This window comes from Nocardia sp. CA-136227, assembly GCF_050955695.1.
In the GTDB taxonomy this organism is placed as follows: domain Bacteria; phylum Actinomycetota; class Actinomycetes; order Mycobacteriales; family Mycobacteriaceae; genus Nocardia.
On sequence record NZ_CP192081.1, the window covers coordinates 685472 to 916157 of the forward strand.

Consider the following 230686-nt stretch of genomic DNA (forward strand, 5'->3'; position numbering starts at 1 on the left):
GCGGATCTCCGGTGCCGACCGCCGGGTTCCAGACCGTCGCGCCCGGCGGCATCTCGCCGATGGCGTTCACGGTGCTCGTGCTGGTGCCGCTGTCGGCCTTCGAGGCGGTCGCGGTGCTGCCCGCCGCCGCGCAGGCGCTCACCACCGGCCGCGCCGCCCTGCGCCGCCTCGACGAGCTGGAAGCCGGAGACCCGGCTCGCCCCGAATCCGAGCCTGCCGCACCGAAATTCCCGGCCCTGCCGCCGGGCCGCCGGATCGTGGTGACCGGGCCCAGCGGTGCGGGGAAGACGACCCTGCTCATGGCATGGGCGGGCCTGTTCGGCACACCCGAGCCCGGCGTCACCTTCTTCGCCGAGGACGCGCACCTGTTCGCCACCACCGTGCTGGAGAACCTGCGCGTCGCCCGCGGCGACATCACCGCCGCCGAGGCCGATGCCGCCCTGCGCGCGGTCGGGGCGGGGGAGTGGCTGGACTCACTGCCCGACGGCGTCGAGACCGATCTGGTCGGGGGAGCCGCCGCGGTCTCGGGCGGCCAGCGTCGCCGGATCCTGCTGGCCCGCGCCCTGCTCTCGCCCGCGCGGGTGCTGCTGCTCGACGAACCCACCGAACATCTGGAGGCGGAGGCCGGGGCCGACTTGCTGCGCCGCCTCCTGGACGAATCGAGCGGCCTGGTGGATCGCGACCGCAGGGTCGTGGTCGTCACCCACCAGCTGCCCTCGGACGCCAAGGCCGACACCATCGTTCGCGTCGAACCCGGCGGCGCGATCGACATCGGTCCCCGTATTCCCGAAACCACGGTCTGACCTGCCTTTTCGCAGTCCGCGAAAATACGTTGCCGCAACTGCCGGATCCGACTAATTTCGTCGGTACACAGGAAGGAGGTGGTTCGAGAATGATTTCTAGGACGCGTGAGGTGGCTGCCAGCTAGGCGCTACCGCTGCAATCGGATTCCGATCGCGCGAGCCCTCGCGAATCCACGGCAGTCACCCGGCCCCCGAGTTACGGTCCGTCCGACCGGACTTGCGTGAAGAACGTTGCATCCTTCCGCAGGTACAACTCGGGGGCCGTACCTATTCCGCCTCCCCGAGACTTCAGCGGGCGGCTGAGAGCCGTTGGCCCCGGCATTCCGTGCCTGCGCTGGGTGCCGAAACAATTTTGGGGGTACCCCAGGAGGTACCCCCATCGCAACGAAATCAGTTGTCTCGCGCCGAACGGCAGTTTCAGCCGATGTAGCGCTTGAGGCGGGCCGAGAGTCGCGGCTCCAGTGCGCCGTCGGCCGCGATGCGCTCCTCGACGTAGCCCAGGTCGCCGCCCTCGACGATGCCGTAGAGCCGCTTCGCGCCGCCCACCACGATGCCGGACTGGCTGCGGATCACCACGTCGGTGGCCAGCTCCCAGGACGACTGGGTCAGGGCCTGGCCGTAGAACAGCTCGACGATGCCGGTCGAGTGCGTGAGCAGCAGCTCCAGCACCTCGTCGTCGCCGTCGATGCCGACCCGCCAGAAACCGCTCTCACGCAGGTCCGGGCCGTCGTACTCGCCCTCGGTGGTCAGCTTCCAGGACCGGGCTTCCCAGGTCAGGTAGTCGCCGCCGTCGTGGGCGACGACGATCTGCTGACCGAAGCGGTAGTCGCCGGTCTCGGGGTCGTTGCCCTCGCCCTCACCGCGCCACACGCCGACCAGCGGCAGCAGCGCGAGCATGGACGAGCTCAGATCGGGGCCCAGCCGCAGATTCGCGGTGTCCACGGGCAGCGGCAGATCGGGGAGCGTCGGAACGTTCAGCCCCCCGGTCGACTTGGCCCGCTCGACCGCCTCCGCGACCGCCTGGTCGCCGCTGCGGCGCGAACCGGCGGCGTCATCGGACGCCGAGCCGTTGGCCACTCCGTTTTCGGTGTTCTCGTGGGCCGGATCTGTCACGACTCGGTGAACAGCCGGTAGAGGACGTACAGACCGAACCAGGCGATCAGCACGGACACGAGTACCAGCAGAATTTCGAAGGTAAGCACCACGTCTCGGAGTCTAATCGCACCGCCGCGATCCGGTGAAAACGACCCCGGGAAAATCGCGCCGACAGACGAGAACGGCCCCGGGATCATGAATCCCGGGGCCGTTCTTGATGTTTCGCTTACTTGGCGACGGTGACGTCCACGTTGTGGATGCCGTTGCCCTCCGGCGACACCTCGGCGGTGCCGTTGCCGGACGCCGACAGCGCGCGCAGGGTCCACGAGCCCGGCGCGGCGAAGAAGCGGAAGTCGCCGGTGCCCGAGGCCACGACCTCGGCGGTGAAGTCGCCGTTGCCATCCAGCAGGCGGACGAACGCGCCACCGACGGTCTGGCCGTCAGCGGTCAGGACGCGGCCGGTGATGACCGTCTCCTTCTCGACGTCGACGCCGGCCGGGATGGCCTGTCCCTGGGTAGGTGCTGCACACATATTGATTACGCTCCCAACTCGATCGGTACACCGACGAGGGAACCGTATTCGGTCCAGGACCCGTCGTAGTTCTTGACGTTCTGGTGGCCCAGCAGCTCCTGCAGCACGAACCAGGTGTGCGAGGAACGCTCACCGATGCGGCAGTAGGCGATGGTCAGCTTGTCGCCGTCCAGCCCGGCCTCCTTGTAGATCTCCGCCAGCTCGGCGTCGCTCTTGAAGGTGCCGTCCTCGTTCGCGGCCTTCGACCACGGCACGTTGATGGCGGTCGGGATGTGGCCCGGACGCTGCGACTGCTCCTGCGGCAGGTGCGCCGGAGCCAGGATCTTGCCCGAGAACTCGTCGGGCGAGCGCACGTCGACCAGGTTCTTGGCGCCGATGGCGTCGACGACCTCGTCACGGAAGGCGCGGATGGACAGGTCCTGGGCGGAGGCCTTGTAGTCGGTGGCCGGGCGCACCTTGACGTCCTTGACCAGCGGGCGGCCGTCCAGCTCCCACTTCTTGCGGCCACCGTCGAGCAGCTTCACGTCCTGGTGGCCGTAGAGCTTGAAGTACCAGTAGGCGTAGGCGGCGAACCAGTTGTTGTTGCCGCCGTACAGCACCACGGTGTCGTCGTTGGAGATACCGCGCTCGGACAGCAGCGCGGAGAACTGCTCCTGGTTCACGAAGTCGCGGCGGACCTGGTCCTGCAGGTCCTTCTTCCAGTCGAGACGCACGGCGCCCTCGATGTGCCCCAGGTCGTAGGCCGAGGTGTCCTCGTCCACCTCGACCAGGACGACGCCCGGGGTGTTCAGGTTCTCTTCGACCCAGTCTGCGGAGACCAGGACATCGGAGCGAGCCATGTTGTTCCTTTCGGTGCGGTGCCGTGTTCAGGCGTTGCGTTCGTGTGGCTGAGTAATAGGAATGGTCAGGGGCGGAGTCGGGCGACCAGCGGATAGATCTGGCAACCCAGGCAGATGCCGAACGCCGCGTTCAGGAAGGCCGCGAACAGTGCGAATCCGGCGAAGATCGAGCCCACCACCGTGCTGCCGGCGGCGAAGCCGATCACGCCCAGCACCGCGAAGATCAGACCCACCAGCTGTGCGAACCGCAGCGGGGCAACGGGTTCCAGCTCGGTCGGCGCGCCGTTGCGCGGCGCGACCAGGGTGGCGTAGATCCGGCCGTACGGGCTGCGCTTGGGGCCGGTGGCCGCACCCAGGCCGAAGACCACGGCCTGCGCGGCCAGCAGTACGGCGGCTGCGGGGACCGAGACGGAAGCGAGAATCAGGACCAGGGCGAGCACCGCGGTGGTGATCCAGGCCGCGAACCGGGGACCCCGGACGTCGACCTGCTCCACGGGCGGTGCGCTCGTAATGGTGTTCGACATGGAAGGAAGTACTCCTGCGCTCGAGGATGTATTGGCCAGATCGCCGGAGGATCGACATGATCTCTCAACAGCGGGGGATACAACCGGTCGGCGACAGAGTTATAGAAAGGCCGACCGGCTAGCGGCACAGGCAGCAACAACCACCGAGCCGGCACAGGTCTACCGTGCGGCGTCGGGTGAGCATCAGCTCGCGGTTGGATTGCACGAGAGGGAGTTTACCCAATTTTCGGGGGAAATTGGACCCGGGGTCCGTAATGCTGGTCACTCATCGGACGCGGCGGCCGTCAAAGAGGCCATTGACGTGCGCAGATCCGCGGCCTTCGGAACGCCGGAGATCCGGAAGCGTTCCAATCCTCGAGAATCCAATCCGAAAGTGGTCGGCAGCGAGAGCACGTTCAGCTCCCGGGCGAGCTCCGCGAACTCGTCGATGTCGACCTCCAGATCCAACGGCGGCAGCTCGGCGTCGGCCAGTTCGGCCACCACGCCCGCGACCACGCGCCGCACGGCCGCGCACGGGCCGCACCAGTCGGCGGAGAAGTGCAGGACGGTCGGGCGCCCCGGGACAACCCCGGCCGCGGCCAACAGGGCGGCCCGGTTGGATTCCGGTTCGAGCGGCCGCGGCGCGACGGCGCGCTCGCGCACCCGGCCCTCGTTGCGGCGCAGCAGCAGGCCGACGGCGACCGCCGCGACCAAGATGACCGCCAGGATTCCGAGGGCGATCATCTCTGTAGCCGATCCAGGTCGACGGTCACGGCGCGACCGGTGCCCTCCACCACGATCTGCCCGGCATTGGCCTCCACCGAGGTGGGCGCGATGCCGAACGGCATATTGCGGGTGTCGATGGTGTGGGTGAAGCGGGCCAGGATGGCGGGCTTGTCCTGTTCGGAGATGACGGTCCGATCCTGTTCGGGCAGTACCGAATCGGAGTCGGACTGCAGATCGCGCCCGGCGATCGATATCGCGGTGATGCGTACCTCGGCGCCCTCGAGTTTCAGTTCGGCCAGCACGTGGACCTTCTTCTTGGCGACCTTCTGCGCGGTGTCCGCGCGCGAATCGGTGACCGCGACGGTGTCGGCGTTCGGGCCGATCGGCACGGTGCCCTCCAGGATGATGATGCCCGTGGTGCTGGGACCGGTGCTGGCGGCATTGCCGGAGCCGTCGGACTTGTCGGTGGGCGGGCCGAAGACCTGGAGGTCCGGAATCTTGAACAGCCGGCCGAGCTCGTTGGGTTCGATGCGCATGCGAGCCTGCACCTCGTCGACCGGGACCTGCGCCACCTCGCCGTCGATCAGCTGACGCATGGGCAGGCGGACGCCCTTCAGATTGGCCTCGACCATGATCTTGCCGGGGATGTCGGGGCGCATGGCCCGGGCGCGGATGTCCATATTGATGTACTCGCCGTCCAGGGACTGGACCACGAACGGGTGGCGCAGCGACTCGTGGAAGGTGATCTCCGGGTCGGCGCTCAGATCCGAACCGGTTCGCAGTAGCCGTGAGACGCGGTACTCGGAGTAGGCCGCGACCCCGAAATCGAGCAGCACGACCAGCCCTGCCAGGCAGAGCAATCCGATGAGCAGCCTCCGGAAACGCATAGCTGCACACTAATAGGGGGCCGTCGCCGATCCGCGTCGGATCCACCTACGGGAGTCCGCTCGGGAGGGGCGGACGCTGGTGATTCGCGCCGTCAACCCGCCCATGGCGGCAGCGGGGGGCAATTCCGAGACACCACAGGCTAATGTAGGCAGCGATTACCTGTGATGACCTGCATGAGGTAGTGGCCGACAGCGCGGTAGCCACACACATGCCAGATGGGATGGAGGGCCCCCATGGAGCTGCTCCTGCTGACCTCCGACCCCAACCCCGAGGCGGTGCTGCCGTCGCTGGCGTTGCTGCCGCATCACGTGCGGCCCGCTCCGACGGAGGTGGCGTCCCTGCTCGAGGCGGGATCCGCCGACGTGGCGCTGGTGGACGCGCGCACCGACCTGGCCGCCGCGCGCGGACTGTGTCGTTTGCTGGGGAGCACCGGCTCGTCGGTGCCGGTGGTGGCCGTGCTGACCGAGGGCGGTCTGGTCGCGGTGAACGCCGACTGGGGCCTGGACGACATCCTGCTGCCCGGTACCGGGCCCGCCGAACTGGACGCCCGGCTGCGACTCCTGGTGGCGCGCAACGGCGGCGTGGCCAGCCCGGAGAACACCGGCAAGATCACCCTCGGTGAGCTGGTCATCGACGAGGGCACCTACACCGCGCGACTGCGCGGCCGCCCGCTGGACCTGACCTACAAGGAGTTCGAGCTCCTCAAGTACCTGGCGCAGCACGCCGGCCGGGTGTTCACCCGCGCCCAGCTGCTCCAGGAGGTCTGGGGCTACGACTTCTTCGGTGGCACCCGCACCGTGGACGTGCACGTGCGACGACTGCGCGCCAAGCTCGGCAGCGAGTACGAGTCGCTGATCGGCACCGTGCGCAATGTCGGCTACAAGGCGGTGCGCCCGGCGCGCACCCCGGGCAAGGGCGACGCGGTCACCTTCCCCGACTCCGACGGCACCGACGACTCCGAGCTGACCTCGGCGAACGGCGCGATCTGATGGCCTCCTGGACCGAACGGCCCGATTCCGAGACGGCCGGGCAGGTGCGGGCGTTGCTGGAGCGGGCCACCGCGGCCGACGGCGTGGCCCCGGTGTCGGAGCAGGCGGTGCTCTCGCTGGCCGGAACTGATTCGCCCGCAAGACATCTGGTGGACATCCGGGACGGCGTGGTCGTGGGGTACGCGAACCTCGTGCCGGCGCACGACGAGCACCCCGCGATGGCGGAGGTGGCGGTCGATCCGGCGGCACGCGGTCGCGGTATCGGCGCAGGTCTGGTGGCTGCCGCGCTGGCGGCCGGGGGTCCCGGCGCGCGTGTGTGGGCGCACGGTGATCTGCCGCCCGCGCGGGCGGTGGCGGCCCGACTGGGCTTGTCCGTTTCGCGTGAATTGTGGCAAATGCGTAGAGAACTGGCTAACTCTGAGCTACCCGAGCTGGCGGTACCCGCCGAACTCGAACTGCGCACCTACGCCGGGCCTTCCGACGACGCCGAACTGCTCCGCGTGAACGCCTCGGCCTTCTCCTGGCATCCCGAACAGGGCGGCTGGACCCAGCGCGATATCGACGCCCGCCGCGCCGAATCCTGGTTCGACCCGAAGGGTCTGTTCATCGCCGTGGATCCGGCCCACCCGGACCGCATCCTCGGATTCCACTGGACCAAGGTGCATTCCGACGAGACGCCGCCGATCGGCGAGGTCTACGTGGTCGGCATCGACCCCGACGCGCAGGGGCGCGGCCTCGGCCGGCTGCTCACGCTGGCGGGTCTGCACTATCTGAAGGACCGCGGCCTGGACGCCGTGCTGCTCTACACCGAGGGCGACAACACCGCGGCCGTGCGCACCTACACCCGGCTCGGATTCACTCGATTCCACATCGACGTCGCCTACTCCAGCGTGTCGTAAATTACGCTCGGCAACGGTGCGGCTAATGTCACACGTGGTGCGCCGCAATCAGGGTGGGTTGTTCATCTGTCGTTCACCTGCCCTGGTCCAACTGTCTACCAGCCGCCCTTACGTTGCAAGTGGGCCGCAGACCGCTGCCCGGTGCGCTAGTTCGCAGCGAACAGCCGCCAAACGCGCCCGTCCGACCGTTGAGGGGTTGGACGTGCAAGTGATTCCCCCGGAGGAATTGGTGAATCTCAAGCGCAGCAGCGCCCTGCTCGGTGTGTTGGCCGCGGCCGGCGCCCTGACTCTGTCGGCTTGTGGCAGTGACAACAACGCCACCGGCGGCGGCGCCAAGATCGATGTCGCCTGTGGCGGCAAGACCTCGCTGAAGGCCAGTGGTTCCACCGCGCAGAAGAACGCGATGGACCGCTTCGTCGCCGCGTACCAGACCAACTGCTCGGGCGCGAAGCTCGACTACACCGGTTCGGGCTCGGGCGCCGGCGTCAACGAGTTCATCGGCAACCAGACCGATTTCGCGGGCTCCGACTCGCCGCTGAACGCCGAGAAGGGCGAGACCGACAAGGCCGCCGCTCGTTGCGCCAGCCCCGCCTGGAACCTGCCGGCCGTCTTCGGCCCGATCTCCGTGGCCTACAACCTGCCCGGCATCGAGGACCTGGTCCTGGACCCGCCGACCATCGCCAAGATCTTCTCCGGTGACATCACCGCGTGGAACGACCAGGCGATCCGGGCCCTGAACACCAACAAGGCCGACAAGCTGCCGTCGGACAAGATCGGCGTGATCTTCCGCTCCGACGAGTCGGGCACCACCGACAACTTCCAGAAGTACCTGACCACCGCCGGTGGCTACACCAAGGGCGCCGGCAAGGCGTTCAACGGTGGCGTCGGCGAGGGCGCCAAGGGCTCGGACGGCACCTCGGCCGCGGTCGCGAACACCAAGTTCACCATCACCTACACCGAGTGGTCCTTCGCCAAGGCGCAGAAGCTGTCCTCGGTGCGCGTGCTGACCACCGCCACCTCCAACGACCCGAAGCCGGTCGAGCTGACCGCCGAGTCCGCGGGCAAGGCCGTCGACGCCGCCAAGATCAAGGGCGAGGGCAACGACCTGGTGCTGGACAACAGCTCGATCTACAAGCCCACCGCCGCGGGCGCGTACCCGATCATGCTGGCCACCTACGAGATCGTCTGCTCGAAGTACAGCGACGCCGACACCGCCAAGGCCGTCAAGGCGTTCCTGACCTCCGCGGTCGGCAACGGCCAGACCGGTCTCGCCGAGTCCGGCTACGTGCCGCTGCCGGACGCGTTCAAGACCAAGCTCACCACCGCGATCAACGCCATCTCCTGATCGCCTGATCGAAACACGATGACCGTGCACGACGACATTGCATCCGCGGGTCTGTCCGTTTCGACCGACCCGCGGGAAGACCGTGCCCAACTGCCGGGGGATACTGCGCTCATGCCGACCGAACCCAGCACCACCCCGGCCGCGGGGCGCGCACCCAAGAAGTTCGGCGCGGAGTTCGCTTTCCGCTCGGCGGCCACGGCCGCCGGCGGGATCATCGTCGCCGCCATCGCCCTGATCGCCCTGTTCCTGCTGATCCGGGCGTGGCCCTCGATCATGGCGAACAAGGCGAACTTCTTCACCACCACCGAGTTCAACGTCAAGGACGAGAACAACCTGCGGTTCGGCATCAAGGACCTGTTCATGGTCACGGTGCTGAGTTCGCTGTTCGCCCTTGCCATCGCGGTGCCGATCGGGGTGGGGATCGCGCTGTTCCTGACGCAGTATTCGCCGAAGGCGCTGGCGCGTCCGTTCTCGGTCATCGTGGATCTGCTGGCCGCGGTGCCGTCGATCGTGTTCGGTCTCTGGGGATTCCTGGTCGTGGCCCCCAAACTGGGGCCCTTCCAGGACTTCCTGAACAAGCACCTGAGCTGGCTGTTCCTCTTCTCCGACGGCAATGTCAGCATTGCCGGCGGCGGCACCATCTTCACCGCGGGCGTGGTGCTCGCGGTGATGATCCTGCCGATCATCACCTCGGTCTCCCGGGAGGTGTTCGGCCTGACCCCGCGCTCGCACATCGAGGCGGCGCAGGCGCTGGGCGCCACCAAGTGGGAGGTCGTGCGCCTCACCGTGCTGCCCTTCGGCCGCTCCGGCGTGATCGCCGGTTCCATGCTGGGCCTGGGCCGCGCGCTCGGTGAGACCATCGCGGTCCTCATCGTGCTGCGCACCTCGACCAAGGCGGGCGGCTGGTCGCTGTTCGACGGCGGCTACACCTTCGCCTCGAAGATCGCCTCCGCGGCTTCGGAATTCAGCTCGAAGCTGCCGACCGGTGCCTACATCGCCGCCGGTTTCGTGTTGTTCGCACTGACGTTCGTCGTCAACGCACTGGCTCGGCTCGCCGCCGGCGGGAAGGTCAACGGATGACCACCACACTCGACAAGCCGATCAAGGCGCCGACCTTCCGGCACGTCAGCCCCGTTCGCCGGATCAAGAACAACGTCGCCACCGGTCTGGTCTGGTTGTGCTTCGGCCTCGCGCTGGTTCCGCTGCTGTGGGTGCTGTTCGTGGTGCTGCAGAAGGGCGGGGCCATCGTGGCCTCGGTCGGCTGGTGGACCAAGTCGCAGAACGGCGTCCTGCCCGACCAGCGCACCGGCGGTGTCTATCACGCCATCTACGGCACCATCGTGCAGTCCGGCATCGCCGCGGTGATCGCGGTGCCGCTGGGCATCATGGCCGCGGTCTACCTGGTCGAGTACGGCCGGGGCTGGCTGGCCAAGACCACCACCTTCATGGTCGACATCCTCGCGGGTGTGCCCTCGATCGTGGCCGCGCTCTTCATCTTCGCGCTGTGGATCGCCACCTTCGGCAACCCGCAGAGCGCCTTCGCGGTGTCGCTGGCCCTGGTGCTGCTGATGCTGCCGGTGGTGGTGCGCAGCACCGAGGAAATGCTCAAGCTGGTTCCGGACGAACTGCGTGAGGCGTCCTACGCGCTCGGTATCCCGAAGTGGAAAACCATTGTGCGGATCGTCATTCCGACCGCCGCGCCCGGCATGATCTCCGGCATGCTGCTGGCCGTCGCCCGTGTCATGGGTGAGACCGCGCCGGTGCTGGTGCTGGTGGGTTACTCCAAGGCGATCAATTTCGATGTCTTCAACGGCAATATGGCCTCGCTTCCGCTGCTGATGTACCAGGAGCTGTCGAACCCCGAGCCCGCCGGCCGCGAGCGCATCTGGGGTGCCGCGCTGACCCTGATCCTGATCATCGCGCTGCTGTACCTCGCCGCCGCGGCGGTCAACAAGCTGCTCACGCGGAACCGATAGAAGGAAAGACTGATGGCCAAGCGAATTGACGTCAAAGACCTCAATATCTACTACGGCAAGTTCCACGCGGTCGCCAATGTCGGGCTGACGGTGTTGCCGCGCAGCGTGACCGCCTTCATCGGTCCGTCCGGTTGTGGCAAGTCGACCGTGCTCCGCGCGCTCAACCGCATGCACGAGGTGACCCCGGAGGCCCGCGTCGAGGGCGCGGTGCTGCTCGACGGCGAGGACATCTACGGCGCCACCGTCGACCCGGTCGGCGTGCGCCGCACCATCGGCATGGTGTTCCAGCGGCCGAACCCGTTCCCCACCATGTCGATTCGTGACAATGTGGTGGCCGGTCTGAAGCTGCAGGGCGTGCGCAACAAGGGCCAGCTGGACGAGGTGGCCGAGCAGTCGCTGCGCGGCGCCAATCTCTGGAACGAGGTCAAGGACCGCCTGGACAAGCCGGGCGGCGGCCTCTCCGGTGGCCAGCAGCAGCGTCTGTGCATCGCCCGCGCCATCGCGGTGTCGCCGGACGTGCTGCTCATGGACGAGCCGTGTTCGGCCCTGGACCCCATCTCCACGCTCGCGATCGAGGATCTGATCACCGAGCTGAAGAAGGAGTACACCATCGTCATCGTCACCCACAACATGCAGCAGGCCGCGCGTGTGAGTGACCAGACCGCCTTCTTCAACCTGGAGGCGCAGGGCAAGCCGGGCAAGCTCATCGAGATCGACGAGACCGAGAAGATCTTCTCGAACCCGTCGCAGAAGCAGACCGAGGACTACATCTCGGGTCGCTTCGGATAGTCACAGACCTTCCGGCGTCTGACGGCCCCTGCCCTTGCGGCAGGGGTCGTTTTCTATGCCCTGGGTGGTTGTGTGCAACCGCCAGTAACAGTTAGTCTGACGCTCGTTGGTAAACCGATTGGTTTAGTACAAGGAGGTGTCGGATGACCGTCTCAACGGCGAGCCCGAAATCCGGACGGGCCGCGGCGGACCTGCCGCAACGGGCGAAGATCGCGGCTCTGGTCGCCATCTGTCTCGCGGAGCTGCTCGTGGTCCTGGACAACACGCTGGTCAATGTGGCCCTGCCGTCCATGGCCGTGGAGCTGCGGGCCGATATGAGCGGCCTGCAATGGATCGTGGACGCGTTCACCCTGGCCTTCTCCGGCCTGCTGCTCGCCATGGGACACCTCGGCGACCGCTACGGGCGACGGCTGTTCATGATCATCGGACTGGGCGGCGTCGCGGTCATGTCCGCGGCGGGCGCGCTGTCCTCCGGCCTCGGCCAGGTCATCGCGGCCCGCGCCGGCATGGGCGTGTTCGCGGCCGTGGTCTTCCCGGCCACCCTGGCCCTGCTCACCAATATCTTCACCAAGTCCCGCGAACGCGCCGCCGCCATCGCGCTGTGGACGGCCATGGCCGGGATCGCCATCGCTCTCGGACCGACCGTGGGCGGCTGGCTGCTCGAGTACTTCTCCTGGCACTCGGTGTTCTGGATCAATGTTCCGGTGGCGCTGGTGGCCATCGGCGCGGTGCTGGCCGCCGTGCCGGAATCCCGTGCACCGCACGTGGATCGGCTCGACCGGGTCGGCATCCTGCTCTCCCTGGCCGGGGTGACCGCGCTGGTGTGGTCCATCATCGAGGCCCCCAAGCACGGCTGGTTCGCCACCGAAAGCCTTGCGGGCTACCTGCTCTCGGCCGCGCTGCTGGCCGCGTTCGTGGCCTGGGAACTACGCGTGCCCACGCCGGTGCTGAACATGCGCCTGTTCCGCAACCGCCGCTTCGCGCTGCCGTCGCTGGCCATCACCGTGTCCTACTTCTCGGCGTTCGGCTTCCTGTTCCTGATCACCCAGTACTTCCAGGGCGTGAAGGAGCTGTCGCCGCTCGAATTCGGCATCCACTCACTGCCTTTCGCGGTGGCGGTCGGCTTCGGCGCGCCCATCGCGACCCTGCTGGCGCAGCGGCTGGGCACCACGGCCATGGTGGTGTCGGGGCTGCTGATCCTGGCGGTGGCCATGTACATCGCGGGCCGGACCACCGTCGACACCCCGTATCTGGGACCGGTGGTGGTGTCCATGATCCTGATGGGCCTGGGATTCGCGGTGGTTCAGGGTCCGGCGACCGAATCCATCATGGGCGCGGTGCCTGTGGAGGAAGCCGGTGCGGGCTCGGCGGTCAACGACACCACGCGGGAGGTGGGCGGAGCGCTCGGCGTCGCCCTGCTGGGGTCGATCATGTCCTCGGTGTACGCCGACCGGATCGGCGGCCGGATCGCGGCGATTCCCGCGCAGATCATGAATCCGCAGCAGAAGGAGCTGGCGGGCAATACGCCGATCAGCATCCTGGAGATCGTGAAGGCCCCGGTGAATCCGCTTGTCGCACCGGCGAAAGCGGATCTGATTCACGCCATGAAGGTCGCGGCCATGCAGGGCGCCGAGGCCGCGTCGTACGTCGCGGTCGGCACCCTGGTCGTGTGCGCGGTCATCGTCGCCGCGACCTTGCCCTGGCGTCCCGAACGGGGCCGTTCGGTCCTGATGGGCTGGCGTGAGTCCGACGAGGACTAGATCGATTCCTTCTCGGAATCCGGGTCGGGCGGCAGCACGCCGGTGACGAGGAAGACGACGCGGCGGCCGATCTCCACGGCGTGGTCTGCGAAGCGCTCGTAGTAGCGACCCAGCAGCGCCACGTCCACGGCCGCCGCGACGCCGAACTGCCAGTCGCGGTCCATGATCAGCGTGAACAGGTGCTTGCGCAGGTCGTCCATCGCCTCGTCGTCGTCGGTGAGCTTGGCGGCCCGCTCGGGATCGCGGGTCTCCAGCACCTCCTTGGCGGTGGCGCCCATCTTGACCGCGACGCGACCCATCTCGGCGAAGTAGCTGTTCACGGCCTCCGGCACGGCGTGGGCCGGGAAACGCCGCCGGGTCATCTTGGCGACGTGCAGGGACAGCACGCCCATCCGGTTCACGTCGGAGACGATCTGGATGGCGCTGACGACCTGCCGCAAATCACCGGCGACCGGGGCCTGTAGCGCGAGCAGCGCGAAGGCCTTCTCCTCGGCCAGGGTGATCATCTCGGCGATCCGGTCGTACTCGCTGATCACCTGCTCCGCGAGCTCGAGATCGGCGGTGAGCAGGGACTCGGTGGCCCGCTCCATCGCCGATCCGGCGAGCCCGGCCATGCCGCCGAGCAGATCGGCGAGCTCGGCCATTTGTTCGTTGTAGATGACACGCATGAGTCAGACATTAGTGCGCGACCTTGACCAAGTCACCAACGGTGGGTTAAACGTAGGTTCCGGTCGGTTCCGGCAACGTCGCCGCAGCTCCGACCGGTCCGGGGGCCGGCCTACTTGCAGAGGTCGTCGGCGGCGTTCACATGCTCGAGGTCGGAGGGCAGTGTGACGGGAGCCGCACTGGGCCCGCCCGCGTCGCTCGGCGTGTCGGGCAGGGTCTGCCCGAAGGCGGTCGGGGTCTTCACGGTGCCCGAGAAATCGGACCCCACCACGACCTCGACGATGCTGCCCAGCCCGCTCGCGGGTTCCAGGATCGAGCCCGGAATCGCGCTGGCCACGGTTCCGGCGTCGGCCTCGTGGCCGCTGGAGTAGCGGACCTTGGTCTTGGCGGAGACGCCGTCGGCGTAGTTGCCGGTGCTGTAGATCTGGAAGCCCTGCGCGGCCAGCTTGGTCGCGGTGGTGCCCGCGATGCCGCCCTGGCCGGAACCGTTGGACACCTGCACCGAGACCGTCTGCGGATCCACCGCGGCCGGTTTGGGTTTGGCGACGGGCACGCCGGCGGGGGCCGCCGGGGGCTCGGACTTCTTCTCACCGGGCAGCGGCTGGTCGTCGATGACCGCGCGGAAGATGGCCTTGATGTCCGACTCGCGCGGGATCTCGTTGCCGTACGACGTGGTGCCCGCGGTCGGGACGGTCAGGAAGGTGATGCTCCCGGCCTGCATCTTCTGCATGGAACGGCCCAGCGTGAGCAGGTCCTTGGTGGTGACGCTGTCCATGAACGAGTGCTTGGCGAAGGCGTTGATGAACCCGTCGAGCTTGGCCGGGTCGAACAGCACCTTGCTGGACAGCGCGCTGCGCAGCAGGGACGACAGGAAGCGCTGCTGCCGGTTGATCCGGTCGTAGTCGCTGCGTTCCTCGCCGTACACGTGGCGGGCGCGCACGTAGTCCAGCGCGGTGGAACCGTTGACCGTCTGCTTGCCCGGGGTGGTGAGGACGGTGCCGAGGACCTCGTCGACCAGCGGCTTGGTGGTGCACACCTCGACGCCGCCGACCACGTCGACCATGGACTCGAATCCGGCGAAGTCGATGCCGACGAAGTGGTTGATCTTCAGGCCCGACATCTTGGTGATCACCTTGGTCAGGCACTTCGGCCCGCCCAGCGCGTAGGTGGCATTGAGCTTGTCGCCGTCGGCGGCCGGGAACTTCTGGCTGGAGTAGGTGGCCTTCTCGTTGTCCCAGCCCTCGCAGATCGGACGGGAGACGTCCAGGTCGCGGGGGAAGGACACCGCGACCACGCGGGACCGGTTGGCCGGGATGTTGACCAGCATGACGGTGTCGGAGCGGGCGCCCTCGGCGTCGTCCACACTGCCCGCGCCGAGCGTGCTGTTGGTGCCCGCCCGGGTGTCGGTGCCGACGATCAGGAAGTTCTCGTCGCCGTTCTGTCCGTCGGCGTCGACGACGTCGGTGCTGTTCGGATCGAGCGCGACGACCTGCTGGAAATTGCCGTCCTTGGCGCGCAGATAGCTCCAGCCGCCCGCGGTCACCAGCAGCGCGAGCACCGCGAACATCGCGGTGGCGCCGCGGGCCACCAGACCGGCGCGGCGGCTGCGGCGGCGTTGCGTGCTCGACACCCATTTGGCCGGCGCGGAACCCACGGAGGCGGGCAGCGCGGTGGTCGGATAGTCGGCGGGCGAGGCGACCCGGCGGCCCAGCAGGGCGCGGGCACGCGCGGCCGTGGTCGGGGCGGCGGCGGGGATGGCCTCGGTGACCGGGGGTAGTTCGTCGGTGACCAGATCGGCGGTCGGGTCGGCGCGGCGGACGGTCCGGCCGCTGCCGGTGCCCGGTGCGGCCGCCACCCGGCGGAGGTGGCTGTCGTCGCGCACGGTGCGCTGCGAACCCGTGCCGGGCTGGTTTCCGGCGGGCGGAGGCTGGGTGCCCGGTGCGGGCGGGGGAACCACGGGCCGGGCGCCGGCGGCGGGTGCGCCGTCCGGCGGGGGCACGGGTGCCGGTGCGGCCGGTTCTCGGTCGGCTGTGCCGTTGGTGGCCGCCGGTGCGTTCTGCTTGCCCGTGTCGGGGCGGGGACGGCGGCGCGTCTGGCGCTCGCTGTCCACCCGTTCGACCAGGTCCTGCACCGAGATGGGCGCGGCGGCGGAATCGGCGTCGTCGGTGTGCCGGGAGCGGCGGCCCGCGCGCGACAGATCGTCGCCGTCCTCGGAGTAGCGCTCCCAGGGGGCGCGACCTCCGGGCCGTGGCGTACGCCCGTACCGATCGTCACCCACCAACGAACCTCACTTTGCTCTTGATGCCGAGGGCCATGATAACGATTTCGCCACGGCGAACCACTCGAACATGTGTCCACCCAGGTAGATCCGTTTTTTCTGCTTTGTCGGAATGCTTCGACCGCTGGGACGAACGTTCCGCAAAGTGTGCCAGGGCCTGGGCCCAGCACCCGGGAGCTGGGCCGGACATTGACCGGATCGTGCCGGATCGCCGGCGGCGACAGGCGGCTGAACCAGGGCGGTCGCTAGCCGCCGGAGTGCATGACGTCGGCGGCGGTCGGGACGGTCGCGTCCTCTGGATCGTCGAGCCAGCCGTCGGGCAACGCGACCTTCGTCTGCGGGGAGCCCTGCCGTCCGCGCGGTCCGAGCGCGTCCTCCGGGAACGGCACGTCCGGATCCAGCTGCCCGACCAGATCCCCGATCTGAGCCAGGCTGGTCACGGTGGCGAACTGCCGCCGCAGCGCCGAGCCGACCGGGAAGCCCATCAGGTACCAGGCCATGTGCTTGCGAATGTCGCGCATCGCCTTGTCCTCGCCGTCGTGCTCGACGAGCAGGGCGGCGTGCCGGTAGAGGATCTCGCCGACCTTGCCGAGCGAGGGTCCGGCCGGAATGGGCTCGCCGCGCAGGGCCGCGCTGAGTTCTCCGAACAGCCACGGCCGCCCCAGACAGCCGCGGCCCACCACGACGCCGTCGCAGCCGGTCTCGGCCATCATGCGCAGGGCGTCGTCGGCGCTGAAGATGTCGCCGTTTCCGAGCACCGGGATGGTGGTGACGGTCTCCTTGAGCCGCGCGATGGCCGACCAGTCGGCCTGCCCGGAGTAGAGCTGGGCGGCGGTGCGGGCGTGCAGCGAAACCATCGCCGCGCCTTCCTCTTCGGCGATCCGGCCGGTGTCGAGGTAGGTGGTGTGGTCGTCGTCGATGCCGATGCGGAATTTGAAGGTGACCGGCACTTCGCCTGCGGCCGAGACCATTTCGCGCACGATCTCGCGGAACAGCCGCCGCTTGTAGGGCAGGGCGGAGCCGCCGCCGAGGCGGGTGACCTTGCGGACCGGGCAGCCCAGGTTCATGTCGATGTGGTCGGCCCAGCCCTCGCCGACGATGATCCGCACGGCCTCGCCGAGGGTCTTGGGGTCGACGCCGTAGAGCTGCATGGAGCGCGGCGATTCGTCGGGTCCGAAGGCCATCATGTTGAGGGTCTTCTCGTTGCGCTCGACGACGGCGCGGGCGGTGATCATCTCGCACACGTACAGCGATGTGGCGCTGCCGAATTCGCGGCACAGGGTGCGGAAGGCGACATTGGTGATGCCCGCCATCGGGGCCAGCACGACCGGCGGATCGAGCGGGTAGGGCCCGATTCGCAACTCGGTCTTGGGGGCTTCGAGCGAGGCAGTCACGCCTCCCAGTCTCTCATCCGCGCCGTCGCGGCCAGAGCCGCCCGTCCACTCGAGTGCCCCCGGTCACAGCGTCAGCGGGCGGCGGGCCGGGTGCCGGGCTGGAACTTGAAGCTGATCGCCTCCATGACGGGCTTGCGCTGGGTCTTCTGGATCGCGGCGATTCGCCACTCGCCGTCGGTGTCGCGCACGACGGTGTAGGTGACGAGCTTGCCGAGCTTCTTGGGCTGCTTCTTGCCCACGTCTCCGGCGGATACGACGACAACGGTGTCGGCTCCGTAGCGGCGGATGTCGAGGGTCTCGCCCCACATGCGGGTGCCCTTCAGGAAGGAGTCGAACAGCGCCTGGTGGGCCCGGCCGATCTCCGCGCCGCCGTGGTAGACGGTCCCGGCGAAGGTGACGTCGGTGGCGTCGGCGGTGAAGCAGTGGCCATACGCGGTGCCGTCGCCGTCGTTCCAGGCCGCGGCGACACGGTCGAGCAGGGCGTGGATGGCGTCGAAATCGGTGTTGCCGTTCATGGTTCAATCCCCTTCAGGTGTTTGCTGCTCCTGGAAAGTATCTTCTCATGAGAAGTATCTTCCTTCAAGAAGAGAATTGAATCGGAGGCGTCCCATGCTGTCGGACCCCGCACGGGCCAGTGCGATCTATCGCCGCTACCTCAGCGCCCTGGTGCTGCACGCCCAGGCCGGGGCGCGGGCCGTCGGACTCGGCGCGACCGACCTGTACGCCCTCAACATCCTCGACCTGAACGGCGCCATGACGCCGGGTGAGCTCGCCGCCCGCACCGGACTGACCACCGGGCCCACCACCCGCCTCATCGACCGCCTGGAGCAGGCGGGCCACGTGCGCCGCGTCCCCGACGCCGCCGACCGCCGCAAGGTCCTCATCGAACCGATCCCGAACCCCGGCGACCTCGAGCGGGTGCTCGCCCCCGCGCGCCGCAAGGTCGGCGAGATCCTGCTCGGCTACACCCCTGAGCAGCAGGAGGTCCTGTTCGACTACTTCGAGCGCGCGGGCCTGGCGTTCCAGGAGGCGGTCGACGAGATCGACTGACCCGGAGACGACGACGGCCCCCCGGGATCGGAATCCCGAGGGGCCGTGCCGAATTCGAGCCGGATCAGGCGTTGGCCGAGGCCAGGTCCCGATCGCGCTTGGCGGCCTCGCGGGCCAGCATCTTGTCGCGCTGCTCCTCGAACTTCACGACGTCCTTGCCGAGCTGCTCGAGGAAGACGCCCAGACGCTCGCGGGTCTCCTCGCCGCGCGCGGTGAAGTCGGTGCGCTCGAAGATCTGCCACTTCTTGAGCACCGGGTTCACCACCTCTTCGAGGTGCTGGCGCAGGTCGTAGATGCCGTGCTTGGCCATCAGCACGCCGTTGCGGCGGAAGTTGGGCATGCCGGCGCCGGGCATCTGGAAGTTCTCCAGAATCATGGTGATCGCCTCGAGGGCCTGGTCCGGGCAGAGGTCCAGGGCCGCGCCGCACATGTTGCGGTAGAAGATCATGTGCAGGTTCTCGTCGGCGGCGATGCGCTGCAGCATGCGGTCGGCGATCGGGTCGTCGCACACGCGGCCGGTGTTGCGGTGCGAGACGCGGGTGGCGAGTTCCTGGAAGGTCACGTACGCCACCGAGTGCAGGAAGCCGGCGCTGCCGGTCTGCTCCAGTTGCTCGGTGGGGGAGGCGAACCCGTTGGTCATGTGGATCATGCGGGCCTGCTCGAGGGCGACCGGGTCGACGCCGCGGGTGACGACCAGGTAGTCGCGCATCACGATGCCGTGGCGGTTCTCCTCGGCGGTCCAGCGGCCGACCCAGGTGCCCCAGGCGCCGTCCTGGGAGAAGTTCTCGGCGATCTCACGGTGGTAGGAGGGCAGGTTGTCCTCGGTGAGCAGGTTGGTGATCATGGCCGCCTTGGCCAGTTCACTCAGCTTCGACTGCGACGGATCCCAGTCGTCGCCGCCCATGGCCGCGAAGTTGCGGCCTTCGTCCCACGGCACGTAATCGTGCGGGTGCCATTCCTTGGCCAGGGAGAGGTGGCGATTGACGTTCTCCTCGGCAACCGGCTCCAACTCCGTCAGTAGCTCGAGTTGAGTCAGATCCTTTGCCATACATATGCCCTTCGTGTCATGCGTCGTGCTGTCGTACCCTCGCCGGCCTGCCGCCGCGGCCCATACCTTACGTGACCGTAGGGTGATGTGAAACTCATCTGTGCGCCATTGCGAGGTTGGTGAGGGATGTCATAAGAAGCGCGGCCCACAGCGTTAGGGGGTCTATCGCTGTGGGCCGCGCTTCGTTAACCGTGCATCAGCAATGGATGCGAGATCACTTCTTCCCGAGCAGACCGCCCAGCACGCTGCCGAGGACGCCACCGGCGTTCTGGCCCATGGCCTTGCCGAGGATATCGCCCAGCCCGCCCGCGCCGCCCTGGCCGCTGGTGGCCCCGCCGAGCAGGCTGCCGAGGATGTCGCTGAGGCCGCCGGCGCCGGCCGCGCCGCCGGCCGCGCTGGGCTGAGCGGCCGCTCCGCCGCCGAGCACCTTCTTGCCGAGGTAGGCCAGCACGATCGGCGCGAGCATCGGGAGCAGCTTGCCCATCAGGTCCTGGCTGATGTTGCTGCCGCCGACATTTCCGAGCGCGTTGATCACGGTGTTCTTCTCGGCGCCGAACGTCTGGTCGACGATCTGGCTGCCGTTGGAGACATCCACCTGACTCATGTCGACGCCGCCGTCCAGCAGACCGAGCGGCTGGTTGGCGACCTCGTTCTCCAGATTCAGACCGACCTCGGGGTTGCCGGCCTGTGCCTGGAAACCGCCGAGCAGGACGGGCACGGCCGCGTCGACCGCGGTCTTGGCGGTGGCCTCATCGACGCCGAGCTGTTCGGCGATCTGGGCGATAGGAACTCGAGAGAGCAGGTCATCGAAGGAAGTCATGAACTCCGCCTGTGGTGATGGATTCCCGGGGAAAAGCCCTACCGGGGTCACGGTAGGTGAAAACCGGACAGATTGCCACAGATTCGCGGATGTGGCGAGGGCCCGGAACGGGTGTTCCGGGCCCTCGCACGGCTGTGCCCCCACCAGGGCTCGAACCTGGGACCTGCGGATTAAAAGTCCGTAGCTCTACCAACTGAGCTATAGGGGCGTGCGGGACGTCAGTTTAATGGGCGGGGCCCGCAAGTGTTAAACGAGTATCCGATTGTGCTCTGGCAGACGGTATTTGCGCAGGTCATGGTGGTGTCCTCGGGCGTGCGGCAGGTCGGGGAGGGGCGCTCGGACGGCGCGAGCGGCGTGACGGGTTGTGCCGATGGTGTGACCGGCCGTGCCGATCGCCGGGGCTCGGGGAGCCGCGGCGGCGCGGGGGAGGGACGATGTGGCGCTGTGAGGGTGCGGACCGGTCGGTGCGTCACCGCGACGGGGCAGAGCCGGGGTGCCACGGGGGTCGGCGCGGAGTGTGGGCGGGGTGCGGGGACGGTGTGGTCCCGTCGTGCCCGGACGCGTCCGGGCGACCCTTCGCGCTCTCGCGGGCTCGCGTCGATCCCGGGCTCGGGCGGCCCCGGCAATCGCCTTGCCACTCAGTTTGTTTCGTGGCCATGGAGTGTGAATATCATCCAATGGTGATGCGTGGCAAGCTTTTTGGGGTGGGGGGAAGCGACCGGCCCGGTCCGGTCCGAGCGCGGGGGTGGCGGCTCGGCGGTACCGCGGGCCGGGCGGCGTCGGCGCGTGTTTCCATGATCACCGGTGCGAACTCCGATGAGATATGGGCGAATTCGTCGTTTCGAACCAATCGTCCATACGATTGCTGGGGAATTGCGGTTTTCGAAAGGAGGTGTGCTGGCTAACTGACTTTCCGGTACACGTCACGCTGGGTGCGCTTTCCGGGTACGGTGACCGACTGGTGAATTCCCGAGGAGCTGGGATTGCCCCGGCGGCACGGGATTCGGCCTATCGTTGATGTGCCCGAACGTGTCGCGACCGGCCCATCCGATCGCGGCTCCAACAGATGAAGCTGCGGGGAGGCGGACCAGGACGACGTGAACGCCCGGATACGCACCTCCGGGGCACACCGGGCGGGAAAACCTATACCAGTTGGTGTGTTTCAAGTTTCTCGCGCTTTTTCGTACCAAAAGTTTGGTAATTCCGGGCGTAGCCCGATTTGAAGTATTTGAAAGACACGTAACTTCGCGTCGAGGCCGTACCGCGGTCGGCGACGGTTAGCTAGCTTCGGAGGCGTTTCGAGCATGGCACGGCAGCAAGAGCGGGCCCGCCGGACACGCGCGGCGATCATCAGGTCCGCCGCCGTTGAGTTCGGGAAGAGCGGCTATGCCGCTGCATCGCTCAACCGCATATTGGAAGGTTCCCGGGCGACCAAGGGGGCCATGTACTTTCACTTCGACTCCAAGGAGGACTTGGCGCGCGCAGTGCTGGAAGCGGCGGTCGACCGCTACCGGGCATCGACCGAAAGGTGGCTCACCCGAACCGATCTCGGTCCACTCGACGTGCTGCACGGCATGATCGACGAGATCGCGTTGCGGCTGGAGAACGACATCATCATCCAGGCCGAGTTCCGGCTCATCATCGAGCCGGAGTTCTATCGCGACATCCAGGCCGGCGGCGGCCGCATCCTCGGGCGCGCCATCCGGCAGCTCGCGGTCCGGGCCGCGGAGCACAAACAGCTGCGCCCGGATTCGGACCCGGACCGGTTCACCCGCACCCTGGCGGCGGCCCTCGCGGGCCAGCGCTACATCGCCGACGTGCTCACCGGTCCGGCCGATCTGCGAGCCCGGTTCGCCGAGGCGCTCGAGGTGATCGTCGACGCCACCGCGACACCGGAGTGGGCCGAGGAGTTCCGCCGCGTGGGCTGGCGGGTGTCAGCCCGGCTCGAAGATCTCAACTTGGGACTCTGACCAGCTGATTTGGGAATCACGCGGAGCCTGTCATAAGCTATCTCCGCTCCCAACGGAAGCCGTTGAGCAAACGGTCCGGAGAAATCCGGCGGGCCCCCTTCGTCTAGCGGCCTAGGACGCCGCCCTTTCAAGGCGGTAGCGCGGGTTCGAATCCCGTAGGGGGTACAACGATGGTGACATCGTTGTCGGAGCAAGTAGCAAGGCCCTGTGGCGCAGTTGGTTAGCGCGCCGCCCTGTCACGGCGGAGGTCGCGGGTTCGAGTCCCGTCAGGGTCGCAAGATCTTTTTGCGACAGCAAGAAGCGCACGAAGCTTGGCATTCGAATCGGGTGCCTTTCGGCCAGGTAGCTCAGTTGGTACGAGCGTCCGCCTGAAAAGCGGAAGGTCGCCGGTTCAATCCCGGCTCTGGCCACCAGCTCTGGAAGCCCCCGTCCATCGGACGGGGGCTTCCGGTGTTCCCGGGGTTCTTCGCGTGTTCTCACCTGAGGGGCTGATCTTGGTGGAATGCTGGATGGCATGGCCGAGGACAACCAGTGGTATTACTGCATCTCCCATCACAAGGCGGAGCAGGGGAAGTCCTGCTGGGTCGGTGACCGGATGGGCCCTTATCCGGATCAGGCGACAGCCGAGCGGGCGTTGGATATTGTGCGAGAGCGAAATCGGCGTGCCGACCACGAGGACGACTGACGCCGGGGTGACGGGGGTGACGCGCCTACATGGTGCGATCACGAGGCACTCAGGTGGACCAGGTACGGTTTCGTAGCGAGAAGACGACCGATCGGGAGGGCGTACCTTGAAGGTCACCGTGGTGGTGCCGACCTACAACGAGCGGGAGAACCTGCCCGTTGCGGTGGAGCGGCTGACCGCACTGCCGGTGGAGGACCTGCATGTGCTGGTGGTGGACGACAATTCACCCGACGGCACCGGCGAGGTCGCGGACAAGCTGGCCGCCGATCTGCCGAACGTGGTCAGCGTGCTGCACCGGACGGAGAAGGACGGCCTGGGCCGCGCCTACATCGCCGGCATCACCAAGGCGCTCGACGACGGCGCCGACGTGGTGATCCAGATGGACGCCGACCTGTCGCACCCGGCCGAGGTCATTCCCGCCATGCTCGACAAGCTGAAGACCACCGACGCCGGCGTGGTGCTCGGATCCCGGTACGTCCCCGGCGGTTCCACCGCCGAGGAGTGGAAGTGGTACCGCAAGGCGCTCTCCGCCTGGGCCAACTTCTACGTCAACCTGATCCTGCGCCTGGGCGTGAAGGACGCCACGGCCGGGTTCAAGGCGTGGAAGGCCGACACGCTGCGCGCCATCGACGTGGCCTCGATCAAGTCGAACGGTTACTCGTTCCAGGTCGAGATGAACTACCGCACCGTCAAGAAGGGCATCTCCATCGCCGAGGTGCCGATCCGCTTCGAGGAGCGCACCAAGGGCGCCTCGAAGATGAGCCTCAAGGTGCAGCTCGAGTCCGCGGCCATGCCGTGGAAGCTGCTGTTCGGGCGGGCTGTCTAAGTTTCGGGCCAGTGGAGCAGGGTGTCGACGAACAACTGTCGGACCTGCTCCACTTCCGTATCCAGGCGGGCCGGGTCCCAGCCGCTGACATCGATCGGCGGTAGGACGTCCACGTCCACCACGCCCTTGCGGACGATCGCGGAGTTGCGCCAGGCGATCTCGCCCGCATTGCGGATCACGACGGGGATGATCGGCACGCCCGCCTGCATGGCGATGTGGAACGCGCCCTTCTTGAAGGCGCCGACCCGCGGGGTGAGCGAGCGGGTGCCCTCGGGGGCGATCACCACCGACAGTCCGCCGCGCAGCGTTTCGACCACAGGTTCCAGCGCGGCCTTCGCGGCCTTGGTGTCGGCGCGGTCGATGAAGGTGACCTCCACGAACCGCATGAGGGGCCCGAAGACCGGGTTCTTGGTGATCTCGCGTTTGGCGATGCCGGTGAATCCGGTGCCCAGCACCTCGGCCAGCACCACGATGTCGAACTGGCTCTGGTGGTTGAAGATGAACACCGCCGGCCGGGGCGCGCGGGCGTGTTCGGCGCCGGTCACCCGTACTTTGACACGAGTGCCGCGCAGGGTCGAGTCGGCGGCGTGGGTCATCATCGAATCCGCCATCTGGCGGCGCTGTTTCGTGTGCGCCTTGGCGGCCACGCCGAACAGCGCGCCGCCCAGCAAACCCGTGAATCCGGCCAGGGTGCGGGCGTAGTCGGTGGCCTTGGGGGCCTGCCGGGGCCGGAAATGCAGGACCGGCCATTCCCTTTCGGCCGCCTCGAGCACGACCCGCGGGTCCGGGTTGACGGCCACCGGGTGCCCGGCGGTCTGGAGCAGCGGCAGGTCGGCGGCGCTGTCGGCGTAGGCCCAGCTGCGGGTGAGGTCGATGTCGTGGGTGATGGCGAAGCGGCGCACGGCGTCGGCCTTGCCGTTGCGCCACAGCGTCTTTCCCTCCACGTGCCCGGTGAGCACGCCGTCCTGCACGGCCATGACGGTGCTCAGCACGTGCGGGATGCCGAGTTCGGCGGCGACGGGTTCCACCTGGTAGCGGCTGATCGAGCTGATCAGGACCAGGGTGTGCCCGGCGGCCTCGTGTTCGCGGACCAGCCGCCAGGCCTCGGGGTAGATGTGCCCGTACACATTGCGCGCGAACACCTGCCGTCCGAGGTCGATCAGGTCGGCTTCGGGTACCCCGGCCCAGTCGTACATGGCCGATTGCAGGAAGCGTTCGTATTCGCCTTCGCTGCGGGCGCCGCGGATGCTGCCGAGCAGGCTGGCGGTGAGTGCGCCGCGGGCGCTGCCGCGGCGCAGCAGGCGGCGGGCGACCGGGGGTGGGTTGAAGCCGTGCACGACGGTGCCGCCGAAGTCGAAGACGGCGGCGACCTGCGGGCCCTGTGGTCCGGTGCGTACGGCTTCGAGGGCGGTGGCGAGATCCTGTGCGCCGATGGGCCGCTGGGTGACGCCGACGCCGGGCCGCAGGGCCGGGGTGGTGCGTCCCGCCGCGCGGCCCCGGACCCGGTGGGTCACAGCGCTTCCATCCGGTTGGACGGGTCGAGGGTGGCGGCCCGGGTGATGCGCTGCCCGATGGCGCGCAGTTCGGCGGCGAAGGCGCTGCGCCGGGCGGCCAGGTCGGCCGGATCGCCGGCGGGGGTGAGCAGGCCGTGGTTGTCGGCGAGTTTGACCGCGCTGCCGAACAATTCCGAGGACACCGATTCGGGGCTGTGCAGCCGTTGTTGCAGCAGCATCTGTTTGCCGACCTGGAGGCATTCGTCGATGAGGGCCTTGCGGTCGACGGGGTCGACCGGGTCGCGGGCGGCGAGCCGTTCGGCCACCACCAGTTGCGCGTCGGAGAAGGAGCGCAGGACGCGGTGGGCCATCATGAAGCCGGAGTCGGCGAGCCGGGCCAGGATCTCGGAGCCGAGGGTGCCCGCGGCGGTGCGGTGATGCCATTCGGGGTCCACGCGCAGCATCTCCGCGGTGAGCTGGCTGGTGAATTCGGCTCGTTCGGGGAAGAAGAACTCGAATTTGAGCAGGTCGCGCAGCCGGTAGGCGGCGTCCCATCCGGCGCGCAGCTGGTCGCCTTCGGGGGCTTCGACGCCGGTGAGGACGGCGAGCTCGAGGATGGCGCGGTTGACGAACCAGTGCACGGCGCTGTTGCGGTAGAACGCGGCCTCCAGGTGCGCGCCCGCGTTGATGGCGTACACCGGTTCCAGTCCGGCCCGGTACACGGTGACGACGGTGGCGACGGCCAGCTGTTCGAGGACCACGGCGAGCCCGTGATCGTCGCGCAGCGTGTCGAGTTCGCCGGTCGGCAGGCCGCGGCTCTCGATGTAGCCGAGCACGGGGGCGATGGCGTTGCGGAGTTCGGGCCGGGTCAGCGCGCGTTCGTGGACGCCGAGCAGCACCAGGGTGGTGAGGGCGTTGACGGTGATCGGGGTGACCTCGTTGATGCCGACGGCGACCTCGAAGGCGAGCCGTTGCACGGCCAGCTGTTCGCGTTCGACGGCCTGCTCGGTGCCCGGATCCTGGTGTCCGGTCAGCGGATCCCCGTTGGCGGCCAGGCGGTCGCGGGCCGAGAGCGGGGTGCCGAAGCGCACGTACACGTGCCCGGCGGAGTGCTGCTGGTTGCGGACGTAGCGGGCCAGCCAGGTGAGGCCCTCGGGTTGTTTGCGGCCGCCGGTCTGTTCGTCGGCGATGGCCCCGATCTCGTTGAGCCGTTCGTAGGTGATGGAGACCGGCACCAGCATGACGTCGTCGATGCGTTTCGAACGCAGCGCCGCCGCAAGGTAGTTCAGCAGTCCGTAGCGCGGGGGCCGGAGTTTCCCGGTGCGGGTGCGCCCGCCCTCGAAGTACCACTCCAGGTTGAAGCGTTTGGTGAGCAGGTAGGCGAAGTACTCCTCGACGACGGCCTTGTAGACCTCGTCGTCGCCGAAACTGCGGCGGATGAACACGGTTCCGGTGCGCCGGGCGATGGGCCCGATCGGCCAGAACTTGAGGTTGGCGCCGCCGACCACGTGGTTGGGCGGGAAGTCGTTGCGCGCCAGGATGTCCCCGAGCACGAAGGCGTCCACGTAGGAGCGGTGCGAGGGCAGGAAGACCAGCGGATAGCGCCGGTTGAGCGACCGCAGCCGGTCGAGTCCGGTCTCGTCGGCGTCGACGTTCCAGGTGGAGGCGTGCACGGGCCGCATGGCCTGGGTGAACAGGTCGGAGACGAGGCGGCTCTGGGCGGCGACGAGTTCGCGCAGGCCTCGCTCGGCACGCCGGTAGACCTCGCGTGGCGGGAGTCCGGATTCCAGGGCGATGACGTCGAGTCGGCGCAGGAATTCGGGGGAGTCCAGGATCTCCTCGACCACCAGTCGCGGCACCTTGTACCGGTCGCCGATGACGGCGCGCTCGGCGCGCTCCAGCGCGACGATGCCCGCGCGCACGATGGCCCGCCCGAAAGCGTCGGGCACGATGGCGGATCCGGGGTTGTTGGCGCGCAGCTCGCTGAGCCGGGCGGGCTGCCCGGTGAGGATCAGGTGCCGGTCGGGCGCCTTGCCGACGAGCCGCCGCTGCATGAGACGGTGCGGTTTGCGCGGGTTGGACAGGGACAGCAGGTCGCTGAAGGTGGTGCGGCGCACGCCGTCTCGTTCGGGCGGCAGCCACAGCACGCGGACCGGCACCACCAGCGGGTCGTCGGCGCGTCCGACGAGGCGGTCGGTGACGGCGGCGGGGTCGAGGTCGATCTGGGTGACGGGGGCGGAGGTGCCGAACTCCTGGGTGATGCCGCCTTCGGCGAGCCAGCCCCCGATGAGTTCGCGTTCCACCCGGGAGGCGGCGTCGACCAGGGCGACCACGGATTGCGGGGCGGTGAGCGCGGCTTCGGGGAGCCGGCTGTCGTGATCGAGCATCTTCGTTCCCTCCGCATGAGCCGCTGCGATCCATTGAAGCCCAAACCGGGGCGATGGGACGGGAGGTCGGGCAATTCACCGGTCCGACCCGGGGTTTCGCCGTGTTGCGCGGCGGTGGTGACGGACGTCGCGACGCGGGCCTCCCCGCAAAGGGAAAGGTAATGCTAACCTCACTCACGAGTTAGGTAAGCATAACCTTGGAGGTCTGGTGTCGGTCGCTGACGAACGGGTACGGCTCGAGGGGGAGCAGCGGTGGGGAGAGTACGTCACCGATCCGGTCGCGGCCGTCGCCGCGCTGGCGGCGGCGGATCGCTTCGGTGAGTACGTGGTCTACGAACGGCCCGGCGAATGGGTCTTCGCCGCCGACCCGCTGGGCGGCGTCGAGCTGGACGCGGGCGAACTGCGGGTGAGCTGGGACGGACAGACCACCGCGGGACCGTGGTCGGGCAATCCGGCGCAGGCCCTGGACCGCGCGCTGGCCGGACTGCCCCTGGAGGGCCGCAACGCCTTCGGCTGGATCGGCTTCGAGTTCTGCGCCTGGTCGCTGGGCGCGACCGAGCACGTGCACCCGCGGGCCACCCTGGCGCACTTGATGATTCCGCGCATCGAGGTCCGCATCGACGCCACCGGCGTGCGGGTGTCGGGCGCGACGCCCGCCGAAACCGGCGACATCCACGAGCTGATCGCCGCCGCCCAGGACACCGCGCTGCCCGTCGCGCACCCCGTGGACGTCACCCCGGACCCGACCGGCTATCAGGACCGGGTCGCCGCGGGCGTGGCCGAGATCCGGGACGGCAAGTACCAGAAGGTGATTCTGTCTCGGAAGGTCGATCTGCCCTTCGCGGTCAACATCCCCGCCACCTACCGCCTGGGCCGTGCGAACAACACCCCGGCGCGCTCGTTCCTGCTGCGCCTGGGCGGCCTGGAGGCCGCGGGCTTCAGCCCGGAACTGGTCGCGGCCGTGGACCGCGACCGGGTAGTCACCACCGAGCCGCTGGCCGGGACCCGCGCCTTCGGCCGCGGCGACGACATCGATCTGGCCGCCCGCGCCGACCTGGTGCGCGACCCGAAGGAGATCGTCGAGCACGCCATCTCGGTGCAGACCTCCTTCGCCGAGATCGCCGCGGTCGCCGAGCCGGACACCACCGCGGTCTCCGACTTCATGGCCGTCCGCGAGCGCGGCAGCGTGCAGCACCTGGCCTCCACCGTGCGCGGACGGCTGGCCGCCGACCGCAGCCCGTGGGACGCGCTGGAGATGCTGTTCCCGTCCGTCACCGCCTCCGGCATCCCCAAGGCCGAGGGGGTGGACGCGGTGTTCCGCCTCGACCACGATCCGCGCGGCCTGTATTCCGGTGCGGTGGTGACGGTTTCCCCCGACGGCGCGCTGGAGGCGACGCTGGTGCTGCGCGCGGTCTACCAGTCGGGCGCCGGCGCGTGGCTGCGCGCGGGCGCGGGCGTGGTCGGGCAGTCGCGGCCGGAGCGGGAGTTCGAGGAGACCTGCGAGAAGCTGGGCAGCGTCGCGCCGTACGTGGTGCGAGCCTGATCCCGGAACCGGATATCCGAGATTCAGATCGGGAATTCGACATCCGTCAACCGCTCGGACAGCTCCCAGAGCTGCCGGGCGGTTTTCTCGTCGTGGGAGGCGGCATTCGAGCCGACCCGGGTCGGGTGGCCGCGCCAGTTGAATCGGTCCGGCCCGTAGTAGGCGCCGGGTTCGACGTCGGCGGTGGCCGCGTACAGGGTCGGCAGCGCGCCCATGGCGGCGCTCTGCGCGATCAGCCGGTTGCCGAGGCCGACCAGCTGTTCGAGCACGTTCTGGGTCTCGGAGCTGATCTCGGTGGCGGCGTAGCCGGGGTGCGCGGCGACCGCCAGCTTGGCCGATCCGGTGACCGTGAGCCGCCGCTGGAGTTCGTAGGTGAAGAGCAGCATGGCGAGCTTGGATTGCGCGTACGCGCCGAACCGGGAGTAGGCGCGCCGCTCCCAGTTCAGGTCCTCCAGGTCGATGCGCCCGATCAGATGGGTGAGGCTGGAGGTGTTGACCACGCGCTCCGAGATCCGGTCCAGCAGTAGGCCGGTCAGCGCGAAGTGGCCGAGATAGTTGGTGCCGATCTGCAATTCGAAGCCGTCGGCGGTGGCCCGCTGGGGCACCGCCATCACGCCCGCGTTGTTGATGAGCACGTCGGCCCGCTCGACGGTGTCGGCGAAGGCGCGCACGGAGGCCAGGTCGGCCAGATCGAGGGCGCGGATGTGCACGTCCCCGGGCATGGTGGCGGCCACCGTCCGCGCCTTGATCTCGTTGCGGCAGGCCATGATCACGCGCGCTCCGGCGGCGGCCAGGGCGCGCGCGGTGGCCTCGCCCAGGCCGCTGGTCGCTCCGGTGACGATGACGATCCGGCCACTCTGGTCAGGAATATCCGATTCGTTCCACCCACCCATAGGAGAACTCTATGACGGAACGGCTCTCAGCGCGCGGCGAGGGCCTTCTTGTCGATCTTGCCGACCGCCGTCACGGGCAGGGAATCGGTCTGCCGCAACACATCCGGGAGTTTGTAGGTGGCCAGGCCCCGCTCGGTGAGGAAGGTTTTGACGGCGGCCAGGGACGGCAGCTCACCCTCGGTCACCAGGAACACGCCGACCTTCTCACCCAGGGCCGCGTCGGGCAGGCCCACGGCGGCCGCGTGCCGGATACCCGGGTAGGCGAGCAGGTGCTCCTCGAGTTCGTCGCAGGAGATGTTCTCGCCGCCGCGGTTGATCACGTCCTTGATCCGGCCGGACACGATCAGGTGGCCGCTGGGCAGGCGGCGCACCAGGTCGCCGCTGCGGTAGAAGCCGTCGGGGGTGAAGGCGCGGGCATTGTGCTCGGGGGCGCGGTAGTAGCCGCGCAGCGTGTAGGGGCCGCGGGTGAGCAGTTCGCCCTCCTCGCCGTCGGCGACGTCCCGGCCGTGCTCGTCCACCACCCGCACCTCGTCGGCGGGCGCGAGCGGGCGGCCCTGGGTGGTGCACACCAGGTCGTCGGAATCCTCGGCGCGGGTGTAGTTGAGCAGGCCCTCGGCCATGCCGAACACCTGCTGCAGGCGGCAGTCCAGGGCGGGGGTGACCTCGCGGGCGTTCACCTCGGCCAGTTTCGCGCCGCCGACCTGGAGCAGCCGCAGCGAGGACAGGTCGGCGTCCTCCCATTCGACTGCCGCGCACCACAATTGGGCCAGCGGCGGCACCACGGCGGTGACGGTCACCCGGTGGCGTTCGATGGCGGCGAACGCGCTCTCCGGGCTGGGGTCGGTGACGAAGGCCATGGCCCCGCCGGTGGCGACGGTGCCGAGCACGCCGGGGCAGGCGAGTGGGAAGTTGTGGGCGACGGGCAGGGTCGCGAGGTAGACGTCGTCGGGGCCGAGTTCGCAGACCGCGGCGCTGGTGGTGGCGTTGTAGACGTAGTCGTCGTGGGTGCGGGCGATCAGCTTGGGCAGCCCGGTGGTGCCGCCGGACACCAGCATGAGCGCGATGTCGGAGGCGTCCACCTCGGGCAGCGAATCACCGTCGGCGGGAATCGAATCCAGGTCGGTGAACTGCCCCGGATCGCCGAGGATCAGGATGTGGCGCAGGTCCGGGAGCTGTGGGCGGACCTCGGCGGCCAGGGCGCGGTAGTCGAAGTCGCCGAGCCGGTCGGCCGCGACGTAGGCGACCGCGCCGGAAAGCCGGGCCAGGTGCTCGATTTCGGCGCGGCGGTGCGCGGGCAGGGTGAGCACCGGGATGATCCCGGCGCGCAGCAGGCCGAACAGCAGCGGCAGGAACGCGGGGGTGTTGGGCAGCTGGACCACCACGCGGTCGCCGGACCGGATGCCGAGCTTCAGGAGGCCGTGCGCCATCCGGTCGGCGGCGCGGTCGAGGTCGGCGTAGGTGGCCGGGGCGCGGCCGGACTCGTCGCTCAGCAGCGCGGGTCGCGTGGGCCACTGCCGGGCGGCGTCGCGCAGGAGTTCCCCGAGCGGGCGGCCCGCCCAGTAGCCCTCGCGCCGGTACCGCTCGGCGAGGTCGGCGGGGAAGGCGACGAATCCGTCGCGGTGGCCCGCGGCGGCGGCGGGTGCGGTCGTTGTCACGGCTCTGACCTCTTGCTGGTAAGGGTGTCCTTGCATAGGTTAGGCAACCCTATCTCAATGGGTTACGCTTCTGCCCACCGATCCCGTCGAACAAGGAGTACCAGCGGAATGGAGTCACCCCAGGGGCCGTCGGCGAACATCGCCCGGGACGAGATCCGCGCCGCCATCGCGGGACACCTCGGTCTTGAACCGGCCGACATCGCCGACCACGACGACCTCATCCAGCTCGGCCTCGACTCCATCCGCACCATGAAACTCGCGGGCGCCTGGCGCAAGCGCGGTCTGGCCGTGAACTTCGCCCAGCTCGCCGCCGAGCCCACGGTCGCCGCCTGGCACGGCCTGCTGGGCGGGACCGGCGAGGAGAGCGCGGCGGAGACGAATCACGAGGCCGCGCAGACCGATTCGGCTCAGGAGCCGAGCGGCGAGCTCGCCGCGGTCGGTGTCGCGGCGGCCGATGACCTCGCCACCGGCGTCGACGACGGCGCCCCGTTCGCGCTCGCGCCCATGCAGCACGCGTACTGGATCGGGCGGTCCGACAGCCAGCAACTCGGCGCCGTCGCCGCCCACCTCTACGTCGAATTCGACGGGGCCGGTGTCGATCCCGCCCGCTTGGGCACCGCCGTCGAGGCGCTGGTGCGGCGGCATCCGATGCTGCGCACCCGGTTCCTGCCCGACGGCACCCAGCAGACCCTGGAACGCCCCGGCCGGGACGTCTGGAGCGTCACCGACCTGCGCGACGCCACGCCCGAGGCGGCGGAACGGGCGCTGGAGGAGCTGCGGGACCGCCGGACCCACCAGCTGATGGCAGTCGAGGACGGCCAGGTCGTCGATATCGCGCTGACCCTGCTGCCGGCGGGCCGCACCCGGCTGCACCTGGACGTGGACATGCTCGCGGCCGACGCCATGAGCTACCGCATCCTGGTCGCGGACCTGGCGCGCCTGTACCACGGTGAGCAGCTGTCGCCGCAGGACTACACCTTCCGCGAGTACCTGGCCGAACACGCCGGTCCCGCACCGGAACACGCCGCCGACCGTGCGTGGTGGCAGGCCCGCCTGCCCGAGCTGCCGGGCGCGCCGGAACTGCCGCGCGCCGCCGAGACCGCGGTGGCGGAGCCGGGGGAGCGGGCGGCGCGGACCGTGCGGTTGCACCGCTGGCTGTCGCCGGAGGCCAAGGGCCGCATGTTCGCCGCGGCGCACGCCCGCGGCATCACCCCGGCCATGGCCTTGGCCTCGGTGTTCGCCGAGAGCATCGGCGGCTGGTCGGCGCAGCGCCGGTTCCTGCTGAATCTGCCGCTGTTCCACCGGGAGCCGGTGCATCCGCAGGTGGACGGCGTGGTCGGCGACTTCACCTCCTCGGTGTTGCTGGAGGTGGATGTCACCGAGCCGGCTACCGTCACCGAGCGCGCCCGGGCGCTGCAGCGCGAATTGCACGCCGCCGGAGCGCATTCCGGCTACAGCGGCCTGGAGGTGCTGCGCGATCTGGGCCGCCTGCGCGCCGAGCCGGTGCTGGCCCCGATCGTCTACACCAGCGCCATCAACCTGGGCGAACTGTTCGCCGACCAGGTCACCGACACCTTCGGCGACCCGGTCTGGATCATCTCGCAGGGTCCGCAGGTGCTGCTCGACGCGCAGGTCACCGAGGTTCGCGGCGGTCTGCTGCTGAACTGGGACGTCCGCTCCGACGCCTTCCCCCCGGCCATGGTCGAGACCATGTTCACCCGCTACATCGACGCTGTCCTGCGCCTCGCGGGCAGTGACGAGCCCGGGCCGGACGCCGATGCCGACGCCGCACCTGCCGCCGGTTTCGGCGGCGCGGGGTGGGACGCCGAGGCCGCGGTGCGAATTCCCGTGGAGCAGGCGGTGGTTCGCGCCCAGGTGAACGCCACCGACGGCGCGGTCAGCGGCCGCGCCCTGCACAGCGGCCTGTTCGACATCGCCGCCGCGAACCCGGACGCTCCCGCGATCGTCTGGGAGTCCGACCGCGTCGATGTGCCGGGCGGGGTCGCCGCAACGGCGGACGGCCGCGAATCGGACGCTGTCACAAGTGTTCTCACCTATCGCGAGCTGGCCGCGCAGGCGCTCGCGGTGGCGGGCGCGCTGCGGGCGGTGGGCGTCCGGCCGGGCGACGCGGTCGCCGTGCAGTTGCCGAAGGGCCCGGATCAGATCCTGGCTACGGTCGGCGTGCTGGCCGCCGGAGCCGTGTACGTGCCGATCGGTTTCGATCAGCCCGACCGGCGGCGCGCCGAGATCCTGCGCACCGGTGCGGTCGTCGCGGCGGTGACCGCCGGCGGCGAGGTGCCCGGGCTGCCGACTGTGGCGTTGCGCGCGGCGCGGGAGTACCCGGAGCCGTTGGCGCAGGCCGTGATCCCGGATCCGGAGGCCATCGCCTACGTGCTGTTCACCTCCGGCTCCACCGGGCGGCCGAAGGGTGTGGAGGTGCCGCACCGGGCGGCCATGAACACCATCGACGACCTGAACGAACGCTTCGGGATCGGTGTGGATGACCGGGCATTGGCCCTGTCGGCGCTCGAATTCGACCTGTCCGTCTACGACATCTTCGGTCTGCTGAGCGCCGGAGGCGCGGTGATCGCGCTGGATGAGGGACAGCGCGCGGAGCCGGGCCGCTGGGTGGAACTCATCCGCCGCCACCGGGTGTCGGTGCTGAACTGCGTCCCCAGCCTGCTGGACATGACGCTGGAGGCCGCGGCCGGGAAACCTGTGGACAGTCTGCGCATGGTGATCCTGGGCGGCGACTGGGTCGATGTGGCGCTGCCGGGCCGCCTCGCCGCGGTGGCTCCCGGCTGCCGGTTCGCGGGGCTGGGCGGGGCCACCGAGACGGCCATCCACTCCACGATCCGCGAGGTCGTGAACGCCGAGGTGCCGGCGGAGTGGTCGGCCGTCCCGTACGGCACCCCGCTGCGCAATGTGCGCTGCCGGGTGGTCGGCCCGTCCGGTCAGGACTGCCCGGACTGGGTGACGGGTGAACTGTGGATCGGCGGCGAGGGTGTGGCCGCCGGGTATCGCGGGGATCCGGAGCGCACCGCCGACCGGTTCGTCACCCATGACGGCCTGAACTGGTATCGCACCGGCGATCTGGCCCGCTACCTGCCCGACGGCTGCCTGGAATTCCTGGGCCGCGCCGACCATCAGGTCAAGATCCGCGGCTACCGGGTGGAACTCGGTGAGGTGGAGAGCGTGCTGCGCGGCCTGCCGGGCGTGCGGCACGCCATCGCCGCCGTGGTGGGCGCGGCCGCGCCGAAGCTGGCCGCCGTCCTGGTGGCCGACGACGGCGTCGCGCTGGACGTCCCGGTGCTGTTGGCGGCGGCCGCGAATCTGTTGCCCGCCTACATGATTCCGGATCGGGTGGAGACGCTCGCCGAGCTGCCCTTCACCTCGAACGGCAAACCGAACCGCAAGGCCATCGCCGGGCTGCTGGCCGAGGGCGAGCGAGCGGGCGAATTCGTCGCGCCCCGAACCGATGTCGAGCGCGCCGTGGCCGATATCATCGCGTCGGTGCTGGGCCGCGAGACCGTCGGCGTGACCGACGACTTCTTCGCCCTGGGCGGCGATTCGGTGCTGGCCACCGCGGTCATCGCCCGCGTGCGGGACTGGCTGGACTCCCCGGACACCGTGGTCGCCGACTTCTTCGCGGCCCGCACGGTCGAGGGGCTGACCGCGCGGCTGCTGGAGCGGGAACGCCGGGCCGGCGCCACCGGCCGGCTCGACGGCGTGGCCCGCCTCTACCTGGAGGTGGCCGCCATGTCCGACGACGAGGTGCTGGCCCTGTCCTGAAGAGCGTGATCCCCGCGCCCTTGCCGGAGGGCGCGGGGATCCACGGCAGGTCTCTCGGTGCGCGGGCGGCAGCGTGCGGCCGTCCTTCAGGACGCCGAGATCGTGCAGCAGCCGGTAGCAGGACGGATCGTCGGGCACCCTTCCAGGAAGTAAGGTCGCGATCAGGTTGGCGACGATCACGAGCCCGAGGCCCGGCGAAGCCACCGCCGCTCGCGGTCTCGACGGGCTCGGTGCCGATGTCGGTCACCATGTCAGCCACAAGCCAGAATGCCCAGCAAACCCGCGAGTATCAGGGTGTCCATGGTCGCGGACGCTACCGCTCACCCAGGTCAAATGGGATGAATCGGACACGGACACGCCGCGCTCGGCCACCGCCCGGGACGGTCGGCAAATCCCGCGTCCGGGAACGGTTCACGCCGACATCGGACGTGCGCGCCTCCGCGCACCTAGACTCGACCCCGTGAGCGGCTGGGACATCTCCGACATCCCCGATCAAGCGGGCCGGACCTTCATCGTCACCGGGGCCAACAGCGGGCTGGGCGCGGCCACCGCGCGAGCGCTCGCCGGCGCGGGCGCGAAGGTGATCATGGCGTGCCGCAATGAGGTGAAGGCGAGAGCGGTGGCCGATCGGATCGGCCCGAACGCCCAGGTGCGCCGCCTGGACCTGGCCGACCTCGCCTCGGTGCACGAGTTCGCCGACTCGGTCGACGGCGCGGACGTGCTGATCAACAACGCGGGCGTGATGGCGGTGCCGCTCAAGCGCACCGCCGAGGGCTTCGAAATGCAGATCGGCACAAACCATCTCGGCCATTTCGCGCTGACCGGGCTGCTGCTGGACAAGATCCGCGACCGGGTGGTCACGCTGTCCTCGGGCATGCACGCCATCGGCCGCATCGATCTCGAGGACCTGGACTGGGAGCGGCGCAGCTATCAGCGCTGGGCCGCCTACGGCCAGTCCAAGCTCGCCAACCTGATGTTCGCGCGGGAACTGCAGCGCCGCCTGACCGCCGCCGGATCGGCGAAGCTGTCGGTGGCCGCGCACCCCGGCTATGCCGCCACCGACCTGCAGGGGCACACCGAGTCGATCTACGACACCCTGATGTCGATCGGCAACCGGCTGTTCGCGCAGAGCGCCGAGATGGGCGCGCTGCCAACGCTGTTCGCCGCCACCGCCGAGGTCGAGCCGGGCGGCTTCTACGGGCCCACCGGGCTGCGCGGCATGCGCGGCTACCCCGGGCCCAGCCCGTCCAGCGCCGCCTCCAAGGACGAGGTGACCGCGCGGCGGCTGTGGGAGCTGTCCGAGCAGCTGACCAAGGTCAGCTATCCGTTCGTGCGCCGCTGAACCGAAATCCGGGAGCATCGCTGAGCCGAAAGGCGGGGTTGGTGAGCATTCCATTCGATCGACAGGATCAACTCGACAAGATCCGGCAGGGGTTGATGCAGGGCGAGCAGATCCTCGCCGTGTACGACGCCATCGGCGTGGGCACCGGATTCCTGGGGCTCACCGACCGGCGGGTCGTCATCCAGGACAACTCGTTCGTGGGTAAGAAGATCGCGATCACGTCCATCCCCTACGCGCGGATCTCGAGCGTGAGCATCCTGACCAACAAGTCGTTCGCGGGCCAGTTCTTCTCGTCGGGGCACATCGCCATCAGCACCGGGCACCACACCTACGAGGTGGAGTTCCGCGGCGACGACAAGACACGGCACGTGCACGACGTGATCCTGCACTACATCCTGCACTGACCCGGCGCCGAGATGCGCATCCCATCAGGTGGGACGCCCATCCCAGCGGCCGTGGCGTACGCCACACGCACGAAAAGGGATCTCTGGTACAGTGCCTGGCATGCAGCGTCAGTATTTCTGGTTTAGCCAGCCGGCCCCGGGTGGGTCGTGCGGCGTGACCTCGCGCTGACATCCTCCACCCCGAGCCGGACGAAATCAGACCGGCTCCTAGGGGTTTCGCAATTCTCCGTGGGTCGGCCTGGGACAAGGAAATCCACCCATGACCACCACCGCCGATCTCGACCGGCATGCCGATCTCGATGACCAGCGCACTCTCAGCGTCAGCCCGCTGAGCTCGCCGCGCGAGGTCCGTGCCGCCCACCCGATCGACGACACCCTCGCCGACACCGTGCGCGCCGGTCGCAAGGCGACCGTCGACGTGCTCAACGGCTCCGATGACCGCCTCATGGTGATCGTCGGCCCGTGTTCGGTGCACGATCCCGAAGCCGCCATGGACTACGCCCGTCGCCTGGCCGCCAAGGCCGCCGAACTGGACGACCGCCTGCACGTGGTGATGCGCGTCTACTTCGAGAAGCCGCGCACCACGCTGGGCTGGAAGGGCCTGATCAACGACCCGCACCTGGACGGCAGCTTCGACATCAACACCGGCCTGGACCTGGGTCGCCGCCTGCTGGTCGACATCACCGCGCTCGGCCTGCCGGTGGCGTGCGAGTTCCTGGACCCGATCACCCCGCAGTACATCGCCGACCTGGTCGCCTACGGCGCGATCGGCGCCCGCACGGCCGCCAGCCAGGTGCACCGGCAGCTGTCCTCGGCGCTGTCCATGCCGGTCGGCATCAAGAACGGCACCGACGGCGACGTGCAGGTCGCGGTGGACGGCGTGCGCGCCGCGGCCGCCTCGCACGTGTTCCCCGGCACCGACCTGGATGGGCGTTCGGCGCTCATCCGCACCGCCGGCAACCCGGACTGCCACGTCATCCTGCGCGGCGGCTCCAACGGCCCCAACTTCGACGCCGCCTCCTGCTCGGAAGCCCTGCTGCGCCTGGAGAAGTCGTCGCTGCCCCAGCGCCTGGTGGTGGACGCCTCGCACGGCAACTCCAACAAGGACCACAACAAGCAGGTCGACGTGGTCACCGATCTGGCCGAGCGCATCGCGGGCGGCGAGGACACCGTGGTCGGCCTGATGATGGAGTCCTTCATCGTCGCCGGTCGCCAGGACCTCACCCTCGGCAAGCCGGAGGACCTCACCTACGGCCAGTCCATCACCGACGCCTGCATCGACTGGGACACCACGGTCGCCCAGTTGGAGCGCCTCGCCGACGCGGTCGCCCAGCGCCGCGCGGCCCGCGCGTAGGCCCCCGATCCGATAGACCCGCACCCGGGCGCGGCGAGTTCGCCTCGCGCCGAACGCATCCGGCGTGCACACTGAGTTCGGCGCACACCCAGTCCGGCGGGTGTGCGCCGAACGCTTTTCGGGGGTATGGCCAGGTCAGAGGCCTGCGGGCCAGTGCGGGCTCGGGGTATCGGGATCGGTGCGCAGCCGCCCCGCCACCCAGATGTCGCGGCGGACACCGCGTTGCGTGCCGCCGCCGCGGATCAGCCCCTCGTAGTGCATGCCGATGCGGCGGGCCACGGCCGCGGACGGATGGTTTCCGGTGAAGGCCCGCCACTCCAGGCGCTCGAAGCCCAGCGTCTCGGGATCCAGTCCGGCGGCCGCGACCAGCCGCGCCGACCGGGTCATCACGCCCGCGCCGCGGGCGGTGGGGGTGAGCCAGAAGCCGATCTCGGCGGTCTCGTCGTCGCGGCGGGGGTAGAGCGGACTCAGCCCGATCATGCCGACCACCGGGCCGTCGGCCGACCCGCGCACCGCCCAGGTGGGGCTGCGGGCGGCCCAGCCGGGGCCGACGATGTCGTAGATGAACTTCTCCGCGTCGGCGCGGTGGTAGGGGACCGGCATGGTGGTCCACGCGCCGATCGAGGGCTCCTGGCACAGGGCGGTGATGGCATCGATGTCGGAGACGGCGGGCGGCGACAACCAGACCGTGCCGTCGGAAAGGAATTCCGCGTCCATGCGGTCATGCTGTCACGGAATCGGGCATGGGCGGCCGGTAATTCGTGGTGACCGCCCGCGAGGCTGTCGGTGCCCAGCCGTAGGATCGGAGAGATGGTGGCGGTTCTCCTGGCCGACTTGTTCGAAACGCATCGGCCGCATCTGGTCTCGGTGGCCTACCGGCTCACCGGGAGCGTGAGCGACGCCGAGGACGCCGTGCAGGAGAGCTGGCTACGGCTCGCCGCGGCCCGCCAATCCGAGATCCACGACCTGCGCGCCTGGCTCACCACCGTGGTCAGCCGCCTCTGTCTGGACCGGTTGCGCAGCGCGGCGGTGCGCCGCGAAACCTATGTTGGGCAATGGCTCCCGGAACCGGTGGTCACCGCGGTGACGCCGTCCAGCACCCCCGATCCGCTGGCCGCGGTGATGCGTAAACAGGAGTTCCGGTTCGCCGCCCTCGTGGTGCTGGACACGCTGACCCCGCCGCAGCGGGTGGCTTTCGTTCTGCACGACGGCTTCTCGGTGCCGTTCACCGAGATCGCCGACATCCTGGACGTTTCCGTGGACGCCGCGCGGCAGCTCGCCACCCGGGCCCGGAAAGCGGTGGCGGACGCGCCGGAACCGGCCGCCGACGCCGAGCACGAGGCCGCGGTGCGGGCGCTGCTGGACGCGCTGGCCAGCGGGAACGTCGACGCCGTGGTGGCGGCGCTGCATCCGGACGTGCGCACCGTCGGCGACGGCGGCGGCAAGGTGTCCACCGCGGTCAATGTGGTTGCCGGCGTGGACAAGAACGCGCGCCTGTGGCTGGGGCTGTGGCGCAGGTTCATGCTGGTCGGCGCGGGCGGCGGCCCCGGCGATCCCGCGCCCGGCCGGGAACTCGAACCGGTCCTGGTCAACGGGCAGCACGGCATCCTGGCGCACTCGATCCCGGCCCGGGACGGCAATGCGGGCAATCCGCGGCGGGTGTACGCGTTCACCGTGCGCGACGGCAAGGTGTGGGGCGTCTACGACGTGGTGAACCCGGACAAACTGAGTGGCATCCGGCTCCCGCGCTGACCTGGCTGTGCGGTGAATCACGGCCGCCGGCCGTTCTCGGTGATGGATTAGGCTCCGGACATGCCGCGTATTCCGACCGTCGCCCGTCTGCAGCCGTTCGCGTCGACGATCTTCGCCGAGATGACCGAACTGGCCGTTCGCCACGGCGCGGTCAACCTCGGCCAGGGCTTCCCGGACAGCGATGGCCCCGCGGGCATGCTCGAGGTGGCGCGGCAGGCCATCGCCGACGGCTTCAACCAGTACCCGCCCGGCCGCGGCGTGCCCGCGCTGCGGCAGGCCATCGCCGCCGACCGCGCCCGCCGCTACGGCACCCACTACGACCCCGACAGTCAGGTGCTGGTCACCGTCGGCGCCACCGAGGCGATCGCGGCGACCGTGCTCGGCCTGGTCGAGCCCGGTGACGACGTGGTGCTCATCGAGCCCTACTACGACTCCTACGCGGCGGCCATCGCCTTGGCCGGAGCACAGCGCCGCACCGCCCGGCTGGTGCCCGACGGCGACGGCTTCGCCCTCGACCTGGACAGCCTGCGCGCCGCCATCACCCCGAAAACCCGGCTGCTGCTGGTGAATTCGCCGCACAATCCGACCGGCACCGTGCTCTCGCGCGCCGATCTCACCGCCATCGCCGAACTCGCCATCGAACACGACCTGTACGTCATGTCCGACGAGGCGTACGAGCACCTCTGCTACGACGGGCACGAGCACATCAGCCTGTCCACGCTGCCCGGTATGTTCGAGCGCACCATCGTGATCTCCAGCGCCGCCAAGACTTTCAGTGTCACCGGGTGGAAGATCGGCTGGGCCTGCGCGCCCGCCCCGCTGCTGGACGCGGTGCTGGCCGCCAAGCAGTTCCTCACCTTCGTCGGCGGCGGCCCCTTCCAGCCCGCCGTCGCCCACGCCCTCAACAACGAGCAGCAGTGGGTGGCCGCGCTGCGGGACACCCTCGCCGAGAAGCGACTCCGCCTCTCCGCCGCCCTGTCCGAGGCCGGTTTCGGCGTGAAGCGCAGTGACGGCACCTATTTCGTGTGCGCCGACATCACCCCGCTCGGCGCGTCCGACGCCTACGCCTTCTGCCGTGAACTGCCCGAGCGCCTCGGCGTGGCCGCGGTGCCGGTCAGTGTCTTCGCCGACGACAAGGCCGCGTGGAACCACCTGGTGCGCTTCACCTTCTGCAAGAAGGAGGAGACCATCGCCGAGGGCGTGCGCCGCCTCCGGGCCGGACACCAGGCCGAAGCGGTGCGCTGACCCGGACCCCGGTGGCCTCCGGTCGGGGGTCCAGTCGGTGGTGAGTGGCCCGCGACAGCGGACCGATGCGGCCGGAGAATCGGTCGCATGATCGAAGCGAGTGCGGTTCTGGGCGTGGCCGCCGCGGCGGTGGGGCTGGTGCTCACGCCGGGGCCGAACATGATGTACCTGGTGTCGCGGACCGTGTCGCAGGGGCGGCGGGCCGGACTCGTGTCGCTGGGCGGGGTGGCGGTCGGATTCGGGGTGTATCTGGCGGCCGCGACGGCCGGGATCACCGCGGTCTTCGCCATGGTGCCCGCGCTGTACCTGACGTTGAAGGTCGCGGGCGCGCTGTATCTGGTCCACTTGGCCTGGAAGACCTTGCGGCCGGGCGGGGCCGGACTGTTCGCGCCGACCGAGCTGCCCGCCGATCCGGCCCGGCGGCTGTTCACGATGGGGCTGGTCACCAATCTGCTCAACCCCAAGATCGCCATCCTCTACATGGCGCTGATCCCGCAGTTCGTGGTGCCGGCGCACGGGCGGGTCTGGTTGCAGAGCCTGTCGCTGGGCGCGGTGCAGATCGCCATCGCGGTCACCGTGAACGCCCTGATCGTGTTGAGCGCGGGCGCGGTCTCGACCTTCTTGGCGCGGCGGCCGCTGTGGCTGCGCGCGCAGCGGTACGTCACCGGGTCGGTGCTCGGCGGTATGGCCGCGCTGGTCCTCTCGGACCGGGCGCGGCCGGTCCCGGCCTGATCAGGCGCGCAGCGGGCCGGGGTAGAGGAACTCGTCGGCCGGACGGTCGGTGCGGTCCAGCCAGGCGGCCAGGAACCCGGTCAGATCGACCGGCGAGCGCGACTGCAGGAAAGTCCGGAACTCGGGCATGGACGCGTTGCCGTACCGGTGCGCCATGACGAAATCACGGACCGCTCCGAAGAACGCGGCATCGCCCATGGTCCGGCGCAGGGCGTGCAGGAAGAGTGGACCCCGGTAGTAGACCGCGGTGAATTCGTTGTCCTTGCCCGGGTTCTGGAGCGCGATCTCCCAGAACTTCGGATCGTCATGGTATTTCGCGACGGTGTCGCGGTACTCGGCGTCGACGTCCTTGCCGTCCTTGCGTTCCGGCCACAGGTAGTCGGCGGTATAGCTGGCGAAGCACTCGTTCAGGCAGATGTCGGACCACTGCTTCACCGACATGGAATCGCCCCACCACTGGTGGGCGATCTCGTGCACCACGGTGCTCAGATCGGTCCAGGGCGCGTAGATCGGGCGAGACTGCGTCTCCAGCGAGAACTGGAGTCCGGTGTCGACGTAGAGGCCGCCCGCGGTGTCGAACGGGTACGGGCCGTACAGCTCCTCCTGGAAGTCCAGGATCTCGGGCAGCCGCGTCTCCAGGTCCCGGCCCTTGCCCGCGCTCGGCGCGAAGGCGCTCAGCAGCGGAGTTCCATTGGCGCGCCGCTGGTCCAGGAATTCGAACCGGTCGACGGCGACCGTGGTCAGGTAGCCGACCACCGGCTGACGCATCTCCCAGGACACGGTCCGGTTCGCGCCCTGCACGGTGTCGGACACCTTGTCGCCGATCGACATCACCTCCCACTCCTGCGGCACCGTGGCGTGCAGGGTGAAGGTCGCCTTGTCCAGGGGCGTGTCGTTGAGCGGGTACCAGCTGCTCGCCGAATGCGGTTCACCCGCCACGAACGCGCCGCCGCTGGGCGAGAACACCCAGCCCTCGCCCTCGGTGCCGGTCACCTCGCCCGCGTACTCCACCCGCACGGTGAACGGCAGGCCCGGGAGCAGCGGGATCAGTGGGGTGACGGACAGTTCGTGCTCGCCGTTGCGGTCGAACCAGGCGGGCAGGTTGTTGACGGTCACCTTGGACACCGCCGGGCCGCTGTAGTCCAGGTTGAACACCCGCAGCGCCTGGGTCGCCACCGCGTCGATGCGGGTGTCCCCGGTCAGCTGATGCGTCGGCGGGTCATAGGAGATGGTGACGTCGTAGTGGCCGACGTCGTAGCCGCCGTTGCCGTCCAGCGGGTAGTACGGATCGCCCGCGCCGGGCGCGCCCGTGAACGGGTCGCTCGAATCCGCCTGCGCGGGAGCCGCGTTCGCGCCGAGCAGCAGTACCGCCCCCACTGTCAGGTACCGCCAGTTCCGAAGCATCCGCTCCAGCCGCCCTTTCCACACACCTACGAGTGCCGACGAGCTGATGCTAATCGGCTCCGGACTCAGCTACCGCTGCCCGACACGGCCACGCTCGCCCCCAGGCCGATGATCATCACCCCGCCCGCGCCGCCGACCGCCTCCAGCCGCTTCGGTGAGCGCGCGAACCATTCCCGCGCCGAACCGGCCGCCAGCGCCCACACCGAGTCGGAGACCAGCGCGACGGCGATGAACACCAGCCCGAGGATCAGCATCTGCACCGGGACCGGGCCGGCGTGCGGGGCCACGAACTGCGGCAGCACGGCGGAGAAGAAGATGATCGCCTTCGGATTGGTGACGCCCACCAGCATCGACTGCCGCAGCGCGCGGCCGGTGCCGACCGGCTCGGCCCGCGCCTGGAACGCCTCCCGCAGCGCGCGGCGATCCCGGATCGCCTGCACCCCGAGGTAGATGAGATAGAGCGCGCCCGCGAACTTCACGATCGCCAGCGCGATCGCGGACGCGGCCAGCAGCGTGCCCAGACCGGCCGCGACCAGCACCATGACGCCGAGGACGCCCAGGGAATGGCCGAGCACGGACAGCAGCGCGGCCCGCCGCCCGTAGGACAGCGCCCGGCCGATGACGAAAAGCACTCCGGGGCCGGGGATTACGATCAGCGCGACGGCCGCGATCAGAAACGCCACCAGATTCGTGACGGGAACCATCACCCCATCCTACGAAGCGGCGCAAGCGAAAAACGCGGGTTCGGAGCGGATCGCTCAGCCGCGCAACTCCTCCGGCAGCTGCTGCGGGTCCAGCAGCAGGCGCTTGGCGTCCGCGCCGCGCACCTTGATGGCCAGATCCAGATTGTCGGTGAGCAGCTTCCACTCGACCTCGTGGATGGCCTCGCGGGCGCGTTCGATGATGTTCAGGTCCCGGGTGCCCCAGGCGATGGGCATGGCGCTCACCGACTGCCACAGGTCGCCGACCGGGCCGGGGGCGCGGTCCACGCGCACGGTCACCGCGGGCACCCGTTCCCCGGTGCGGGCCCGGTGCCCGGGTAGGGAGCGGACCGTGCGGGTCACCAGGGCGTAGCGGGGGCCGGGGGTGTTCGGCTTGGCCAGATCGACCAGGGCCAGCAGGGTGGCCCCGTTCCCGTGGGTCTCCGACACCACCGCGGGCACCAGGTCGCCCGCGGCGTAGAGCTTGTCCACCCGGCCGCGATGCGGCATCCAGTATCCGATGAACAGCGCGGTCACCGCGGCGGCCAGGAAGGCCACCGCCAGCAGCCAGGACCACGGGTGGTTCACCCAGATCAGGAACGCGGTGCCCAGTCCCAGCGCGGCGGCGGCCGTGTATGCCCAGATGCGGAGTCGCCGCAGGTACGCCACCACCTCGTTGACCGCCCGAGCATGGTCACGGTCCACCGCGAATTCGAAGCGCCGCACGTACGTCCCTCCCGCCTTATGGAGGCTCTTCCTCCACTTATCCTATCGTCGGACCCAGCAGGTCGTCCGCATCGGTGATGCGATAGGCATACCCCTGCTCGGCCAGGAAACGCTGCCGGTGCGCGGCATACTCGGCGTCCAGCGTGTCACGTGCGACCACGGAATAGAAGTGAGCCTGGCCCCCGTCGTGTTTCGGCCGCAACAGCCGCCCGAGCCGCTGCGCCTCCTCCTGCCGCGACCCGAAGGTGCCCGAAACCTGCACCGCCACCGAGGCTTCCGGCAGGTCGATGGAGAAGTTGGCCACCTTCGACACCACCAGCACCGGGATCTCGCCGCGACGGAAGGCGTCGAACAGCTCCTCGCGCTCCTTGGTGCGGGTGGAACCCTGGATGACCGGGGCGTTCAGGTGTTCGCCCAGCTCGTCCAGCTGATCCAGGTAGGCCCCGATCACCAGGCTCGGCGCGTCCTTGTGCCGGGCCAGGATCGACTCCACCACCGGCAGTTTGGTGCGCGCGGTGGAGCACAGCTTGTAGCGCTCCTCCGGCTCGGCGGTGGCGTAGGCCATGCGCTCGGCATCGGTCAGGGTGACCCGCACCTCGACGCAGTCCGCGGGCGCGATCCAGCCCTGCGACTCGATGTCCTTCCACGGTGCGTCGTAGCGTTTCGGGCCGATCAGCGAGAACACGTCGCCCTCGCGGCCGTCCTCGCGCACCAGGGTGGCGGTCAGCCCGAGCCGGCGGCGCGACTGCAGATCGGCGGTCATCCGGAAGACCGGGGCGGGCAGCAGGTGTACCTCGTCGTAGATGACCAGGCCCCAGTCGCGGCTGTCGAACAGCTCGAGGTGGCGATACTCGCCCTTGGTCTTGCGCGTGATCACCTGATAGGTGGCGATGGTGACCGGACGGATCTCCTTGCGCTCCCCGGAGTACTCGCCGATCTCGTCCTCGGTCAGCGAGGTGCGGGCCAGCAGCTCGCGCCGCCACTGCCGCCCGGCCACGGTATTGGTGACCAGGATCAGCGTGGTGGCCTTGGCCTTCGCCATCGCCGCCGCGCCCACCATGGTCTTGCCCGCGCCACACGGCAGCACCACCACGCCGGAGCCGCCCGCCCAGAACGACTCCGCGGCCAGTTCCTGATAGTCGCGCAGATGCCAGTCGCTGGACTGGTAGTCCAGGTCGATCTGGTGCGCCTCGCCGTCGACGTAGCCGGCCAGGTCCTCGGCGGGCCAGCCGACCTTGAGCAGCATCTGCTTGATGCGGCCGCGCTCGGACGGATGCACGATCACCGTGTCGTCGTCGATGCGCGCGCCCAGCATCGGCTGAATCTTCTTGTGCCGCAGGATTTCCTCCAGCACTGCGCGATCCAGGCTGACCAGGACCAGCCCGTGCGCCGGGTGCTTCATCAACTGCAGCCGCCCGTAGCGGGCCATGGTGTCGACGATGTCGACCAGCAGCGGCTGCGGCACCGCGTACCGGCTGAAGTTGACCAGTGCGTCAACGACCTGCTCGGCGTCGTGCCCGGCGGCCCGCGCGTTCCACAGCGCGAGCGGCGTCACCCGATAGGTGTGCACGTGCTCGGGCGCGCGTTCGAGCTCCGCGAACGGCGCGATGGCCTGCCGCGCCGCGCCGGCCGACTCATGATCGACCTCCAGCAGCAGCGTTTTGTCACTCTGCACGATGAGTGGACCGTCGGTCACGAACACCTCCTGGCTTGATCCGGGCCCGAACGGGCCTTGACCATTCTCCAGGAAGACACCGACAAAGCCACGTGACCTGCGTCCCGTGCCCGGATCGGTGGTCGAGCATGCCCCTGACCGGGCCCATCCGTCGCGCCGGATTCGGTGAAAACGGTCAAGCCCAGACTTCTGGTGGCTACGATCACTCGAAAATTGGACGCTTGTCCATTTGGACGTTTGACCTGAGGGAACCGAAAAGAATGCAGAGACGCTGGACGCGCGGGCTCCTGGCCGCCGCCATCGCGGGCGGGATGATGGCCTCCGCGGTCGTCGCGGACGCCGCGCCCACCGCCGCCTCGATCGGGCGGATCCACACCGACGGCTCGCACTTCGTGGACGACAGCGGCCGGGTCGTGCTGCTGCACGGGGTCAACAATGTCGACAAGGAACCGCCCTTCCTCCAGGCGGGGGACGGGCTCACCGTCACCGAGGACGACGCGGCGCTGCTCGCCCGCCACGGCTTCAACACCGTCCGGCTGGGCGTGTCCTTCGACGGGCTGATGCCGACCCAGGGCGTCGTCGACACCGCGTACCTGGATCGGGTCGCGGGCATCGTGGACACCCTGGCGGAGTACGGGATCCACACCGTGCTCGACAACCACCAGGACGGTTTGTCGAAGGTGTGGGGCGGCAACGGTTTTCCGGAGTGGTCCCTCCACGCCCGCCCGGGAGCGGGTGAGCCCAATCTCGGCTTCCCCCTCTACTATCTGATGCCCAGCATGAACGCGGGCTGGGACGAGGTGTGGAACAACTCCTACGGCGCCCTCGACTACCTCGGCCAGGCGCTCGGCGCGCTCGCCGCGAAGATGAGCGGCCATCCCGGCGCGATGGGCATCGAACTGCTCAACGAGCCGTGGCCGGGAAGCGCGTTCCTGTCCTGCTTCCCGAACGGCTGCCCGGGCTTCGACGTGAAATACCAAGCGGCCATGCAGAAGCTGACCGACGCGGTACGCGGGAGCAATGGCGACCTCATGGTGCTGTGGGAGCCCAACGTCACCTGGAACGAGACCATGCCCAGCAACCTGGGCAAGAATCCGCCGATCAGCGCGCCGAACATCGCGTTCGCGCCGCACGACTACTGCATGCCCAGCCAGATGGCCATCTACATGGGCCTGCCCACCTTCCTGCGCGGTCTGTGCCCGCTGCAGCAGGACAAGACCTGGGGCAATATCGACGCCCTCACCGCACGCACCCAATTGCCCACGCTGGTCACCGAATTCGGCGACGGGGACGCGACGGTGCTGCGCAATACCCTGGTCCGCGCGGACGAGCGGTTCGCGAGCTGGCAGTACTGGCACTACTCCTCGCGCTTCGGGGCGGGCGGTCCGAAGCCGGATCCGTTCCTCGGGGACGTCGGCAAGCAGCTGGTGCGCACCTATCCGCGGGCGACCGCGGGCATGCCCGGGCGGATGATCTTCGATCCGGACACCGGTGACTTCGCCTACCGCTACACCCCGCGCGCGGGAACCACGGAGATCTACGCCTCGGACGTCCACTATCCGGACGGCTACGCGGTGCGGGTCGAGGGCGGCCACGTGACCTCAGCGCCGGGTGCGCGAGTGGTGACGGTGGAGGCCGACGCGTCGACCGCGGTGACCGTGTACATCAACCGTCCGGGGTCGAAGGGCGCGACCGTGCCCACCGGTCCGATCGGGACGGGTTCGGCCAGTGGGTCGGCGAGCGGTTCGGCGGGCAGCGGCTCGGCGAGCGGCTCCGCGGATTCCGGGTCGGGCAGCGGATCGGGCTCCGGTTCGGCACAATGATGCGCGAAAGCTATTGCCCCGCTTGTGTAACGAGTGGGGCACGGATATCGACACACGGCAAAGGGGCGCTGTTGGTCACGCGCCCAGTTTTGTCGATCGAGAGGTAACCCATGTTGTATTTCGGCCTGCCGATGCTCAGCACCCTGCCCACCCTGCTCGTGAACCTCTCGTGGCTGGGTATGCGCGGATTGTCCATGCTGCCGCACTGAGTCGCGGGCACTGATCGGTGATGCCGTCCGGATATAACCCGGCGTCGGATGCGGGTCCGGGCGGCACACAGGTATTCTCACCGCGTTCACAGCAGTGAACGGTTCGGTGAGAAAGGTTTTCGCTAGTGAAGCTCGCAGGAACGAGGCCGTTGGTGCGCCTGGTGCTCGCCCTCGTGGCGGTGGCCGTGGCCGTATTCGCCGTTTCCGGCTGTTCGGCGCTCCAGAACGCCAGCAAGTCCGACACCGCCAAGTCCAAGGTCGGTGACTGCATCAATGTGATCGAGGGCTCCGCCACCGACTCCAAGACCGCGCCCGTCGACTGCTCCGACCAGAAGGCGGTCTACAAGGTCGCCGCGGTCGCGGACAAGAAGACCGACTGCAAGGAAGAGCAGACCTCCTACGAGGAGACCCTCAACGGCGGCACCACGGCCTTCCTGTGCCTGAGCCCCAACTTCAAGAAGGGCTCCTGCTACAACGAGAGCCAGACCACCGGCTACAAGTTCGTGGCGTGCACGGCTCCGGAAGCCTCGTTCAAGGTGATCGACCGGATCGACGGCCAGGCCGACGAATTCGCCTGCGACCCGAGCACCGCGATCGGGTTCCGCATCGTCCCCGATCCGAAGACCACCTTCTGCCTAGGCAACCCCAAGGGGTAAACCCAGGTCTCGGGACCAAGAATCAGCCCGGTACTCGTCGGCATCACCAATGCCGTTCGGGCGCCGGGCTTTTCCTATTCGACCAAGGCGACCGAGGCGATGCGGTGCAGGGTGAAGTGGCGGACCGCGCCCGTGACCGGGTCCAGGGCGTCGAGTTGCCCGCCGCCGACCTTGAGGGGTTCGACCACGCGCTGTGAGGCGACGCCTTGGGCGTCCACGTAGCCGATGTGGACGCGGCGGCGGGTGCGGGCGGCCAGCTGGAGCAGGTTGAGGGTGGCCTGGGTGCTGGTGCGGGAGCCGTCTGAGCGAACCGTCTGCCCGGCACGGGCATTCGCGGCGCGCTCGCTCGCGCGCAGCTCGGCCACCAGGGACCGCAGCTGGTCGGTGCTGGGCGGGTTGGGCCGCCAGTTCGGGTGCGGGCGCTGGCGGGCCGGCAGGCGCGCGCCGCGCGGCCGCAGGTCCACGATGGCGCCCGCGGAATCCTCGCCCGCGGGGCTGAATCCGGCGGCGCGCAAGCGTTCCAGCACCTCGCCCAGCGGGGCCTGGGAGATGGCGACCGTCGGGGCCACCGCGCGCAGGGCCAGTTCCCCGGCGACGGGCGCGGCCAGCACCTCGGCGAGCAGCGTGGGGTCGTCGCTGCGCACGAAACTCTGGGCCATGCCCGCGCGCAGGCGGCCGTGGCGGCGGGCCACATCGTCGATGAGATAGGTCAGCGACTGCGGGACCGGGGTGCGGGAGTGGGTGGTGAACAGGTGGTGCAGTTCCGCGGATGTGGCCCCGGCGTCCAGGGCGCGGCGCACCGAGGTCTCGCTGATCCGGTACACCGTGGCCGCGCCCGCCGATTCGACGTCGGCGACCATGGCGATCCGGTCCTGCAGTTCGGGCACCAGCGGGCCGGGCGCGATGACCGTCAGATCCGCCTGCACCAGCACGTGATCCACCGGTTCGGGCAGCGCGATCGCCATCTCCGATTCGGCGTCCTCGGGACTGCCGTGCAGCAGGGCGCGCCCCGCGGAGGTGACCGCGCCGCGCGCCAGCAGTCCGAGCGCCTCGGCCTCGGCGAGGGTGGCGCGCACCGCCTCCAGCCGGTAGTGGCGGCGCCGGCGCGGTTCCCGCCAGGCCAGGATGCGGCCCAGGTCGGCGGCGGAAACCTCGGTGCCGGGCGGGAATTCGGCCAGCAGGCCCAGGACGGCGTGCCGGTCGCGGACCGCGTACACGGTGCGCAGCTCCGCCGAGAGCGCCGCCAGGGGTTTGTCGTTGGCGTCGCGCAGCCCGATCATCCACGGCAGCCGGTCCAGTTCCAGCCAGGCCTGCGCCAGCACCGCCCAGCGGCGCGACGGCACCACGGCGAGCCAGGCGTCGGAGGTGGTGGTCGGCGTCCAGAAGTCGTCGGCGCCGTCGCCGTCGGGCGCGGGTTCGGGGGTGCCCTTGTCGATCAGGCGGGCGGCGGCCAGGATCTCGGCGAGCAGGCCGAGCCGGTCCTCGTCGATGCCGGTCTGCTTGGCGACCCGGCGCAGCTCGCGGACCCCGAGGCCGCCCGAGCGCAGTATCGGGGCGGGTGCGCGGCCGAGCACCTCCAGCACGGAGGCGCTGTGCCGCAACAGTTCCCCCGCCTCGCCCGCGGCCACCGCGTTGATGTCGGCGGGGGCGTGCTTGGTGGTGTCGGGGTGCGGGGCCGCGAGCGCGTGCGGATCGGTGACCGGTTCGTTGCGCAGCACCTGCCCGACCGAGACCGGCAGCTCCACGGTCTCCTCGTCGATCCAGTTGAGCAGCCGCTGCGCCAGCAGCCGCTGGACCGGACGGTCGTCGGGGGTGCCGGGCGCGGCGTCGCGGGTGCGGCCGCGCGGGCCGGTGCTCGCCAGCTTCTCCAGCAGCGCGCGTTCCTGCGGCGTGGCCGCGGCCAGGGCGGCGGTGATCTCGGGCTCGGTGAGCGAGTCCGGCAATTCTGTGGTGCTGCCCAGCGGCCAGGGCAGGGCCTCCTGCGCGGCCGGTGACACCCGCAGGGCGGTGTCGGGGCCCCAGACCAGGGCGCGGGCGCGCAGCTTGGCCAGCGCGGCGTTCACGGGGGCGGCGGGCACCCGGTCCGAGAGCAGCTTGCGCAGCGTCTTGGCGGGCAGGGGAGCGCCGTGGCGGCCGTCCCCGGCTCCTTGCACCACAAGGGTTTCGATGACGGCGAAGTCGAGGGTGTTCAGCTCGTCGCCCGCGCGCAGCACCGAGGCACGCTGCTCGGTGCGGGCGGCCAGCACGGCCATCGAGGCGGGCAGCGGGACGGCTAGGTCGGGGCGCAGCTCCAGCAGCGTCACGAGTTCGTCGTCGCCGCGCTTGGAGAGCCACTCGGCCAGCGTCGGATCCGTGGATTTGGCGGATTTCGCGGGCTTGGCCGTGGAATCGGCGGGCGCGTCCGGGTCGCCCGTCGGGGTGGGGGTTTCGGTCACTTCACCCGATCCGTCGGGGAGTGCGGGCGCGGTTCAGCGACCGCCGCGGCCACCAGGCGGTAGACAGGGCCTGGAGTCGTACGCGGCGGTCGCCCGGGAACGAGCGCCGTCAACCGCATATCGGTCGGTACGACGGATCAGCGGTTGACGATGGTGTGCGGGTGCACGTAGGGCAGCTGCTCGACCGGCAGCGGGAACTCCGTGTCCTCGCCGTAGGGGGAGAGTCCACCGGAGCGGGTCGAGGAGAGCTCGGTGACCGCGTGATCGCCGTTGGTCTCCGGCCAGCCGTTGTCCACATAGGGTTTGTTCGATTTGTTCACCACGCCGCTCATTCTGGCACGAGCACCCCTGGGCCGCCCTCCCCGGCACCCGGAAGTTCGCGCCCGTCATGGCGTTCCACCAGCAACCTCGGGCCGAAACGCACGAATGCCCCGCATCGCCATTGATGCGGGGCATTCGGGAGCAGGGAACAGGGGGCTGCCTACTGCGGCAGCAGGCCCTTGTTCGCCTGGAAGAAGTTCACGACGCCCGGATCGAGCTGGGTGCCATTGGCCTTGGTGGCGTTGAGGAAATCCAGTGCGGGCTGCGGGATCTGAATGCCCTGCTGCTGGGCGACCGCGATGGCGCGGTCGACGGCCTGGAAGACTTCCTGCGTGCCGTTGGTGGCGCCGCCGGGGCCGGCCTGCTGCGGAGCCCACTGCGGGACGTCGGACGCGGCGGGCGCGGGGGCCGTACGGGGGGTGGCGGAGCTGGAGAGGCCGAGACTGGAGGAGCAGCCGGGCCATGCGCCCCAACCCTGCGTGGCGAGGACCTTCTCGGCGACCGCGATCTGCTGTTCACGGCTGGCCTGGTTGGCGGTCGCGGCGTACTCGCCGCCGCCGTGGGCGGTCCAGGTGCCGGGGGAGAACTGCAGTCCGCCCTGGAAACCGTTGCCGGTGTTGATGCCCCAGTTACCGCCGGCTTCGCACTGTGCGAGCTTGTCCCAGTCGGAGTCGGGTGCCGCGCTGGCGTTTCCTGCCATGGCCACTCCGGCGCCGCCGAGAGCGATGCCGGTCAGGGCAACCTTGGCGACAGTGCGGCCGGTGTTGGTCGGCTTGCGATGGCGTCCACTCATTTTCGGGTCTTTCCTCTCGTACGCGCCTGCGAGACCGACTACCGGGGTCGGACTGAGAGGTCGTCCGGCCCGGCGCACTGGCTGTGCGCTATGCCTCGTCTTCGCCCCTTGTTCCAGTTGGGGGTCCGTACCCGCGGGGCGAAGTTCGGTGCGGCGGGCCGGTGGCGCCGGGCTGACCCGGCGGGGAGAACATTACGACGCCCGCCGCGAAAAATCACCATTTGATAACCGTCGTGTCCGTCGGGTCATTTACCGGCGCAACGGCTTCCATCGGGCGTCTGTGCTGGTGGTCACGGCGAGTCTCGGCCGATAGGGGTCTGTCACCACTCCGTGACCGTCTCGTTATGTGACGAAGATCACAGGCATGGCCGGGTAACGAACTGGGCAATCTCAGCGCGTCCGGCGCCCCGACCACAGCGCGTAGACGATCGACAGCAGGAAGCCCAGCGGCGCGCACATGGCGAGCAGGTACAGCCACACCCCCGGCTTCGAATCGGTCAGCAGCCCGATGCCGAAGATGGCGAAGACCGCCAGCAATCCGATCGCGAACAGTCCCATGGCGATGTAGAGCAGCCAGCTCGCGGAACGGCGAGGGGCCTGCTCGGAAGAAGTGTCGGACACCTCAAGACCGTAAAACTGATGTGCTCGGGCTATTCGCACCGGGGTAGACTCGGAGTTCAGTCGCGTCCTGCATAGCTGTGTGGGGCGCGTTCTTTTGCCCGGTTGCTCCGGGCTGGAATGACGAACGGGTGAGCGCAGTGCCGACCGGCAAGGTGAAGTGGTACGACGTCGAAAAGGGCTTCGGCTTCCTGTCCCAGGATGAGGGAGAAGACGTCTATGTTCGATCGTCGGCGCTGCCCGATGGTGTCGAGGCCCTGAAGCCGGGTCAGCGCGTCGAGTTCGGGATGGCCGCGGGTCGCCGTGGCCCGCAGGCGCTTTCGCTGAAGCTGCTGGAGACCCCCACCCTGCGCGAGGAGCGCGGCGGCCGGGGCGAGCGCGGTGGCCGCGGCGGCCGCACCGACGGCGCCCCCGTCAACCGGAAGTCGCCGGACGAGCTGCACGGCCTCATCGAGGACATGATCACGCTGCTGGAGACCAAGGTGCAGCCGGACCTGCGTCGCGGCAAGTACCCGGACCGCAAGACCGCCCAGCGCATCGCCGAAGTGGTGCGCGGCGTGGCGCGCGAGCTCGACCACTAGGTCGCACGCGCTCGAAACGGCAATCGGGCCCCGGTGATTCGATCACCGGGGCCCGATTCACGTTGGGGCGGACCCGGTTTCCCGGATCCGGCCGAGCTCAGCTGAACAGCGCGGGATCGAACGCGGGGGTGTGCACCGCCCAGATGCCGCGGGAGATGACGCCCTCGTTGCCGGCCTCGTCGCGCGCCGGAATGGGCAGGTGCAGCTCCATGATGGCCAGCTTCACGCCCTCGTTGGCGGGGGTCTTGATGGTCAGCGTGCGCGGCTTGTCCCACTTGGAGTCCTGGTCGCGCTCCGGCTTGCCGGACAGCTTCCACGGCTCCTTGTAGGTGAGGATCTCCGCGTCGGCCTTGTTGTTCGGCAGGCGGTAGCCGATCAGCAGCTCCCACGGGGAGTCGACGATCTCCTTGGGCAGCGACAGCTGGATGGTGGAGCCGGGCGGCACGTCGAGGTCGGAGACCGCCTCGGTGGTGTTGCACTTGCCCATCGAGAGGCGTTCCTTGGAGATCTCGAGGTCGCAGTACAGGAAGGGCTCGACCGTCACGGACTTGCCGTGCGCGTACGCGGTGATCGCGGGCTCGGACTTGTCGGTGTGGCGGGCGATGACCACGATCGCGGCGAAGTAGGCCACGGCCACCACGGCTAGAACCGCCAGCAGAGCGATGATCGTGCGGGCTTTGGGTTGGCTCACCGGGTTTCCTGTCCGTTACTGGGTGGGTTCCCCGCGCCGTGCGCACCGGGGATCTCCTGCTTGGCGTGCTGAGGTCGGTTACCGCCCAAACCGGGCAGCAGCGAATGACCACGGTAGCTGACCACGGTCTGGATCAAGCCCAGCGCCATGATGACCGAGACCACGGCGAACCCCTTCCACCACATGGTCGGCATCCACAGGGTGGGCAGCAGGACGCCCAGCGCGCCGCCGAAGACCCACGCCAGCTGCAGGACGGTCTCGGAGCGGCCGAAACCGGACGCGACCGATTCCGGGGGCAGGTCGTCCTGGATAGAAGCGTCCAGTGACACCTTGGCCAGCGCGCTCGCGCCCGCCGCGATCAGCGTGGCGAGCGCCGCGCCCAGCAGGCTGTCCAGGACCGCCGCGGCGACGGCGGCGGTGACGCAGGCGACGGTGCAGATCAGCACGATCAGCTGGGGGCGGCCGAGTTTCATGCGGGCGCCCGTCGCATTGCCCGCGAAATTGCCGATGGCCGCGGCCGCGCCGACGATGCCCAGCATGGCGATCTGCTGCACGCCGTGCTTGTCGGTGGCCTTGACCACGAACGCCACATAGAAGGTGAGGAAGCCGGTCAGCACCCGCACCGTGCTGTTGCCCCACAGGCCGGTCACCACCGAACGGCCCAGCGGCTGACGGCGTTTGGTGGGCGGCACGTCCCCGGCCCGGCTCGGGTCCAGCACCTCGGTGCGGGAGTCGTCGCCGTGGTAGCCGAGGGTGGCCGGCACCTCGCCCTCGGTGTTCTCCACCCAGGCCGGGATACGCAGGCTCAGGAACATGCCGGCGGCGGCCAGCGCGGCCGCGAACAGCAGCGCGCCGGTCGAGCCGGTCACCTTGGCGATCAGCGCGGCCACGCCGCCCGCGCACAGGGTGCCGCCGACCAGTCCGAAGACGGTGAGGCGAGAGTTGGTGCGCACCAGGTCGATTCCCGGCGGCAGCACGCGCGGGGTGACCGCGGACTTCAGCACCGAGAACGACTTGCTGAGCACCATCATGCACAGGGCCAGCGGGTACAGCGCCCAGTTGTCGATATTGAAGATCAGCAATCCGGCCACCAGCACGCGGATCGCGAACGAACCCGCCAGCGCGATCCGGCGGCCGTGCTGCAGGCGGTCCAGCATCGGGCCGATCACCGGTGCGATGACCGCGAACGGGGCGATGGTGATCACCAGGTACAGCGCCACCTTGGTGACCGACTCCGCGGTCGCGCTGGCGAAGAACAACGTATTGGCCAGGGCCACCGCGATGGCGGCGTCGGTCGCGAAGTTCGCCATGGTGGCGTACACGAGCGCGGTGAGGCCGGACTCCTCCGCGCCGTCGGCCTTGGCGGCGCGCTGGAAGGTCGCGAAACCGCTCTGCGTCAGTTCGATGCTGCGGCGTGCCGCGACCCGGGTGACGGTCAGCTTCCGGGGCGGCTTGTGCAGCCCGCCGCTGTCGTGGGCGTCCGGGTTGTCACCGGCTGAAAGCTGCTGCGTATGAGCCGTTTCCGAGGATTCGGCGGCGGTGTCGCGGCCCTCGGGTCCGAGCGCGCTTGTCGGTTTCGGGTCGTGACGGTGCGGCGTGTGCCCGCGCGGGGGCGAGCTCTCGGGCTCCGGGGCGTGTCCCGAGGCGGCGTCGTAGCGCACGCGCCGGGTGGTGTTGAAGTCGTGCGGCTGCTGCCACATCTCCGGCTCGTCCCCGGTTCCGCGGGACGGCTGGGTCTCGTAGGGCCGGGTCGGCGGGTTGTCACCGGAATCGGACTTGGCGTGGCGGCGCTGCGCCCAGCGTGAGGTCCGGGCCTCCGGTTCGCGCGGTGCGTCGCCGCCGCGGTCGCGCGCGGGTTCGCTGCGCACCCCCGAGGACGGTTCGGCGGGTCGGGTGGGTGCGCGCCGGGTGAGGAATTCCGGCACGTCGTCCTGGTCGCGCGGCGGCGCGGGCCGCCGCCCGGCGCGGTTCGCGGGCGGATAGCGGTCGTACCCCGGATGCCGTTCGATCATGGGTGAGTCCTCGTCGCCCCAGCGACCGGGATCGGCACCGGGGTCACGGGGGGCAGTCACGCCCCCAATTCTTGCAGTGCCGTCGGCGTGCGGCTGCACTACCGCCGGTGTGGGACGCCACAAGTTGGAGAGACCGGTCGTTTTGGCGGGTCAGGCGGGAACGAAACGGACTTCGTAGGCGGTGGGCCACTTCTTGCCGGTGAGCAGGAAGCGATCGGTGCCGGGCAGATGGGCGATGCCATTGAGCACGTCCGTGTCGGGGGTGCGGGCGCTGCCGGGCAGCAGACCGGAGGCGTCGATGCTCGCCAGCACGTCACCGGTGTCGGGGTCGATGCGCAGGATGGTGTCGGTGGCCCAGGTGTTGGCGTAGACGGAACCGTCCGGGGCGCAATCCAGTTCGTTGAGGTGAGCGTTCTTGTGGCCGGTGAGCGTGACGGTCCCGGTGACGGCGAAGGTCCGCGGATCGCGGAAGGTCAGGGTGGAACTCCCATTGCTCATGACCACGCGATCACCGCGTGTGCACAGGCCCCAGCCCTCGCCGTCGAAGCGGGCGGTGCGGATCTCGGTCAGGGTGGCGGGGTTTCGGGCGATGGCGAGCCCGTCCTTCCAGGTGAGCTGCCAGAGCAGGTCCCCGGCGCGGGTGATGCCTTCGCCGAAGAGCGGGGCGGGCAGCTCGGCGCGGGCGAGTTCGGCCCCGGTGTTCAGGTCGGTGGACACGACGGACGAGTGGCCGGAGAGTCCGGTGCCCTCATAGAGAACCGAGCCGTCTGCTTCCAATCCCTCGGTGAACGCGCCCGGGTCGTGCGGCCGTGTCGCGACGACTTCGACACGCCACTTCGGCGTGTTGTCGGTGCTGGTGCAGCCGGTGATGGTCCCGGCCAGGGCCAGGGCCGTGGACAGCGTGATCGTGGCGGCCGCTACCGGTGCACGGCGTTTGCGCTCCATACGGCAAAATGTAGGGCGTGAGCGCGGTTGGAGTTTCGGAGTCCGGTGTGCGGCCGATCCTGGCGGAGGCGGTCCAGCTGGCCCGCCGTGCGCTGCTGGATCTGGAGCCGGTCGGCGTGGGCGCGCATCTGGGCGTGACGGGCGAGGACGAATCCTCGGCCACCCATCACTTCGAGGCCACCCTGCCCGGCTATCACGGCTGGCAGTGGGCGGTCGTGGTGGCGGCCCCGCCGGAGGCGACGGTCGCCACCGTCAGCGAGTCGGCCCTGCTGCCGGGTCCGGACGCCCTGGTAGCGCCCGACTTCATCCCGTGGGATCAGCGCATCCGCCCCGGCGATCTCGCCCCCGGCGACCTGCTGGCCCCGCGCGCGAACGACCCGCGCCTGGTGCCCGGCTATGTCGCCACCGGTGACCCGGCCGTCGACGAGGTCGCGCTCGAGATCGGCCTCGGCCGCACCCGGGTGCTGTCCCGCGAGGGCCGCGAGGAGGCCGCCGACCGCTGGTTCTCCGAATTCGGCCCCGACACCGACATGGCCCGTTCCGCGCCGTCCACCTGCGGCCTTTGCGGCTTCTACGTCCCGCTCGCCGGTTCCCTGCGCGCCGCCTTCGGCGTGTGCGGCAATGCCATGGGCGCCGACGGGCGTGTCGTGCACGTGGCCTACGGTTGCGGCGCGCACTCGGACGTGGAACTGCCCACCGGCAACGGCTCCCCGCTGTACGAGGCGTACGACGACGCCGCCGTGGAACTGATCCCGCTCGCCGAACTCCGCCCGGAAACCGCCGCCGCGGCGGACGAATCCGGCGCGACCGAGGGTGCGGAAAACACTGCGGCCGAAGCCGAATCGGGCGCTGCCGCCGAGTCGGAGAACGCCGCCGCAGGCGAGACCGCGGCGGCTGACGACGCCGACGCCGAGGCGAGCGCCGCCGAAACGCGGACCCCGACCGAGTCCGCCGATGTGGCGGCCGGTGTGGTGGACGCCGATGTCGAGGTGACCGAGGTCGCCGTCGCGGAGGGCGAGACCGCCGCGACGGGGGAGACCGAGGCCGAGCAGGCCGATCCCGGCGTGTTCCAGTCGGCCGATCCGGACGCGGTGTACGACGACGCGTGGGCGGTGACCGCGGTGTCGGTGGAACCCGAGACCGGGTCGGCGGAGTCGCGCTGAGCCCGGTCGCGGAAGTTCCCGGCAGCGCTGGATTTCGGTGGATCGCGCCGGATCCTGTGTAATACCCCGGATGCTTGGCCTTGGCGTGCCAACAACCGCTTTCGGGAAAGGGCGTAGCGCGTGGTCGCGACCGAATTCGAGGATCCGTTCGGCACGGCGGAATTGCGCGCCGGAGTGGTGGCCGCCTGGCGCGGCTCGCCCACCCGGTTGCGCGAGGACGCCGCCACCGAGGCGGATCTGGTGCGGGCCGGATACCGGGACCGGCTGCTGACCGAGCTGGCTCAGAACTCCGCCGACGCGGCGGTGAAGGCCGGGGTGCCCGGCCGGATCGCGGTATGGCTGGACGGCCGTACCCTGCACATCGCCAACAGCGGTGCGCCGCTGGACGTCTCGGGCGTGCACGCGCTGACCGCCCTGCGCGCCTCCGGGAAGACCGAGGGCGCGGCCGTCGGGCAGTTCGGGGTGGGTTTCACCGCGGTGCTGACCGTGTCCGACGAGGTGGAGTTCCGGTCGACCAGCGGGTCGGTGCGGTTCTCCCGGGGCGAGACCTGGGCGCTGCTCGGCGTGCAGGGCATCGAGATCCCGGAGCAGTCCGGCGATTTCGAGCCGCCCGCGTTGCGCCTGGCCTGGGCCATCGCCGAGCGGCCCGCGGACGGCTTCGACAGCGAGATCGTGCTGCGCCTGCGCGAATCGGTGGACCCGGTCGAGCTGCTCGCCGAGATGCGCGCCGAGGCTCCCGACCTGCTGCTGGAACTGCCCGCCCTGACCAAGATTCGCATCGGCGACGACGAGATCGCGAGCACCCGGCGCGAACTGGAGGGCGGCCTCACCGAACTCGCGGTCACCGGGCCGAATTCCGATGAGCGCCTGTGGTGGCAATACCGCACCGAGCGCGCCCGCTGGCTGCTCCCGGTACGCGACGGCCGCCCGGTCGCCACCCGCCCGGATGTGCTGCGCGCCCCCACCCGCTCGGACGAGGAACTCTCGCTCCCCGCGGTCCTCATCGCCGACATCCCCATGCAGCCCGACCGCCGCCGCCTGCTCCCGAGCGCCCGCCCGGCCGAGCTCGCGACCGACTACGCCGCCTTCGCGCGCGCCCTCCCGCCCCGCGACCGGCTGGTCCTGGTCCCCACCCCGGGCTTCGCCCGCAGTGAGACCGACGCCGTCCTGCGTGAAGCCCTCATCGCCGAACTCCGCGACAACGAGTGGCTGCCGGTCCTCACCGTCCACCAGGATGCCGAACCCGCGCTCGCCCCAGCGGATTTCGATGCGGCGCTCCTCGAACCCACGCTTGCTCCGCAACCGGCCGAGGCCTCGGAACCCAGCGCTTCCGCCCCGGCACCGGTGGCGAGCCCCGATGCCCCCGTGCCGTCGGCCAAGCCGCGCGCCGCGCGTCCCGCCGAGCCGGAGACGCTGCCGCTGTGGGACCTGCCAGAGGACGAATCGCCCTCCGACGCCGTCGAACCCCATGACGCCATCGGCCCGCACGATGTGGTGGCCGGTTACGGCGCGGCCGAGTCCGGCGATCTGGCCGCCGCCGCGGATCTGGCCCGGGCCGCCGACCTGGCCGGGGTCGAGGACCTGACCGCGTCCACCGGCGCGGCCGAATTCGACCTCGGCGGGCTGGGGATGGCTGTGGATGAATCTCATCCGGCCGGAATTCCGGCGGCCGGGGAGGTCCGGATCGGTGTGGCCTCGCCTCGCCGGGCAGGCGTCTTCACCGGCGTGACCACGGAATTGGCGGATCTGCTGGCGGAGATGACCGGACCGCTGGTGATTCCGGAGCTGTCGGGCCGCCTGTTCACGGACGCGCTGGCGGCCCTGGATGTGCACCGGATCGGCCTGGCCCGGATCGCGGAGCTGTCCGGCGGCCTGGAACGCGAACCGCAGTGGTGGTATTCGCTGTACGACGCCCTGGAGTCGTTCGCGGTGGATCCGCTGTCGGTGGAGGAGCTGGGCGCGCTGGCGGTGCCGCTGGTGGACGGCCGACTGGTGACGGGTCCGCGCACGGTGGTGCTGGATGACCGTCTGGAGCAGGCGATTCCGGTGCACTGGGCGCGGTTGGCGCATCCGGAGGCGGCGCACGAGCTGCTGGGCCGCCTGGGCGCGCGTCCGGCCACGCCGGAGGATCTGCTGAACGATCCGGGCCTGCAGGCGGTGCTGGAGGACGATCCCAGCGATCCCGACACCGTGGACGCGGTGCTGGGTCTGGCCGCGCATTCCCTGGCCGCGCCGGGCGCGTTGCCGTCCTGGCTCGGCTTGATCGAATTGCCGGACGTGCAGGGCGAATTGACGCCCGCCGACGAACTGCTGCTGCCGGGCGCGCCGCTGGACCGGGTGCTGGTCGCGGATTCGCCGTTCTCCACCGTGGATTCCGCGGTCCTGGAGCGCTACGGCTCGGAAGCTTTGCGCGCCATCGGCGTCGGCTGGGGTTTCACCCTGGTCGCCGAGTCCGATCCGACCGGCCCCGACCATCACCTCGACGACGAGGAGACCTGGTGGGAGAGCCTGGTCGAGGATCCGTCCGAACTGGTGGCGGTCCGCGACCTGGACCTGGTGGACGACGCCGAATGGCCGGAGGCCCTGCGCCTGCTGCTGGCCGAGGAGAGCACCCGCCGCCTGGTCGCCGACCGTGACGGCTACACCGCGTGGTGGCTGCGGCATCACGCGCACATCGACGGCATTCCGCTGGGCCTGCTGCGCCATCCGGACGACACCTTGTTCGCGGGCCTGCTCCCGCAGCTGCCGGGCTTCGGCGCCCAGGACCTGGCGGTGCTGCGCAGTGTTCTCGCCGATCCGGAGGTGCTGACGCCCGCGCTCGCCGAGGAGCTGCTCGACGCGCTGGCCGATCCGGCGAGAGTGCCTACGCCCGAATCGATTTCGCAGACCTACCGGCGTTTGGCGGAGGCGCTGGACGCGGGCCGGCTGGACACCGAGGACCTGGTGCTGCCGGGTCAGGTGCGCGCGCTGAGCGGGGAGGTGATCCCGGCCGCCGACGCGCTGGTGCTGGATCGCCCGTGGTTCGGTCCGGCGCTGCCCGCGGATCGCCTGGTGGTCGGGGACATGGCGTGCGCGCGTCCGCTGGCCACCCTGCTGGATCTGCCGCTGGCCTCGGAGGCGGTGACGGCGGAGGTGGTGAGCACGGGTCGCGAGACCAGCTGGACCGCGGATCCGCTGGGCGTGCTGTTGCGCCTGCAGTTCGATATGCCGCTTCCGGCAGGCGATCTGGTGGTGCACGACGAATTGCGGGTCCGGTTGACCGGCGCGTTCGAGGCCACGGTCGAGGTGGCGTGGTGGCGCGAGGGCGATGTCACCCATGTGCAGGGGCAGCCGCAGAACTTCTCGCGTCGCTGAGATCGGGTCCGGCGCGGGCGATCACGCTGCCCGCGCCGGAGGAGAAGAGGGGTCGGGTCAGGCCGCGTGGGCTGCCACGGTGGTGGCGAGGACGTCCAGTTGGTCACGGACGGCGGCGCTGTCGTTGTCGACCAGCCAGCGCAGCACGATGCCGTCGATGGTGGCGAGGATGAAGCGGGACAGGGTGCCGACCGGAACGGTCCACTGGCAGTCGGTGGCTTCGCGCGCGTGCTCGAAGATATCGGCGACCGTGGAGTCGTTGAAGGTGTACTGCTCGCGGGCGATGGCCAGTTTGGCGGGGGTCTGTTCCCCTTCGCGTAGCGCGTAGGTGGTGGTCTCGTAGGTGAGTAGTTGTCGTTCCGGGGTGGCTTCGATGTTGAGCCACATGAGTTCCAGGCCGGCACGCACCAATTGCTGAAACGCGGCTTTTCCGGTTCCGACGTCCTGCCATACGGTTTCGTTGGCGTCGACGGAATCACGCAATTCCATCGAAAGCGCCTTGACCAGCTCGGTCATCAGCTGATCTTTGTTTTCGAAACAGTAATGCACCACACCGAGGGAAACACCGGCTGCCTGCGCGACATCGCGGGTGGTAACCCCGGCCACGCCCTTTTTTTCGGCAAGGCCGATGGCTGCCTCGATAAGGTGGGCCCGTCGTTCTTCGACGCTCAATCGGGAGGACACTCCAGGGAGTTAAGCCTCCGAGGCGCGTGCAGTCAATTCGCGGGCTACACAAGTTTGCTTGGCATGCCTGTTGGTCAGATGACCAGTCGCTTCCCTGTGCTAATCCAGACCGCGTTGTGCGCCTTTATCACCCCGACGCGCACTCCGCCGCTGAATCGCGAAGATGGTGTAGCCCAGCAGTCCGACGCCCAATCCCATCAGGCACACCGGACGCGCGGTCGCCCACGCGTCGTTCAGCCACACCGCGACCGTCGCGATCAGGAAACCGATGGCGCCCACCAGGAGTACGGGACGCGGATCGGTGAAGCGCGGCGGAATCTCCGGGACGGTCGGCGGGGTCACCCCCTCAGACTAGAGGGCGCGAGCCGTTCCGGTGGCGCGCCGGTGCGCTCGGCGCTGGACCAGGCGAACCGGCGACCCCCGCGCGGGCGTTCCCGTATCGTTTGCCTCTGTGACAACGCCTTCCGACATTCGAGCGCTCGCCGGTGAACTCTCGCTGGCGGTGGTGCGCTTGACTCGGCATCTGCGAGGCCGGCGGGCCGATGCCCAGATTTCGCTGACGCAGCTGTCCGCGCTCGCCACGCTGAATCGGGAGGGCGCCATGACGCCGGGCGCGCTGGCCGCCAAGGAGCGGGTGCAGCCGCCGTCGATGACCCGGGTCATCGCCTCGCTGTCGGAAATGGATCTGGTGGAACGCAATCCGCACCCCACCGACGGACGGCAGATCATCGTGTCGCTGTCGGACGCGGGCCGGGCCTTGATAGCGGACGAGAATCAGGCCCGCGAGGCGTGGATGACCGATCAGCTCTCGCAGCTGACGCCCAGCCAGGTCGGCGTGCTCCGCGAAGCGGTCGGCATCATGAAGCAGATCGTCGACGAGTCGGAGTAAGGCGTACCGATTCGCCGGGGCGCCTCGCCGTCCTAGTAGCCGAAACGTCGGTCGCTGTCGACGATTTCGCGGCCCAGGGGGAACAGCGATACCGGGATCAGCTTGAGATTCGCCCAGGCGAACGGGATTCCGATGATGGTGACCGCGAGCGCGATGCTGGTCATCAGGTGCCCCAGCGCCAGCCACCACCCGGCCACCACGATCCACACGATATTGCCGAGCATCGATCCCACACCCGCGTCCGGCTTCTCCACCGCTTCGCGGCCGAAGGGCCAGAGCACGAAATAGGCGATGCGGAACGAGGCGATTCCCCAGGGGATGGTGATGATCAGGATGCAGCAGATCAGCCCGGCGATCACATAGCCGATGGCCATCCAGAACCCGACCAGCACGAGCCACAGGATGTTCAGGATCAACTGGATCGGTTTCACGGTTCCAGCATGCCAGCGGGCACGGGCCCGCACCACCGGGAAAACCCTGACTGATCGGTGGTGGCCCTGTCCGGTAACGGGTGAAACCCGGTGGATTTCCCGATTGGTGAATCAGCTCACTGCTAATCTCACGCTATCCAAGATCTAGCCAGTTCCAGATGCTGTCTCGATATTCGGAGAAAGCGTGGGCATACTTTGAGCAACATTAAACGACTATCGGTAGGCCTGACCGCGCTGGCCCTTGTCGCAACGGGCGGCCTGGCCGCGTGCAGTAGCGGCAATTCCTCGGGTTCGGCAGCGAACTCCACCGCGAGATCGGAGCCCGGCACGGCCGGCTCGGGCCCCGCGCGCAATCCGTATCTGGCCGCCGACCACTACGCCATCACCCACCTGGATTCCGCGCAGTCCGACAGTTTCCCGGACCCGATTCCGCGCGGCACCTTCCATATCGACCCGAAGGCCATGCCGCGGGTGCCGGTCGGCCCGGTGAGCATCATGACCCTGGCCTCCACCTCGGACAAATACCGCTGGATCTCCTCGACCCAGGGCGTCCGCTACGTCGACGTCTCCGACGGCGGCTTCAAGGAGATCGCGGCCCTGGACACCCCGGGCATCGCATCGATCAGCCCGCAGGCCCTGGACCAGGTGCTGGACCAGAACTTCACCGACGCCGGGCAGATCCAGAACGCCATCGCCCAGGACTGGGGCGGCGCGAACTGGACCCGCATCGCCAATGGCGTCTACGGCCTGGTCGACAAGGACAACCGGGTCTACTTCAACACCTTCGACTCGCAGCTGTTCATCTTCGCGCTGAAGAACAAGGACAAGCCCGAGGACGGCATCGAGGTCGTCAAGCACATCGACCTGAAGCAGTACCTGGGCACCGGGACCACCTCGCTGGGCATGCCGGAGAACATCGTCGGCGTCTCCATGACCTACGACGGCCACGTGATCGTGGCGTCCTCGCGCGGCCTGCTGGCCTTCGACCGCGACCTGGCGGGCACGCCCCAGCAGGTGCGCTTCGGCAGCGACGAGACCGTGTCGAACTCCATGGCCAATGACGAGGACGGCGGCATCTACATCGCCAGCGACAAGATCATGCGCAAGGTGGTGTGGACCGGCAGCAAGCTCTCCACCGAGGAGAGCGACGGCGCGTGGTCCTCGCCCTACGACTTCGGCCGCCAGCCCCCGGCGGTGAAGTTCGGCATCGGCACCGGATCCACGCCGACCCTGATGGGCTACGGCAAGGACAACGACGAACTGGTCGTGATCACCGACGGCGCGGACCACATGAAGCTGGTCGCGTTCTGGCGCAACAAGATTCCCGAGGGCTTCGCCCAGAAGCCCGGCGCCGAGTCGAACCGGATCGCCGACCAGATCGAGGTGACCGCCGGTCTGACCGATCCGAAGCCGGAGTTCATCCAGTCCGAGCAGTCCGTGGTGGTCAACGGGTACGGCGCGTTCGTGGTGCAGAACATCGGTTCCGGCGGCGAACCCGATCGCCTGGTGGACGTGCTCTCCAACGGCCCGGTCGACGCGCCGCCGCACGGCATGCAGCGCTTCGAATGGGATCCGAAGGCGGACAAGTGGAATTCGGTGTGGGAGCGCGGTGACGTGGTCTCGACCTCCATGGTTCCGGCCACCTCGACCACGACCGGGATGGTCTTCGTCAACGGCTACAGCAAGGCCGACGGCTGGGAGGTGACCGGCCTGGACTGGAAGACCGGGGAGACGGTGCACCGCACCATCTTCGGGCAGTCCAACCTCGGCAACGGCGCCTACGCCATCGTGGAGGGCTTCCCCAACGGCGATCTGCTGTTCAACAGCGTCGGCGGACCGTTCCGCGCGAAGATCGCCGGTCGGTAGAGCATTCGGCCTCGTCCCAGGGCCGGGTGGGAGTCAGTGGCCGGGCCGCACCCTCGGGTGTGGCCCGGCCACTGCCCGTTCCGGGCTCAGAAGAACCAGCCGAGCTCGGCCTCCCGCTCGGCGGTGAACGCCTCGTCGAAGGCCCGCAGCACCGTCGCTTCCTTGGCCTGGATCCGGTTGGCGGCGGCATAGACCCGGGCCCGGTAGCCGCCGAAGTAGAGGCTGCCGAGCACGTCGATGCCGAGTTCCAGATCCGGGGCGCGATCGGTGGGCGCGCACTCGGCGATCCCGTCGCGCACCCGCAGCGCGAAGGTGCCGCCCGCGTCGCGGAACGGATCGTCCACGGCCAGTACCACATCCAGGTCCCGCTGATACGTGCGCGCGGTCAGCGCGGCGGGCACGTCCATGAGGCGGGTCCACAGCGTGTCGTGGCGGCCGACGACCTCGATCAGACGTGGATCGGTGACCAGGAAGGGGAGCGGATCCCCGTCGTAGGTGCTCGCTTTGATGTCGTGCACCAGGTCCATGCTCAACAGCACCCGCCACAGCGCGATGTGGGCTTCCGGTGTGACGGTGCGCATTTCGCGGATGGTGGCGGTGTTCTTGTAGTCGTGCCAGGAGCGGCGCAGGATGGCGTACCCGTCCGGGTGGATCAGGAAGAACTGCGGCGCGCCGTCCTCGTTCTGCACCGCTTCGGCGAAGAACCGCTGCTGCCACCGGGCTTCGGGACGCACCTGCGCACCGGGCGTGAGTCGTCGCCAGCGGTCGTAGATCTCGGGCAGGACCTGCTCCGCCTCGGCCAGGGCCGCGACCCGAACGCCGCCGGGATCCGGTGTGGTGGGCCGGAATTCGGCGGTGCGCCCGCGAATCGAGAGGTCGATCTCCTGGATCGAGGGCCCGTAGCCGAAGCGGCCGTAGATGCCGCCCTCGCTGACGGTGAAGATGGTGAGCGGCAGGCCCTCGGCCTCGATGCGCTCGTGCAGCGCGGTGTAGAGCGCCCGCAGAATGCCGCGCCGCCGATGCGTGGGCGCGACCGCGACGCCGGTGACGCCACTGGCCTGGACGGTGCGTGGGCCCGGCACCGTGACGGTCATGACGCGGTCGTTGACGTGCCCGACGAGACGATCGCCGTCGACGGCGACCAGGGCTCGTTCGGTGGGGAAGACCTGCGGCCCGAACTCGACGTCCGCCGGACCGCCACGCATGCCGAAGCCCATGTCCATCAGCTGGACGAGTTCCGGCCGTTCCTCAGCTCGTGCCGAACGCACGGTAATGCCATTCGTCGATGCCATTCCCCGAAGATCCCAGGATTTCCGGTTCCCCGCATCCGATTTCTTCGGGGGCCAGCTGCCGCCCCCGCCGCGGCAGCTGACCCCCGTGAGAACAAGAGTGCCGCCCCACGCCAGCGAGATCCTTAACAAGTCCTTGTCAACGACAGGTCGTCGGCAACGAGAAATCCCCGCCGCCACGAGGTGTGACGACGGGGATTTCCCGGGAAAAGCGTTCGGGCCCAGGGCCCGAGGGATCAACGGCCGTTGATCTCCACGTAGTCGCGCTCGCCGTAGCCGGTGTAGATCTGGCGCGGACGGCCGATCTTCAGCGGCTCGCTGTGCATCTCGCGCCAGTGGGCGATCCAGCCCGGCAGGCGGCCCATGGCGAACAGCACGGTGAACATGCGGGTCGGGAAGCCCATGGCCCGGTAGATGACGCCGGTGTAGAAGTCGACGTTCGGGTACAGGCGACGCTCGATGAAGTACTCGTCGGTCAGCGCGGCCTCTTCGAGCGCCTTGGCGATGTCGAGCAGCTGGTCGTCGCCGCCGATCTTGGCCAGGATGCCGTCCGCGACCTGCTTGACCAGCGTCGCGCGCGGGTCGTAGTTGCGGTAGACGCGGTGCCCGAAGCCCATGAGCTTCACGCCGTCTTCCTTGTTCTTGACCTTGCGGACGAACTCCTTGACGTCGCCGCCATTGGCCTTGATGTCGTCGAGCATCTCCAGCACGGCCTGGTTGGCGCCGCCGTGCAGCGGGCCCCAGAGCGCGTTGATGCCGCCGGACACCGAGGTGAACAGGTTGGCGTCGGACGAACCGACCAGGCGCACGGTCGAAGTCGAGCAGTTCTGCTCGTGGTCGGCGTGCAGGACCAGCAGCATGTCCAGCGCGGCGGCGATCTCCGGGTCGACCTCGTAGGGCTCGGCCGGGAAGCCGAAGGTCATCCGCAGGAAGTTCTCCACCAGCGACAGCGAGTTGTCCGGGTACAGGAACGGCTGGCCGACCGACTTCTTGTACGCGTAGGCCGCGATGGTCGGCAGCTTGGCGAGTAGTCGGATGGTGGACAGCTCGACCTGCTCGGGGTCGCGCGGGTCCAGCGAGTCCTGGTAGTACGCCGACAGCGCGTTGACCGCCGACGACAGCACCGGCATCGGGTGCGCGTTGCGCGGGAAGCCGTCGAAGAACCGCTTCAGGTCCTCGTGCAGCAGGGTGTGCCGGCGGATCCGGTCGGTGAAGTCGTCGAGCTGCGTCGGGGTCGGCAGCTCGCCGTAGATGAGCAGGTAGCTGACCTCGATGAAGGTCGCCTTGCCCGCGAGCTGCTCGATCGGGTACCCGCGGTAGCGCAGGATGCCCGCCTCGCCGTCGATGTAGGTGATGGCCGACTTGGTCGACGCGGTGTTCATGAAGCCGGGGTCGTAGGTCGTGTACCCGGTGCTGGCGAGCAGCTTGCCCAGGTCGATCCCGTCATTACCCTCGACAGCCTTGGCGACGGTCATCGGGTACTCGCCGCCCGGGTATTGCAGTACCGGCTTGGCGTCGTCGTCGACGTTGATGATGTTCTCAGCGGGCACGGAAGGATCCCTCTCAGGCTTGAAACCGTAGGCATCGACGCGGGTGACACACGATGCGCTTGTACTCAACGCTAGCCGCTGTCCACTACGCCCGAGTAATGAGGGTGTCCCTTGACTACCTCACAGTCACGTCGTTCGCAGGTGAGGCGAGCGGCGGTCATGTGCTATGCGCATGAACGCCGGACCTCAGGCGACCGGCACCTCCGAATGGGCACGTGCCACCCGGTAACGCACGAACGCGGGAAATGCCACGACGGCCAGCATCATGCCGACCACGACGAGCACGCCGCCGCCCGCGGCGGTCGCCGCGGTACCCACCGCCGCTGCCGCGAAACCGTGCGCAACATCACCGACGCGCGGTCCACCCGCCACGACAACGATGAACACGCCCTGCAACCGCCCGCGCATCTCGTCGGTCGCCACCGACTGCAGCATGGTGGTGCGCAAAGCCGCCGAGAACATGTCGACCGCGCCGCCGAAGGCCAGGCAGGCCAGCGCGATCCAGAGCGCCAGGGTCATGCTCAGCCCGTGTCCGACCAGGCCCACGGCCAGGCCGAACCCGACCATGCCCAGACCCCACAGCACGATGCAGACCACCACGGCCAGGCCCTGCCGCCGCACCCGCGACAGCCAGCCGGAGAACACCCCGCCCAGCACCGCGCCCACCGACATGGCCGCGAACAGCAGCCCCAGAGCCGTTCCGCCCGAAGCGGAGTCGCCGAAGCTGTCCTGGGCGATCTGCGGGAACAGGGCGCGCGGCATGCCGAACACCATGGCCACCACGTCCACCGCGAAGGAGGCCAGCAGGATGCGCTGGGTGGCCAGATAGGCGAAGCCGTCGAATACCTCGCGCAGTCCGGCCCGGCGGGCTTCGCCGTGCGGCGGGATGGGCGGCAGCTTCCAGGTGGCCCACAGCGTGGCCAGCAGCGCGATGGCGTCCAGCAGGTACAGCGTGGACAGGCCCGCGAGCGGAATCAGCATGCCCGCCAGCACCGGTCCGGCGATGGCGCCGAACTGCATGACGGTCATGCTCAGCGAGTTCGCCGCGGGCAGCTGCTCGGGCGGCAGCAGGCGCGGGTAGATGGCGCTGCGGGCGGGCTGGTTCATGGCGAAGAACGCCTGCTGCGCCGCGAACAGGATCAGCACCAGCCACACATTGTTCAGTCCCGCTGCGGCCTGCGCCCAGAAGGCGAGGGCGGTCAGGCCGGTGCCCGCGGAGGTGACGAGCAGCATCTTGCGGCGGTCCATGGCGTCGGCGAGCGCGCCGCCCCAGAGTCCGAAGACGATGAGCGGGACGAGGCCGAACAGTCCGGCCAGGCCGACGTAGGAGGAACTGTGGGTGATGTCGTAGAGCTGTTTGGGGACGGCTACGACGGACAGCTGCGCGCCGATCACGGTGACGATGCCGGTGGTCCAGAGCCTCCGGTAGTCGGGATTCCGTAATGGAGTTATGTCGGCGAGCAGCTTCACCGACTTATTTTGGACCGATCATCCCATCATTTGAACGTGAGATATCCAACTCTTTCGGGGCCTTGCCGGGGCATCAGGGTTGGAGGCGTTCGACTTTCATGGCCGACACGTCCGAATTGCCCGGTTCCATGGTCACCCGGATGCGGTTGTGCATGCGGCTGCGACGGCCCTGCCAGAACTCGACGGTCTCCGGCCGGATCTGGAAACCGCCCCAGAACGGCGGCACCGGAATGTCGTCCACCTCGGCGAACCGGGCCTCGGTCGCGGCCATGCGCTCATCCAGCTCGGCCCGCGAGGCGATGGTCCGCGACTGCTCCGACGCCCACGCACCCAGTCGGGAGCCACGCGGCCGGGACTGCCAGTACACCTCGGTGGCCTCGGCGGGCACCCGCAGCACCGGGCCGCGCACCGTCACCTGCCGCCCCATCGCCTGCCAGACGAATGTGGCCGACGCGTAGGCGGTTTGGGTCAGCTGACGGCCCTTGAACGAGTCGTAATTCGTGTAAAAAGTCACACCCTCGGGAGAAAGCCCCTTGCACAGGACGGTTCGCGACGACGGCCGCGGACCGGTCTCGGTGATCTCGACGGTGCTCAGCACCATCGAGTTCGCGTCGGTCAGGCCCGCGCTGGTGGCGTCCTCGATCCAATTGCGCAGCAACGGCTCCCAGCCCTCGGCCAGCCAGGTCTCGTCCAGGTCGGTATCGCGGGGCGGATGGTTGTCGCCCTGATCGACTCCGTACTCGACGCGCAAGGCCGCGAGATCGAGGTCGGATGTCGCGAATTTCTCCTGGTCAACCATGGGCCAGACGTTACTCCGGAGTAATGCGGGGGTTAAGCTCCAGGTGATCGGCGTGGCTGCTCAGGGATCGGGCAGCCCGACATGCAAGGAGAGTCACAACATGACTGCCAGCGCTGCGGTACCCAATGTCGTCCCCGACGGCTTCGTGAGCGGTCTCGAAGGCGTGGTGGCCTTCACCACCGATATCGCCGAACCGGACAAGGACGGCGGTGCGCTCCGGTACCGCGGCGTCGACATCGAGGACCTGGTCGGTAACCGGGTCACCTTCGGTGATGTCTGGGCCCTGCTCGTGGACGGCGAATTCGGCCGCGGCCTACCGCCCGCCGAACCGTTCCCGCTCCCCATCCATACCGGCGACGTCCGCGTCGACGTGCAGGCCGGTCTGGCCATGCTGGCCCCGATCTGGGGTTACGAGCCGCTGCTCGACATCGACGACGACACCGCCCGCGAGAACCTCGCCCGGGCCTCGGTCATGGCGCTGTCCTATGTCGCCCAGTCGGCGCGCGGCATCTACCAGCCCGCCGTGCCACAGTCGAAGATCGACGAATCGGCCACCATCACCGAGCGGTTCATGACCCGCTGGAAGGGTGACCCAGACCCGCGCCACACCGAGGCCATCGACGCCTACTGGGTGTCCGCCGCCGAGCACGGCATGAACGCCTCCACCTTCACCGCCCGGGTCATCGCCTCCACCGGCGCCGACGTGGCGGCTTCGCTGTCCGGCGCCATCGGCGCCATGTCCGGCCCGCTGCACGGCGGCGCCCCGGCCCGCGTGCTCCCGATGATCGAAGAGGTCGAGAAGTCCGGCGACGCACGGGCTCTGGTCAAGGGCATCCTGGACCGCAAGGAAAAGCTGATGGGCTTCGGCCACCGCGTCTACCGCGCCGAGGACCCGCGCGCCCGCGTGCTGCGCGCCACCGCCCAGCGCCTGGACGCCCCGCGCTTCGAGGTCGCCGCCGCGCTGGAGCAGGCCGCCCTGGCCGAGCTGCGCGAGCGTCGCCCCGACCGCGCCATCGAGACCAATGTCGAGTTCTGGGCCGCCGTGATCCTGGACTTCGCCGAGGTCCCGGCACACATGATGCCCGCCATGTTCACCTGTGGCCGCACCGCCGGCTGGTGTGCCCACATCCTGGAGCAGAAGCAGCTCGGCAAGCTGGTCCGCCCGGCCGCCATCTACACCGGCCCGGCCCCGCGCAAGCCGGAGACCGTCACCGGCTGGAACCTGGTGTCGCACAAGTAGAGTGCGCTGAACGAACAATGGCCCGCGGCGAGAATTCGCCGCGGGCCATTGTTCTTCGTCCTACGCCTTGACGACGATCGTCCCCACGATCTTGTCGCTCAGGGTCTGCTTCTTCTCATCCCAGAGCGGCCACAGCCAGCCGAGGTAGCAGGCCAGACTGTTCACATTTCCGGCGAAGTAGCGCACGATGGCCATGCCGAAACCGATTGGCTGGCGGGTCGATTCGCGGATCACGCGAATGCCGAGCGCCCGCTTGCCGACCGTCTGGCCGGTCGTGCCCTCCTGGTAGGCGAAAAACAGCGCGGTGCCGATGACCGCCACCAAGCCGATCAGGGCGCAGATGATGCCCAGGGCGTTCATGGACCCGGCGTCACACCGGGTGTAGCCCGAGTACTGGCTGGTCGTGCAGGTGGGCTCGGAGGTGCCCACGGTGTTGGCGAGGATCGTCAGCAGCAGGAACGGGCCTCCGATGATCAGCCCGTCCAGCAGGCGTGCGCCCGCGCGTGCGCCCCAGCCCGCATACTCCGCTCCGAACCCCCCGAACGGAGCGTAGCCGGGCTGAGGTGCACCGAACGCGGGTTGCGGTGCGCCATAGGGTGACTGGGGAGCGCCGTACGCCGGCTGCTGCGGTGCGCCGTAGCCGGGCTGGGGCGCGCCGTACGCGGGTTGCGGTGCGCCGTACGCGGGTTGAGGTGCGCCGTAACCCGGCGGCGGGGCCGCGTAACCGGGCTGGGGCGCGCCGTAGCCCGGGGCGGGCTGATCGGCGGGCGGGTAGCCGTACCCCGGCTGCTGCTGCGGGTACGGGTTGTTCGGGTAAGTCAATGCGTTTCCTTGCAAAAGGGTTGATTCGGACAGGCAGGCTACAGTCTGGGGCACTCGGGCCTTCGATATGAAAAGGAAATCGATCACACTCGCGCACGGGGGACCGGAAGCGCGCGGACGAGGAGACCGGATGGCGCTGGAAATGCGGACACGCTGTGAACGATGCGAGATTGCCCATTTACCTGCTGAGGGTCCGGCGCTGATCTGCAGCTACGAGTGCACCTTCTGTGAATCGTGTGGTCGAACAATGGATTACGTATGCCCCAACTGCGGTGGCGAATTGGTTGCCAGACCGCGAAGGCGGCGAGAATCCTGATTCAGACCGTAGATTGCGCGCCGGGATTCACATAACCTGCTCCGGTGCTCGACGCAGGACTGTCCAGGCGCGGCTTCTTCGCCGCGGGCGCGGCGCTGGCCGCGGGCCTCGTCACCGCCGGATGCGGTGTGGCGAACGGCAACTCGTCCGACCGCATCCTCGATCCACCGCGTGGCGCCGCCGATCCGGCCTCCGCGCCGGCCCGGCTACCCGTCTCCACGGTGTCCCCGGACGCTGTCGCGGCCAAGTACGCGGGCCGCACCCCGAAGGCCTGGGGTGTCGACGTCGACGGCATCCTGACCGGCTTCAACCCCACCGGCAAGCAGTTCGCCGTCACCTTCGACGCCTGCGGCGGCCCCGGCAACAACGACATCGACGAGAACCTGCTCGCCTTCCTGCAGGCCCAGCAGATCCCGGCCACCCTGTTCCTGAACAAGCGCTGGATCGACGCCAACCCGGCCCGCGCCGGGCAGCTGGCCGCCAACCCGCTGTTCGAGATCGGCAATCACGGCACCGCGCACTGCCCGCTCTCGGTGAACGGCCGCGCCGCCTACGAGATCAAGGGCACCGCCTCCGCGCAGGCCGCGGTGGACGAGGTGTGGGGCAACCACCAGCGCATCGCCGCCCTGACCGGGCACGGGCCGCGGTTCTTCCGCGCCGGCACCGCCCACTACGACGAGGTGGCGGTGTCGATCGTGCAGGACCTGGGGGAGACCCCGGTCGGCTATACGGTGAACGCGGACTTCGGCGCGACCGCCTCGGCCGCGCAGGTGCAGTCGGCGATGTCGGGAGCCAAGTCCGGCGGCATCTCCCTGGCCCACATGCATCGGCCCAAGTCGGGCACCGGTCCGGGCATGCTGGCCGCGCTCCCGGCGCTGAAGGCCAACGGCTTCCAATTCGTGCATCTGCCCTAGTACTTCGACCCGCCTCCGGCGCGACGGTCAGTTGCGCCGGGAGGCCGCCCAGTCGACGGCCACGGATTCGCCGCGATCCACGGTGAAGAACGCCACATCCAGGTGACGGCCCAGATCGACCAGTTCCAGCGCCGAGAGCGGCACCGGCTGCACCACCCGCACCCGCCACGGGCCGGGCTCGTCCCAGGCGTGCAGTTCCAGATCCAGCCGCAGCACCGGATCGTCGCGCCCGCTGTAATCGGCCGCGACCGGGGTGGCGGCCAGCACGGTCGCGCGGGCGCGCCGGCCGTCGGCCAGGATCTTGGCGATATTGGTGCGCGAGGTCTCCTCCGGCGCGGGTAGATACAGCACCACCCGGTCGGGATCGGCGGGATCGGCCCGGCAGCAGACGACGTCGCCGGGCTGCATCCACTCCCGGTCGGCGGCGGCCGCCCGCTGCCGGACCCGGGTCTCGTAACCGTGCCGGCCCTCGATCTGGACCCGCATCCAGAACTCCGGGGCGGGCCCGCCGTCGCGGACGCCGAGGATGGTGGCCGTGCCCTCCAGACCGTGCAGCAGCAGCGCCCGGCGGGCGGCGTCGTCGAGAACGGGACCCCGCCGGGTCAGGCCGCGCGATCCGAACTGTGAGGACAGCCGGGCCAGCAGGCCCAGACGCGGCCCGTTGTCGGGCCGCGGCCGCGCGGAATCCGGGGACAGCCCGGGAGCGGGAGCGGTCTGGTGGTCGGATGCGGTGTTCGGTCGCTTGTCCGCGGCCATGTCCATGGTGCTGAACCGTAGTGCGTCTGTGGCGAGGCACACAGCGATACGCGCCGTTTGCCGAACCCGCTGGCGAGATTGTTTTTTCACCCCGGACCCGGCCGTGAGCGCGGGTGATAGCCCCACTACCCTTGTCGCCATGACCTCTGCGTTCCCGACCATCCCCGACGATCTCAAGCCCGCCGACGGACGGTTCGGTTGCGGCCCCTCCAAGGTCCGCCCCGAGCAGCTGCAGTCCCTGGTGGATACCGGCGCTTCGGTGTTCGGTACCTCGCACCGGCAGAAGCCGGTCAAGGACGTGGTGGCGCGGGTGCGCTCCGGTCTGCGCGACCTGTTCTCCCTGCCCGACGGCTACGAGGTCGTGCTGGGCAACGGTGGCACCACCGCGTTCTGGGACGCCGCCGCCTTCGGCCTGATCCGCGAGAAGTCGCTGCACCTGAGCAACGGCGAGTTCTCCTCGAAGTTCGCCTCGGTCGCCAAGGGCAACCCGTTCATCGGTGACCCGATCGTCGTGAAGTCGGAGCCGGGCGACGCCCCCGAGCCGACCTCCGACCCGTCGGCCGACCTCATCGGCTGGGCCCACAACGAGACCTCGACCGGTGTCGCCATCCCGGTGTCGCGTCCGGCCGGTTCCGAGCACGCCCTGGTCGCCATCGACGCCACCTCCGGCGCGGGCGGTCTGCCGGTGAACATCGCCGACACCGACGTGTACTACTTCGCCCCGCAGAAGTGCTTCGCCTCCGACGGCGGCCTGTGGATCGCGCTGATGAGCCCGAAGGCTCTGGAGCGCGTGGAGGAGATCAAGAACTCGGGTCGCTGGACCCCGGAGTTCCTGTCGCTGCCGATCGCGATCGACAACTCCACCAAGGACCAGACCTACAACACCCCGGCGCTTGCCACCCTGTTGCTGTTCGCCAACCAGATCGAGTGGATGAACGGCAATGGCGGTCTGGACTGGGCAGTGAAGCGCACCGCCGACTCCTCCTCGCGTCTGTACTCGTGGGCCGAGACCAGCGAGTACGCCACCCCGTTCGTCGGCAACCCGGCGCTGCGCTCGCAGGTCGTGGGCACCATCGACTTCGCCGACAGCGTGGACGCCGCGCAGGTCGCGAAGGTGCTGCGCGCCAACGGCATCGTGGACACCGAGCCGTACCGGAAGCTGGGTCGTAACCAGCTGCGTGTCGGCATGTTCCCGGCCATCGACCCCGACGATGTGTCGCAGCTGACCCGCTGCGTCGACTGGGTCGTCGAAAAGCTCGGCTGAGCAGTAGAAATGGCATCTGACCGGGCGAACGCTCCTCGCGAAACCCGGTTTCGGAGCTGAGGCGAATCGATCACACTAATGCGGCGCGGAAGTCTGGGAACAGATTTCCGCGCCGCGTGTCTTGCCCCATGATTCACAGAAGTGCACTACTGTTCCAGAACGTGGGCGGTGTCGCGAGCCTAGCTATAGCTGTGAGTTGCGCAGCGAACAGGAGGTAACGGTGCGTGAACTTCGAGTAATCGGATTGACGCCCGATTCCACGCATATCGTATGCATCGATACGGAGAGCGGCCAGAAGTACCGGCTTGCCGCCGACGATAAACTGCGCGCCGCTGCCCGCGGAGATCTTGCCCGATTCGGCCAAATCGAGATCGAAACGGAAGCCACGATGCGCCCTCGCGATATCCAGGCTCGTATCCGTGCCGGCGCCTCGGTGGAGCAGGTCACCGAAGAGTCGGGCATGCCGCTGTCTCGCGTCGAACGTTTCGCGTATCCCGTTCTGCTGGAACGCGCCCGGGCCGCGGAGCTGGCGCAGAAGGCCCACCCGGTCCGCAACGACGGCCCCGCCGTGGAGACCCTGATCGAGATCGTGTCGGCCGCGTTCGCCGAGCGCGGCCACAATATCGAGGTCGCCGAATGGGACGCCTGGAAAGACGAGAAGGGCTACTGGGTGGCCCAATTGCAGTGGCAGGCGGGCCGTTCGGTGATCGCCGCGCACTGGCGCTACCAGCCCGACGCGCACGGCGGCTCCGTGGTGCCGCTCGACGATCCGGCCTCCGACCTCATCGACCCCGACTTCGGCCGGGCCCTGCGCGGCCTGGCGACCATCCTGCCGGACCAGACCGATCCGGTGGTGGAGACGGTCCCCGCGCCCGCGCCCGCGGTGCGTGAGGAGCGCGGCTCCGACTACGAGCCCGCCCCCGCGCGAGTCGCCCAGCAGCAGAACGTGGATGACTACTACGAGCAGCGCGCCGCGGTCGGTGACGGCACCGTGCCGGTGACCACCGCGGCCGCTCCCGCTCCCGCTCCCGCTCCGGCTCCGGCAGCGAAGGAACCGGCGGCTCCGGCGCAGCCCGCGACTCCGGCGGCGGCCGCCCCGGCGCCGCCCGCCACCCCGCCCGCTCCGGCTCCGGCCGCCGAGCCCACGCCGGAACCGGCGCCGGCCCCGGCTCCCGCGCAGCCCGCGGCGAAGTCCAACGCGCAGAAGCCGAATCGGGCCAAGCGTGGCGGTAAGGCGCCGATGCCGTCCTGGGAGGACGTGCTCCTAGGCGTGCGCAGCTCGGGTCACTGATCGCGTTCGGCTCGAGTCGCTGACGCTTTTTCGATCTTCGCGAATGCCGGAGGGTTGCTGATCTTCCGGCAGGTCGTTCGTCGCCGCGCCGCGAAACGGCGTTGGCAACAGCCGCATTTCGGGCTGTCGCGGGGGTAGATTCAATCCTGTTGGCGGGTCGGTCCCGGCCGATCGATGTCGGCCCCGACCGGCCGCTATGCGTTGCTCAAAAGTAGCCAGTGCGCGAGGGAGGTGACGTCGGTGCCATCAACGGTCTCATCCCTGTGGTACGTCGACGCCCCCGATCCGGTGGCCGTGCTGCGCGCGCATCCGGGACCCGATCCCGATGCCGCCTTCGCGCTCGCCCGGCAGCTCAATCCGGACCGGGACGTGGTGCCCGCCGCCTCCGGCAGCATGAAGGTGTGGGCCGGCCCGGACCCCGAATCCATGTACATCGGTTGCTATCCCGGCGTCACGGTGGTGTGTTCCACTCAGGCCGCGCTGCCGCGGCCCACCCGGCTGCCCGAACTGCTGGTCCGCCCGCTCGCCTCCGAGCAGACCTACCTGATCTCCTACGACCTGTCGCTGGGCTGGGGGGCGTTCGCGCATTGGGAGCGTGGCGAATTCCGCCGCTCCTTCAGCGCGACCCGGGTCAATATCCTCGAGGACGAGGGCATGCCACGGGTCTGGGAGCGGCCGTACTGGGCGGGCGAGCATCCGATCGTCCTCACCCCCGGCGAACTGCTCGACCCGCAGCTGCTGCCCTTCGATCCGCCCGCCTTCGCGGACGCCGCCAACGAGCAGTGGCTCGGATTCCGTTACCGCGGCAAAACTTCCGCGGACGCCCTGACCTCCGAGCAGATCGAGGTCTGCGGATTCTCGCTGTACCCCAAGGGTGAAGCGCCGCGGCTGGACAGCGCACCGGAACCCCCGATCGAGCACGGCAACGGCAGGCGCGGACTGTTCGGCTGGCTGCGCGGCCGGGACCGCGTCTCCTGACCGAATTCTCCCGGCAGGTTCAGGACAGCAGCAGGCTCAGCCAGGCCACCAGCACGCCCACGCCCAGTCCCGCGATCACCCAGCGGGTCACCGGGGCGAACCGCCAGCGCCAGGCCGTCGGCGCGGCCCCGCCCACCGCGATCAGATTGACCACCACCGACAGCAGCGGATGGATCTGCGCCAGCGCCGCCCCGAAGGCGTACACGCCCGTCGCGGTCAGCGCCGCCACCATGACGACCACGGCGATGCCGCTGGCCCAGGGCGTGGGTTCGGAATATCCATATCCGTACGGTCCGTCGGGCGGATGACTCACAGCGCACGCACTCTCTCGTAGAAGGCCATGGCGGCCGCTGTCGCCACATTAAGGGAATCGGTGCCGGGAGTCATAGGGATGCGGGCCCGAATGTCGCTGGCGCGCATGGTCTCCTCGGTCAGGCCGGGGCCCTCCGCGCCGAGCAGCAGCGCCACCCGGTCGCCGGTCATGGAGGTGGCGAGGGTGCCCGCCTTCGGGTTCGGGGTGAGCGCGACGATCTGGAAACCGCGCTCGCGCAGCACCTCCAGGCCCGCCGGGAACGGCGGCAGCTGGGCGAACGGCACCCGCAGCACGTGCCCCATGGACACGCGCACGGCGCGCCGGTACAGCGGATCCGAGCAGCGGTCGCCGAACAGCACCGCGTCCGCGCCGAGTCCGGCCGCGTTGCGGAAGACGGAACCGATGTTCTCGTGGTCGTTCACGCCCTCGAGCACCGCGACGGTGCGCGCGTCCTCCAGTACTTCCGCGGCGCCGAGTTCACGCGGCCGATAAGCCCCCGCGAGCACGCCTCGATTCAAATGGAATCCCACGACCTCCGCCATCACCGCGGCACTGGTCCGGTAATACGGAATATCCACGGCCGCGAGATCCTCGCGCAGCTGCTCATATCGGTTCGCGACGCCGAACAATGCGAACGGCGTGAACCGCGACGCCAGCATGCGCTGCACCACCACCACGCCCTCCGCGATCACCAGGCCTTTTCCGCCCGGCAGATCGGGCCGGCGGTCGGCGTTATTGAGGTCGCGGAAATCGGCGACCCGGGGATCGGCGGGGTCGTCGATATCGATCACTTCGGCCACGCGCCCATTTTCGCCTCCGCTCGGGGCGGGCGAATGGGCGGGGCATAGGGTAGATCACGTTCCGATCCCCTAATCGAAGAGGACAGCCCATGAGCAGCAAGCCGGAAATCGAGTTTCAGGACGGCCCCGCCCCCGCCGAGCTCGTGATCAAGGACCTCGTCGTGGGTGAGGGCAGTGAAGCCAAGCCCGGCGACACCGTCGATGTCCACTACGTGGGTGTCGAGTACGACTCCGGCGCGCAGTTCGACGCCTCCTGGGACCGTGGCGAGTCGATCGTCTTCCCGCTGCGCGGCCTGATCCAGGGCTGGCAGGACGGCATCCCCGGCATGAAGGTGGGCGGCCGTCGCCAGCTGACCATCCCGCCGAAGCTGGCCTACGGCGAGGCCGGCGGCGGTCACCAGCTCTCGGGCAAGACCCTGGTCTTCGTCATCGACCTGCTGGACGTCGTGAACTGACGCCTCCGGGTCGCTGAAAAACACGTGCCCGCCGCGCATTCCGCGCGGCGGGCACTGTTGTCTCCGTCGTCGGTCTCAGACCTTGACCACGATGCTGCCGATGATCTTGTCGGCGAAGGTCTGCCGCTTGGCGTCCCAGATCGGCCACAGCCAGCCGATATAGCAGGCGAGGCTGTCCACGAAGTGGCAGAGCTGGCGGACGAAGGCCATACCGAAGCCCAGCACCTGGCCGTCCGTTTCGCGAACGAGCTTGATATTGAGCATCTTCCGGCCGGGCGTCTGGCCGGTGGTGCCCTCCCTGTAGATGAGCCAGAGCGCGCCGACCAGGGCGATGAGGGCGCCGACGACGATGAGGGCGACGCCCGCGCCCGACAGCCCGCCCGAGCAGTTGGTGCTGTAGGAGGTGTCGGTCTGCTCGGTCACGCAGTCGGCGTCCTTCAACCCGATGACGAAGCCGAGCGCGTAGAAGATGGCCGCGGGCACGAACACGATCAGCCGGTCGATCAGATACGCGCCGACCCGCGCGCCCCAGCTGGCGTAGGGCGGGGCGGGGTACGCGGCGTAGCCGGGCTGGTAGCCGTAGCCCCCGGGCTGCCCGGGGACGCCACCGGGCGGTTGCTGGCCGTAACCGGGAGGCGGCTGCTGCCCGTACCCAGGTGGCTGCTGCCCGTATCCGGGTGGCTGCTGCCCGAAGCCCGGCTGCTGCGGCTGCTGCGAGTAGGGATCGTTGCCGTAGGTCATCGGTTCCTCCCCAAGAGGATGCGGGGGTATGGCCCCCGCATTGTCTCCCGAATCCCTAGCCGACGATGGCGTTCATGATGGTTCCCGCGCTGGTGGCGGTCGCGCCGCCCAGCATCGCGTTGGCGACCATCTTGGGCGAGGCCGAGCCGCCGCCCCACTTCTCCCAGGCGAAACGCCCGCCACCGTAGGTGATGGCCGCGATGCCGGACATCTGGGTGAACCAGGTGAAGTAGCGGAACATCTTCATCATCTTGTCCGCCATGGGCGGGGTTTCCGCGGTGGGATTGCCGAGCTGGGCGAGAACCGTGCCGTACATGTCGTGTGCGGCGATGAGCATGCTCACGATCGTTTCCTCTCCGATACCGGGCGCTGAGTGGAGCCAAGATGCGGATGAAGCGGACGAGCTCATGAAACGGGTCGATTAGAGCAATTCGGGCACAGTGTACTCCGGCGAACCGCCGATCGTTGCTAATTGTTTGCGAACGTTATTTTCGCACGATGTCCACGGGATCGGTGAGGGCGGCCGCGATCACGGTCTGCTGCGGCACGCCGAGCTGGGGGAGCGCGCCCATGGCCTGGTTGGTCTGATTGCTCAGAAGCTTGGTGACGGACTGCAATTGGGCCACGCCGCCGGTCAGTGCCTGCATGGCGGTGACCAGCTGGGCGCCGGCCTGATCGGCGATCGCGGGAATGCTCTGTGCGAGCGACGCGCCCTGATTCAACTGGGCGCTTGCGTCATTCAGTCGTCCGGCCGCGTCGCGCAGCAGCTGCCCGACCTTGGTATCCGGAGTGACTTGCGTGCCTGTCAGATTCGCGAAGCCACTGAGCTGGACATCCGCCTGATTCGCGATATTGCGCAGACCCTGCAATTGGGTGATCACACTCGCCAATTGCGGATCCGTGGCGATCGGCAGCCCCTGCAACAACGGCACCACCACGTTCAACCCGCCCGACAGCGCACTCGCCGCCTGCGAGACCTGCCACATGGTGACGCCGGTCGAATCCAGCGCCGTGGCAAGCTGATTCGCCTGCGTGGTCGCCGCCGACAGGGTGGTGTTCAGGGCGTCGATTCCCGAAGTCAGCTGCCCCGCACCGGCTTTCGCCTGCGCCAGGAAATCGGTCAGCTGATCCGCGCCGCCGGAGAACTGCTGCGCGCCGTCCGCGGCCGCCTGCACGCCCGCGCTCAGCATGCCCGAGGTCCCGGCGATCTGCGACACCTGCAGGCGCGCGGTGTTCATGGTCGAGAACAGGGTGTCCAGCCCGGCCGCGCTGACCTTCTTGGTCACCTCGCTCACCGCGTCGTTGACCAGGTTCGGGTCGGCGCGGTCGTGCGTGGCCACGGTGACCTGAGCCTTCTTCGGCTTGTCGGTGACCAGGGAGTTGATGTCGGCGGTCAGGTCGGCGGGCAGCGTGATCACCGCGGCGTAGTCCGTGGGGCTCGCCTCGTCGACCACCTCCCAGTGCCGGATTCCACTGGCCTGCAAGTCCTTCGCGATGCGCGCGCCCAGCGGGCCGGAATCGCCGTTGACGAGCGCGACCGCCGTGGGCGCGGTCCGCAGGCGGCCGATGCCGACGACGCTCGCCGCGACCGCGGCGGCGAGCAGCAGGACGATCAGGACCCAGCGAGCACGTTTTCCGAACACGATTCAGACCGTAGAGGCCGGGTATGTCCGCTGCTCTGATGGATGTCTGAGAGTTCGGTAAAGACCGGTGCGTTCACATCCGCGCGGGTGGCGGCGGCCACGCCCCGCGATCGGGGAGCTCCAGCACCAGCCGCACCCCACCCAGCATGCCATCGTCGAAATAGGCTCGGCCGCCGTGCAATTGGGCCTGCTGCGCCACCAGCGCCAGACCCAGCCCGGACCCGCCCTTGGTGGCCTGACTGCCCCGGAAGAAGCGCGCGAACACCTGCTCCCGCTCGTGGGCGGGCAGGCCGCGGCCGTTGTCGTCGACGGTGATCACGATGCGTCCGTCGGGCGCGCGATGCGCCGTCACCAGCGCCTCGGTGGCCCCGCCGTGCCGCGCGGAATTGGTGAGCGCGTTGTCCACGGCCAGCCGCAGCCCGGTGGGCAGTCCCCGGGTGACGAGCTCGGCGTCGGCCTCGATCCACACCCTCAGCTGCGGGAAGTGCCGCATGGCGTCGTGGGCGGCGGCGTCGCACAGCTCGACCACGTCGGTGACCACGTGGTCGCGTTCGTGGGTGAGGTCGCCGGCGGCCAGCCGTTCCAGCGCGGCCAGCGTGGTCTCCACCCGGTTCTGACCGCGTTGCAGGTCGGTGAGGATCTCGCGGCGCTGTTCCTCGTTCAGGTCCAGGGTGCTGAGCACCTCGAGGTCGGTGCGCATGGCGGTGAGCGGGGTGCGCAGTTCGTGCGCGGACACCGCCGCGAAATCGCGGGCGGTCTCGAGCGCGGTGGCGGTCTCGGTCTGCGCCCGGTCCACCCGTTCCAGCAGCGTGTTGACGGCCTCGGCGAGCTTGTCCGCCTCCTTCACGCCCGAACCGTCCACCGAGAGCGGGACTTCCGATTCCCCGGTTGGCCCGCGCTCGTCGAGGTCCCGGGTGAGTTTCACGATGGGCCGCACCGCGCGCCCGCCGAACAGCCAGCCCAGCCCCGCCGACGCGGTCACCGCGAGCGCCGCGGCCAGGTACACCCAGCGTCGCTGCTCATTGATGGTCTTCTCGGTCTGATTGGTCGGAATGCCCAGGGACACAACCTGTCCCGCGGGCTGCGCCTCGGTGGTGGTGAGCACCCGGTAGGCATTGCCGTCCACGGTGACGGTGGCATTGCCGACCGGCAGCACCGGCAGTTTCACCGGCGTACTGGCCAGCGCGCGGTCGTTCAGGCGGACCGTCAGCGCCATTTCCTTGTTGGGCGCGAGGATGTCGACCACATTGACCGCGAAGACCGGCTGGATCAGCACCAGGCGCGACACCATCGACAACTGCTGATCGGCCTGGGCCATATTGCTGCGGCCGATGGCGTAGATGGTGATCCAGCTCAGGATCGCCACGATGACGGTCGCGCCCAGCGCCGCGGCGGCGGCGACGCGCACCCGCAGCGTGTAGGACCAGCGGCGGCGGCTGCCCCCGGGCGCGGAAGGGCCCGCCGCGGACGTCATTTCGGCGCCCGCAGGACGAACCCGACGCCGCGGATGGTGTGCAGCAGGCGCGGGGCGCCCTCGACCTCGAGCTTGCGCCGCAGATAACCCACGAACACGTCCACCACATTGGTGTCGGCCGCGAAGTCGTAGCCCCACACCAGTTCCAGCAGCCGTTCCCGGCTCAGCACCACCCCGGCGCTGCGGGCCAGCGTCGACAACAACTCGAATTCGCGCTTGGTGAGCTCGATCTCGGTGCCGTGCAGCAGCGCCCGATAGCCCGCGACATCGACTTCCAAGGGCCCCACGGTGATCGCGCCCGGGATCGCGGAGGCCGGTACGTCACTGCGCCGCCGCAGCAGCGCTTTGATCCGCGCCACCAGCTCGGCGAGCACGAACGGTTTGACCAGGTAATCGTCGGCCCCCGACTCCAGCCCGGCGATGCGGTCGTCCACCGAACTGCGGGCCGACAGCACACAGATCGGCACCTCGTTGCCCATGGCCCGCAGCGCGGTCACCACGCCCGCCCCGTCCAGGATCGGCATGTTCATATCGAGCACAACCGCGTCCGGGGCGAATTCATTGACACTGCGGAGCGCCGCCGCCCCGTCCCGGGCGATCACCACCCGGAAACCGGACAGCCGGAGCCCGCGCTCGACCGATGCGAGCACGTCCTCATCGTCGTCGACGACCAGGACTGTTGGTACCTCACCGCGTTCGACCACGGGCTCCATTCTGGCAGCCGGGCTGTCAGTAGTTGTGGCAGGAATCGGCGACCTGCTGGATCGTGGCGGCGATTCCACCGGCGCGCGGGTCGCTCGCGGCCTGGTTGGCGGCGTCCGGGTTGTCGCGCAGGTACTGGTCGAGCTCGGCCTGTCGCTCGGCGGGGGAGAGGTCGAACTTGGCCTTCAATTCCGCCTTGTAGCCAGGGTTCTGATCGAGGTACTGGGCCAGCATCGGGGACTTGTCGTGCAGGGCGGCGTCCACCTGGGCGAAGCTGCAGGTGGAGTTCAGGAGCGGCGCAACCAGATCCGCGGGTGAGGCGGAGGCGGTGGCGGGCGCGAAGGCGAGGGCGACGGCGGCGACCGCACCGGCTCCGAAGAGCACACCGGCACGACGATTACGGACGAAGCTCATACAGCGACCTTCTTCTCAGTAGGCACAGCAACGGGGCGCGCGCGATTCCCGCGCGCCCGACCGACGCTAAACGACCGCTCTAGGAGGTCGATGAGCCAATTCTGAAAAGACTCTGAGGCTAGCCCGAGACGGCTTGATCCCCGGGCTGAGCGGCCGGATCGGCGGCGGCCGGGTCCGGGCGGCGGATCGGGGTGGTGGCGACCGCGGCATCGGCGGCGGCGATGCGCTCCTTGTCCTCCATCAAGGTCACCGCGTCGCGGATCTGCTTCTCCAGGGTGGGCAGCATGGTGGCGTCGTCGATGGTCGGCGGCACCTCGAAGGATTCACCCGAGGCGATCTGACGCATGGTGCGGCGCAGGATCTTTCCCGACCGGGTCTTGGGCAGCGAGGTGACCACGACCACGTCGTAGAGGGTGGCGATGGCCCCGACCCGCTCCCGCACCCGGTCGATGATCTCCGCGCGCAGCCGCTCGGGCTCCAGGTCGACGCCGGTCTTGAGCACCACGTACCCGATCGGCCGCTGTCCCTTGAGCTCGTCGGGGATGCCGACGACCGCGGTCTCGGCCACGGCCGGATGCCCGGCGATGGCCGCCTCGATCCCGCCCGCGGACAGCCGGTGCCCGGCCATATTGATGACGTCGTCACTGCGGCCCAGGACGAACAGGTAGCCGTCCTCGTCGAAATAGCCGGAGTCCCCGGTCAGATAGTGGCCGGGGTACGCGGAGAGATAGGAGCGCTCGTACCTCTCGTCGTCCTTCCACAGCGTGGTCAGGGTGCCGGGCGGCAGCGGCAGCCCGATGACGATATTGCCCTCGGTGTTCGGGGCGACCGCGTTGCCCTCGGAGTCCAGCACCCGCAGCCGGTACCCGGGCACCGGCACAGACGCCGAACCGGGCTTGATCGGCAGCTGCTGTAGTCCGAGCGGGTTCGCGCAGATGGGCCAGCCGGTCTCGGTCTGCCACCAGTGGTCCACCACCGGGCAGTCGGGGCGGTCGGCGAGCAGGGTCTCCACGGTCCACTCGTAGGTGGCCGGGTCCAGGCGTTCCCCGGCGCAGAACAGCGCCCGCAGCCGGGACAGATCGTGCTGATGGGCGAGCGCGGCGTCCGGGTCGGCGCGGCGGATGGCCCGCAGCGCGGTCGGCGCGGTGAACATCACATCCACCTGGTACTCGTCGACCAACCGCCAGAAGGTGCCCGCGTCGGGGGTCCCGATCGGCTTGCCCTCGTAGAGCACGGTGGTGGCCCCGACCAGCAGCGGCGCGTAGACGATGTAGGAGTGCCCGACCACCCAGCCGATATCGGACGTGGTGAGCATGGTCTGCCCCGCGCCGACCTCGTAGATATTGCGCATGGACCAGGCCATGGCGACCGCGTGGCCGCCGTTGTCGCGCACCACGCCCTTGGGTTTCCCGGTGGTGCCGGAGGTGTAGAGGATATAGAGGGGATCGGTCGCGGCCATCGACACCGGATCGGCCGGTTCCGCCCCGATCTGCGCCTCGTCCCAATCGAGCCACCGGGCCACCACGGTCTCGCTGGAGGCGGGCAGCGAGTCGGTCGCCGCCTGCTCGGCCGGAAAGCGAAGGGTCGGGAAGCCCTCCCGCTGCTTGACCAGCACGGTTCTCGGGGCGGTGGTCTCGGCGAGGTCGAGGGCGGCGAGCACGATCGGCGGGTATTCGATGCGGCGTCCGGGTTCCAGGCCGCCGGAGGCCGTGATGATCAACACAGGTTCGGCGTCGTCGATGCGGGCCGCGAGTTCGTGGGCGGCGAAACCGCCGAAGACCACCGAGTGCACCGCGCCGATCCGGGCGCAGGCGAGCATGGCGATCACGGCCTCGGGAATCATCGGCATATAGATGACGACGCGGTCACCGGTCTTGACGCCCAGTCGCAGCATGGATCCGGCAAATCGGGCGACTTCGTCGAGCAACTCCCGATATGTGTAAATCCGCCTGGACCCGGTCATAGCCGAGTCGTATATTAGGGCCGGTTGTTGGGCGCGGCCTCCCTCCTGGCCTTCGAGAGAGCCTTTGGGAGTTGTGATCTCGCGCACATGTCGATCCAGCGCGTTGTAGGAGGTGTTGAGGCGAGCGTCGGGAAACCACCGCGCCGCCGGGCGGGCGGCAGTATCGAGAATCTGGGTGGGAGGCACGTCCCAGCTGATGGATTCGGCCGCGGTGCGCCAGAACTCCGAGGGATCGACCAGGCTCAGCTGATACGCCGGTCGGTACTCCTGCTTCGCGTTCAACCCGGTGACTCCCTAGCTCCGCCTTGTGTCCTGAGAAGCGCTGAAGATGCCCGCCTCGATAGATCAGCCTGATTGTGGCAGACTTCACGCGACGTCCGGGCGGGCGCCGCGACCTTTGATTTTGCCTGGAATAGGCAGGTCAGGGACCGGTGGTTGCCAAGAGGTCACACAAGAAGTTATTGATCCGTTAGAATCGCATGTCACATATTTCGGCCGTCATGGACGCAATTTCTCGGCCAGCCGCCGTTCTCGGTCAGCTCCGTCTGTCGAGCCGAGCGTGCGATCGCTCGGAGGCTCGCTGATGGCGCGTGGCTGGGGCCAGTTTGGAAAGTGAGTGGGAGATGCGTGACGCCGCTAGGTCCGGCAGCAATAAGCGCTGGGCGCTGAGCAACTGGGACCTGCGATGGAAGGTCACGGCGGTGCTCGCCGTGCCGTTGTTGGTCGCTGTTGTGCTGGGTGCGTCCAGGATCTCGGCGGAGTTCGCCGATTCGAGCAGGCTCTCGACGGCGACCGACCACGTCGGGGTGATCCCGGCGATCACCGGTCTCAGTGCGGACGCGGCGCAGGTGGCCAGTGGCCAGATGGTCATGCTGGGCCCGACCCAGTCCTTGACCTCCGACCCGGAACTCACTCAATTGGATACGGCGATCTCGTTCGCCGAGAAGGCCGCGACCCGGCTGAGTGACCTCCCCACCGCCCGTTCGGCGCTGGACGAGATGATCGTGGGCGCCAAGGCGATCCGGGCGCAGGGCCTCGCGCCCTCGAAGTCGATTCCCGACACCGTCGCCCAGGTCGAGCGGATTCGTGGCGACAGCGTGCGCACGGTGGAATCCATCGTGGCGACCATCGCCGACAAGAACGTGGACCAGTCCAAGCTGCGCCTGGTCGACTCGCTGAACACCCGATGGATGCTGTTCAACGAGGTCGCCGGCATGGCGGAGGCGCTCCGCAGCAACCCGAAGGATGGCCTCAAGGACATCCAGATCAGTGTCAGCACCGAGCGGCAGATGCTCGCCGTGCTGGCCCACCGCTTCCCGGACGGCGACGCGACCATCGCCGATCTGCAGCGTGGCGCGGACACCCGCGTGCAGCTGGTGAACGGCCCGCAGGCGCTGGCCGGTCAGCTGCCGGTGGCCGAACTGAAGGACTCGCTGGTCGCGAGCATCAACGGCTATCAGTCGATCGCGGCGGGCGCGACCAAGGACATCGTGTCCCGAGTCGACGACCTGGCGGCGGCGGCCCGTTCGGACGCCATCCGCTACTCGATCATCGTGATCGCCACCATCCTCGGCGCCTTGGCGCTGGCCGTGCTGATCGCGCGCGCGATGATCGTCCCGCTGCGCCGTCTGCGCCTGGCCGCCCTGCGCGTCGCCGAATACGACCTCGGCCAGGAAGTCTCCGCGCTGCGTGAGGGCGCCGACCCCGAAGACGTTCCGCTGGAACCGATGCCGGTGCACACCGACGAAGAGGTCGGCCAGCTGGCTCGCGCCGTCGACGACATCCACGGTCAGGCGCTGCGCCTGGCCGCCGACCAGGCCGCCATGCGTACCCAGGTCAACGACATGTTCGAGACCCTGGCGCGGCGCTCCAAGTCCCTTGTCGACCATCAGCTCTCGCTCATCGAGGCGATGGAGTACGACGAGAAGGACCCGCGCCTGCTCGAGAACCTCTTCCGTCTCGACCACCTCGCCGCCCGTATGCGGCGAAACGGCGACAACCTGCTGATTCTGGCCGGTACCAAGCAGCGCCGGACCAAGTCCGCGCCGGTCGAGATCGCCGACGTGCTGCGCGCCGCCATCTCCGAGGTGGAGGACTACGAGCGCGTCAAGCTGGGCGCCACCCCGCGCGGTTCGCTGGTCGAGCCCGCCGCGTCCGACCTCGCGCACCTGTTCGCCGAGCTCCTGGACAACGCGCTGCGCGCCTCTCCGCCGGAGACCGACGTCAAGTTCACCTTCGCCCAGGCCCACGATCAGGGTCTGCTGATCGAGGTCGCGGACCGCGGTATCGGTATGCCCCCGGCCGAGATGGCCGAGATCAACCGGCGACTGGAGGCCGTGGCCGAGGTCGGCCCGGACACCGCGCGTCACATGGGTCTGTTCGTGGTCGGCCGCCTGGCCGAGCGCCACGGCCTGACCGTGCGCCTGCGCCCGACCTTCGACACCGCCCGGGATCCGGGTGTGACCGTCACCGTGCACGTGCCCAAGCCGCTGATCGTCTCGCCGGGTGGCGCCATCTCGGTGCCGCCGCAGCAGGGTCAGCAGCAGCCGGCTCCCGCCCCGGCCCCGACGGCGTCCGCGCCGCAGGGTGCGGGCAATCAGGCCGGTGCCCCGGCCTCCATGCAGATGCGCGCGGTCACCCGCACGGCGACCGGCAATGTCATGGTCACCGTGGATCCGGGTGTGAGCGGGCCGATTCCGGCGGGCACGGCGGCGGGCGCCGCCCCGAGCCCCGCTCCGGCTCCGGCCGCGGCGAGCGCCGCGACCGGTCTGCCCACTCGCCAGCCGGGCGCCCAGGTGCCGGGCGGTCTGCCGACCCGTCAGCCGGGTGTGAACGGTCCGACCGTCAAGCACACCGTGTCCGCGCCGGGCGGTTCCGCGCCGGGCGGTGCGAGACCGGGCCTACCCGTGCGGGATCCGGGTGCGAACGGTCCGTCCGCGCCCGCCGTTCAGCCGGGATCCAACCTTCCGCAGCGCAGCCAGGGCGAGCCCCCGGCGCAGCCGCGGGGCGGCCTCGCCGCCAATATGCTCAAGCGTCAAGGTGCTCCGGGCGGCATGCCGCCGCGACCGGGCGCACCGGGGGAGCCGGGACCCGCGCCGCGTGGTCCGGGGCAGGGGGGAGCGCCGCAGCCGGGTCAGACCGGTGCGATGCCGCAGCGCAATCCCTCTGTGGGTCTTCCGCCGTCGCGGGAATCCGCGCCGGGCGCGGCTCCGGCCGGGCCGGGTGGTCTGCCGACCCGTCAGCCGGGCGCCAATGGCGCCCCCGGTCGTGAGGCCGGGCTGGGACAGCCGCAGCGTTCCGCCCCCAGCGGTATGCCGCAGCGTGAGCCGGGCGCCAATGGCGCTCCCGCGCCGCGTGGCGCGGACTCGGGCCCGACCCGTCGTGAGCCTGCCGCCGGTGGTCTGCCGCCGCGCGACCCTGCTGCTGGTGGTCTCCCGCAGCGTGACTCTGCCGCCGGTGGTCTGCCGCCGCGTGACTCTGCCGCTGGTGGTCTCCCGCAGCGTGACTCCGCTGCCGGTGGTCTGCCGCCACGTGATTCGGCCGCGGGTGGTCTGCCGACCCGTCAGCCCGGTGCCAATGGCGCTCCGGCGCAGCGTGGTCCGGGAGCGCCGGGTGGTCTCCCGCAGCGTGGTGCCGCGCCGCAGCGCGACGGGGCCAATGGTCTTGCCGCACAGGATTCGGACAAGCAGGGTCTGCGTCCGCGGGACGGTCTCGCCCCGCGTGATGGCGGCCTGCCGCAGCGGGATGCCGCTCCCGGTGGTCTGCCGCAGCGTGATTCGAACGCGGGCGGTCTGCCGCAGCGTGGTCCGGGTGGTCTGCCGCAGCGTGATGGTGGCCCTGCCGCCGGTGGTCTGCCCCAGCGTGATGGTGGTCCCGCCGCTGGTGGTCTGCCGCAGCGTGGCTCGAACGGCTTGCCGCAGCGGGATTCCGGTAGTGGTTTGCCGCAGCGTGGTCCGGGTGCCGGTCAGCCGCAGCGCCCGGCCGCCGCGGGTGCCGATTCGCTCTCGGGTGGTCTGACTCAGCGTGATCCGCTGAGTGGTCCGCTCCCGCAGCGTGATCCGTTGAACGACCCGCTGCCGCAGCGGGACGGTGGCTTGCCGCAGCGCGGCGCTACCGGTCTGCCGCAGCGGGATCCGGGCTCGGTGTTGCCGCAGCGTCCGTCCCCGATTCCGGGTGTCGGTCTAGCGCAGAGTGGTGGAGCGGCGCAGCGCGGTGACGACGGCGTCAAGGAGCCCGGACGTCACAGCTTCCGGTCGAACCCGGCCAAGGCGGCGTCGTTCTTCCAGACGCGTTTGCAGCCGACGGACGCCCCCGGTGACTCGATCATGGGCGGCACGCCGATCTTCGCGGAGATGATGTCGGCGTGGCTCTCCGATCCGAATGCCGACCGGTCCCAGGTGGCCTCGTCCTTCGAATCGCCGGGCGACGAGGGCTGGCAGGCCGCACACCGGGTCAGCCAATCGGCGCCGGAGAGGCGGACGGCCGCCGGTCTGCCGCAACGTGATCCGGGTAACCGACTTGTGCCCGGCGGTGTGAACGGAAACGCTGACAAGGCGGCCCACCGAGACCCAGAATCCATCAGGTCAAGTCTGAGTCGCCACCAGAAGGGCGTCCGGGATGGCCGCGCGATGCAAGCTATGAACCTAACCGGAGATAAAGGAGACCGATGAACCCCGATCTAGGTGGTACGAAGCGTCAGCTGGATTGGCTGGTTTCGAACTTCGCCAATGAGGTTCCCGGCGTTGCGCACGCGGTCCTGGTATCCGCCGACGGCCTGCTGATGGCCGCGAGCGCGCAGCTGCCCGTGGACCGTGCCGAACAGCTGTCCGCAGTGACCGCGGGGCTCGCGAGCCTCTCGGTGGGTGTGTCGAACTTGTTCGAGGGCGGCACCGTGTTGCAGTCGGTGGTCGAGATGGAACACGGCTACCTGCTGCTCATGGCTGTCGGTGACGGCTCGTATCTGGCGGTCCTGACCAACACCTCGTGTGACATCGGTCAGGTCGGATACGAGATGGCGTTGTTGGTCGAGCGAGTGGGCCAGACGGTTCAGGCCACACCTCGCGTCACGATGGGTTCCTGATGGCGGGATGGACATAGACAACGAACGCGTTGGGAGCGCCGAACCGAGCCTGGTTCGCCCCTATTCACTGACGGCCGGTCGCACCCGGCCGAAGGTGGAGCTCGCCTTGGAGGCGCTCGTCGCATCGCATCCGGTCGCCCTCGAGCGGCAGTTCGAACTCACCAACATCGAGACGTCAATCGTGGAGTTGTGCAGAGAATCGCCGTCGGTTGCCGAGGTGGCCGCGCGTCTGGGCATCCCGCTCGGGGTCGCGCGGGTGCTGGTCGCGGACCTCATCGATGCCGGCCATGTGCGGGTATCGGCGACTTTGAAAGACGATTCCAGCGACGATGAACGTCGCGAGCTGATCGAAAGGGTTCTCAGTGGACTCCGGCGTATTTGATTCGACGACACAAGTCGACACGCGCACCAGCAAGCCCACGTCGGCCAAGATCGTCGTGGCCGGTGGTTTCGGTGTCGGCAAGACCACCCTGGTCGGTGCCGTGTCGGAGATCGTTCCGCTGCGCACCGAGGCGTTGGTGACCAATGCCAGTGTGGGCGTGGACTCCCTGACCGGTGTCCCGTCGAAGGCCACCACCACGGTGGCCATGGACTTCGGCCGCATCAGCCTGGCCGATGACCTGGTGCTGTACCTGTTCGGTACGCCGGGCCAGTACCGCTTCTGGTTCATGTGGGACGACTTGATCAAGGGCGCCATCGGCGCGGTGGTGCTGGTCGACACCCGCCGGCTGGAGGACAGTTTCGCCGCCGTCGATTACTTCGAGGCGCGCAACCTACCCTTCCTGGTGGCCATCAACGAATTCGATGATGCGCCACGGTATCCGGTGGAGGACATCCGTCAGGCGCTGGCGGTGCCCGCGGACGTGCCGATCCTCTCGATCGACGCCCGTCGTCGGGAGCCGGTGAAGCAGGCTCTGGTCGCGGTCACCGAGTACGCACTGCGCAAGGTCGTTCAGGGTTACTGAGCCGCGCAGGCTATAAGCTCGCGCCGTGACGATCACGGCGCGGGAGTTGCTGGGCGAATTGCTGGATCCCGGTTCCTTCGTGAGCTGGGATCGGCCACCGGTGCCGGTGGCGGCGTCGCCCGGGTATCGCGAGGATTTGCTGGCTGCCGCGGCAACGGCGGGCACCGATGAAGCGGTGCTCACCGGGGAGGGGTTGCTGCGCGGACGGCGCGTTGCCGTGATCGCGTGCGAGTTCGCGTTTCTCGCGGGGTCGATCGGGGTGGCCGCCGCCGAGCGGATCGTGTCCGCGGTGGAGCGCGCGACCGAGCTGGGCTTGCCGCTGCTCGCCTCGCCGACCTCCGGCGGGACCCGAATGCAGGAGGGCACAGTCGCTTTCGTGCAGATGGTGAAAGTGGCGGGGGCGCTGGCGGTGCACAAGGCGGCGGGGCATCCGTATCTGGTGTATCTGCGCGATCCGACCATGGGCGGGGTGTTCGCGTCGTGGGGGTCGTTGGGGCACATGACATTCGCCGAACCGGGCGCGCTGGTCGGCTTCCTGGGGCCGCGGGTCTACAAGGCGCTGTACGGGAAACAGTTCCCGGAGGGCGTGCAGACCGCCGAAAACCTTTACCGCAACGGCGTTATCGACGGTGTCGTGCCGGTGCCGGTGTTCCGTCGCATCGTGCATCGGGCGCTCACCGTGTTGTGCGACGGTCCGGCTCCGCTGCCCGAAAAGGCTGGTGACGCACTGCCACCCGCACTCGGGTCGGGTTCCTTTCTGGCGGGTCCGCAGGAGCGCGGCGGTATCGCGGTGCTGGACACCGCCGAGGTGCACGCCTGGCAGACGGTGCTCATCTCCCGGCGCGGGGATCGTCCGGGCATTCGTGAGCTGCTGCGCCACGTCACCGATCGAGTTCCGTTGTCCGGCACCGGACAAGGCGAGCTGGACCGCACGGTGGCGCACGCCCTGGCCCGGTTCCGGGGTCAGCCGTGCATCGTATTCGGCCACGACCGCGCGGGTCAGTCGCCGGAGCACACCATGGGCCCGGCGGCGCTGCGGGAGGCCCGGCGCAGCATGCATCTGGCCGCCGAACTGCGCGTCCCCCTGGTCCTGGTGATCGACACCGCGGGTGCGTCGTTGTCCCGGGAGGCGGAGGAGCGGGGTCTGGCCCCCGAGATCGCCCGCTGCATCGCCGATCTCGTCACCCTGGACACCCCGACCGTCTCGGTGCTGCTGGGGCAGGGCACGGGCGGCGGCGCGCTGGCCCTCCTGCCCGCCGATCGGGTGCTGGCCGCCGCCAATGGCTGGCTGGCCCCCTTGCCGCCGGAGGGTGCGAGCGAGATCGTCTACCGCGACACCTGGCACGCCCCGGAACTGGCTGCCGCCCAGCGGATTCGGGCGGTGGACCTGCGCGAGGACGGCATCGTGGACCGGATCGTGCACGAGTATCCGGACGCCGCCGAGGAGCCCGCGGATTTCGCGCTGCGCATGGTGGAGGCAATCGCGGGCGAACTGGCCGGTCTGACCGCTCGTTCCCCGGCGGAGCTGCTCGCCGCCCGGCACCTGCGCTATCGGCGACTGGGCTTGCAAACGTAGTTCTCGTCACGTCGAACCTTCGCGAAGCTGTCTATTTGCTGCCGTGGGGGCTCGACACGCGAATTTCGGTATAGAGCACTCGGTTGACGCCGCGGACCTGCGCTTCTAACTTCGAAATGGTGACATACCGGTTCGAGGTCAGCGACATTCCAGCGATCGTGCTCAGTGACGGCCAGGTGATGCCCAAACTGGGGTTCGGCGTCTACAAGGTCGACGGCGGCGAAGGGGTCGGCACCATCGTCAAGGCGCTCGAACTCGGGTATCGCAGTCTCGACACGGCGGCCTTCTACGGCAACGAGGAGGAAGTGGGCCGCGCCGTCCACGAGTCCGGGCTGCCGCGTGACGAAGTGTTCGTCACCACCAAGCTGTGGAACGCCGACCACGGCTACGACGCCACCCTGCGCGCCTTCGACGCCGGCGCCAAGCGGCTGGGCCTGGACGCCGTCGACCTGTTCCTCATCCATTGGCCGGTGCCGTCCGCGGATCTCTATGTCGACACCTTCCGGGCCTTGCAGGCGCTCAAGCGCCAGGGCCGGGTCGTCTCGATCGGCGTCTCGAATTTCACCCGGGCGCACCTGGAGCGGGTGATGGCCGAGACCGGTGAGGTGCCCGCCATCAATCAGGTTGAGCTGCACCCGTATTACGCCCAGTCGGAGCTGCGCGCCTTCCACGCCGCGCACGGCATCGTGACCGAGGCGTGGAGTCCGCTGGGCCGCGGCGCGGAGTTCAACGATTCGGTGATCATCGCCCTGGCCGACAAGCTGGGCCGCACGCCGGCGCAGATCATCCTGCGCTGGCACATGCAGCTGGGGAACGTGGCCATCCCGAAGTCCAACACCCCGTCGCGGATGGCGGAGAACCTGGCCATCTTCGATTTCGAGCTGACCGGCCGGGAGATGACCCAGATCGCCGGTCTGGACAAGGGCGCGCGGCAGGGCGCGGACCCGGACCTCTTCGATATGGACGCGCCCGCCTGACGCTTCAGCTCTCCGGATCGCCGTTCCGCTGGGTCGGAACGCCCAGGTACGAGGTCAATTCGACGGCCGCCGCCCGCCCCGCGCGGTTCGCGCCGATGGTGCTGGCCGAGGGCCCGTAGCCGATCAGGTGGATGCGCGGATCGGCCTCGACCCGGGTGGCGAGGCGACCGCCCATGGTGATGCCGCCGCCGGGCCCGCGCAGTCGCAGCGGGGCCAGATGGTCGAGGGCGCTGCGAAATCCGGTGGCCCACAGGATGACGTCGGCGCGCTGGAAGCTGCCGTCGGCCCAGCGGATGCCGTCGGGTTCGATGTGGTCGAACAGCGGTCGCCGCTCCAGGGCTCCGCGGGCGCGCATGGCCCGCACCCGCGCGTCCTCGGGCAGCCCGGTCACCGACACCACCGATCCGGGCGGAAGTCCGCGCCGGACACGGTCTTCCACCATGGCCACCGCGGCCCGCCCGTCCTCGGGCGCGAATTGCCCGGAGCGGAAGACGGGTTCGCGGCGAGTCACCCAGGTGGTGCCGGTGACCTGCGAGATCTCGTCCAGCAGTTGGATGGCGGTGATCCCGCCGCCGACCACGACGACGTGCTTGCCCTCGAATTCCGTTGCGGCACGGTAGTCGTGGGCGTGCAGCTGGCGTCCGGCGAAGGTCTCCGCACCCCGGTAGTAGGGGATGAACGGCTTGTCCCAGGTGCCGGTGGCATTGACCAGTCCGCGTGCCCGCACCGTCGCGCCCGGGTTCAGTTCGGCGTGCAGCAGCCCGTCGACCTCCTGGTTCGGGCAGGTGGCGGCGGTGGCGCGGTCGCACACCACGGTCACCGAGATGGGCCGGTGCACGCGCAGGTCGAAGCGCTTCTCGTACAGTTCGAAGTAGTGCGGCACCGCGGTGGCGGCCTGCGCATTGTCCGATCCGGCGGGCAGGGTCTCCTGGAACGACATGCCGGGCAGGTCGTGCACCCGGTTGACGGTGCTCAATGTCAGTGACGGCCACCGGAACTGCCACGCCCCGCCCGCGCCGGGGGAGTGGTCGACGATCAGGAAGTCCTGTTCGGGTCGCAGCCCGAGCCGCCTGAGGTGGTAGCCGACCGACAATCCGGCCTGTCCCGCGCCGATTACAAGGATGTCGACATCGGGTGTTGCGGTCACGGACCCGACGGTACGCCCACCTACAGTGAAGGCAGATCATGGGTAGGCAGCCCGTTGAGGTGGACAGTGGGGAAGGTACAGATGCTCGGAGTCAGCCGCGATGGCGAGGTCGTGACCATCGAACTGCAGCGTCCGGATCGCCGGAACGCCCTGAACGAGGAGCTCATCGGCCGCCTGCGTGCGGCCCTCGACGAGGCCGCGGAGTCGGCGCGGGTGATCGTGCTGACCGGTCAGGGGCCGATCTTCAGTGCGGGCGCGGATCTGGACGGGGTGTATTCGGACAGCTTCCTGACCGGTCTGCTGGCCATGCTGCACACCATCGAGACCATTCCGGTGCCGGTGATCGCGGCGATCAACGGGGGCGCGCTGGGTGCGGGCGTGCAACTGGCCCTGGCCTCGGACCTCCGCGTGATGTCGCCGGATTCGTTCATCGCGGTCCCGGCCGCGAAACTCGGTATCTCCGTTGACCGTTGGACCGTGCGACGGCTGTCGTCGCTGATCGGCGCCGGTCCGGCGCGCACGATTCTGCTGGGCGCCGAGCGGGTCCCCGCCGCGGACGCCTACAACTTCGGCTTCGCCAACAAGATCGGGACCCTGGCCGACGCGCAGGCGTGGGCCAAGCAGATCGCCGAACTCGCGCCGCTGTCGCTGCGGCATCTGAAGCTGGTCTTCAACGACGACGACACCCGCGGCCCCGACACCGCCGCGCAGAGCGCCGCCCTCGACGCCGCCTGGCAGAGCGCCGACGCGCAGGAGGCGCGCGCGGCTCGCCAGGAGAAGCGGTCCGCGAAGTTCGAGGGCCGATGAACGGGCGGTGCGCGCGCGACAATGCGCGGAGACTGGTGGGTATGGCAGCGGGCGCTTTCGGTCTTTCCTGGGTGTTTCGGGCGGCATGGGGGATTCCCTCGGCCATGGGTGCGTCGATCTCGGCGATCGCGCCGACCGCGCGCGGGGCGACCACCTATCGCAATCGGCAGTTCCACAACACCGAACCGAGCAGTCAGCTCAGCGGTTCTCCGCTGGAGTTGCTCTATCAGCTGGCCACCCAGCGCAATAACGGCCGCCCGTCCGGGACCATCCCGCTGGTGACGCCGGAACTGCCGGAGCAGGCCGGGGAACTGGCGGTGACCTGGTACGGGCACGCCACCTGCCTGGTCGAGGTGGACGGCTACCGGGTGCTGACCGATCCGGTGTGGAGCGAGCGGGTGTCGCCGTCGCCGCTGGTGGGCCCGGCCCGCCTGCACCCGGTGCCGTCGCCGCTGTCGGCGCTGCCGTCGCTGGACGCGGTGCTCATCTCCCACGACCACTACGACCACCTGGATCGCGACACCGTGACCGGCCTGATCGAGGGCCAGGACTGCGTGTTCATCGTGCCCGTCGGCATCGGCGCGCACCTGCGGCACTGGTCGGTGCCGGAGCACCGCATCGTCGAATTGGATTGGGCCGCCTCGGTTTCGCTGTCGGAGCTGCGGCGCGACCGCGGTGACGGCACGGACCTGGTGATCACCTGCTCGGAGGCGCGGCACTTCTCGGGTCGCGGCCTGGTGCGCAACACCACGCTGTGGGCGTCGTGGTCCATCGCGGGCCCGACCCGGCGGGTCTACTTCGGTGGCGACACCGGCTATACGAAGGCGTTCGCCGAGGCGGGCGCGCGCCTGGGCCCGTTCGACCTGACCCTGCTCCCTATCGGCGCCTACGACCGGCACTGGCCGGACGTGCACATGAACCCGGAGGAGGCGGTCCGCGCCCACTCCGACCTGTGTGTCGGCGACGCGGAGTTCGGGGTGCTGGTGCCGATTCACTGGGCCACCTTCAATCTGGCCTTCCACGGCTGGTCGGAGCCGGTGCGCCGACTGGTCGAGGCGGCGGAGGCTGCCGGGACACGCATCGCCGTGCCGAAGCCCGGCCAGCGGATCGACCCGATTGGCCTCCCACCACGGGATTCGTGGTGGGAAGATGTTCGCCAATAACGGACCGGAGTGAAGGAGCAGGGCTGTGAGTCTCATGGACACGCTCAAGGGCTTGGTCGGCAAGGGCAAAGAGGTGGCGGCCCAGAACGCCGAGAAGATCGAGCAGGCGGTCGACAAGGCCGGTCAGGTGATCGACGAGAAGACCGGGGGGAAGTACTCCTCCCAGATCGACAAGGGCACGGACGCGGTCAAGTCGGCGCTCGGGACCGACGCGGCCGAGGGCGCGGCGGCGGCCCCCGTGGCGGAGCCGGCGCCCGCCGAGGCGGCGGCCGAACCCGCCCCGGCCCCGGAAACCCCGGAAGGCGAACAGCCTCCGGCGTAGTCGTAGCGGTCATCCACGGGCCGTTCGGGAGTGGCGGGGCAGCTCCGCCGCTTGACCCGAACGGCCCGTTGGCTTTTCACGGGCCTTCCGGGTTGCCGGTTTTCGGCGGGTCCCGGCTCTAAACTGCTGTCATGGGGTCCCGCAGGGATTTCGGGGGCATCGAGGTTGGGCTGACCAACCTCGACAAGGTGCTGTACCCGGCCACCGGGACCACCAAGGGCGAGGTCATCGACTATTTCACCGCCATCGCCCCGGCCCTGCTGCCGCATATCGCGGAGCGGCCGGTGACCCGCAAGCGCTGGCCGAACGGCGTGGACGAGCAGTCGTTCTTCGAGAAGAATCTGGCCGAGCACGCGCCGAAGTGGTTGGCGCGACGCACCGTTCAGCATTCCGACCGACCGGTCACGTATCCGCTCATCGACACCGTCGCGGGCATGGCCTGGCTCGGTCAGCAGGCCGCCCTGGAATTGCATGTGCCGCAATGGTGTTTCGACGGCCCCGAGGTCGGCGACATCACCCGGCTGGTCTTCGACCTGGACCCCGGACCGGGCGCCGGGCTGGCGCAATGCGCCGAGGTAGCGCTCATCCTGCGCGATGTGGTCCGCGAGGTGGGCCTGCCGGCGTACCCGGTCACCAGCGGCTCCAAGGGAATTCACATCTACGTCCCGCTGGACCGCAGGCTCGGCCCGAACGGGGCCTCCGCCGTGGCCAAACAGGTCGCCACCAATCTGCAGCAGCTGCGCCCCGAGCTGGTCACGGCCACCATGGCCAAGTCGGCGCGCGAGGGCAAGGTGTTCCTGGACTGGAGCCAGAACAATCCGGCCAAGACCACCATCGCGCCGTACTCGTTGCGCGGCCGCGCCCAGCCCTGGGTGGCCGCGCCCCGGTCCTGGGCGGAGATCGAGAAGCCGAAGAAGTTGCGGCACTTGACCTTCGACGAGGTCCTGCGCCGCTTCGAGGATCAGGGCGACCTGCTCGACGGACTCGACGACGCGGTGCCGCGACCGGATCGGCTCGACACCTACCGATCCATGCGTGACCCGGGTCGCACCCCCGAACCGGTGCCCCCGGGCCCACCGGCGGACGGGCCGGGCGATCGTTTCGTCGTGCAGGAGCATCACGCCCGCCGCCTGCACTGGGACGTCCGGCTGGAACGCGACGGCGTGCTCGCCTCCTGGGCCGTGCCCAAGGGCCCGCCCACCGACACCGGCGAGAACCGGCTGGCCGTGCACACCGAGGACCACCCCATCGAGTACCTCACCTTCCACGGGACCATCCCGAAGGGCGAGTACGGCGGCGGCGAGATGACCATCTGGGATTCCGGCACCTACGAGCCCGAGAAGTGGCGTGACGACGAGGTCATCGTGTGGCTGCGCGGACAGCGGCTGAGCGGGCGGTACGCGCTCATCCAGACCAACGGCAACCAGTGGCTCATGCACCTGATGAAGGACCAGACGCCGCCGGGCGGCAATGGGAAGGACGGCGCGGGGGCGCAAGCGGTCTCGACGCCGCGGACGCCCGCGCCCATGCCGCGCGGCGTCATGCCGATGCTGGCCACCGCCGGTGACGTGACCACGCTCGACGCCGAACAGTGGGCGTTCGAGACCAAATGGGACGGGTTCCGGCTGATCGCCGAGATCGAGGACGGCGCGGTGACCCTGCACAGCCGCGCCGGGCACGTCGTCACCGGGAAATACCCCGGCCTGGCCGTGCTCGGCGAGGAACTGTCCGGCCATTCCGCGGTGCTCGACGGCGAGGCGGTGGTCTTCGACGATCACGGCGGCGCGAATCTCGGCCTGCTGCGCGCGGATTCGGGCCGCGCGGTCTTCCTGGCCTTCGACCTGCTGTATCTGGACGGCACCTCGCTGATCCGCAAACGCTACGACGATCGGCGGCGCGTGCTGGAAGCCCTCGCCGGGCAGGCGCGTTCGCTGATCGTGCCGGCGCGGTTGCCGGGGTCCGGCGCGGACGCGCTGCGCTACAGCCAGGAGCACGGCATGGAGGGCGTGGTCGCGAAGCGGCGCGACTCGGTCTACCTCCCGGGCCGCCGCGGCCAGTCCTGGATCAAGACCCGCAATTGGCGGACGCTGTCCGTGGTGATCGGCGGCTACCGGCGTTCGGCGGCGCGGCAGTTCGCGTCCCTGCTGGTCGGCGTCCCGCATCAGGGCGAGCTGTACTACCTGGGCCGGGTCGGCACCGGTTTCAGCGAGCAGGAGATGAGCGATCTCGCCGACCGCCTGCGCCGGCTGGAACGCAAGACCAGCCCGTTCGACAACGAGCTCACCGCCGACGAGCGCCGCGACGCGGTCTGGGTGACGCCGAAGCTCACGGGCATGGTCCGCTTCCAGAACTGGACCGAGACCGGACGCCTGTGGCATCCGGCCTGGATCCCCGGCTCCGACTAGCTCGACTTCTCCAGCAACGGAATCAGGCTGTCGGAGTCGGTGACGATGGCGTGCCCCTGGAATTCGAAGTCCTCCCAGGCGCGCTGCTTGCCGGGCTCGTCGCGCCCGCCGACCCCGTCGCGGACGACGACCGGCACGAAGCCCAGATCGGTGGAGTGGCACACCGTCGGCGCGATCCCGATCTCCAGCGCGACGCCGACGATGGCGTAGGACCCGATCCCGAGGTCACGCAGCGTCGAGGCGAGCGGGGTGCCTTCGAACGCCGACATCGACGTCTTGTCGAAGACGACCTCGCCCTCCCGCGGTTGCAGTTCCGGCACCAGCTGGAAGCCCGGGGTGTCGCGCTGCAGGATCGGGACCACGTCGTCGATGGAGTCCTTGCCCTGCCAGGTCATCGCCATCCGCATGGCGAAACTGCCCATGAGCCGCTTGGGCAGGAAGAAGTGCCGCAGGAAGATGATCGGGTAGCCGCCGCGCCGCGCGGCCTCGACCACGCGCACGACGCGCTCGGTGATCGCCGGGCCGTCGTCGAGCTGGCCCAGCACTCCGGCCTGCATGTCGTAGACGATGACCGCCATCTTGTCCGGTGCGCACACATCCTCGAGCGTCTCCGGAATCTCCACACCGTTGCCGCGCCGCATAAGCCCTCCGCAATCGCTTTCTGCCCCACCCTCTTTCGCCACCCTACGCCTGTGCGGAACGGTGCCGGACGGTCAGGCGGCCGCGGCGCGGGCGGGCTTGGGCGCGGGGACGAGGCCGAACCGGACCAGGCTGTCGGCGGTGTCCAGCAAGGAGTCGGCGACCGGGCGCATGGTCCAGTTCAGTTCGCGGCGGGCCTTGTCCGCGCTGACGGTCTCCTTGCGACCGAGGTAGCGGACGGCGGTGCGGGCGTCGGCGTTGAAGGCGGCGCTCAACCGGACCAGCCAGTCGGGCAGGGCGCGGGTGGGGACCTGGTAGCGGCCGGCGAGTATCCGGGCCATCTCGGGGAAGGCGATGCTGTCGCCCGCGCAGATGTACCGGTTGCCGGCGGCGCCGGGGGTTTCCATGGCGAGACGGTGGGCGACGGCGAGGTCGCGCACGTCGACCGTGGCGAAGTTCAGGCGCGGCACGCCGGGCATGCCCCCGGCGAGCAGGGCGCGGATGCCGTCCACGGAGGTGCCCGCCTCGGCGCGCAGCACGGGCCCGATGATCATGCCCGGATTGATCACGGCCAGTTCGAGTTCCGGGTGTTCGGCGGCGAAATCCCAGGCGGCGCGCTCGGCCAGGGTCTTGCTCTTCGGGTAGGCCTCGCAGGCCGCGAGGTCGGACCAGTCGGCCTCGGTGAGCAGGCGGCCCTCGTGCCCGGCCTGGATGGCGGCGATCGAGGAGGTGACCACGACGCGTTCGACGCCACCGGCGGCGGCCGCGCGCAGCACCCGCAGGGTGCCGTCGACGGCCGGGCGGATCAGGTCGTCCTCGTTTTCCGGTGCGTCGGAGGGGAAGGGTGACGCGGTGTGCAGCACGTACCGGCAGCCGGCGACGGCCGCCGCCCAGCCCGCGTCCGCGCCGAGGTCGGCTTCGACCAGTTCGATGCCGGGCAGCAGTGCGGCCACGTCGGCGGCGCGGGCGGCCGAGCGGACCGTGCCGCGCACTCGATAGCCGTGGCCGAGCAATTCCTGGATGACATGCCCCGCGACATACCCCGAAGCACCGGTGACGAGAACGAGATCGGACATCTCCGACTCCAATCTGAGCAGTGTTTAGAATCTGAACAATGTATAGATTGCGAGGCCGCGCGCCGTCAACCCCTTACGCTCATGCCATGCCGCCGACCAAGGACCGCTATCACCACGGAGACCTCCGCGAGGAACTACTGCGCGCCTCTCTGCGGCTGATCGAGTCCGAGGGCCTGGCCGCGGTGAGCCTGCGCAAGGTGGCCCGCACCGCGGGCGTCAGCCCCGGCGCGCCCTACCACCACTTCGCCGACCGCGCCGCCCTGATGTCCGCCCTCGCCGCCCGCGGCTTCGAAATCCTCGGCGCGGCAATGACATCCGCCCGCGACACCGCCCCCGATCCGCGCGCCGCCCTGATCGCCATGGCCGACGGCTACGTCGCCTTCGCCCGCGACCACGCCGCCTACTTCCGCATCATGTTCCGCCCCGAACTCTCCCAGCCGGACAAACACCCCGACACCGAAGCCGCCGGCGACGCCGCCTACGCCGTCCTCGTCGACGCCGTCGCCGCGGCCGCCGACTCCGGCTTCCTCCCCGCCACCGACACCGAAACCACCACCCTGGCCTGGTGGTCCCTCGCCCACGGCATGGCCTCTCTCACTGTCGACGGCAAATTCGCCCTCCGCGCCACCCAATCCGGCACCACCCCGGAAGCGCTGACCGACCGCATCACCCGCATCTTCGCCGACCTCATCGACCGGAGCTGAATCCCGCCCCGCCGGATTGTGCGGGTGGTGCCCGGACTCTGTGGAGATGTTGAGAGGTCTGCGGGGGTCGGGGCCCGGACACGGCAGACTGGTAGACGTGACCGATTCGTACCGGATTCGCGGCGGCCTGGCCGAGCCCGTCGGCGTGGCGCAGGCCGGAAGAACCGAGGGGCCGACGCTGCCGCACGGGGCGTTGCGGCCCATCGAGCTGGCGGCCGGAGCCGTGCTGGGCGGGGCCACGGTGGGGCTGGTGACCCTCGGGTCGCTGGTGCCGTTCGCGGCGGTGCTGCAGTTGGTGGCCGCCGTGCCCATGGGACTGCTCGCGCACCGGCATCGATTCCGGGCGCAGTTGGCGACCACCATCGCGGGCGCGCTGGTGACGTTCGTGGCGGCGGGTCTGCTGCCCGCGGAGAACCTGGTCGGCGTCGCCGTCATCGGCGGCATCATCGGGACGGTGAAGCGGCGGCGCGGCGGGCTGCCCGCGGTGGTGGCGTTGTCGGCGATGGCCGGGTCCGTGATGGCGACGCTCACGATCGGGATGCTGCTGGTGTTCTCGCGGTCGCGGAACCTGCTGTTCGACAGCATCCGGAACTCCTCGAAGGGTCTGGAGAGTCTTGCGGCGAAGCAGGATGCGCTGCAGCCGATCGGGCGCGCGATCGCCGGGTACACCGACACCATCCTGCACTGGTGGTGGGCGTTCGTGGGCGGCGGAATCATTGCCGCGATGCTGGTCAGCGGCGTGTTCTCGTGGTTCGTGCTGGGGCGGGTGCTGGATCGGCTGGCCTGGCTGCCGGGGCGGGACAGCCTGCTCGACGCGCCGGACGATCCGCGACCGGTCGCCCCGCTGCCGGTGACCTTGCGCGGCGTCACCTTCCGCTATCAGGGCGCCCGCGCGGATGCCCTGCACGGCATCGATCTGACCGTCGATGTCGGCGAGTTCGTGGCGGTGGTCGGGCACAACGGGTCCGGAAAGTCCACGCTCACCAGGATTCTCGCGGGCCGTCCGCCCACCTCCGGAACGGTGACCCGCCCGGGCGCGGCGGGCCTCGGCGTGCGCGGCGGCACCGCGATGGTGTTGCAGCGACCCGAGAGCCAGACCCTGGGCGTGCTCGTCGCGGACGACGTGGTGTGGGGTCTGCCCACCGCGGACGCGGCGGCCGTGGACATCGACGGACTGCTCGCCGAGGTCGGATTGACCGGCATGGGCGGGCGTGAGACCGCGACGCTGTCCGGCGGCCAGCAGCAGCGACTCGCCGTCGCCGCCGCCCTGGCCCGGCAGCCCACCCTGCTCATCGCCGACGAGGCGACCTCCATGATCGACCCCGAAGGCCGCCGCGACCTGGTCGCACTGCTGACCCGCCTGCCACGTCGCCACCCCATGGCCGTCGTGCTGGTGACCCACCACGAAGCGGACGCGTCCGCGGCCGACCGGGTGATCCATCTCGAACAGGGCCGTTCGGTCGCGCACCTGCCCGCCTGGCCGCGTCCGGCCGGCGACCCGCGGCGTCGGCCGATGGGTGAGCCTGTTCTCGAATTGACCGGGGTCGGCCACACCTACAACCGCGGCACCCCATGGGAAGCGCCCGCCGTGCACGATGTCGACCTCAGCGTCCGGCGGGGCGAGGCCCTGCTCATCGTGGGCGGCAACGGGTCCGGCAAATCGACACTCGCGTGGATCATGGCCGGGCTGACCGTGCCCACCTCGGGCACCTGCACCCTGCGCGAACCCATGGGCACGACCCATCCGGTGCACAAGCGAATCGGGGCCGTGCAGTTGGCTTTCCAGCATTCCCGCCTGCAGCTGCAGCGTCAGGACGTGGGCGAGGAGATCGAGGACTGGGGCGGCCGCGGCAGTTACGCTGTTGCCCGCGCGCTGGACGAGGTCGGTCTGGACCGGAGCCTGGCCACCCGATCGATCGAGGAACTCAGCGGCGGCCAGGCCAAACGCGTGGTGCTGGCGGCCATCGTGGCCAGCCACCCGCACGTGGTGGTGCTCGACGAGCCGCTCGCCGGACTGGACCCCGAAGGCCGCGCGGGAGTGGTGGAACTGCTTGCCCGCCTGCGTGATTCGGGTCTGACCCTGATCGTCATCTCGCACGACGTGGCCGATATGGCCGCCGTCTGCGACCGCACCGTCCACCTGCGCGACGGCCGGCTCGTCGAGAACACCACCGCCGCGGCGCCGTACGCGCACGACTTCACCGGAGGTCTCCGATGAGCAGCGTCGTCCTCCGTGAGGTCCCCGTCGACAGCCCCGTGCATCGACTGTGGGCCGGCACCAAGATGATCGCCGTCTTCGCGATCAGCCTGCTGCTCATGTTCATCCCGTCGTGGGCGCTGCTCGGGGTGGCGGCCGCGTTCCTGATCGCGGTCTTCCTGCTGGCCCGCCTGCCGCTGGGCACGCTGCCGCGTTTCCCGTGGCTGCTCTGGCTGGGCATCGCGATCGGCGCGGCCATCAACGCGCCGGTCGGGTCGTCCGCGCTGCTGCGGTACGCGCAGGTGATCGTGTTCGGATTCCTGCTGCTGGGCGCGTCGTTCCTGGTCGCCTGGACCACGCCGATGGGTGAGGTCGCGCCCGCGCTGGCCCGGCTCGGCGCGCCGCTGAAGCGAATCGGCTGGACCCGCAACGGGGTTCGCCACTCGGTGCCCGTCGACGAGTGGGCGGTGGTGGTGGCGCTGACGCTGCGCGGCCTGCCGCTGCTGCTCGAGGAGATGCGCCTGCTGCGGGCGGCGCGGCGGCTGCGGCCCAAGGATTCGCTGCTGCACCGCGCCGCCGAGAATCCGCTCGTCGACATTCTGACCGCGAGCATGGCCGTCTCCAGCCGCCGTGCCGGCGAGCTCGGCGAGGCCATCACGACCCGCGGCGGCACCGGCGAGTTGACCGCCCGGCCCAGCTCGCCGGGACGCGCCGATGCGGTGGCGCTTCTGGTGGTGGGATTGGTGTGCGCGCTCGGAATCGCCGTGGAACTGGTCATATAGGACGACGCGGCCCGAAAATTATCGAGGTTGTCGGCATCGCACGTTACCGTGAGGCGCGTAGAGCGCGTTGCCGAATGGCAAGCGGGCTCAGGGCGGACACACAAGGGGGAATTCTTCAACCTGAGCCGTGTGTTGCCACAAAAACCTGATGAAGATTGGAAGACCCATGATGCTGCGCAAGATCACCGCTGTCGCCGCGCCGGTAGTCACGGCCGTCGCCATCGCCGGAGCCGGTGTGGCCCACGCCGACGCCACGGTGCCCGATATCGGTTACCAGACCCAGCTGGTCGGCAACACCGTCGTCACCACCCTCACCGACGGCACCTTCGAGCTGTCCGGCGGCGCCGTCGATATCAAGGACGCCTCCGGTGCGACCGTGCTCGAGCTGCCACTGTCCTTCACCCAGGACGGTCTGAGCTACCCGGTGCCCGCCACCGTCAGCGACGACGGCACCGTCCTGAACATGACCGCGGTCAAGGATGTCGCGGCGGCCACCCCGGTGCTGCGCCCGGTGGCGTCGCTGGCCGAGAACCAGCTGGCCATGCAGACCTTCGCCAGCCAGTTCGGCATCGCGACCGCCATCGGGAGCTTTGTCGGCCTGGCCCTCGGCGCGGTCGTCGGTCTCATCGGATTCGCCGGTGGTCCCGCCGGCCTCGCGACGGTGCCGGTCGCGGCCACCGTGGGTGCCATCATCGGCACCCTGGTGGTCGGCGGCCCGGCCCTGCTCATCGCGGGCGTCGACCTGATCAGCACGCTGACCGCGGCGCCCGGCACCACCAAGTGGGCGAACCCCGGCGCGTAAGGCTCCGGCCGCCGGGTGCGCCGCGCCTCAGCGCACGGTGCACCCGGCGGTGACCGGCTCGCCCGCGAAGCGGTCGGCCAGGAAGTCCATGGCGCCCAAGGCTTCTATCACCGCCGCGGGGTTGTGTCCCGGGATGTCCGAGTGCACGGCGGTGAGGGTCGCGCCCAGCGCGCAGTAGCGGTCGACGAGATCGCTGAAGCCCCGAGACGGGATCACGTCGTCGGAATTGCTGTGGTACAGGTACAGCGGCACGTCCGGCGCCCAGCCACCCAGTTCCTGGCGATCGGTGACGGACCGGAAGACCTGGCTGCCGAGGATGTCCGGGATCGCCGAGTAGTCGTCAATGTGCCGGAACGCGTGGTGGGCCACGAGATCGCTTCCGCAGGAAGCGGATTCCTGTTCGATCAGCGCGCGGCCACTGTCATTGAGCGAGTCCGACAGGCCGGGATCGTTGCGTGTCATGGCGATCAGGATCAGCACCCCCAGTCCGGCCTGCACGCTGCCGTCCACGCCGCTGGCGATGGCGGGGATGTCGGCGGGGACGCCGCCGGAGCTCACCCCGGAGAACCAGAGCTCGGGCGCATAGCTCGCCCGCAGCTGCATGGCCCACAGGGTCGCGAAGGCCCCGCCGGAATAGCCCCAGGCCCCGAGCGGGCTGGCATCGGTGATGCCCAGCGGTGCAAAGGCTTTGGCGGCGCGAACGCCGTCCAGGACCGCGCGGCCGGAGTTGATTCCGTCGAAGAATCGGGACTGCGCGCCCTCGTAATCGGACACCACCACCGCCCAGCCGCGCCGCAGTGCCTCGGTCAGGAACGGCACGTCGAGCAGGGTGTTGGTGATCGCGAGGTCGCGGCCCCCGCCCAGTGCGAACGATGGGGCGCAACGGGTTCCGAGACTGTCCTCGGCAATTTGATACGACAGCAACGGGCGATCCCCGGGCCCGGTCCACGGGGTGAGCGGAGCCATCACCGTGGCCACATCGGCGGCGGCCTGCCCGGCGGAATCGGTGGTGCGGTATCGCACCTGCCAGCCCGCGACCGGTAGCGGCAGCCCCAGGACGGCGATCGGCCGGGAATCGAGAATCGTCCCGTTTCCGTACTCTCCCAGGTCGATTGGCGTCGAATAGAACGGGTCGGCGTCGGGAACCGGAATCTCCGCCCTGGCGCCGGGCCCGGCGATCACCGCCGCCAATAGGGCCGCCGCGCCGATCAGCCCGATCCGCCACCCCGATCCGAACCATGCGCCATCCCGCCGCATCACGCCTCCAGCGTCGCACTTCCCGACACTCCGGACACCACGGACCCGCTGTTCGCGCCTGATCACTCCGGCACATCGGAGACCCCAAGGTACTGCCGCCGTCCGACCCGGTCAATGGCGTCCCGCGCGCCGTAACTACGGCGTTGCGCGGTTTGTCACACGAAAAGATATATCCAGCAAGAAGTCCAGCTCTTCGTAACTGGATCTACCGTTTGCATGCCAGTTGCCGCCATGCTCGACCAATGCCGCGTCGCCTCCTCGCCCTCTACATCGGACTCTGGCTCTACGGCCTCTCCATGGCCGTCATGATCCGCGCCGCCCTCGGCCTGGACCCCTGGGACGTCTTCCATCAGGGCGTCGCCGACCACGTCCCGCTGAGCTTCGGCACCGTGGTCGCGATCACCGGCGCGGCCGTCCTCCTGGCGTGGATTCCCTTGCGCCAGTGGCCAGGTCTGGGCACGGTCAGCAATGTGGTCGTCATCGGCGTCTCGGTGGACGCCGGCCTCTGGCTGCTGCCGGAGTTGCCCGGGCTGCCGCTCCGGATCGGGGCGATGGGCGCGGCCGTGGTCCTCAATGCGGTGGCGACGGTTCTCTATATCGGCGCGGGGATGGGTCCGGGTCCGCGCGATGGCCTGATGACTGGCCTGGTTCGCCGTACGGGCCGACCGGTTTGGGCCGTGCGGACAGGGCTGGAGGCGACCGTATTGTCCGTAGGTTGGCTGCTCGGTGGCAGCGTCGGCGTCGGCACCCTGGTGTACGCGTTCGGCATCGGCCCGCTGATCCAGCTCATGATCCCGTTCGTGGACCGCTACCTGCCGGGCTTCCACGAGGCGGAACTCGCGCCCGAAGCGGAGCCGGACACTCGGGAGGAGTTGGCCATCTGAGGGCGGTGTCCGGACTACTGGAATTCGTGTGGCTGGGAACCGACCTGGGTGAAGGTGTAGTCGGGGAGGTGGAGGTCGCGGGTGCGGCGGCGGTAGCTGCGGGTGGTGCCGGGCCAGTTGTTGGTGATCCGGCCGGAGGCGGTGCGGTACCAGCTGGTGCAGAAGTTCCAGGGGGTGCGGGCCAGACGGTGCTGGAGGGCGTCGTTGTAGGCCCGTTCGGGGTCGGGGCGGACTTCGAGGTAGGTGCGGGGACGCTCGCCGAGGAGTTGCAGGGCGCGGCGGATGTAGCGGGCCTGGGATTCGATCATGTAGATGATGGAGCCGACGCCGAGGTTGGTGTTGGGGCCGTAGACCAGGAACAGGTTGGGGAATTCGGGGACGGTGATGCCGAGGTAGGCGTGTGCGCCGCCGTCCCAGGCGTCCTCCAGGTTGCGGCCGCCGCGGCCGCGAATCTTCATGGGCCACAGGAATTCCGTGCCCTTGAAGCCGGTGCCGTAGATGATCACGTCGGCCTCGTGCAGCGCGCCGTCGGCGGTGCGGATGCCCTCGAGGACGATCTCGCCGATGGCGGTGGTCTCCACGGTGACATTGGGTTCGCACAGGGCCGGGTAGTAGTCGTTGGAGAACAGCGCGCGTTTGCAGCCGATCGGGAAGTCGGGGGTGAGCTTGGCGCGCAGCTCCGGATCGGCGACCTGCTCCTCGAGATGCTTCGCCGCGATCCCGGACACGACCCGCGCGATTCCGGGGAACTCGACCAGGCCCAGTGCCAGGAATTCGGCCATCAGCCACCACGAGAGCCGTTCGGCCACCGGCATTCCCGGCACCGCGACCAGCACCCGCTGATGCACCGGCTTGTAGTCGGTGTCGAACTTGGGCAGCACCCAGGCCGCGGTGCGCTGGAACACCGTCAGGTGCGCGGCCTGCGGCTGGATCTCGGGAACGTACTGGATGGCGCTGGCGCCGGTCCCGATGCAGGCCACCCGCTTGCCGGCCAACTTCACGTCGTGATCCCACTGCGCCGAGTGGAAGGATTCCCCGGCGAACCGTTTGATCCCGGGTATCGGCGGCATGGCCGGTCGTGACAGCTGCCCGACCGCCGAGATCAGCACGTCGGCGGTCCGGGCCACCCCGTCGGCGGTCCGTACCGTCCACTGCCCGGTCGCCTCGTCGAATTCCGCCTCGCTGACGTCGGCCCCGAACACGATGTGGTCGCGCAGCCCGTGCCGATCGGCGATCCCGCGCATGTACTCCCAGATGTCCTCGCGCGTCGAATACCGCTGCCGCCACCTCGGTTTGGGTTCGTGCGCGAAGGAGTAGAGCGGTGACGGCACATCGCAGGCCGCCCCGGGGTAGGTGTTCTCCCGCCACACTCCGCCCAGGTCCGCGGCCCGTTCCAGAATGGTGAATTCACGGAAGCCGTTGCGTTGCAGCTCGATCGCCATGCCGAGCCCGCCGAACCCCGCGCCGATGATGATGACCTCCGGCATTGTGGTGCTCCTCACACATCGAAGACTCTTCTCAGGGTAGGAGCGCTCGTCGAATTTAGTGGGCGACCGGATCGAGAATTTCGGCCATAATCAGGCTATGGGCACGGTGCAGGAGGCGGGAATCCGGGATTGGGACTTCCCACGCGGCGTGGCGAGTGTCGCGCTCATGGTCGGTTTCGCACGCGAACACGGGGTCCCGGCGGCGCGCATGCTGCAGGGCAGCGGGCTGAGCGAGCGGCAGCTGGCCAACCCGGACGAGCAGATCGACGCGCACACCGAGCTGGCGGTGATCCGGAATCTGGTGCGTGAGCTGGGTGCGCGCCCGAACCTCGGGCTGGAGGTGGGCCGGCGGTACCGCATCACCACGTTCGGCATCTTCGGTTTCGCCTGCGTCAGCAGCCCAACCCTGGGGGAGGCCATCGCCTTCGCCCTGCGCTACCTGGAGTTGAGCTTCACCTTCTGCATCCCGGCGGCCCGCTGGCGGCCCGGCGAGTTCGTGGCCCGGATCCACGACGAGGGCGTGCCCGCCGATGTCCGCCGCTTCCTGGTGGAGCGTGATGTCACCGCCATGCATCAGATGATGTCGGACCTCACCGGCAACCGGATCCACCTGCTGCGCGCCGACTTCGACTTCCCGGCCCCCGGCAGTCTCGACATGTACACCGAGATCTACGGCGTGACACCGACTTTCGAGGCCGATCACAACCTGTTCACGATGGATCCGGCGGTCCTGGAACGGCCGCTGCCGCAGGCCAACGAGCACACCTGGGCCATGTGCCTGGCGCAGTGCCGCGAACTGGTGTCGCGCCGCCGCGCCCGCACCGGCATCGCCGCGGAGGTGCGGGAGCGGCTGGTGCCGCGCGGCGGACTGGACGGTTTCGCGGTGCCGCCCGGAATCGACTCGGTGGCACGGGATCTGAACATGAGCACCCGCACCCTGCGCCGCCACCTGGACGCGGCGGGCACCAGCTACCGCCAGCTGCTGGACGAGGTGCGGCGCGCGCTGGCGGAGGAGATGCTCACCGCCACACCGCTGTCGGTCAGCGATGTGGCGATCCGGCTCGGCTACGCGGAGGCGTCGACCTTCATCCACGCCTTCAAACGCTGGACCGGCACCACCCCGTCGGCGTACCGGCGCGGCGCGGTCAGTCCAGCGGTTCGCTGAGCCAGCCGCCCATGGCGATGGGCCGGAACATGGACAGCAGCCGGCCGTCCTCGATGGAGTGGAAGATGATCGACGGGTCGGGCGCGAAGTCGATCGGCACGTGTCCCGGTGCGGCCGTTTCCCATTCGCAGCCGATGGTGGAGGACACGCTCGGCGCGACGATCAGCGGCTTGCCCGCGAACTGGGTCATCAGCCCGGCGTGCACGTGCCCGGTGAGCACCGCGGCGATCCGGTCGTCGCCGGCCACGATCTCGGCCAGCCGTTCCGGATTGGTGAGCCGGATCGGGTCGACCACGGTGGACCGCACCGGCACCGGCGGATGGTGCATGGCGATCAGCACGGTCTGGTCGGCGGGGGTGGCGGCGAGCAGGTCGGTGAGGAAGTCGTAGGTCTCGTCCTCGAGCATGCCCTCCGGTTTGCCGGGGATGCTGGAGTCGAGCAGCGCGAGGGTGACACCGTCGACGCGGTAGGACTGGTTGATCGGGCCGGTGCCCTCGGCGCCGGGGAACAGGACGCTGCGCATATTGCCGCGGTCGTCGTGATTGCCGGGCAGGATCAGCACGGGCAGATCGGCGGTCAGCGCGGCGCGGGCCTGCTGGTATTCCCCCGGCTCGCCCTCGTCGGCGATGTCGCCGGTGACGATGATGGCGTCGGGTCGCCGCGGCAGCTCGGCCAGGAACGCCATCACCCGTTCGGCGCGTTCGACATTGCGTGCGCCCATATTGAAGTGGGTGTCACTGAGCTGAGCGAGCAGAACCATCGGCGTTCGCTTTCTGTCATGGGTCGCAGCATTGCGCCCGGCTGTGCCGCCGCACCGCAGCACCCCATTCAGGCTAATTGACCTGCCCGGATGTGGTCGTGGTGAGACCCGCCACCCAATATAGCGAACGCAAATCAGTGACCCGGTGATGTGGTGCGGGCCATGAGTTCGCTTGCGCTGCTCAGCAGTTGCCGAGGGTCGTCCACCACGGTGGCGTCGCCGACGCGCCAGAAGTCCGCACCCGGCTCGGCTTCCAGCTCCAGACGGCCCGACGGCCGCCAGGACGCGTCCAGCGACAGCCGCCAGGAGTGCAGGTGGGTGCGGGGGAACGCGCCGGACCTGTCGAAGAGCGGGTCGCCGGCGATGGCGTGGCCGATCCAGGCCAGGTGGACGCGAATCTGGTGCCGCCGCCCGGTGATCGGGCGCAATGCCAGGACGGTGCTGTCCGCGCCGCGGGCCAGCGTGGTGAATTCGGTGATCGACGGATAATTCTTGCCCGCCAGCACATCCTGGTCGTCGACGCGCCAGGTGTCGCCGTCGCGGCGGATGCTCTCGCGGGGCGCGGCGATGCGCACCCGGTTCTTGCGGCCCACGCTCAACGGCAGGTCGATGACGCCGCGGTCGGGGAGCCCGGTGGACGCGGTGACGGCCAGGTACGCCTTCTCCACGGTCCGCTTGTTGAACTGGCGGGTGAGCTGCCCGTGCGCGGGCAGCTCCCTGGCCAGCAGCACCAGACCCGAGGTGACCTTGTCGATGCGGTGGACCGGGTAGAGCGTCTCGCCCTGCGCGGCGGCCATTTCCACGATGTCGGTGTCGTGGCGTTCACCGGTGACGGAGATCCCGGCGGGCTTGTTCAACGCCAGCACCGCCTCGTCCTCGAGGAGCAGGCATTCTTTCCGCAGTTCGGGCCACGACATCACCCGCTCCAGCGTAGCGAGGGCCAACTCTCGGCTCCGCGTCAGGCGACCGCTTTCTCCAGCTCGGCCAGACCGTTCTCCAGATGGTCGATCATGCGATCGAGGTCCGGCACCGTGCGGCGGCAGCCGACCAGACCGAAGTCGAGGTTGTCGCCATTGGTGGTGAGCGTGATGTTCATGGCCTGCGATTCGAAGGGAATCGAGAGCGGATAGTTGGCGTCCAGCCGCGCGCCCTGCAGGTAGACCGGCTTGCGCGGTCCCGGCACATTCGAGATCACCAGGTTGAACGGCATGCGCGGCAACGCCTCGAAACCGGGTAGCAGGGAGACGCCCAGCGGCGTCATCAGCGCGGCCGACAGCAGCATCGCCTCCAGCTTCGGCAGCTGCGTGAACACCTGCTTGGCGTCGCGCATGGAGGTGCGGATCTGTTCGAGTCGCTCCACCGGGTCGGCGAGGTGGGTGCCGAGGTTCGCCAGGCAGGCCGCGACCATATTGCCCTCGGAGGTGTCGGCCTCGGCGGCATTGCGGATATTGACCGGGACCATCGCGATCAACGGCTCCTCGGGCAGCGCGTCCCGCTCGAGCAGGTAGGCGCGCAGCGCGGCGGAGCTCATGGCCAGCACCACGTCGTTGACGGTGGCCCCGGTGGCCTGCCGGACGTCGTTGATCCGTTCCAGCGGCCAGGACCGCACGGCGATGCGCCGGGCCCCGCCGATGGAGGTGTTGAGCAGGGTGCGCGGCGCGGTCATGGGCAGGGTGAGTCGCCCGTCCAGGGCGCCCCGCAACGGCGCGGCGATCGACCCGCTCGCGCGCAGCAACCGCGGCACCGCCTTCCGCACCTGGGCCCACGGGCTCTCGGGTTCGGCGCTGTCGTCGCGCGGCACCGGCGGGGTGCCCCACGGGACGGCGATCCGGGTGTCGAGCGGGTCGTCGGTGAGGGTGCGCTGCAGCAGCCGCATGGCCGAGACGCCGTCGATGAGGGCGTGGTGCATCTTCATGTAGAGCGCGAAGCGGCCGTCGCTCAGGCCCTCGATGAGGCGGCCCTCCCACAGTGGCCGGTGCCGGTCCAGCAGGATGCCGTGCAGACGCTCGGTGAGATCCAGCAGATCACCCATGCCGCCGGGCGCGGGCAGCGCCGATCGGCGCAGGTGGTAGCCGAGATCCACGGTGTCGGCGTGCGACCAGGCGAGGCTGGAGAAGCCGCCCAGGAGCCGGCTGGGTTTGCGGCGGAAGCGGGTGCGGACCTGGGTGCTCGCGGCCATGGCCTCGAACAGTTCGTGGGTGTAGTCGGGGCCCGCGTCGGCGGGCGGCTCGAACAGCTGGAGGCCACCCACGTGCATGGGGTGCTCGCGGGATTCGATGGCCAGGAATATCGCGTCGAGCGGATTGAGAAGGTCCATGGGAGCCGCCTTTGCCGGGTGGGCACAACTGCCCGGAGCGGAATACGGTGCGGCGACGCTGCCCCCCGCTGCGTTAACAGAAAATCAGGCTATCACTGTCTGTGATTCGGCTCTCGTTGAGCGTTTGAGCAAACCTACGGCATCGCGTTCCGTCCGGGCCGCAAAGGACATGGCGACGGTGGTTCGGCGGCCGTGCGCGAACGGGTGCACGCGATGCAGGGTGGTGTCGGTGCGGAGCAGGTAGAGATCTCCGGGGCCGAGTTCCCAGGAGTGGATCGGATTGCGCGTCAGGATCCGGTGCACGTCGGCGTCGTAGGGGTCGGGGCAGGTGTGCGCCACCGTCTGCACGAAGCCGCCCTCGGCCAGCGGCGGGCATTCCACCACCAGAACCAGCGTGAAAGCGTAAGCGTCCCAATGCCATCGGCCGAGCGCGTCGTCGTGCCGGCGGCGGCTGACGTGGAAGCGCTCGGGTTCGGGGCAGGGCAGCACGGGTTCGGCCGTGATCATGGACAGGCTGTGCCGCAAGGGTTCACAGTCGTAGAGCCGGGGGATGCAGGCGGTGTGGGCCGCGACGTCGGCGCCGGTCAAGTCCACTTGCTGGCGGGCCAGGCCCTCGCCCTCGGGGAGCAGCTCGCCCCACTGCCGATGGTGGTCGAGCAGGGCGAGGGTCTCGGCCGCGAGCACGCGTTTGACCCGGTGCGGGAGCAGGAAGCTCAGCTTGGCGATTCCGGTCTCGGCCAACCGTTTTCGCGCGTGGTCCAGAGCCGAGGGATCGACCTCCCTCAGGTGCCGCCGAGCCGTATCGACCGTGTTGTGAACCCGCATCATCGCGCACGCCCTTTCGGATTCGATTGTATTGCGTTGTCCGGCAACGACTGTGGAGTTGGGTTTCCGCTCGATCACGATATGGAACGGATATCTTCGCCGGACGCGCCGAATCGGCCCGATATCGCCCCGCGCCCCGGGCCCGCGCGGTAGCTTGATAATTGCTATGGCGGATTACGGGCATGAGCTCAGGTTCGGCATCTTCGTCCCGCCCGATGCGGCGCGCGGGCGTGCCCTGCTGCGCCTGGTCCGGCAGGCCGACGACTCCGGGCTGGAAGTGCTGGCCGTCCAGGATCATCCGTATCAGCCCGCCTTCCTCGACACCTGGACCCTGCTGTCCTATCTGGCCGGCGTCACCCGCACCCTGACCCTGATGCCCGCGGTCGCCAATCTGCCGCTGCGCCAGCCCGCGGTGCTGGCCCGCAGCGCCGCCAGCCTGGACCTGCTCAGCGCGGGCCGCGTCGAACTGGGTCTGGGCGCGGGCGCGTTCTGGGACGCCATCGAGGCCATGGGCGGCGCGCGCCGCACCCCGGGCCAGGCCCTGAGCGCGCTGCGCGAGGCCATCGGCGTGCTGCGCGCGCTCTGGGGCGAGGCCGACCGCTCCCGCCTCCCCGGCGACTTCTACCCGCTGCGCGGCGCGAAACCCGGCCCGGTCCCGGCACATCCGATCGGCATCTGGCTCGGCGTCTACGGTCCCCGCGCGCTCCGCCTGACCGGTGAACTCGCCGACGGCTGGCTCGGCAGCGCCGCGTACGCCCCGCCTGTCACCCTCCCGGCCCGCATGGCCGCCATCGACGACGCCGCCCGATCATCCGGCCGTATCCCCGCCCTGATCCGCCGCGCCTACGTCATCGACCCCACCATGAGCCCGCCCCAGCTCACCGACCTCGCCCTGACTCAGGGCATCAGCCAGTTCCTGCTCCCCGTCGATCCCGAAGGCGAGCGCCCCACCCAGCATTTCGCGGCCGAGACCGCGCCCGCGGTTCGAGCGGCGGTCGCCGCGGCGCGCGCGGGGCACCCGCCTCTTTAGGGTTGCGGGGCTGAGCCCCGCGAATCTCGAGGGGGTTCGGGGGCGAAGCCCCTGAGAGTCGATCAGGCCCCGAAGAAGTGGTGGTGCATGATCTGGCGGATCGGGGAGAGCAGCCCGTCGAAGGCGACGCGGTCCGACTTCACGGTGTGCAGGCTGGCGTCACCGCGTTTGGGGTCCTCGCAGATCACCCGAAGTCGTTTGCCGCCGCGATACGCCGCGCCGAGGGTGAGGTCCACCGTCCCGTCGGCCCCGACGACCCCCCACGGCCCGCTCACGTCGTGTCCCGCGATCTGGCACTTGTTGTTCGGCTTCTCGCCGGTGACGTGCGCGGTCACCTCGCCGCGCCCCTGGATGACTGCCCGGGGTTCGCCATTGGCGGTGGTGGCCGACCCCACGGCGAGCAGGAGGCCGAGGCTGCCGACCACGGTGACGGTGAGTACGCGGTTGCGCAGCGATCGAGACATAACACTGATATTGGACCGCGCCATATGAGCTTTTGATGATGTCGAGGCGTGAATCGCTGGTGAACAACATGCCAAACCTGGGTGGCGGCCGCTGTGAGCATCACGGTTGCCCTGCAGTATCGTGCATTTCGACCGCTATCCGTGCCGACCGGAGTGTTTTCGGCGAAGATCTAATAGCTGTCGGTACGCTGTGCGCCGTTCTATGTGCCCCGATTGGTAGAGCTGGACGGAACCCTCCCGAGGAGGATGTGGTGACTGCGGTATCTCCAAAGCCCGAACAGGACCTCGAGGCGGTCCGGCCCTACCCGCCCCGGAAGCGCTCCAAAGGATCGTTCATCTATCAATTGGTCACCACGACCGACCCCAAGATGCTCGGTCAGATGTACTTGTTCACGTCGATCTCGTTCTTCCTGATCGGCGGTCTGATGGCGCTGCTCATGCGCGGTGAGCTGGCGCGGCCCGGCATGCAGTTCCTGTCCCCGGAACAGTTCAACCAGCTGTTCACCATGCACGGCACCATCATGCTGCTGTTCTACGCCACCGCCGTGGTGTTCGCCTTCGCGAATATCATTGTGCCGCTACAGATCGGCGCGCCCGATGTCGCCTTCCCACGACTGAACGCGCTGAGCTACTGGCTGTACCTGTTTGGCGCCAGCATGGCGACCGCGGGCTTCCTCACCCCCGGCGGCGCGGCCGACTTCGGCTGGACCGCCTACACCCCGCTGTCGGACATCGTGCACGCGCCCGGCGTGGGCGGTGACCTGTGGATCCTGGGTGTCGCCGTCTCCGGTCTGGGCACCATCCTGGGTGGCGTCAACTTCATCACCACGGTGGTGTGCCTGCGCTGTCCCGGCATGACCATGTTCCGGATGCCGATCTTCACCTGGAACATCGCCATCACGAGTCTGCTGATCCTGCTGGCCTTCCCGATCCTGACCTCGGCCGCGCTGGCCCTGTTCTACGACCGGCACCTGCACGGCCACATCTACGACCCGGCCAATGGCGGCAATCTGCTGTGGCAGCATCTGTTCTGGTACTTCGGCCACCCCGAGGTGTACATCATCGCGCTGCCGTTCTTCGGCATCGTGTCGGAGATCTACCCGGTCTTCAGCCGCAAGCCGATCTTCGGTTACACCACCCTGGTGTACGCGACCATCGCCATCGCGGCGCTCTCGATCGCGGTGTGGGCGCACCACATGTACGCCACGGGTGCGGTGCTGCTGCCGTACTTCTCGTTCATGACCTTCCTCATCGCGGTTCCGACCGGTGTGAAGTTCTTCAACTGGATCGGCACCATGTGGCGAGGTCAGCTCACGTTCGAGACACCCATGCTGTGGTCGCTCGGCTTCATCGTGACGTTCCTCTTCGGCGGTCTGTCGGGCGTCATCCTGGCGAGCCCGCCGCTGGACTTCCATGTCTCCGACACCTATTTCGTGGTGGCGCACTTCCACTACGTGCTCTTCGGCACCATCGCCTTCGCGACCTTCGCGGGCATCTACTTCTGGTTCCCGAAGATGTCGGGCCGCATGCTGGACGAGCGCCTGGGCAAGTGGCATTTCTGGACCACGTTCATCGGTTTCCACCTGACGTTCCTGGTGCAGCACTGGCTGGGCAATATGGGTATGCCGCGCCGCTACGCCGACTACCTGCCGAGCGACGGTTTCACCACGCTGAACACCGTCTCCACCATCGGCTCGTTCATTCTCGGCGCGTCGATGGTGCCGTTCGTCTGGAACGTCTTCAAGTCCTACCGCTACGGCGAGGTCGTGACGGTGGACGACCCGTGGGGCTACGGCAACTCGCTCGAATGGGCGACGTCCTGCCCGCCGCCCCGGCACAACTTCTACGAGCTGCCCCGAATCCGTTCGGAGCGACCGGCTTTCGAGCTGCACTACCCGCACATGGTCGAGCGCATGCGCGCGGAGGCCCATGTGGGCTGGGGTTCGGGCCAGCACACGGTGCAGGAGACCGAGAAGGCCTCCACCTAGCTTCCCGCACGTCGAACGCGGCGGTCGTCTCCGGACGGCCGCCGCGTTCGCGGTTCGGGGCTGGATCACAGCTCCGGGCGCCGGCGCGGCAGCGGCCTGATCGGATGTCCATAAAACGCCTGATCGTGCGTCCATTTGCGGCACGAAAGGAATAGCAGCGGACTTGCTGCCTCGGTGCTGTACTGTCCGCAGCGGGAGCGCGAAACCGCCGCGCTCCGGCGCAATCCGCAGGTCTCGACTTCGGGAGGGACAATGCTCGCCGATTCTCCGGATGTTTGCGATGCCGCACCGGCTTTCGCCCGTCGCACCGCCGAGTCCATCGACTCGCCCTACGACTGGCAACGGCAACTACGGCGCTGGAACGACACCAGCACGGCCGTCGCGCTGACCCTGCCCCGTCTGCTGACCCGGGCCGCCTCCTACGATCCGGAGGCCCCGGCCGTGGTGTGCGGGGGCCTGACCCTCAGCTATCGCGAACTGGACGCGCACGCGAACAGATTGGCGCGCAAGCTGATCGGTGCGGGCATCGGCCCCGAGGACGTGGTGGCGGTGGCGCTGCCGCGGTCGCCGGAATGGGTGGTGGCGGTGTGCGCGGTGGCCCATGCCGGGGCAGCCTTCCTCGCGGTCGACCCGGACGCGCCGATCACCCGGATCGCCCCGATCCTCGCGGATTCCGGTGCGGTCGCGGGGATTACGGCCGATTACCGGCGGGACTCGCTCCCCGCGTCGGGCACCGGTCCGTGGCTGAGCATCGGCCCGATCACCTCCTTGGACGGGGACGGTGAGGACGCGCTGGAGGTGCTCGACGCGCGGGCCCGGGAACTGGTGGCCGAGGGCGCCGACGCGCCGCTGCGCCGGACCAGCGGTGAGAGCGCGCCCGGCCCGGCCGGGGTGTGGGCGGCGCCGCTCGCCGGCCCGATCACCGATGCCGAGCGGGTCCGCCCGCTGCACCTGCGGAATCCCGCCTACCTCGTCTACCCGCTGGAATCGAGCGGTGTGGTGCGGGGCGCGACCATGACCCACGCCGCGCTCGCCCATCTCGTGGTGACCCAGGCGCAGCGCTGCGACACCGATCCCGACGCCCGGGTGCTGGCCGCCGCCACCCCGGGTCGTGACACCGCCGTCTGGGAACTGTTGCTGGCCTTGGCCTCCGGGGCCACCCTGGTGCTCGCTCCGGCCGGGCCGTACGCGGGTGCGGACCTGTACGAACTCATGCGGGACGCCCGGATCACCCACGCCGTGCTGACCCCGTACATCCTGGCCACCCTGCCCGGCGCGGAACCGCTCCCGGACCTGCGGCTGCTGGCTACCACGGGTGCGGCCTGCCCCGCCAAGCTGACCGGAATCTGGTCGGCCGGACGGTCGTTCGTGAGCGGCTACGGCTGGGCCGAGACCGGCCTGCACGCCACTGTGAGCCGCCCCCTGACCCCGGTCGCGCCGCACGTGGCGGTCTCGATCGGCGGCCCGGTGGTCGGCACCCGCTGCTACATCCTGGACGAGAAGCTGAACCCGCTCCCGCCCGGTGTGATCGGTGAAATCTATGTCGCCGGTGCGGGATTGGCCCGTGGCTACCACCGCCGCGCCGCCCCCACCGGCGAGCGCCTGGTCGCCGACCCGTTCGGGGATCCGGGCGACCGCATGTTCCGCACCGGCGAGATCGGCTGCTGGCGTGGCGACGGCGAACTCGACCATCACGGTCGCCTCGGCATGCTCCCCATCGGCCAACTGGTCGGCTACGGCGACGCCACCGTCCTCAACACGGCGGCCGTCTGGCGCTGACGGCGGTCCCGAACGAGCTCGAAAGTGCTGCCGTGTGGATGATTTCGCCGCGCGGCAGCTGCTGTCGGGGGTTCACGCCTGCTGGGTCGGGAGCACGATGACCTGGCGGAGATTCACATGCGCCGGCCGGCTGGTGGTGTAGGCGATCAGGTCGGCGATATCGGCGGCGCCGAGGGCGTCGACGAGCCCGAACATGCCGTCGAGCTGGCCGCTGATCTCCGGATTGTCGATGTGGGTGCCGAGTTCGGTGTCGGTGAGACCGGGCTCGATATTGGTGACGCGGACCTTGCGGGCGCCGAGTTCGGTGCGCAGGGTGGCGGAGAGCTGGGTGATGGCGGCCTGGGTGGCCCCGTACACCGAGTAGGCGGGGAAGGTGACGTGCGCGCCGATGGAGGAGATGTTCACCAGGTCGGCGGGGCGGCCCGCGTCGGCGGCGGCGAGCAGGTCGGGCAGGAAGGCGCGGATGACGCGCAGGCGGCCCGCGACATTGGTGTCGAGCATGCGGGTCCACTCGTCCTCGCGGCCCTCGGTGATCGGGTTGGGCAGCATCACGCCCGCCGAGTTCACGACCAGGTCGGCGGGGCCGAAGGCGGCGTGCACGGCGGCGGCCGCGGCGGTCACGCTCGCCGAGTCGGTGACGTCGACGGTGACGGCCAGCGCGGTACCGCCGTCGGCCTCGATCTTGGCGGCCAGGGTTTCCAGGCGGTCGGCGCGGCGGGCCAGCAGGGCGACGCGGGCCCCGTTGCGGGCCAGCAGCAGGGCGGTTGCCTCGCCCATGCCGCTGGCGGCTCCGACGATGACGGCGGTGCGGCCGGACAGGTTCTCGTAAGTCATGTCCTCATCCTGCGAGCGTTTCCAGCGCGCAACGAGGGTTGCGCTTTTCCTGGGTCTGCCGGTACCAGGATGGGTTCGTACGCTGGATCCCATGCAGAACGACCTCGGTGACTTCCTGCGCTCCCGCCGCTCCCGTATCCAGCCGGGCGACGCCGGGCTGCGTGAATACGGCCGCCGCCGGGTCCCGGGCCTGCGCCGCGAGGAGGTGGCGCAGCTGGCCGGGGTGAGCGTCGACTACTACATCCGGCTGGAACAGGGTCGCGGCAAACATGTTTCGGACGCCGTGCTGGACGCGGTGGCCCGGGCGCTGCGGCTCACCGATCCGGAGCGGCTGCACCTGTACGCGCTGGCCCGGCCGGGCGGCACCGTCGACGCGCATCCCACCACGGCGTCGGGCGTGTACAGCGACGCCGTCCATCCGGGTGTCCGGCTGGTGCTCGACGCGCTCACCGCACCGGCTTTCGTGCTGGGCAGGCGGATGGATGTGCTGGCCTGGAATGCCCTGGGCGACTCGGTGTCCGGCTTCTCCCGGGTTCCGGCGGAGGAGCGCAATCAGGCCCGCTACCTGTTCCTGGAACCCGCCGCGCCGACCTATTACCCGGAGTGGGAGACGGTGGCCGGTGAGACGGTCGCGTTCCTGCGCCGCGACGCGGGCCTGCACCCCGACGACCCGCGCCTCGCCACTCTGGTCGCGGAGCTGTCCGAGCGCAGCCCGGACTTCCGGCGGCTGTGGGAGTCGCATCCGGTCAAGGAGAAGACGCGCGGCGCCAAGCTGATCCAGCATCCGGAGGTGGGCCGCCTCGAACTCGGCTACGAGACCTTGGCGCTGCCCGCCGATCCGGATCAGCTGCTGGTGGTCTACACCGCCGCGCCGGGGTCGCCGACCGCCGAGGCGCTGGCCCGGCTGGCGGGCCTGCGTTCGGTCGGCGTCTGATCCGCGGGCCGGATCTCAGTTCGTCGCAATGGTCTTGCGGTGCACCGGGCCGTGCGCGTCCTGGCAGTGCGGGACGTGGTCGTGGTCGTCGTCGGGGCATTCCGCGTGGTCGGTGTAGTCGACCTGCAGCACGCTGTGGTCGATGTGATGCTTCTCGGCCAGCATGTGGGCGACCGCGGCCCGCACCGCCTGACTGTCCGCGTCCTCGGCGACCAGGATGTGCGCCGACAGGGACGGGGTGCCCGAGGTGATCTCCCAGATGTGCAGGTCGTGCACCTCGATCACGGAGTCGACCGCGGCCATCTCTGCGCCGATCTCGACCGGGTCGAGGTAGGCGGGCGCGGCCTCCAGGAAGATGCGGCCGGAGGCGCGGACCAGGCCCACGCCGGCCTTCACCATGAGCACCACCACGATCAGGGTGGCGATGCCGTCGGCGCGGGCGAAGCCGGTGAGCATGATGATCAGACCGGCGACCGCGGTGGCGATGAAGGCGAACAGGTCGTTGAGGATGTGCTGGTACGCGCCCTCGACATTGAGGCTGGTGCGGTTGGCCTTGCTGATCATCCAACTGGCCAGCACATTCACCACGATGCCCGCCAGCGCGGTGACCAGCACCAGGCCGCCGGTGACGTCGGGCGGGTCGATGAGGCGGCGGATGGCCTCGTAGGTGAGCCAGCCCGCGAGCCCCAGCAGGGTGAGGCCGTTGGCCTGGGCGGAGAGGATCTCGGCGCGTTTCCAGCCGTAGGTCATGCGGCCCGCGGCGGGCCGGGCCGCCAGGCGGATGGCCCACAGCGCCAGCACGATCGAGGCGGCGTCGGTGAGCATGTGCGCGGCGTCGGAGAGCAGGGCCAGCGATTGGGCGACCAGGCCGACGACGACCTCGCCGAGCAGGAACACGACGATGACGGCGAGCGCGCCGGCCAGCCAGCGTTTGTCGCTGTCGGCGGTCGCGCCGTGCGAATGCCCGGCGTGATCGTGTCCGTGTGAATGCCCGTGGTCGCTCATAACCCTCCTCCGTTGCCGCTCGAACAAGACCATATGCATAAATCGCTATGTGTGCAATGTTTGGGATACGTTCGATTCGACCGGATTGCCGGAAATGTGCTCCGACCTGGTCATGAGAGATCGCGGAAGGTCATGAGGAACCCGGCGAAGGCGATCACGAACAACGCGATGAAACCCAGCGCCCGCAGCCACAGCCAGGGCCAGTCCCGGACCCAGAGTCCGGTGAGCATGACCCCGACCAGCATCAACGCCCCATAGAGGGGGGTCCGCTGCGGATGGCGACCCATAACTCCTGCATACGCCTTTTCCCGCGATCGGGCATGCGTGACCCGCCGGGTCCATAAAATCGAGAGGGTGGACGCAATCCTGACAACCATCGGTGTCGTCGCGGTGATCGGTCTCTCGGGCGCGGCCTATGCGGCCTTCCTACTCCTACGGGGGCGTAAATAATTCGCTGACAATGGTTTTCACGCCGTCCACGATCAGCTCTGCACGCGCGGCCAGGGGTAGAAGGCCAGGTGGATCAGCAGCACCACGAGTCCGGCGAGCAGGAGCGCGGCGACCGGGTGCGCGCGTCGCTCCAGGTAGCCGATGGTGCGAAACAGCGTGGGGAACGGGACATCTCGGGTGAAGACCATGGCCAGCACACTGGGCACGATGACCCACATCAGGGCGATCAGTCCGTAGAGCACGTACGCGCCCAGGTAGGAGTGCGGGTTCATGCCGCGGTCGGTGACGGCGAACAGCACGCCGAAGGCGTAGGTCGCGAAGGCTGCCGTGAGATAGCCCGCGCCCAGCAGCGTGATCACCGAATCCGTCTTGGTGACACGGCCGTTCACGGTGATGGTGCGTCCCGCCACCTGCTGTACGACGGGTTCGGGCGGGGTGGTCAGTTGCGGGACCGCGTAATAGGCGAGCAGCACGATCACCGTCACCACGACCACCCGCACGATCGAATGCTGGGTCTCGAGATGGCCGACGGTGTTCGAGATGGTGGGCCAACTCGCCAGGCCGAACACCGATGCCAGTTCCGATACGGCAATGGCCAGCGCGGCCAGGCCCCACATGCAATAGCCCCAGAATTCGACCGAGTGACCCGCGGGTGTGGGTACGAGCTTGGGGCCGACAACCTCCGTCATGCTGCCGTTGTATCACTGAAATTGGGTCTACCTGCGAGTATGTGCAGTCGATGCCAGGTTGTCACGGGTCCGACATCTCGCGGTACCGGCGGGTCGGTTCAGGTGTGCCGCAGTCGATTAGGACCGCGGGGTCCGATTCCAGCGACCCGCCGGTTCACCGCTACTTGCCGTCCGCGGTCAGGCGACCGGCGGCGCCCCAGCTGTCCGCGGGGGTCTCGTGGATCCAGACCTGCACGGCCTCGGCCGGAATCTGATACGCGTCCACGAACGCGTCGGTGATGCGGCGCACCAGATCCCGCTTCAGCTCGACGGTGCGGGGACCCTGCTGCACGGTGACGATCGGCATGATGTTCTCTCTTTCGTGAAATCCATTGGGACTGAGAACAGTTCACCGGATCTCCCGACGCCGACCAATGGCCGGCTCGTGCACGCAGCGATAAGCGATCCTTATCGCCCCGCGCCCGCCAGCAGCGCGCCCAGCAGGCGCAGATTCAGCGAGGCCGCATCCGCCCGCACGGCCAACGCGATGGGCAGGCTCATCCCCGGATCGGCGATGGGCAGGAACGTGACCCGTGGGTTGTGCACCTGCCGGGCATTGGACGCGTACACCACCGTCCACATGGGCGAGCCCGCGCCGATGGCGGCGAGGGTGTCCTGCAGCGTGGTCGACGAGGGCGCGGGTACCGGTTCGAATCCGGCTCGCGCGCACGCGGTCAGCACCAGATCCACCAGGGCCGGGTGATTGCGTCGCTCGGTCAGCCGCAGCGGCACTGCGGCCAGATCGGCCAGTCGCACCGAATCCTGGTTCGCCAGTGCGTGTTTGGCGGACAATGCCACCACCAGCGGATCGTCCCAGGCGGGTAGGAAGTCCAGGTCCGGGGTCTCGCCGGGCGCGGGGGAGCGGACGAAGGCCGCGTCCAGGCTGCCGTCGGCCACCTGTGCCAGCCGGTCACGCACGGGCAGCGCCACCAGTTCCACCCGCACCCCGGGCGCCTGCTCGGCGAAGGTGTCCAGGACCGCGTCCAGTCGTTCGGCGAGCCCGGTCACCGTCCCGAGCCGGAAGACCTCCGCCCGGCCGCCCGCCAGATCCGCGACCGACGCCCGCGCCTGATCCGCGGCGGCCAGCACGGCCCGGGCCGCGGGCAGGAAACGCTGTCCGGCCTCGGTGAGCAGCACCTTCCGCGGCGAGCGGTCCAGCAGCTGCACCCGCAGGTCGCGTTCCAGCCGCCGCACCTGCTGGCTGACGGCGGGTTGCGCGATGTGCAGGCGCTCGGCGGCTCGGCCGAAGTGCAGTTCCTCGGCGACGGTCACGAAGTACCGCAACTGGCGCAATTCCACGGGCAGGCTCCACGGGGTCTCGGCACGGCTGCTCGACCCGCAGCCGCGGTCCACCGCCCATGAAACCATCGGCCACCGCCCACGAAACCATCGGCGGGCGAGCGGCCGCGCACACGAATTGCCCGGCTTCGTCTGCCAAGATGGCTGAATGATTGCCACCATGGCCGCGATCGCCGTCGCACTGATCGTCTGGGCGTTGTTGGCCACCCGGCTCGACCGCTGGCGCATCAGTCCGCCGATGGTCGCGGTCAGCACCGGTCTGGTGGTGGGCCTGACCGTGCGGGACAGCATCGCGGGCACGCTGAACACCGATGTCGCCTTGCATTTCGCGGAAATCGTGCTGGCCGTGCTGTTGTTCGTGGACGCGACGGAGGTGCGCGGCGGCCTGCTCGGCCGCAATCCGGGGGCGACGCTCCGGCTGCTGCTGATCGCGCTGCCGCTGTCCCTGGCCGCCGCCGTCGGGTTGGGAATGTGGTTGCTGCCCGGTTACCACTGGGCGGTGATGTTGGTCGTCGCCTGCGTGGTGGTGCCCATCGACTTCGCGCCCGCCGCGGCCATCCTGCGCGACAAGCGGATTCCGGTGCGGGTGCGCAATATCCTCAACAGCGAGAGCGGATACAACGACGGAATCGTCTCGCCGATCATTATTTTCGCGCTGATCCTGGCCGGTGACATCACACAGCAGCATTCGCCGGTGACCGCGCTCGGCACCGCCTTCCCGGCCGCCGCGAAGGCGATCCTGGTGGGTGCGGCCTGCGGTGCGGCGCTGGCCTTCCTGGTCAATCGCGCCGACGCCGCGGGACTGATGACCGCGCAGGCCAAGCGGGTGATTCTGGTCGCGGCCCCGCTGGGTTCCTACGCGCTGTCGGTGGGCATCGACGGCAACGGCTTCGTGGCGGCGTTCGTCTGCGGTCTGGTCTTCCAGCGGGTCCGTGACGAGGAGCGGCATCAGGGCGAACTGGAACTCATCGACGATGTCGGGTTCCTGCTCACCATCATGATGTGGTTCGTGTTCGGCGTCGTCGCGGTGTTCACCCTGTGGGGCGGGGTGCCGTGGCGGCTGTTGCTGTTCTGCCTGGCCGTGCTCACGGTGGTCCGGATGGTTCCGGTGATGCTGGCGCTGACCGGCGCCCGGCTCACCCGCGTCGAGGATCTGCTCATCGCCTGGCTCGGCCCGCGCGGCACCACCTCGATCGTGTTCGGGCTGCTGGCCTTCAACAAACTGCAGGAGTCCGACGCGGAGCTGGCGCTGACCGCCATGGTGATCACCTTGCTGGGCAGCGTCTTCCTGCACGGGCTCGGCGCGCCGCTGCCCGCTCTCGGCTACGCCCGCCGCCGGGTCGCGGCCCGCGAGCCCCGCGGCCGAGTCACCGATAGGCGTTGATGTCGAAGGCCCCGTTGGACGCCCGGAACGATTCCGCCGAGTCCGGCCACAGCAGGGTGACCCGGCCGGTCTGCTCGTCGCGATACCAACTGGTGCACCGGCCCTGGGTCCAGACGGTGTCGCGGGCGCGGTTCTCGATATCGGCCATGGAGGATTCGACCGCCTCGGGCGTGACCTCGAGGACGGTTTCCGGCACCGCGGCCAGGTGGTCGAAAGCGCTGAGCACGTAATCGATCTGGGTTTCGATCACGTAGATGGCCGAGTTGTGGCCCAGCGCCGCGTTCGGCCCGTCCAGGACGTACATGTTCGGGAAGCCGTCCACGGTCGTGGAGGCGTGCGCGACCATGCCGTTGCTCCAGCGCTCGGCCAGCAGCCGTGCGCCGCGGCCGCGGATGTGCTTGGCGATGGAGGGCCGGGTGGCGTTGAAGCCGGTGGCGAAGACCAGCACCTCGGGGTCGTAGGAGGCGCCGCTGGCCGCGATGGCCCGCCCGTCGCTGATGTGGGTCAGCTCGGTCGACTCCAGCCGCACATTGTCCTGTTGCAGGGCCGCGTAGTACTCGTCGGAGAACAGGATTCGCTTGCAGCCGATCTCGTAATCCGGGGTGAGCCGCCGCCGCAGTTCCGGATCGCGGACCTGCCCGGCCAGGTGGTCGAGGGCGCGGCGGCTGAGCAGATCGATCTCCGGGTGCCGGCGGCGGCGCGCGGCGATGCTGAGCTCCGCCTCGGCGAACAGCTCGTCCCGCAGCGCGGTGATGGACCGCGGGTCGGCGGCGAATCCGGCCAGTTCGTCGGGGGTGTAGAAGCGGTCCCCGCGCGGCAGCACGTAGGGGGCGGAGCGCTGGAAGACCACGACCTCACTGGCCTCGCCCGCCAGCCGCGGCAGGATCTGCACCGCGGACGCGCCCGTGCCCACCAGTCCGACCCGCTTGCCGACCAGGGAGACCTTCGGATTCCAGCGCGCCGAATGCCAACGGCGGCCCCGGAATTCGGTGAGATTCGCGATCGGCGGGATCTTGGGTTCGGTCAGCCGCCCGGTCGCGATGACCAGATTCGCCGCCGAGAACTCGCCCTGTGAGGTGCGGACCCGCCAGCGCTCTTCGGCCTCGAGCCATTCCGCCTGTTCCAGTGCGCAATTCAGCCGCAGATACGGTTCGAGGGCTTCCTGCTTCACGCAGGAGCGCAGGTAGTCGTGAATCTCCGCGCCCTCGGCGAACACTCGCGACCAGCGCGGGTTCGGCAGGAACGAGAACGAGTACAGGTGAGCCGGAATATCGCAGGCCACACCGGGATAGCGGTTATCGCGCCAGGTGCCGCCCACATCCTCGGCCTGTTCGATGATCACGAACGATTCCCGGCCCCGGCGGGCCAGCTGGATGCCCATGCCGATACCGGCGAACCCGGCGCCGACGATCAGGACGTCGACCTCTTGCGGGGCAGGTGCCGCGGCGAAATTCGAAGCCATGGCGTCAGATCCAGCCGTACTGGGTGGTGCGCTGCCGCAGGGTGCGGCCCAGCTCGCCGGCGATCCGCTCGACATCGTCGACGGTGAGGGTCAGTCCCGCCTCGGGACCCGATTCCGGCGCGAGCCGTCCGTCGAGCAGCAGTCCGCCGAAATCGTTGGCGCCGCAGTTCAGCAGCTCGACCGCCGCCGACACACCCAGCCGCGGCCAGGCCGCCTGAATATTGTCGATCCGCCCGTGCAACAGCAGTCGTGCGACCGCGTGCACGGCCCGGGACTGCCGCCGCAGGCGTTCCGGCACCTCGGGCGTGCGGTATCCGGCCGCCGCGGTCACGGGATCCATGGGCATGGCGATGAATTCGGTGAAGCCGCCGGTGCGGTCCTGGATCTCGGCGAGCAGCCGCATGTGCGCGAGCTGCTGCGCCGGCGTCTCGATATGCCCGTACACCATGGTCGCGGTCGAGGTCAGCCCCGCGCGATGCGCGGCCTCGATCACCCGAACCCATTCGCTCACCGGCAGATCCGGCCCGCCCTTGAGCCGGGCACGAACGTCGTCGTCGAGAATCCGAGCACCGGTGCCGGGCACCGATCCCAGCCCGGAAGCCTTGGCCCGCATCAGGAATTCGTCCAATGGCACTCCCAGCCGCGCTGCCCCGTCGAGCAGCTCCTCGGGCCGGAAGGCGTGCAGATGCAGAGGTGCGCTGCCGGTGACGGCCGATACCAGCGACAGATAGTCGTCATCACTGTCGGCGGGCAGCGGGCCCTGCATGCAGATCTCGGTAGCGCCGAGCTCGTACGCTTCGGCGACGAGGGCGGCCAGCCGATCCCGCGCGGCCGAGCCCGACACCGCGGCCGTGTCCAGGTTCCGATTCACGACATAGGTAACCGCGTCGCCGACGCTCTGCTTCCGCACCGCGTCCGCGAGTTCCCCCAGCCGGTCCAGTTCGGGGCCGTCGGTCTCCAGCAGCGCGAGGTATCCCGCGTCCGGCAGGCCCGCGGGATTCCGCTCCGCCTCGGCCAGCCATTCCCGCACCTGACCCACGTCGGGCGACCCGACCTCGGCGATACCACCATCCACGATCGCCACGATACCGCCGCCCTTTCGGACCGCTACCGCGCCCGCTGGTGGCCGGGACTTCCGTACGGACACGCGTTCGGCCCGGCGCCGCGGGGCGGCGACCGGGCCGGTCAACGTGGTCGGAACGGTCAGGCGGCGGACTGGCCGATGCTGACGTTGCCGAAGGAGGTGTGGGCGTACACCTGGACGAGGTCCTGCGGCTGGTCGACGGCGGCCAGGCGGTTCTGGACCGAGCCGGACTTGGTGTTGGACTCCAGCTGGGCGGCGCTGCCGGGCTTGATGCCGACAGTGAGGTCGCCCATGGAGGTCTCCAGGCGCAGGACGCCGCGGGCGGCCTCGGTGATGTGGATGTCGCCCTTGGCGACCTTCGCGGTCACCGAGCCCTGGGGGCGTTCGACGGTGATGTCGCCGGCGGACACCTCGAGTTCGCAGTCGCCGAGGCCACCGGTGCCGTACAGGTTGCCCAGTCCGACCGTGCCGGTGAGGCGGGAGCCCGTGGGGACGGCGATGGTGACCACGATGGTCCCGACGGTGGTGAACGGGTTGTGGGCGCGCCAGCCGGTGGGGGTCTTCACGGTGAGGACGCCGTCGGTGAAGTCGACCTGGACCTGTTCCGCGGCGCGCACGTCCTCCTTCTTGGCGGGGTTCGCGGGCCGGACGTCGACGACGGTCTCGGTGCGGTCGGCGGCGGTGACGGTGACGTTCCCGGCGGCCACGGCGACGGCGACGGTGATGGGGGAGAGGGTCTCGAAGGCGGTCATGACGTGCTCCTTTGGATGCGATTCCGGCGTGGTACCGGGCTGATGGGAGTAACTCTGATCGCCCGCGCTGACAGCGGGCTGACGCTGCCCTGACACGGCCGCTGATACAGGTTCTGCCCCGGTCGGGGGTTGACGGCACAATGGTCCGGTGCAGATCAGGATGCTTGGACCGCTCGAGATCCGAACCGAGGACGGTGGATCCCTGGACGTGCCGGGTGTCCGGTTGCGGGCCTTGTTGATCGCGCTGGCCCTCGAACCCGGCCGCGCGGTCGCGAAAACCACGCTGGTCGACTGGATCTGGGGCGAACAGCCGCCCGCCGACGCGGCGAACGCCTTGCAGGCGCTGGTGTCCCGGCTGCGAAAGGTGCTGCCGGACGGCGTGATCGACGTGCAGCCCGGCGGCTACCGGTTGGCCGTGACGCCCCGCGCGGTGGACGCGGTCCGCTTCGAACAGCTGCTGGAGACGGCCCGCGGCGGCGCGGAGGCCCAGCAGGCGCAGGCCCTGCGCGAGGCCCTGGAACTGTGGCGGGGCGCGCCCCTGCAGGACCTCGCCGCGCAGGAGAACGCGGCCGTCGACGCCGCGATCACCCGCTTCGACGGCCTGCGCCTGGCCGCCGCCGAGGATCTCTACGAGACCGAGGTCCGGCTCGGTCGCGGCGCGGGCCTGGTCGCCGAGCTGACCGAGCTGGTGGATCGAAACCCGGTGCGGGAGCGCCTCGCCGGTGCCCTGATGCGCGCGCTGGCAGCAGCGGGCCGGGGCGCGGAGGCGTTGACCGTCTACCAGCGCACCCGCGAGGCTCTCGCCGACGAGCTGGGCGTGGACCCTTCGCCGGAACTGTCCGCGCTGCATGTCGCGCTGCTGCGCGGCGAGGTGGGCGCACAGCGTGAGGAGGACCGCCGCACCAATCTGCGCGCCGAGCTGACCAGCTTCGTCGGCAAGCAGACGGACCTCGACGCTGTGCGGGAACTCGTTGCGGCGCATCGGCTCACCACGCTGACCGGTCCCGGTGGTTCCGGTAAGACCCGGCTGGCCACCGAGACCGGGCGGGCCATGCTCGCCGAGCTGCCGGACGGCGCGTGGCTGGTGGAGCTGGCGTCGGCGGGCGTGGGCGGCGATCTCGCCCAATCAGCGCTGGCCGCGCTCGGTCTGCGCGACGCGCTGCTCGGCGGCGCGCCCAACGCGGAACCCGTCGACCGGCTCATCGCGGCCGTCCGCGACCGCGACATGCTGCTGATCCTCGACAACTGCGAGCATGTCATCGAGGCCGCGGCCGCCTTCGCGCACCGCATGCTCGGCGAGTGCCGGCGGTTGCGCATCCTCGCGACCAGCCGTGAGCCCCTGGGCATCACGGGTGAGGCGCTCTGGCAGGTCGAGCCGCTGGCCCTGCCCGCCGGGAACGCGGACGCCGCCGCGATCGAATCCTCCCCGGCCGTCCAGCTGTTGCGTGATCGGGCGAGCGCGGTCCGCAAGGATCTCGCGACCGATGCCCGCACCCTGGCGACCATGGCCCGGGTGTGCCGGGCGCTGGACGGGATCCCGCTGGCCATCGAACTGGCCGCCGCGCGCCTGCGCACCATGTCCCTCGAGCAGCTGGCCGATCGTCTCGACGACCGCTTCCGGCTGCTGACCGGCGGCAGCCGCACCGCGATCCCGCAGCACCGCACCCTGCGCGCGGTGGTCGACTGGAGCTGGGAGCTGCTCACCGACGCCGAGCGAAAGGTCTTGCGCCGCTTGGCCGTGTTCTCCGGCGGCGCGACTCTCGAAGCGGCCGAACAGGTGTGCGCGGCCGCCGAGTTCGGTGCGGACGTGACGGTCGAGCAGTGGGAGGTGCTCGAACTGCTGACCACGCTGACCGAGAAGTCCTTGCTGCGCACCGCCGGTGACGACGAGCCGCGCTACCGCATGCTCGACACCATCAAGCAGTACGCCCGCGATCGTCTCGTCGAAGCGGGGGAGTCCGACGCCGCGCGCCGCGCGCATCTCGCCTGCTTCACGGCACTGGCCGCGACCGCGGAACCGCATCTGCGCCGCGCCGAACAGGTGCAATGGCTGGCGGTTCTGGACGCCGAGTACGACAACATCGCCGCCGCCATGCGCGGCGCCCTCGCCGCCGAGGACGCGCCCGGCGCGCTGGGCCTGGCCGCCGCCGCGGGCTGGTACTGGTGGCTCAGCGGCCACAAGGCCGAGGGCCTGGAACTGGTGAGCGCCGCCGCGGCTCTGCCCGGCGAGACGGTCGACGCCGAGACGCGGGCCACCGTGTACGGGTTGGTCGTGCACTTCGTGACCTCCGGCCCCGGCGACCAGCGTCAGGTGGAGGAGTGGATCCACAAGGCGAGCGAGGTCAGCCAGGGCATCCAGGCCAGCCATCCGGCCCTGGCCTTCCTCGCCGCCCTGGAACGAATGTTGAAGGGGCCCGACGAGTTCCTGCCCGCCTTCGAAGCGCTGCTCGACGACGCGGACCCGTGGGTGCGGGCCCTGGCCCGATTGCAGACCGGCAAGCTGCGGGTCGTGCTCGGTCAGGACGGGGAGCAGGCCGACGAGCAGCTGGAGTTGGCGCTGGCCGAGTTCCGGGCCATCGGTGAGCGTTGGGGCATGTCGTTCGCGCTGACCGAGCTGGCCGACCGGATCGCCATGCGCGGTGAATTCGGCCGCGCGTGCGCGTATTTCGAGCAGGCGGTGGCCGCTGCCACCGAGGTCGGCGCGATCGAGGACGCCGTCCGGATGCGGTCACGGCAGGCCCAGTTGTACTGGTTGCTCGGCGATTTCGATGCGAGCGCGGTAGCGCTGACCGAGGCGCAGCGGTACGCGGATCAAGCGGCGTGGCCGAGCGGTCTGGCCGAACTCGCTTTGGCCCGAGCGGAATTGGCCCGCTGGAAGGGCGAAGGCGCGGAGACCGTGCGCCAGATCGCGTTCGCGACCTCGATGTTGGGTGAGGACGTGGGCCAGCCCTTCATGAGCGCCCTGATCCACGATCTGCGCGGCTATCTGGCCGAGGACATCGTCGCCGCCAGAACCGAACGCGCCGCGGCTTTTCAGGCGGCGACCGCCGGCGGGCACGCGCCCCTGCTGGCCCGGATCATCGTCGGCATCGCCGATCTGGCCCTGCGCGACGGCCAGGCCGAACAGGCCGTGCGGCTGCTGGCGGCCGGTGACGCGGTGCGCGGCCTGGCCGACCGCTCGCATCCGGATGTGGCCCGCATCGAGCAGACGACACGAAGCCGCCTCGGTGAAGACGGCTTCACCGAGGCGGCGGGGGAGGGGGCGCGGGCGGACTGGCACGAGCTGGCCCGGGTCACGCTCGCTTGCTGAAAGTGGCTCGCGACCACAGGTATCCGACGATGGCGAACCCGGCGCACCAGGCCAGCGCGGCGGCGGTGTAGCCGCCCGACGGGTGACCGGTCAGGAAGCCGCGCAGGGCCTCGATGATCGGGGTGAAGGGCTGGTACTGGGCGAACTGCCGCACGCCCTGGCCCATCTGGTCGGCCGGGACGATCGCGCTGCTGACGAAGGGCAGCATGATCAGCGGCACCACCGACATGCCCGCCGACTCCGGGGTCTTGGCCGCCATGCCCAGCGCGACGGTCAGCCAGGAGGCCGCGAACGAGGTGGCCACCATGACGCCGATCGCGCCCAGCCATTCGGTGGCCGAGGCCGGGGACCGGAAGCCCAGGGCGAGGGCCACGCCGAGCACAGCGGCGATGGCGATCAGGTTGGTCAGCATGGTCGCCACCACGTGCCCGGTCAGCACCGCGCCGCGGGAGACGTCCATGACCTTGAACCGGTTGATGATGCCCTTGGCCATGTCCGAGCTGACCGACACCGCGGTGCCGGAGAGTCCGTAGCTGATGGCCAGCAGAATCATGCCGGGTGTCGCGTAGTTGATGTAGTCCTCGCCGACATTGAAGGCGCTGCCGAACACGTAGACGAAGATCAGCAGCATCATCACCGGCATCAGCGCGGCATTGAAGATGGCGACGGGGTTGCGGGCGATGTGTTTGAAGTTGCGGCGCAACATGATCGCGGAGTCGCCGAGCGAGGCGGTCAGGCCGCCGGTGCCGCCGGTGCGGTCGGTCGCGGTGGATTCGGTGGAAACGATGGTGCTCATGCTGCGTCGGCCTCCGTGGTGGCGTGCCCGGTCAGGGCAAGGAAAACGTCGTCGAGATCGGGGGTGTGGATGGAAACGTCGGTGGCCTCGACCGAGTGGTCGGCGAGCCGGTTCAGCAAGGCGCGCAGGGCATTCGACCCGCCGTCGCCCGGCACCTGGAGGGTGAGGGCCTCGTGGTCGGCGGTGCCGTCGGGCAGGATCCGCGCGGCCGCTTCCAGTTGCGCGTTGTCGCGGAACCGGAGCTGCAGGTAGCTGCCCGGCACCCGGCGCTTGAGGTCGTCGGGCGTGCCCTCGGCGACGATGCGGCCGCCGTCGAGCACCGCGATCCGGTCGGCCAGCTGGTCGGCTTCCTCGAGGTACTGGGTGGTGAGGAAGATGGTGACGCCGTCGGCGGTCAACTCGCGCACGATCTCCCACATGGTGCGGCGGCTGCGCGGGTCCAGTCCGGTGGTCGGCTCGTCGAGGAAGACGATGTCCGGCTTGGTCACCAGGGTCATGGCCAGGTCCAGTTTGCGGCGCATGCCGCCGGAGTAGGTCGAGGCCGGTTTGCGCGCCGATTCGGTCAGCTCGAACCGCTCGAGCAGACCGGCGACCACCCGCTTGCTCTCGCTGCCGCGCAGGCGGTGCAGGTCCGCCATGAGCCGCAGGTTCTCCTCGCCGGTGAGCAGGTCGTCGACCGCCGCGAACTGACCGGTGACCCCGATCGCCGCCCGCACCGCGCGGGTCTCGGTGGCGATGTCGTATCCGGCGACGCGGGCCGTCCCCCCGTCGGCCCGCAGCAGGGTGGTCAGCACGTTGACCGTGGTCGTCTTGCCCGCCCCGTTCGGTCCGAGCAGCGAGAAGATGCTGCCGGTCGCGATGGTCAGATCGATGCCGTCGAGGATCGTCTTGTCCCCGTATGCCTTCCGCAGCCCCGAGGCCGCGATTGCTGTGCTGTTCATGAGGAGAACTTTCGACCCGGCGCCTGATATCGGCCTGATGCCGACCTGATACGGCTCCTGACACTCCTGACACGGCATTGGACCCGGGTTTACCGGCGACGGAGACCCGATCGGACTACCGTTCAGTCATGGCAAGCAGGGACATCGTGGTGAGCGTCGGGGATGACGACTGGCTCACCCTCAGCGATGCCGCCGAATGCGCGGGGATGAGCGTGGCGGCATACGTGGCCTGGGGAGTTCGGGTTTTGGCGTTCCAGGCGCGCCCGGGCGGCTCGAAGCGCCGGCCGTCGACGTCCCCGTCGGCGACCCGCCGTCGCGCGAAGATCACCGACGAGACCGAGTCGATGGCCTGGACCGAGACCTTCTCCGAGCGACTATCCCACCGCACCGACCGCCGTCGCGGCCCTTCGGCGGGCTTCGACGAACGATGACCACGCCCGAGCTCGGACTCAAGGGCATGGCGCGGGTGCCGGGCGGCAGCTTCGTCATGGGATCGGAGGACTTCTTCCCCGAGGAGCGACCGGTCCACACCGTGACCGTCGAGCCGTTCTGGATCGACGAACACCCGGTCACCAATGCCGAGTTCCGCCGCTTCGTGAAGGCAACCGGCTACGTGACGGTCGCCGAAAGACCTTTGGACCCAGCCGATTTCCCGGGCGCAGATCCGGCCGACCTCGTCCCCGGGGGGTTGGTCTTCCAGCGCACCACCGGACCGGTCCGCCTCGACGACTACCGGCAGTGGTGGGCATACGTGCCCGGAGCGTCGTGGCGGCAACCGCGCGGCCCGGGCAGCACCCTCGACGGCCTGGACCGTCATCCGGTCACCCAGATCGCCCACGAGGACGCCACTGCCTACGCGACCTGGGCGGGCAGATCGCTGCCGACGGAGGTCGAATGGGAATTCGCCGCGCGCGGCGGCCTCGACGCGGCCACCTACGCCTGGGGTGACGAATTCGAGCCGCGCGGCCGTCGCATGGCCAACACCTGGGCGGGCCGCTTCCCGTGGGAATTCCTCCCCGCCCGTGGACAATCCGACCAGCCCGGCACCACCGCCATCGGCACCTATCCGCCCAACGGCTACGGCCTGTCGGACATGACCGGCAACGTCTGGGAATGGACCAGCGACCTCTTCACCGCCGACCACCGGCGTCCCGCCCCCGCCTCCTGCTGCGCGCCCGCCAATCCCGTGGTCGCGGAATCCGATACAGCGGAACGCTTTCCGCGCCGCGTCACCAAGGGCGGCTCGTTCCTGTGCGCCCCCAACTACTGCCTCCGGTATCGACCGGCGGCCCGGCAAGGCCAGACCGAGGACACGGCCACCTGCCACCTCGGCTTCCGGACGGTCATGCGAGAAGGCGCGAACGGCGGCCGATCTCGGTGACCGGCGGTTCGTCGTAGAGCCATTCTCGGGCGATCCGGTGCCAGTTGCCGGTCGCTCCGAGTTGGCCGAGCGCCGCGAAGGTGAGCAGGTCGGCGCGGCGGGAGAAGACGTGCTCGGGTGGCAGAAGCTGGCGGCGCATGCCGCGGAAGTCGGCCGAGCGGGGGTCGACGGCGTGGACGACGGCGGCCGTGGCGAGTTCGGGGGTGATGGTGATCTCCTCGTCGAGGAGGTGCCATCCGGCCGCGGCCCACACGTATTCGAAGCACTCCTGGGGAGTGACGCCCGCGGCGGGGTCGATGATGCCGCGGTTGGTCCACAGGTCGTACAGGTCCTGGGGGCGGTTCTCGGCGGCGGCGCGCAGGGCGGTGCGTTCGAATTCGACGTGCCGCGGGTCCATCCGGTGGTAGAGGCCGAAATCGACGAAGCCGATGCGGCCGTCGGAGGCGAGCAGCATATTGCCGGGGTGGGGGTCGCCGCAGAACTCTGCGTCGGTGAACAGGCGGGTGATGTAGAAGCGGTAGACGAGTTCGCCGATGCGGTCGCGGTCGGCGGCGGGCAGGGTGCGGATGTGCTCGAAGGGGGAGCCGTCGATGAACTCGGTGACAAGAACGTGTGGCGCGCAGAGTTCTTCGATGCTGTCGGGGACCAGGATGTAGGGGTGGCCGCGGAAGCGGGCGGCGACGCGGTGCTGGGTGCGGGCCTCGCGCACGTAGTCGAGTTCGGTGCCGATATTGCGGGCGATCTCGTCGAGGACGCCGCCGTCGGCGGCGCTGGGTAGCGCGGATTTCCAGAGCCTGCTGAAGAATTCGAGATTGCGCATGTCCGCGGCGACGGCGTCGTCGACGCCCGGATATTTGGCCTTCACCGCCACGGTGCGCCCGTCGTGCAGGGTGGCGCGGTAGACCTGCCCGATGGAGGCGGCCGCCACCGGGGTCTCGTCGAAATCGGCGAAGACGCGTGACAACGGACCGAGATCGTCCTCGATGACCTTGCGCATGGCGGCGAAATCCACGGCGGGGGCGCGGTCACGCAGTTCGGCGAGCTTGGCGCGGAACATCTCCCGATGCGCCTCCGGGATCAGGTCCACCTCGAGCACCGACAGCATCTGGCCCAGCTTCATCGCCGCGCCCTTCATCCCGCCGAGGACGGTGACCAGCTGTTGCGCCGCCTGCAATGTGGACCGTTCGGCGAGGATGCGCCGGGCCTCCTCGGTGCGGCCGATCATCTGCAATCGGGTTCCCGCTCCGCGCAGGGCTTGTCCGGCGGCCAGCTTGCCCAATCGGCCGCCCCGGGCCACCCGGCCGCCGCGAACTCGACCGGTCATGGATGGCACCTCCGTTGGGCCTTCGAGCCTGTGTGGCAACAACATACAGCCGGGTCGCGCTCGTCACCCTAAGATGAGCAAAGCTCATTTTCGCCGCACAGCAGGGAGGCTGTGATGCCGCCGAAGGCAGCGCGACAGCGTCGCGGACCCACTCAGGAGCGGTCGAAGGCCACCCGCGCGCACATCCTCGACACCGCCGCGCGGCTGTTCGGGGAGCGCGGCATCGCCGACACCTCCACCAATCGGATCGCGGCCGAGGCCGAGGTCAGCATCGGCACCGTCTACCGGTACTTCGCCGACCGCGGCGTCATGGTGGACGAACTGCTCGAGCAGCTGTTGCAACGGGTCGAGAACCGTTTCACGCAATGGCTTTCCGGGTTGCCGCCGCAATCGGAGACGCAGACCCTCCAGTCGCGCACCGAGGTCGTGACCGGACTGCTGGAGATGTTCACCCAGGAACCGGTCGCCAACGCGAAACTGGTGCGGGCCCTGGTCGGCGGCGTGCAGTTCTACAACAGCGGCCTGCCGGAGTTCGAGCCGCGGCTGCGGCTGCTGGTCAAGGTGCTGCTCATCCAGCTGCTCGGCCCGGGCAACGACCACAAATACGATGTGATGGCCGCGGTGCTGGTCAATACCGGATTCGCGGGGGTGATGCGCGCGTCCGCGCTCGAGGTCGGCAGTGACGAACGGCAGGAGGTCGTCGCCATGACCGGATACATGATCGCGGCGTGGATCGGCGCCGAAATGGACGGCAGCCCGGCGGACACCACCCGATGACGGTGATGGCGATGCCCGCCGAGCCCCCCGACCGACGCGTCTACAACCCTCCGCCGCCGCCGATCACCCACGGATTGAAGGTGCACTGCAGCGTCGGGAACCGCTCCGGATCCAGCGCCCGCAGCGCGATCGACAGCGCGCGCGGCGAGTACATGAGCGTCAGATGGTCGGAGACATCCTGCTCACAGCCGTCCTGGAGCACGATATTGTCCACGCGCGCACCGGGACCCGCCTTCAGATAGGTCAGCTCCGACGGGTTGGTGATCTCGTCGTAGCGGGTGCCGACCACCGTGTAGTCGATGCCCGGCACGGTGTCGCCGCCCGCGTTCAGCTTGTTGATGAAATCCGAGCCGATGGTCTGCTGGATCCCGGCGTGCCCGACGAACAGCTCCACGAAACCGAGCACGTCGATGCCGAAGTTGTTGATCGCCCGGCCCAGCGCGCCGATCCCGTCCAGCGAGGTGCCGTGATGCGTCGCGCCATAGGTGATCAGGTGTTTCACCTTCGCGCCGCCGCCCTCGAACTTGGTGTACCAGCCCGACATCGGCCCGCCCTGCGAATGCGCGACGATATCGACCTGCGGCGCGCCGGTCGCCGCCAGCACCCGATCCACGAACACGGCCAGCTGCTTCGCCGAATCCTGGATGTAGCCGGTGCCCATCACGCCCGGCAGCACCGAACCCAGCCCGCCGCCCTGCACCAGGCCGGAGCGGCCGTAATTGAAGGTGAAGGTGCAGAATCCGGCGTCGGTGATGGGCTTGCTCATGTACGCGAAACCGTTGTAGGCGTTCATCCAGGTGCCGTGCACCAGCACCACCGGACGCGGATGCGCGGCGGTCGGCTTGCAGTTCCAGTCATTGGTGCCGGGCGGTGCGACATCCGGATTGGCCAGGCCGTACCCGAACGCGGCCAGCCAGGACGTCATGGCCGGGCCGTAGCCGACGGTGTCGGAGGCGTAGCCGCCCGACAGTCCGGTACTGGATCCCGAACCGCCGAAACAGTTTCCGGAGCCATTGCCCGAGCCGGCGCCGCTGCCGGAGGTGCAGGCCGATCCGGTGCCGCCGCTGCCGGAGGGTTCGGCCGCCGCCGTTCCCGCGAGTCCGAGCGTCAGCAGTGACACTCCCACTATGACCAGTGCCCGTAGCGCGTGCGGGCGGGTTCTTCGTCTCATGGGGCGAACGTAGGAGCGGACGTGCTGGTCGGGACGGTGCTGAGCGGGAGTTTGGAAAGGTGCCCGAATCGGCGGGGGCGCAGCCATGGCGCGCAACAAAGGGAGCCGCCGTCACAAATCCGGGTGCGGATCGCGGTGAATCTTCTGAATACGACGGACAAGACAACCGGGACGCTCTCCGGGGGCGAATCATCGATCGGGTGAACAGCACTGCTCGGACCGCCGCCGCGGAACAGGTGCGAGCCCTGGTCGGGCAGCACTATCGGTGCACCGGCTCGTTTCCGGTGGAGCGTGGTCGAATTCGTGAATTCGCGCGGGCGGTGCAGGCGTATCACCCCGCGCACTGGCATGAATCAGCCGCGGCGCGGCTGGGATTCGACGCACTGGTCGCGCCGCCGACCTTCGCCGCGCTGGTGTGGCAACAGGCGCGGCGGGAGATTCTGGAGCGGCTCATCACCGGGTATCGGGTGGTGCATGTGGATCAGACCCTGGAGATCGGGCGGCCGCTGCTCGCGGGGGATGTGCTGAACTGCGACTTCACGATCGAATCGTTCCGGCATTTCCGGTCCTTCGACGTGGTGACCGTGACCGGGGCGCTCACCGATCAGCGGGGGAGACCGGTGCAGACGTGTTCCACGGCCATGCTGGTCGGTGGCGGTGAGGCCGACACCGCCCGCCGTCCACGGGCGCCCGCGAGATTCGCCGATCGTGCCGATCCGGTGGTGCGGGCCGCGGTGCGGCACTGCGGGCGGCCTCGCGCCGGCGGTCTCGACATCAATCGGCTCGCGGTGAATACCGCGCTGCCGACGGCGGGAGTCACTGTCACGGCCGCCGATCTCGCGAATTACGCGCTCGTGGTGGGGGATACGGAGTCGATCGACCGCGACCGGCTGACCCGCGCGGGGCAACCGGTCCTGATCGCGCCGGGCCAGCTGGTACTGGCCCTGGCCACCGGATATGTCAGTTCGTGGACTCATGACCCGGCGGCTGTCGTGCGGTTCTGGGCGGAGTTCGCCAATCACGTGCACTATCTGGCGGTTCCGCGATTCACGGGCGCGGATATCGAATTCAACGGCCGGGTGCTGGCCTGCGATCGGCGGCGGCGGACCGCGACGATCGCGATCGACGCCCGATCGCAGGGGCGCAAGCTGTTCGGCTACGCCACGGCGGAAGTGTCGTTCGCGGCTAATCGCGGTCGGTGAAGGAGCGGGCGATCAGGGCCGCCCGCAGCTGCCACAGACCGGAAGTCACCGTCGGGTCGAAACCGGTGATCTGGCAGATGCGTTTGACCCGGTAGTCGACGGTATTGGTGTGGATGTGCATCAATCGCGCGGTGCGACGGCGGTTGAGGTTCGTGCTGATGTGGCAGCGCAGGGTTTGCAGCAGTTCGGGGTGCGCGTCGAGGGGATCCAGCAGGGCCCCGAGGGTTTCGCGGCCCAGGCCGGGGCGGGTGAGCTGGTATTCCAGCGCCATATCGGTGAATCGGTAGAGGCCCGGTTCGCAGGCCAGGCGGTGCACGATGTCGACGAGTTCGTGGGCGCGGTCGGCGGCCGACGGGATATCGGCCGGTGCGGCGACGACCACCGTCGCGGTGATGGGAACGCGTGCGGCCGCGGACAATTGCGTGATCAGTTCGTCGAGCTGGTCGGTGATCGGGCTCGTGGTGGGCAGCAGGACGGTGCCGCCGTCCACGCTCAAGAGAGCCAGCGCGAATTCTCCGCAGCGTGTGGCGAGTTCGGCCTGCACTCGGCGTAATTTGCGGCGGGCCACCACTTTTCCGTCCAGCATCGGGTGCTGTTCGTCCGGGTGCCGCGGAATGTCCAGGGCGACCACCGAATACTCGGCCGCGATGTCGATGCCGCATTCGCGGGCCATGGTGGAGGTCGGGTGGCCGCCCAGCAGCGCCGAGGTGAGGGTGTGCACGGCATTGTGGTGTTCGCTGACCACCGCCCGGAGCTCGCTCACGTACGCCCGCGCCACCGTCGCGCTGATGGTGTCCAGCAGCTCCACCACCAGTCTCGCGGCGTCCATCAGGTGCGCGTAGTCCTGTGCGGTGGCCCCGGAGGTGATCAGGTCCATCCCGACCTTGAATCCCTCGTGGACCGAATGCAGCACGGTGTCGATCGGCACCCCCTCCCGCGCCCAGCCCGCGGCCGCCTCCGACAGCCGTTCGACCTTCGCGGGAATGTCCTTGCCGTCCAACATGCTGACGGCCAGCTCCAGACAGACCCGGGTGACCCGGGTGACGTCCCCGGAGATCACATCCCCGGGCAGGGTGCCGCAGGGGATCACGGTGTCGACGAAATGCCCCACCAATTGCCGGGACAGCGTGCGCACGTCCTGCAGCGGCCCGGACATGGGACGGCCGGACACGGTCAGCCCGGTGCGGAGCGCTGGGTCGGTTGTCATCATCGACTCCCTTCCGAGGTGATCTACCGCAAGTTCACGGTGATCCGAACTCTAAAGTGACCACCAGCTCACCTTCTACTCCCTTTCGGACCACCCCTCCGCATCCCTGGAATACCCTGCCCCACCAGCGTATTCATCCTCCAGATACAGCAAATCCCGCCGCTCCCGGTCCACCGGAGCAGCAGGATTGCTCACTTTTCGACAGGCCTACTTGGGATTGGTCACCTCGGTCGGGAAGTCCCGATCCGGCGTCACCGTATGACCGTCCGCCCCCAACGTGAGCGTCACGACCACGGGGCCACCCGACGGACAGCAGCTGGGGTCACTCCCCGCCAGCCACCGGTACCGCACCTGCACACTGCGATCCGAGGATCCGACCACCGACGTATACGACGTCGACTTCTTCGTCGCGGTCCCCAGGAACCCGGCCTGGTTGAACAACATCACGTGCCACGGCGAACTGGCCGTCCCGTGCGGCGTATCCGCCAGCACCCACATCAGCGCCGGACAGGACCCCACCTTCGCCTCGGTCCCGCTCTGCGCGAAGAACCCCTCCCCACCCACATTCGCCCCGAGCTTCCCCAACGCCGCCGTCACCACCGGCGACTTCAAATCCACACAATTCCCCCCACCCGCCGTAGCAGGCACCCCATCCCCCGCAGGCGTCGTCACCACAGGCGCCTGCTCCCGACCCGGTGTCTGCTCCCCACCCGTCGGCTGCCCACCCCCGGGCGCACCCACCGTGGTGGTCGCCACCCCACCCGGCTTCGGCACCGTAGCCCCGTCCTGACAACCAGCAGCCAGCCCCAGAGCCGCCACCGCCACACCAATCCCGACGATCTTCTTCATGACCAGTCCTCTCCCCTCGGTATCACCGAGTTATTCGCGGACCACCCGAGAAACGTTGCGCCGCTGCCGTATAGATCGGTGCGGCCATCGACCGGATATCAGCAGAACCAGTGCCTTCGGCAGAACCGGCTCTTGTCGCCGTTCCCGCCGCCTCCGTTGTGACTTCCGCCGCTGTCGCCGCTGTAGTTCGGATAGTCGCGGTGCGGGTCGTCGCCGGTGCCCGGCTTGCCGTCCGGACCGTAGAGTTCCCGTTTCCGGTTGTCCTCGGTGTCGACGCGGGTCCGGCAGGCATCGATCAGCCCGGTCCGATTCTCCCAGGCGACAGCGTCGGCAGCGACCAGCAGATCGAAGGCCGGCAGGGTTTCCGGGACCGTGATCGTGGTCCGCAGCGTGGTCGTCTGAGCATCGGTCGGCGCGGCGGTCATCGATCGATCGATGGGCAGGGTGGCGTTGCCCTCGGCGATGAGCTGCTCGTTGATGCTGGCGCCGGCGGGGACCTCGCCGACGGGTTTGCCCGGCTCCGCGAAGTAGACATACGCGGCAGAGGGCAGATTCGGTTTCGGGGCCTCCGCCCACAACGCCGTCACGGTCGAGCCGACGGGCAGCAGGTGAGCGATCCGCGCTTCCAGGCCGCCGAACAGCTCGGTCGAACAGCTTCCTTTCGAGCCCGCGTGGGCCAGCAACAGCGTGAAATCCCGGTGTGCAGCCTTCACTCGGATGCCTCGAGCGGTCACCTGCGTGACCTCGGCCGCGAAGGATTTGCTCGACAAGGGGTCCGCCACCGGTGTGGTGGTCGGCGGCTTCCCCGGTCGCCCAGCGCCGGACGAGCCTTCGCCGACGGCGTTCACGCAGGCCCCGAACAGCAGCAGCCCGCCGATGCCGAGCAGCCACGGCTTCTTCCCGCTCACCGGCGCACCGGCCGTGAACGGGGCGCGTACCCGGACGGCACGCGCATGCCGGGTCGGTTCGGATTCGGTTGGTAGGGCATCGAGCGACGGTAACAGTGCCGGTTGCTCGGAAGTAACAGTGCCGATTCTCCGGAGCCGTGTCACACCTTGCGCGGCTGCGTCGTCACCTTGACGAAGCCGACGGAAGCACACCGTGCTCCCCGGCTGATCCACTCACTGAGGGCGGCTATCGCCCTCTCCCGCAAGGAAATTGGAGTCTGTCATGTTCATCGCCTATGTGATCGTCACCGTCGTGGCCGCCGCTTGGGTGGGGTTCTCGGCGTTCTCGCTGTACCGCCGGGCCGAGTTCGTGGTCGAGCCGCTGCGGCAGTACTCGGTGCCCGAGGCGTGGTGGACCCCGCTGGCCCTGGCCAAAGGGGCGGGCGCGGTCGGACTTATCGCCGGGCTGTTCATCCCCTTGGTCGGGGTGGCCGCGGCCATCGGCTTGATCCTGTACTTCGCGGGTGCGGTGATCACCATCGTACGGGCCCGCCATTTCGGCAGCATTCCGTTCCCCCTGCTGTACCTGGTGCCCGTCGCCGTGGCCATGGGCCTGGGCTTCGCCGCCTGACCGAGTCCGATTACCAACCCATCAATCGAGAGAAGAGAAGATCATGGAACCGCGTTTCAACCTGTACGCCAACGACGTTGCCGCCAAGTTCAACAAGCGACTGGTCACCGCCGCCCGCGTCATCGACGAGTCCAGCCTGCCCAAGGCCACCCAGGAACTGGTGAAGATCCGTTCCTCCCAGATCAACGGCTGCGGCATGTGCCTGGACATGCACACCAAGGACGCCGCCCACGCCGGTGAGACCCCCGTCCGCCTGGCCATGATCGCGGCCTGGCGCGAATCCACCGTCTTCACCGACCCCGAACGCGCCGCCCTGGCCCTCACCGAGGAAGGCACCCGCCTGGCCGACACCTCCACCGCCATCTCCGACGACACCTGGGCCCAGGTCCGCAAGCACTACGACGACGACCAGATCGGCGCCCTGATCTCCCTCATCGCCACCATCAACGCCTGGAACCGCCTCAACGTCCTCGCGGGCATGGCGGGCGGCTCCTACACCCCCGGCCAGTGGTAACCCGCCCTCACCCCTGAAGATCACCGCTCTCGAGAAACTCCTCGACAGCGGTGATCTTCACTGTCCACTCCGAAACAAACTCCCCCAATTGTTGGTCCCGGTGGCCGGTTTCGTTGCGGCACACGCCGGCCCGTCAGAATCCGCTCACGCCCTTGGCGATGGCGGTGGTGCCCATGACCATGAACACGACGGCGATCACGGTGTGATTGTTCGCCTGTAGCCAGTTCTTCAGGCGGGCCAAGGCGCCGCGCAGTTGATCGGCCGCGACGGCGTATCCGCCGACGGGGACGAGCACCGAGGCCGCGCCCAGCAGGACGAAGACGGTCAAGGCCGCCGCCGTACCGGTCGGATTGAGGCCCGCGGTGCCGATGGTGACCCCCGCTGTGATGCACAGCAGCAGGTTCTTCGGATTCAGCAGGGACACCAGCAGTCCGAAGCCCGCGGCCTTCGCGACCCCGAGTTCGTCGATGGCCTTCATCCACCCCGGAATCGAATCGTCCTTGCGACTGCCCCACTGGCGTACCGCGATGTACACCAGCAGCAGTCCCATGGCGGTCTTGATCACCGAGGCCGCGATCGACGGCTGGCTCGCCGATCGCATCAAACCCGATGCCGCGGCGGCGGTGACGAGGCCCGCGACCGTCACGATCCCCGTCACCCAGCCGAGCGCGAAGCCCGCGCTCGCCCGTCCGGCATTGGTGGACAACAGCATGAGGATGGCCGCCACCACCGGAATGGGCGAGAGCGCCACGCCGATCGCCAAGGGCAGTAGATCTGCGATCACGAGGCCATCGCCGCGAGATTGCGCCAGAAGTTCGCGAGGCTGTCGGTGCCGCCGAACAGCGTCGTGAAGTTGGTGGAGTCGGCCATCACGATGTCACCGGCGCGAACATCGTTGGGCGGCAACCACAGCAGGGTGTTGAACTCGGTATTGCCCGCCTCGATGAACGGGTGCGGACGGGACAACTCGATCGGCTGCCGGCCGAGCAGCCGCACGGAATCGCTCTCCGGCTGGGTGAGCTGGTAGTGCGGTAGGTGCGGGTGGAAATTGAAGGTGGTGACGTTGTCGAGCAGGCGCGGCGTGTCCAGGTCGCGGAACGTGGTGAGCGGCGCGATCGACCGGGTGCCCTCGACGACCGCGGGGCGCAGGCCGTACACATTGTGGACGGGGACGTTCAGGGCCGTCATCAGCGAGCGGGTGTACGCGCCGAACCGCTGCTGACGCGGCACCAGCGGGTCACCGTGGTGCTCGAACTCCACCTGACGCTGCGCCAGGTCATCGGTGAAACCGACATCGTGGTGCGGGGCGAGCAGCAGGCAGGTGCCCTCCCGCTGCAGCCACTGCTGGATGGCCGCGATCTCCTCGGGCGCCGCCGCCTCCTGCGCGAGCAGGTGGTCCAGGCCGAACACCATGAGGGTGTCGGTGTCGGCGAGGATGCGCTCGTCGATCGGCTGCTTGTATCCGGCCTGGTCGATGCGCTGGAACACCGCCACCGGATGCCCGGTCTCCTCACCGGCCAACTGCTGGAAGTGCAGGGTGGAGCGGTGGAACAGTTCGAGGGTGCCCGCGATGCCCTGCAGGAAGTGGGCGGCGTCGTATTCGGGGGTCTCGTAGGCGGGCCAGGTAGCCTGGCGCACCTCGGTCATGGTGGAGAAGCGGTTGTCCAGCTCGGCCGGATTCCGCTGGGACTCCCAGGGATAACTCCACGTCCAGTAGATGCTGATGCGGCGCTTGCCCGGCGTGTAGGGGCGGGCCACGTGGTACTGGTTATAGGTTCGAGCCGGGGTGAACGAGCTCATGCTTCCTCGCTGTCGGTGAGAGTGGTCAGATAGCGCAGGGCCCGCAGCCCCGGCAGGAAGAAATACGCGCCACCGCTGACATTGGTGAACGCGGGAATTCCCTTGATGGTCTTGCGAATCGGGCGCTTCGGAATCTTGTATTCCAGGGTGCCGTCCTGATTGCCGATGATCGGATCGCGCTCGTTGCCCAGTTCGTGGAAGGTCTTGTCGTTGACCCACACGTTCTGGGCGAACTCGAACTGGCGCACCAGGCTCGCGCACAGCACGAAGGCCGCGATCCCGCGGTCCGCGCCGTCCTCGGGCGTGCCTTCCGGCAGGTAGGGGCCGTAGGTCGCGCCCCGCCGAATCATCCTGCGGCGTTGGATGTTCACGCCGGTATCGCGCGGATTCATGCGGCGGATATGAGAGCCGAGCGGCACCGCGTAACCGTGCGGATCCATTTCCTTGTAGTTGAAATCGTTGTTGCGCGACAGATCCGCGCCCAGCTCCGGGTCATCGGTCTCCGGGGCCAGGACCAGGGGCGCGCCACTGCGCCACCGGCCCATCAACTTGGCGGCCACCAGCTCCTGGTCATCGGCGGTCTCGCCGTGCTCGGCCAGGAAGTCGCGGAACCGCCCCACATGCTCGCGCAGTCGCCGGTAGGCCATGAAGGTGCCGTTGCGCGAAAGGACTTCGGGCTGCGGCAGATCCTCCGGCTCGCCCCGCTCGTCCGGATAGCCCAGGATGAATTCCCCGGCCTTCACCGGCGCACCGCTGCCGGGCGTGGGCTCCTCGCCGCTGCCCTCGATCACCGGCTGCGACAGGCGATCCCGATAACCGAAGTGGTCGTGGGCGTACTCGAACGGCGGCACCGCCTCCAGGTCCAGCGAGGACAGCACGGTCACGCCCGGACATTCGGCGAGCAGGGCATTGTGGTCGGCCACCCGGCGTTCACGTTCGGCGGCGTCGCGGGCGAACAGGATCACGATGGCGTGCAGATCCTCGCTCGCGGTGCCGTCGATCCAATGGTCGGGATGGTTGGCGCCCTCGTCGCCCAAGATCTCCGACCGGGCGGCCATGCCCTGGCGGAACTCCTCCGGAAAACTGGCCAGCGAGTCCTCCGTGACGCCGAGTGCGCGCAGGCCGTTCCAGGTGAAAGCCACTGACACCCACTGCTTGTCGGTGTCCACCGATTCTTGGAGGTCGCCGACCGAGGGCACGCGGTCGGTCATGGCCGCGAGCCACGCGCGCGCCCCGGCCGGGTCGGTGAAGGAGAGGAATTCGTAGCGCCCGGTCAGCGCGGGCACCCGGGTGATCAGGATGTGCTGGATATCGTCGAATTCGAGCACGATCGATCCCGCTACTGCATCTCGTCGAGCATGTTCGAGAATGCCGACTTGAGTCGCAGGGCCTTCTTGATCTCGTCCGAGGTCACGTACGGGTATTCGCCGTACTCGAGGAAGCTCGGGAACTGGTGCGCGCGGAAGAATTCGATGGCGGCGGCGCGGTTGGTGCGCCAATCCTCGGGGAAGCCTTCGAGATTCACGAACGCGGTGGTGATGCCTGTGGCGAGGAACAGGTCGAGTGCGTCCTCGAGGTACTTGTCGAAATCGGTGTCGAAGATGCCCTGGTACTGGAACGTGAGGCCGTCGCCGATGTCGAACAGCACCCAGCGCAGATAGTGCAGCCGCAGGGGCGCAAGCACATTCGGGTCCTGCTCGACCGCGGACTGGATCACTTTGCCGTGCTCGCGGAGGGCCGCCTCGTGACCGGGCTTCACTTTGGCGATGATCGAGAATCCGAAGTTGGCGGGGGTGCGGGGATAGGTCGGTCCGTACCTGCCCTGCTCGAATTCGAAATACCCGGTCTCGGGGAGTGCCATTGCTGCGGGCTTGGACCAATCCTCGTTGCTCGTGGCCACGTTCTCGTCCTTCCACTTCGATCTGAATGCGGTAGCTGGAACGTAACTAACTTTAGGTAGCTAAGATGACGATCGCTTATCATTACGAGACAGAGTGTTGATCATTCGGGGACATCGGAGAGCTATTGAAACCGCTGGCCCGCTACGCAGCGCTGAACGAGTACTTTGACCTGGGTAGATCGCTGGGGATCGACCCGGTGGGACTACTGCGGTCTTCGGGCCTCGACCCGGCCGGACTGAGCCTGCAGGACCGATGGGTCCCCGCCGCAGCGATAGCTGACCTGCTCGAACGCTCCGCCGCCGCGGCCGACTGCCCCGATTTCGGGCTGCGCCTGGCTGCCCGCCGCCGCTTCGCCAACCTGGGACCGCTCAGCCTCGTCATTCGCGAGGAACCGGATGTGCGCAGCGCCCTGCGGGTGATGTCACGCCACGAGGACACCTACAACGAGGCGCTGCGCACCCGCCTGACCGAACAGAACGGCGTAGCCACCATCCGCCTCACCCTCGATATCGGTCAGCCCGGCGAGACCCGCCAATCCGTCGAACTGTCCGTCGGCGTCCTGCACGGCCTGCTCGCCGGATTCCGCGGCGCCGCCTGGCAACCCGTCGAGGTCCGCTTCACCCACCCCGCCCCGCCCGATGTGCGCGCCCACTACCGCACCTTCGGCCCGCACGTCACCTTCGGTCAGGACTTCAACGGAATCATCGCCTACACAAGCGATCTCGACGCTCCCAACGCCATGGCCGACCCGCAACTGCGCGCCTACACCCAGCAGCTCCTGGACCCCGTCCTCCCCATCCGCCCCGTCACCACCGCCGAACGCGTCCGCGAACTCATCGAACTACTCCTCCCCACCGGCCGCTGCTCGGTCGACAATGTGGCCCGCAGCCTCGGCGTCGACCGCCGAACCATCCACCGCCGCCTGGCCGCCGAAGGCGAAACCTTCAGCGGCCTCCTCGACTCCACCCGAGCCGAACTGGCCCGCCACCTGGTCGCCAACCCCCGCCGCTCCCTCACCGAAACCGCCGGCCTCCTCGGCTACTCAGCCCCCGCCAACTTCTCCCGCTGGTTCCGCCGCCACCACGGCTGCAGCCCCGCCGAATGGCGTCGTGCCCGCGGACGGGACGGCGTCGACTAGGTCCGATCGACGGTGTAGGAGAACGAGTACGCGTCCAGCCGTCCGGTCAGGACCGCGACCGGATCGCCGGGTGTGGCGTCGTCCAGCGCGATATGCGCGTGCGGGCGGCCGTGCCGGGTGGAGACGGCGATATCGCCACGCAGCCCGGCCTGCCGCAGCTCCTGCGCCGCGACCTGGCGCACCGCATCGTGGACCAGCGGCACCTTGTGGACCTTGCCGACGGCCGTGAGGGGGATCGCGGCGATGCGGTCGACGAACTTCGGGGCGGCGGCCGGTTCGGGTGCGTGGGCGGCGGCCCAGGCCAGTAGTTCCGTGGGCGGTGTCGTCGCCTCCGAACGCAGGACCACGTACGCGGCGGGAACCTCTCCGGCATACGCGTCCGGTCTCGGAACCACCGCGGCGGCAACGATATCCGGATGCTCGAGCAGTGACTCCTCGACCAGGCGCGGGTCGATATTGTGTCCGCCGCGGATGATGACGTCGCGGGCCCGCCCGGTCAGGGTGACGAATCCAGCGGCGTCGACCCGGCCGAGATCGCCGGTGATCAACCAGCCGTCGACCACGATTCCGGCGGGGTCGGGCTCGGCTCCGGCGGGTCCGGCTCGAAGATATCCGGGAAACACATTGGGGCCCTGGATGGCGAGCACTCCGGGCTCGCCGGGCGCGCAATCGGCGCCGGGAAGCCCGTCGTCATCGACGTGGACGGCCTTGATCCGCTGGTACGGCAGCCGCAGCCCGACCGCGTCCGGCTGGTTGCCGGTCACCGGTGCGAGCACGCTCACGCAGGTGCCCTCGGTGAGGCCGTAGCCCTCGAGCATCGGTATCCCGGTCGCGGATTCGAAATCCGCCCGGACCCGGCTGGGAAGTGGTGCGGCCCCGACGATTCCGGCCCGCAGGCTGGAGATGTCGACGCCGTCCGGCACCGCGGGCAGACCGGCGTAAACGGTCGGCACCGCCGAGAAACCGGTGATTCCATAGCGTTCCACGATCCGCCAGAAGTCGGCCATCGCCGCGCGATCCCGGTAGCCGAGGGGGCCGAGCGAGACAGTGGACCGCCCCGAATAGAAGGGCGCGAGCGCGGTGATGTGCACGGCATTGACGTGGAACAACGGCAGCCCGGCCAGCATCACCGACTCGCCCGCGAACAACGCGTGCTGGGCGAGAGCCCAAGCGACGTAAACCTGATTCGCGTGGGTCTGCGGCGCCACCTTGGGGGTGCCGGTGGTGCCGCCGGTATGGAAATACGCGGCCACATCCGCGGGCCCGGGCCGCCGGGTGACCGTGAGCTCCGCGGGCTGGGCGGCGGCCAGCGCGTCGAAGTCCCCGACCCAGTGCCGCGGAGCATCGTCGACCCGGCCGCCGACGGAGATCAGGGCGCGCAGGTCGGGCAGCATCGCGGCGACCGCACAGGCTTTACCCCATGCCCCGGCATCGAGTTCCGGTGCGGGAGCGACCAGTACGCGCGCTCCGGTGAGCCGGAAGATGTCGACGATGTGTTCCGTGGCGAGCATCGGATTGACCGGGTTGGCGATGCCGATCACCTGCGCGCCGAACAATGCGGAATAGGTGGTCCCGGTATTGGGGAGCATCAAACCGACGACGCCGCCGGGCTCGAGTCCGAGCGCGGCGTACAGATTCGCGGCCTGGTCGACGCGCCGCAGAAGCTCACGGTACGACCAGGTTTCGGGCTGATCCCACCCCTTCCCGCCTGGTAGCAGACGCAGCGCGGGCCGGTCCGGATGGCGGCGGGCCGTCCGCGCGATCAACTCGTAGGTGCTGCGCGGCAGATCCCGATCGTCGAGCGGGATCGATTCGAGGCGCGCGAGTTCGACGGCCGCCAGGTTCGGGTCGAGCCCGGCGGTCACGCGCGCACCACCCGGTTCGCGAGCACGCCGATGCCCTCCACCTCCACCTCGACCAGATCGCCCGCCCGCAGATACCGCCCGGAGAACACACCGGCTCCGCGCGGCGTGCCGGTGCAGATCACGTCGCCGGGTTCGAGGGTCTGATAGCGCGACACGTGTGCGATCAACTCCGGTATGGAGTGGATGAAGCCGCTGGTCCGATCCTCCTGGCGCAGTTCCCCGTTCACCCGGGTCCGGAGGGCGAGGTCGGGCGTCTCGGTGAATTCGTCGGCGGTCACCAGGCAGGGACCGAGGGGTTTGAAGGTATCGAAGCTCTTGGCGACGCCGATGGACGCGGTGGCGTCGCCGGTCATCGCGCGCAGCTGGATATCGCGGGCGGAGGCATCGTTGACGATGGTCAGCCCGGCCACATGACCCCAGGCCTGGTCGACGGGCACGCCGCGGGCGGCTGTGCCGATGACGACCGCGACCTCGCCCTCGTAGTCGACCTGGTCGGCCGCCACGTCCGGCAGCACGATCGGGTCACCGGGACCGATGACCGCCGACCCCGCGGTGACCTGCATGTTCGGTTCGCTGGGCAGTTCGATGCCGGTCTTTCCCAGGGTCGCGAACATTTCGAGGGCTTCGGTCGCGTGGCTCCCGTAGTTCAATCCGATGATCAGGACCTTCCCGGGGCGCGCCACCGGCGGCCGCAGCACCGCCTGGTCGACGGCCAGTTCGCGCAGCACCGGCGCGGTGCGGGCCGCGTCGAGTCCCGGACCGCGCAACAGTGCGCCGACGTCGGAGTAGGGCAGGTCGAGCACGGCGAGCACGTCGGTGCGGTCCTCTCGCGCGAGCCCGTCGTCGGTCGAGTAGAGACGCATGCCGAACCTCCTTGTTCGCCGGCATCGCACCGGCCTTCTCTTGATTCATAGTTAAGAGCACGTCTTAGCTCTCAGTCAAGAGCGGGCCTAGAGTTGCCTCATGCCCAAGAATCGCCAGGACATCCCCAAGGCCGAACGGCAGGCCGAACTGGTCGCGCACGCTCGCGAACTCTTCGCCGCGAACGGCTACCGCGGCACCAGCGTGGCGGCGGTCGGCCGGGCCGCCGGCATCGCGCCCGCCGCGGTGCACTGGTATTTCCCCACCAAGGACGATCTTTTCGCCGCTGTCGTCGATTCGGTCTTCACCGAGACGCGCGCCCTGGTCGAGGCCGAGTCGGCGGGGGATCCGCGGGACGAATTGGTCGACCTGCTGGTGCGTATGGAGCCCTATCGCGGACTGCATCGCGTCGCCTACGAGCGCATGGACGAGACCGAGTCGCTGCGTGAGGTCTACGGGCGCATGCAGGACTGGCTCGAGGAGCGACTGCTGGCCGCGATCTCGCGGCGTGCCGCCGCCGGCGCGGACCTGGCGTCGATCACCGATCTCGCCCACGTGCTGTTCGAGGGGCTGCTGATCAGCGTCCGCCGGCTGGATCGACCCACCGGTGAACTGGTCGACCTGCTCATCACCTCGCTGGTGGCCACCGCGGAGGCGAGTCGATAATCACCTCTTGACTTCCATTCATGAGCGGGCCTAGCTTCTCTTGTATCGCATTCAAGAGATGTTCTCGGCTCGAAGGAGAGTCCGCTCATGGCATCACCAGCCAAACTCGCCCACGTCGTCCTGCGCACCGGCCGCCTGCCGGAGATGGTCGACTGGTACGTGCAGGTACTCGAGGGCCGCCTCGTGTTCGGCACCGACATGCTGGCCTTCGTCACCTACGACGACGAGCATCATCGCGTCGCCTTCCTCGCCACCGGCGCGTCCCAGCGGCCCAGCGACGCCCATACCGGGCTGCATCACGTCGCCTTCACCTATGACACGCTCGGCGATCTGCTCGGCACCTATCAGCGCCTGAAGAGCGTTGGCGTGCAACCGTTCTGGACGATCAACCACGGCCCCACCACCTCGATGTACTACGAGGACCCCGAGGGCAACCACATCGAATTGCAGATCGACAACTTCGCCACCGACGCGGAGCTGGACGCCTTCTTCGACTCCGGCGCGTTCGACGCCAACCCCATCGGCGTCGAATTCGACGCGGACGACCTCGTCGCCCGCTTCGAGTCCGGCGAGCCGCTCGCCGACCTGGTGCGGCGGCCGTGAGCGCGGCCGAACAGACCCCGGTGCTCATCGCCGGAGCGGGCCCGGTCGGTCTCGCGACCGCGTATGTGCTGGGGCGACACGGTATTCCGAGCATCGTCTGCGAGCGCTACGGGGCGGTCAATCCGCACCCCCGGGCCCACGTGGTCAATACGCGATCGATGGAACTGCTGCGCGCGTGGGGCATCGCCGCGGCCGTCACCGAGGACGCGGTCGCGCCGGAGTGGATGCTGAACATCGTCTGGAAGCAGACCCTCGCGGGCGAGCCGCTCGGCCGGATCAATCTGGCCGAGGGCGGCGCGGAGCGAATCGCCCGCCGCGGCAACGCCTCTCCGGAGCTGATCACCTCCTGCGCACAGGATCGGGTGCAGCAGCGGCTGCTCGACGCGCTGCGGGCACAGGGTCTGGCCACGCTCCACTTCGACACCGACGTGGTCCGCGCTGTCGATACCGGGGAGCAGGTCGAGGTCACCGTCGAATCCGCGGGCGCGACGAGAACCATCGCGGCGCGGTACCTGGTCGCGGCCGATGGGGCGGCGGGCACGCTCCGCGCCGACCTCGGCATCGGCATGGCGGGACTGCCCGAGCTGGGGCACCAGGTGAACATCTACTTCCACGCCGACCTGTCGCCGTGGACCGACGCCGATCCGGCCCTGCTGATCTGGATGATCAACGCCGCGTCACCGGGCGTGCTCATCGGCATGGACGGCAAGCATCGCTGGACGCTCAACCGGCCGTTCGACCCGGACCTGGAATCGCTGTCGGACTACACCCCACAGCGCTGCGTCGACCTGGTCCGCACCGCGGTCGGCAGCCCGGACCTCGCCGTCGACATCCGGTCGGTCGGCGCCTGGACCATGGCCGCCCGCACGGCCGAGAGCTACCGCAAGGGCCGGGTGCTGCTGGCCGGCGACAGCGCGCACCAGTTCCCGCCGACCGGCGGGCTCGGCATGAACACCGGGCTCGCCGACGCCGACAACCTGGGGTGGAAGCTGGCCGCGGTACTCGGCGGCTGGGCTCCGGAAACCCTGCTCGACACCTACGAAACCGAGCGCAGCGTGGTCGCGCTCAGCAATACCGAGCGCAGTGTCGCCAATGCCCTGAAGATGTTCGACGCCGGAATCGGTCCGCTCACCGTCCAGATCGCCGAGCGCCTCGACAGCGTGGAACCGTCCGTCGCCCAGCGGGAGCGCGAGCTGCTGGCCACGGCGATTCCCCGGCACCGAGCGCATTTCGACGACCTGGACCAGGAATTGGCCTACGTGTACGGCGAGCAGGAGGACGGCCCCGATCCGATCGCCACCGCGGTGCTCGGCGCTCGCCTGCCGCACGCGTGGACCACACACGAGGGCAGCACGGTGTCGACCCTCGACCTGCTCGGCCCTTGGTTCACCCTCATCGCCGCGCCGTCCGGAACCGGCTGGGCCACAGCACTGTCCGAGGTGTCCGGGCGAATTCCCTGTCGGGCCTTCATCGTCGGACACGATCTCGACCTCGACACGGCTCGATTCGGCATCGGCGTGGCCGGCGCCATCCTGGTCCGGCCGGACGGGCATATCGCCTGGTCGACCGATTCCGGATCCGACACACCCGCCGCCGATCTCGCCGCCGCGCTCCGAACCGCCTGCGGCGTTCGCGAATCCGTCGCCTGACGCGGCCTCACGCAGGAAGCCATCCCCATGACCGATCAGATCGCCCCGGCAGCGTTGTCGGACCGCTACACCCGGCAGGCCGGAGCCGTGCACCTCACCGGCATCCAGGCGCTGGCCCGGCTGCCACTGGAATTGCGGCGCGCGGACCAGCGGGCCGGACGCCGCACCGCCGCCTTCATCTCCGGCTACGAGGGCTCGCCGCTCGCCGGCTACGACACCGAACTCGCCCGCAATGCGGCGCTGCTCGACGAGCACGACATCGTGTTCCGCCCCGGCGTCAACGAAGAACTGGCGGCGACCGCCGTCCAGGGCACGCAATGGGCGGCGACCCAGGACGACAAGCGAGTCGACGGCGTCCTCGCGCTCTGGTACGGCAAGTCGCCGGGCCTGGACCGCGCCTCCGACGCCATCCGGCACGCGAACCTGATGGGCACCCACCCCGAAGGCGGGGTGCTGGCCCTGGTCGGAGACGATCCGGCCGCCAAATCCTCCACCGTGCCCGGCGCGTCCGAGGGGCTGCTGGCCGATCTCGGCCTGCCGACCCTGTATCCGGCGGATCCGCAGGAGGCCTTGGACTTCGGGCTGCACGGGGTGGCGATGTCGCGGGCGTGCGGACTGTGGGTGGCGCTGAAGATCGCCACCAATGTGGCGGACGGTTCGGGGACGGTCGATCTGGACCCCGACCGGGTGCGGCCCGTCGTGCCCGACCTGACGGTCGACGGCGCCGCCTACCGGCACGAGGTGACCGCGCACGTCCTGCAGCCGACGCTGGGAGTGCTCGAACGCAGTCGTGAGGGCGCGCGGCTCGAGCTCGCGCGCCGCTACGCCCTGGCCAACGACCTCAACCGGATCACCCGGTCCGGCGCGGGCGACCGGCTGGGGATCGTCGCCGCGGGCAAGACGTATCTCGATGTGCGGCAAGCCTTGCGGATGCTCGGCCTCGACGATGCCGAGCTCGCCCGCCGCGGCGTCCGGCTGTTGCGGCTCGGGATGATTCATCCGCTCGAGCCGTCGATCGTCCGACGATTCGCCGAGGGCCTCGACGAGATCCTGGTGATCGAGGAGAAGCGGCCCTTCCTCGAACTCGCGGTCAAGGACCTGCTGTACGGCAGCCCCGGAGCGCCCCCCGTCCATGGCAAGCGGCTGCCCGACGGCACGGTGTTCATGCCCGCGGACGGCGAACTCGACCCGGACATCATCGCCGCGAAGCTGGCCGTCCGACTGTCGGCGATCGGCGGATTCCCGTCCGCCGAGCAATGGCGCGGCCACTGCCGCACCGGAATCGGTTCGCGCGCACTGCCACTCGTCACCCGGACGCCGTACTTCTGCTCGGGCTGCCCGCACAATGTCTCCACCAAGACGCCGGACGGGGCCACCGTCGGTGCGGGCATCGGCTGCCACGGCATGGTGTCCCTGATGAGCCCGGACCAGGTCGGCGACATCACCGGCCTGACCCAGATGGGTGGCGAGGGCACCCAGTGGATCGGCATGGCGCCGTTCCTCTCCCGCAGCCATCTGATCCAGAATCTCGGCGATGGCACCTTCCACCATTCGGGCAGCCTGGCGGTACGTGCGGCGATCGCCGCGGGCAGTCACATCACCTACAAACTGCTGTACAACTCGGCGGTGGCGATGACCGGCGGTCAGCAGGCCGTCGGGGTGATGCCGGTGCCGGCGATCTGCACCGCCATGCTCGCCGAGGGCGTCGCGCGGATCATCGTGACGACCGAGGACGTCAAGCGGTATCGAAAAGTCCGGTTGCCCAAGGAAGTTCAGGTCTGGCACCGTGACCGTCTGATCGAGGCGCAGGAAACCCTGTCCCGCACAGCCGGTGTCACCCTGTTGATCCACGATCAGGAGTGCGCCACCGAGCTGCGGCGCAAACGCAAACGCGGGCTCGCGCCCACCCCGGTGGACCGCATTGTCATCAATGAACGCGTCTGCGAGGGCTGCGGTGATTGCGGGCAGAAGTCGAATTGCCTTTCCGTGCAACCATTCGACACCGAATTCGGCCGCAAGACCCGTATCGACCAGTCCTCCTGCAATATCGACCGGTCCTGCCTGGCGGGGGACTGCCCGTCGTTCCTGTCCGTCGTTCCGGCCGGGAAGAAGGCCCGGACCGCGCCCGCGGCCCTCGACCCGGACGACCTGCCCGACCCGCCCGGAACCTTCGTCGGCACCCACACGACACGCATCACCGGCGTCGGCGGGTCCGGTGTGGTGACGCTGGCCCAGTTGCTCAGCACCGCGGCCACCCTCGCCGGGCATCGCGTCCGCGCGCTAGATCAGACCGGGCTCGCGCAGAAGGGCGGCGCCGTCGTCTCCGACCTCAAGTTCTCCGACCAGCCGATCGAACAGGGCAGCAAGGCGACCGCCGACGAGTGCGACCTCTATCTCGGTTGTGACCTGCTCGTCGCGGCGGAACCCCGCTACCTCGCGGCCGTCGACCCGGCCCGGACCGTCGCGGTGATCTCCACCAGTGAGGTCCCGACCGGGCAGATGGTCATCGACCCCACCGTCTCTTTCCCCGCGTCCGGGCCCATCCGGGACACGATCCGGGCCGCTGCCGCCGATGCCCGCTTCCTCGATGCGCGCAGCGCGGCGAACGTGCTGCTCGGCGCGGATCAGTTCGCGAATCTGCTGCTCGCGGGCGCGGCCGTGCAGGCGGGGGCGCTACCGCTGCCGCCCGCCGCCATCGAGGAGGCCATTGTCCTCAATGGTGTTCAAGCCGAGGCGAATACGGCCGCGTTCCGGTACGGCCGGCTGTCGGTCGCCGACCCCACGGCCTTCGCTGCCGCCCTGGAGCGAGCCCGCGGGCCGATCGAACCTGTTCGGCCACTGTCGAATTCGGCGGCGGACCTCATCGCGACCGTTGGCGCCGAGCCCGACTCGGAGCTGCATCGCCTGCTCGGCATCCGCGTCCCGGACCTGATCGAGTACCAGAACCTCAGCTACGCGAGGCAATACAGCACTTTCGTCGCCCACGTTCTCCGCGTCGAATCCGAACGGGTCCCCGGCTCGACCGCTCTCACCGAATCCGTCGCCCGAAACCTGTACAAACTCATGGCCTATAAGGACGAATACGAGGTGGCCCGCCTCTCCCTGGCTCCCGAAGTCCGCCGCGCTGTCGAAGCCGAATTCGGTCCCGGCGCCCGCATCTCCTACCGCCTGCATCCCCCGGCCCTGCGGGCCCTCGGCATGAAGAACAAACTGGAGTTGGGCCCATGGTTCCGTCCCGTCTACCGCGCGCTGGTGGCCTGCCGTCGCCTCCGCGGCACCCGCCTGGACCCCTTCGGTCCCGCCGCGATCCGGAGGACCGAACGAGCCCTGATCACCGAATACCGCACCACAGTCACGGAAGTTCTCGACGCCCTGAATCCCGGCACCCACGCTCTGGCCGTCGAAATCGCCGACCTGCCCGACATGATCCGCGGCTACGAGTCCATCAAGGCCGCCAACGTCGACGCGTACCGAGCCCGAGTCGCCGAGCTCCTGCGCGGGCTCACGACCTGATGCCTCCCGAAATCGGGGTGGGCGGGCCTCCGGTCGGATACGCTGCCCGGTTGAGTTGAAAAGATCTCGCTTCAGTCTGGATTCGGGGTGTCGATAGTGTCTGTTGGGTCGCTGGGTACTGGCCGACGGTGGATGTGCGCCGCCATCGCGGCGCTCGCGGTCACCACGGCGACGGCGGGCAGCGTCGTCGCGGAACCGGCTCCGGCGGGCAAAGAGCTTGTGGTGCTGGGGGATTCGTTCTCCGCCAATGACTGGGATCACTTCGAAGGCAAGAACGACTGCAACCGGCACGGCGCCACCGCCTGGCCGGTGCAGCTGGCCAAGCTGATGGGCGTGCACGGAACCGAGCTGGTATCCGACCCTTCGTGCCCCGGCGCCTCGATCGACAGCGGTCCCGGCTGGACCATGGCTCAGCAGGCACAGCGCGCGGACAAAGAGGGCGCATTCGGTCCGAATACCAAACTGGTGACACTGCAATTCGGGATGAACGACAAATGGGGAAGCTCGGATCAGACCCTGTTCACATCCCTGCAGTCCTGCGTCTTCAACCTCGAACTGGGCTGTGATCCCGACTCGGTCGAGCAGGGTCGCATGACCGACTACACCGGTGTCTCCGGCGCCCTGATGGCGAAGCGAATGAGCAACGCCGTCACCTACATCAAGTACTACGCCCCGAACGCCCGCATCGTCCTGGTCGGCTACCCGGAGGTCTTGACCCCGGGCAGCACCACCATCTGCCTCTCCGTCCTGGGCGTCGCGCCGTTCGTCAACCCGCGCGGCCGCGCGCTGGTGGAATTCCTCGACCGCATCGACGTAGCCCAGCGAGAAGCCGCGCAGTTGCTGGGCATCGACTTCTTCGACGCCCGAGCCCTTTCCGCCGGCCACGACCTCTGCTCCCCGCAGCCGTGGCTGAACGGAATCCTCGACCCCCGCACCGGAATGGACGGCCTCCCCTTCCACCCGTCGACCCAGGGCGACACCGTCCTCGCGAACGCGATCCACACCCGATACGGACACTGACCATGTGCCCTGCGCGGGATTCGAACCCGCGACGCCCGGGGCCGCTGGGTAATGGCAGGCGGTGGATATGCGCCGCCATCGCGGCGGTCGCGGTCACCACGGCGACGGCGGGCGGCGTCGCGGCGGACCTGGCTCCCGCGGGCAAAGAGCTTGTGGTGCTGGGGGACTCGTTCTCCGCCAACGACTGGAACCATTTCGACGATTCGTACGGCTGCAATCGTCACGGGCCCACGGCCTGGCCGGTGCAGCTCGCCAAACTGATGGGCGTGTACGGGACCGAGCGGGTGTCCGACGCTTCGTGTCCGGGTGCGTCGATCGACACCGGGCCCGGATGGACCCTGAGTCAGGAAGCGGCGCGGGCGGCGACAGCGGGCGCTTTCGGGCCGAACACGAAACTGGTGACACTCCAGTTCGGGATGAACGACAGATGGGGAGCATCAGCTCGGACACTGTGGAGTTCCCTGCATTCCTGCGTCTTCAACCTCGAACAGGGTTGTGACACGGATTCCGTCGCCCAGGGCCGGATGACGGACTACACCGGTGTCTCCGGTGAGTTGATGGCCCATCGAATGAGCAACGCCGTCACCTACATCAAGTACTACGCCCCGAACGCCCGCATCGTCTCGGTCGGCTACCCCGAACTCTTCACCCCGGGCAGCAGCACCATCTGCCTCTCCGTCCTGGGCGCAGCGCCGTTCATCAATCCCCGCGGCCGCGCATTGGTCGAGTACCTCGACCGCATCGACGTAGCGCAACGAGAAGCCGCCCAGCTGCTGGGGATCGATTTCTTCGACACCCGCACCCTCACCGCCGGCCACGACCTCTGCTCCTCGCAGCCCTGGCTGAACGGAATCCTCGACCCCCGCACCGGAATCGACGGCCTCCCCTTCCACCCGTCGACCCAGGGCGACACCGCCCTCGCCAACGCCGTCCACACCCGCTACGTCCGCTGAATCCGGAGCCACCACGGTGGTGGTCGCGGGGCCGTGCTCGGCCCGAAGCAGGGAGTAGCCCGAAGGCGGGCATCACACCGCAGCGCAGCCTGACCACCGCGCTCGGCCGGGGACGTCGGCCGACCGGAGCGTGCCGCCCTGCCTCAGCCGATGCCGTTCTGCACCGGATAGTCGATGACGTCCACACCGCCGGTGGCGTAGTTGACGACATCGTCGGCCGCCCGCTTGCCGTACTCCGACGCCCGCATCGCGGCCAAGGCGTCGGCGTCAGCGAAATCGGCTTCGAAGACCGCGAAATACGGCGCATCTCCATTCAGCGACGCCACGTCGAAGCTGTAGCGCCACGCGAGCACGCCGGGCCAATTCGCGACCAGCGGAAGGTGGTTGTTCACGTAGTAGTCGCGGAAGTGGTCGGGGTCGGCGGGCTTGGGATAGAGGACCACCAATTTATGCATGACTGCCTCCTGCGGCTACCACGGTCGATTGAATCGTCATATCCGCAGGTTAGGGCTTGATGTGCGGTCGAGGGAAAGACCGGAACGAGATAGACTCAGAACGGATCGTTATCAATCAGCAGGGAGGGCATGTGGCGCCGGATACGGTGAGCCTGCGGTACTTTCTGGTGCTGGCGCAGGAGTTGAACTTCACCCGCGCGGCCGCACGAATCGGTATCGCGCAGCCCGCACTCAGTGCCCGGATGCGCCGACTGGAGGCGGAACTCGGTACCAGTCTGCTGGTCCGCGACACGCGTAGCGTCGTATTGACCACGGCCGGTGCGGCTTTGGCGGAGTCCGCGCCGCCCGCGCTGGCGGCGCTGGACCGGGCATGGGACACCGCCCGGAACGCGGGGGCCGGTGAACTGGGCACGCTGCGCATCGGATACAGCCTCAGCGCGGGGGCCGAGACGGCACCGGCCCTGGTGGACAGGCTCATTCGCAGCAGCCCGGGACTCGAGGTCAGTGCCGTCCCGATGGCGACACCGGAGATCTCCGCCGCGGTCGCCGACGGCCGCATCGACGCGGGCATCACCCGCGGTGAACAGCCGGGCCGTGGCGTGCGCCGGTTCCTGCTGCGGCGTATGCGCGTCGGGGTCCAACTGGCACAGCATCATCCGCTCGCCGAACACCCGGAGATCGAGATCGCCGATGCGGCCGCGTACCCGCTGCGACTCCCGGACCGTACGGCCAACCCCGTCATCCACGATCAGCTGTCCGCGCTCTTCCGCGACATCCGCCCGAGCCCCCGATTCCACACGCCCGCAGTCTCTTTCGATATGTCTCAACACGACCTACGCGACGGGCTCACCCTCGCTCCGGCCGGCGAAGTCGCGGTCACGACGCAACCGGCCGGTCTCACCTGGCGACCACTGCGGGGCGCACCCACCCTGACCATCCACCTGGTCCTCCCACGCGTGCAGTCACCACTACACCGCCGCATCCGTACCGTCGCCAAAACCCTTGCACACGAGCTGGACTGGCTGCAGGACTGACGCGCAGCAGGTCACGCAGATCGCCGCCGACGATGACGATCCCGAGTACTGCAGCGACCTCCAGCAGATGGGGGTCCTGGGCGAAATGGCCTACGGAACACCGCAGCGGGGTCGCAATCGGTGAGGCTGTGGTCAATCCTTGCGGATCCAGGCGGGCGTGATTCGTATCTTGCTGAGTCGCCAGCCCGTCGCGGTAGTAGTACACAATCGAGTTCGACGAGGCTGTGGCTTGGTCGCCGACCAGTTGCCGCCCAAGGCGAACGTGCGTGATTCTCGAGTCAGCTTCACAGCAGGACACGGCGGGCGAACAGGCCGTCGGGTTCACGCAGCCAGACTCGGCACGAGGGGTCGATCACGTTGTAGAAGGTTTCGGTGACGGCCTCTACCCGGCCGTCGGGACTGGGCTGAACCTGCACGATCCGGGTGAGGTCATCGTTGGATGGCCAGGAGGATACGAGCAGCAGCGAAATCAGCCAGACGGGGAAGGTCAGGAGGCCAAACGGCGATGGCCCGGATGATTCGCTGCTTGCGCAATGACCGAGCTGTCGGCGCCGCGTCTGTTTCGGTTGGAGAAAGATCTTCTCCGACTGCCTGTTCGGTCAACAGATGCCCCCTCGCGTGAAACGAACCCAAGGCCACTGCAGTCCCGCTGAGGTCTACGCCGGCCACCTGAACAGCGGTGACGCACTGACCGTTTGAGCCCGCCATCGTTTTCCCGCAACCGGGTGATGAGCCGCGACAGGACGTAGGCAGTCGTCCAACGACCTTCGCTTGCCGGCCGCTATCGGTCGGGTCGGCCCGCCTTGTCTCGAAGGTAGCGCTGTTCGGGAAGACTTGTGGTGCGCTGGGCCGCCAGACGGTAGTTCGCCCGAGCAGCGGCGAACTCGCCCGCCAGCTCCTGTAAGTGGGCGCGAACGGCGTAGAGGCGGTGGTGTCGGCCGATCCGAGGGTCGCTGTCCAGTCCTTCCAGCAGTTCGAGTCCCGCCTGGGGACCGTGGGTCATCGCGACCGCGACGGCGTAATTGAGCGTGACCATAGGATTCGGCGCGATCCGGCTCAGGATTTCGTACAGGATCCGGATCTGCTCCCAGTCGGTATCCGCGGCCCGCGGTGCCTGGACATGCAGCGCAGCGATCGCCGCCTGGAGTTGGTACGGGCCGATAGGCGAGGAGGACATGGCGGCGGTTACCAGCGCGGTGCCCTCTTCGATCAAGGCGGCGTCCCACCGGTTCCGGTCCTGCTCGGCCAGCGGAATGAGGGCACCGTCCGGGCCGGTGCGGGCCGCACGGCGGGCGTCGGTCAGCAGCATCAGCGCCAGAACCCCGGCGACTTCACCGTCATCCGGCAAGGACCGGTGCAGCATTCGGGTGAGGCGGATCGCCTCTGTGGTGAGTTCACTGCGATGCAGATCCGGTCCGGAACTGGCGGTGTAGCCCTCGTTGAAGATCAGGTAGAGCACGTGCAGGACAGCGTCCAGCCGTTCGGCCCATTCTTGGGCGCCCGGCATCGCTAACGACGCTCCTGCTGCCCTTATCCGTTGCTTGGCGCGGCTGATCCGTGGCGCCATGGTGGCCTCCGGCACGAGGAAGGCCCGCGCCACCTCGGCTGTGGTGAGCCCGCCGACGGCCCGCAGCGTGAGTGCAACCTGAGAAGCGGGCGTCAGTGCCGGAAGGCAGCACAGGAACAACAGTGCGAGCGTGTCGTCCTGGTCGCCGGGGCTTTCGTCGCCCGGCGGCGGCGAAAGGTCTGTGTCCGGTGTCTCCCGCGCGGCTGCGGTGACTTCCCTGCGGCGGCGTGCCTGCTCGTTGCGCACTTGATCGACCAGACGGCGGGCGGCGACGGTGATCAGCCAGGACCGCGGGTTTTCCGGGAGACCCTCGGCGGGCCACTGCAGCGCCGCGGCGAGCAACGCCTCCTGGACCGCGTCCTCGCATTCCTCGAACCCGCCGTAGCGGCGCAGAAGCACCCCGAGAACCTGCGGCGCCAGGTCGCGCAGCAGGTCCTCGAGACGTTCGGACGCGCTCACATCTCCATCCCGGCCGAGTCCATCAACGGACGTACCTCCACGGCACCGACCTGACCGCTCGGTAGCAGAGCTGCCAGTTCCACGGCGCGCTCGCGGCTTTCGCAATCGACCAAGAACTGGCCGGCGACATGATCCGGGGCCTGCAGGTACGGGCCCTCGGTCACGGTCACCGCGCCATCCGAAACCCGTACCACGGCGCTGATGGACGGATCAGCAAGAAGGTGAGCGTTGATCAGTTCCCCCGCACGCCCGGTCGCGGCCAACGACTGCTCGAGGTCGAATCCTTCCCCCTGTACGGCCGCAGTGCTCAGATAGAGATTCAGCAGGAACTTCACGGGGTGCTCAGCGGTCGGCTGTGTCTTCGAAGATGATCTGCCGCACCTCGATGCCGAGGCCCTCTACACCGGCGTCCGGGATGAGCGCGGCCAGCTCCAGCGCACGTTCCCGGCTGCCGCACTCCACCATGTAATACCCGCCGAGGTACTCCTTGGCCTCGAGGTATGGCCCGTCGGTCACCGCGGGAACGCCGCCCCGGACCCTGACCACAGCGCTCTGCGACGGGTCGGCCAGTACCGCGGTGCTGATCATCTCCCCCGACTTGGTGACGGCCTCCATGAATGCGCCGTGGCCGCTCATCACCTTTTGGCGCTCCTCCTCGGTCAGCGCATCCCAGATCTGCGGGTTGTTGTGCATGATCAACAAGAACTTCACAGCGTCTCCTTCGATGGTCAGGCGGCGCCCTCGAGGCACCGTTCACCATAAAGTCGGAGCCGGTGACGCATTCTTGCGGTGCCGGACCGCAAAATTCTGCTGCCCGCTCCGACTAAGACCCGAAGGGACGCCTCACCTGAGCGTTCCGCACCCAACGGTCAACAATGGAGTATCGGAATGAATCTTCCGCGCATCGGCGTCAGCCTGCCCTACGTCGGCCCACATGCCGGTCCGGACGCCATCGTCGCAGTGGCCCAGGCGACCGAACGGCTCGGGTTTCACTCCGTGTCCGCCAGCGATCGGCTCCTGATCCCTGCCGGACCGCACTGGAACAACGACGCGGGCCTGCCCGAGTCCCACGTCTGGGACTCACTGGAGGTGCTGAGCTGGGCGGCCGCCCACACCCAGCGGATCCGCGTGTGCACGGACATCGTGAACTCGATCTTCCACTCGCCGATCAACCTGGCCCGTCGACTGGCCACGCTCGACCGACTGTCCGGCGGTCGGTTGGATGTCGGCGTCGGCCAAGGCGGCGGCACTCGGCTGCCACCGTTCTACATCCCCGAGGAGTTCATTGCGGCGGGGGTGCCGGCCAGCCGCAGAGGCGCCGGATTCGTCGAGCACATCGCCGCGATGCGGGCATGCTGGGCACCCGACCCCGTTGAGTTCGATGGCGAGCACTACCAGATCCCGCTGTCCATGGTCGGCCCGAAGCCGTACGCAGGCACCCTGCCCCTGTTCATCGGCGCGATAACCCGTCACACGATCGAACGGGCAGCCCGCATTGCGGACGGCTTCATCACCACCGCGGTCGACTGGGACGACACCCGTAGAAACGTCCGCTGGTACCGAGAGGCCGGCGGCACAGGCACCGTCGTGGTGAATACGCTCCCGAGCCGTCGCGACCAGTACCCATCTCCCAGCGCTTTCACCGACACCGCGCTGAGCGACCTCGACCATGCCTCAGCCGTCGGCGCCGACGAGATGCACATCGCGATCCATCTGCTGCCCTCGAACCCGGAGCAGCAGGTCGAGCTGCTGGAGGCGCTTGCGGCCAAGCTTGGTTTGCCGACGCGCAAGACCACGCAGTAGAACCGACTCAGCGCCCTGCCGCCACAGCCGCCGGGCGCAACGCGGACGCCGACACCGATCCTGCCGTGCGATGCCTCGACAAGTTATTCGATCTTGGGCATGAACGCTACCGCGCTGACCGAACCGGTCAGCGCTAGGTGCTGCGGATCCGGGCATGCCGTGGGTTATCCCTGCGGGCGGTGTGCGCACCGTCGGGTTAGGTGGTGAGGTGATCCATCGCGTACATGCTCGGGGTTACGATGATGCTCGAGCACCGACGGCTTGCCTGACATGGCTCTATCTTCCCTCAGCCCGGCCGTGCAGTCCGCGCGTCTTCGCTTCTTATGGGAGGGGTCATGTGCCGCCTGTTCGGACTCTCAGCCGCGCCGCAGCGGGTGCGCGCCACTTTCTGGTTGCTGAAGGCGCCCGACAGCCTGTCGCGGCAAAGTCACCGCGAACCTGACGGCGTGGGCCTGGGTACCTTCACCGCTACGGGCGCGCCGCTGGTGGAGAAGCAGCCGATCGCCGCCTACGAGGATCAGCTCTTCGCGCAGGAGGCCCGCGAACGCGAATCCGAAACCTTCGTCGCACATGTCCGCTTCGCCTCCACAGGCGGGCTGAACGTGCGCAATACCCATCCGTTCGAGCAGCACGGACGCCTGTTCGCGCACAACGGGGTGCTGGAGGGGCTCGACGAGCTGGAGCGCGAACTCGGCGACTATCGCCGACTCGTCCACGGCGACACCGACTCCGAGCGCTTCTTCGCCCTGATCACGGCCCGGATCGACCATCACGCGGGCGATGTCACCGCGGGCATCACCGACGCGGTCGGCTGGATCGCCGACCGGCTGCCGCTCTACGCACTCAACATGATTCTCACCACCGCGACCGAACTGTGGGCCCTGCGCTATCCCGACACCCACGACCTGTATGTCCTCGAGCGTGCCGCCGGTGGCGCACAGGGCGATCAGCGGCTCGACCACACGAGTCATAGGGGCATTCGCGCCAGCAGTGGCGTGCTGACCGACTATCCCGCTGTCGTCATCGCCACCGAACGCATGGACAACGACGCCGGATGGAGGCTCCTCGCCTCCGGTGAACTGCTCCATGCCGACGAGCATCTGCACGTGCGGTCCAGCATTATTCGGGATTCCCCGCCCCGCCACCTGCTTTCGCTCGCCGACCTGGACGAGACCGCCGCCGCCTCCCAGACCGCACACTAGTTGGTGTCCGTGCGGGAGGGCACCGCTACTTCGAGCCGGGGCAATCTGCTCGCGGGCGGCCTATCGAAGCACAGTCTGGTCGAGTTCTCGAGCGAAGAGCCAGGCGAGTTCGGCTCGGCGATGGCCTTCGTGAACGCCGCCGAGACTGCCTATTGCCCCGGCTGATGCCGGTGCACGGCTGGCCCGCCCTGAACGTCCGCCTCGTCCTCGCTGGCTCTCGCGACGCACTCTTTTGCCGCATACCGCGCTGACCGAACCGGCCAGCGCTGGGCATCGGAAGATCAACTGGCCGTGCCGATCCGAGGTCGGCGGAACATCCGCTACTGCCGAGGACCTGCTGGAACTAGATCAAGGCTGGGTGCAGGCATGTTCGCGATTGAACGAGCCGACGCTTCCGGTGCCGGTGGGGAGGTTGCGGGTGGCGTCTGCGTATGCCTCCCCCGGGGTCGCCCCCTTACCGAAGCCCACGATCGGGAACCCTGCGACGATCGCGAGCGGACTCGTCACGACTGCACCGCAGCCGTTCGCGAACGTCACCATCATCCGGCAGTCGATGATGCCTTGACCCTTGCACGTTCGGTCGGCGGCTCGAATGGCGTCGGCTTCCGTCGGGTGGTTGACCGAAAACGCGTAGACGTTGCCCCACGCGCTGAGGGAAACGGCGCCCCAGTTGACGGGGTCGGCGGCGGCAGGCGGTGCCGCAAGAATGGCAGCGGCGCTCACCGAGAGGGCGGCGGCCGCAAAGGATTTGTTGAACAAGTGGCGTGCTTCCTCTGCGCGCCGACCAGGGTGCGGCGATCGCATGGAAGATACCGCAGCGCATGGACTCGAGATCGCCCCAAGTCTTGGGGGCACGGCAAAGACCATCACGAGCTGCGGTGTTCGTGACGGATCTGCTGAAACCGATCTAGTCGCCCTTGGCTGCGGGAGCGCCCTCGTCGGTGGCCGTCGCCTCGCGCAGCCGTTCGGGATCCGGTGGTCGGGTCACGGCGCCTCGTTCGATGAGTCGTCGAAGCGGCAGCGGCCGGTGTCGCGTTCTTACAATCGTGGGCGGCGTCGGCGATCCAGACTGGGCTGACAGCAATGTTGTTGCGGAGAGGAAAGATCCATGGCAGTTGCCACGCTGAAGATGCTCACCCTGGACAGTGCCGACGCGCGCCGAGACGCGGAGTTCTGGGCGGCCGCGCTCGGTTGGGAGATCGCCCACGTGCAGGACGAGTACGCCATGCTCACTGGTCCAGACCACGCGCTGGGATTCGGCACGGTCGCGGGCTATCAGCCGCCCACCTGGCCGAACGAGAATGGAACCAAGCAGTTCCATCTGGATTTGGCGGTCGAAGACCTCGAGATGGCCAGTAAGCAACTGGTCGAGTTGGGCGCTACGGTGCCCGAGTTCCAACCGGGTGAAAGCTGGCGGGTGCTGCTCGATCCGAGCGGCCACCCGTTCTGCCTCACCCTCGCTGCCAATTGGGCTAGCTGACCGGTCTGGCCGTATCTGACTGGGTATCCGCAAATGCCGCATACCGCGCTGACCGAACCGGCCAGCGCGGGGCGCCGGCGGCCGGAACCTGGAGCGGTGCAGAACGCATGCTCATGCCGAATGCAGCGCGTTTTGCTCGTCAGTAAGTGCCCGCGTACGAGCTGATCATTTGGTGCGGGCGCGGCGGCGATGATGGCCCGCTGGACCTGACGGACCAGCCTACGAACTGTCGGTTACGGGAGCACGGGCGCAATCCCGGCGAGCGCTCAGCCGCGCAGCGGACCGATGAAGGTGCCCGGATGGGTCGCACCTTCGGGCCATACCATGATCGAGCCCAGAGCGGCAGGCCAGACAGCATGCAGTTGGGTGGTGGAATCGGGTGGGGTGACGATGATTTCGGTGGGGGTACTGGTGCCGGTCGCGTAGGTCAGGGTGCTCTTGGCCTGACCTCCCGGGGGCAGGTGGACCGGTTGGCCCTGTTCGGAGGTTCGGGGCAGCGAGGCGCGGCCATTGTCGCCCACCGTGGCCAGATCGACTCCCGGGAAGCCTTGCAGGACACAGGATTCCTGAGACAGATTCGTCAGCACAACGCTCGCGGTGCGCTGACTTCCGCCGGGCTGTCCGAGCTCGGGCTGCACTGTGAGGCCCAGCCGGGAGGCCCCGCACCACGGCTCATCCGCCTGCGCCTGTCCCGCCGCCATGCAGGGTACTACCGCCCCGGCCACCACCAGCACCGCCGAAGCCACTGCCCTGAAACGCATATGCCGATCCTTCCGCATCCTCGTGATCGACAGTGATCTTGCGGATGGAACCTTATGGACGACTTATGTTCCGCTGAACACTGCCGTCCTCGGTGGAGGCGGCGTAACCGGACCAATGCGGCCGGCGATCTGGTCAGAAATCAAGCTGCGCCTGTTGATTCTGAGCGGTAGCCCGGGCGCTCGGTGCCGACGCGCTGGGTACGAGCGAGGGGCCGAGTGAGCACCCGTCGCGGGGCGGCGCGCGCCGCTCTTGAAGACGTGGCGGGCAAGCTCAACAAGGCACGCACGGGTTTCGCAACGGCGCACTCTCTGTGTACCCGTCCGGGGGCGAAGGGTGCGGACTCGGGCAAGAAAACGGCCTGACCTGCGGCCGAAAGTGTGCCCTCGGCAGGATTCGAACCTGCGACACCCGCTTTAGGAGAGCGGTGCTCTATCCCCTGAGCTACGAGGGCTGACCGCCCGGCCGAGGCCGGGTCGTCGGCAGTCTACCTGGTTGGGGCCTCGGGGGTCGCATCCGCTGGGTCAGCGGCGGGAGGCCTCGGATTCGAGGTAGTCGGCGGGGGTGAATCTGGTTGTTTTCCAGCGGAACAGGAGGGTGGCGCCGGGCCAGTTGTTGGTGATGCGGCCCGAGGCGTTGCGGTACCAGCTGGAGCATAAGTTCCAGGGGGTGTCCTTCAGGCGGCGCTGCAGCCAGTCGTCCCAGGACTGTTCCGCCTCGGGGGTGGCGGCCAGGTAGCGGCCGGGGCGGCGGGACAGGTAGGAGATGGCCTGGCGGATGTAGCGGGACTGGGACTCCAGCATGTAGATGATGGAGCCGGAACCGACATTGGTGTTGGGGCCGTACATGAGGAACAGGTTCGGGAAACCGGGGACCGACATGCCCAGGAAGGCGCGGGCGCCCTCGGGGGACCACTCGTCGGCCAGTTTGCGGCCGTGCAGGCCGTAGATGTGCATGGGGGCCAGGAACTCGGTGCCCTTGAAACCGGTGCCGTAGACGATCACGTCGGCAGGGTGCTCGACGCCGTCCGCGGTGCGAATTCCGTTGGGCGTCACCGCCTCGATGGCGGTGGTCTCGACCGTCACATTGGGCTGCGACAGGGCGGGGAAGTACTCGTTGGAGAACAGGCCGCGCTTGCAGCCCGCCGCGTAGTCGGGGGTCAGCTTGGTGCGCAGGGCCTCGTCGGGAACCTGCTTGGCGCGGTGCCGGTCGGCGATCGCGATCACCGGATGCTTGATCGCCGGAATGTCGGTGAGCGCCAACGCCATCACCTCGAAGAAGGTCCAGATGGCGAACCGCTCCGCCAGCCGCGCACCGGGCACGTACTCGAACAGGGCGTGATGCAGCCGGGTGTACTCGACATCGAACTTCGGCAGCACCCAGGCGGCCGAACGCTGGAACAGCGTCAGATGGTCGACCTTCGGCTGGATCGCCGGAATATATTGAATGGCACTGGCTCCCGTGCCGATACACGCCACCCGCTTACCGGTCAGATCCACCGAATGATCCCATTCGGCCGAATGGAACGCCGCGCCGGTGAAGGAATCGATGCCGGGCAGATTCGGCATGGCGGGCCGGGACAGCTGCCCGACCGCGGGAATCAGCACATCCGCCAGGTGGGTGACGCCGTCGGCGGTGCGGACCCGCCACATCGCGCTCGACTCGTCGAACTCGGCGTCCACCACCTCGGCCCCGAACTCGATCTTCGCGGGCAGGCCATGCTTCTCGGCGACCGTGCGCATGTACGCGTGGATATCGGCCTGCTGCGAGAAGCGCCGCGGCCAATCCGATTTCGGCTCGAACGACCACGAGTACAGCGGCGACGGCACATCGCAGGCCGCGCCCGGATAGGTGTTCTCCCGCCAGACCCCGCCGAGGTCGGCGGCCTTCTCCAGAATGGTGAAGTTGGTCAGGCCGTGGCGCTGCAATTCCAGCGCCATACCCAGTCCGGCGAATCCGGCACCGATGATCAGAATGGACGGCTCCCGCTGCATGTCAGCAACGGTAGGGCGCATTACCGCTGGTCATGCAGACATCGCCGGTCAGTGAATCGGTATTTTCGGCCACTCCGGTTTGCGAGCCCGGATTCGGATGCCGATAGTTGCCGGAATGTCGTTCTCACTGCTCACTGTCCGGGTCAGTGAGCGCCGTCTGACCTGCGACGCTGTCCCCGACTGGACAGCCCGGTGTCACACTCCCTATATTCACGGAAGTCTTTGCTCCAATTTGCTTGTCCTGGTTAGTGATTGGCTATTCTGCGCCGCCGCAGGGGGCGTCGTCAGCGCGCCGTGTCGCTGATCAGGACCGCGGGGCCGGCTGGTCGTCGTGTTGGGCGGCGGCGGGTCGGCAACGGGCTGCGGACGGCGAGGGTGGGGTTCGTCGTCCGCAGCCCGAGACCTCGTCCCTCGACCCGGGACGACTTCCTCGCAGCTCACATCCGAATTCGGCTAGGCTCGCCGCAAGTGACTCAGTTCACGTCACTCGTAGGTACATGCAAGGAGCGGTTGGGAAATGTTGAGCACCATGCAGGACGAGCAGCTGTCACTCGCGACACTGCTGCGCTACGCCTCCACCTTCCAGGGCGACAGCTACGTCTCCACCTGGACCGGCGACGGCTTACGCACCCAGACCTATCGTGAGGTCGGCCAGGACGCGGCCCGACTCGCCAATGCCCTGCGTGACCTGGGCATCGGCGTCGGAGACCGGGTCGGCACCTTCATGTGGAACAACAACGAGCACATGGTCGCCTACATCGCGGTACCGGCGATGGGCGCGGTGCTGCACGCTCTGAACATCCGCCTGTTCCCCGAGCAGCTGGTCTTCGTGGCCAACCACGCCGAAGACCAGGTCGTGATCGTCGACGGCTCGCTGCTGCCGATGTTCGCCCAGTACCTGCCCAACCTGAAGACCGTCCGCCACGTGATCGTCGCCAATGGCGACGCGGCCGCGCTCCAGGCTCCCGAGGGCGTCACCGTGCACTCCTACCGCGAGCTGCTCGACGCCCAGTCCGACAGCTACGACTTCCCGGTCATCGACGAGCGCTCCGCCGCCGGCATGTGCTACACCTCCGGCACCACCGGCGACCCCAAGGGCGTCGTCTACTCGCACCGCTCCAACTGGCTGCACGCCATGCAGGTGATCTCGCCCAACGGCATGGGTTTCGACGCCGCTGACACCGTGCTCGCCATCGTGCCGCTGTTCCACGCCAACGCCTGGGGCATCCCGTACGCCGCCATGATGTCCGGCGCCAATGTGCTCATGCCTGACCGCTTCCTGCAGCCCGCCCCGCTGCTGGAGATGATGGCCGCCGCCAAGCCCACCTTCGCCGCCGCCGTCCCCACCATCTGGGGTGGCGTGCTGGCCGGGCTGCAGGCGCAGCCGCAGGACATCTCGCACCTGCGCACCTGCGTGGTCGGCGGCGCGGCCGTGCCGCCGTCGATGATGCAGGCCTTCCAGGAGCGGCACGGCGTCAAGCTGCTGCACGCCTGGGGCATGACCGAGACCTCCCCGCTGGGTTCGGTCGCGCACCCGCCCGCCGGCGCCGAGGGCGAGGAGGCCTGGAACTACCGCTACACCCAGGGCCGCTTCCCGGCCGGTGTGCAGGCCCGCCTGGTCGCCGACGACGGCTCGGTGCTGCCGAACGACGGAGAAGCGCTGGGCGAGTTGGAGGTTCGCGGTCAGTGGATCACCGGCGCGTACTACTCGCCGTCCGGCGCCGAGGTGGATCCCGACAAGTTCCACGACGGCTGGCTGCGCACCGGTGACGTCGGCAAGATCAGCCCCAACGGCTACCTCACCCTGGTCGACCGCTCCAAGGACGTCATCAAGTCCGGCGGCGAGTGGATCTCCTCGGTGGACCTGGAGAACGCGGTCATGGGCCACCCGGCCGTCGCCGAGGCCGCCGTCATCGGCATCCCGGACGAGAAGTGGGACGAGCGCCCGCTGGTCGCCATCGTGCTGGCCGACGGCTCCGCGGCCAAACCCGAAGAGCTGCGCGACTTCATCGCGCCGAAGTTCGCCAAGTGGCAGCTGCCCGAACACTGGGCCTTCATCGCGGAGGTGCCCAAGACCAGTGTCGGCAAGTTCGACAAGAAGCGGCTGCGCGCCCAGCACGCCGATGGCTCGCTGACGGTCGTCACACTGGCCTGATCGCTGCACCCGAGATACAGCTCGAGCCGCGTCCCCACGGGACGCGGCTCGAAATAGGTGCCTGACCGGCTCGAATTCCCCCATATACAGATCAGTCCCCGGTAGTCTCCACCGAATTCGGAGTATCAGTCGTCGCTGATTACTCTCCATCCGACTGGCTTGCCGGGGGCCTGGCCGGATTCCTCGAACATGCCACCCATGTCTTCCGACGTCTCGTTCGACACTATGGCTCGCCCTGGTGTTCCGGTGTGAACTCAAGTGTCTCGCCGTCGGGATCGCCAGTCAATAGCTTGTTGCTATCTATCCTTGACGGCGCTCAATCCGTAGAGCACCGGGACGATCGGATCCGCGGGCGGGAGCCGCCACCAGCCGGTCTCGGTCGGCACCATCTGCGGCCAGCGCGGCCACGGCAGGGTGTCGGTCTCGGTCAGGCCGGTGATGCGCAGGCCCGCGTCGAGCAGTGCGGTGACCACCTCGCCGAGACCGTGCCGCCATTCGTAGGCGGTGGTGTCGGAGGTGAGGTCCGGGCCGTCGGTGTAGGTGTGCGCGCTGTCGCGGCGTTGCGCGCCGCGCCCGGCCAGATAGTCGTCGTGCAGGACGAGCTGACTCGGATCGATCTCCGGCGGCGGCGTGGGTCCCAGCGCGTGCAGCAGCGGATGGAATTCCACCAGATAGAACAGCCCGCCGGGCCGCAGCAGGTCGGCGACCACCCGGGCCCAGCGGGTCAGGTCCGGCAGGTAGCAGAGCGCGCCCTTGCCGGTGTAGACGACATCGAAACTCTTCTCGCCCAGCGCTTCTCGCGCGTCGTACACGTCGGCGCACACGTATTCGACGGCATCCCCGGCCAATTCGCGCGCGTGCCGGACCGACTCCGGCGAGAAGTCCAAGCCCACCGCGCGAGCGCCCCGGCGCGCGAATTCGATTGTCTCCGTGCCCAGATGGCATTGCAGATGGGCGACGTCCAGGCCGCCCACATCCCCCAGGGCATCCCATTCGAAGGGCGCGAACCAGTAGCTCGCATCGTGATCACGGTAGAAACGGCTGGCGGCGTGGATGCCGGCGCGGGCATCCCAGTTCCGCCGATTCGCCGACAACGGATCTGTCACGGTCGCCATGATAGGCAGTTCCGGTCGCGGCCCCGGGTCCGTACGGTTAGTTTGAGGGCAGATGCCCGCAATCCGCAGGGGTGGACGAGGAGGTCCGGGGTGCAATCGAAACAGGGTGGTCAGGCATGACATTCGGGCTGATCAAGTCGGTGGGGGAGCGGGCCTACCTGGAGGCCGAATCCGCGCGCCTGGCCATGGAAGCCGGGTTGGCGCGACTGGAATCCCCGGCCGTGCTGCTGGCCGCCGCCACCGCCATGCTGCGCTACGGCACCCTGGCCGCCGGGCTGCGGCTGTCCGCGGCGCGCTACGGCGGTCGCACCGCCGTCATCGACGAACTGGGCGAACTCACCTTCGCCGAACTCGAGGACCGCTCCAACCGGCTCGCCAACGCCTGGCGCGAACGCGGACTGAAACCGCGTGAGGGCGTGGCCGTGCTGGCCCGCAATCACCGCGGCCTGATCGACGCCATCTTCGCCGCCGCCAAGTGCGGGGCCCGGATCATCCTGCTCAACACCGATTTCGCGGCCCCGCAGATCCGCGACGTCGCCACCCGCGAGGGCACCGACCTGCTCGTCTACGACGACGAGTACGCCGAACTGCTCGGCGAGGTGCACCCCAAGCGCGGCAGCTACCGGGCCTGGACCGAGGAGCCTCGCGAGGACAGCCTCGAACACCTCATCGCCACCGGATCGCCCGCCGCGCCGCCCGCGCCCGGGGCCGAACCCAAGATCATCCTGCTCACCAGCGGCACCACCGGCACCCCCAAGGGCGCGCCCCGCGCGGAACCGAAATCGCTGCTGTCCCTGGGCGGTCTGCTGTCCAAGGTCCCGTTCCGGGTGAACGAGGTGACCGAATGCTGCGCCCCGATGTTCCACACGCTCGGCTTCGCCTGCGCCGTGCTGACGCTGGGCTTCGGCTCCACCCTGGTGATCCGCCGCCGCTTCGACCCGCAGGCCGCCATCGACTCCATGGCCCGGCACGGGGCCACCACGGTGATCGCGGTGCCGGTCATGTTGTCGCGCATGATGGATCTGGGTGGCCAGGCGCTCACCGGGCACGACCTGTCCGCGCTGCGCATCGTGTTCGTGGCCGGATCCCAGCTGGGCGCGCAACTGTGCCGGGAGGTGACGGCGGCGTTCGGACCGGTCGTCTACAACCTGTACGGGTCCACCGAGGTCGCCTACGCCACCATCGCCACCCCCGCCGATCTGGCCGAAGAGCCCGGCTGCGTGGGCAAACCGGTGCTGGGGGCGCGTGTGGAGATCCTCGACGAGCGCGGGCGGGCCGTGCCGAACGGCGCGACCGGACGCATCTTCGTCGGCAACAGCATCCAGTTCGAGGGCTACACCGGCGGCGGGAACAAGGAATTCGTGCGCGGGCTCATGTCCTCCGGGGACGTCGGCCACTTCGACACCGCGGGACGGCTTTTCATCGACGGCCGCGACGACGACATGATCGTGTCCGGCGGCGAGAACGTCTTCCCGGCCGAGGTCGAGGAACTGCTCTACACGCATCCGGCGGTGCGGGAGGCGGCGGTCATCGGCGTCGCGGACGAGCAATTCGGTGCGCGGCTCAAGGCTTTCGTGGTCGTCCACGACGGCAGGTCCTTCACCGAACCCGAGGTCAAGGAGTTCGTGAAGGACAACCTGGCCCGGTACAAGGTGCCGCGCGAGGTGGTGTTCCTCGCCGAACTGCCGCGCAACCCCACCGGCAAGGTGCTCAAGCGCAAGCTCCAGGAGGTCTGAGCCGCAGGCGCATCCGGCGCCTGCCCTTCCGGCGGACCGCGCCGTATGCTGAGCATCGCAGTACGCGGTCGAGCTAGGGAGGGCACGTGCCGGGGGCAGGCAATCTCGGCCACTATCGGCTCGTCGAGCTGCTCGGTCGCGGCGGCATGGGACAGGTGTGGCTGGCCGAGGACACCCGGCTGGAACGGGACGTGGCCCTCAAACTGCTCCCCGCGGAACTCGCCGCCGACGAGGACTACCGGCGGCGCTTCGAACGCGAGGCCCGGCTGGCCGCCCGACTACGCGGGCCGCACGTGGTGCCCATCCACGCCTTCGGAGAACTCGACGGCCGGCTCTACATCGATATGGAGCTGATCGACGGTTCCGACCTGGGCAAGACCCTGCGCGCCGACGGCGCGATGACGCCCGAGCGGGCCGTCGAACTCGTCTCGCAGGTCGCCGAGGCCCTCGACATCGCGCACAAGGCCGGGCTGGTGCACCGGGATGTGAAGCCCTCCAACGTGCTCACCCTGCCGAACGGCTTCGCCTATCTCATCGACTTCGGCATCGCCCGCGGCGTCGGCCAGGCCACCATCACCGGCACCGGTGTGGCCGTGGGGACCTGGGCCTACATGGCCCCCGAACGCTACTCCGGCACCGAGGACCTGCGCTCGGACGTCTACTCGCTGGCCTGCCTGCTGTACGAAACCCTCACCGCCGCGAAACCTTTCGCCCACACCGACCCGGTCCAGCAGATGGCCGCCCACCTCACCACCGACCCGCCCCGCGCCGCCGACCGCAACCCCCGGGTCCCGGCCGCCCTCGACGCCGTCATCGCGCGCGGCATGGCCAAGGACCCCGCCCACCGCTTCCCCTCCGCGGGCGCGCTGGCCGCCGCCGCCCGCACCGCACTGGAATCCACCCCGGCCCCGCGTCAGGCCCCGCACCGCCGGGCCGAACCCACCGCGAAATGGGATGGCGCGAACGGCTTCCCGGGCCACACTCCCACCCCCGCATCCCGGTACGCGCCCTACACCCCGCCCCCGAGACCGGCGAACCTCGGGTCGAGCCCAGGCCAGGGTTCGGGACCCGGCTCAGCGCCAGGCCCTGACTCGACACCAGGCCCTGGGCCGCGCCCGGCATCCTATGGCCGCTCAGCGGCCGGACCGTCACCGCGGACCAGAACCCCTTCGGGCGCAACACCTCCGCCGAGTCGGATGAACGCCGGTGCGGCACCTCCGCCGAGCCGGATCGGCTCGGGTGCGACTCCGCCGCCCGGTCGAAGCGCTGCGGGCGGGGCACTTCCGCCGACCGGCATGGGCGTGGGTGGTGGCATCCCGCCCGGGATGAGCTCTGGTGCAACGCCACTGCCGGGTGCCATGGGTTCGGGCACTACGCCGCTGCCCGGCGTGATGGGTTCGGGCGCTGCGCCGCTGCCGGGCGGGGTCGCGGCGGGTGCGGCGGGGCAGCCGGGCCTGGGTCCGGTGGCTCAGCCGATGACCGGGGCGATGGGGTTCGCGTCGCCGTATACCGCCGGTTTCGGCGGTGCGGTGGCGAAGCCGTTGCGGCGGGAGGGAATTCGGCCGTGGCAGCCGGTGTGGTGGGCGGTGCTCGGAGTGGGCGTGCTGTTCTTCGGGATCATGAGCGTCGGCGTGCTGGCGGTGACGTTCTCCGAAGGGTTCGACGACTGGCTGGAGACGTTGATCGCGTATCTGATCTTCGTCGCGCCGTTCGCGGGATCGATCTGGGTGACGGTGCTGGAGGTGCGCCGGTTCCGGGCGCGGGGGTAGCGCGGAAACGGCGCGACCGGGTCGCGGTCGCGCCGAATCCGGATGGGGCGCTCAGCAGTTGCGCAGTTCCGGGCTCTGGTTGAGCAGCTGGGCCCGGGTGGAGATGAAGGTGGAGTAGGTGTCGCCGCCGACCGAGGCGAGTGGGAAGGCCGCGACCCGGTGGCAGTTCTGGAAGGCGAGTTTGATGCCGAAATGGCGTTCCAGGCCGCCGCGAATGGCGTCGGAGGCCATGGCCCGCAGCAGCTGACCGCGGGCCGTCTCGTCCGGCGGCGCGATGGTGTTGTCGGCGTATTCCGCCGTGCCGGAACGCAGATCGTCGGCTACCCGGCTGACGACCTCGTAGGCGTAGGGCAGCGAGGTGCGGACGCATTCGACGAACTCTGCGTCGCTGACTTCACCGCGTTCGGCGCGCTCGAGTAGTGCGGTGGGTACATCGAGTGACATAACGCTCTCCTCATGGGATGGCGGAAGGTGTCAGCCGATTGTAGATGGAATCCGTTGTCAATAAGTCTGGATTCGCGACGAAAGTGCCCGCTCCAGAGCCTTTTTCGCGTCCGCGGTCAGGGTTCGGACCAGCTCGCCCGCCGGTAGCTCCGGCGCCAGCGCATGCGCCTGACCTGCCCAGAGATTCACCGCGTCGGCATTGCCCTCGGCCCGTGCCGCCGCCCGCAAAGGCCCGGTGGCGTAATGGATCTCGGGGTAGGCGACCGGAGCGTCCTGATGCTCCACCAGGAATCGATTCCGCAGCCCGCGCGCCCGGCGGCCGGTGAAGGCGCGGGTCAGCATGGTCGGGGCGTCGGTGACGATCGCCGCGCGCACCACCGGCGCGGTTCCGGCCTCGGGGCAGCGCAGGAACGCGGTGCCCAGCTGTGCGGCGGCCGCGCCCGCCGAGAGCGCGGCGGCCACGCCCGCGCCGGTCGCGATGCCGCCCGCCGCCACGATCGGGGCGTCCACGGCGTCGCGCAGCAGTTGCAGCAGGGTCAGCAGGCCCAGGGGGTCGGTGAGGTCGTCGGCGGGATCGTCGACGAACACGCCGCGGTGCCCGCCCGCCTCGGCGCCCTGTGCGATCAGCACGTCCGCGCCCGCGGCCACCGCTTCGCGCGCCTCGGCGACGGTCGTGACCGTCACCCAGACCTCGGTCCCGGCCGCGTGCAGGCGCGCGATCTCGGCGGCGGACGGGCAGCCGAAGGTGGTCGACACCACGGGCACGGGGTCGGCGGTGAGCAGGTCGAGCTTGGCGTCCCAGTCGTCGCTGTCGTAGCGGGGCTCGCCGACGGGGAACTCGGCGGCCAGGCCGCCCACATATGTATCGAACCGATCGGTCGGGCTCGGCTCGGAGGGATAGAAGAGATTCACCCCGAACGCGCCGGCGGTGAGCGCCCGCGTCGCGGCGATCCGCGCTGCCAGCTCACTCGCGGGCAGATATCCGGCGGCAACGAAGCCCAGCCCGCCCGCGTCGGTCACGGCGGCGGCCAGTTCTGGGGTGGACGGCCCCCCGGCCATGGGTGCCAGGACGATCGGCGTACGCAACTCGTCGAGAACCATCTCACCATTGTGCCTTTTCGGTTACGGTTTGTGATCAAGGGTTCGAGTGCTCGAGCTGGCGTTATCGCACAGAAGGTTGCGAAATGGTCACAAGCGAGTACTGTTTCCATCACAGCGATGCCGAATCGTTACCGGACCCTCCGAACGCTAGGACTTGCAGTGCCGCATCACCGAACGACCGCGAACTCCGTATCAGTCATGGATTTGCTTGGTGATTCCGGTGCTGTCCGCACTGGCGTCACCTCGCGCAGGCGGCACCGGGCCGAGCCCGCCGCCGCCGACAAGGTCAAGACCGCCGCCAGTTTCGCGGTCGCGGCCGGTGCGCTCATCGGCACCGGATCGCAGCTGGTCCCCGCTCTCGCGCACGCCGCTCCGCTGCTCCCCACGCACGACGAGAAGGCCGCCACCATCGCGGAGGACATCGCCCCCGTCGCGGCGACCGCCGAGCTGAAGCAGGCCAAGGACGTGGCGGCCCCCATCGCCGAGCCCGCCCCCGCGGCCCCGGTCGCGGCCCCCGCGCCGAACCCGGCCCCCTTCGGCCTGCAGAACCTGCCGCCGGAGATCTCCGCCCCGCTGGCGCAGGCCGAACAGACTCTGAAGTCCCTCCAGCAGCAGCTCAACCCGGGTCCGGGCGTGGTGAAGCCGGTCGACGGCCAGCTCTCCTCCGGCTTCGGCATGCGCTGGGGCGCAATGCATTACGGCATCGACTTCGCCGACCCGATCGGTACCCCCATCCACTCGGTGATGGGCGGCACGGTCATCGATGCCGGCCCGGCCTCGGGCTTCGGCCTCTGGGTGCGCGTCAAGCAGGACGACGGCACCACCGCGGTCTATGGACACGTCAACGACATGTACGTCAATGTGGGCCAGCGGGTGAACACCGGCGATGTGATCGCCTCCGTGGGAAACCGCGGTAACTCCACCGGTCCCCACCTACACCTGGAGATCTGGGATGCCGCCGACAACAAGATGGATCCGCTGCCATGGCTAGCCAGCAAGGGCGTTCTCATGCAGCAGCAGTGGGGACCGGACCAGTAGATCGTTCACCGGCCCCCGCGATGACCGGGCGTTTTCCGGACCGGCGTCTGCCGGTGGGTGCGGTGACGACACTGGACGAACTCTTCGACCCTGCCTCCGTGCACGGCCGTTCCTACGCGGTGCTGGTTCAGCACCCGCGTTCGACGGTGCTCGAGGTCGCCGAGCGGCTGACCGTGCCGCCCCGCGTGGCCGAGACCGCGCTGGAGGCGCTGTGCCAGCTCGAGGCCGTGGTCCGGCTCACCGACGGCAAGGGCGTGGTGCGTTTCGACGCGCATGCCCCGGAAGCCTTGTCGGAGGCCGAGACTCGCCGCCGTAATCAGGACATGCTGCGCATGCAGTCGGCCGCCGCGCGCCTGGGGGAGACCTTCCGCTCGGTGCGCCGCACCACCGACGCCGACGGCGCGGTGGTGGCCGTCTACGAGCGCCGCCAACTGCTGGCCGACTTCGAGGACCTGCAGCACACCGCGCACGCCACCGTGAAGGTGGTCGAACGCGGGCCGTTCCTCTCCGACGTGGAGACCGAGGAGCGGATGTTCGAGCTCAAGACCTCGCGCATCGCCGCCGGCATCGACTACCGGACCCTGTACCAGGAGACCATCTACCAGGATCCGGAACGGCTGCGCCACGTGCTGGCCACCAACGCCGTTGGCGCGCAGGCGCGTACGCTCGCCGACCCGCCGATGAAGCTGATCGTCGCCGACGATCGGCGCGCGGTGCTGGTGCTGCACACCGACGAGCGCCGCGGCGACCCCATGGGTGTCCGCGTCGGCCCGTCGCCGACCCTGGACCTGCTGGTCAAGACCTTCGACGCGCTGTGGCTGACCGCCACGCCGATCTCGGTGAACCCGTCCGAGGCGCTCGACGATCGGGACAAGGCCATCCTCACCCTGATGAGCATGGGCGCGACCGACGACACCATCGCGCGCCGGCTGGGCCTGTCGCGTCGAACCGTGGTGCGCCGCACCGCGAGTCTGCTCGAACGGCTGGGCGCCAGCACCCGTTTCCAGGCCGGAGTGCAGGCGACACGCCGCGGCTGGCTCTAGGGGTCTGTGGCGCAAGTCACCTGACAGCAACACTTCTCGCTGGTCAGCGATATTCATCATGCATGGCTGCTCGGGGCACTTCGCGAGCATCGATATGATTGTTTCCGTCCGCTGACCTTTTGACGTCCCGGGAACAGACGTCAGTTTTCGTGGGTCCGCCGAGTGTCTTCGGCTGCGGAAAAGACCAACCCGAGAGGTGATTGCACGCGTATGGATACTGCCCGCCGTACAGCACGCGGTACTCGTCGGCGTCGGTCCGGCAGCCCACTCTTCGGGCAGTTGCTCACCGCGTCGGTCGAATCCGCCGGTGACGCCATCGCCATCCGCTTCAACCCGACCGGGGATCCGGCCGCTCAACGCGAGATCAGCTACCGCGAGCTGGACGCGCGCTCCTCGCAGCTGGCCCGGGAACTGATCGCCCGCGGCGTCGGCCCCGGCGACATGGTCGCCATCGGGATCACCCGCTCGATCGAATCCGTGCTGGCGGTCTGGGCCATCGCCAAGACCGGCGCGGCCTACGTGCCGGTCGACCCCGCGTACCCGCCCGACCGCATCGAACACCTGCTCACCGACTCCGGCGCGGTGCTGGGCCTGACCACCCGGGAGTACCGCGCGGGCCTGGGCGACGCCGCCACCTGGATCGAACTCGACGATCCGGCGCAGCAGCAGCGCGTCACCGCGCACCCGGACCACCCGATCTCCTACGCCGACCGGGTGGGCACGCTCACCGAGCAGCACCCCGCGTACGTCATCTACACCTCCGGTTCCACCGGCAAGCCCAAGGGCGTGGTGGTCACCCACACCGGCCTGGCCGGGCTGGTTGCCGCCGAACGTGAGCACTACGCGGTCTCCGCGGATTCGCGGGTGCTGCACGTCTGTTCTCCCAGCTTCGACGTCTCGGTGCTGGAACTGCTGCTGACCTTCACCGCGGGTGCGACCCTCGTCATCGCGCCCGCCGGTGTCTTCGGCGGTGTGGAACTGTCCGACCTGCTGGACCGCGAGAGCGTCACCCACGTGTTCATCACGCCCGGCGCGCTGGAATCCGTGGACCCGGCCGGGCTCAGCGAGCTGACCACCGTCGTGGTGGCCGGTGACAAGTTCGGCCCGGAACTGGTGTCGCGCTGGGCGACCGATGAGCGCTCCTTCTTCAACGGCTACGGCCCCACCGAGGCGACCATTCTCGCCACCTCCAGCGCTCCGCTGCTGCCGGGCGAGCCCATCACCATCGGCGCCGCCATCGCGGGTGTCGGTGCGTACGTGCTGGATTCGCGGCTGCGGCCGGTGCCGGACGGCGTGGTCGGTGAGCTGTACCTGTCGGGACCCGCACTGGCGCAGGGATACAAGGGCCGCCCCGGTCTGACCGCCGAGCGTTTCGTGGTGAGCCCGTTCGGCGAGGCCGCCGGAAGCCCGGGTTCGCGGCTGTACCGCACCGGTGACCTGGTGCGCCGCAATCCGGCCGAATCCGAGCAGCCGGGCGTCATCGAATATCTGGGCCGCTCCGACTTCCAGGTCAAGATCCGCGGTCTGCGTATCGAATTGGGCGAGATCGACAATGCCCTGAGCGCGCACCCGGACGTGGATTTCGCCGCGACCCTGGGCCGGGCGCTGCCGTCGGGCGCGACCGCCCTGGTCTCGTACGTGCTGCCCCGCCCGGGCGTGACCGTGGACACCGCGGCGCTGGCCGCGCACGTCGGCGAGTCGCTGCCCGCGTACATGGTGCCCACGGCCATCGTGGTGCTGGCCGAGATCCCACTGACCCCGGTCGGCAAGCTGGACCGGAATGCCCTGCCGGAGCCGGTGTTCGCGGCCCGCGAGTTCCGGGCTCCGTCGACCCGTGCCGAGGAAGTCATCGCGGACGTGTTCGCCGCCTTGCTGATTCCCGACAATCCGGACGCCCGGGTCGGTGCGGACGACGACTTCTTCGAACTCGGCGGCAACTCGCTGCTCGCCGCCCAGGCCGCCGCCCGCATCGGCACCGCCCTCGGCGTGCGGGTGCCGGTGCACGTGCTGTTCGACGGCTCCACCGTGGCCGAACTGGCCCGCCGCCTCGAGGGCGAGACGGCCCCGGCCGCCACCGGGCCCGCGCTCGGCTCGCTGCCCCGCCCGAACCGGGTGCCGCTGTCCTTCGCGCAGCAGCGCATGTGGTTCCTCAACCGCTTCGACCCGAACAGCGCGGTCGACAACATGCCCCTCGCGGTGCGGCTCACCGGCGCCCTCGACGTGGACGCCATGCGCGCCGCCGCCGCGGACCTGGTCGCCCGCCACGAGGTGCTGCGCACCATCTACCCCGAGGTCGACGGCGAGGGCTTCCAGCAGGTGCTGCCCGCCACCGACCCGCGGGCCCTGCCCGAACTGCCGGTCACCGAGATCGACGCCGCCGAGATCGCCGACCGGGTCGCCGAGGTGGTCGGCGCGGGCTTCGACGTCACCGCCGCGCCGCCGCTGCGCCTGCGCCTGCTGCGCCTCGCGCCCGACGAGCACGTGCTGGTCGCCGCGATCTATCACATCGCCGCCGACGGCGTCTCGATCGGCGTGCTGGCCCGGGACCTGGTCACCGCGTACGCGCAGCGCATGAACGGGGCCGCTCCGCAGTGGGCCCCGCTCCCCGTGCAGTACGCGGATTACGCGGTGTGGCAGCGGGAATCGCTGGGCAGCGAGGACGACCCGGACTCGCCGCTGGCCCGCCAGATCGCCTACTGGCGCGAGAACCTCGCCGACCTGCCCGACGAACTGGTGCTGCCCTGGGATCGGCCGCGGCCCGCCGTCGCCTCCTACCGCGGCGGCAACCACAACTTCCGGTTCGACGACGAGATCTACGCGGCCGCACGCCGATTCGCCGAAACCCACAACACCACGCTGTTCATGGTGGTGCACACCGCGCTCGCGGTGCTGCTGGCCCGGCTCTCCGGCACCCGCGACATCGCCATCGGCACCCCGGTGGCCGGGCGTGGCGAGGCCGAGCTCGACGACCTGATCGGCATGTTCGTCAACACGCTGGTGCTGCGCAGCGACATCGACCCCGCCGCCTCCTTCACCGAGCTGGTGGCGGCGGTGCGCGAGAACGACGTGCGCGCCTTCGGCCACGCCGACGTGCCGTTCGAGCGCCTGGTGGAACTGCTGGACCCGGCCCGCTCGCAGGCCCGCAACCCGCTGTTCCAGGTCATGCTGACCTTCCAGAACATGGCCCCCACCCGGCTGGAACTGCCCGGCCTCACGGTGGCGGGCGCGGACCTGGAGATCCCGTTCGCCAAGTTCGATCTGCAGCTCACCCTGCAGGAATCGCTCGACGAGCGAGGCCACGCCACCGGCATGGCCGCCGAGTTCTCCTACGCCATGGACCTTTTCGACGCCGCCACGGTCGCCGAACTGGCCGCCCGCTTCCAGCGGGTGCTGGCCGCGCTGACCGCCGACCCGGCCGCGCCGGTCGGCGATCTGGCGCTGTTCTCCGCCGGGGAACGGCAGCGGGTGCTGACCGACTGGAACGCCACCGGCTTCGACGTGGCGGCCACGCTGCCCGAAGGCGCTGCGGCGACCCTGGTTTCGCGGTTCGACGCCCAGGTGGTGGCGACCCCGGACGCCGTCGCACTGGTCTTCGCGGACGAGACGCTGACCTACCGTGAGCTCGCGGAGCGCTCCAACCGCCTGGCGCGACTGCTGATCGCCGAAGGTGTCGGGCCGGAATCGCTGGTGGCCCTGGCCCTGCGCCGGTCGACCGAGCTGGTCGTGGCCATGTACGCGGTGCTGCAGGCCGGTGCGGCCTACGTGCCGCTGGATCCGGACCAGCCCGCCGACCGCATCGGCCACATCCTCGACACCGCGCGGCCGCGACTGCTGCTCATCGCGGAAGCGGACGAATTCGAGGCCGGGGCAAGGGATGTCGCCACCTTGTCGGTCGAACGGGCCGAGGCGTCCGCGCGCGCCCTGGGCGGCGCGCCGATCACCCAGGCCGAGCGCGTCCGACCGCTGCGCCCCGAGCACGCCGCCTACGTCATCTTCACCTCCGGCTCGACCGGCCGCCCCAAGGGCGTCGCCGTCGAGCACCGCGCCATCGTCAACCGCCTGGTGTGGATGCAGCACGAATACGCGCTGACCGCCGACGACGCGGTGCTGCAGAAGACTCCGGCCACCTTCGACGTGTCGGTGTGGGAGTTCTTCTGGCCCTTGCAGACCGGTGCGCGCCTGGTGGTCGCCAAGCCGGACGGCCACCGCGACCCGGTGTACCTGGCGCAGATCATCGCCGAACAGCGCATCACCACCGCGCATTTCGTGCCGTCCATGCTGTCGGCCTTCGTGGCCACGCTGGACAACGACAGCGAACTGGCGCGCGCGGGCCGCGGTCTGCGGCAGGTGTTCGCCTCCGGTGAGGCGCTGCCCGCGCCGACCGCGCGACAGCTGCGCGAGCTGACCGGGGCCCGCCTGCACAACCTGTACGGCCCGACCGAAGCCGCCGTCGACGTCACCTATCACGAGGCCGTCGACGCTGACACGGTGTCGATGCCGATCGGGCGTCCGGTCTTCAATACCCGTGTCTACGTGCTGGATTCCCGCCTCAACCCGGTCCCGGCCGGGGTCGCGGGCGAACTGTACCTGGCGGGTGTGCAGCTGGCGCGCGGCTACGTCGAACGCCCGGACCTGACCGCGGACCGCTTCGTCGCCGACCCGTTCGGTGCCGGCGAACGCCTCTACCGCACCGGCGATCTGGTGAAGTGGACCGCCGAGGGCGAGCTGGAGTACCTGGGCCGCACCGACTTCCAGGTGAAGCTGCGCGGTCTGCGCATCGAACTGGGCGAGATCGAGGCCGCGCTGCTGGCGCAGCCGGGCGTCGCGCAGTCGGTGGTCGTGGTGCGCGCCGACGCGCACACCGGCGACCAGCTGGTCGGCTACGCCGTCGCCGCCGACACCACCCCCGAGGAGCTGAAAGCCGGTCTGGCCCGGTCACTTCCGGCGTACATGGTGCCCAGCGCGATCGTCGTGCTCGACGAGTTCCCGCTCAACGCCTCCGGCAAGCTGGATCGCAAGGCGCTCCCGGCGCCGGTGTTCGAGGCCAAGAGCTTCCGCGCCCCGTCGACCCCGATCGAGGAGATCGTGGCCGGGGTGTTCGGCGAGCTGCTCGGCGCCGACCGGGTCGGCGCGGACGACGACTTCTTCGAACTGGGCGGCAACTCGCTCATCGCGACCCGGGCGGTGGCGCGGATCAACGCCGCCCTCGACACCACCGTCGCGGTGCGCGAGATCTTCGAGACCGCAACGGTTTCCGGGCTCGCGGCGCGCATCGTGCCGGGTGCGGGCGCCGGGGCGCGGCCGGCGCTGGTGGCGGGGGAGCGGCCCGCCCGCGTTCCGCTGTCGCTGGCGCAGCAGCGCATGTGGGTGCTCAACCAGCTCGACCCGGATTCCCCCGTCTACAACATCCCGATGGTCATCCGGCTCACCGGCGCGCTCGACGTGCCCGCCCTGCGCCACGCCGTCGAGGACGTGCTCACCCGCCACGAGGTGCTGCGTACCCGCTACCCGGAGACCACGCCGGGCGGGCCCGCCTTCCAGGAGATCCTCTCGGTCGCCGACGTGCTGCCGCACGGTCTCGAGGTGGAGCGGGCCGGCGATATCGGCGGCCGGATCGGCGCGCTGGTCGGCACGGGATTCGATGTGGCGCAGCGGGTTCCGGTGCGGGTCCGGCTCATCACCGGCGACGACCCGGACGACTACCTGCTGGTCCTGGTGGCCCACCACATCGCCGCCGACGGCGCCTCCATGGCGCCGCTGGCCCGCGACCTGATGACCGCGTACCTGGCGCACGCCGCGGGCGAGGCCCCGGCCTGGCAGCCGCTCGCGGTGCAGTACGCGGACTACGCGGTGTGGCAGCGGGCCGCGCTCGGTCTCGAGGACGACGCCGATTCGGCGGCCGCCGCGCAGATCGCGTTCTGGCGCGACCAGCTGGCCGGACTGCCCGACCGTCCGATGCTGCCGCTGGACCGGCCGCGTCCGGCGGTGGCGTCCATGCGCGGCGCGCTGCTCGACTTCACGCTGTCGCCGCAGGTGCACACGGGCCTGAATCGCCTGGCGCGCCAGCACAACGCGTCACTGTTCATGGTGGTGCACGCGGCGGTGGCGGCCTGGCTGTCGCGGCTGTCGGGCAGCGCCGACGTGGTGCTCGGCACCGCCGTCGCGGGCCGCGGCGAACGCGCGCTCGACGATCTGGTCGGCATGTTCGTCAACACGCTGACGCTGCGGACCCGGGTGGATCCGGCCGCGTCGTTCGACGAGCTGGTCGAGCGAGCCCGCGAGACCGACCTGTCGGCGTTCGCGCACGCGGACATCCCGTTCGAACGGGTCTCCGAGCTCACCGCCCGCACCACCGCGAATCCGCTGCTCCAAGTAGTGCTTTCGCTGCAGAACACCGAGACCCCGGTGCTGGAACTGCCGGGCCTGACCGTGGCCGCCGTCGACACCGCCCTGGCCACCGCCAAATTCGATCTGCAGATCAGCGTCGAACCGCGCCCCGGCGTGGACGGCGCGACCGGTGAACTGGCCGTCATCCTCAACTACGACACCGATCTGTTCGAGGAATTCTCGATGGCGTCGTTCGGGCGGGCGCTGGAACGGACGCTCACCGCCGTCGCCGCCGACCCGCAGCTGGCAGTCGGCGACATCGAACTGCTCGATGCCGCGGAATCTGTTGCGGTGCAGGCGATGTCGCAGTCCGCGCCGGAACCGGCCGGGTTCGGCGTGCGCGGTGCGGCGCTGTCCCAGCTGCTCACCACCGCCGCCGAGGACGACCCGGACGGCCCCGCCCTGGTGTGGGGCGACGAGGCGCTCACCTACTCCGAACTCGACGCCCGCTCCTCGCGGCTGGCCCGGGTGCTGATCGCCCGCGGCAGCGGACCCGGCACCGGAGTGGTGCTGCGCCTGGACCGCGGCGTCGACCAGGTGGTCGCCATCTGGGCGGTGCTCAAGGCAGGCACCATGATGGTGCCGTTCGCCGCCGCCGAGACGCCCGGCCAGGACGTGAAGGTCGGCATCACCGTCGGCCGCGCGCCCGAGGGCGTGCGCGGCATCGACTGGGTGGTGCTCGACGATCCGGAGACCGCGGCCGAGGTCGCGGCCGAGTCGGCGCGACCGGTCACCTACGCCAACCGGATTCGCGCGCTGCGCGGCGACGACCGGGCCCGCACGTCGGCGGACGGGACGCTCACCTACGACGAGCTGGCCGCCGCCGTGGACCGCGCCCGCGGCCTGGACCTCACCTTCGAATCGCGCACCTTCCATCACGGCGCCGCGGATTCCGCGCTGGCCATGATCGAAGCGGTCGCGGCCGGAGCGGTCGGGGCGTCGGTGGTGCTGGTGCCCGCCGAGCCCGGCGCGGAACTGTCGGACGTGCTCGCCGACGAGTGGGTCACTCACGTCTTCGCCGAGGCCGATCGCCTCGGCGAGCTGGATCCGGCCCCGCTCGAGGATCTTCGGGCCGTCGTGCTCGACGCCCCCACCGCGGCCGCCGAGCCGTGGGCGCAGACCGCCACCGTGGCGGTGCTACCGGCCGATGGGACGGTGCCGCCGGAGTAGCGGAGACGACGCTGCCGCGTTCGCGTCGCGGTAGCCCTCGTGCAGAGCGGTCCCCCCGGACCGCGTCGGCGCCGGCGGAATTCACCTCCCGTCGGCGCCGTTGGTAGCCATCACGAATGGCTATGGCGCAGATCACATCATGCAACGCCGTGTCGCTGCCATCGATAGTCCTTCCAGTTCGAGCGGTCGGACCAGCCGTGCGCGGATATGCTGTGCGCGTTCGCCCGGCCGGCAGGCACTGTCGGCTCGGGCTGGTCGAAGACCTTCGACGTGTGTGGATTGCTGTATCTGTGAGGTGAACAACTGTATGGAAACTGCCCGCAGAGCAGCTCGTGGTAGTCGACGACGCAGGTCCGGCAGCCCATTCTTCGGCCAATTGCTCACCGCCGCGGTCGAATCCTCCGCCACCGCCGTCGCCGTCAGTTTCAACCCCACCGGAGATCCGGCCGACCTGGTCGAGCTCACCTACCGCGAACTCGACGAGCGGTCCTCGCAGGTCGCCCGCGAACTGATCGCGCTGGGCGTGGGTCCCGGCGACGTGGTGGCCATGGCCATCGCGCGCTCGGTGGAATCGGTGCTCGCGGTGTGGGCCATCGTGAAGACCGGCGCGGCCTACCTGCCGGTGGACCCGACCTACCCGGCCGACCGGATCGAGCACATGCTCACCGACTCCGGCGCGAAATTCGGCGTCACCGTGGCCGCCCACCGCCGCGGTCTCGGAACCGCCGCCTACTGGGTCGAACTCGACGATCCGGCCCGCGCCGAACGCATCACCGCCCGGCCCTCGCACCCCATCTCCTACGCCGACCGCACCCGGGCGCTGACCGAACAGCACCTGGCCTACGTCATCTACACCTCCGGATCCACCGGCAAGCCCAAGGGCGTGGCCATCGACCACGCGGGCCTGGCCGTGCTGGCCGCCCGCCGGGAACACCGTGGCATCACCGAGGATTCGCGGCTCACCCACCTCATCACCCCCAGCTTCGACTTCTCCATCGTCGAACTGCTGTGGGCGTTCAGCGCGGGCGCGACCCTGGTGGTGGTGCCGCCGCACGTGTTCGGCGGCCCGGAACTGACCGAACTGCTACGCCGCGAACGCATCACCCACCTCTGCATCACCCCGGCCGTGCTGGAATCGCTGGATCCGGCGGTGCCGCAGGACCTGCAGGCCGTCATGTGCGGTGGCGAGCGGGTGCCGTCCGCGCTGGTCGACCGGTGGGTCACCCCCGACCGCGAGTTCTTCATCGAATACGGCCCGAGCGAGGTCACCGCCATCGCCACCGCCACCGACGCGCTACAGCCCGGCGGCGGCACCCACATCGGCTCGCTGCTCGCCGGGATCGGCGCGTACGTGCTGGACGCGGGGCTGCGGCCGGTGCCGCCCGGTGTGATCGGCGAACTGTATCTGGCGGGTCAGGCGCTCGCCATGGGCTACCTGAACCGGCCCGGACTGACCTCGGAACGCTTCGTCGCGAGCCCCTACGGCGAACCCGGGCAGCGGCTCTACCGCACCGGCGACCTGGTCCGCCGCCGCGAGGACGGGACCTTCGAACACCACGGCCGCACCGACTTCCAGGTCAAGATCCGCGGTCTGCGCATCGAACTCGGGGAGATCGACAGCGCGGTGACCGCGCATCCGGACGTCGACTTCGCCGTCACCCTCGGCACCACCCTGCCGACCGGCGCCGCCGCCCTCGTCACCTACGTGCTCCCCACCGCCGGCGCGACCGTGGACGTCGCCGCCCTGACGGCCTTCGCGGGAGAGTCGCTGCCCGCCTACATGGTTCCCGCGGCCATCGTCGCCCTCGACGAGATCCCGCTGACCCGGGTAGGCAAGGTCGACCGCGCCCGCCTGCCCGCACCGGTCTTCGCCGCCCGCGCCTTCAGGGCCCCGGCCACGCCCGCGGAACAGGCCGTCGCCGAGATCTTCTCGGGCCTGCTCACCCCGCCCGGCGCGGACCCGGTGCGGGTCGGCGCCGACGACGACTTCTTCGAACTCGGCGGCAATTCGCTGCTGGCCGCGCAGGCCGTGGCCCGCATCGGGAACGCGCTCGACACGCGGGTGCCGGTGCGGGTGCTCTTCGACGCCTCCACCGTGTCCGCGCTGGCCCGGCTGGTCGAGGACGAACTCACCACCGGGAACGTCGCGCCCGCACTGGTCGCCGGGCCGCGCCCGGACCGGGTGCCGCTGTCCTACGCGCAGCAGCGCATGTGGTTCCTCAATCGGTTCGATCCCGCCAGCGCGGTCGACAATGTCCCGCTCGCGGTCCGGCTGTCCGGCGCACTGGACCTGGACGCCATGCGCGCCGCGGCCCGGGACCTGGTGGAACGGCACGAAGTGCTGCGCACCATCTACCCGGAGGTCGACGGCGAGGGCTACCAGCAGGTGCTGCCCCTCACCGATTCCCGTGCCATCCCGGCACTTCCGATCCACGACATCGACCTCGCCGACCTGACCCCACGGGTCATGGAACTCGGCGGCACCGGCTTCGACGTCACCGCCGAACCGCCCCTGCGACTACGCGTCCTGCGGCTGGGACCGGACGAACACGTCCTGGTCTGCGTGGTCCACCACATCGCCGCCGACGGGTTCTCCATGGGACCGCTGGTGCGGGACCTGGTGACCGCCTACGTCTCCCGCGGCTCCGGCGACGCGCCGCGGTGGCAGCCGCTGCCGGTCCAGTACGCCGACTACACGCTCTGGCAGCGGGCCGCGCTCGGCAGCGAGGACGACGCGACCTCGGCCATTGCACGGCAGATCGCGTTCTGGCGCGACACCCTCGCCGAACTGCCCGACGAACTGGTGCTGCCCGCGGACCGCCCGCGCCCGCCGGTCGCGTCCTACCGCGGCGGCACCTTCCGCTTCGAACTGGCCGACGACGTGTACGCGGGCGTGCGGCGACTGGCCCGCGCCCACAACGGCACCACCTTCATGGTCGTGCACGCGGCGCTCGCGGTGCTGCTGGCCCGGCTCTCCGGCACCCGCGACATCGCCGTGGGCACCCCGGTCGCGGGCCGCGGCGACGCCGAACTCGACGACCTCATCGGCATGTTCGTCAACACCCTGGTGCTGCGCACCGACGTCGATCCGACGCTCGGGTTCACCGAACTCCTGGGCCGGGTCCGCGAATCCGACCTGCGCGCCTTCGGCCATGCCGACGTGCCCTTCGAACGACTGGTGGACCTGCTCGAACCGGCCCGCTCGCAGGCCCGCAACCCGCTGTTCCAGGTCATGCTGTCGTTCCAGAACCTGGCGCCCGCCGACCTGCGCCTGCCCGGCCTCACCGTCTCCGGCGCGGACCTCGAGGTGCCGTTCGCCAAATTCGACCTGCAACTGACCGTGCAGGAACGGGTCGACGAGTACGGCGACGGCACCGGCATGGCGGCCGAATTCTCCTACGCGCTCGACCTTTTCGACGAGGACACCGTCGCCTCCTTCGCACGCCGGTTCGCCCGCGTGCTCGAACTGGTCGGCGGCGACCCCGCCGGTCCGGTCGGCGATCTCGCCCTGCTGTCGGAGCAGGAACAGCGCCGGGTCCTCACCGACTGGAACGCCACCGATTGCGACGTGGTCGCGGCCGTGGGCCTGCCGCGTGGCAGCGCGCCGACCCTGGTCTCGATGTTCGAGGCGCAGGTCGCGAGTACCCCCGATGCCGTGGCGCTCGTGTTCGAGCACGAACGCCTCACCTACCGCGAACTCGCCCGGCGCGCCCGCCGTCTCGCCCGCGAACTGGTGGACGAGTACGGCGTCGGCCCGGAAACCCTGGTCGCCCTGGCCATCCGGCGCTCCACCGAACTCGTGGTGGCCATGTACGCCATCGTCGAGGCGGGCGCGGCCTACGTGCCGCTGGACCCCGAACAGCCGCACGACCGCATCGCCCACATTCTCGACACCGCCCGCCCGCGCCTGGTGCTCACCACCCGCGCCGACGGATTCGACGGCGGGGACGGCATTTCCACCGTGCTGGTGGAGGACGCCGAGGACCGGGCGCGGCACCGCTCGGCCGAACCGATCGGCGAGCTCGACCGGGTGCGACCCCTGCGGCCCGCGCATCCCGCCTACGTCATCTTCACCTCCGGTTCGACCGGGCGGCCCAAGGGCGTGGCGGTGAGCCACGCGGCGATCGTCAACCGCCTGGTCTGGATGCAGGCGGAATACCGGCTGACCTACACCGACGTGGTGCTGCAGAAGACCCCGGCGACCTTCGACGTGTCGGTGTGGGAGTTCTTCTGGCCGTTGCAGACCGGCGCGCGCCTGGTCGTCGCCCGGCCCGACGGGCACCGGGACCCGATGTACCTGGCCGAGGTGATCGCCGAACAAGGCGTCACCACGGCGCATTTCGTGCCGTCCATGCTCGCCATGTTCCTGTCCACCCTGGGCGAGGGCAGCTTCGCGGGGACCGCGCTGCGGCAGGTGTTCGCCTCCGGCGAGGCGCTGCCCGCGCCCACCGCGCAGCGGCTGCGGGAACTCACCGGCGCGCGGCTGCACAACCTCTACGGCCCGACCGAGGCCGCGGTCGACGTCACCTATCACGAGGTGACCGACGCCGACACGGTCTCGGTGCCGATCGGGCGGCCGGTCTTCAATACCCGCCTCTACGTGCTGGATTCGCGCTTGCGACCGGTGGCGCCCGGCGTCGCGGGCGAGCTTTACCTGGCCGGTGACCAGCTGGCCATCGGCTACGTGGCCCGCCCGGACCTGACCGCCGACCGCTTCGTGGCCGACCCCTTCGGCCACGGCGAGCGCATGTACCGCACCGGCGACCTGGTGAAGTGGACCGCCGAGGGCGAGGTCGAATACCTGGGCCGCACCGACTTCCAGGTGAAACTGCGCGGTCTGCGCATCGAACTGGGCGAGATCGAGGCCGCGCTGCTGGCGCAGCCGGGTGTCGCGCAGTCGGTCGTGGTGGTGCGGTCCGACGCCGTCACCGGCGACCAGCTGATCGGCTACGTGGTTCGCGAACCCGGCGTCGACGTCGATCCGACCGAGGTGAAAACTGCTGTCGCGCAGCAGCTTCCGGCCTACATGGTGCCGTCCGCGGTCGCCGTGATGGAAGCCTTCCCGCTCAACGCCTCCGGCAAGCTGGACCGCCGCGCGCTGCCCGCCCCGCTGATCCAGCCCCGCCGATTCCGCGCGCCCTCGACCCCGATAGAGGAGATCGTGGCGGGCGTCTTCGCGGACCTGCTCGGTGTGGACGGGGTCGGCGCGGACGATGACTTCTTCGAACTCGGCGGCAACTCGCTCATCGCCACCCGGGCGGTCTCCCGCGTCAACGAGGCCCTCGAGGGCACCGTCACCGTGCGCGAACTCTTCGAGACCCCAACGGTTTCCGGCCTGGCCGCCCGGATCGTTCCGGGCGCGGCGGCGGGCACCCGGCCCGCGCTGGTGGCGGGGGAGCGGCCTGCCCGCGTCCCGCTGTCGCTGGCGCAGCAGCGCATGTGGGTGCTCAACCAACTCGACCCGGAGTCGGCGGCCTACAACATCCCCATGGTCATCCGGCTCACCGGCGCGCTCGACGTCACGGCGCTGACCCTCGCCGCGGAGGACGTGCTGACCCGGCACGAGATCCTGCGCACCCGCTACCCGGAATCCGAACCCGGCGGCGCGCCGTACCAGGAGGTGCTCTCGCTCACCGAGGCGCTACCCGGCGGCCTCGAACTGCGGCGCACCGGTGATATCGGCGCGTGCGTGCAGCAGCTGGTCGGCACCGGATTCGATGTGGCGCAGCAGGTTCCGGTGCGGCTGCGGCTGCTCGCCGGTGACGCGCCCGACGACTACCTGCTGATCCTGGTCGCCCACCACATCGCGGCCGACGGCGCGTCCTTCGCCCCGCTGGCCCGCGACCTGATGACCGCGTACCTGTCCCGCGCCGAGGGCGAGACCCCCGGCTGGGCCCCGCTGCCCGTGCAGTACGCCGACTTCGCGCTCTGGCAGCGCGCCATGATCGGCGTCGACACCGACGAGAACTCCGTCGCGGCAGCGCAATTGGCGTACTGGCGCGAACAACTCGCGGACCTGCCGGCGCGGCCGCCGCTGGCGCTGGACCGGCCCCGCCCGGCCGCGCCGTCCATGCGCGGCGCGCTGGTCGACTACGTGGTGCCGGCCGAGATCCACGCCGAACTGAACCGGATCGCGCGCCGCCACAACGCGTCGCTGTTCATGGTCATGCACGCGGCCCTCGCCGTGCTGCTGGCCCGGCAGTCGGGCAGCTCGGACATCGTGGTCGGCACCGCGGTCGCGGGCCGCGGCGAACGGGTGCTCGACGGCCTGGTCGGCATGTTCGTCAACACCCTCACCCTGCGCACCGCCGTGGACCCCGCCGCCTCCTTCGACGACCTGGTCGCCGCGGCTCGCGAAACCGACCTGTCGGCCTTCGCGCACGCGGACCTGCCCTACGAGCGGGTGGTGGAGGCGGTCGCGCCCGGCGCGGGCCCGCTACTACAAGTGGTGCTGGCCCTGCAGAACAACGAGGTCGCCGAACTCGAACTGCCGGGGCTGACCGTCTCCGGCGTGGACGCCGACCTGACCGCCGCCAAGTTCGATCTCCAGATCGGTGTCGAGGCGCACCCGCCCGCCGCCGACGGGACCCCCGGCGATCTCGCCGTCGTGTTCTCCTACGCCACCGACCTTTTCGACGAGTCGACCATCGAGGTGCTGGGCGCGCGACTGCTGCGGGTGCTGGCCGCGGTGGCCGCCGACTCGCACATGCCGGTCGGCGATATCGATCTGCTGGACTCGGCCGAGCGTTCCCGCGTACAGGCCGCGCCCACCCCCGTGCCGGTGGTTACCACCACCGCCCACGGCGCCGCGCTGCCGCAGTCGCTGTCGGTCACGGTCGAGGACGATCCGGACGGCCCGGCCCTGGTCCACGGCGACGAATCCGTCACCTACCAGGACCTCGACGCCCGCTCCTCCCGGCTGGCCCGCGTCCTCATCGGGCGCGGTTGCGGCCCGGGCACGGGCGTGGGCCTGCGCCTGGACCGCGGCGTCGACCTGGCCGTGGCCACCTGGGCGGTGCTCAAGGCCGGTGCCGCCGCGGTACCGCTGGCCTCCCTCGACCGGCTGCCCCCGGCCGGACTGGATATGAAGGTCGGTCTCACCACCGGGACGCCCATGGCGGTCGCCGGCCTCGACTGGCTGGCCCTCGACGATCCGGGCGTGGCCGCCGAGATCGCCGCCGAATCCGCGCGGCCGGTCACCTACGCGCACCGCACCCGCGCCCTGCGCGGCGACGACACCGCCTTCGCCGCCCCCGGGCGGGCCTCCCTGGGCTACGACGCGGTGGCCGCCCTGGTGGACCGGATTCGCGGCGAATCGGAGCTGACCTTCGAATCCCGCACCTTCCGGACGGGCGCGGTGGACCATCCCTTCGCGCTGCTGGAGGTGATCGCCGCCGGCGGCGTCGGGGCGTCGATGGTGCTGGCCGAGCCGGGCGCCGACCTGACCGGGACGCTCGCCGACGAATGGGTCACCCACCTGTTCGCCGAACGCGACGGCGTCGGCCGGGTGGACCCCGCCGAGTTGGAGGATCTGCGGGCCCTGGTGGTGGACGCGCTCCCGGTGCCCGCGCAGTGGTCCGGTCACACCGTGATCGCCCTTCCCGGGGCGGGTGGGGTGTGATGACCACGGGTTGACCTCCCGGAGTGGCTCTCCCGCCCGCCGGGCTGAATACTCTGGGGAAGCCCCGCGTGAACCCGCCGTCTCCGAGGGCGGCGAACCACCCTGCCACCGGCAGGGCGGAGTAACGCGGCCTACGTGGATCCGATGAAGTTTGTCGGTGCACGCGGCGGTAGAGCAACACGGACAGGATGAGGACAAGCTGCATGATTCGGGTGGTCGGGGACCGGAAGAACGAGCTCGTGGCGGTGCAGGCATGACCCGCACGGCTCGCGTACGCCCGACCCGGACCCGCCGCGGACCGCACGTCCCGACCCTGCCGCAACTCATGGCCACCGCCGTGGAGGCCAACCCGGGCGGCGCCGCCGTCGTCCTGGCCGACGCCGACGCCGCTCTGGCCCGCCTCGGCTACGGCGAACTCGACGAACGCTCCAACCGGCTGGCCCGGCTGCTCATCGCGCGCGGCCTCGGCCCGGAGGATCTGGTCGCGGTCGGCATCCGTCGCTCGGTGGAGTCCGTGGTCGCGGTCTGGGCGGTCGCCAAGACCGGCGCCGGTTTCGTGCCCGTCGACCCCAGCTACCCGGCCGACCGCGTGCTGCACATGGTCACCGACTCCGGCGCGGTCCTCGGCCTGACCGTCGCCGACACCCGCTCCGCGCTGCCCGCCGCCGTGCCGTGGCTCGACATCGACACCGACGAGTTCCTGGCCGCCGCGAACACCTACTCCGCCGAACCCGTCACCAATGCCGACCGGGTGCGCCCGCTGCGCGCCGAGCACGCCGCCTACGCCATCTACACCTCGGGTTCCACCGGTCTGCCCAAGGGCGTCGTGGTCACCCACACCGGCCTGGCCGCGCTCACCGCCGAGATGCGGGAACGCTTCGGCATCGGCCCGGAGTCGCGGGTGCTGCACGTGGCCACCCCGTCGTTCGACGCCTCCATCATGGAACTGCTGATGGCCGTGGGCGCGGCCGCGACCCTGGTGGTCACCGTGCCCGACGTGTACGGCGGCCCGGAGCTGGGCGCGCTGATCGCCCGCGAGGGCGTCACACACGGCCTGATCACGCCGTCGGTGCTGGCCTCCCTGGATCCCGAGCAGCTGACGGGCATGGAGTCCATCGTCGGTGGCGGCGAGGCGGTGTCGCCGGAGCTGGTGCGCCGCTGGTCGACGAGCCCGTCGGGCAACCGCCGGTTCTTCAATGCCTACGGGCCCACCGAGGCCACTATCGCCACCAATATCTCCGATCCGCTGGCGGCCGACCGCACGGTCACCATCGGTGCGGCGGTCCGCGGCGCGGCGGCGCACGTGCTGGACGAGCGGCTGCGGCCGGTCCCGGCGGGAGCGCCCGGTGAGCTGTACATCGCGGGCGCGTTGCTGGCCCGCGGCTATCACGCCCGCCCCGAACTGACCTCGTCGCGCTTCGTGGCGAATCCATTCGAGGCCAACGGCTCCCGGCTCTACCGCACCGGCGATCTGGTGCGCGCCAATGCCGCCGGGGAACTGGAGTACCTGGGCCGCAACGACTTCCAGGTCAAGATCCGCGGCCTGCGCATCGAACTCGGCGAGATCGACGCCGTGCTGGCGGGCGACGAGTCGGTCGACTTCGCGGTGACCATCGGCCACGAGGTGAACGGGCGCGCCACCGCGCTGGTCTCGTACGTGCATGCCGCCCCGGGCTATTCGATCGACACCCTGCAACTGTCCGAGCTGGCGGAACGGGCGCTGCCCGCGCACATGGTGCCCGCCGCCATCATGGAACTCGACGAGATCCCGCTGACCCCCGCCGGCAAGCTGGACCGCCGCGCGCTGCCGGAACCGCAGCTCGAGATCGGCGAGTACCGCGCGCCGGAGACCCCCGCGCAGCAGGCCGTGGCCGAGGTCATCGCCGAGGTGCTGCACCTGGACCGGGTCGGCCTCGACGACGACTTCTTCAGCCTCGGTGTGGATTCCATCACCGCCATCCAGATCGTGTCCCGGGCGCGCGCCCGCGGCCTGGGCTTCAAGCCGCGCGAGATGTTCGCCGCCCGCACCGTGGCCGCGCTGGCCGAGGTCGCGGTGCCGGTCGAGAACGCCACCGCCACCGAGGAACTCGCGACCGGCCCGCTGGTCGAGCTGGACGCGGCCGACGAGGCGCGGCTGCGCGAGCGGTACCCGAACCTGTCCGAGGTGTGGCCGCTGACGCCGCTGCAGTCCGGCATGCTGTTCCACGCCCGCCTGGCCGAATCCTCGGTCGACGCCTACATGGTGCAGTTCGCTCTCGACGTGGCCGGTGAGATCGACGTGGAGCGCGTGCACGCCGCCGCCCGCGCCATGCTGGAACGGCACGTCAACCTGCGGGCCGTCTTCGCCGAGGACAGCGCGGGCAATCCGCTGCAGGTCATCCTCGACGACGTCGAACTGCCCTGGCAGTACCTGGATCTCAGCGACCGCGAACCCGCCGAGGCGCTGGCCGAGACCGACCGGCTCATGGCCTTCGACGTGGCCCGCCACTTCGACATGGGCGCGGGCCCGCTGCTGCGCATCACGCTGTTCCGGACCGCCGCGGACCAAGCGCAGGGAGGTGGAGCGTACAGGGTCTGCGTCACCAGCCACCACATCCTCATCGACGGCTGGTCCATGCCGCTGCTGGTGCAGGACATGCTGCTGCTCTACGCGGCCGACGGCGACGCCTCCCGGATCCCCGCGGTGCGCCCGTACCGCGACTACCTGGCCTGGCTGGCCGCCCGCGACCACGGCGCGGCGCGCGAGGCCTGGCGCGAGACCCTGGCCGGATTCGACGATCCGACCCCGCTGGCCGCGGTCGACCCCTCCCGTGAGATCACCTCGGGCATCGGCGAAATCACCTTCACGCTGTCCGAGACCGACACCGCCACCCTGACCAAGGTGGCCCACAACGCCGGCGTCACGCTCAACACCGTCGTGCAGGCCGCGTGGGGTCTGCTCATCGGCCGCAGCACCGACCGCGACGACGTGGTCTTCGGCGCCACCGTCTCCGGCCGTCCGCCGCAGCTGGCGGGCATCGAGACCATGATCGGCCTGTTCCTCAACGCCATCCCGGTGCGGGTGCGGCTGAACGCGGGCGACACCCTCACGCAGGTGCTGCGGTCGCTGCAGGACGAGCAGGCCGCCCTGCTCGACCACCACTACGTCGGCCTGGGCGAGATCCAGGAGATCGCCGGCGTCGACGGGCTTTTCGACTCCATCGTGGTGTTCGCCTCGTTCCCGGTGGACGAGGAGTCGCTCGACGACGCCGCCGCGCCCATCGACGGCGCGGGCATCCTCGGCGCGTCCGCGACCAACGGCACCCACTACCCGCTCACCGTCATGGTGCAGCCGCGCGGCAAGGGTCTCGGCTTCGGCGTGAAGTACCTGCGCGACCTCTTCGACGAGGACGCCGCGCAGGCCATCGCCGACCGGCTCGCGGCGCTGCTCGGCCGCATCGCCGCCGATCCGCGGGCCCGCGTGGCCGAGATCGACGCGCTGCTCGACGGCGAACGCCGCGCGCTGGCGGAGGTCAACGCCACCGATGTGCCCGAGCTGCGGGACGATTCGACGCTGCTCACCCTGTTCGACGCCCAGGTGGCCCGGACCCCCGACGCCCCTGCCGTCGTCTTCGACCGCACCAGCCTCACCTACGCCGAGCTCGACGCCCGCTCCCGCCGCCTGGCGCAGGAGCTCACCCTGCGCGGCGTCGGCGCGGAATCCCGGGTGGCCGTGGCCATGCGGCGCAGCATCGACCTGGTCGTGGCCGTCTACGCGGTGCTGCGGTCCGGCGGCGCGTACGTGCCGGTCGACCCCGACCATCCGGCCGAGCGCAACGAGTACGTGCTGGCCGGATCCGCGCCGGTGTGCGTGCTCACCCGCGCCGCCGACGACTTCGAAACCACTTCCGGCGTCCCGCTGTTCTTCGTGGACGCGCTCGCGGGCGCGGACCAGTTCGTCGAGGTGGCCCCCGCGCCGGTGCGCCCGGACAATGCCGCCTACGTCATCTACACCTCCGGCTCCACCGGCCGCCCCAAGGGCGTGGTGATCACCCACCGGCAGATGGCCAACCAGTTCCGCTGGTCGCAGCGCACCTACCCGCACCGTCCCGGCGACGTGGTGCTGCACAAGACGCCGATCACCTTCGACATCTCCACCTGGGAGCTGTTCTGGCCCCTGCAGACCGGCGCGACCGTGGTGGTCGCCGAGCCGGACGGGCACCGCGACCCGGCCTACATCGCGCGGGTGATCGACGAATACGCGGTCACCTCCGTGCATTTCGTGCCGTCCATGCTCGACGCCTACCTCGACGGCGCGGCCCGGCGGCACCCCTCGCTGCGCTGGGTGTTCGCCGCCGGTGAGGCGCTGTCCGCCGAGAGCGCCGCGAAATTCGCGGCGGCGCTGCCGGATACGCGACTGGTGAACTGGTACGGCCCCGCCGAGGCCACCGTGGTCACCGCCCACCCGGCCGAGCACACCCACGGTGTCGCGGTGCCGATCGGCGGCCCCGTCGCCAACACCCGGGTCCTGGTGCTGGACCGGCAGCTGCGCCCCGTGCCGTTCGGCGCGGCCGGCGAACTGTATGTCGCCGGTGTGCAATTGGCGCGCGGCTACCTCGGCGCGCCCGCGCTGACCGCCGAACGCTTCGTCGCCCACGAGAACGGGCAGCGGCTCTACCGCACCGGTGACGTGGTCCGCTGGGTGCCGTCCGGCGCCGGCCACGCCCTGGAATACCTGGGCCGCAGCGACTTCCAGATCAAGCTGCGCGGCCAGCGCATCGAACTCGGCGAGATCGAGACCGTGCTGCTCGGCCACCCCGCCGTGCACCGCGCCGCCGTCTCCCTGGTGCGCGGCGAGACCGGCGACCGCCTGGTCGCCTACGTCGTCCTCGACGACGATACGCAGGTCCGCTCCGCCTCCCCGCGCTTCGACACCGACCTGCTCGCCCACACCCGCGAATCCGTGCCCTCCTACATGGTGCCCTCGGCCGTGGTGCGCCTGGAGGCCATGCCGCTCAACGCCTCCGGCAAGCTCGACCGCAAGGCGCTGCCGGTGCCGCAGTTCCAGGCCCGCGAATACCGCGAGCCCGCCACGGCCGCCGAGCAGACGGTGGCCGAGATCTTCGCGACCGTGCTGCGCGCCGACCGCGTCGGCGCCGATGACGACTTCTTCGAACTCGGCGGCAACTCGCTCAACGCCACCCAGGTGGTGGCCCGCTTGGGCGCGGCCATCGGCGCCCGGGTCCCGGTCCGCGCCCTGTTCGAGCACCCGACCGTCGCCGAACTCGCGAATTCCCTGGACGCGCTGGCCGATTCGGCCGTCGCCGGGGCCGCCCCGCTGCGGCCCATGCCGCGCCCGGAGCTGATCCCGCTGTCCTACGCCCAGCAGCGCATGTGGTTCCTCAACCGGCTCGATCCGGAGGCGGCCACCTACAACCTGCCCACCGCGCTGCGCGTCGCCGGCCCGCTGGACGTGCCCGCGCTGCGCGACGCCGTGGCCGACCTGGTGGCCCGGCACGAGGTGCTGCGCACCTACTACCCCGAGCACGACGGCGTCGGCCACCAGCTGATCCTGGCCGTCGACGCGCCCGACGCCATGCCGTCGCTGCCGGTCGTGCAGGTCACCGAAGCCGAAGTGGCCCAGGTGGTCTCGGAGGCCGCGTTCTCGCCGTTCGACGTGACCGTCGCGCCGCCGCTGCGGCTGCGCCTGCTGCGCCTCAGCGACGGCGACCACGTGCTGGTGTGCGTGGTCCACCACATCGCCGGTGACGGCTTCTCCGGCGGCCCGCTCACCCGCGACCTGATGACCGCCTACTTCGGCCGCATGCGGGGCCAGGAGCCGGAGTGGTCGCCGCTGCCGGTGCAGTACGCGGACTTCGCGCTGTGGCAGCGCGAGAGCCTCGGCGACGAGCACGACCCCGCCTCGCCGCTGGCCCGCCAGTTCGACTTCTGGCGCGACACCCTGGCCGGACTGCCCGACCAGCTGGAACTGCCCACCGACCGGCCGCGCCCGGTGGTGGCCTCCGGTCGCGGCGCGGTGCACGTCTTCGACATCGATCCGCACGTGCACGCCGCCCTGAACCGGGTTGCGCAGCAGCACAACACGACCCTGTTCATGGTGCTGCACGCCGCCTTCGCGGTGCTGCTGGCACGCGTGTCGGGCACCCGCGACATCGCCATCGGCGCGCCCATCGCGGGCCGCGGCGAGGCCGCCCTGGACGAGCTCATCGGCATGTTCGTCAACACCCTGGTGCTGCGCACCGAGGTCGACCCCAACGCCGGTTTCGCGGAACTGCTGACCGCGGTCCGCCGCACCGACCTGGCAGCCTTCGAGCACGCCGACGCGCCGTTCGAACGCATCGTGGAACTGCTGGATCCGCCGCGCTCGCAGGCCCGGCACCCGCTGTTCCAGGTGTCGATGACGCTGCAGAACATGACCCCGGCGGTGTTCGAGCTGCCCGGCGTCACCGTCTCCGACGTCGACCTGACCGTGCCGGTCGCCAAGTTCGACCTGGACCTCACCCTGGTCGAGCGCACCTCCACCGACGGTGTGGCGCAGGGCATCTCGGCCGCCTTCACCTACGCCACCGACCTGTTCGACGCCGACACCATGGACCGCCTGGCCGAGCGCCTGCGCCGCACCCTGGTCGCCGCCGCCACCCACCCCGAACGCGCCGTCGGCGACTTCGACCTGCTGGCCGTGGACGAACGCCAGCGCGTGATGACGGACTGGAACGCCACCACCGTCGACCTCACGGCCGGGCAGCACGCCTGGAGCTCCACGCTGCTCTCGCAGTTCGAGACCCAGACCCTGCGCACCCCCGACGCGATCGCGATCGACAGTGGCGGCGAGCGGGTCACCTACGGCGAGTTCGCGGCCCGCGTGCACCGCCTGGCGCGACGCCTGATCGCCGAGGGGGTCGGCCCGGAAACGCTGGTGGCCCTGCACATCCGGCGGTCGCTGGACTTCGTCACCGCCGCCTACGCGGTGCTGGCGGCGGGCGGCGCGTACGTGCCGCTGGACCCGGACCAGCCCGCCGAGCGGGTCGCCCACGTGCTCGACACCGCCGACCCGGTGTGCGTGCTCACCACCTCGCGTGACAGCTTCGACGCCGGCGAGCGCCGCGTGCTCGAGGTCGACACCGCGACCCTGGCGGGCTACGCCGAATACCCGGTGACCGATGGGGAACGCCGGGCGCCACTGCGTCCCGAGCACACCGCGTACGTCATCTTCACCTCCGGCTCCACCGGCCGCCCCAAGGGCGTCGCGGTGCCGCACGCCGCCGCCGTGAACCAGATCCGCTGGATCACCGGCGAATACGGGATCGGCCGCGACGACGTGGTGCTGTTCAAGACCCCGGCCACCTTCGACGTCTCGGTGTGGGAACTGTTCGCCCCCTTGGCCACCGGTGGCCGCATGATCGTCGCCACCCCCGACGGCCACCGCGACCCGCAGTACCTGGCCGACGTGATCGCCGCGCACAACGTCACCATCACCTCGTTCGTGCCGTCCATGCTGCGGATGTTCGCCGCCACCGCCGATCCGGAGCGGATCGGCTCGCTGCGCGCGCTGCTGGTGGCCGGTGAGGCCTTCACCTCCGACGCCGTGGACGCCTTCCGGGCGATCAGCCCGGCCGCCCTGCACAACCTGTACGGGCCCACCGAATTCACCGTGCACGCCACCGCCGCGCCCGTCCCCGCCGACGTGGCCGGGGCCGTGCCGATCGGCGGCCCGGTCTGGAACGCCCGCGCCTACGTGCTCGACGCGCGCCTGCACCCGGTCGCCCCCGGCCTGGTGGGCGAGCTGTATCTGGCCGGCGCGCAGCTGGCGCGCGGCTACGTCGGCCGCCCCGACCTGAGCGCGGAACGCTTCGTGGCCAGCCCCTTCGGCCGCGGCGAACGCATGTACCGCACGGGCGACCTGGTGAAGTGGAACGCCGACGGCGACCTGGTCTACCTGGGCCGCAGCGACTTCCAGGTGAAGCTGCGCGGCCTGCGCATCGAACTCGGCGAGATCGAGGCCGCCCTCACCGCGCACCCGGCCGTGGACCAGGCCGTGGTGGTGCTGCACTCCTCCGAGCACACCGGCGACATGCTGGCCGCCTACGTGGTGCCCACCGCCGGCGGCGCCATCGATCAGGACGCGCTGCGCACCCACCTGGCCGCCCGGCTGCCGTCCTACATGGTGCCCGCCGCCACGGTGGTGCTGGACGCCATGCCGGTCAACGCCAACGGCAAACTGGACCGGAAGGCCCTGCCCGCACCGGAATTCGAGGCGCGCGAGTTCCGCGCCCCCGTCTCCACGGTCGAACTGGCCGTCGCGGCGGTCTTCGCCGAGACCCTCGGCCTGGACCGGCCCGTCGGCCTCGACGACGACTTCTTCGCCCTCGGCGGCAACTCGCTGGTCGCCACCCAGGTGGTGGCCCGCATCAACACCGCGCTCGAATCCGGGCTCGGCGTGCGCGACCTGTTCGAGGCCACCACCGTCGACGAACTGGCGCGCCGCGTGCTGACCGGCAGCGGCGGCCGCCGCCGTCCGCCGCTGGTCGCGGGCCCGCGCCCGGAGCTGGTGCCGCTCTCGCTGGCTCAGCAGCGGATGTGGTTCCTCAACCAGTTCGACACCGCCGCAACCGCTTACAACCTGCCGATGGCCCTGCGCCTGGACGGCGAGCTGAACGTCGAGGCGCTGCGTCAGGCCGTCGCGGACCTGGTGGCCCGCCACGAGACCCTGCGCACCGTGTACCCGCAGAGCGGGGGAGCGGCCCACCAGGTGGTGCTGCCCGCCGAGCAAGCGGTGCCGGAACTCACCGCCGAGCCCGCCGCGGCCGCCGACCTGCCCGAGCTGATCGGCACACTGCTGGCCACCGGCTTCGACGTCACCCGCGAGATCCCGCTGCGCGTCCGCCTTTTCGAGGTGGAACCCGCCGTGCACGTGATCGTGCTGGTCGCCCACCACATCAGCGCCGACGGCTGGTCCATGGGCCCGCTGGCCCGCGACCTGATGACCGCCTACATCGCGCGCTCGGCCGGTGCCGCGCCCGCGTGGACCCCGCTCACCGTCCAGTACGCCGACTACAGCCTGTGGCAGCGCACCGTCCTGGGCTCGGAAACCGATGAGCAGAGCCTGATCTCGGAGCAGGCCGCCTACTGGCGCACCGCGCTGGCCGGGCTGCCCGACGAGCTCAACCTGCCCGCCGACCACCCGCGCCCGCCGGTGTCCAGCTTCCGCGGCGGCCTGGTGCCCTTCCACATCGACGCCGAACTCCAGCAGGGTCTGGCGCGCATCGCCCGCGAACAGAACGCCACCCTGTTCATGGTCGTGCACTCCGCACTGGCCCTGTTCCTGGCGCGACTGTCCGGGACCGACGACATCGCCATCGGCACGCCCGTCGCGGGCCGCGGCGAGGCCGCCCTCGACGACGTCATCGGCATGTTCGTCAACACCCTGGTGCTGCGTTCGCACGTGGACGGCGGACTCCGCTTCCACGAACTGCTCGCCGCCACCAAGGAAGCCGACCTGCAGGCCTTCGCGCACGCGGACCTGCCGTTCGAGCGGCTCGTCGAGGTGCTCAACCCCGAGCGGTCCACCGCCCGCAACCCGCTGTTCCAGGTCATGCTGGCCTTCCAGAACACCCCCGACAGCGACTTCGAGCTGCCCGGACTGCGGATCAGCGCCCTGGACTCCGGCATCCAGACCTCCCAGTTCGACCTGTCGCTGACCGTCCGCGAGGGCGACGCGGACAGCGGCCTGCACGCCGTGTTCACCTACGCGCGCGACCTTTTCGAACAGCGCACCGTGGAAGTCTTCGCGGAGCGCTTCGTCCGGCTGCTCGAGGCCATCGTGGACCGGCCCGTCACCGCCATCGGCGACCTGCCGCTGCTCGACGCCGACGAGTACGAACTGCTCACCCACGTGCACGGCGACGAGGTGATGGCCACCGCGCTGCTGCCCGAGCTGCTCACCCGCGGCGTCGCCCTCGGTCGCGACCGTGTCGCCATCCGCTACCGCGGGCACTCCATCAGCTACGGCGAACTCGACGACTACTCCTCGCAGCTGGCCCGGGTGCTCATCCGGCACGGCGTCGGCCCGGAAAAGCTGGTCGCCGTGGCCTTCCCGCGCTCGTTCGAGATGGTCGCCGCGGTGCTCGCCATCGCCAAGGCCGGCGGCGCGCACGTGCCCGTCGACCCCGCCTATCCGGCGGACCGGGTGCGGCACATGGTCTCCGACTCCGGCGCCGTCATCGGCATCACCAGCAAGGCCTTCCAGCCCACGCTGCCCGGTGAGGTCGAATGGCTGTGCCTCGACGACGCCGCCACCGACCGCCGGGCCGCGGCCGAGTCCCCGGCGCCGGTGACCGACGCCGACCGGATCGCGCCCATCCGCATGGCCAACCCGGCCTATGTCATCTACACCTCGGGTTCCACCGGAATGCCCAAGGGCGTCACCGTGACCCACGCGGGTCTGGGCGGCCTGAGCGACTACGCGACCGGTCTCTACGACCTCGATCCCGAGCACCGGATGCTGCACATCTGCTCACCCAGCTTCGATCCCTCGGTGCTGGAGTGGATCTGCGCCTTCTCCACCGGCGCGGCCCTGGTGATCGTGCCCCGGGACATCCTCGGCGGACCCGAGCTCGCGGAACTCATGCGCCGCGAGAACGTCACCCACGCGATCATCACCCCCGCGGTGCTCGGCACCGTCGACCCGGCCGGGCAGTCGCAGATGGAAGTGGTGTCGGTCGGCGGCGACGTCACCCCGCCGGAACTGGTGGCCAAGTGGAAGACCGGAAATCGCCTCTACCACAACGCGTACGGGCCCACCGAGACCACCATCATCTCCACCTACGCGCAGCTGGAACCGGGCCGCCACATCACCATCGGCTCCCCGGTGCACGGCATGTCGGCGCTGGTGCTGGACTCCCGCCTGAACCCGGTGCCGCCGGGCGTCGCGGGCGAGCTGTACCTGTCCGGCGGCGCGCTCGCGCGCGGCTACCGCAACCGGGCCGCGCTCTCGGCGGAACGGTTCGTCGCGAACCCGTGGGGTGAACCCGGCTCGCGCATGTACCGCACCGGCGACGTGGTCCGCTGGTTCGCCGAACCCGAACTCCGGGACGGCAATCTGGCCGGGACCCAGGTCAGCTGGGAGCTCGACTACGTCGGGCGCTCCGACTTCCAGGTCAAGGTGCGCGGCTTCCGCATCGAACTCGGCGAGATCGACGCCGTGCTGGCCACCCACCCGGCGGTCGAGTACGCCGTCACCGTGGGCCGCAAGAATCACGCGGGCGTCACCGTCCTGGTGTCGTACGTGCTGGCCACGCCCGGCCACTCGCCCGACCCGGACCTGCTCACCGAGCACGCCGCGCGGACCCTGCCGCCGCACATGGTGCCCGCCGCCATCCTGGTCCTCGACGAACTGCCGCTCACCCCGGTCGGCAAGCTGGACCGCAAGGCCCTGCCGGAACCCGAACTGCGCCAAGGCGAATACCGCGCCCCGAGCAACCCGCTCGAGGAGACGGTGGCCGGGGCCTTCGCCGAGGCCATCGGCCTCGACCGGGTCGGCGTCGACGACGACTTCTTCGCCATCGGCGGCAACTCGCTGCTGGCCACCGGCATCGTCGCCAAACTGCGCGAGCTCACCGGCGCCGAGGTCCTGGTGTCCTGGTTCTTCACCGAGCCCACGGTGGCCGGGCTCAGCGCCCGCATCGCCGCGGCCCTCGAGGGCGAGCACGACTTCGACGCCGCGGCCGACTCGGCCCTCGGGGTGCTGCTGCCCATCCGGGCCACCGGCACCCGCGCGCCGCTGTTCTGCGCGCCGCCCATGGTCGGCATGGCCTGGCCCTACGCCGGACTGTCCCGGTTCCTGCCCGAGGACCAGCCGATCTACGGTCTGCAGTCCCCGGCCCTCACCGCGGACGACTATCGGCCCGAATCGCTGACCGAGGTCGCGCGGACCTACATCGAGGCCATGCGTGAGGTCCAGCCCGAGGGCCCGTACCGGCTGCTCGGCTACTCCCTCGGCGGCGTGCTCGCGCACGCCATCGCCACCGAACTGCGGGCCGCCGGCGACCGGGTCGACCTGCTGGCCGTGCTCGACGCCTACCCGGGCGCCGAATTCGACAGCTTCCGTGAGGATCTGCGCGCGCAGTTTGCGGAATTCGGCGTCGGCGAGGACGCGCTGCCCGCGGGCGACCTGCAGGACCTCAGCGACGAGGCGCTGCACGCCCTGCACGCCGCCATCCCCGCCGAACTGGCCGTGCTCACCGTGGACCGGCTGCGGCGCATGTACCGCGGCGCGGTCCGCACCGTGGAACTCGGTGCGCGCTACCGGCATTCGGTGCTCGACACCCGGATGGACCTGTTCTCCGCCGAATTCGGCCGCGAGGACGGCGAACCGCACAGCGTCGAGGACTGGCGGCCCTACGTCACCGGCCGCATCGCCGAACACGTTGTCCCGGTGCGGCATCAGCTCATGTGCACCCCGGAGGCGTTCGCGGTCATCGGCCCGCGCCTGGCCGAGCTCATCGAGCGTGCCGACCGTGGCGAAACGCCGGAAACCGGCGGACCCGCGGACAACTCGGCGACGGTGGACAAAGCTGAACCGGTGGAGAGCGCCGAACCGGCGAACAACGCCGACTCGATGAACAACGCCGACGACTGGGCCATCACCCAGGTGCTGCCGATCATCCGGCCCGAAGACCTCGCGCCGCCGGTCAAACTGCACGATCCCGCCGAACCCGCGCGCTCGGTGGGCTCCGAACCCGACCGCGCCTACGAGCCCGACGCGGCCTTCGAACCCGATGTCGCCTTCGAACCGGACGTCGCGTTCCGGCCGGAGCCGGAGACCGCCGCGCCTCGGTACGACGTGCCGGCGGCCTCGGAATCCGGGCCCGCCGCGTCCCGCGATGCGGCGGATCAGCGCGCGACCGAACCGGATTCGGCCGTCGACACCCCCGCCGCGCCGAGCACCGACCGCCCCGCGGTCCCGGTGTCCGCCACGTCCGGCCCCGCGCTCAGCGCGGTCGGCGAGGTGTCGCCGCTGCCCGCCGGAGCCATCGGCCTGCTCGAGGTGGAGCCGTCCGGCATCTGGGTCCGGGCCATCACCCTCGACATCGCCGCCGGCATCTCCGGCACCCGCGTGCGCCGTTCGGTCGCCGGACTCCTGGACCGGCACCCCGGGCTGTGGGCCCGCCTGCGCCGCGACGGCGACACCGTGGCGTTGGACATTCCGGCCGTGCAGCCGCGCGGCGCCGCCGTCGTGTGGCAGATCGACCCGAACGTCGAGGCCGTCGGTGACCCCATCGAGGCCGTGATCCACGCCGCCGCAGCCGAACTCGACCCGGAGCGCGGCTACAACATGCGCTTCGTCCTGCTCGAGAACGCCGCCGGAGGCGGCGATGCCGGGGACCGTCCCGCCGCCGTGCTGGTGGTGGTCGCCAATGGCCTGGTGGTGGACGACGCCTCGTGGCGCACCGTCATCGAGGACCTCACCGCCTCCTGGTCCGGCGGCCACGCCACCCCGCACAGCGCCGACGCGCACCCGCGCGGCGTCGCCCGGGCCCTGGCCGACCGCGCCGTGGACGACGCCACCGTCGACGAATTGGACTGGTGGCGTAAGGCGCTCGCGGGCGTGACCGAGGGCATCTCCCCGGACCTGGTGCTCGGCGAGGCCGACTCCGGCAGCCGCGGGCGGGTCTCGGTGGCCATCACCGGGGAGGGCGCCGCGGCCGTCGACTCCGTCGCCCGCCGCTACCACGCCAGCATCGACGAGGTGCTGCTCACCGCGCTGGCCGCGACCCTGCTCGACCCGGACTCCGAAACACTGCGCGACACACTGGGTTCGGTGGTGCGCCTGATCGCCGACGGCCGCGTCCCCGGCGACCGGGACGGGCTGCGCACGGTCGGCGCGTTCAGCACCAGCTACCCGTTCCCGCTCCGGCTCGAGGGCCTGGACCTGGCCGAGGTGCGCTCCGGTGGGCCCAGCGCGGGCTCGATCATCGAGCAGATCCGGAACTTCGCGCGCGAGGTGCCCTCGCACGGTGTCGGATTCGGGCTGCTGCGGTACCTGAACCCGGACACGGTCGCCGAGATCGCGGTGCTTCCGTTGGGCCGCATCGGCTTCCGATACCGGGACCTGCGGCCCGCCGAGGTCTACCCGGAGCCGGTGGCCGCCGACCTGTACCTGGACGTCACCGTCGACACCAGTCAGGACGGGCTCGTCGCCCGCTTCGACTTCGTCGGCGCGGTCTTGACCCTGGACCAGGTCAAGCAGCTGGTCGAGGGCTGGGTGCAGGCGCTGGCCGGGCTCGCCGAACACGGCCGTTAGCGGGCGACCGCACAGCCGCTGAGCTGGACGTGAACGGAGATCGATGGGCGACGCGCGGTGGGCCGATGGGCCCCGCCGCGCGACCCGCCCGTAACATTGCGGCTGTTGCGGCGATGGGATAAGCCGTATGGTCTGTCGGGGGTCGAGCCAACCGGAATACCGGACCGCGTGGTCTCAGACCAGCAAACGACACGAGATGAAGGTGCGAAACATTGATTCGTCGACATGTCCGGAACGGCCGGCGCGGGGCGCGAGCCGCCGCCCTCCTCGCCGCCACAGCGGTTCTCACCGGTCTGATGACCGGTGTCGGCGGCGGTTCCGCCTCCGCTGACCCGATCATCGACGGCAAGAAGCTGCTGGCCGACCCGGTCTCGGCGGACGGTTCGAAGATCACCAAGGCCGAGATGAAGGACGACCGGAACATCCGGCTCTACGTCTACTCCGCGGCCATGAGCGCCACCTACCCGGTCGATGTGCAGCGCCCCGCCGACACCTCGGTCCCGCGCCCGACCCTGTACCTGCTCAATGGCGCCGGCGGCGGTCAGGACGACGCCTCCTGGGTGAAGAAGACCAATATCGTCAACGGCTTCCTCGGCGACAAGAACGTCAACGTGGTCCAGCCCATCGGCGGCAAGTGGTCCTACTACCAGGACTGGAACAACGACGACCCGACCCTGGGCCGCAACAAGTGGACCACCTTCTTCAGCGAGGAACTGCCCCCGCTGATCGACGCCGCGCTCGGCACCAACGGCGTCAACGCCATCGCCGGCATCTCCACCTCGGGCACCACCGTGCTCACCCTGGCCGAGGCCAAGCCGGACCTGTACAAGTCCGTCGCCGCCTACTCCGGCTGCGCCCAGATGGCCGACCCGCAGGGTCAGGAGTTCATGCGCCTGACCGTCGAGACCTGGGGCGGCGGCAAGCTGGAGAACATGTACGGCCCGGCGAACTCGCCCGACTGGGCGGCCCACGACCCGGTCATCAACGCGGACAAGCTGCGCGGCATCAACCTCTACATCTCCTCCGGTAGCGGTCTGCCCGGCCAGTACGACACTCTGAACGGCCCCTACGCGCTGGCCGGCTCCTACGGCCTGGCCAACCAGATGATCATCGGTGGCGTCATCGAGGCGGGCACCAACTTCTGCAGCCACAACCTCGCGAACAAGCTGAACTCGCTGGGCATCCCGGCGACCTACAACTTCCGGCCGACCGGTACCCACTCGTGGGGCTACTGGAACGACGAGTTCATCGCGTCGTGGCCGCTGCTCGCCCAGGGTCTCGGCATCTAGAGACCCACGCGCACAACGTGATACGGCCCGGCACCGGAAGGTGCCGGGCCGTTCGCCATTATGGCTGTGGTCACAGGGTGCACGGAAGGGCTAAACAAAAAGTTCGGGAACCCGTAAACTCATCTTGTGAGTACCAGCGTGGCCGATAAGAGCAGCACCCCGTTCCAGCGAGCGCGGTCGGCCAGTGTGCTGCTGGGCCCCGCCTTCGTCGCCGCGATCGCCTATGTCGATCCCGGCAATGTCGCCTCCAATATCAGCGCCGGCGCCCAATACGGCTATCTGCTCGTCTGGGTCGTGGTGATGGCCAACATCATGGCCGGGCTGGTGCAGTTCCTGTCCGCGAAACTCGGCCTGGTGACCGGCCGCTCCCTCCCGGAAGTGGTGCGCGCCAAGGCCGGTCGCTGGGTGCGGCTCAGCTACTGGGCCCAGGCCGAGACCGTCGCGGTGGCAACCGATCTCGCCGAGGTCGTCGGCGGCGCCATCGCGCTCAACCTGCTCTTCGGGCTACCGCTCATGGTCGGCGGCATCATCACCGGCTTCGTGTCGATGATCCTGCTGCTCATCCAGAACCATCGCGGGCAACGGCCCTTCGAACGCGTCATCACCGGACTGCTCGGCATCATCGCCATCGGATTCCTTGCCTCCGTGGTCATCTCACCGCCCTCCGCGTCCGGCACCGTCGGCGGCCTGGTGCCCCGCTTCGCCGACTCCGGCAGCGTGCTGCTGGCCGCCGCCATGATCGGCGCGACCGTCATGCCGCACGTGGTCTACCTGCACTCCGGCATGGCTCGCGACCGGCACGGGCATCCCGAGGTCGGCGCGGCCCGAAATCGCCTGCTGCGCATCACCCGCTACGACGTCGCCCTGGCCATGCTGCTCGCGGGCACCGTGAACCTGGCCATGCTGCTCATGGCCGCCAAGACCCTGCGCGGCCGCGACGGCGTCGACACCATCGAGGGCGCGCACGCCGCGGTGCAGGACGTACTCGGCCCCGTCGCGGGACTGCTGCTCGCGGTCGGATTGCTCGCCTCCGGGCTGGCGTCCACCTCGGTCGGGGCCTACGCGGGCGCGATGATCATGCAGGGCCTGCTGCACCGGCACGTTCCGCTGGTGGTGCGCCGCGTGATCACGCTGATCCCCGCCCTGGTGGTGCTCGCCATCGGCATCGATCCCACGCGGGCACTGATCATCTCGCAGGTGGTGCTGTCGTTCGGAATCCCGTTCGCGCTCATCCCGCTGGTCCGGTTCACCAGCGACCCGGAACTCATGGGGGAGAATGTCAATCACCGTGTCACCACCGGATTGGCCTGGCTGGTGGCCGCGATCATCACCACGCTCAACGTGGTGCTGATCTACCTGACGGCCACCGGAAAGGGCTGACGCCGGGCGTTATTCGGCGAAGACGGCCTTGCGCTTCTGGAGCATGGCCGCCGCGCCCTCGGCGAAATCGTCGGAGCCCAGCAGTTCGCACTGGCCGGACTTCTCGGCGTCCAGGGCGGCTTCCAGCGAGGTCAGCGCCGCCGCGTTGAGAGCGCGCTTGGTGAGCTCCAGCGCCCGGCGCGGGCCGTGCGCCAGCTTGGCGATCACCGCCTCCACCTTGGCGTCCAGTTCCTCGTCGGAGTACACGCCCGCGATCAGGCTGTGCTCCAGGGCCTTCCGGGCCGGGAGCCGCTCGCCCAGCAGCGCCATCTCGGCGGCCAGCGGACGTCCGGCCGCGGCCGCCACCAGCGCCGCCGCCCCGCCGTCGGGCATCAGGCCGATATTGATGAAGGCCAGCAGCAGGTAGGAGTCCTCGGCGGCGTAGGTGAGATCGGCGGCCAGCGCGAACGCCACGCCCACCCCGGCGGCCGCGCCCTTGACCCGGGCGATGACCGGGATCGGCGCGTCCACGATGGCGCGGATCATCCGGTTGGCCACGTCCATGGTCATCTCGGGGGTGATGCCGCGGGCCTTCTCCGCCGGGGCGGAGGACAGATCGGCGCCGGTGCAGAAGTCGCCGCCCTCACCGGTCAGCACGATGACCCGCACGGCCGGATCCGCGGAGGCCGCGAGCACGGCGTCGCCCAGGCCCTCCATGGTGTCGTAGCTGAGCGCGTTCTTGCGCTTGGGATTGGTGATGGTGATGCGCAGGACGCGCCCGTCCCTGATCGCGGTGTACCCCGGCGTGCTCGTGGTCATCGGGCGCTCCCCAGATATATATGCGGCCTGGCCGCAGGCTGTGTGTTCGGCTTTGCGAATTGTGGTTAACTTAGGAGCGTTCGTCCGGCACTGTCAACAGCCGGAGTCATCGAGAAGGAGAAACTGTATGGTCGCCGATCGCAGCGAGGCCGCCCTCGCTACCGGGCGACCGGCCGGTACTCCGGACGGGGAATCCGGCCCCCGCCGCCGCCCCAAGAACCGCAAGGCGCAAATCGTGCGAGTAGCGGCGCGAGCCTTCGCCGAACGCGGATACCACCCGGTCGGCGTCGACGAGATCGCGGCCGAGGTGGGCATTTCCGGCCCCGCCCTCTACCGCCACTTCCGCAACAAGTACGCGCTGCTGGTCGCCGCCGCCGAAATGGGCGCGCAGCAATTGCTCGACGCCGCCAAGGCCGCCGACAATCCCGGCCTGGAACCGGAACCGCGACTCACCGCGCTGATCCGCGGCGTCGCCGAGTACACCATCGACGTGCGCCGCGAGGGCGGCCTGTACCGGTGGGAACGCCGCTACCTGGAACGCGAGGACCGCGCCCGCATCCGGGTCATCTACACCGAACTGCACGACACCGTCGCCGCCGCCATCGCCGCGCTCTACCCCGACGCCGATCCGGCCGACACCCAGCTGCGGGCCGCCGCCCTGCTCAGCGCCATCGGATCCATCACCGCGCACCGCACCGCGCTGTCCACCACCCGGCTGGTCAACCTGCTCACCGAGATCTGCTGGGACATCCTGCGCGCCGACCTGCCGCCCGCGCCCGCCCCGGTCACCGGTGAGCCGCTGGTGCGCGGCCTGCCCGTCATCTCCAAGCGCGAGCAGCTGCTCACCGAGGCCATCCGCATCTTCGGACGGCAGGGCTATCACGAGGCCAGCATCGAGGAGATCGGCGCGGCCGCGGGCATCAACGCCTCCAGCGTCTACCGCTACTTCGCCAGCAAGTCCGACCTGCTCGCCGCCGCCTTCAACCGCACCGGCGAACGCGTCGCCATCGCCAACAACGAGGCTCTCGCCGAGGCCACCAGCCGCTCCGACGCCGCTGTGCGGATCGCGGACCGCTTCGCCCGCATGACCTTCGCCATGCCGGAGATCCTGCCGGTCTACTTCTCCGAATTCTCCAATCTGCCCGCCTCCGAACAGCATCGGCTGCGCTCGGTGCAGCGGCAGAACGTCCTGGAATGGGCGAACCTGCTCGACGGCGACCAGGTCGAGGCCCGCTTCCGGGTGCACGCCGCCATCGCCCAGGTCATCGACGTGGGCCGGCGCATCCGCTTCGACGGGCGGCCGGAGAACCTGGCCCGGGTGAGCGCGCTCATGCGCGCGGTGCTGCTGGGCGCGCCCGCCGCCGAATAGATCCGGCGAACGGGTCGGGCCCACCGCCGAATCGGCTTCGGCGGCAGGCCCTCCCGAATCCTCAGACCCGGTGCCGCATCCGGAACAGCGCCCGCGCCACCCGCAAACGACGCGGATGCTTCTCGAACGTGCCCGAGGTGATCTGGTCCGGCGGGTGCTTCTCGGTGATCGTCTGCGGCCGCGTGAACTCCCGCAGCGTGCGCGGATCCCGGATCCGGCCGGGACCGTTCACGCCGTACACCGGGGCCGCGTTGACCGTGATCAGCTCACTGCGCAGCCGGGCCGCGAACTCCGGGACCGAGCGGACGTCGCGAGTGAACACCGAGACCGTGCGCGGCTTCCGATCCGCGTTCACGCGATCGGCGGCCTCGTCCATGGTGGCCACCCGATTCACCACCAGCACCGGCCCCACGGCCTCGCCGGTCACGGCGGCGCTGTTCTCGGGGACCTCGGTGAGCACGATCGGCTCGATGTAGGGCTCGCGAATCGATTCCAGACTCCCGACCACGAGCCGCGCGCCCCGGGTCACCGCGTCGCGCACCTGGCGGCGCACCACGTCGATCTGGGCGTCCACGATCATCGGCCCGTAGGAGGCGCGCCGGTCCGCCCCGGGCCGCAGCCGCCGGGCCTGATCGGCGACCAGCTCCAGGAACGGCTCGTACACCGAGTCGGCCACGTACACGCACTGCACCCCGGCCGGCTGCTGGCCCGAATTGGCCATGGCGCCGTACACCGCGGCGGCCGCGGCGCTGTCGAGTTTGGCGTCGACCTGGACCACCATCGACCCGCGCCCGCCCGGCTCGATGACCAGGGGCGTGGACGCCTCGGCGGCCAGCGCGGCCACCTCGCGCGCCCCCGCGCCCGACCCGGCGTAGGCGAGCTTGTCCAACGGCGCCCGGCACAGGGCGGCGGCGGTCCCGCTGTCGCCGGTGACCACCTGCAGCACCGGCTGATTCGGGGCCAGGTGATTCCAGGTGTCGGCCAGCCACGCGCCCACGCCGGGCGTGAGTTCGCTGGGCTTGAACACCACCGCGTTGCCCGACGCCATCGCGCTGGCGATCGAATTCATCGGGGTGAGAACGGGATTGTGCCAGGGCCCCAGTACGCCGACCACACCCAGCGGCAGGTAGCCGATGGTTCCGGTCGGTTCGCGGCGCAGCGTGGCGCCCAGCCGGGTGGTGCGGCCCAGCGTCCGTTCGGCATGTCGCGCAACCCAATCCAGATGCTCGACGGCCAGGGTGACCTCGATGGCCGCGTCGATGCGCGGCTTGCCGGTCTCGCGGCTGATCAGCTCCACCAGGTCGCGGGTGCCGCGGGCCAGGCTGCGTTTCCAATCCAGCAGCCACCGTTTGCGGGCGTCGAATCCCAGTGCCGCCCACCATTGTTCGGCGCTGCGGGCGGAGCGCACGGTGCGGGTCAGTTCGCCCGCCCCCATACCTGCGTATTCGCCCACGACTTCCCCGGTTCTGGGGTCGTAGGACGTGAGTACCGTGGATCTGCGCGCGCCGGCGCGTCCTGCTGCCGGCTGCGCCGACTCGGCCATGGTCAACCTCTCGTGGCCTGTGAATGTCTCTCCCCGCCAAGGCCAGACTATGGTTCGAGGCGCAGATGCGACAAGGTAGCGAAATCGCCGCATACCGCCCGGTCTGCGCCTGGATCAGCGGCTATTCGGCGAGCTCGTGGTTTGTGACCAAGGGCACAGTTTGAAATTCGCTGCTTCGGCAAAGAAACGGCCTGCCGGGCGGCACGCCGGTAACATCACGGCCGGCGGTGTGGATCATCCCGGCGGGCGGTAACTACCTCCGCCGCGCGATGTGGGGACCCGCCGCCCCGGGGCGACATCGTTCAGCCCGACCAGCCGATAGTGGAGAGTTGATGCCCAGCTTGGACAGACCGGAACCCGTAGCAGCCGACGATCCGGCCGTTTTCGTCGAAGACATTCGCAAGTCCTTCGGCGATGTGCACGCGCTGCAAGGGGTCAGCTTCACCGCCGCCCGCGGCCAGGTCCTCGGCATCCTCGGCCCCAACGGGGCGGGCAAGACCACCACGGTCAAGATCCTGTCCACCCTGCTGCGCCCGGACTCCGGCGTCGCCCGCATCGCCGGGCACGACGTCCGCACCGATCCTGCCGCCGTGCGCCGGTCCATCATGATGACCGGCCAGTACGCCGCCCTCGACGAGAACCTCTCGGGCCGCGAGAACCTCGAGCTCTTCGGCCGCCTCATGGGCCTGCCCCGCAAGGCAGCCCGGCAGCGCGCCGACAACCTGCTCGAGGAATTCGACCTCACCGGCGCCGGCCGCCGCGCGGTCCGGCACTACTCCGGCGGTATGCGCCGCCGCGTCGACATCGCCTGCGGCCTCGTGGTCCGGCCCGAGGTGGTGTTCCTCGACGAACCCACCACCGGCCTGGATCCCCGCTCGCGCCAGGGCGTCTGGGACCTCGTCACCGCGCTCAAGACCCAGGGCATCACCGTCCTGCTGACCACGCAGTACCTCGAAGAGGCCGACGTGCTCAGCGACAACATCATCGTCATCGACAAGGGCACGGTCATCGCCGAAGGCACCGCCGACGCCCTCAAGGAGAAGACCGGCGGCAGCTACTGCGAGGTCGTGCCACTCGACCCGACCCAGCTGACCCAGGTCGCCGACGCCCTCGGCGACCTGGTGCCCGCCGCGGTCCGCGCCGAACTCTCCGGCGACCGGCTGTCCATCCCCGCCCCCGAGGGCGCGGCCACCCTCTCCGAGGCGTTGCGCCGGCTCGACAGCGCGGCCGTCAAGCTCGCCGACATCGGCCTGCGCCGCCCCTCGCTCGACGACGTCTTCCTCACCCTCACCGGACACTCCGGCACCAAGGAGACCGTCGGCGCGGAAGGCGCCGCGTGACCGCGCCCGCGGCGAACGCCGCCGATCTCTTCGCCGGGGTGCCCCCGGCCCGGCCCAACAGCTTCGCGCAGTGGCGGGCCCTGACCGGGCGCGTGGTCTGGGTGATGTTCACCAAGGGCGAGATGCTCATCGCGGTCATCGTGCCGCTGGTCTTCACCCTCGGCTTCTACCTGCCGCTGCGCTACGTGATGAAGTTCCAGGGCATCGACTACGCCCAGTTCGTCATGCCGATCATCGTGCTGCAGACCATGTCCTTCACCATGATGTCCAACGCGCAGCTGGCCGCGTTCGAAGCCATGACCGGACTCAACACCCGCATGCAGACCATGCCCATCGGCAAGATGGTGCCGCTGGTGTCGCGACTGTCCGCGGGCTTCGTCCGCTCGGTGGTCTCGCTGATCGCGGCGCTGGCCTGGGGACACCTCATCGGATTCCACTTCGTCGCCGGCTGGGGTCAGGCCGCGCTGTTCTGCGGGTTCTCCCTCGCCGTCGGCACCATCCTGGCCATCGGCGCCGACGGGCTCGGGTCGCTGACCAAGAGCCCCGAATCCCTGAGCCAGGCCCTGACCCTGCCGACCCTCATCTTCGGCATGCTGTCCTGCGGCTTCGTGCCGGAGAACGGATTCCCCGTGTGGGTGCGGCCGTTCGTGCGCAACCAGCCCATCTCGCAGTTCTCCTTCGCACTGCGCGACATGGCTCAGCACGGGGTGACCTGGAATGTGTTGTGGGTGCCGCTGGTGTGGCTGGGCGGCCTGCTGGTCGTCTTCCTGCCGCTGGCGGTCTGGGCGAGCGTGAGGCGGTCATGAGCACGGCGACCACGGCCGAGACGGCCGTCGAGGAATCCGGGAACCCGGTGACCCAATCCGATTCGTGGGCGGGGCATCAGCCGCTGCCCGTGGTGAAACCCCGCTCGGAGCGCGCGCTCTCGGTGTGGGCGCAGCAGAGCGTGATCCAGTGCAAGCGCATGCTCATCGGCTGGATGCGCGACCCCGCCACCACCATTCAGACCCTGGTCTACCCGGCCGCCACGCTGCTCATGTTCCGGATCGTGCTCGGTGACTCGATCACCATGGCCACCGGCATGCCCAGCATCTACGGCACCGTGCCGATGGTCATGCTGGTCGCGGCCATGTCCGGATCGGTGGTGAGCGCGCTCGGCTTCAAGGTGGAGAAGGCGACCGGTCTGCTCGGGCGGTTCTACACCATGCCCATCCACCGCGCCGCCGGGCTCACCGGACGACTGATGGCCGAGGCCATCCGCGTGGTGATCACCTCGCTGTTCGTGCTCGCGGTGGGCGTCGCGCTCGGCTTCCGGTTCTGGTACGGACCCGCGGCTTCGATTGCCATGCTGGCGATTCCGGTGCTGTTCGCGCTCGGATTCGCGGTGCTGGTGACGGCGCTGGCCACGCTGACCGAAGGCGTCATGCTGGTGTCGCTGGTGGGCATCATCAACACCCTGCTGATGTTCTTCAACTCCGGGTTCGTGCCGGTCTTCGCCTACCCGGTGTGGTTGCAGAAGACGGTCGAGAACCAGCCGATGAGTACGGCCATCGACGCCATGCGCGGTCTGTCCTACGACGGGCCCATCGCGACCCCGCTGTGGAAGACCGCCGCCTGGGCGATCGGCATGATCGTCGTGTTCGCCTACCCCGCCATCCGCGGGTACCGGCGCGCGGCCGAGACCGGAGCCTAGACACGACGGGAACCGGCGGGCGGACACGCCCGACCGGTTTCCCCGGGTATGACCCTCGGGTTTCGAGTGGCGTGCGTCACGTTAAGGTGGCCCCCATGTCATACCTGGTGACCGGGGCAACTGGGTTCATCGGTCGGTTTCTCGTACCCGAACTCCTGAAGCGCGACGCGGACGTTCACGTCCTGGTGCGGCCGGGCGAGGACTCGGTTCTGCGCTACAACCGCTGCCTACGCGACTGGGGCGACCGCGACCGGGTCCACCCGGTCCGCGGCGACCTCACCGCGCCGGGACTCGGCGTCGACCCGAGCTGGATTGCCGCGCACCGCGGTTCGATCGACCACGTCTTCCACCTGGCCGCCGGGTTCGACGCCACCGGTGCGGGCGGCGGCGCCCTCCGGGTGGCCGAACTCGCCGGCGCGCTGGACGCGGGACGGCTGCACCATGTTTCGACCATGCGCGTGGCCGGGGCCTGGGAGGGCGTGTTCACCGAGGACATGACCGACGTCGGCCAGTTGCTACCCACGCCCCGCCAGCGCACCATGCTGCGCGCCGAACAGGAGGTGCGCGACCAGACCGCGGTGCCCTGGCGGATCTACCGCCCGGCCATCGTGATCGGCCACTCGCGCACCGGCGAGATCGACCGCATCGACGGCCCCTACTACTTCTTCCGGCTGCTGCGCATGGCCGCGCAACTGCCGCGCATCCTGCCCGTGGTGGCGCCCCAGCTCGGTGAAACCAATATGGTGCCGGTCGATTTCGTGGCCCGCGCGCTCGACCACATCGCGCACCGAAACGGCGACGGGCCGGACACCTACCACCTGGTGGACCCGCGCGAGCAGAGCGTCGCCGAGGCCTTCAACCTCTTCGCCGACGAGGCCGGCGCCCCGCACCTGATCGAGGTGATGCCCAAGCAGACCCTCGACGTCACGCTGCGGGTGCCCGGCATGGGGTGGGCGTTGCGTCAGATCGGCATCCCGATGGAGGTCATCGAGGACTGCGAGTTCGCCTGCCGCTTCGACTCCCACAATGCCGCGGCCGCCCTCGCCGGGACCGATATCAAGGTCCCGCCGCTGGCCGCCTACGCCGGGGTGGTGTGGAAGTACTGGATCGAGAATTGGGTCTGAGGCGCGAGCCCGCGTCCGGGCTGCCGCGGCCTCAGGGCGTGTTGTCCCCGGGTAGCAGGCTGTCCGGGGGCAGCAGCAGATCGTCCAGTGCGCGGGCCCGCCCGTAATCCCAACCGACCCAGCGGTTTCGATTGGTCCAGCCGACCAGGTCGTACCGCCAGGTGAACGGCCAGGTGGTCGCGACCGTCATGAACAGCGCCGACCCCAGCGCCGAGTAGTCGTCGTGCGCCGACAGCAGGGCGCGCTGCTGCCGCGGCGGCCGGGTGAAGAACGCCTCGAACATGGCGATGGACTGCGCGGTGGTGAGCCGCCCCAGCCCGTACACGCCGCGCATGCGCATCCAATAGACCAGCCGCGCCTGCCACGGCCACAGCGCCTCGATCGGATCGTCGCCGCGCTGCACCGCGTCCAGCGCGGTGTCGACCAGCGCCAGCGAATCCGCCACGCAGTACCCGGTGATCGGATGCATCATGCCGCCGCGCGAACCGAACGGAATCACCGCGCCGCGACCGGCTTTCGGCGGCAGCTCGTCGAGCGGATAGTGGGCGGCCTCGGTCGGCTCGTCGCCGCGCAGCCGAATCCCGTGCGCCGCCAGCCGATTCAGGGTGCGCCGCCGCAACTCGTGCTGCGGCATGCCGCCGCGCAGGCCCAGGCTGGTCTCCTCGAAGATGACCGTGCCGTCGCCGAGCGGCACCGAGTACAGGAACGACGGCGGCTCGTCCGGGCCCGCGCCGTTCTCGTCGCGCCAGTCCAGCAGCAGCCCTTCACCGGCGGTGACCATGGGCGCGGCGATGTCCTCGTCCACGAAGATGCCGTGCGCGCTGGCCGTGCGGCGCGCGCCCGGCGTGGCCTGCCCGCGGGTGTCGAAGACGGTGGCCGCGCGCACCTCGGTGCCGTCGGCCAGCTCCACCCGGTGCGCCTCGACGACGCGGGCGCGACCGGTGATCACGGTGGCGTCGTCGAGCGGGAGCGCGTCGAACAGGCCCTGCTTGGACAGCACGCAGTAGGGCCGCGGAATCCGATGCTCGGTGGTGGTCCACACCGCGGGCGCCTCGATCCGGCTGGCGATGGCGCTGTGCGAAAGCCACTGCGGCAGTTCGTCCACCCAGCAGGAGAAGGTCGGGGCCCACAGCCGCGTCGGCCGCGGATCCACCGCGACCACCCGCAGGCCCGCCACCATGGCGCGGTGCGCCAATGCCCGCCCGGTGGGACCGAGCCCCACCACACACACGTCGGCGGCCCTGCCGACCTCCCGGCCACTCATACCCGCATTCAAACAGCCGGGACCCCGTGCCCGCCAGGTCGGTCCCGACTTCGCACCCCTATTACTTGGGCGTCACCCAAGTGGTGATGTCGGCGTGCACGACCTCGAGCCCGGACCGGTCGTAGATCGACACCGGCACCACGAGTTCGCGCCCCTCGGTGATCTGCGCGAAGTCCGGCACCTCGTCCAGTTTCGCGACCGCCCGCAGGCCGGAGTTGGCCTTGGCCAGGTACTGCACGTTCATGGCCTTGGGAATCCAGCGGTGGGTGTCGGGCACGGTGGCCTCGGACAGCATCCCCATCGCCACCTCGGCCAGGTTGCACGCCGCGATGGCGTGGAAGGTCCCCAGGTGATTGTGGATGCCGAACCACTTGGGCGCGGTCACCTCGCACAGTCCCGGTTCCAGCCGCACCACGCTCGGCAGCACGGTGCCGAAGTACGGCACCCGGGCCACCATGCCGAGCGAGAACAGCGTGTGCCCGATCCGGTTGTCCGGAAGCTTCTTCCACCCGCGATACGTAGCGGTCTCTTTACCCATGGTCCGAATCTTACTCAAAAGTAAGTTCCACGGAAGTGTCGTGTCGTATAGGTCATCGGATCGGTCGGCGGATTGCCTCGTCGCGCGAAACCAACCGGTTGCCAGTTATCTGGGAAGGCTGCGCCGCGGGCGCGGCTGGGAGCCGGTGCCGCTCGGCCCGGCTATCGGGGACAAACAGGAGCTCTCGACATCATGCGTATTCGCAACGCGGTGGCCACCGTCGGCATCGCACTCGCGGGGGCGGCCGCCGCCACCGCATCCGCCGGCTCGGCCGCCGCCTTCACGCCGTACTCCAACCCGGGTGAGGGCATCTTCCTCGGCGTGGACCTGACCCACGACGAGACCGTGGCCCTGTCCAACAGCTGGATCCCGGCGGCCATCACCCAGATCAACGGCGGTCACAATATGATCGCCCCCGATCCGACCTACTCCGATCTGGTGGTCGACGGCCGCCCGCACGGGAGCATGACCCAGGTCGTCGGCGAGGCCGCCGACGTTCCGGGCGGACAGGTCGGGCTGTACCTGGTGGATCCCGCCCGATTCCGCGGCGGCAACTTCCTGCTGATCCAGGATCTCGGCGGCTGGGACTATTACCTGCGCCACATGCACGACAACTGAGGGTGAAATGGCCGGTGCGCGAACCGAATTCCGCACCGGCCGGCGCGCGGCCCGAGCCGGGGGGCTCGACCGGGTGTGACCAGGGCCATTGGCCCGGGGGTGGGGGAGGGGGCGATTTGAAGTGGGGCGGGGCCTCGAGGCATACTGTTCGGGTTGCCCACACCGGGTTGCGTCTTTTCCGTTGGATCGGCGCTGGTGGTGGGTGAGAAAGACCCAATTTTGCACCCCGCTGATTTGCGGCGTGGGTGCGTCCGGAACACTGTTCCGAGGCTTGTAAGGATTTTGGTCCGGGGCCGAGGAATGAGCGGCGGAGCGACACGCCCGACCGCGTGGACCGGATGAACCATGACAGATGAACAGCGGCGATGGATCGGGCCTCGGGCCTCGGTCGTGTGGTGGCTGATGCGTCTTCGTGTGTTCGGCAGTGCAAATGAGGGTGGTTCGGGAGTGAAAGCTCCTGGATCACAACGCAAGCGGAGAAAAGGACACTCAGCGTGGCGGGACAGAAGATCCGCATCAGGCTCAAGGCCTACGACCATGAGGCGATCGACGCGTCCGCGCGCAAGATCGTCGAGACGGTGACCCGTACCGGTGCCCGTGTGGTCGGCCCGGTGCCGTTGCCCACCGAGAAGAACATCTACTGCGTCATCCGGTCGCCGCACAAGTACAAGGACTCGCGCGAGCACTTCGAGATGCGTACGCACAAGCGGCTTATCGACATCCTCGACCCGACGCCGAAGACGGTTGACGCCCTGATGCGTATCGACCTGCCGGCCAGCGTCGACGTCAACATTCAGTGACGGGGACTTCGAATATGACTGACAACAAGAGCCGTCCGGCCGCGGGCATCCTGGGCACCAAGCTCGGCATGACCCAGGTCTTCGACGAGAAGAACCGCGTCGTTCCCGTGACCGTCATCAAGGCGGGCCCGAACGTCGTTACCCAGATCCGTACCCAGGAGCGCGACGGCTACGCCGCCATCCAGGTCGCGTACGGCGCCATCGACCCCCGCAAGGTGAACAAGCCGGTTTCCGGTCAGTTCGCCAAGGCCGGTGTCACCCCTCGCCGCCACATCGCCGAGCTGCGCGTCGCCGACGCCGCCGCCTTCGAGGTCGGCCAGGAGATCAACGCGGATGCCTTCGAAGAGGGCAGCTACGTCGACGTGACCGGCACCTCCAAGGGCAAGGGCTTCGCGGGCACCATGAAGCGCCACGGTTTCCGTGGTCAGGGTGCCTCGCACGGTGCGCAGGCCGTGCACCGTCGTCCGGGTTCCATCGGTGGTTGCTCCACCCCGGGCCGTGTCTTCAAGGGCATGCGCATGTCGGGCCGCATGGGTAACGACCGCGTCACCACGCAGAACCTCTCGGTCCACAAGGTGGACGCCGAGAACGGCCTGCTGCTGATCAAGGGCGCGATCCCGGGCCGCACCGGCGGCATCGTGATCGTCAAGAGTGCAGTGAAGGGTGGTGCCCGGGCATGAGCACCGAGACCAAGACCAACCTGACGCTCACGGTCAAGGCCGCTGGCGGCAAGACCGAGGGCACCGTCGAGCTCCCCGCGGAGATCTTCGACGTGACCGCGAACATCGCGTTGATGCACCAGGTCGTCGTGGCCCAGCAGGCCGCGGCTCGCCAGGGCACGCACGCCACCAAGACCCGCGGCATGGTCCGCGGTGGTGGCAAGAAGCCGTACCGCCAGAAGGGCACCGGCCGTGCGCGCCAGGGTTCGACCCGTGCGCCGCAGTTCGCCGGCGGTGGCACCGTCCACGGCCCGCAGCCGCGTGACTACACCCAGCGTCTGCCCAAGAAGATGAAGGTCGCCGCGCTGCGTGGCGCTCTGTCGGACCGGGCTCGCAACGAGCGCATCCACGTGATCACCGAGCTGGTGGCGGGTCAGACCCCGTCGACCAAGGCGGCCAAGTCCTTCCTCGCCGAGCTGTCGGAGCGGAAGAACATCCTGGTCGTCGTCGGCCGTGAAGATGTCACCACGTGGAAGAGCGTGGCGAACCTGCAGGGTGTGCACCCGATCGCCCCCGACCAGCTGAACACCTACGACGTTCTCAAGAGCGACGAAATCGTGTTCTCGGTCGAGGCGCTCAACGCCTTCGTGCACGGCCCCGCCGAAGCTGCACAGGAGGAGAGCAAGTGACCACCATCGCCGACCCGCGCGACATTCTGCTGGCGCCGGTGATCTCCGAGAAGTCCTACGGACTGATCGAGGAGGGCACCTACACCTTCATCGTGCACCCGGATTCGAACAAGACGCAGATCAAGATTGCTGTCGAGAAGGTTTTCGGCGTCAAGGTGACCAGCGTCAACACCGCCAACCGTCAGGGCAAGCGCAAGCGGACCCGCTTCGGTTACGGCACGCGTAAGAGCACCAAGCGCGCGCTCGTCACCATCTCGGCCGACAGCAAGCCCATCGAGATCTTCGGAGGCCCGGTCGCGTAAGCGGCGGGGACTTCAGAAAGGCAGAAGAACTCATGGCAATTCGTAAGTACAAGCCGACAACCCCGGGTCGCCGCGGTGCCTCGGTCTCGGATTTCGCCGAGATCACCCGCTCGACCCCCGAGAAGTCGCTGCTGCGTCCGCTCACCAAGACCGGTGGCCGTAACGCGCAGGGTCGCATCACCACCCGTCACAAGGGTGGCGGTCACAAGCGCGCCTACCGTCTGATCGACTTCCGTCGTCTGGACAAGGACGGCATCCCGGCCAAGGTCGCTCACATCGAGTACGACCCGAACCGCACCGCCAACATCGCGCTGCTGCACTTCGCCGACGGCGAGAAGCGCTACATCATCGCGCCCAAGGGCATCGCCCAGGGCACGAAGATCGAGTCGGGCCCCGGCGCCGACATCAAGCCCGGCAACAACCTGCCGCTGCGTTCGATCCCGACCGGTACCACGGTTCACGCCGTGGAGCTGCGTCCGGGTGGTGGCGCCAAGCTGGCTCGTGCCGCGGGCATGTCCATCCAGCTGCTGGGTAAGGAAGGCGCCTACGCCGTCCTGCGTATGCCCTCCGGTGAGATCCGTCGTGTCGATGTGCGCTGCCGCGCCACCATCGGCGAGGTCGGCAACGCCGAGCAGTCGAACATCAACTGGGGTAAGGCCGGCCGTATGCGGTGGAAGGGCGTTCGCCCGACCGTCCGTGGTGTGGTCATGAACCCGGTCGACCACCCGCACGGTGGTGGTGAGGGTAAGACCTCCGGTGGTCGCCACCCGGTCTCCCCGTGGGGCAAGCCCGAGGGCCGCACCCGTAAGCCCAACCGTCCCAGCGACAAGCTCATCGTCCGCCGCCGCGGCAAGAAGCGTTAAGGAGGAGGTTAGACATGCCACGCAGCCTGAAGAAGGGCCCGTTCGTCGACGAACACCTCCTCAAGAAGGTGGACGTCCAGAACGAGAAGGGCACGAAGCAGGTCATCAAGACCTGGTCGCGTCGTTCCACCATCATCCCCGATTTCATCGGCCACACGTTCTCGGTCCACGACGGCCGCAAGCACGTGCCGGTGTTCGTGTCGGAGAACATGGTTGGACACAAGCTCGGTGAATTCGCGCCGACCCGCACGTTCAAGAGCCACGTCAAGGAAGATCGGAAGAGCAAGCGGCGATGAGCACTGAAACTCAGAACCCGACCGCGCGCGCGACCGCCAAGCACGTTCGCGTGACGCCGATGAAGGCGCGTCGCGTCGTGGACCTGGTCCGTGGCCGTAGCGTGCAGGACGCGCTGAACATCCTGAAGTTCGCGCCGCAGGCCGCGAGCGAGCCGGTTGCGAAGGTTGTCGCCTCGGCGGCGGCCAACGCCGAGAACAACCTCGGCCTCAACCCGGCCACCCTCGTCATCTCGACCGCGTTCGTCGACGAGGGCGCGACCATGAAGCGTTTCCAGCCGCGTGCCCAGGGCCGCGCGTTCCGGATCCGCAAGCGCACCAGCCACATCACCATCGAGGTCGAGAGCGTGCCCACCG

General features: G+C 69.4%; 187 protein-coding genes, 5 tRNA genes and 2 pseudogenes (2 of these 194 cut by a window edge). 99 read left to right on the forward strand and 95 right to left on the reverse strand.

Annotation, left to right across the window (positions count from 1 at the left end):
• Positions 1-803, forward strand: the end of a protein-coding gene (locus ACQP06_RS03235) for an ATP-binding cassette domain-containing protein (RefSeq protein WP_433670364.1). Its footprint begins 919 nt before the window's first position; only the last 803 of its 1722 coding nucleotides appear in the window; its start codon lies off the left edge, out of view; it ends in the stop codon at positions 801-803.
• A 417-nt stretch (positions 804-1220) separates the two neighbouring features.
• Here ACQP06_RS03235 and ACQP06_RS03240 read toward each other — a convergent pair whose 3' ends face one another.
• From ACQP06_RS03240 to ACQP06_RS03265, 6 genes are all read right to left on the reverse strand, one after another.
• The gene (locus ACQP06_RS03240) at positions 1221-1880 is read right to left on the reverse strand and encodes an FABP family protein (protein ID WP_433673224.1); all 660 of its coding nucleotides are present in this window, start codon (positions 1878-1880) and stop codon (positions 1221-1223) included.
• A gap of 244 nt (positions 1881-2124) precedes the next feature.
• Complete coding sequence (locus tag ACQP06_RS03245; RefSeq protein ID WP_379105858.1) at positions 2125-2430, reverse strand: DUF1416 domain-containing protein; 306 nt, start codon at positions 2428-2430, stop codon at positions 2125-2127.
• Positions 2431-2435: 5 nt separating this feature from the next.
• Entirely contained in the window at positions 2436-3269 is an 834-nt protein-coding gene (locus tag ACQP06_RS03250; protein WP_433670366.1) for a sulfurtransferase, read from the reverse strand.
• A gap of 65 nt (positions 3270-3334) precedes the next feature.
• Positions 3335-3793, reverse strand: coding sequence for a DUF4395 domain-containing protein (locus tag ACQP06_RS03255; protein WP_433670368.1), 459 nt, complete (start codon positions 3791-3793; stop codon positions 3335-3337).
• A 261-nt stretch (positions 3794-4054) separates the two neighbouring features.
• Positions 4055-4516 carry a thioredoxin family protein gene (locus ACQP06_RS03260; protein ID WP_433670369.1) on the reverse strand — a complete coding sequence of 154 codons (462 nt, stop codon included), beginning with the start codon at positions 4514-4516 and terminating at the stop codon, positions 4055-4057.
• Positions 4513-5385 carry an LmeA family phospholipid-binding protein gene (locus ACQP06_RS03265; RefSeq protein WP_433670371.1) on the reverse strand — a complete coding sequence of 291 codons (873 nt, stop codon included), beginning with the start codon at positions 5383-5385 and terminating at the stop codon, positions 4513-4515. The genes ACQP06_RS03260 and ACQP06_RS03265 overlap by 4 nt, the downstream gene beginning before the upstream one ends.
• A gap of 234 nt (positions 5386-5619) precedes the next feature.
• Between ACQP06_RS03265 and ACQP06_RS03270 the strand changes: the two genes are divergently transcribed.
• The 7 genes from ACQP06_RS03270 (at position 5620) to ACQP06_RS03300 (ending at position 13144) form a co-directional block, all read left to right on the forward strand.
• Positions 5620-6375, forward strand: a complete 756-nt coding sequence (locus tag ACQP06_RS03270) for a winged helix-turn-helix transcriptional regulator (protein WP_357089585.1) — start codon at positions 5620-5622, stop codon at positions 6373-6375.
• The gene (gene mshD, locus ACQP06_RS03275) at positions 6375-7274 is read left to right on the forward strand and encodes a mycothiol synthase (protein ID WP_433670373.1); all 900 of its coding nucleotides are present in this window, start codon (positions 6375-6377) and stop codon (positions 7272-7274) included. Before ACQP06_RS03270 ends, mshD begins: the two co-directional genes overlap by 1 nt.
• A gap of 229 nt (positions 7275-7503) precedes the next feature.
• Positions 7504-8619 carry a phosphate ABC transporter substrate-binding protein PstS gene (gene pstS / locus ACQP06_RS03280; RefSeq protein ID WP_433673225.1) on the forward strand — a complete coding sequence of 372 codons (1116 nt, stop codon included), beginning with the start codon at positions 7504-7506 and terminating at the stop codon, positions 8617-8619.
• Positions 8620-8730: 111 nt separating this feature from the next.
• Positions 8731-9699, forward strand: coding sequence for a phosphate ABC transporter permease subunit PstC (gene pstC / locus ACQP06_RS03285; RefSeq protein ID WP_433670375.1), 969 nt, complete (start codon positions 8731-8733; stop codon positions 9697-9699).
• The gene (gene pstA / locus ACQP06_RS03290; RefSeq protein ID WP_433670377.1) at positions 9696-10595 is read left to right on the forward strand and encodes a phosphate ABC transporter permease PstA; all 900 of its coding nucleotides are present in this window, start codon (positions 9696-9698) and stop codon (positions 10593-10595) included. The genes pstC and pstA overlap by 4 nt, the downstream gene beginning before the upstream one ends.
• Positions 10596-10607: 12 nt before the next feature.
• Positions 10608-11384 carry a phosphate ABC transporter ATP-binding protein PstB gene (gene pstB / locus ACQP06_RS03295; protein ID WP_433670379.1) on the forward strand — a complete coding sequence of 259 codons (777 nt, stop codon included), beginning with the start codon at positions 10608-10610 and terminating at the stop codon, positions 11382-11384.
• Between the two features lie 143 nt (positions 11385-11527).
• The gene (locus ACQP06_RS03300) at positions 11528-13144 is read left to right on the forward strand and encodes an MFS transporter (protein WP_433670381.1); all 1617 of its coding nucleotides are present in this window, start codon (positions 11528-11530) and stop codon (positions 13142-13144) included.
• Here ACQP06_RS03300 and phoU read toward each other — a convergent pair.
• From phoU to ACQP06_RS03320, 4 genes are all read right to left on the reverse strand, one after another.
• Complete coding sequence (gene phoU, locus ACQP06_RS03305) at positions 13141-13812, reverse strand: phosphate signaling complex protein PhoU (protein WP_357089567.1); 672 nt, start codon at positions 13810-13812, stop codon at positions 13141-13143. The genes ACQP06_RS03300 and phoU overlap by 4 nt on opposite strands.
• Before the next feature lie 110 nt (positions 13813-13922).
• A complete protein-coding gene (locus ACQP06_RS03310; protein WP_433670384.1) occupies positions 13923-16088 on the reverse strand; it encodes an LCP family protein in 2166 nt (721 codons plus the stop codon).
• A gap of 245 nt (positions 16089-16333) precedes the next feature.
• Positions 16334-17482, reverse strand: a complete 1149-nt coding sequence (dusB, locus tag ACQP06_RS03315) for a tRNA dihydrouridine synthase DusB (RefSeq protein ID WP_433670386.1) — start codon at positions 17480-17482, stop codon at positions 16334-16336.
• A 71-nt stretch (positions 17483-17553) separates the two neighbouring features.
• The gene (locus ACQP06_RS03320; RefSeq protein WP_433670388.1) at positions 17554-17997 is read right to left on the reverse strand and encodes an SgcJ/EcaC family oxidoreductase; all 444 of its coding nucleotides are present in this window, start codon (positions 17995-17997) and stop codon (positions 17554-17556) included.
• Positions 17998-18091: 94 nt separating this feature from the next.
• On the opposite strand from ACQP06_RS03320, the gene ACQP06_RS03325 reads away from it, so the two are divergent.
• Complete coding sequence (locus tag ACQP06_RS03325; RefSeq protein ID WP_357089559.1) at positions 18092-18532, forward strand: MarR family winged helix-turn-helix transcriptional regulator; 441 nt, start codon at positions 18092-18094, stop codon at positions 18530-18532.
• 64 nt (positions 18533-18596) lie between these two features.
• On the opposite strand, the gene ACQP06_RS03330 is transcribed toward ACQP06_RS03325, so the two are convergent.
• The 3 genes from ACQP06_RS03330 to ACQP06_RS03340 all read right to left on the reverse strand — a co-directional run bounded on the left by ACQP06_RS03330 (position 18597) and on the right by ACQP06_RS03340 (position 20608).
• Entirely contained in the window at positions 18597-19580 is a 984-nt protein-coding gene (locus ACQP06_RS03330; RefSeq protein ID WP_433670389.1) for an acyl-ACP desaturase, read from the reverse strand.
• A 214-nt stretch (positions 19581-19794) separates the two neighbouring features.
• Positions 19795-20400, reverse strand: coding sequence for a DUF937 domain-containing protein (locus tag ACQP06_RS03335; protein ID WP_433670391.1), 606 nt, complete (start codon positions 20398-20400; stop codon positions 19795-19797).
• Positions 20401-20535: 135 nt separating this feature from the next.
• Positions 20536-20608 (reverse strand) — tRNA-Lys (locus ACQP06_RS03340).
• Positions 20609-21704: 1096 nt separating this feature from the next.
• Here ACQP06_RS03340 and ACQP06_RS03345 point away from each other — a divergent pair.
• The 6 genes from ACQP06_RS03345 (at position 21705) to ACQP06_RS03370 (ending at position 23881) form a co-directional block, all read left to right on the forward strand.
• The gene (locus tag ACQP06_RS03345; protein ID WP_357089553.1) at positions 21705-22370 is read left to right on the forward strand and encodes a TetR/AcrR family transcriptional regulator; all 666 of its coding nucleotides are present in this window, start codon (positions 21705-21707) and stop codon (positions 22368-22370) included.
• A gap of 92 nt (positions 22371-22462) precedes the next feature.
• Positions 22463-22535: transfer RNA gene (locus ACQP06_RS03350), tRNA-Glu, on the forward strand.
• Between the two features lie 36 nt (positions 22536-22571).
• Positions 22572-22645 (forward strand) — tRNA-Asp (locus tag ACQP06_RS03355).
• Positions 22646-22706: 61 nt separating this feature from the next.
• Positions 22707-22783 (forward strand) — tRNA-Phe (locus ACQP06_RS03360).
• 101 nt (positions 22784-22884) lie between these two features.
• Entirely contained in the window at positions 22885-23055 is a 171-nt protein-coding gene (locus ACQP06_RS03365) for a hypothetical protein (RefSeq protein ID WP_433670393.1), read from the forward strand.
• 124 nt (positions 23056-23179) lie between these two features.
• A complete protein-coding gene (locus ACQP06_RS03370; protein WP_433673226.1) occupies positions 23180-23881 on the forward strand; it encodes a polyprenol monophosphomannose synthase in 702 nt (233 codons plus the stop codon).
• Here ACQP06_RS03370 and ACQP06_RS03375 read toward each other — a convergent pair.
• On the reverse strand, positions 23878-25395 hold the full coding sequence (locus ACQP06_RS03375) for an HAD-IB family hydrolase (RefSeq protein ID WP_433670395.1): 1518 nt from the start codon (positions 25393-25395) through the stop codon (positions 23878-23880). The two genes, ACQP06_RS03370 and ACQP06_RS03375, sit on opposite strands and share 4 nt — an antisense overlap.
• Positions 25392-27761, reverse strand: a complete 2370-nt coding sequence (locus ACQP06_RS03380) for a glycerol-3-phosphate 1-O-acyltransferase (RefSeq protein ID WP_433670397.1) — start codon at positions 27759-27761, stop codon at positions 25392-25394. The genes ACQP06_RS03375 and ACQP06_RS03380 overlap by 4 nt, the downstream gene beginning before the upstream one ends.
• Positions 27762-27969: 208 nt before the next feature.
• On the opposite strand from ACQP06_RS03380, the gene ACQP06_RS03385 reads away from it, so the two are divergent.
• Positions 27970-29304 carry a salicylate synthase gene (locus tag ACQP06_RS03385; RefSeq protein ID WP_433670399.1) on the forward strand — a complete coding sequence of 445 codons (1335 nt, stop codon included), beginning with the start codon at positions 27970-27972 and terminating at the stop codon, positions 29302-29304.
• 23 nt (positions 29305-29327) lie between these two features.
• Here the strand turns inward: ACQP06_RS03385 and ACQP06_RS03390 are convergent, their stop codons facing one another.
• Together ACQP06_RS03390 and ACQP06_RS03395 are read right to left on the reverse strand one after the other, a co-directional pair.
• The gene (locus ACQP06_RS03390) at positions 29328-30197 is read right to left on the reverse strand and encodes an oxidoreductase (protein ID WP_433670401.1); all 870 of its coding nucleotides are present in this window, start codon (positions 30195-30197) and stop codon (positions 29328-29330) included.
• 26 nt (positions 30198-30223) lie between these two features.
• Complete coding sequence (locus ACQP06_RS03395) at positions 30224-31852, reverse strand: (2,3-dihydroxybenzoyl)adenylate synthase (RefSeq protein WP_433670403.1); 1629 nt, start codon at positions 31850-31852, stop codon at positions 30224-30226.
• Positions 31853-31960: 108 nt separating this feature from the next.
• On the opposite strand from ACQP06_RS03395, the gene ACQP06_RS03400 reads away from it, so the two are divergent.
• The 4 genes from ACQP06_RS03400 to ACQP06_RS03415 all read left to right on the forward strand — a co-directional run bounded on the left by ACQP06_RS03400 (position 31961) and on the right by ACQP06_RS03415 (position 38744).
• Positions 31961-35644, forward strand: coding sequence for an amino acid adenylation domain-containing protein (locus tag ACQP06_RS03400; RefSeq protein ID WP_433670405.1), 3684 nt, complete (start codon positions 31961-31963; stop codon positions 35642-35644).
• A 460-nt stretch (positions 35645-36104) separates the two neighbouring features.
• Positions 36105-36986: an oxidoreductase gene (locus ACQP06_RS03405; protein WP_357282613.1), complete on the forward strand. Its 882-nt coding sequence runs from the start codon at positions 36105-36107 to the stop codon at positions 36984-36986.
• 41 nt (positions 36987-37027) lie between these two features.
• Positions 37028-37390, forward strand: a complete 363-nt coding sequence (locus ACQP06_RS03410) for a PH domain-containing protein (RefSeq protein WP_357282611.1) — start codon at positions 37028-37030, stop codon at positions 37388-37390.
• Positions 37391-37649: 259 nt separating this feature from the next.
• The gene (locus tag ACQP06_RS03415; protein WP_433670408.1) at positions 37650-38744 is read left to right on the forward strand and encodes a 3-deoxy-7-phosphoheptulonate synthase; all 1095 of its coding nucleotides are present in this window, start codon (positions 37650-37652) and stop codon (positions 38742-38744) included.
• A gap of 135 nt (positions 38745-38879) precedes the next feature.
• On the opposite strand, the gene ACQP06_RS03420 is transcribed toward ACQP06_RS03415, so the two are convergent.
• The gene (locus tag ACQP06_RS03420; protein WP_433670410.1) at positions 38880-39461 is read right to left on the reverse strand and encodes a GNAT family N-acetyltransferase; all 582 of its coding nucleotides are present in this window, start codon (positions 39459-39461) and stop codon (positions 38880-38882) included.
• Positions 39462-39554: 93 nt separating this feature from the next.
• On the opposite strand from ACQP06_RS03420, the gene sigJ reads away from it, so the two are divergent.
• The 3 genes from sigJ to ACQP06_RS03435 all read left to right on the forward strand — a co-directional run bounded on the left by sigJ (position 39555) and on the right by ACQP06_RS03435 (position 42473).
• Positions 39555-40496 (forward strand): RNA polymerase sigma factor SigJ, encoded by a 942-nt coding sequence (sigJ, locus tag ACQP06_RS03425; RefSeq protein WP_433670412.1) that lies wholly within the window; start codon positions 39555-39557, stop codon positions 40494-40496.
• Between the two features lie 60 nt (positions 40497-40556).
• The gene (locus ACQP06_RS03430; protein WP_433670413.1) at positions 40557-41741 is read left to right on the forward strand and encodes a pyridoxal phosphate-dependent aminotransferase; all 1185 of its coding nucleotides are present in this window, start codon (positions 40557-40559) and stop codon (positions 41739-41741) included.
• Between the two features lie 87 nt (positions 41742-41828).
• Entirely contained in the window at positions 41829-42473 is a 645-nt protein-coding gene (locus ACQP06_RS03435; RefSeq protein WP_433670415.1) for a LysE family translocator, read from the forward strand.
• Here ACQP06_RS03435 and ACQP06_RS03440 read toward each other — a convergent pair whose 3' ends face one another.
• From ACQP06_RS03440 to ACQP06_RS03455, 4 genes are all read right to left on the reverse strand, one after another.
• Positions 42474-43850, reverse strand: a complete 1377-nt coding sequence (locus ACQP06_RS03440) for a M1 family metallopeptidase (RefSeq protein WP_433670417.1) — start codon at positions 43848-43850, stop codon at positions 42474-42476.
• Between the two features lie 92 nt (positions 43851-43942).
• Complete coding sequence (locus ACQP06_RS03445) at positions 43943-44581, reverse strand: LysE family translocator (protein WP_433670419.1); 639 nt, start codon at positions 44579-44581, stop codon at positions 43943-43945.
• 54 nt (positions 44582-44635) lie between these two features.
• Positions 44636-45304: a DUF3239 domain-containing protein gene (locus ACQP06_RS03450; protein ID WP_433670421.1), complete on the reverse strand. Its 669-nt coding sequence runs from the start codon at positions 45302-45304 to the stop codon at positions 44636-44638.
• A gap of 37 nt (positions 45305-45341) precedes the next feature.
• Positions 45342-47000 carry a DNA repair helicase XPB gene (locus ACQP06_RS03455; RefSeq protein ID WP_433670423.1) on the reverse strand — a complete coding sequence of 553 codons (1659 nt, stop codon included), beginning with the start codon at positions 46998-47000 and terminating at the stop codon, positions 45342-45344.
• Positions 47001-47239: 239 nt separating this feature from the next.
• Here ACQP06_RS03455 and ACQP06_RS03460 point away from each other — a divergent pair, with 239 nt between their 5' ends.
• Together ACQP06_RS03460 and ACQP06_RS03465 are read left to right on the forward strand one after the other, a co-directional pair.
• A complete protein-coding gene (locus ACQP06_RS03460) occupies positions 47240-48802 on the forward strand; it encodes a cellulase family glycosylhydrolase (RefSeq protein WP_433670425.1) in 1563 nt (520 codons plus the stop codon).
• A gap of 334 nt (positions 48803-49136) precedes the next feature.
• Entirely contained in the window at positions 49137-49667 is a 531-nt protein-coding gene (locus ACQP06_RS03465) for an LppU/SCO3897 family protein (RefSeq protein ID WP_433670427.1), read from the forward strand.
• A gap of 74 nt (positions 49668-49741) precedes the next feature.
• Here ACQP06_RS03465 and ACQP06_RS03470 read toward each other — a convergent pair whose 3' ends face one another.
• From ACQP06_RS03470 to ACQP06_RS03485, 4 genes are all read right to left on the reverse strand, one after another.
• Positions 49742-52102: a helicase-associated domain-containing protein gene (locus ACQP06_RS03470; RefSeq protein WP_433670429.1), complete on the reverse strand. Its 2361-nt coding sequence runs from the start codon at positions 52100-52102 to the stop codon at positions 49742-49744.
• A gap of 137 nt (positions 52103-52239) precedes the next feature.
• Positions 52240-52434: a hypothetical protein gene (locus tag ACQP06_RS03475; RefSeq protein WP_433670431.1), complete on the reverse strand. Its 195-nt coding sequence runs from the start codon at positions 52432-52434 to the stop codon at positions 52240-52242.
• A gap of 149 nt (positions 52435-52583) precedes the next feature.
• Positions 52584-53216 carry a transglycosylase family protein gene (locus ACQP06_RS03480; RefSeq protein WP_433670433.1) on the reverse strand — a complete coding sequence of 211 codons (633 nt, stop codon included), beginning with the start codon at positions 53214-53216 and terminating at the stop codon, positions 52584-52586.
• Between the two features lie 390 nt (positions 53217-53606).
• Positions 53607-53837: a hypothetical protein gene (locus tag ACQP06_RS03485; RefSeq protein ID WP_433670435.1), complete on the reverse strand. Its 231-nt coding sequence runs from the start codon at positions 53835-53837 to the stop codon at positions 53607-53609.
• 137 nt (positions 53838-53974) lie between these two features.
• On the opposite strand from ACQP06_RS03485, the gene ACQP06_RS03490 reads away from it, so the two are divergent.
• Positions 53975-54415 carry a cold-shock protein gene (locus ACQP06_RS03490; RefSeq protein WP_357282822.1) on the forward strand — a complete coding sequence of 147 codons (441 nt, stop codon included), beginning with the start codon at positions 53975-53977 and terminating at the stop codon, positions 54413-54415.
• 97 nt (positions 54416-54512) lie between these two features.
• Here ACQP06_RS03490 and ACQP06_RS03495 read toward each other — a convergent pair whose 3' ends face one another.
• The 3 genes from ACQP06_RS03495 to ACQP06_RS03505 form a co-directional block, all read right to left on the reverse strand.
• Positions 54513-55106, reverse strand: a complete 594-nt coding sequence (locus ACQP06_RS03495; RefSeq protein WP_433670437.1) for a DUF2771 family protein — start codon at positions 55104-55106, stop codon at positions 54513-54515.
• Entirely contained in the window at positions 55103-56806 is a 1704-nt protein-coding gene (locus tag ACQP06_RS03500; protein WP_433673227.1) for an MFS transporter, read from the reverse strand. The genes ACQP06_RS03495 and ACQP06_RS03500 overlap by 4 nt, the downstream gene beginning before the upstream one ends.
• A 462-nt stretch (positions 56807-57268) precedes the next feature.
• Positions 57269-58063 carry a glutaminyl-peptide cyclotransferase gene (locus ACQP06_RS03505; RefSeq protein ID WP_433670439.1) on the reverse strand — a complete coding sequence of 265 codons (795 nt, stop codon included), beginning with the start codon at positions 58061-58063 and terminating at the stop codon, positions 57269-57271.
• Positions 58064-58080: 17 nt separating this feature from the next.
• Here ACQP06_RS03505 and ACQP06_RS03510 point away from each other — a divergent pair, with 17 nt between their 5' ends.
• Both ACQP06_RS03510 and ACQP06_RS03515 read left to right on the forward strand, forming a co-directional pair.
• A complete protein-coding gene (locus ACQP06_RS03510) occupies positions 58081-59226 on the forward strand; it encodes a DUF3027 domain-containing protein (protein ID WP_433670441.1) in 1146 nt (381 codons plus the stop codon).
• A gap of 120 nt (positions 59227-59346) precedes the next feature.
• Entirely contained in the window at positions 59347-62580 is a 3234-nt protein-coding gene (locus tag ACQP06_RS03515) for a sacsin N-terminal ATP-binding-like domain-containing protein (RefSeq protein WP_433670443.1), read from the forward strand.
• A gap of 57 nt (positions 62581-62637) precedes the next feature.
• Here ACQP06_RS03515 and ACQP06_RS03520 read toward each other — a convergent pair whose 3' ends face one another.
• Positions 62638-63252, reverse strand: a complete 615-nt coding sequence (locus ACQP06_RS03520) for a TetR/AcrR family transcriptional regulator (RefSeq protein WP_433670445.1) — start codon at positions 63250-63252, stop codon at positions 62638-62640.
• 111 nt (positions 63253-63363) lie between these two features.
• Positions 63364-63606 carry a DUF2530 domain-containing protein gene (locus ACQP06_RS03525; protein ID WP_379272159.1) on the reverse strand — a complete coding sequence of 81 codons (243 nt, stop codon included), beginning with the start codon at positions 63604-63606 and terminating at the stop codon, positions 63364-63366.
• A 109-nt stretch (positions 63607-63715) separates the two neighbouring features.
• On the opposite strand from ACQP06_RS03525, the gene ACQP06_RS03530 reads away from it, so the two are divergent.
• Complete coding sequence (locus ACQP06_RS03530; protein WP_357089467.1) at positions 63716-64153, forward strand: MarR family winged helix-turn-helix transcriptional regulator; 438 nt, start codon at positions 63716-63718, stop codon at positions 64151-64153.
• A 32-nt stretch (positions 64154-64185) separates the two neighbouring features.
• Here the strand turns inward: ACQP06_RS03530 and ACQP06_RS03535 are convergent, their stop codons facing one another.
• Positions 64186-64584, reverse strand: a complete 399-nt coding sequence (locus ACQP06_RS03535; RefSeq protein WP_387300377.1) for a YccF domain-containing protein — start codon at positions 64582-64584, stop codon at positions 64186-64188.
• 195 nt (positions 64585-64779) lie between these two features.
• Here ACQP06_RS03535 and ACQP06_RS03540 point away from each other — a divergent pair, with 195 nt between their 5' ends.
• Positions 64780-66450, forward strand: a complete 1671-nt coding sequence (locus ACQP06_RS03540; protein WP_433670448.1) for a hypothetical protein — start codon at positions 64780-64782, stop codon at positions 66448-66450.
• 86 nt (positions 66451-66536) lie between these two features.
• Here ACQP06_RS03540 and ACQP06_RS03545 read toward each other — a convergent pair whose 3' ends face one another.
• The 4 genes from ACQP06_RS03545 to pdxH all read right to left on the reverse strand — a co-directional run bounded on the left by ACQP06_RS03545 (position 66537) and on the right by pdxH (position 71558).
• Complete coding sequence (locus ACQP06_RS03545; RefSeq protein ID WP_433670450.1) at positions 66537-67742, reverse strand: GNAT family N-acetyltransferase; 1206 nt, start codon at positions 67740-67742, stop codon at positions 66537-66539.
• A gap of 233 nt (positions 67743-67975) precedes the next feature.
• Positions 67976-69289, reverse strand: a complete 1314-nt coding sequence (locus ACQP06_RS03550; RefSeq protein WP_433670452.1) for a citrate synthase — start codon at positions 69287-69289, stop codon at positions 67976-67978.
• 186 nt (positions 69290-69475) lie between these two features.
• Positions 69476-70759 carry an MFS transporter gene (locus ACQP06_RS03555; RefSeq protein ID WP_433670454.1) on the reverse strand — a complete coding sequence of 428 codons (1284 nt, stop codon included), beginning with the start codon at positions 70757-70759 and terminating at the stop codon, positions 69476-69478.
• 73 nt (positions 70760-70832) lie between these two features.
• Complete coding sequence (gene pdxH / locus ACQP06_RS03560; protein WP_433670456.1) at positions 70833-71558, reverse strand: pyridoxamine 5'-phosphate oxidase; 726 nt, start codon at positions 71556-71558, stop codon at positions 70833-70835.
• A 100-nt stretch (positions 71559-71658) separates the two neighbouring features.
• Here pdxH and ACQP06_RS03565 point away from each other — a divergent pair, with 100 nt between their 5' ends.
• Positions 71659-72798 (forward strand): citrate synthase 2, encoded by a 1140-nt coding sequence (locus tag ACQP06_RS03565; RefSeq protein WP_433670458.1) that lies wholly within the window; start codon positions 71659-71661, stop codon positions 72796-72798.
• Between the two features lie 60 nt (positions 72799-72858).
• On the opposite strand, the gene ACQP06_RS03570 is transcribed toward ACQP06_RS03565, so the two are convergent.
• Positions 72859-73620 (reverse strand): RDD family protein, encoded by a 762-nt coding sequence (locus ACQP06_RS03570; RefSeq protein ID WP_433670459.1) that lies wholly within the window; start codon positions 73618-73620, stop codon positions 72859-72861.
• 142 nt (positions 73621-73762) lie between these two features.
• On the opposite strand from ACQP06_RS03570, the gene ACQP06_RS03575 reads away from it, so the two are divergent.
• A complete protein-coding gene (locus ACQP06_RS03575; protein WP_433673228.1) occupies positions 73763-73936 on the forward strand; it encodes a DUF1272 domain-containing protein in 174 nt (57 codons plus the stop codon).
• Between the two features lie 44 nt (positions 73937-73980).
• Positions 73981-74850, forward strand: a complete 870-nt coding sequence (locus tag ACQP06_RS03580) for a polysaccharide deacetylase family protein (protein ID WP_433670461.1) — start codon at positions 73981-73983, stop codon at positions 74848-74850.
• Positions 74851-74877: 27 nt separating this feature from the next.
• Here ACQP06_RS03580 and ACQP06_RS03585 read toward each other — a convergent pair whose 3' ends face one another.
• Positions 74878-75612, reverse strand: coding sequence for a hypothetical protein (locus ACQP06_RS03585; protein WP_433670463.1), 735 nt, complete (start codon positions 75610-75612; stop codon positions 74878-74880).
• Positions 75613-75745: 133 nt separating this feature from the next.
• On the opposite strand from ACQP06_RS03585, the gene serC reads away from it, so the two are divergent.
• The 3 genes from serC (at position 75746) to ACQP06_RS03600 (ending at position 79139) form a co-directional block, all read left to right on the forward strand.
• On the forward strand, positions 75746-76870 hold the full coding sequence (gene serC, locus ACQP06_RS03590) for a phosphoserine transaminase (RefSeq protein ID WP_379105744.1): 1125 nt from the start codon (positions 75746-75748) through the stop codon (positions 76868-76870).
• Positions 76871-77090: 220 nt separating this feature from the next.
• A complete protein-coding gene (gene sepH, locus ACQP06_RS03595) occupies positions 77091-78161 on the forward strand; it encodes a septation protein SepH (RefSeq protein WP_433670465.1) in 1071 nt (356 codons plus the stop codon).
• Positions 78162-78401: 240 nt separating this feature from the next.
• Entirely contained in the window at positions 78402-79139 is a 738-nt protein-coding gene (locus tag ACQP06_RS03600; protein ID WP_433670467.1) for a DUF6928 family protein, read from the forward strand.
• A gap of 19 nt (positions 79140-79158) precedes the next feature.
• Here ACQP06_RS03600 and ACQP06_RS03605 read toward each other — a convergent pair whose 3' ends face one another.
• On the reverse strand, positions 79159-79452 hold the full coding sequence (locus ACQP06_RS03605; RefSeq protein WP_379278516.1) for a DUF2537 domain-containing protein: 294 nt from the start codon (positions 79450-79452) through the stop codon (positions 79159-79161).
• On the reverse strand, positions 79449-80252 hold the full coding sequence (locus ACQP06_RS03610; RefSeq protein ID WP_433670469.1) for a TrmH family RNA methyltransferase: 804 nt from the start codon (positions 80250-80252) through the stop codon (positions 79449-79451). The genes ACQP06_RS03605 and ACQP06_RS03610 overlap by 4 nt, the downstream gene beginning before the upstream one ends.
• A gap of 89 nt (positions 80253-80341) precedes the next feature.
• Here ACQP06_RS03610 and ACQP06_RS03615 point away from each other — a divergent pair, with 89 nt between their 5' ends.
• Complete coding sequence (locus ACQP06_RS03615; RefSeq protein ID WP_433670471.1) at positions 80342-80707, forward strand: FKBP-type peptidyl-prolyl cis-trans isomerase; 366 nt, start codon at positions 80342-80344, stop codon at positions 80705-80707.
• Positions 80708-80782: 75 nt separating this feature from the next.
• Here ACQP06_RS03615 and ACQP06_RS03620 read toward each other — a convergent pair whose 3' ends face one another.
• From ACQP06_RS03620 to ACQP06_RS03650, 7 genes are all read right to left on the reverse strand, one after another.
• Entirely contained in the window at positions 80783-81448 is a 666-nt protein-coding gene (locus ACQP06_RS03620; RefSeq protein WP_433670473.1) for an RDD family protein, read from the reverse strand.
• 55 nt (positions 81449-81503) lie between these two features.
• Complete coding sequence (locus tag ACQP06_RS03625; RefSeq protein ID WP_357089931.1) at positions 81504-81785, reverse strand: hypothetical protein; 282 nt, start codon at positions 81783-81785, stop codon at positions 81504-81506.
• A gap of 148 nt (positions 81786-81933) precedes the next feature.
• Positions 81934-83091: a hypothetical protein gene (locus ACQP06_RS03630; protein ID WP_379278520.1), complete on the reverse strand. Its 1158-nt coding sequence runs from the start codon at positions 83089-83091 to the stop codon at positions 81934-81936.
• 73 nt (positions 83092-83164) lie between these two features.
• Positions 83165-84565: an ATP-binding protein gene (locus ACQP06_RS03635; RefSeq protein ID WP_433670475.1), complete on the reverse strand. Its 1401-nt coding sequence runs from the start codon at positions 84563-84565 to the stop codon at positions 83165-83167.
• Entirely contained in the window at positions 84562-85269 is a 708-nt protein-coding gene (locus ACQP06_RS03640; protein ID WP_433670477.1) for a response regulator transcription factor, read from the reverse strand. Before ACQP06_RS03640 ends, ACQP06_RS03635 begins: the two co-directional genes overlap by 4 nt.
• A 25-nt stretch (positions 85270-85294) precedes the next feature.
• Positions 85295-85681, reverse strand: coding sequence for a hemophore-related protein (locus ACQP06_RS03645; RefSeq protein WP_357282520.1), 387 nt, complete (start codon positions 85679-85681; stop codon positions 85295-85297).
• Between the two features lie 118 nt (positions 85682-85799).
• A complete protein-coding gene (locus ACQP06_RS03650; protein ID WP_433670479.1) occupies positions 85800-87926 on the reverse strand; it encodes an AMP-binding protein in 2127 nt (708 codons plus the stop codon).
• A 341-nt stretch (positions 87927-88267) separates the two neighbouring features.
• Between ACQP06_RS03650 and ACQP06_RS03655 the strand changes: the two genes are divergently transcribed.
• The 6 genes from ACQP06_RS03655 (at position 88268) to ACQP06_RS03680 (ending at position 96242) form a co-directional block, all read left to right on the forward strand.
• The gene (locus tag ACQP06_RS03655; protein WP_433670481.1) at positions 88268-92314 is read left to right on the forward strand and encodes an ATP-binding protein; all 4047 of its coding nucleotides are present in this window, start codon (positions 88268-88270) and stop codon (positions 92312-92314) included.
• Entirely contained in the window at positions 92311-92724 is a 414-nt protein-coding gene (locus tag ACQP06_RS03660) for a roadblock/LC7 domain-containing protein (protein ID WP_029930951.1), read from the forward strand. Before ACQP06_RS03655 ends, ACQP06_RS03660 begins: the two co-directional genes overlap by 4 nt.
• Before the next feature lie 7 nt (positions 92725-92731).
• Positions 92732-93106: a DUF742 domain-containing protein gene (locus ACQP06_RS03665; protein ID WP_033085504.1), complete on the forward strand. Its 375-nt coding sequence runs from the start codon at positions 92732-92734 to the stop codon at positions 93104-93106.
• Entirely contained in the window at positions 93087-93689 is a 603-nt protein-coding gene (locus ACQP06_RS03670; protein ID WP_174391578.1) for a GTP-binding protein, read from the forward strand. The genes ACQP06_RS03665 and ACQP06_RS03670 overlap by 20 nt, the downstream gene beginning before the upstream one ends.
• 25 nt (positions 93690-93714) lie before the next feature.
• A complete protein-coding gene (locus ACQP06_RS03675) occupies positions 93715-95265 on the forward strand; it encodes a carboxyl transferase domain-containing protein (protein ID WP_433670483.1) in 1551 nt (516 codons plus the stop codon).
• 119 nt (positions 95266-95384) lie between these two features.
• Positions 95385-96242: an aldo/keto reductase gene (locus ACQP06_RS03680; protein WP_433670485.1), complete on the forward strand. Its 858-nt coding sequence runs from the start codon at positions 95385-95387 to the stop codon at positions 96240-96242.
• Positions 96243-96246: 4 nt separating this feature from the next.
• Here the strand turns inward: ACQP06_RS03680 and ACQP06_RS03685 are convergent, their stop codons facing one another.
• The gene (locus ACQP06_RS03685) at positions 96247-97389 is read right to left on the reverse strand and encodes an NAD(P)-binding domain-containing protein (protein WP_433670487.1); all 1143 of its coding nucleotides are present in this window, start codon (positions 97387-97389) and stop codon (positions 96247-96249) included.
• Positions 97390-97470: 81 nt separating this feature from the next.
• On the opposite strand from ACQP06_RS03685, the gene ACQP06_RS03690 reads away from it, so the two are divergent.
• The 4 genes from ACQP06_RS03690 (at position 97471) to ACQP06_RS03705 (ending at position 102086) form a co-directional block, all read left to right on the forward strand.
• Positions 97471-98196, forward strand: a complete 726-nt coding sequence (locus tag ACQP06_RS03690) for an enoyl-CoA hydratase (RefSeq protein WP_433673229.1) — start codon at positions 97471-97473, stop codon at positions 98194-98196.
• A 41-nt stretch (positions 98197-98237) separates the two neighbouring features.
• Positions 98238-99359 carry an MBL fold metallo-hydrolase gene (locus ACQP06_RS03695; RefSeq protein ID WP_433670489.1) on the forward strand — a complete coding sequence of 374 codons (1122 nt, stop codon included), beginning with the start codon at positions 98238-98240 and terminating at the stop codon, positions 99357-99359.
• Between the two features lie 34 nt (positions 99360-99393).
• Positions 99394-99681, forward strand: coding sequence for an antitoxin (locus ACQP06_RS03700; protein ID WP_433673230.1), 288 nt, complete (start codon positions 99394-99396; stop codon positions 99679-99681).
• 131 nt (positions 99682-99812) lie between these two features.
• A complete protein-coding gene (locus ACQP06_RS03705; protein WP_433670491.1) occupies positions 99813-102086 on the forward strand; it encodes an ATP-dependent DNA ligase in 2274 nt (757 codons plus the stop codon).
• Here ACQP06_RS03705 and ACQP06_RS03710 read toward each other — a convergent pair.
• Both ACQP06_RS03710 and ACQP06_RS03715 read right to left on the reverse strand, forming a co-directional pair.
• On the reverse strand, positions 102083-102727 hold the full coding sequence (locus ACQP06_RS03710; RefSeq protein ID WP_433670493.1) for a cysteine hydrolase family protein: 645 nt from the start codon (positions 102725-102727) through the stop codon (positions 102083-102085). The genes ACQP06_RS03705 and ACQP06_RS03710 overlap by 4 nt on opposite strands.
• Positions 102728-102799: 72 nt before the next feature.
• Positions 102800-103801, reverse strand: coding sequence for an SDR family oxidoreductase (locus ACQP06_RS03715; RefSeq protein WP_433670495.1), 1002 nt, complete (start codon positions 103799-103801; stop codon positions 102800-102802).
• Between the two features lie 86 nt (positions 103802-103887).
• Between ACQP06_RS03715 and ACQP06_RS03720 the strand changes: the two genes are divergently transcribed.
• The 4 genes from ACQP06_RS03720 (at position 103888) to ACQP06_RS03735 (ending at position 108286) form a co-directional block, all read left to right on the forward strand.
• Positions 103888-104505 carry a TetR/AcrR family transcriptional regulator gene (locus ACQP06_RS03720; protein ID WP_433670497.1) on the forward strand — a complete coding sequence of 206 codons (618 nt, stop codon included), beginning with the start codon at positions 103888-103890 and terminating at the stop codon, positions 104503-104505.
• 145 nt (positions 104506-104650) lie between these two features.
• Positions 104651-106723, forward strand: coding sequence for an ABC transporter ATP-binding protein (locus tag ACQP06_RS03725; RefSeq protein WP_433673231.1), 2073 nt, complete (start codon positions 104651-104653; stop codon positions 106721-106723).
• Complete coding sequence (locus tag ACQP06_RS03730) at positions 106720-107484, forward strand: CbiQ family ECF transporter T component (protein WP_433670499.1); 765 nt, start codon at positions 106720-106722, stop codon at positions 107482-107484. The genes ACQP06_RS03725 and ACQP06_RS03730 overlap by 4 nt, the downstream gene beginning before the upstream one ends.
• Positions 107485-107632: 148 nt before the next feature.
• Positions 107633-108286, forward strand: coding sequence for an ammonium transporter (locus tag ACQP06_RS03735; protein WP_433670501.1), 654 nt, complete (start codon positions 107633-107635; stop codon positions 108284-108286).
• A 27-nt stretch (positions 108287-108313) separates the two neighbouring features.
• On the opposite strand, the gene ACQP06_RS03740 is transcribed toward ACQP06_RS03735, so the two are convergent.
• Entirely contained in the window at positions 108314-109543 is a 1230-nt protein-coding gene (locus ACQP06_RS03740) for a lipase family protein (protein WP_433673232.1), read from the reverse strand.
• Between the two features lie 242 nt (positions 109544-109785).
• On the opposite strand from ACQP06_RS03740, the gene ACQP06_RS03745 reads away from it, so the two are divergent.
• A complete protein-coding gene (locus ACQP06_RS03745; RefSeq protein WP_433670503.1) occupies positions 109786-110427 on the forward strand; it encodes a YczE/YyaS/YitT family protein in 642 nt (213 codons plus the stop codon).
• 14 nt (positions 110428-110441) lie between these two features.
• On the opposite strand, the gene ACQP06_RS03750 is transcribed toward ACQP06_RS03745, so the two are convergent.
• A complete protein-coding gene (locus ACQP06_RS03750; RefSeq protein ID WP_433670505.1) occupies positions 110442-111914 on the reverse strand; it encodes a flavin-containing monooxygenase in 1473 nt (490 codons plus the stop codon).
• A 97-nt stretch (positions 111915-112011) separates the two neighbouring features.
• Here ACQP06_RS03750 and ACQP06_RS03755 point away from each other — a divergent pair, with 97 nt between their 5' ends.
• Positions 112012-113079 (forward strand): AraC family transcriptional regulator, encoded by a 1068-nt coding sequence (locus tag ACQP06_RS03755; protein WP_433670507.1) that lies wholly within the window; start codon positions 112012-112014, stop codon positions 113077-113079.
• Here the strand turns inward: ACQP06_RS03755 and ACQP06_RS03760 are convergent.
• The 4 genes from ACQP06_RS03760 to ACQP06_RS03775 all read right to left on the reverse strand — a co-directional run bounded on the left by ACQP06_RS03760 (position 113060) and on the right by ACQP06_RS03775 (position 116984).
• A complete protein-coding gene (locus ACQP06_RS03760; protein WP_433670509.1) occupies positions 113060-113839 on the reverse strand; it encodes a metallophosphoesterase in 780 nt (259 codons plus the stop codon). The genes ACQP06_RS03755 and ACQP06_RS03760 overlap by 20 nt on opposite strands.
• Positions 113840-113973: 134 nt before the next feature.
• Positions 113974-114783: an RluA family pseudouridine synthase gene (locus ACQP06_RS03765; RefSeq protein WP_433670511.1), complete on the reverse strand. Its 810-nt coding sequence runs from the start codon at positions 114781-114783 to the stop codon at positions 113974-113976.
• Positions 114784-114797: 14 nt separating this feature from the next.
• The gene (locus ACQP06_RS03770) at positions 114798-116156 is read right to left on the reverse strand and encodes a WS/DGAT/MGAT family O-acyltransferase (RefSeq protein WP_433670513.1); all 1359 of its coding nucleotides are present in this window, start codon (positions 116154-116156) and stop codon (positions 114798-114800) included.
• An 84-nt stretch (positions 116157-116240) separates the two neighbouring features.
• Positions 116241-116984: a HalD/BesD family halogenase gene (locus ACQP06_RS03775; RefSeq protein WP_433670515.1), complete on the reverse strand. Its 744-nt coding sequence runs from the start codon at positions 116982-116984 to the stop codon at positions 116241-116243.
• A 163-nt stretch (positions 116985-117147) separates the two neighbouring features.
• Here ACQP06_RS03775 and ACQP06_RS03780 point away from each other — a divergent pair, with 163 nt between their 5' ends.
• Positions 117148-118011 carry an LLM class flavin-dependent oxidoreductase gene (locus ACQP06_RS03780; RefSeq protein ID WP_433670517.1) on the forward strand — a complete coding sequence of 288 codons (864 nt, stop codon included), beginning with the start codon at positions 117148-117150 and terminating at the stop codon, positions 118009-118011.
• 62 nt (positions 118012-118073) lie between these two features.
• Here the strand turns inward: ACQP06_RS03780 and ACQP06_RS03785 are convergent, their stop codons facing one another.
• On the reverse strand, positions 118074-118475 hold the full coding sequence (locus ACQP06_RS03785) for a hypothetical protein (RefSeq protein WP_433670519.1): 402 nt from the start codon (positions 118473-118475) through the stop codon (positions 118074-118076).
• Positions 118476-118726: 251 nt separating this feature from the next.
• On the opposite strand from ACQP06_RS03785, the gene ctaD reads away from it, so the two are divergent.
• Both ctaD and ACQP06_RS03795 read left to right on the forward strand, forming a co-directional pair.
• Positions 118727-120463, forward strand: coding sequence for an aa3-type cytochrome oxidase subunit I (gene ctaD, locus ACQP06_RS03790; protein ID WP_433670521.1), 1737 nt, complete (start codon positions 118727-118729; stop codon positions 120461-120463).
• Between the two features lie 252 nt (positions 120464-120715).
• The gene (locus tag ACQP06_RS03795) at positions 120716-122242 is read left to right on the forward strand and encodes an AMP-binding protein (RefSeq protein WP_433670523.1); all 1527 of its coding nucleotides are present in this window, start codon (positions 120716-120718) and stop codon (positions 122240-122242) included.
• Positions 122243-122314: 72 nt separating this feature from the next.
• Here the strand turns inward: ACQP06_RS03795 and ACQP06_RS03800 are convergent, their stop codons facing one another.
• Complete coding sequence (locus ACQP06_RS03800; protein WP_433670525.1) at positions 122315-123076, reverse strand: SDR family oxidoreductase; 762 nt, start codon at positions 123074-123076, stop codon at positions 122315-122317.
• 91 nt (positions 123077-123167) lie between these two features.
• On the opposite strand from ACQP06_RS03800, the gene ACQP06_RS03805 reads away from it, so the two are divergent.
• A complete protein-coding gene (locus ACQP06_RS03805; RefSeq protein ID WP_433670527.1) occupies positions 123168-124010 on the forward strand; it encodes a helix-turn-helix transcriptional regulator in 843 nt (280 codons plus the stop codon).
• Positions 124011-124025: 15 nt separating this feature from the next.
• On the opposite strand, the gene ACQP06_RS03810 is transcribed toward ACQP06_RS03805, so the two are convergent.
• The 5 genes and pseudogenes from ACQP06_RS03810 to ACQP06_RS03830 all read right to left on the reverse strand — a co-directional run bounded on the left by ACQP06_RS03810 (position 124026) and on the right by ACQP06_RS03830 (position 127561).
• Positions 124026-125015, reverse strand: a complete 990-nt coding sequence (locus tag ACQP06_RS03810) for a cation diffusion facilitator family transporter (RefSeq protein ID WP_433670529.1) — start codon at positions 125013-125015, stop codon at positions 124026-124028.
• A 110-nt stretch (positions 125016-125125) separates the two neighbouring features.
• The gene (locus ACQP06_RS03815; RefSeq protein ID WP_357089339.1) at positions 125126-125302 is read right to left on the reverse strand and encodes a hypothetical protein; all 177 of its coding nucleotides are present in this window, start codon (positions 125300-125302) and stop codon (positions 125126-125128) included.
• Positions 125303-125497: 195 nt separating this feature from the next.
• Complete coding sequence (locus ACQP06_RS03820; RefSeq protein WP_433670532.1) at positions 125498-126154, reverse strand: hypothetical protein; 657 nt, start codon at positions 126152-126154, stop codon at positions 125498-125500.
• Positions 126155-126314: 160 nt separating this feature from the next.
• Positions 126315-126506 (reverse strand): annotated as a pseudogene (gene dmpI / locus ACQP06_RS03825) (4-oxalocrotonate tautomerase DmpI); the annotation flags it as partial.
• Positions 126507-126601: 95 nt separating this feature from the next.
• On the reverse strand, positions 126602-127561 hold the full coding sequence (locus ACQP06_RS03830; protein ID WP_433670534.1) for a LysR substrate-binding domain-containing protein: 960 nt from the start codon (positions 127559-127561) through the stop codon (positions 126602-126604).
• A 79-nt stretch (positions 127562-127640) separates the two neighbouring features.
• Here ACQP06_RS03830 and ACQP06_RS03835 point away from each other — a divergent pair, with 79 nt between their 5' ends.
• Complete coding sequence (locus ACQP06_RS03835; protein WP_433670536.1) at positions 127641-128876, forward strand: cation:proton antiporter domain-containing protein; 1236 nt, start codon at positions 127641-127643, stop codon at positions 128874-128876.
• On the opposite strand, the gene ACQP06_RS03840 is transcribed toward ACQP06_RS03835, so the two are convergent.
• The 3 genes from ACQP06_RS03840 to ACQP06_RS03850 all read right to left on the reverse strand — a co-directional run bounded on the left by ACQP06_RS03840 (position 128860) and on the right by ACQP06_RS03850 (position 132174).
• Positions 128860-130338, reverse strand: coding sequence for a flavin-containing monooxygenase (locus ACQP06_RS03840; RefSeq protein WP_433670538.1), 1479 nt, complete (start codon positions 130336-130338; stop codon positions 128860-128862). The genes ACQP06_RS03835 and ACQP06_RS03840 overlap by 17 nt on opposite strands.
• Before the next feature lie 4 nt (positions 130339-130342).
• On the reverse strand, positions 130343-131413 hold the full coding sequence (locus tag ACQP06_RS03845) for an FO synthase (protein WP_433670539.1): 1071 nt from the start codon (positions 131411-131413) through the stop codon (positions 130343-130345).
• 128 nt (positions 131414-131541) lie between these two features.
• Positions 131542-132174: a DUF4097 family beta strand repeat-containing protein gene (locus ACQP06_RS03850; protein ID WP_433670541.1), complete on the reverse strand. Its 633-nt coding sequence runs from the start codon at positions 132172-132174 to the stop codon at positions 131542-131544.
• A gap of 148 nt (positions 132175-132322) precedes the next feature.
• Between ACQP06_RS03850 and ACQP06_RS03855 the strand changes: the two genes are divergently transcribed.
• Positions 132323-135484, forward strand: coding sequence for a BTAD domain-containing putative transcriptional regulator (locus tag ACQP06_RS03855; RefSeq protein ID WP_433670543.1), 3162 nt, complete (start codon positions 132323-132325; stop codon positions 135482-135484).
• On the opposite strand, the gene ACQP06_RS03860 is transcribed toward ACQP06_RS03855, so the two are convergent.
• Together ACQP06_RS03860 and ACQP06_RS03865 are read right to left on the reverse strand one after the other, a co-directional pair.
• Positions 135468-136280, reverse strand: coding sequence for an ABC transporter permease (locus tag ACQP06_RS03860; protein ID WP_433670545.1), 813 nt, complete (start codon positions 136278-136280; stop codon positions 135468-135470). The genes ACQP06_RS03855 and ACQP06_RS03860 overlap by 17 nt on opposite strands.
• Positions 136277-137221 (reverse strand): ATP-binding cassette domain-containing protein, encoded by a 945-nt coding sequence (locus ACQP06_RS03865; RefSeq protein WP_433670547.1) that lies wholly within the window; start codon positions 137219-137221, stop codon positions 136277-136279. The genes ACQP06_RS03860 and ACQP06_RS03865 overlap by 4 nt, the downstream gene beginning before the upstream one ends.
• A 128-nt stretch (positions 137222-137349) precedes the next feature.
• On the opposite strand from ACQP06_RS03865, the gene ACQP06_RS03870 reads away from it, so the two are divergent.
• Both ACQP06_RS03870 and ACQP06_RS03875 read left to right on the forward strand, forming a co-directional pair.
• The gene (locus ACQP06_RS03870) at positions 137350-137652 is read left to right on the forward strand and encodes a hypothetical protein (protein WP_433670548.1); all 303 of its coding nucleotides are present in this window, start codon (positions 137350-137352) and stop codon (positions 137650-137652) included.
• Positions 137649-138602 carry a formylglycine-generating enzyme family protein gene (locus tag ACQP06_RS03875; protein WP_433670550.1) on the forward strand — a complete coding sequence of 318 codons (954 nt, stop codon included), beginning with the start codon at positions 137649-137651 and terminating at the stop codon, positions 138600-138602. Before ACQP06_RS03870 ends, ACQP06_RS03875 begins: the two co-directional genes overlap by 4 nt.
• Here ACQP06_RS03875 and ACQP06_RS03880 read toward each other — a convergent pair.
• Positions 138565-139926 (reverse strand): ABC1 kinase family protein, encoded by a 1362-nt coding sequence (locus tag ACQP06_RS03880; RefSeq protein ID WP_433670551.1) that lies wholly within the window; start codon positions 139924-139926, stop codon positions 138565-138567. The genes ACQP06_RS03875 and ACQP06_RS03880 overlap by 38 nt on opposite strands.
• 114 nt (positions 139927-140040) lie before the next feature.
• On the opposite strand from ACQP06_RS03880, the gene ACQP06_RS03885 reads away from it, so the two are divergent.
• Positions 140041-140703: a TetR/AcrR family transcriptional regulator gene (locus ACQP06_RS03885; RefSeq protein WP_433670552.1), complete on the forward strand. Its 663-nt coding sequence runs from the start codon at positions 140041-140043 to the stop codon at positions 140701-140703.
• Between the two features lie 40 nt (positions 140704-140743).
• On the opposite strand, the gene ACQP06_RS03890 is transcribed toward ACQP06_RS03885, so the two are convergent.
• Positions 140744-141874, reverse strand: a complete 1131-nt coding sequence (locus ACQP06_RS03890) for an esterase/lipase family protein (protein ID WP_433670553.1) — start codon at positions 141872-141874, stop codon at positions 140744-140746.
• 200 nt (positions 141875-142074) lie between these two features.
• Here ACQP06_RS03890 and ACQP06_RS03895 point away from each other — a divergent pair, with 200 nt between their 5' ends.
• Positions 142075-143076 carry an FAS1-like dehydratase domain-containing protein gene (locus ACQP06_RS03895; RefSeq protein WP_433670555.1) on the forward strand — a complete coding sequence of 334 codons (1002 nt, stop codon included), beginning with the start codon at positions 142075-142077 and terminating at the stop codon, positions 143074-143076.
• On the opposite strand, the gene ACQP06_RS03900 is transcribed toward ACQP06_RS03895, so the two are convergent.
• The 3 genes from ACQP06_RS03900 to ACQP06_RS03910 form a co-directional block, all read right to left on the reverse strand.
• Positions 143060-144283, reverse strand: coding sequence for a PucR family transcriptional regulator (locus ACQP06_RS03900; protein WP_433670556.1), 1224 nt, complete (start codon positions 144281-144283; stop codon positions 143060-143062). The two genes, ACQP06_RS03895 and ACQP06_RS03900, sit on opposite strands and share 17 nt — an antisense overlap.
• 207 nt (positions 144284-144490) lie before the next feature.
• A complete protein-coding gene (locus ACQP06_RS03905) occupies positions 144491-144901 on the reverse strand; it encodes an LppP/LprE family lipoprotein (RefSeq protein ID WP_379276209.1) in 411 nt (136 codons plus the stop codon).
• Positions 144902-145230: 329 nt separating this feature from the next.
• Positions 145231-146040, reverse strand: coding sequence for a hypothetical protein (locus tag ACQP06_RS03910; RefSeq protein WP_433670558.1), 810 nt, complete (start codon positions 146038-146040; stop codon positions 145231-145233).
• Positions 146041-146302: 262 nt separating this feature from the next.
• On the opposite strand from ACQP06_RS03910, the gene ACQP06_RS03915 reads away from it, so the two are divergent.
• A complete protein-coding gene (locus ACQP06_RS03915; RefSeq protein WP_433670559.1) occupies positions 146303-146650 on the forward strand; it encodes a DoxX family protein in 348 nt (115 codons plus the stop codon).
• A 43-nt stretch (positions 146651-146693) separates the two neighbouring features.
• Entirely contained in the window at positions 146694-147164 is a 471-nt protein-coding gene (locus ACQP06_RS03920) for a carboxymuconolactone decarboxylase family protein (protein WP_433670561.1), read from the forward strand.
• 133 nt (positions 147165-147297) lie between these two features.
• Here ACQP06_RS03920 and ACQP06_RS03925 read toward each other — a convergent pair whose 3' ends face one another.
• Genes ACQP06_RS03925 through ACQP06_RS03940 form a run of 4 tightly spaced genes read right to left on the reverse strand, consistent with a single transcriptional unit; the run spans position 147298 to position 150825 of the window.
• Positions 147298-147948, reverse strand: a complete 651-nt coding sequence (locus tag ACQP06_RS03925) for a GAP family protein (protein ID WP_433670563.1) — start codon at positions 147946-147948, stop codon at positions 147298-147300.
• Positions 147945-148964 (reverse strand): hypothetical protein, encoded by a 1020-nt coding sequence (locus ACQP06_RS03930; RefSeq protein ID WP_433670564.1) that lies wholly within the window; start codon positions 148962-148964, stop codon positions 147945-147947. Before ACQP06_RS03930 ends, ACQP06_RS03925 begins: the two co-directional genes overlap by 4 nt.
• A complete protein-coding gene (locus ACQP06_RS03935) occupies positions 148961-150292 on the reverse strand; it encodes a Dyp-type peroxidase (RefSeq protein ID WP_433670565.1) in 1332 nt (443 codons plus the stop codon). Before ACQP06_RS03935 ends, ACQP06_RS03930 begins: the two co-directional genes overlap by 4 nt.
• A gap of 11 nt (positions 150293-150303) precedes the next feature.
• Entirely contained in the window at positions 150304-150825 is a 522-nt protein-coding gene (locus ACQP06_RS03940; protein ID WP_433673233.1) for a hypothetical protein, read from the reverse strand.
• Positions 150826-150989: 164 nt separating this feature from the next.
• Here ACQP06_RS03940 and ACQP06_RS03945 point away from each other — a divergent pair, with 164 nt between their 5' ends.
• The gene (locus tag ACQP06_RS03945) at positions 150990-152003 is read left to right on the forward strand and encodes an AraC family transcriptional regulator ligand-binding domain-containing protein (RefSeq protein WP_433670566.1); all 1014 of its coding nucleotides are present in this window, start codon (positions 150990-150992) and stop codon (positions 152001-152003) included.
• On the opposite strand, the gene ACQP06_RS03950 is transcribed toward ACQP06_RS03945, so the two are convergent.
• Together ACQP06_RS03950 and ACQP06_RS03955 are read right to left on the reverse strand one after the other, a co-directional pair.
• Positions 152000-153868 (reverse strand): acyl-CoA synthetase, encoded by a 1869-nt coding sequence (locus tag ACQP06_RS03950; protein ID WP_433670567.1) that lies wholly within the window; start codon positions 153866-153868, stop codon positions 152000-152002. The two genes, ACQP06_RS03945 and ACQP06_RS03950, sit on opposite strands and share 4 nt — an antisense overlap.
• Positions 153865-154731: a fumarylacetoacetate hydrolase family protein gene (locus ACQP06_RS03955; RefSeq protein WP_433670568.1), complete on the reverse strand. Its 867-nt coding sequence runs from the start codon at positions 154729-154731 to the stop codon at positions 153865-153867. Before ACQP06_RS03955 ends, ACQP06_RS03950 begins: the two co-directional genes overlap by 4 nt.
• A 100-nt stretch (positions 154732-154831) precedes the next feature.
• Between ACQP06_RS03955 and ACQP06_RS03960 the strand changes: the two genes are divergently transcribed.
• From ACQP06_RS03960 to ACQP06_RS03985, 6 genes are all read left to right on the forward strand, one after another.
• On the forward strand, positions 154832-155395 hold the full coding sequence (locus ACQP06_RS03960; protein WP_433670570.1) for a TetR/AcrR family transcriptional regulator: 564 nt from the start codon (positions 154832-154834) through the stop codon (positions 155393-155395).
• A gap of 87 nt (positions 155396-155482) precedes the next feature.
• A complete protein-coding gene (locus tag ACQP06_RS03965; protein WP_433670571.1) occupies positions 155483-155998 on the forward strand; it encodes a VOC family protein in 516 nt (171 codons plus the stop codon).
• Positions 155995-157647, forward strand: a complete 1653-nt coding sequence (locus ACQP06_RS03970; RefSeq protein ID WP_433670572.1) for an FAD-dependent monooxygenase — start codon at positions 155995-155997, stop codon at positions 157645-157647. Before ACQP06_RS03965 ends, ACQP06_RS03970 begins: the two co-directional genes overlap by 4 nt.
• A 27-nt stretch (positions 157648-157674) precedes the next feature.
• Positions 157675-161160: an indolepyruvate ferredoxin oxidoreductase family protein gene (locus ACQP06_RS03975; protein ID WP_433670574.1), complete on the forward strand. Its 3486-nt coding sequence runs from the start codon at positions 157675-157677 to the stop codon at positions 161158-161160.
• Positions 161161-161256: 96 nt separating this feature from the next.
• A complete protein-coding gene (locus ACQP06_RS03980) occupies positions 161257-162180 on the forward strand; it encodes an SGNH/GDSL hydrolase family protein (RefSeq protein ID WP_433670575.1) in 924 nt (307 codons plus the stop codon).
• 2 nt (positions 162181-162182) lie between these two features.
• A complete protein-coding gene (locus tag ACQP06_RS03985) occupies positions 162183-163133 on the forward strand; it encodes an SGNH/GDSL hydrolase family protein (protein ID WP_433670577.1) in 951 nt (316 codons plus the stop codon).
• 143 nt (positions 163134-163276) lie between these two features.
• Here ACQP06_RS03985 and ACQP06_RS03990 read toward each other — a convergent pair whose 3' ends face one another.
• Positions 163277-163588: an EthD family reductase gene (locus ACQP06_RS03990; protein WP_433670578.1), complete on the reverse strand. Its 312-nt coding sequence runs from the start codon at positions 163586-163588 to the stop codon at positions 163277-163279.
• 131 nt (positions 163589-163719) lie between these two features.
• On the opposite strand from ACQP06_RS03990, the gene ACQP06_RS03995 reads away from it, so the two are divergent.
• Complete coding sequence (locus tag ACQP06_RS03995; protein WP_433670579.1) at positions 163720-164622, forward strand: LysR substrate-binding domain-containing protein; 903 nt, start codon at positions 163720-163722, stop codon at positions 164620-164622.
• 284 nt (positions 164623-164906) lie between these two features.
• On the opposite strand, the gene ACQP06_RS04000 is transcribed toward ACQP06_RS03995, so the two are convergent.
• The 4 genes from ACQP06_RS04000 to ACQP06_RS04015 all read right to left on the reverse strand — a co-directional run bounded on the left by ACQP06_RS04000 (position 164907) and on the right by ACQP06_RS04015 (position 167359).
• Positions 164907-165038: a hypothetical protein gene (locus ACQP06_RS04000; protein WP_433670580.1), complete on the reverse strand. Its 132-nt coding sequence runs from the start codon at positions 165036-165038 to the stop codon at positions 164907-164909.
• 365 nt (positions 165039-165403) lie between these two features.
• Entirely contained in the window at positions 165404-166648 is a 1245-nt protein-coding gene (locus ACQP06_RS04005) for an RNA polymerase sigma factor (RefSeq protein ID WP_433670581.1), read from the reverse strand.
• A complete protein-coding gene (locus tag ACQP06_RS04010) occupies positions 166645-166983 on the reverse strand; it encodes a YciI family protein (RefSeq protein WP_433670582.1) in 339 nt (112 codons plus the stop codon). Before ACQP06_RS04010 ends, ACQP06_RS04005 begins: the two co-directional genes overlap by 4 nt.
• Before the next feature lie 7 nt (positions 166984-166990).
• Positions 166991-167359 carry a YciI family protein gene (locus tag ACQP06_RS04015; RefSeq protein WP_433670584.1) on the reverse strand — a complete coding sequence of 123 codons (369 nt, stop codon included), beginning with the start codon at positions 167357-167359 and terminating at the stop codon, positions 166991-166993.
• Between the two features lie 177 nt (positions 167360-167536).
• Between ACQP06_RS04015 and ACQP06_RS04020 the strand changes: the two genes are divergently transcribed.
• Entirely contained in the window at positions 167537-168451 is a 915-nt protein-coding gene (locus tag ACQP06_RS04020) for a TIGR03619 family F420-dependent LLM class oxidoreductase (protein ID WP_433670585.1), read from the forward strand.
• 335 nt (positions 168452-168786) lie between these two features.
• Positions 168787-169653 carry a class II glutamine amidotransferase gene (locus tag ACQP06_RS04025; RefSeq protein ID WP_433670586.1) on the forward strand — a complete coding sequence of 289 codons (867 nt, stop codon included), beginning with the start codon at positions 168787-168789 and terminating at the stop codon, positions 169651-169653.
• 348 nt (positions 169654-170001) lie between these two features.
• On the opposite strand, the gene ACQP06_RS04030 is transcribed toward ACQP06_RS04025, so the two are convergent.
• Positions 170002-170412, reverse strand: a complete 411-nt coding sequence (locus ACQP06_RS04030; RefSeq protein ID WP_387455384.1) for a DUF4189 domain-containing protein — start codon at positions 170410-170412, stop codon at positions 170002-170004.
• Positions 170413-170761: 349 nt separating this feature from the next.
• On the opposite strand from ACQP06_RS04030, the gene ACQP06_RS04035 reads away from it, so the two are divergent.
• Positions 170762-171133 carry a VOC family protein gene (locus ACQP06_RS04035; RefSeq protein ID WP_357089235.1) on the forward strand — a complete coding sequence of 124 codons (372 nt, stop codon included), beginning with the start codon at positions 170762-170764 and terminating at the stop codon, positions 171131-171133.
• A gap of 266 nt (positions 171134-171399) precedes the next feature.
• On the opposite strand, the gene ACQP06_RS04040 is transcribed toward ACQP06_RS04035, so the two are convergent.
• The 3 genes from ACQP06_RS04040 to ACQP06_RS04050 form a co-directional block, all read right to left on the reverse strand.
• Complete coding sequence (locus ACQP06_RS04040; protein WP_433670587.1) at positions 171400-171894, reverse strand: DUF4232 domain-containing protein; 495 nt, start codon at positions 171892-171894, stop codon at positions 171400-171402.
• Positions 171895-172273: 379 nt separating this feature from the next.
• Positions 172274-172346 (reverse strand) — tRNA-Arg (locus ACQP06_RS04045).
• Between the two features lie 70 nt (positions 172347-172416).
• Complete coding sequence (locus ACQP06_RS04050) at positions 172417-173886, reverse strand: flavin-containing monooxygenase (RefSeq protein WP_433670588.1); 1470 nt, start codon at positions 173884-173886, stop codon at positions 172417-172419.
• A 517-nt stretch (positions 173887-174403) separates the two neighbouring features.
• Here ACQP06_RS04050 and ACQP06_RS04055 point away from each other — a divergent pair.
• Positions 174404-176041: a long-chain fatty acid--CoA ligase gene (locus ACQP06_RS04055; protein WP_433670589.1), complete on the forward strand. Its 1638-nt coding sequence runs from the start codon at positions 174404-174406 to the stop codon at positions 176039-176041.
• Between the two features lie 296 nt (positions 176042-176337).
• On the opposite strand, the gene ACQP06_RS04060 is transcribed toward ACQP06_RS04055, so the two are convergent.
• Complete coding sequence (locus tag ACQP06_RS04060) at positions 176338-177156, reverse strand: class I SAM-dependent methyltransferase (RefSeq protein WP_433670590.1); 819 nt, start codon at positions 177154-177156, stop codon at positions 176338-176340.
• A gap of 116 nt (positions 177157-177272) precedes the next feature.
• Between ACQP06_RS04060 and ACQP06_RS04065 the strand changes: the two genes are divergently transcribed.
• Both ACQP06_RS04065 and ACQP06_RS04070 read left to right on the forward strand, forming a co-directional pair.
• Positions 177273-178892, forward strand: coding sequence for an acyl-CoA synthetase (locus ACQP06_RS04065; protein WP_433670592.1), 1620 nt, complete (start codon positions 177273-177275; stop codon positions 178890-178892).
• A gap of 86 nt (positions 178893-178978) precedes the next feature.
• Positions 178979-180661, forward strand: coding sequence for a protein kinase domain-containing protein (locus ACQP06_RS04070; RefSeq protein WP_433670593.1), 1683 nt, complete (start codon positions 178979-178981; stop codon positions 180659-180661).
• A gap of 51 nt (positions 180662-180712) precedes the next feature.
• Here the strand turns inward: ACQP06_RS04070 and ACQP06_RS04075 are convergent, their stop codons facing one another.
• Both ACQP06_RS04075 and ACQP06_RS04080 read right to left on the reverse strand, forming a co-directional pair.
• Complete coding sequence (locus tag ACQP06_RS04075; RefSeq protein WP_433670595.1) at positions 180713-181105, reverse strand: SCO5389 family protein; 393 nt, start codon at positions 181103-181105, stop codon at positions 180713-180715.
• Positions 181106-181162: 57 nt separating this feature from the next.
• Positions 181163-182206, reverse strand: coding sequence for a nitronate monooxygenase (locus ACQP06_RS04080; RefSeq protein WP_433670596.1), 1044 nt, complete (start codon positions 182204-182206; stop codon positions 181163-181165).
• 198 nt (positions 182207-182404) lie between these two features.
• Here ACQP06_RS04080 and ACQP06_RS04085 point away from each other — a divergent pair, with 198 nt between their 5' ends.
• The 7 genes and pseudogenes from ACQP06_RS04085 (at position 182405) to ACQP06_RS04115 (ending at position 216436) form a co-directional block, all read left to right on the forward strand.
• Entirely contained in the window at positions 182405-183244 is an 840-nt protein-coding gene (locus tag ACQP06_RS04085) for a M23 family metallopeptidase (protein ID WP_433670597.1), read from the forward strand.
• A 62-nt stretch (positions 183245-183306) separates the two neighbouring features.
• Positions 183307-184287, forward strand: coding sequence for a LuxR C-terminal-related transcriptional regulator (locus ACQP06_RS04090; RefSeq protein ID WP_433670598.1), 981 nt, complete (start codon positions 183307-183309; stop codon positions 184285-184287).
• Between the two features lie 210 nt (positions 184288-184497).
• A complete protein-coding gene (locus ACQP06_RS04095; RefSeq protein ID WP_433670599.1) occupies positions 184498-191844 on the forward strand; it encodes an amino acid adenylation domain-containing protein in 7347 nt (2448 codons plus the stop codon).
• A gap of 307 nt (positions 191845-192151) precedes the next feature.
• On the forward strand, positions 192152-199465 hold the full coding sequence (locus ACQP06_RS04100) for an amino acid adenylation domain-containing protein (protein WP_433670600.1): 7314 nt from the start codon (positions 192152-192154) through the stop codon (positions 199463-199465).
• 298 nt (positions 199466-199763) lie between these two features.
• A pseudogene (locus tag ACQP06_RS04105) lies at positions 199764-213767 on the forward strand (amino acid adenylation domain-containing protein); the annotation flags it as partial.
• A 296-nt stretch (positions 213768-214063) separates the two neighbouring features.
• The gene (locus tag ACQP06_RS04110) at positions 214064-215056 is read left to right on the forward strand and encodes an alpha/beta hydrolase (RefSeq protein WP_433673234.1); all 993 of its coding nucleotides are present in this window, start codon (positions 214064-214066) and stop codon (positions 215054-215056) included.
• A gap of 138 nt (positions 215057-215194) precedes the next feature.
• Positions 215195-216436, forward strand: coding sequence for an Nramp family divalent metal transporter (locus ACQP06_RS04115; protein ID WP_433673235.1), 1242 nt, complete (start codon positions 215195-215197; stop codon positions 216434-216436).
• A gap of 9 nt (positions 216437-216445) precedes the next feature.
• Here the strand turns inward: ACQP06_RS04115 and ACQP06_RS04120 are convergent, their stop codons facing one another.
• Positions 216446-217234, reverse strand: a complete 789-nt coding sequence (locus tag ACQP06_RS04120; RefSeq protein WP_433670601.1) for an enoyl-CoA hydratase-related protein — start codon at positions 217232-217234, stop codon at positions 216446-216448.
• Between the two features lie 127 nt (positions 217235-217361).
• Between ACQP06_RS04120 and ACQP06_RS04125 the strand changes: the two genes are divergently transcribed.
• Positions 217362-218603, forward strand: a complete 1242-nt coding sequence (locus ACQP06_RS04125) for a TetR/AcrR family transcriptional regulator (protein WP_433670602.1) — start codon at positions 217362-217364, stop codon at positions 218601-218603.
• Between the two features lie 61 nt (positions 218604-218664).
• Here the strand turns inward: ACQP06_RS04125 and ACQP06_RS04130 are convergent, their stop codons facing one another.
• Entirely contained in the window at positions 218665-220146 is a 1482-nt protein-coding gene (locus tag ACQP06_RS04130; protein WP_433670603.1) for an aldehyde dehydrogenase family protein, read from the reverse strand.
• A gap of 332 nt (positions 220147-220478) precedes the next feature.
• Here ACQP06_RS04130 and ACQP06_RS04135 point away from each other — a divergent pair, with 332 nt between their 5' ends.
• From ACQP06_RS04135 to ACQP06_RS04150, 4 genes are all read left to right on the forward strand, one after another.
• Positions 220479-221486, forward strand: a complete 1008-nt coding sequence (locus ACQP06_RS04135; RefSeq protein ID WP_433670604.1) for an ATP-binding cassette domain-containing protein — start codon at positions 220479-220481, stop codon at positions 221484-221486.
• Complete coding sequence (locus tag ACQP06_RS04140; RefSeq protein ID WP_433670605.1) at positions 221483-222292, forward strand: ABC transporter permease; 810 nt, start codon at positions 221483-221485, stop codon at positions 222290-222292. Before ACQP06_RS04135 ends, ACQP06_RS04140 begins: the two co-directional genes overlap by 4 nt.
• A complete protein-coding gene (locus ACQP06_RS04145; RefSeq protein WP_433670606.1) occupies positions 222289-223179 on the forward strand; it encodes an ABC transporter permease in 891 nt (296 codons plus the stop codon). The genes ACQP06_RS04140 and ACQP06_RS04145 overlap by 4 nt, the downstream gene beginning before the upstream one ends.
• Positions 223180-223274: 95 nt before the next feature.
• The gene (locus ACQP06_RS04150; RefSeq protein ID WP_433670607.1) at positions 223275-224303 is read left to right on the forward strand and encodes an SDR family oxidoreductase; all 1029 of its coding nucleotides are present in this window, start codon (positions 223275-223277) and stop codon (positions 224301-224303) included.
• 31 nt (positions 224304-224334) lie between these two features.
• Here the strand turns inward: ACQP06_RS04150 and ACQP06_RS04155 are convergent, their stop codons facing one another.
• Complete coding sequence (locus ACQP06_RS04155; protein WP_433670608.1) at positions 224335-225567, reverse strand: lycopene cyclase family protein; 1233 nt, start codon at positions 225565-225567, stop codon at positions 224335-224337.
• Positions 225568-225628: 61 nt separating this feature from the next.
• Positions 225629-226105 (reverse strand): hotdog fold domain-containing protein, encoded by a 477-nt coding sequence (locus ACQP06_RS04160; protein WP_379278432.1) that lies wholly within the window; start codon positions 226103-226105, stop codon positions 225629-225631.
• 192 nt (positions 226106-226297) lie between these two features.
• On the opposite strand from ACQP06_RS04160, the gene ACQP06_RS04165 reads away from it, so the two are divergent.
• From ACQP06_RS04165 to rplV, 8 genes are all read left to right on the forward strand, one after another.
• The gene (locus tag ACQP06_RS04165; protein WP_433670609.1) at positions 226298-226723 is read left to right on the forward strand and encodes a hypothetical protein; all 426 of its coding nucleotides are present in this window, start codon (positions 226298-226300) and stop codon (positions 226721-226723) included.
• A gap of 494 nt (positions 226724-227217) precedes the next feature.
• Positions 227218-227523: a 30S ribosomal protein S10 gene (rpsJ, locus tag ACQP06_RS04170; RefSeq protein WP_040804197.1), complete on the forward strand. Its 306-nt coding sequence runs from the start codon at positions 227218-227220 to the stop codon at positions 227521-227523.
• A gap of 14 nt (positions 227524-227537) precedes the next feature.
• Complete coding sequence (rplC, locus tag ACQP06_RS04175; protein ID WP_433670610.1) at positions 227538-228203, forward strand: 50S ribosomal protein L3; 666 nt, start codon at positions 227538-227540, stop codon at positions 228201-228203.
• The gene (gene rplD / locus ACQP06_RS04180) at positions 228200-228871 is read left to right on the forward strand and encodes a 50S ribosomal protein L4 (protein ID WP_357089175.1); all 672 of its coding nucleotides are present in this window, start codon (positions 228200-228202) and stop codon (positions 228869-228871) included. The genes rplC and rplD overlap by 4 nt, the downstream gene beginning before the upstream one ends.
• Complete coding sequence (rplW, locus tag ACQP06_RS04185) at positions 228868-229173, forward strand: 50S ribosomal protein L23 (RefSeq protein ID WP_067712168.1); 306 nt, start codon at positions 228868-228870, stop codon at positions 229171-229173. The genes rplD and rplW overlap by 4 nt, the downstream gene beginning before the upstream one ends.
• Positions 229174-229205: 32 nt before the next feature.
• Positions 229206-230036 (forward strand): 50S ribosomal protein L2, encoded by an 831-nt coding sequence (gene rplB / locus ACQP06_RS04190; RefSeq protein ID WP_067712165.1) that lies wholly within the window; start codon positions 229206-229208, stop codon positions 230034-230036.
• A gap of 14 nt (positions 230037-230050) precedes the next feature.
• On the forward strand, positions 230051-230332 hold the full coding sequence (gene rpsS / locus ACQP06_RS04195) for a 30S ribosomal protein S19 (protein WP_019931198.1): 282 nt from the start codon (positions 230051-230053) through the stop codon (positions 230330-230332).
• A protein-coding gene (gene rplV, locus ACQP06_RS04200) for a 50S ribosomal protein L22 (protein WP_213558069.1) crosses the window boundary here: on the forward strand, positions 230329-230686 show its 5' portion. Its footprint extends 44 nt past the window's final position; only the first 358 of its 402 coding nucleotides appear in the window; it begins with the start codon at positions 230329-230331; the stop codon falls past the right edge of the window. The genes rpsS and rplV overlap by 4 nt, the downstream gene beginning before the upstream one ends.

What these genes read in the sequence shown, in the direction of transcription:
- ACQP06_RS03245 (WP_379105858.1), bottom strand. Translation starts at nt 2,430, where the DNA reads ATGTGTGCAGCACCTACCCAGGGACAGGCCATCCCGGCCGGCGTCGAC.
- ACQP06_RS03250 (WP_433670366.1), bottom strand. Translation starts at nt 3,269, where the DNA reads ATGGCTCGCTCCGATGTCCTGGTCTCCGCAGACTGGGTCGAAGAGAAC.
- ACQP06_RS03255 (WP_433670368.1), bottom strand. Translation starts at nt 3,793, where the DNA reads ATGTCGAACACCATTACGAGCGCACCGCCCGTGGAGCAGGTCGACGTC.
- ACQP06_RS03260 (WP_433670369.1), bottom strand. Translation starts at nt 4,516, where the DNA reads ATGATCGCCCTCGGAATCCTGGCGGTCATCTTGGTCGCGGCGGTCGCC.
- ACQP06_RS03265 (WP_433670371.1), bottom strand. Translation starts at nt 5,385, where the DNA reads ATGCGTTTCCGGAGGCTGCTCATCGGATTGCTCTGCCTGGCAGGGCTG.
- ACQP06_RS03270 (WP_357089585.1), top strand. Translation starts at nt 5,620, where the DNA reads ATGGAGCTGCTCCTGCTGACCTCCGACCCCAACCCCGAGGCGGTGCTG.
- mshD (WP_433670373.1), top strand. Translation starts at nt 6,375, where the DNA reads ATGGCCTCCTGGACCGAACGGCCCGATTCCGAGACGGCCGGGCAGGTG.
- pstC (WP_433670375.1), top strand. Translation starts at nt 8,731, where the DNA reads ATGCCGACCGAACCCAGCACCACCCCGGCCGCGGGGCGCGCACCCAAG.
- pstA (WP_433670377.1), top strand. Translation starts at nt 9,696, where the DNA reads ATGACCACCACACTCGACAAGCCGATCAAGGCGCCGACCTTCCGGCAC.
- pstB (WP_433670379.1), top strand. Translation starts at nt 10,608, where the DNA reads ATGGCCAAGCGAATTGACGTCAAAGACCTCAATATCTACTACGGCAAG.
- ACQP06_RS03300 (WP_433670381.1), top strand. Translation starts at nt 11,528, where the DNA reads ATGACCGTCTCAACGGCGAGCCCGAAATCCGGACGGGCCGCGGCGGAC.
- phoU (WP_357089567.1), bottom strand. Translation starts at nt 13,812, where the DNA reads ATGCGTGTCATCTACAACGAACAAATGGCCGAGCTCGCCGATCTGCTC.
- ACQP06_RS03320 (WP_433670388.1), bottom strand. Translation starts at nt 17,997, where the DNA reads ATGAACGGCAACACCGATTTCGACGCCATCCACGCCCTGCTCGACCGT.
- ACQP06_RS03325 (WP_357089559.1), top strand. Translation starts at nt 18,092, where the DNA reads ATGCTGTCGGACCCCGCACGGGCCAGTGCGATCTATCGCCGCTACCTC.
- ACQP06_RS03330 (WP_433670389.1), bottom strand. Translation starts at nt 19,580, where the DNA reads ATGGCAAAGGATCTGACTCAACTCGAGCTACTGACGGAGTTGGAGCCG.
- ACQP06_RS03335 (WP_433670391.1), bottom strand. Translation starts at nt 20,400, where the DNA reads ATGACTTCCTTCGATGACCTGCTCTCTCGAGTTCCTATCGCCCAGATC.
- ACQP06_RS03345 (WP_357089553.1), top strand. Translation starts at nt 21,705, where the DNA reads ATGGCACGGCAGCAAGAGCGGGCCCGCCGGACACGCGCGGCGATCATC.
- ACQP06_RS03365 (WP_433670393.1), top strand. Translation starts at nt 22,885, where the DNA reads ATGGCCGAGGACAACCAGTGGTATTACTGCATCTCCCATCACAAGGCG.
- ACQP06_RS03380 (WP_433670397.1), bottom strand. Translation starts at nt 27,761, where the DNA reads ATGCTCGATCACGACAGCCGGCTCCCCGAAGCCGCGCTCACCGCCCCG.
- ACQP06_RS03390 (WP_433670401.1), bottom strand. Translation starts at nt 30,197, where the DNA reads ATGGGTGGGTGGAACGAATCGGATATTCCTGACCAGAGTGGCCGGATC.
- ACQP06_RS03400 (WP_433670405.1), top strand. Translation starts at nt 31,961, where the DNA reads ATGGAGTCACCCCAGGGGCCGTCGGCGAACATCGCCCGGGACGAGATC.
- ACQP06_RS03415 (WP_433670408.1), top strand. Translation starts at nt 37,650, where the DNA reads ATGACCACCACCGCCGATCTCGACCGGCATGCCGATCTCGATGACCAG.
- ACQP06_RS03420 (WP_433670410.1), bottom strand. Translation starts at nt 39,461, where the DNA reads ATGGACGCGGAATTCCTTTCCGACGGCACGGTCTGGTTGTCGCCGCCC.
- sigJ (WP_433670412.1), top strand. Translation starts at nt 39,555, where the DNA reads ATGGTGGCGGTTCTCCTGGCCGACTTGTTCGAAACGCATCGGCCGCAT.
- ACQP06_RS03430 (WP_433670413.1), top strand. Translation starts at nt 40,557, where the DNA reads ATGCCGCGTATTCCGACCGTCGCCCGTCTGCAGCCGTTCGCGTCGACG.
- ACQP06_RS03435 (WP_433670415.1), top strand. Translation starts at nt 41,829, where the DNA reads ATGATCGAAGCGAGTGCGGTTCTGGGCGTGGCCGCCGCGGCGGTGGGG.
- ACQP06_RS03445 (WP_433670419.1), bottom strand. Translation starts at nt 44,581, where the DNA reads ATGGTTCCCGTCACGAATCTGGTGGCGTTTCTGATCGCGGCCGTCGCG.
- ACQP06_RS03460 (WP_433670425.1), top strand. Translation starts at nt 47,240, where the DNA reads ATGCAGAGACGCTGGACGCGCGGGCTCCTGGCCGCCGCCATCGCGGGC.
- ACQP06_RS03475 (WP_433670431.1), bottom strand. Translation starts at nt 52,434, where the DNA reads ATGAGCGGCGTGGTGAACAAATCGAACAAACCCTATGTGGACAACGGC.
- ACQP06_RS03480 (WP_433670433.1), bottom strand. Translation starts at nt 53,216, where the DNA reads ATGAGTGGACGCCATCGCAAGCCGACCAACACCGGCCGCACTGTCGCC.
- ACQP06_RS03500 (WP_433673227.1), bottom strand. Translation starts at nt 56,806, where the DNA reads ATGTGGCAGCAGCCGCACGACTTCAACACCACCCGGCGCGTGCGCTAC.
- ACQP06_RS03505 (WP_433670439.1), bottom strand. Translation starts at nt 58,063, where the DNA reads ATGGAGCGCAAACGCCGTGCACCGGTAGCGGCCGCCACGATCACGCTG.
- ACQP06_RS03545 (WP_433670450.1), bottom strand. Translation starts at nt 67,742, where the DNA reads ATGGCATCGACGAATGGCATTACCGTGCGTTCGGCACGAGCTGAGGAA.
- pdxH (WP_433670456.1), bottom strand. Translation starts at nt 71,558, where the DNA reads ATGGTTGACCAGGAGAAATTCGCGACATCCGACCTCGATCTCGCGGCC.
- ACQP06_RS03565 (WP_433670458.1), top strand. Translation starts at nt 71,659, where the DNA reads ATGACTGCCAGCGCTGCGGTACCCAATGTCGTCCCCGACGGCTTCGTG.
- ACQP06_RS03575 (WP_433673228.1), top strand. Translation starts at nt 73,763, where the DNA reads ATGCGGACACGCTGTGAACGATGCGAGATTGCCCATTTACCTGCTGAG.
- ACQP06_RS03585 (WP_433670463.1), bottom strand. Translation starts at nt 75,612, where the DNA reads ATGGACATGGCCGCGGACAAGCGACCGAACACCGCATCCGACCACCAG.
- serC (WP_379105744.1), top strand. Translation starts at nt 75,746, where the DNA reads ATGACCTCTGCGTTCCCGACCATCCCCGACGATCTCAAGCCCGCCGAC.
- ACQP06_RS03615 (WP_433670471.1), top strand. Translation starts at nt 80,342, where the DNA reads ATGAGCAGCAAGCCGGAAATCGAGTTTCAGGACGGCCCCGCCCCCGCC.
- ACQP06_RS03620 (WP_433670473.1), bottom strand. Translation starts at nt 81,448, where the DNA reads ATGACCTACGGCAACGATCCCTACTCGCAGCAGCCGCAGCAGCCGGGC.
- ACQP06_RS03625 (WP_357089931.1), bottom strand. Translation starts at nt 81,785, where the DNA reads ATGCTCATCGCCGCACACGACATGTACGGCACGGTTCTCGCCCAGCTC.
- ACQP06_RS03635 (WP_433670475.1), bottom strand. Translation starts at nt 84,565, where the DNA reads ATGACGTCCGCGGCGGGCCCTTCCGCGCCCGGGGGCAGCCGCCGCCGC.
- ACQP06_RS03645 (WP_357282520.1), bottom strand. Translation starts at nt 85,681, where the DNA reads ATGAGCTTCGTCCGTAATCGTCGTGCCGGTGTGCTCTTCGGAGCCGGT.
- ACQP06_RS03655 (WP_433670481.1), top strand. Translation starts at nt 88,268, where the DNA reads ATGCGTGACGCCGCTAGGTCCGGCAGCAATAAGCGCTGGGCGCTGAGC.
- ACQP06_RS03660 (WP_029930951.1), top strand. Translation starts at nt 92,311, where the DNA reads ATGAACCCCGATCTAGGTGGTACGAAGCGTCAGCTGGATTGGCTGGTT.
- ACQP06_RS03665 (WP_033085504.1), top strand. Translation starts at nt 92,732, where the DNA reads ATGGACATAGACAACGAACGCGTTGGGAGCGCCGAACCGAGCCTGGTT.
- ACQP06_RS03690 (WP_433673229.1), top strand. Translation starts at nt 97,471, where the DNA reads ATGCTCGGAGTCAGCCGCGATGGCGAGGTCGTGACCATCGAACTGCAG.
- ACQP06_RS03695 (WP_433670489.1), top strand. Translation starts at nt 98,238, where the DNA reads ATGGCAGCGGGCGCTTTCGGTCTTTCCTGGGTGTTTCGGGCGGCATGG.
- ACQP06_RS03700 (WP_433673230.1), top strand. Translation starts at nt 99,394, where the DNA reads ATGGACACGCTCAAGGGCTTGGTCGGCAAGGGCAAAGAGGTGGCGGCC.
- ACQP06_RS03705 (WP_433670491.1), top strand. Translation starts at nt 99,813, where the DNA reads ATGGGGTCCCGCAGGGATTTCGGGGGCATCGAGGTTGGGCTGACCAAC.
- ACQP06_RS03710 (WP_433670493.1), bottom strand. Translation starts at nt 102,727, where the DNA reads ATGCGGCGCGGCAACGGTGTGGAGATTCCGGAGACGCTCGAGGATGTG.
- ACQP06_RS03715 (WP_433670495.1), bottom strand. Translation starts at nt 103,801, where the DNA reads ATGTCCGATCTCGTTCTCGTCACCGGTGCTTCGGGGTATGTCGCGGGG.
- ACQP06_RS03720 (WP_433670497.1), top strand. Translation starts at nt 103,888, where the DNA reads ATGCCGCCGACCAAGGACCGCTATCACCACGGAGACCTCCGCGAGGAA.
- ACQP06_RS03730 (WP_433670499.1), top strand. Translation starts at nt 106,720, where the DNA reads ATGAGCAGCGTCGTCCTCCGTGAGGTCCCCGTCGACAGCCCCGTGCAT.
- ACQP06_RS03735 (WP_433670501.1), top strand. Translation starts at nt 107,633, where the DNA reads ATGAAGATTGGAAGACCCATGATGCTGCGCAAGATCACCGCTGTCGCC.
- ACQP06_RS03740 (WP_433673232.1), bottom strand. Translation starts at nt 109,543, where the DNA reads ATGCGGCGGGATGGCGCATGGTTCGGATCGGGGTGGCGGATCGGGCTG.
- ACQP06_RS03745 (WP_433670503.1), top strand. Translation starts at nt 109,786, where the DNA reads ATGCCGCGTCGCCTCCTCGCCCTCTACATCGGACTCTGGCTCTACGGC.
- ACQP06_RS03750 (WP_433670505.1), bottom strand. Translation starts at nt 111,914, where the DNA reads ATGCCGGAGGTCATCATCATCGGCGCGGGGTTCGGCGGGCTCGGCATG.
- ACQP06_RS03755 (WP_433670507.1), top strand. Translation starts at nt 112,012, where the DNA reads ATGGGCACGGTGCAGGAGGCGGGAATCCGGGATTGGGACTTCCCACGC.
- ACQP06_RS03760 (WP_433670509.1), bottom strand. Translation starts at nt 113,839, where the DNA reads ATGGTTCTGCTCGCTCAGCTCAGTGACACCCACTTCAATATGGGCGCA.
- ACQP06_RS03770 (WP_433670513.1), bottom strand. Translation starts at nt 116,156, where the DNA reads ATGGACCTTCTCAATCCGCTCGACGCGATATTCCTGGCCATCGAATCC.
- ACQP06_RS03775 (WP_433670515.1), bottom strand. Translation starts at nt 116,984, where the DNA reads ATGATGCGGGTTCACAACACGGTCGATACGGCTCGGCGGCACCTGAGG.
- ACQP06_RS03780 (WP_433670517.1), top strand. Translation starts at nt 117,148, where the DNA reads ATGGCGGATTACGGGCATGAGCTCAGGTTCGGCATCTTCGTCCCGCCC.
- ACQP06_RS03785 (WP_433670519.1), bottom strand. Translation starts at nt 118,475, where the DNA reads ATGTCTCGATCGCTGCGCAACCGCGTACTCACCGTCACCGTGGTCGGC.
- ACQP06_RS03795 (WP_433670523.1), top strand. Translation starts at nt 120,716, where the DNA reads ATGCTCGCCGATTCTCCGGATGTTTGCGATGCCGCACCGGCTTTCGCC.
- ACQP06_RS03800 (WP_433670525.1), bottom strand. Translation starts at nt 123,076, where the DNA reads ATGACTTACGAGAACCTGTCCGGCCGCACCGCCGTCATCGTCGGAGCC.
- ACQP06_RS03805 (WP_433670527.1), top strand. Translation starts at nt 123,168, where the DNA reads ATGCAGAACGACCTCGGTGACTTCCTGCGCTCCCGCCGCTCCCGTATC.
- ACQP06_RS03810 (WP_433670529.1), bottom strand. Translation starts at nt 125,015, where the DNA reads ATGAGCGACCACGGGCATTCACACGGACACGATCACGCCGGGCATTCG.
- ACQP06_RS03815 (WP_357089339.1), bottom strand. Translation starts at nt 125,302, where the DNA reads ATGGGTCGCCATCCGCAGCGGACCCCCCTCTATGGGGCGTTGATGCTG.
- ACQP06_RS03820 (WP_433670532.1), bottom strand. Translation starts at nt 126,154, where the DNA reads ATGACGGAGGTTGTCGGCCCCAAGCTCGTACCCACACCCGCGGGTCAC.
- ACQP06_RS03830 (WP_433670534.1), bottom strand. Translation starts at nt 127,561, where the DNA reads ATGGTTTCATGGGCGGTGGACCGCGGCTGCGGGTCGAGCAGCCGTGCC.
- ACQP06_RS03835 (WP_433670536.1), top strand. Translation starts at nt 127,641, where the DNA reads ATGATTGCCACCATGGCCGCGATCGCCGTCGCACTGATCGTCTGGGCG.
- ACQP06_RS03840 (WP_433670538.1), bottom strand. Translation starts at nt 130,338, where the DNA reads ATGGCTTCGAATTTCGCCGCGGCACCTGCCCCGCAAGAGGTCGACGTC.
- ACQP06_RS03850 (WP_433670541.1), bottom strand. Translation starts at nt 132,174, where the DNA reads ATGACCGCCTTCGAGACCCTCTCCCCCATCACCGTCGCCGTCGCCGTG.
- ACQP06_RS03860 (WP_433670545.1), bottom strand. Translation starts at nt 136,280, where the DNA reads ATGAGCACCATCGTTTCCACCGAATCCACCGCGACCGACCGCACCGGC.
- ACQP06_RS03865 (WP_433670547.1), bottom strand. Translation starts at nt 137,221, where the DNA reads ATGAACAGCACAGCAATCGCGGCCTCGGGGCTGCGGAAGGCATACGGG.
- ACQP06_RS03870 (WP_433670548.1), top strand. Translation starts at nt 137,350, where the DNA reads ATGGCAAGCAGGGACATCGTGGTGAGCGTCGGGGATGACGACTGGCTC.
- ACQP06_RS03875 (WP_433670550.1), top strand. Translation starts at nt 137,649, where the DNA reads ATGACCACGCCCGAGCTCGGACTCAAGGGCATGGCGCGGGTGCCGGGC.
- ACQP06_RS03880 (WP_433670551.1), bottom strand. Translation starts at nt 139,926, where the DNA reads ATGACCGGTCGAGTTCGCGGCGGCCGGGTGGCCCGGGGCGGCCGATTG.
- ACQP06_RS03885 (WP_433670552.1), top strand. Translation starts at nt 140,041, where the DNA reads ATGCCGCCGAAGGCAGCGCGACAGCGTCGCGGACCCACTCAGGAGCGG.
- ACQP06_RS03890 (WP_433670553.1), bottom strand. Translation starts at nt 141,874, where the DNA reads ATGAGACGAAGAACCCGCCCGCACGCGCTACGGGCACTGGTCATAGTG.
- ACQP06_RS03900 (WP_433670556.1), bottom strand. Translation starts at nt 144,283, where the DNA reads ATGACAACCGACCCAGCGCTCCGCACCGGGCTGACCGTGTCCGGCCGT.
- ACQP06_RS03915 (WP_433670559.1), top strand. Translation starts at nt 146,303, where the DNA reads ATGTTCATCGCCTATGTGATCGTCACCGTCGTGGCCGCCGCTTGGGTG.
- ACQP06_RS03920 (WP_433670561.1), top strand. Translation starts at nt 146,694, where the DNA reads ATGGAACCGCGTTTCAACCTGTACGCCAACGACGTTGCCGCCAAGTTC.
- ACQP06_RS03930 (WP_433670564.1), bottom strand. Translation starts at nt 148,964, where the DNA reads ATGAGCTCGTTCACCCCGGCTCGAACCTATAACCAGTACCACGTGGCC.
- ACQP06_RS03940 (WP_433673233.1), bottom strand. Translation starts at nt 150,825, where the DNA reads ATGGCACTCCCCGAGACCGGGTATTTCGAATTCGAGCAGGGCAGGTAC.
- ACQP06_RS03955 (WP_433670568.1), bottom strand. Translation starts at nt 154,731, where the DNA reads ATGCGTCTCTACTCGACCGACGACGGGCTCGCGCGAGAGGACCGCACC.
- ACQP06_RS03960 (WP_433670570.1), top strand. Translation starts at nt 154,832, where the DNA reads ATGCCCAAGAATCGCCAGGACATCCCCAAGGCCGAACGGCAGGCCGAA.
- ACQP06_RS03965 (WP_433670571.1), top strand. Translation starts at nt 155,483, where the DNA reads ATGGCATCACCAGCCAAACTCGCCCACGTCGTCCTGCGCACCGGCCGC.
- ACQP06_RS03975 (WP_433670574.1), top strand. Translation starts at nt 157,675, where the DNA reads ATGACCGATCAGATCGCCCCGGCAGCGTTGTCGGACCGCTACACCCGG.
- ACQP06_RS03985 (WP_433670577.1), top strand. Translation starts at nt 162,183, where the DNA reads ATGTGCCCTGCGCGGGATTCGAACCCGCGACGCCCGGGGCCGCTGGGT.
- ACQP06_RS03990 (WP_433670578.1), bottom strand. Translation starts at nt 163,588, where the DNA reads ATGCATAAATTGGTGGTCCTCTATCCCAAGCCCGCCGACCCCGACCAC.
- ACQP06_RS04020 (WP_433670585.1), top strand. Translation starts at nt 167,537, where the DNA reads ATGAATCTTCCGCGCATCGGCGTCAGCCTGCCCTACGTCGGCCCACAT.
- ACQP06_RS04025 (WP_433670586.1), top strand. Translation starts at nt 168,787, where the DNA reads ATGTGCCGCCTGTTCGGACTCTCAGCCGCGCCGCAGCGGGTGCGCGCC.
- ACQP06_RS04035 (WP_357089235.1), top strand. Translation starts at nt 170,762, where the DNA reads ATGGCAGTTGCCACGCTGAAGATGCTCACCCTGGACAGTGCCGACGCG.
- ACQP06_RS04040 (WP_433670587.1), bottom strand. Translation starts at nt 171,894, where the DNA reads ATGCGTTTCAGGGCAGTGGCTTCGGCGGTGCTGGTGGTGGCCGGGGCG.
- ACQP06_RS04050 (WP_433670588.1), bottom strand. Translation starts at nt 173,886, where the DNA reads ATGCAGCGGGAGCCGTCCATTCTGATCATCGGTGCCGGATTCGCCGGA.
- ACQP06_RS04055 (WP_433670589.1), top strand. Translation starts at nt 174,404, where the DNA reads ATGTTGAGCACCATGCAGGACGAGCAGCTGTCACTCGCGACACTGCTG.
- ACQP06_RS04060 (WP_433670590.1), bottom strand. Translation starts at nt 177,156, where the DNA reads ATGGCGACCGTGACAGATCCGTTGTCGGCGAATCGGCGGAACTGGGAT.
- ACQP06_RS04065 (WP_433670592.1), top strand. Translation starts at nt 177,273, where the DNA reads ATGACATTCGGGCTGATCAAGTCGGTGGGGGAGCGGGCCTACCTGGAG.
- ACQP06_RS04075 (WP_433670595.1), bottom strand. Translation starts at nt 181,105, where the DNA reads ATGTCACTCGATGTACCCACCGCACTACTCGAGCGCGCCGAACGCGGT.
- ACQP06_RS04080 (WP_433670596.1), bottom strand. Translation starts at nt 182,206, where the DNA reads ATGGTTCTCGACGAGTTGCGTACGCCGATCGTCCTGGCACCCATGGCC.
- ACQP06_RS04085 (WP_433670597.1), top strand. Translation starts at nt 182,405, where the DNA reads ATGGATTTGCTTGGTGATTCCGGTGCTGTCCGCACTGGCGTCACCTCG.
- ACQP06_RS04095 (WP_433670599.1), top strand. Translation starts at nt 184,498, where the DNA reads ATGGATACTGCCCGCCGTACAGCACGCGGTACTCGTCGGCGTCGGTCC.
- ACQP06_RS04100 (WP_433670600.1), top strand. Translation starts at nt 192,152, where the DNA reads ATGGAAACTGCCCGCAGAGCAGCTCGTGGTAGTCGACGACGCAGGTCC.
- ACQP06_RS04110 (WP_433673234.1), top strand. Translation starts at nt 214,064, where the DNA reads ATGACCGGTGTCGGCGGCGGTTCCGCCTCCGCTGACCCGATCATCGAC.
- ACQP06_RS04120 (WP_433670601.1), bottom strand. Translation starts at nt 217,234, where the DNA reads ATGACCACGAGCACGCCGGGGTACACCGCGATCAGGGACGGGCGCGTC.
- ACQP06_RS04125 (WP_433670602.1), top strand. Translation starts at nt 217,362, where the DNA reads ATGGTCGCCGATCGCAGCGAGGCCGCCCTCGCTACCGGGCGACCGGCC.
- ACQP06_RS04130 (WP_433670603.1), bottom strand. Translation starts at nt 220,146, where the DNA reads ATGGCCGAGTCGGCGCAGCCGGCAGCAGGACGCGCCGGCGCGCGCAGA.
- ACQP06_RS04135 (WP_433670604.1), top strand. Translation starts at nt 220,479, where the DNA reads ATGCCCAGCTTGGACAGACCGGAACCCGTAGCAGCCGACGATCCGGCC.
- ACQP06_RS04145 (WP_433670606.1), top strand. Translation starts at nt 222,289, where the DNA reads ATGAGCACGGCGACCACGGCCGAGACGGCCGTCGAGGAATCCGGGAAC.
- ACQP06_RS04150 (WP_433670607.1), top strand. Translation starts at nt 223,275, where the DNA reads ATGTCATACCTGGTGACCGGGGCAACTGGGTTCATCGGTCGGTTTCTC.
- ACQP06_RS04155 (WP_433670608.1), bottom strand. Translation starts at nt 225,567, where the DNA reads ATGAGTGGCCGGGAGGTCGGCAGGGCCGCCGACGTGTGTGTGGTGGGG.
- ACQP06_RS04160 (WP_379278432.1), bottom strand. Translation starts at nt 226,105, where the DNA reads ATGGGTAAAGAGACCGCTACGTATCGCGGGTGGAAGAAGCTTCCGGAC.
- ACQP06_RS04165 (WP_433670609.1), top strand. Translation starts at nt 226,298, where the DNA reads ATGCGTATTCGCAACGCGGTGGCCACCGTCGGCATCGCACTCGCGGGG.
- rplC (WP_433670610.1), top strand. Translation starts at nt 227,538, where the DNA reads ATGACTGACAACAAGAGCCGTCCGGCCGCGGGCATCCTGGGCACCAAG.
- rplD (WP_357089175.1), top strand. Translation starts at nt 228,200, where the DNA reads ATGAGCACCGAGACCAAGACCAACCTGACGCTCACGGTCAAGGCCGCT.
- rplB (WP_067712165.1), top strand. Translation starts at nt 229,206, where the DNA reads ATGGCAATTCGTAAGTACAAGCCGACAACCCCGGGTCGCCGCGGTGCC.
- rpsS (WP_019931198.1), top strand. Translation starts at nt 230,051, where the DNA reads ATGCCACGCAGCCTGAAGAAGGGCCCGTTCGTCGACGAACACCTCCTC.